This is a genomic window from Ralstonia edaphi (assembly GCF_958350185.1).
Taxonomy (GTDB): Bacteria; Pseudomonadota; Gammaproteobacteria; order Burkholderiales; family Burkholderiaceae; genus Ralstonia; species Ralstonia edaphi.
In genome coordinates, this window is the sequence record NZ_CATWHI010000008.1 from 1 (window position 1) to 170,870 (window position 170,870).

Genomic DNA, 170,870 nt, shown 5'->3' on the forward strand with positions numbered 1-170,870 from the left:
GATTCCCGTGTGAAAGTAGGTCATCGCCAGGCTCTCCCCATACAACACCCCAGCTCTACTACTGAGCTGGGGTGTTTGTCTTTGGCGCGAACGATTCGTGACCAGATCTGCTGAACGGGCTGCTCATTCCTGCGAACCATCCCGAACACATTCACACCCGTCGAGCTCGGCGCAGCAGCAATGCCCCCCTGTGGCCGGCCTCGTCAAAACAAAAAAAGCCTCCATTCGGAGGCTTTTGCAGTTGCCGGCGGATGCGTTTGCGAAGTCGGCTAGTCCGTACGCCGGCCGCTCATTAAATGTCCCGTGGGTGTACGGTGGCCTGGCTGGGGCTTCCGCCTTCCAATACTCCCCCCCCGCGGTAGACTTGCTTAGCCACTTCCGACGAAGGCCCGGCAAGCTTCTCTATCGACCCCTTGGCGCGCGTATCGACGTGCCTGGCGACGCTGACGCACCGAATGCCATGGCCCTATAAGGATGAGAGCGTCAATGCTGGAAATCTCGCGATTTCATCAAGCAGTGCTTGACACGGTGACCTGATGGTCCCATAATCGCAAGTTCTCTTCGGAGAGGTGCCCGAGTGGCTAAAGGGGGCAGACTGTAAATCTGTTGGCTTACGCCTACGTTGGTTCGAATCCAACCCTCTCCACCAGAATTAAGCAGTGAGTTCGGTCGCAGGGCCGGGCGGCAAGGGAAGTAGTAACCCGGGCGGGTGTAGCTCAATGGTAGAGCAGAAGCCTTCCAAGCTTACGACGAGGGTTCGATTCCCTTCACCCGCTCCATTCACTGTTCGCAAGTTTTGCCCATGTGGCTCAGTGGTAGAGCACTCCCTTGGTAAGGGAGAGGTCGGCAGTTCGATCCTGCCCATGGGCACCACGCATCCACCAACGCAAATCGCTACCGAGACAGGAGTCGCGACATGGCAAAGGAAAAGTTCGAGCGGACCAAGCCGCACGTGAACGTTGGTACGATTGGTCACGTTGACCACGGCAAGACGACGCTGACGGCGGCGATCACGACCGTGCTGGCGACCAAGTTTGGTGGTGCCGCCAAGGCATACGACCAGATCGACGCGGCGCCGGAAGAAAAGGCGCGCGGCATCACGATCAACACCGCGCACGTCGAGTACGAAACGGCCAACCGCCACTACGCGCACGTGGACTGCCCGGGCCACGCCGATTACGTCAAGAACATGATTACCGGTGCCGCCCAAATGGACGGCGCCATCCTGGTGTGCTCGGCTGCTGACGGCCCGATGCCGCAAACGCGTGAACACATCCTGCTGGCCCGCCAAGTTGGTGTGCCGTACATCGTCGTCTTCCTGAACAAGTGCGACATGGTGGACGACGCCGAGCTGCTGGAACTGGTCGAGATGGAAGTGCGTGAACTTCTGTCGAAGTACGACTTCCCGGGCGATGACACCCCGATCGTCAAGGGTTCGGCCAAGCTGGCGCTGGAAGGCGACAAGGGCGAACTGGGCGAAGTGGCCATCATGAATCTGGCCGACGCACTGGACACCTACATCCCGACGCCGGAGCGCGCTGTTGACGGCACGTTCCTGATGCCGGTGGAAGACGTGTTCTCGATCTCGGGTCGCGGCACCGTGGTGACCGGCCGTATCGAGCGCGGTGTGGTCAAGGTCGGCGAAGAACTGGAAATCGTCGGTATCAAGGCCACGCAAAAGACCACCTGCACGGGCGTGGAAATGTTCCGCAAGCTGCTGGACCAAGGTCAAGCAGGCGACAACGTCGGTATTCTGCTGCGCGGCACGAAGCGCGAAGACGTCGAGCGCGGCCAAGTGCTGTGCAAGCCGGGTTCGATCAAGCCGCACACGCACTTCACGGGTGAGGTCTACATCCTGTCGAAGGACGAAGGCGGCCGTCACACGCCGTTCTTTAACAACTACCGTCCGCAGTTCTATTTCCGTACGACGGACGTGACTGGCTCGATCGAGCTGCCGGCCGACAAGGAAATGGTCATGCCGGGTGACAACGTGTCGATCACCGTCAAGCTGATCGCCCCGATCGCCATGGAAGAAGGTCTGCGCTTCGCTATCCGTGAAGGCGGCCGTACCGTCGGCGCCGGCGTCGTCGCTAAGATCATCGAGTAAGTGCTGTAACTCTTCCGTGCGGCTGCCAACCGGCCGCACGTGAAGTGCCAGAGTGGGGTTGACCGAATGGCAACCCCAAAGCTGTTTTAGGGGTATAGCTCAACTGGCAGAGCGTCGGTCTCCAAAACCGAAGGTTGGGGGTTCGATTCCCTCTGCCCCTGCCAATTCATCAGCCGCGTCGCGCAGGAAAACGCGCCACGCGGCTTAGTCTCGTTTGGGAAACATGGCCAATCCGAACGTCGAAACCGTCAACACCGCCAGCGGCAAATGGCTGCTGGTCTTGGCGTTCCTGCTGCTGGTTGCTGGGGTGATCGGTTTTTACTTGCTGGCGCAACAGCCAAGCTATGTCCGTGCTGCCTCGCTGATCGGCGGGCTGGTGCTGGGCGCGGGCGTTGCGCTGGTGTCCGCACCTGGGCAAGGCTTCATCGAGTTCGCGCGCGAGTCCTATCGCGAAGTTCGCAAGGTGGTGTGGCCGACGCGCAAGGAAGCCGGGCAGATGACCGGTCTGGTGTTCGCGTTCGTCGTGATCATGGCCTTGTTCCTGTGGTCTGCGGACAAGCTCATCGAGTGGGTAATTTTCTCCCTCGTGCTGGGCTGGAAATAATCGGGTGAAGCCATGACGGATAACGTAGCGAACGACACGTCCACGGATTCGTCCGCACCGGCCTCGAAGAAGCGCTGGTATGTCGTGCATGCCTATTCGGGCATGGAAAAAAGCGTGCAACGCGCGCTGCAGGAGCGCATCGAGCGCGAAGGCCTGCAACATCTGTTCGGTCAGATTCTGGTGCCGTCGGAAGAGGTGATGGAGAGCAAGAGCGGTCGCAAGACCGTGACTGAGCGTCGCCTGTTCCCCGGCTACGTCTTTGTCGAAATGGAGATGACTGACGAGACCTGGCACTTGGTGAAGAACACTTCCAAGGTGACTGGTTTCATTGGTGGTACGGGCAATCGTCCGTCGCCGATTTCCAAGAGCGAAGTCGACAAGATCATGGCCCAGATCCAGGAAGGGGTCGAAAAGCCGCGGCCCAAGACGCTGTTCGAAGTGGGCGAAATGGTGCGCGTGAAGGAAGGCCCGTTCACCGACTTCAACGGCAACGTCGAAGAAGTGAACTACGAGAAATCGCGTCTGCGCGTTTCCGTGACGATCTTCGGGCGTGCGACACCGGTTGAACTCGAGTTCGGTCAGGTCGAGAAGGTTTAAGAAATTCGGTGCGGTGGCGCAAGCCACTGCGCCAATCGCTCGGTCCCTTGGACCCGGCGGGCAACGGTGGCAAAGCCACCTGCGCCAACAGAGGAGCGTCGGCCTTGCGCCGGTGCGTTACCACTCAACAGGATTGCCATAGTTGTTGAGCTAGGCAATCCGGATTGGAGTCAAGATGGCCAAGAAAATCATTGGCTTTATCAAGCTGCAAATTCCGGCTGGTAAAGCAAATCCGTCCCCGCCCGTCGGCCCGGCCCTGGGTCAGCGCGGTCTGAACATCATGGAGTTCTGCAAGGCGTTCAACGCGCAGACTCAAGGTATGGAACCGGGCCTGCCGGTGCCGGTGGTGATCACCGCCTTCGCCGACAAGAGCTTCACCTTCGTGATGAAGTCGCCGCCGGCGACCGTGCTCATCAAGAAGGCAGCCGGTATCCAGAAGGGTTCCGCCAAGCCGCATACCGACAAGGTTGGCAAGATCACCCGTGCTCAGGCAGAGGAAATCGCCAAGGCGAAGAACGCTGACCTTACCGCAGCTGATCTGGACGCCGCCGTGCGCACGATCGCCGGTAGCGCCCGTTCGATGGGTATCACGGTGGAGGGCCTGTAATCATGGCAAAGATTTCGAAGCGTGCGGCCGCGAACAAGGCCAAGGTCGAACGTACCAAGTTCTACCCGATCGACGAAGCGTTGAGCCTCGTTAAGGAATGCGCCAGCGCCAAGTTCGATGAGTCCATCGACGTGGCGGTGCAACTGGGCATCGATGCGAAGAAGTCGGACCAAGTCGTTCGTGGTTCGGTGGTGCTGCCTGCCGGTACCGGCAAGTCGGTGCGCGTGGCCGTGTTCGCCCAAGGCGACAAGGCTGAGCAAGCCAAGGCCGCTGGCGCCGAGATCGTCGGCATGGAAGACCTCGCCGAGCAGATCAAGGCCGGCAAGATGGACTTCGACGTCGTGATCGCTTCGCCGGACACGATGCGCGTGGTGGGTACGCTGGGTCAGATCCTGGGCCCGCGTGGCCTGATGCCGAACCCGAAGGTCGGCACCGTGACGCCGGACGTTGCCACGGCCGTGAAGAACGCCAAGGCTGGTCAGGTGCAGTTCCGTGTCGACAAGGCCGGTATCGTCCACGCCACCATCGGCCGCCGCTCGTTCGAGCCGGCAGCGCTGAAGAGCAATCTGGCTGCACTGCTGGACGCATTGACCAAGGCTAAGCCGGCATCGAGCAAGGGCGTGTACCTGCGCAAGGTCGCCGTCTCGTCGACGATGGGTGTTGGCGTGCGTGTTGACCAGGCGACCCTGGCTGCCTGATCGCTCTCGATCATCCGCACCGGGTGGCCCGATAACCATCCTGGTGTTAGCAGTTTTCTCTCGCGTGGTTTCGGCCACGCAGGTCCTTGAAGCTTGAGGGACAAGACTTTGGGCAGTGGCAGACGCTTGTGCAAGCAGGCTGACGCCGCTGGTTATCAAAGACCGTTGGCGGTGTGGGGCTCCTTGGAGCCCACACCTTAATCGCGGGCCACTCCGGAAACGGAGGCGGACTTCAGCCAACGCAGATGGCGCCCCCGAAGGGAATGAGTGACTTTGGTATTGCCGAAGTGATTTGTGCCAATCGGACGCCGTACTTTTGGACTGACCGAGGTGACCGCAGTGACTGCGCAAACCGAAGTCGTTTTGGAGCTTAACCGTGGCACTCAATCTCGAAGATAAGAAGGCCGTCGTGGCCGAGGTAACGGCGCAAGTCGCCAAGGCCTCGACCATCGTCGTCGCCGAATATCGCGGTATCACGGTTGGCGATCTGACCAAGCTGCGCGCGCAAGCGCGCCAGCAAGGCGTCTACTTGCGCGTTCTAAAGAACACGCTGGCACGCCGCGCTGTTGAAGGCACGCCGTTTGCCGAACTCGCCGAGCAACTGACCGGCCCGCTGATCTACGGTATTTCCGAAGATGCAGTGGCCCCGGCCAAGGTGCTGAACGATTTCGCCAAGGGTAATGACAAGCTGGTGCTGCGCGCCGGTTCGTACGATGGCAAGGTTCTCGATGTCAACGCCGTGAAGGCGCTGGCGACGATCCCGAGCCGCGAAGAACTGCTCAGCAAGCTGCTGTTCGTCATGCAGGCGCCGGTGTCGGGCTTTGCCCGCGCCCTGGGTGCCCTGGCTGCCAAGCAAGGCGAAGGCGAGGCTGCAGCGGCCTAATTGGCTGCAGCACCGCGTACAGATCGCACGATCGATACCGAATCACATTCTGGAGTTATTCAAATGGCAATCACCAAAGACGACATCCTGGAAGCCGTTGGCGCGATGTCCGTGATGGAACTGAACGACCTGGTCAAGGCGTTCGAAGAGAAGTTTGGCGTGTCGGCTGCTGCCGTGGCCGTGGCCGGTCCGGCTGCTGCTGGTGGCGCTGCTGCTGCTGAAGAGCAAACCGAATTCACCGTGACGCTGAAGAGCGCCGGCGCGAACAAGGTTGGCGTCATCAAGGCCGTGCGTGAAATCACCGGCCTGGGCCTGAAGGAAGCCAAGGACCTGGTCGATGGCGCCCCGAAGCCCGTGAAGGAAGGCGTCGACAAGAAGACCGCCGACGAGCTGGTGAAGAAGCTGGTGGAAGCCGGCGCGGAAGCCGAAGCCAAGTAAGTGCAGGTCTCGCGTGCCGCACTTGGTACGCGATAGAGGCTGGCAAAGGGAGATTTCCCGGCGCCAGCCTTTTTGCGCTTGTGGGACCGGTTGTAGAGCGATCCCGCAATCACGCTGTAAGTGTTGTTGAAGTCTCTTTGCCGGATTTTCCGGTAGCCGGCCCGGACAAGGCCAGCAGAGGCCAAACATCAGTGGCACACTAGGCAGTTCGCAGTCCGCTGATGTTTGTCTTCTGAACCGACTGCAGAAGGCAAGTTTGGTCGGGTACTCCCCCGTCCGTAGCATGGGCTCCATGGGCCCATGTGCGGATGGCGCGCGCAGTGCCGTCAGCCAGAGGTTGGTAGCGGCCAACCGCCAAATCCCGTCACCAGTCGCTGAACACCTCAAGTGTCAGGCGTGCCTTATCGCCTTAAGTCCGTCGCGCGCACTTGCGATGATTCGGAGATCCCATGGCGTACAGCTTTACCGAGAAAAAGCGTATTCGCAAGAGTTTCGCGAAACGCGCAACGGTTCATCAGGTTCCCTTCCTGCTTGCCACCCAGATTCAATCGTATGCCCAGTTCTTGCAGGAGAACACTCCTGTTGCACAACGCAAGAGCGAAGGTCTGCAAGCGGCGTTCAACGCCATTTTCCCCATCGTGTCGCACAATGGTCTGGCACGCATGGAGTTCGTGTCGTACCACCTGTCCAACCCGCCGTTTGACGTCAAGGAATGTCAGCAGCGTGGTCTGACCTTCCACTCGGCGCTGCGCGCAAAAGTGCGCTTGATCATCAACGACCGCGAGAATCCCACCAAGGTCAAGGAGATCAAGGAGCAGGAAGTCTACATGGGCGAAATTCCGCTCATGACCTCCACCGGTTCGTTCGTGATCAACGGTACGGAACGTGTGATCGTGTCCCAGCTGCACCGTTCGCCGGGCGTGTTCTTCGAACACGACAAGGGCAAGACGCACAGCTCGGGCAAGCTGCTGTTCTCGGCGCGGATCATTCCGTACCGCGGCTCGTGGCTCGATTTCGAATTCGACCCGAAGGACATCCTGTACTTCCGCGTTGACCGCCGCCGCAAGATGCCGGTGACGATCCTGCTGAAGTCGATCGGCCTGACGCCGGAACAGATCCTGGCGCACTTCTTCGTGTTCGATAACTTCACGCTGAAGACCGAAGGCGCACTGATGGAATTCGTGCCCGAGCGTCTGCGCGGTGAAGTCGCTCGCTTCGACATTTCCGACAAGAACGGCAAGGTCGTGGTCGAGAAGGACAAGCGCATCAACGCCAAGCACATCCGCGATCTGGACTCGGCTGGCACCAAGCTGATCAGCGTGCCGGAAGACTACCTGCTGGGCCGCGTGCTGGCGAAGAACATCGTCGATCCGGATACCGGTGAAGTCTTGGCCAACGCCAATGACGAACTGACCGAAGGCGTGCTCGAGAAGCTGCGCGACGCCGGCGTGAAGGAAATCCAGACGCTGTACACGAACGACCTGGATCAAGGTCCGTACATGTCGGCGACGCTGCGCACGGACGACACGGCCGACCAGACCGCCGCGCGTATCGCCATCTACCGCATGATGCGCCCCGGCGAGCCGCCGACCGAAGACGCCGTCGAAGCGCTGTTCCAACGTCTGTTCTACAGCGAAGACTCGTACGATCTGTCGCGCGTGGGCCGCATGAAGGTCAACAGCCGCCTGAATCGCTCGACCGGTACCGGCCCGATGGTGCTGACCGACGAGGACATCCTCGACACGATCAAGCTGCTGGTGAACCTGCGTAACGGCAAGGGCGAAGTGGACGATATCGACCACCTCGGCAACCGTCGTGTGCGTTGCGTCGGCGAACTGGCGGAAAACCAGTTCCGCGCCGGTCTGTCGCGCGTTGAGCGTGCAGTGAAGGAACGTCTGGGCCAGGCCGAGACGGAAAACCTGATGCCGCACGACCTGATCAACTCGAAGCCGATTTCGTCGGCGATTCGCGAGTTCTTCGGTTCGTCGCAGCTGTCGCAGTTCATGGACCAGACCAACCCGCTGTCGGAAGTCACGCACAAGCGTCGTATTTCGGCACTGGGCCCGGGCGGTCTGACGCGCGAGCGTGCGGGCTTCGAAGTCCGTGACGTGCACCCGACCCACTACGGCCGCGTGTGCCCGATCGAAACGCCGGAAGGTCCGAACATTGGTCTGATCAACTCGCTGGCACTGTACGCACAGCTGAACGACTACGGCTTCCTCGAAACGCCGTACCGCAAGGTTGAAAACGGCAAGCTGACCGACCAGGTGGATTACCTGTCGGCCATCGAGGAAGGCAAGTACGTGGTGGCGCAGGCCAACGCGACGCTGGACAAGGACGGCAACCTGATCGACGAACTGGTCTCCGCGCGTGAAGGCAGCGAGCGTGAAACCCGTATGGTCACGCCGGACCGCGTGCAGTACATCGACGTGGCGCCGTCGCAGATCGTGTCGGCTGCAGCCTCGCTGGTGCCGTTTCTCGAGCACGATGATGCAAACCGTGCACTGATGGGCGCAAACATGCAGCGTCAGGCCGTGCCTTGCCTGCGTGCGGACAAGCCGCTCGTGGGTACGGGCGTCGAGCGCACTGTGGCAGTGGACTCGGGTACCGCTGTGCAGGCAACCCGTGGCGGCGTGGTCGACTATGTTGACGCGAACCGCGTGGTGATCCGCGTGAACGACGACGAAGCCGTGGCCGGTGAAGTCGGCGTGGACATCTACAACCTGATCAAGTACACGCGTTCGAACCAGAACACGAACATCAACCAGCGTCCGATGGTCAAGGTGGGCGACATCGTTGCCCGCGGCGACGTGATTGCCGACGGTGCCTCGACCGACATGGGCGAGCTGGCGCTCGGCCAGAACATGCTGGTCGCGTTCATGCCCTGGAACGGCTACAACTTCGAAGACTCGATCCTGATCTCGGAGCGCGTCGTGGCTGAAGACCGCTACACCTCGATCCACATCGAGGAGCTGTCGGTCGTTGCCCGCGACACCAAGCTTGGACCGGAAGAAATCACGCGCGACATCTCGAACCTGGCCGAAGCCCAACTGGCTCGCCTGGACGAGTCGGGCATCACGTACATCGGCGCCGAAGTGGAAGCCGGTGACGTGCTGGTCGGCAAGGTCACGCCCAAGGGCGAGACCCAGCTGACCCCGGAAGAAAAGCTGCTGCGTGCGATCTTCGGTGAGAAGGCGTCCGACGTGAAGGACACCTCGCTGCGCGTGCCGTCGGGCATGAGCGGTACCGTGATCGACGTGCAGGTCTTCACGCGTGAAGGCGTGGTGCGTGACAAGCGCGCCCAGTCGATCATCGATGAAGAGCTGAAGCGCTACCGCCTGGACCTGAACGACCAGCTGCGTATCGTGGAAGGCGATGCCTTCCAGCGTCTGGAGCGTCTGCTGGTGGGCAAGATTGCCAACGGCGGCCCGAAGAAGCTGGCCAAGGGCACCGCGCTCACGAAGGAATACCTGGCCGATCTGGACAAGTGGCACTGGTTCGACATCCGCCCGGCAGAAGACGAAGTCGCACTGCAGCTGGAAGCCGTGAAGGTCGCCATCGAGCAGAAGCGTCACGACTTCGACCTCGCGTTCGAAGAGAAGCGCAAGAAGCTCACGCAAGGCGATGAACTGCCGCCGGGCGTGATCAAGATGGTCAAGGTGTACCTGGCCGTGAAGCGTCGCCTGCAGCCTGGCGACAAGATGGCCGGCCGTCACGGTAACAAGGGTGTTGTGTCGAAGATCACCCCGATCGAAGACATGCCCTACATGGCCGACGGCACACCTGCCGACATCGTGCTGAACCCGCTGGGCGTGCCTTCGCGGATGAACGTGGGTCAGATTCTCGAAACCCACCTTGGTTGGGCCGCACGCGGTCTGGGCGAGCGCATCGGCAACATGCTCAAGGCGCAAGCCAAGGCTGCCGAGATCCGCAAGCTGCTGGGTCAGATCTACAACGAGAGCGGCAAGGTTGAAGATCTGGACAGCCTGTCCGACTCGGAAATCCTGGAGCTGGCCGAGAACCTGAAGAAGGGCGTGCCGTTCGCGACGCCGGTGTTCGATGGTGCGCATGAGGATGAAATCCGCCGCATGCTGGACCTCGCCTATCCGGAAGACATCGCGAAGGAGAAGGGCCTGACCGCTTCCAAGCAGCAGGTCACGCTGTTCGACGGTCGCACTGGTGAAGCCTTCGAGCGTCCGGTCACGCTGGGCGTGATGCACATGCTGAAGCTGCACCACTTGGTCGACGACAAGATGCACGCGCGTTCGACCGGTCCGTACTCGCTGGTGACGCAGCAGCCGCTGGGCGGTAAGGCCCAGTTCGGTGGCCAGCGTTTCGGTGAAATGGAAGTGTGGGCACTCGAAGCGTACGGCGCGTCCTACGTGCTGCAAGAAATGCTGACCGTGAAGTCGGATGACGTGAACGGCCGGACCAAGGTGTACGAGAACATCGTCAAGGGCGAGCACTCGATCGATGCCGGCATGCCGGAATCGTTCAACGTGCTGGTGAAGGAAATCCGCTCGCTGGGTATCGACATCGACCTCGAGCGCAACTGAGCGCCGATGCGGTGAGGGTGTGGCGGCGACATCGCCACGCCCTGGTAACAGCAGCCATTGACGAAGATTTAGGGCCGGCGCCTTTGGGTCACACCAAGGCGCCAGCCTCAAACTCAAGGAGTTTGGAATGAAAGCATTGCTCGACCTATTCCGTCAGGTACAGCAAGAAGAGCAGTTTGACGCGATCAAGATCGGCCTCGCGTCGCCTGAGAAAATCCGTTCGTGGTCGTTCGGCGAAGTCAAGAAGCCCGAGACCATCAACTACCGTACGTTCAAGCCCGAGCGTGACGGCCTGTTCTGCGCCAAGATCTTCGGCCCGATCAAGGACTACGAGTGCCTGTGCGGCAAGTACAAGCGCCTGAAGCACCGTGGCGTGATCTGCGAGAAGTGCGGCGTTGAAGTGACGCTGGCCAAGGTGCGCCGTGAGCGCATGGGCCACATTGAACTGGCTGCGCCGACCGCGCACATCTGGTTCCTGAAGTCGCTGCCGTCGCGTCTGGGCATGGTGCTCGACATGACGCTGCGCGACATCGAGCGCGTGCTGTACTTCGAAGCATTCGTCGTGGTTGAGCCGGGCATGACCGCGCTCAAGAAGAGCCAGATCATGTCGGAAGACGACTACCTGGCCAAGTGCGACGAGTACGGCGAAGGCGAATTCGTCGCCATGATGGGCGCCGAAGGCATTCGCGAGCTGCTGCGCGGCATCGACATCGAGAAGCAGATCGAGACGATCCGCGCCGAGCTGCAAGCTACGGGTTCGGAAGCCAAGATCAAGAAGTTCGCCAAGCGCCTGAAGGTGCTCGAGGCATTCCAACGTTCGGGCATCAAGCCGGACTGGATGATCCTCGAAGTGCTGCCGGTGCTGCCGCCCGAGCTGCGTCCGCTGGTGCCGCTGGACGGCGGCCGTTTCGCCACGTCGGACCTGAACGACCTGTATCGCCGCGTGATCAACCGGAACAACCGTCTGAAGCGTCTGCTCGAGCTGAAGGCGCCGGAGATCATCGTGCGCAACGAAAAGCGCATGCTGCAGGAAGCGGTGGACTCGCTGCTGGACAACGGCCGTCGCGGCAAGGCGATGACCGGCGCCAACAAGCGTCCGCTGAAGTCGCTGGCTGAAATGATCAAGGGTAAGGGCGGCCGTTTCCGTCAGAACCTGCTGGGCAAGCGCGTGGACTACTCGGGCCGTTCGGTCATCGTGGTGGGCCCGACGCTGAAGCTGCACCAGTGCGGCCTGCCCAAGCTGATGGCGCTCGAGCTGTTCAAGCCGTTCATCTTCCACAAGCTGGAAACGATGGGCATCGCCACCACGATCAAGGCGGCGAAGAAGGAAGTGGAAAGCCAGACGCCGGTGGTGTGGGACATCTTGGAAGAGGTGATCCGCGAACACCCGGTGATGCTGAACCGTGCGCCGACGCTGCACCGCCTGGGTATCCAGGCGTTCGAGCCGGTGCTGATCGAAGGCAAGGCCATCCAGCTGCACCCGCTGGTCTGCGCGGCGTTCAACGCCGACTTCGACGGCGACCAGATGGCTGTTCACGTTCCGCTGTCGCTCGAAGCGCAGATGGAAGCGCGCACGCTGATGCTGGCGTCGAACAACGTGCTGTTCCCGGCCAACGGCGATCCGTCGATCGTCCCGTCGCAAGACGTGGTGCTGGGTCTGTACTACACGACCCGCGACAAGATCAACGGCAAGGGCGAGGGCATGACCTTCGCTGACATCTCGGAAGTGATCCGCGCCTACGAGAACAAGGAAGTCGAGCTGGCTTCGCGCGTGAACGTACGGATCACCGAGTATGAGCTGGTGAACCCGGAAGCCGACGGCGACGCCCGTTTTGCACCGAAGATCACGCTGCAATCGACCACGGTCGGCCGCGCGATCCTGTCGGAGATCCTGCCGAAGGGTCTGCCGTTCTCGGTGCTGAACAAGCCGCTGAAGAAGAAGGAAATTTCGCGCCTGATCAACACGGCATTCCGCAAGTGCGGTCTGCGCGAAACCGTGATCTTTGCTGACAAGCTGCTGCAGTCGGGCTTCCGCCTGGCAACGCGCGCCGGTATCTCGATCGCCATCGACGACATGCTGGTGCCGCCGGCCAAGGAGAAGATCATCTCCGAGGCAGCCGCCAAGGTGAAGGAATACGACAAGCAGTACATGTCGGGTCTGGTGACGGACCAGGAGCGTTACAACAACGTCGTGGACATCTGGGGCGCCGCCGGCGACCAGGTGGGCAAGGCGATGATGGAGCAGCTCCAGACCGAAGATGTGGTCGACCGCAACGGCAACACCGTCAAGCAAGAGTCGTTCAACTCCATCTACATGATGGCTGACTCGGGCGCACGGGGTTCCGCAGCGCAGATCCGTCAGCTCGCCGGTATGCGTGGCCTGATGGCCAAGCCGGACGGCTCGATTATCGAGACGCCGATTACCGCGAACTTCCGCGAAGGCCTGAACGTTCTGCAGTACTTCATCTCGACCCACGGTGCACGTAAGGGTCTGGCGGATACGGCACTGAAGACCGCGAACTCGGGTTACCTGACCCGTCGTCTGGTCGACGTGACGCAGGATCTGGTCGTGGTGGAAGACGATTGCGGCACCTCCAACGGCGTGGCCATGAAGGCCCTGGTCGAAGGCGGTGAAGTGATCGAAGCCCTGCGCGACCGTATCCTCGGCCGCGTGGTCGTCAACGACGTGGTGAACCCGGAAACGCAGGAAACCGCGATCGAAGCCGGCACGCTGCTCGACGAAGACATGGTCGACCTGATCGACGCGCTCGGCGTGGACGAAGTGAAGGTCCGCACGCCGCTGTCCTGCGACACGCGTTACGGCCTGTGCGCCAAGTGCTACGGTCGCGACCTCGGCCGCGGTGTGCTGGTGAACTCCGGTGAAGCAGTGGGTGTGATCGCTGCCCAGTCGATCGGTGAGCCGGGCACGCAGCTGACGATGCGTACGTTCCACATCGGTGGTGCGGCATCGCGTGCGGCAGTGGCATCGAGCGTGGAAGCGAAGGCAACCGGTACTGTGCGTTTCACGGCAACCATGCGTTACGTCACCAACGCGAAGGGCGAGCAGATCGTCATCTCGCGTTCGGGCGAAGCGCTGATCACCGACGACCACGGCCGTGAGCGTGAGCGCCACAAGATCGTGTACGGCGCGACGCTGCTGGTGAAGGACGGTCAGTCCATCAAGGCCGGCACGCAGCTCGCCACGTGGGATCCGCTGACGCGTCCGATCATCTCGGAGTACTCGGGCACCATCAAGTTCGAGAACGTCGAAGAAGGCGTGACCGTCGCCAAGCAGATGGACGAAGTGACCGGTCTGTCGACGCTGGTGGTCATCGATGCGAAGCGTCGTACCGCTGCCACGAAGGGCATCCGTCCGCAGGTGAAGCTGCTCGACTCGTCGGGCGCTGAGGTGAAGATCCCGGGCACGGACCACTCCGTGACCATCGGCTTCCAGGTCGGCGCGCTGATCACCGTGAAGGACGGTCAGCAAGTGCACGTGGGTGAAGTGCTCGCACGTATCCCGACCGAATCGCAGAAGACGCGTGACATTACCGGTGGTCTGCCGCGTGTGGCCGAACTGTTCGAAGCGCGTTCGCCGAAGGACGCCGCCGTGCTGGCGGAAGTCACCGGTACGGTTTCGTTCGGTAAGGACACCAAGGGCAAGCAGCGCCTGGTGATTACGGATCTCGACGGCAACGCCCACGAGTTCCTGATCGCCAAGGAAAAGCAGGTGCTGGTGCACGACGGCCAGGTGGTCAACAAGGGCGAAATGATCGTCGAAGGCCCGGCCGACCCGCACGACATCCTGCGTCTGAAGGGCGTGGAAGAACTGGCGACCTACATCGTCGACGAAGTGCAGGACGTGTACCGTCTGCAAGGCGTGAAGATCAACGACAAGCACATCGAAGTGATTGTTCGTCAGATGCTGCGCCGCGTGCAGATCGTCGATACCGGCGATACCCGCTTCATCCCGGGTGAACAGGTGGAGCGTTCGGACCTGCTCGACGAGAACGACAAGGTGATCGCGCTGGGCAAGCGTCCGGCGACCTACGAAAACCTGTTGCTGGGTATTACGAAGGCATCGTTGTCGACCGACAGCTTCATCTCGGCGGCGTCGTTCCAGGAAACCACGCGCGTGCTGACCGAAGCCGCCATCATGGGCAAGGTCGACGACCTGCGTGGTCTGAAGGAAAACGTCATCGTCGGCCGTCTGATCCCGGCCGGTACCGGCTTGGCTTACCACCGCGCCCGCAAGGCGAAGGAAGTGGCCGACCGCGACCGCGCCGCAGCGATTGCCGAAGAAGAAGCCGCTTCGATCTTCGAAACGCCTGCTGTTCAGCAAGAAGGCGACGCGTAAGCGCTCGCTTGCAACACCATCAAAGCCCGGCCACGTGCCGGGCTTTTTTTTTGCCCGCTTTTTGCCCAGGCGCCGTGTGCAGACGCCACGCAACACTGGCGCTGCCCGATTCGTATTTTCTTGAGACGTTAACCCGCCTTAACATGCCAACCGCTATGATTTCGCGGTTATAGACCGGCACTTTTTACAATCTGCGCGCCCTCCAGCGGAGCAGGTTCCAGCAAGTCGCCGGCCCCTCCAGTCTTGCCGACGATTCCTCCATGAAGCTCACACGCAAGCAGATCGCCGTTGGTGCGGTCGCCCTGGTCGTTGCCGGCGCGGCGGTGGTGCAGATGGTCTGGCACCCGTTTGGCCGCACGCGCGCGCTGCACGCCCGCCAGGTCCAGCTCGACCTGACCTATCCCGATGCCCTGATCGACAGCCAGAGCCTTTCGCAACTGCCGCGCGACGTGCTGCGTGTGCCCCTGCTGCGCGACGTGCTGACCGAAGATTTCGTTGCCTATTACGAAGGCAACGAAGACCGCCTTTCGGTGGCCGGTGCGCTGCGCCGCCTGGCGTACGAGCAGAAGCTCGACCTGGCCGAGACGGTGCTCAAGCACGTGTTTGACGAGCCCGCCCGCGTGATGCTGTGGCGCGGCCCGGACGACAAGCTGCGCTACTGGGTGCTCTCGATGCAGCGCAACGGCCTGGCCAAGGCGCTGGAAGCCGTCGCCACCGTGGCCACGAGCGATGCGCAACTCAGCAAGGTCGCCGATGGGCTGGGCGATTCGGGCGCGCCGGTCTATGCGCTCAGGCTTTCGGCCACGCGTTCGATCCTGATTGCCAGCAAGGGCGACTGGCTGATCGCGCTGTCCGAGCCCGGCATGCTGCTGGACAAGGACGGCAAGCCGATCTCCAAGCAGGCGAACGCGCTGGCGGCGCTGTTCTCCGACGACGCCGGCAAGCGCAATGTGCAAGGCACGGCGTACGCGCTGCCCGCGCAGCAACCGACGGGCCATCACGTTGTGGTGAGCGCCAACTATCTGTCGTTCGGTTATCAGCAGTATTTCCCCGGCATTGAAGCGCTGCGTTTCGACTTCGGTACGGCCAAGGACGGCGGGGGCAACGGCTGGCAGAGCGCCGCGCTGATCGACCCGGCCCGCTTGTCGGCCAAGTGGGACAACGCTGGGCTCTGGCGCGCATTGCCGTCTGATCCTGCCGCGTGCGCGACGCTGCCGGTCGACTGGAAGGCCGCCGGCACGCTGCTGAAGTCCGTGGCCGGCGATGCCAAGGAGATCAGCGAAGCCGCCGCGCATGTCGGCGATGCGTTTGCGGGGCCGGCGGCTGCGTGCTGGTACGGCAAGTCGTCGCTGGTGGCGCCGTTGTTCGTGGCGAAGCTGTCGTCGGCGTCGCAGGCCGAGGCGGTCAAGCCGGCGCTCGGTGCGCTGTTCGGCCAGATTGTCGGCTCGTACGAAGCCAAGGCGCAGGCTGACGACAAGTCCGGTCCGTACAAGCGCCTGCCGGTGACGACAAAGCCGGGCCCCGCCAACGCCACGCTGTGGCAGCGCCCGGTCAGCGCGCGCTACGGTACCGCGCAGTCGGCGGGAGCGCCGTTTGCGGCGCAGCTGTCGGCGGATCGCTACTTCCCGGTCACGCTCGCGATTGCGGGCGATGTGGTCGTGTTCTCGCCGGACGCGCGCCTTGTCGACGACGCCCTGGCGGTGCTCGCCAAGCGCTTCCCCGCCGTGGCGGATAGCCTGCCGAAGGACAAGACCGATCGCATCGTCCTGACGATGACGCCCGCATCGCTCGCGCCGCTGGTTCGCCGCGAAGCCGGTGCCGCGCTGCCCGCCGATCAGGAAGCGGTGTTCCTCAACGCCGCGCAGACGCATCTGTTCCCGAAGCTCAAGGCGTTGTCGCGATACGCGCCCGTGTCGCTGGCGCTGGACGGCGGTGTGCCGTCGGCGCGCGGTTGGGTGCCGGTGACGTGGCTGTCGAGCGGACGCGGTCTGCCTGCCGGTGGTGATGGCACGCCGCCGCCGGCTGACGCAACGGCAGCGCAAGCTCCGGCGGCCGACGCGCCCGCCACAGCGGCTGCGGCGCCCGCCTCCGAAGACAGCACCAGCACACAGCAATGACGTTGCGCGCCCAGGCCGCCGCGTTGAACCGCCGCCGTTGGTTGACGGCGGCGGGCACCTGCCTGCTCGCTCCGTCTGTGCATGCGCTGTCGGGCTGGGCCGACACGGCGCCCGCCGATGCCGATGCCCTTACGGCGGACCAATCCAGCGTGTTTCGCGCGTGGTTCGTTCGCATCGTCAACGAGCAGCTCCGCCAAGGCCCGACGCCGCGCTGGACGCATCGCGACTGCGCCGGCCTCGTGCGCTTTGCCGCCGGCGAGGCGCTGCGCCCCCACGACGCCCGCTGGCTGCGCGCCAACGGCATGCGCGATGCCGAATCCACGCGGCAACTGCCGCCCGAGCTGAATCTCACGCCCGCGCAACGCACGCTCACGCAGCGGTGGGCACGCTTCGATGGCAGCACCGGCGCGTATGTCTCGGCGCTGGGGCTCATCCAGCAGAACAGCCGCTTCATCGCCAAGGACGTCAATCAGGCGCTCCCGGGCGATCTGCTCTTCTTCGATCAAGGCGACGACCAGCATCTGATGATCTGGATGGATCGCTACATCGCTTACCACACCGGTACCGTCACCCGCACCGACAACGGCCTGCGCGCGGTCCCGGTTTCTGAACTGATGCAATGGAAAGACTCGCGCTGGCAGCCGCAGAGCGGCAACCCCAACTTCATCGGCGTGTTTCGTCTGGCCTTTTTGACACGGTAGAAAAACTCATGCGCAACCGTTGGCTGTCGTTCAATCTCGTTGCCGCCGTCTGCGTGACGGTGCTGGCGTTGGTCGCTTCGGTGCCCGCAGCGCACGCGGCCGATGCGCCGGAAGCGCCGAACCCCACGCTGTTCGCCGTGCCGGGCAGCGGCTACGAGCCGATCAAGGGGCAGCCGTTCTTCCTGCTCTCGGACGCGAGCTACGGCACCGATCAGGAAGCGCTGGTCCGCCTGGAAGCCCCGGGCCGCGAATACAAGGACGAACTCTCCCGCTACGGCGGCGCCGACATCCTCGTCTACCGCGTACCGCAGCCGCTGGAGTTTCTGAAGGCGCAGAAGAACCTGCACCGCATCGACGTGAAGGCCAACTACACGGGCGAAGGCCTGGCCAACACGCTGGCCTATCTGTGGGACAACTGGACGCGCCAGGCCCGCCGTGCCTGGCAGCGCGTGCTGTCGTTTGCCACGCGCAGCAAGGCCGTGGAGACCGCGCCGCAGTTCAGCATGGGCGACCAGATGACCGCGCCCACGCGCTTCTCGAACAACCCGCAGTACGCGCCGCTCAAGGGCTACGAGTTGCTGGGCCGCTTCCGCTACCCGATCTGGGATGCCAAGCCGATCGCGCCGCCCAAGGACGTGAAGCTCGAAGGCAGCAGCAGCGAATGGATGCCGCAGAACGCCGGCAACGTGATGATCCCGGTCGGCAAGCTGCCGGCGGGTCTGTACATCGTTGAAGCCGTGATTGGCGCGTACCGTGCGCATACGCTGCTGTTCGTGTCGGACACCGTGGCCGTCACCAAGGGCACGTCGCAAGGGATGATGGTGTGGACGGCCGAGCGCAAGAGCGGCAAGCCGGTCAGCGGCGCGTCGGTGAGCTGGACCGACGGCGTCGGTGTGCTGGCCTCGGGCACCACCGAAGCGGACGGCACGGCCGATCTGCGTCACGTGTCGCCCGAGCGCAGCTACGTGATCGGCAACGACCGCGCGGGCGGCGTGTTCATCTCCGAGAATTTCTATTACGACAGCGAGATCTACAACACCAAGCTGTACGCCTTCACCGATCGCCCGCTGTATCGGCCGGGCGACGAAGTGAGCGTCAAGTTCATCGGCCGCAATTTCAAGAACGCAACCGAATCAACTGTGCCGGCGGCCGGCGACATCAAGCTGCAAGTGCTCGACCCGAATGGCGCGCCGGTGGCCACGACGACCACGCGCCTGACGGGCGAGACGGGCGCTGACGCGCGCTTTACGCTGCCGTCCAACGCGCCGGCCGGCGGCTACTCGCTGCGCTTCGACTACAACGGCGGCACCTACGGCGGCGCCTTCCGCGTGGCCGAATACATCAAGCCGCACTTTGACGTGAACCTGTCGCTCGACAAGGCCAGCTACGGCACGGGCGAAGCGGTCAAGGGCAAGATCAGCCTGCGCTATCCGGACGGCAAGCCGGTCAAGAACGGCAAGGTGTCGGTCAGTCTGCGCGCGCAGCAGGTGACGATGGTGGAAGGCGAGCTGCGTTACGCGGGCCTGTTCCCCGTCAAGCTTGAGCAGCAGGAGCTTGTCACCGATGGCGACGGCAACGCCAAGCTGGAGCTGCCCGCCGCTAAGGAACCGAGCCGCTACGTCGTGACCGTGTTTGCCAACGATGGCGCGGCGTACCGCGTGAAGGTGACGCGCGAATTGCTCATCGCACGTGGCGCGACGCCGTACAAGCTGTCGACCACGTCGAACTTCACCACGCCGGGGCAGAACGTGTCGTTCACGCTCACGCCGATGCCGGTTGCGAGTGACGCAAGCGGTGCCAGCGCGCCGCCCGCCAAGTGGGACCTGGTGCGCCTGGAAACGCGCACGCGCACCGAAGGCACGCTCACCCCGGATGCCAAGGGCAACGCCACGTTCCCGGTCAAGTTTGACCAGCCGGGCTCATACACGCTGTCGGTGCGTGATGCTGCTGGCAACCTGCTCGCCGCATCCAGCCACTGGGTGGCCGGCGACGGCGTGCACACCGTGCCGGGCAACATCGAGATGGTGTTCGACCGCGATCGCTACCAGATTGGCGACACGGCCGAAGCGCTGATCACCTTCCCGCAGCCGGTGGACGACGCGCTGCTCACGCTCGAGCGCGACAAGGTCGAGCGCCACGCGCTGCTCACGCGCGGCGGCGAATGGCTGAGCCTGCAGAAGGTCACGCCGTCGCAGTACCGCGCGCGCATCAAGATCGGTGCAGAGTTCGCGCCGAATATGACGTTCTCGGTGCTGTACGTGCGCGACGGCGACATGGTGTTCCAGAACGCCGGCATCGTCGTCACGCAACCGACGCTCGACCTGGGCGTGCATGCGGACAAGGCCGTCTACGCGCCGGGCGAGACCGTCACGCTGGACCTGACCAGCGCGCTGGCGGGCAAGCCTGTGCCGGCCAACCTGACCGTCTCGGTGGTCGACGAAATGATCTACGTGCTGCAGCCGGAAGTGGCGCCCAGCATCGTCGACTTCTTCTATCACCCGCGCCGCAACAGCGTGCGCACCACGTCGAGCCAGAGTTTCATCAGCTATGACCTCGCGCTCGCCTCGCTGCCGGGCAAGCCCGGCGGCACGTACGGCCGTCATAACGAGCGCGGCGTGAAGGTGCTCGAACGCCCGCGCCGCGACGAGAAGGACACCGCTGCCTGGGTCGCCAACCTGCAGACCGGCGCCGATGGCCGTGCGCGCATGACCTTCAAGATGCCGGATTCGCTGGCGCGCTGGCGCATCACAGTGCGTGCGGTGTCCACCGCCGGCGCATCGGACGGCATCGTTGGCCAGCGCACGGCGAGCATCCGCTCCGACAAGCCGCTGTACCTGAAGTGGACCGGCCCGCAGCGCTTCCGCGAAAGCGATCAGCCGCGCCTGGACATGGTCGCCTTCAACCAGACCGACAAGGACATCACCGCCGACTGGATCGTCTCGGGCGCCGGCCTGAACATCAACCAGCGGGTGACGCTCAAGCGCGGCGCCAACTACCTGCGCGCGCCCGTCACGGCGTTGCAGGCGGGCGTGGTCAATGCCGAGCTGAAGCAGGACGACAAGGTTTCGGACCGCCTGCAGACCACGCTGAAGCTGGATGCCACCGGCTGGCTGGCGGACCGCGAAAACGTCGTCCCGCTCACGCAGTTGCAAGGCACGCGCCTGCCGCTGGGCCTGCCCGCCGATGCGCGCGACGTGCGTCTGCGCGTGGTCGGCAACACGGCCAGCCAGTTTGCTCGTGTGGCGGATGACCTGATCGAATATCCGTATGGGTGCGCGGAGCAGACCGCCAGCCGCCTGATCCCGCTGGCACTGGCCCAGCAGAGTCTGGCGGCCACCGGCACGCGCCTGGGCGACGGCGGCCCGGCCGGCACGCAAGGCGTCGACGCGCTGCTGCGCACGCAACGCCAGCGTCTGGCACTGCTGGCCGGCACCAACGGCACCTTCGGCTGGTGGGGCGAGCTGACGACCAGCAGCGCGCTGATCACGTCGTATGCGTATTACGCGGATTGGCTCGCCAGCCGTTCAGTCGGCATCAGCCTGCCGGCAGACAACTGGAAGCAGGTGCTCGAAGCCTACAAGCGCACCAGCCAGAACGAGCCGCTGCTGCACCGCGCGCTGGCGCTGTGGTTTGCCAACGAGATGGGTCTGCCTGTTGCGACGCCGCTGTCCGGCGTGGCGAACGAGCTTGCGCCCAGTGGCGGCAAGGCGCCCAAGGCCTCGGCCGACGCCGACCCCGCCGCTGGCGACAGCCTGATCTTCGTGGCGCCGGATTCGCCGCGCGGCCGTCAGGTGGCGACGGTGCTGACGGCACAGCTGATGCGCCAAGTCGGCCAGCCGGTGCCGGAAGCGCTGGTCTCCGCTGACATTGCTGCGCGCAACGCGCTCGCAGCCGACAATTCCCCGCTGGTGCAAAGCCTGCTGCTGATGGGCGGTGGCCGCTCGGCTGCCGACCCAGCGCCGCTGCTGGCCCGCGCCAGCGCCGCCATGCCGACGATGGATCGCGCTGTGGCGCTGGTCTGGCTGCAGAAGGGTTTGGGCGGCCTGCAGGGCGCCAGCGTTGCCACCATCCAGCCGGCCGTCTCGGCGGGCGGCTGGCAGGCGACACGCTCGCCGGTCGGTGTGCCGACGTGGCGCTGGACCGGCGCGCAAGCCCCCGCCGCGCTGGACCTGACGACAGCGCCGACCGACGTGACCACGCAATCGGCCATCGTGTCGTACCGCAGCCGCGCGGCCGAGGCCTCCAAGCTGCCGATCACGGTGGAGCGCAAGCTGTACCGTCTGGAGCCGATCGATTCGGCACCGGCCAAGCCGGACCCGAAGGCGCCCAAGCAGCCGGCGGCCGACACCAGCAGCGGCATCGCCTTTACCGCCAAGCCGGTCAAGCCGGGCGACACGCTCGACAGCAATGCGCTCTACGTCGACGAGGTCGTGCTGACGCCGCGCCAGGGCACGTACCGCTACGGCCTGGTCGAAGTGCCGCTGCCGCCGGGCGCCGAAGTGGAGGCCACCACGTGGGGCATCCAGATCGACGGGCTGAAGGGTGAGCCGAACGAGGGCAACGGCGCGCAGGCGTTCGAGCGCAAGGCCGCGTATGAAATGGGCCAGCTCTCGTACAACCAGCCGGTGCCCGCGCTGGAGCGCCCGACCGTGCTGCGCCAGCTGGTGCGCTTCTCGCTGCCGGGCCGCTTTGCGCTGCCGCCGGTGCGCTACTTCCGCATGTACCAGCCGGAGGCCAAGGCGTTCCAGGGCGACGGCAAGACGGCCAGCTATCCGTTCAAGGTGGAGTGATCGGCGATGTTTTCCCGCCTGCTCGCGCGTGGTGTGCTGACCGGCCTGCTTTGGGGTGGCGGCGCCTGCGCGCTTGGCGGGCAGGCTGGGCACGCTGTCGCCGCGCCGGTGGGGCAGTCGCTTCCACCGTTGCGATATGCGGCGTTGCAAGGCGATGACGCCAAGCTCTGGCAGTTCAGCGCTGACCCGGCCGGCGGCGTGCCGCAAGCCACCGCGTTGCCGCGCGACACCGAAACACCGCTCGGCAGCGTCTGGAAGCTCTTCGTCTACAGCTACCTCGTCTCGCGCCGCATCAGCACGCCCGACTACACGTGTCACGGCAACGACCCCGAAGAGGTCTACTGCTGCACCGCCGGCAACAGCATCGACCGCGAGCGCGCGCTCATCCAGTCGTGCGGACGCTATTTCGAACCGGCGCGTCTGGGGCTGGACCGCGCGGATTGGCGGCGCTTCTGGCAGCAAGCCGGGGCGCCCACGTGGCTGCGGGAGATGCGTGCCATGCAGCCGACGCATCGCGTGCCGGTCGCCGATCTGCTCGCCGCGCTGCGCAGCGTTCCGGCCGATGGGCGCGAAACGGCCGCGCAAACGCTCGTCTCCGTGCTGACGGTTGGGCGTGGCGAGGGCACGGTGTCGGACTTCGGCGGCCTGCTGCGCGCCAAGACGTGGACGATGCCTGACCCGCAGCGGCCCGGCGCGTCGATCGGCGGCGCCGCGGGCTGGCTGGCCGACGGCACGCCCGTCTGGCTCGGCGGTGCCGGGTCGAGCAACCAGGTGCTGGCCGCTGCCGCACCGCGCCTGACGCCGCTGATCGAACAGACGCCCGTGCCCGACGACGATGCCTGTGTCGTGGTGGACTTCTTTGCGCGCTATCCGATTCGCGAGGTGCGCGACGCCAGCGGCAAGCCCGTCACGGCCGGTCGCCTGGAAGGCCGCTACGCCGTGCGCTTCGTCAACGGCAACACGCTGCCGATCGAGAGCCGGGGCGAGTTGACGCTCTCGCGCCAGAACAACCTGCCTGTCATCACCGGCCGCCTGGGCATGAACGACTACGTGGCGCGCGTGGTCGAGCGGGAAGGCCAGCTCGCCGAGCCGCAGGCCGCGCGTGCGTTGGCCGTGGCGGCGCGCAGTTACCTCGTGCAGCACGCCTCGCGCGACAAGGGCTGCTACCGCATCGCCGACAGCTCGCGCACGCAGCGCGTGCTGCCGCGCCCGCCGCTGGCCGCTGCGCGCAACGCAGCCGAATTTACCGACGCGCTGGTGCTGACCGGCCAGCCCGTGCAGTACCACGGCACCATCAGCGCGCGCGGCCAGATGAGTTGGACTGCCGCGCGTGCCGCCGCTCAACGCGGCCAGGGGTTCGACGCGATCCTCGCGCAGTGGTGGCCGCAGGCGACGCTCACGTCGTTCCAGAGCCCGGTGGCGGGTGATTGCTCGCCGGTGGCGGGCGCGCAGCAGTGGCTGCAGGCGCGCGCGCCGGTTTGGTCGGCCCGCCTGGCTGCCGAGCCAGGTTACGAGGCGCCGCCGCTGCCCGCCGTGTGCGTCGTGCACGAGGGCCGGCCGTACGCCGACTCGCGCCGCAACCGGCTCTACGTGCACCGGCTCGCGACCGAGGAAGACCGCATCGCGCTGACGCACGAATATCTGCACCTTGCCTTTGCGCGCCACCCGCGCGGGCAGGACGAACAGTTTGTCGAGGCGATGGCGCGTCGCCTGATCCGAGGGGAGGGTTTGCTGTGAAGAGTGGGATGACGCGCTTGGCGCTGGGCACCGTTGCGCTGCTGCTGGCCGCTTCGGCGCTGGCTGAGCCGGTGGCCGATCTGGAAGGGCCGATCGGTGGCTGGCGCAACAGCAAGCTTACCAACGAGCTGGAGCAATACACCGCGGCGTATCCAAAACCGCCTGTAGACCGTGGCGCGCAAAAGTACCGCACGCTCATCGCCGGACGCATCCGCGCGGCCGGCAAGCAGCGCCGCCCGCCGGTGCTCGTCGTCAACGGCAACGCCATGCCGCTGTATGGCGATGGCGAAGGCCGCTTCGCGCGCCCCTGGGCGTTCGGCCCGGGCTCGAACAGCGTCGAAATCGTCAGCGCCGACGGCCAGTCGCGCCAGCGACTGCAGTTCTACGAGGCCGACACCACCAAGACGTCGGCCAAGCTGCGCGCCGTCCTCACGTGGGACGACCCGCGCGCCGAGGTCGACATGCACGTCATTTCGCCGATTGGCGATCACGCGTTCTGGGCGCAGCCGCTGTTGTCCGACGGCGGCGGCCTCGACGTAGACAGCGTCGACGGTGCCGGCCCGGAGATCTTCTCGACCGCCGCGCCGCGCTCCGGCGTGTGGCTGTTCTACGTGAACTACTGGGGCAACTTCAACGCCGGCGGCTACAACTTCGACGAAAAGGCGCACGACCGCGATCTCATCACCGCGCAACTGACGCTGATCTATAACGAGAACACGCCCAACGAGCGGCGCGAGTTCGTCAGCGTACCGCTGCGCAAGATCGGCGAGCTGGCGCTGATGAAATCGATCCGCTTCTGACGTGACCCACATGACGCCTTCCACTTTCCGTCTCGCCGTCGCCATCGCGCTGGCCACGTTTGCGGCCGCGGGCAGCGTGCTCGCGCAAACCGACACCGGCAATGTCGAGATCGCCGCGCCGCTCAACGGCTGGCGCAATTCGGCGGGCGACGAATCCCGCTACACGCAGGACGTGCATTACCCGGCGGTGTCGGTGTCCACGCCGCAAGGGCAGGGCGTTGCGTCCATGATCGCCGGGCGCATCCGCAACCAGCCGAAGGCGGCCGCAGCAACCGACGAGAACAAGCCGCGTCGTCGCCGTGGCGCCGATGGCGCGTCGGTCGGCACGCTGATCGTCAACGGCGTGGCCATGCCGCAGCGCATCGAGGCCGACGGCACGTTCTCGCGTCCGTACGCATTTGGCGCGGGCAGCAACAGCGTCGAGGTGCGCAGCGCGCGCGGCGACGCCAAGCGCGTGCAGTTCTACGACAGCTACACCGGCAAGCAGCGTCCGCGTTTGCGCGTGGTCCTCGCGTGGGACACCGACGGCACCGATCTCGACCTGCATGTCATCTCGCCTGATGGGCAGCACGCCTGGTACGGCAACCGCGTCGTCGAAAACGGCGGCGCGCTCGACGTGGACGTCACCACTGGCTACGGGCCCGAGATCTATTCGAACCCGGCGCCGGTGCCCGGCACGTACCTCGTCTACGTGAACTATTACGGCAGCGGCAACGACCGCAGCGCAATCACCACCGCCACCGTCACCATCATCACCGACGAGAACACGCCGTCCGAACGCCAGCAGACGTTTGTCGTGCCGATGCGCAAGGCCGGCGATCTGACGCTGCTACGCAGTTTCACGATGAAGTAGCCCACACGACCGGAGTCGCCATGGACACGCAGACCGTTGCCGCCTACGACGCGCTCGCCGAAACCTTCGCGCAGGAGTGGCGCGACCAGCCGGCGCCTGAAGACCTGTACGCGCTGCTGCGCCGCGAGTTCAAGGCAGGCGGTGCCACCGCCGACATCGGCTGTGGCGCGGGGCGCGAGGTGGCGTGGCTCAACGCCAACGGTTATCCGGCGGTCGGCTACGACGCGTCTGCCGCGCTGCTGGAAGCGGCACGCGAGCAATATCCGGGGCTGTCGTTCCGGCAGGCGCTCTTGCCTGAATTGGTCGGCATTGCCGAAGGCGCGTTCGACAACGTCCTCTGCGAGACCGTCATCATGCATCTGCCGCCTGAGCAGATCGACGCGGCGGTGCAGCGGCTGGTGTCGTTGCTGCGCCCGGGCGGCACGCTGTATCTGAGCTGGCGCGTCACGCCCGACGCCGACCAGCGCGATGGGCGCGGCCGGCTGTTCACGTCGTTCGATGCGGCGCCCGTGCGCGAGGCGCTGGCCGGCACCAAGGTGGTTTTCGACGAAGCGGCTGTCAGTCAGTCGTCGGGGCGGACGATCCATCGCATCGTCGCGCGCAAGGTCTGACCGCAGCGTTTCCGACAATCCGACTGTCCTGATTGACCGCCCCTCGGCGGGGTTTGTCACAATAGCGGTTTCGCCCAGCCCGCGCGAGACACCGCGCGCACCCGCCGTCCCGATGTACGACTCTCCCGCCATAGACCACGCGCTGAAGGCGCTGCCCGAAGACACCGCCGCCGCCACGCATGCGGTGCTGCACGATGTGTTCGGCTACAGCGCCTTCCGCGGTCCGCAGGCGGAAATCGTCGCGCACGTCGCCGACGGCGGCGATTGCCTCGTGCTGATGCCGACCGGCGGCGGCAAATCCCTCTGCTATCAGATTCCGGCGCTCGTGCGGCACCGGCGCGGGCAGGGTGCTGGCATCGTCGTGTCGCCCCTCATTGCGCTGATGCAGGATCAGGTGGCCGCGCTGGAAGAGGCGGGCGTGCGCGCCGCGTACCTCAACTCCGCGCTGACGGGCGCCGAGGCCGCGCAGGTCGAGCGCGATCTGGCAGCCGGGCGGCTGGATCTCGTCTACGTGGCGCCCGAGCGGTTGATGACGCCGCGCTTCCTCGAGCTGCTTGAGCGATCGCGCATCGGCCTGTTCGCCATCGACGAAGCGCACTGCGTGTCGCAGTGGGGGCACGATTTCCGGCCCGAGTACATCCAGCTTTCCGTGCTGCACGAGCGTTTCCCGCACGTGCCGCGCATTGCGCTCACCGCCACGGCCGATGCGGTCACGCGCGACGAGATCATCGAACGGCTCGCGCTCACGGGTTCCCGCGTTTTCCTCTCCAGCTTCGACCGCCCGAACATCCGCTACACCATCGTCGAGAAGGACAGCGCGCGGCAGCAGCTGCTGCGGTTCATTCGCGCCGAGCACATGGACGGCGACACCTGCGACGCCGGCATCGTCTATTGTCTGTCGCGCAAGAAGGTGGAAGAGACCGCGCAGTGGCTGGCCGAGCAAGGCATCCGCGCGCTGCCGTATCACGCCGGGATGGATTCCGAAGTGCGCGCCCGCCATCAGGCGATCTTCCGCAAGGAGGAGGGCGTCGTGATGGTGGCGACCATCGCTTTCGGCATGGGCATCGACAAGCCGGACGTCCGCTTCGTTGCGCACCTCGATTTGCCCAAGAGCCTGGAGGGCTACTACCAGGAGACCGGCCGCGCCGGCCGCGACGGCCTGCCCGCCAACGCGTGGATGGCCTACGGCTTGGCCGACGTGGTGCAGCAGCGCCGCATGATCGATGAGTCCGATGCGGACGATGTGCACAAGCGCGTCTCCACCGCCAAGCTCGAAGCGCTGCTTGGCCTGTGCGAAGCCGCAACCTGCCGCCGCGTGGCGCTGCTCGCGTACTTCGGTGAAAGCAGCCAGCCCTGCGGCAACTGCGATACGTGCCTCACGCCGCCGCAAACCTGGGATGCCACGCGCGAGGCGCAGATGGCGCTGTCGTGCGCATACCGCGTCCAGCAAGCCAGTCGCGTGAGCTTTGGCGCGGGCCAGCTCATCGACATCCTGCGCGGCAACGCCACCGAGCGCATCAAGCAGTGGCATCACGAAACGCTGTCCACCTTCGGCATCGGCAGCGATCTGTCCGAAGCCGCTTGGCGCAGCGTGTTCCGCCAGTTGGTCGCGCAGGGCTTGTTTGCGGTGGACCACGGCGGCCATGGCGCGCTGATCCTGACCGATGCCGCGCGCCCCGTGCTCAAGGGCGAGCAGCCGGTGATCCTGCGCCGTCAGGCCGAGAAGGTGCGCGGCGCGTCGTCATCGTCGACGAAGAAGGAGCGTCGCGCCGATCCGGCTGCCGAGCTTTCCGCCGAGGCGCAGGTGCGCTGGCAGGCGCTGCGGGCCTGGCGGACGCAGGCTGCGCGCGAGCACAGCGTGCCGGCGTATGTGATCTTCCACGACGCCACGCTCGCGCGCATTGCGGAGACCGATCCGGATTCGCGCGAGGCGCTCGGCGAGCTGCCGGGTATCGGCATGGCCAAGCTGGACCGCTACGGCCAGGCGCTGCTCGACGTGCTGGAGAAGTGCCGCGAGCAAGCCTAGGCGGACGGTGGCAATGGCCCCATCACGCCGGTGCGGCTCAGGTGATCGCCCAGAAAATCGACAAACGCCCGCACCTTCGGCAGCAGGTGCACACGCTGCGTGAATACGGCGTGCAGGGGCACCTCCCGCGCTGTGTAGTTCGTCAGCACCGCTTGCAGCCGGCCGGCCGCAATATCGTCGCGCACGAGATACGCCGGCCCGAGCGACACGCCCAGCCCCGAACGCGCCGCCTCGCGCAGCACGAGGCTGTTGTTCGCGAGCATTGAGCCGGTGACGTGTGCGACGTGACGCTGGCCAGCAGCGTCTGTCAGCACCCAGTCGTACGGCCCGTCGTAGTTGGCGTAGACGAGGCAGTTGTGGTCGCGCAAATCCTCCGGCGACTGCGGAATGCCCCGCTCCCGAAAATACGACGGCGCGCCGTAGATGGCGTGCGCGCAATTCGCCAGTCGCCGCGCCACCAGCGACGAGTCCTCCAGCATGCCGATACGGATCGCCACGTCGATGCGCCCGGCGACCAGATCGGCGTAGCGGTCGTTCATGTCCAGATCGATCTGCACGGCGGGGTAGCGCGCCTGGAATGCGCCCAGCAGCGGCGCCAGCAATGTCACCGCAAACGAGGCCGGCGCCGACACGCGCAACGTGCCGCGCGCCTCATCGCGCAAGGCGCTCACGGCCTGCTCCGCTGCATCGACGAGCGCCAGGCCTTCGCGGCTTTTCTCGAAGAACGCCGCACCCGCTTCGGTGAGCGACAGGCGCCGCGTCGTCCGTTGCAGCAGCCGCGTCTCCAACCGCGCCTCCAGCCGCGCAAGCGCCTTGCTGATCACCCCGCGCGACATCCCCATCGCATCGGCCGCCGCCGACAGGCTGCCGCGCTCCACCACCTGCACGAAGACCACCACGTCAGAAAGCCGATCCATATTTGCGCACGTACGGAAACAATATGGCGCCAGAGGCTACCTTAATCTGCGCGAATCGGCTGGCTAGGATGGGGTCTCCGATTCTTCGTCCCGCTCATCATGACCACCGAAGCCCCAGCCGTTCCCAACACGTCCCTCGCCGACGCGCTCCCTCGCGGCGCCACGCCGCTGTTTGCCGCCGCCGTCGGGCTCATCGTCATCAACCTGTTCGGCATCCAGCCGCTGGTCGCCGAGATCGCCGCGAGCATCGGCTGGACCACGGCCGCCACCGGGCTGCTCGTGACCGCCACGCTGGTCGGCTACGGCATCGGCCTGTTGCTGCTGATGCCGCTGACCGACCTGCAGGACAATCGCGCGCTCGCCTCGCGCACGCTATGGGGCGCGGTGGCGTCGCTGGTGCTGACCACGGTCGCGCAGAGTGGCCAAGTGTTGATGCTGGCCGCCTTTGCCATCGGCCTCACGTCGACGGTCATTCAGATGCTGATCGCGCTGGCGGGCCGCTTGGCCGCAGACCACCGGCGCGGCCGCGTGCTCGGCGACATCATGATCGGCCTGAACCTGGGCATCCTGCTGTCGCGCCCGGCGGCCAGCCTAATCGCGGCGCAATGGGGCTGGCGTGCGTTCTACGGCGCATCGGCGGTGGCGATTGCCGTGCTGGCCGTCCTCCTGCCGCGGGTGATGCCGACCTTCGTGCCGCCGCGTGCGCTGTCGTATGGCGCGTTGCTCAAGTCGTATGGCCATCTTCTACGCAGCGAACCGGTATTGCGTCGCCGCGCCGCCACCCAGGCTTTGCTGATGGCGGCGTTCACGTTGTTCTGGACGGCTGTCGCACTGCGGCTGGCGGCCGCGCCATTCCATCTTTCACAGAACGGCATCGGGATCTTTGCGCTGTGCGGCGCGGCCGGGGTCGTGGCAGCGCCCATCGCCGGGCGGCTGGCCGATCGCGGCTTGGTGCGCGTTGGCACGCTGCTCGCGCACGGCAGTGCGGCGACGGGTCTGCTGTTGGCGCTGGCTTCGGCGCTGCTGCCGGGCCTGAGCGTTCCGGTCATGTTGACGATGCTGGTGGCCGCGGCGCTACTGCTCGACTTCGGTGCTATCGGCGACCAAGCGCTCGGCCGCTACATGGTCAACACGCTGTCGCCGGAGGTTCGCGGGCGTGTGAATGGCCTATACACCGGGGCGTTCTTCTTTGGTGCGGCGGCAGGCGGCGGCTTGGCCGGCGTGGCGTGGGTGCGCGCCGGCTGGGTCGGCGTATCGATTCTGGCGCTGGGGTTTGTGGCGACGGCCGCACTCGTCTTTGTGTGGCCCGCGCGTGCTTCCCGTGCCATCGGCGCCACACCGCGCCGCTGCTGACCCCGCCCGCGCGTCGCCAGAGCGGCGGCGCGCTTGACGCTTGCAAAGCAGGTCGCTATAGTGCCAGATTCGAGTTTTTGGCTTCTGGTTTCGCGCGTCCATGCCCGGCAAAGCGCTGTGCAAGACATCTGAACCAGACGGGCTCGCGCTCTTTGGTCTTGATCTGTTCCCGCAGGTCCTCCCTTCAGAGCGTTCTGCTCGCCACTTCCATAAAACCCGATTGCGCCGTCCGCCTCACATATGAGGCGTTCACGTTATGTGAGCCGGCGATTTTTCAAAAACCAAGCTGGATTGAACAATGCCAACCATCAATCAACTGGTTCGCAAGCCCCGCGTCTCGGAAAAGCTGAAGAGCAAGAGCCCGGCACTTGAGAACTGCCCGCAGCGTCGCGGCGTGTGCACCCGCGTGTACACCACGACGCCGAAGAAGCCGAACTCGGCACTGCGTAAGGTCGCCAAGGTGCGCCTGACCAACGGTTTCGAAGTCATTTCGTACATCGGCGGTGAAGGTCACAACCTGCAAGAACACAGCGTCGTGCTGATCCGCGGCGGCCGTGTGAAGGACTTGCCGGGTGTGCGTTACCACATCGTGCGCGGCTCCCTTGACCTGCAAGGCGTCAAGGACCGTAAGCAAGCGCGTTCGAAGTACGGCGCGAAGCGTCCGAAGGCGGCCTAAGTCGCCAGTGAGATCGCGCCGCTTTTGCGGTCACGGTCTTGTCATGAGCAGGCGGTACAACGGTGCGTTTTTTGACCGCACTGGCACCGTCGAGTAAGTGGTCACCCGGCTCAGATTGTTGGAAGACAAGCTAGTTGGTGGCCGGAGAACCGAAGCGGTTCTCAACTGAACAGAGAAGGAAAGAAGATGCCACGTCGTCGTGAAGTCCCCAAGCGGGAAATTCTGCCGGACCCGAAGTTCGGCAATGTGGAAGTCGCCAAGTTCATGAACGTCCTGATGCTGGACGGCAAGAAGTCGGTGGCTGAACGTATCGTCTACGGTGCGTTCGACCAGATCGAGAAGAAAGCAGGCAAGGCGCCGATCGAGGTGTTCACGCTGGCTATCGGCAACATCAAGCCGGTGGTCGAAGTGAAGAGCCGTCGTGTTGGTGGCGCCAACTATCAGGTGCCGGTCGAAGTCCGGCCGTCGCGTCGTCTGGCATTGGCGATGCGTTGGCTGCGGGAAGCTGCGAAGAAGCGCAGCGAGAAGTCGATGGCCCTGCGTCTGGCTGGTGAGCTGCTCGAAGCCTCGGAAGGCCGCGGCGGCGCCATGAAGAAGCGCGACGAAGTGCACCGCATGGCTGAAGCCAACAAGGCGTTCTCGCACTTCCGCTTCTAAGCGACGCGAGACGTTGTTGGTTGCTGGGCGGGCTGTGTGCGCACATCTCGCCCATTTGTATTAGGGGCGCTTGGCCGTGGGCCAGCGCCCCGTTGACGAATCTGAGGATTAACCGTGGCTCGTAAGACCCCCATTGAGCGCTACCGTAACATCGGTATTTCCGCTCACATCGACGCCGGCAAGACCACCACGACCGAGCGGATCCTGTTCTACACCGGTGTGAACCACAAGATCGGTGAAGTGCATGATGGCGCTGCCACCATGGACTGGATGGAGCAGGAGCAAGAGCGCGGCATCACCATCACGTCCGCTGCTACCACCGCCTTCTGGAAGGGCATGGGCGGCAACTACCCCGAGCACCGCTTCAACATCATCGACACCCCGGGCCACGTGGACTTCACCATCGAGGTGGAGCGTTCCATGCGTGTGCTGGACGGCGCGTGCATGGTGTACTGCGCGGTGGGTGGCGTGCAGCCGCAGTCGGAAACCGTCTGGCGTCAGGCCAACAAGTACAAGGTGCCGCGTCTGGCGTTCGTCAACAAGATGGACCGTACCGGCGCGAACTTCTTCAAGGTCTACGACCAGCTGAAGACCCGTCTGAAGGCCAACCCGGTGCCCGTCGTGGTGCCTATCGGCGCTGAAGACGGCTTCCAGGGCGTCGTCGATCTGCTGGAAATGAAGGCGATCATTTGGGACGAAGCCAGCCAGGGCGTGAAGTTCGAATACCACGACATCCCGGCCAATCTGGTTGACGTCGCCAACGAGTGGCGCGAGAAGATGGTCGAGTCGGCTGCTGAAGCCAGCGAAGAGCTGATGGAAAAGTACCTGGGCGGCGAAGAGCTGTCCCGTGCTGAGATCGTCAAGGCACTGCGCGACCGTACCATCGCCTGCGAAATCCAGCCGATGCTGTGCGGCACCGCGTTCAAGAACAAGGGCGTGCAGCGCATGCTCGACGCCGTGATCGACTTCCTGCCGTCGCCGGTCGACATTCCGCCGGTTCAGGGCATCGACGAAAACGACGAAGAGAAGAAGCTCGAGCGCAAGGCAGACGACAACGAAAAGTTCTCGGCGCTGGCGTTCAAGATCATGACCGACCCGTTCGTTGGTCAGCTGATCTTCTTCCGCGTCTACTCGGGCAAGATCAACTCCGGCGACACCGTGTACAACCCGGTGAAGCAGAAGAAGGAGCGTCTGGGCCGTATTCTGCAGATGCACGCCAACCAGCGCGAAGAAATCAAGGAAGTGCTGGCAGGCGACATCGCCGCTGCAGTGGGCCTGAAGGACGCCACCACGGGTGACACGCTGTGCGACCCGAGCGCTCCGATCATTCTCGAGCGCATGGTGTTCCCGGAGCCGGTGATCTCGCAGGCTGTCGAGCCGAAGACCAAGGCTGACCAGGAGAAGATGGGCATCGCCCTGAACCGCCTGGCTGCTGAAGATCCGTCGTTCCGCGTGCGTACCGATGAAGAATCGGGCCAGACCATCATTTCGGGTATGGGTGAGCTGCACCTCGAAATTCTGGTCGATCGCATGAAGCGCGAATTCGGCGTGGAAGCCAACATCGGCGCCCCGCAAGTTGCCTACCGCGAAACCATCCGCAAGAAGGTTGAAGACGTTGAAGGCAAGTTCGTCAAGCAGTCCGGCGGTCGCGGTCAGTACGGTCACGCTGTGATCACGCTGGAACCGGCGGACGACGAGGCGAAGAAGGCTGGCAAGAACTTCGAATTCGTCGACGCCATCAAGGGCGGTGTGATTCCTCGCGAATACATCCCGGCGGTCGAGAAGGGCATCGTCGACACGCTGCCGTCCGGTATTCTGGCGGGCTTCCCGGTGGTGGACGTGAAGGTCACGCTGACGTTCGGTTCGTACCACGACGTGGACTCGAACGAAAACGCGTTCCGCATGGCCGGCTCGATGGCTTTCAAGGAAGCCATGCGCCGCGCCACCCCGGTTCTGCTGGAGCCGATGATGGCTGTGGAAGTGGAAACGCCGGAAGACTACACGGGTACCGTGATGGGCGACTTGTCGTCCCGCCGCGGCATCGTGCAGGGCATGGACGACATGGTGGGCGGCGGCAAGATCATCAAGGCCGAAGTCCCGCTGTCGGAAATGTTCGGTTATTCGACGTCGCTGCGCTCGCAGACGCAAGGCCGCGCCACGTACACCATGGAATTCAAGCAATACGCTGAGGCACCGAAGAACATCGCCGAAGCTGTGATGGCTGCCAAGGGTACGAAGTAATCAACGTGTTTTGGCGGCGCGCGCGTGCGTGCCGCCTGCATCCCAAATCTAGTAATTAGCCGATTCCGAATTGAGGAGCTGACATGGCAAAGGAAAAGTTCGAGCGGACCAAGCCGCACGTGAACGTTGGTACGATTGGTCACGTTGACCACGGCAAGACGACGCTGACCGCAGCGATCGCAACCGTGCTGTCGAGCAAGTTCGGTGGTACCGCGAAGAAGTACGACGAAATCGACGCAGCGCCGGAAGAAAAGGCACGCGGCATCACGATCAACACCGCGCACATCGAGTACGAAACGGCCAACCGCCACTACGCGCACGTTGACTGCCCGGGCCACGCCGACTACGTCAAGAACATGATTACCGGTGCCGCCCAGATGGACGGCGCAATCCTGGTGTGCTCGGCCGCTGACGGCCCGATGCCGCAAACGCGTGAGCACATCCTGCTGGCCCGCCAGGTTGGTGTGCCGTACATCATCGTCTTCCTGAACAAGTGCGACATGGTGGACGACGCTGAGCTGCTGGAGCTGGTCGAGATGGAAGTGCGTGAACTTCTGTCGAAGTACGACTTCCCGGGCGACGATACCCCGATCATCAAGGGTTCGGCCAAGCTGGCGCTGGAAGGCGACAAGGGCGAACTGGGCGAAGTGGCCATCATGAACCTGGCCGACGCGCTGGACACCTACATCCCGACGCCGGAGCGCGCTGTTGACGGCACGTTCCTGATGCCGGTGGAAGACGTGTTCTCGATCTCGGGTCGCGGCACCGTGGTGACCGGCCGTATCGAGCGCGGCATCATCAAGGTCGGCGAAGAAATCGAAATCGTCGGTATCGCCATGGACGGCGACAAGCCGAAGATCGACAAGACGACCTGCACGGGCGTGGAAATGTTCCGCAAGCTGCTGGACCAAGGTCAAGCAGGCGACAACGTCGGTATTCTGCTGCGCGGCACGAAGCGCGAAGACGTTCAGCGCGGCCAAGTGCTGGCCAAGCCGGGTTCGATCAAGCCGCACACCGAATTCACGGGCGAGGTCTACATCCTGTCGAAGGACGAAGGCGGCCGTCACACGCCGTTCTTCAACAACTACCGTCCGCAGTTCTACTTCCGTACGACGGACGTGACTGGCTCGATCGCCCTGCCGGAAGGCAAGGAAATGGTCATGCCGGGCGACAACGTGTCGATCACCGTCAAGCTGATCGCCCCGATCGCCATGGAAGAAGGCCTGCGCTTCGCTATCCGTGAAGGCGGCCGTACCGTGGGTGCTGGCGTCGTTGCCAAGATCCTGAAGTAAAAGGCGGATCGATGCGCTGTTCCTCGTAAGGGGTGCGGCGCATCGCCTGTAGCATCGCTCTTTCAATCTACCGGCGGCCTGGCCGCCATGCTCTTTAAGGAAACATCATGCAGAACCAGAAGATCCGTATCCGCCTGAAGGCTTTCGACTATCGCCTGATCGACCAGTCGGCCGCTGAAATCGTTGAAACCGCCAAGCGCACCGGTGCGATCGTCAAGGGCCCGGTGCCCCTGCCGACCCGCATCCAGCGTTTCGACGTTCTGCGTTCGCCGCACGTCAACAAGACCAGCCGCGACCAGTTCGAAATCCGCACGCACCAGCGCCTGATGGACATCGTCGATCCGACGGACAAGACCGTCGATGCGCTGATGAAGCTGGACCTGCCGGCTGGCGTGGACGTCGAGATCAAGCTGCAATAAGCAAGACAACGCTGCCGGTCACTCCGGTAACGGGCAAGCGGCGAGCCAAGTGCTCGCCGTTTTGCTTTTGAGGTGGCGGATGTTGCGTTGCACACGACGTTCGGGCGCTATCCGGCAATCGGCCTTGCATATTGTTCGTAATCGGGATATATTGTAGGGCTACCCCTTTAGTCAGGGGAGTGGGCTGGCCATTTGGCCTCGCGCCGTCTCTTTAGGCGCAGTCCAGTTCAAGATTCGTAGTATCAATCAGCCCCGGCCAATCGCAGCTGGGAATGGAGCAAACCATGAGCCTTGGCCTTGTAGGTCGCAAGGTTGGCATGACCCGTATTTTCACGGACGACGGCGATTCGATTCCCGTCACCGTGCTCGAGGTCGGCGACAACCGCGTGACGCAAATCAAGACGGACGAGACCGACGGTTATACCGCGGTTCAAGTCACCTTCGGCACCCGACGCGCCAGCCGCGTCACCAAGCCGCTGGCGGGTCATCTCGCCAAAGCCGGCGTGGAGGCGGGCGAAGTTATCAAAGAATTCCGAGTGGATGCCGCTCGTGCCGCTGAATTCCAGCCTGGCGCGAACATCAGCGTCGACCTGTTCGAAGTCGGTCAGAAGATCGATGTTCAGGGTGTGACGATTGGTAAGGGCTACGCCGGTACCATCAAGCGTTACAACTTCTCGTCGGGCCGCGCCTCGCACGGTAACTCGCGCTCGCACAACGTGCCGGGCTCGATCGGTATGGCGCAGGATCCGGGTCGCGTGTTCCCGGGTAAGCGCATGACCGGTCACATGGGTGACGTCACCCGTACCGTTCAGAATCTGGAAATCGCCAAGATCGACGCAGAGCGCAAGCTGCTGCTGGTCAAGGGTGCGATTCCGGGCGCCAAGGGCGGTCAAGTCATCGTCACGCCGGCCGTGAAGGCCCGCGCCAAGAAGGCATAAGGAGCAAACGCATGGAACTGAAGCTGCTCCAGGACAACGGTCAACTCGGCGCCGGCGTTGCTGCCTCGCCGGAAGTGTTCGGCCGTGACTACAACGAAGCCCTCGTTCACCAAGTCGTCGTCGCTTACCAGGCCAACGCTCGCAGCGGTAACCGTAAGCAGAAGGACCGTGAAGAGGTCAAGCACACGACCAAGAAGCCGTGGCGTCAAAAGGGTACGGGCCGCGCCCGTGCAGGTATGAGCTCCTCCCCGCTGTGGCGCGGGGGTGGTCGTATCTTCCCGAACAGCCCGGAAGAAAACTTCTCGCAGAAGGTCAACAAGAAGATGTACCGCGCCGGCATGCGCTCGATTTATTCGCAGCTCGCCCGTGAAGGTCGCATCAACGTCGTTGACAGCCTGTCCGTCGACGCGCCCAAAACCAAGCTGCTGGCCGACAAGTTCCGCGCCATGGGCCTGGATTCGGTGCTCGTGATTACCGATAACCTGGACGAAAACCTCTTCCTGGCATCGCGCAACCTGGCGCATGTGCTCGTGGTTGAGCCGCGTCACGCCGACCCGCTGTCGCTCGTGCACTACAAGAAGGTGCTCGTGACCAAGGCAGCCGTCGCGCAGATCGAGGAGTTGCTGAAATGACGCAAGTTGCCAAGAACGACCATCGCCTGATGCAGGTGCTGCTGGCGCCTGTGGTGTCTGAAAAGGCAACCCTGGTGGCCGAGAAGAACGAACAGGTCGTGTTCGAAGTGGCTCGCGACGCCAACAAGGGCGAAGTGAAGGCTGCTGTCGAGCTGCTGTTCAAGGTCGAAGTCGAGTCCGTCCAGATCCTGAACCAGAAGGGCAAGCAAAAGCGCTTCGGTCGCTTCATGGGTCGTCGTGACCACGTGAAGAAGGCCTATGTCTCGCTGAAGCCGGGCCAGGAAATCAATTTTGAAGCGGAGGCCAAGTAATCATGGCACTCGTCAAAACCAAGCCGACATCGCCGGGCCGCCGCTCGATGGTGAAGGTCGTTAACCCCGACCTTCACAAGGGCGCGCCGCACGCCCCGCTGCTGGAAAAGCAAATCCAGAAGTCGGGTCGTAACAACAACGGCCACATCACCACCCGTCACAAGGGCGGTGGTCACAAGCATCACTATCGCATCGTCGACTTCAAGCGTAACGACAAGGACGGTATCCCGGCCAAGATCGAACGCCTGGAATACGATCCGAACCGTAGCGCCAACATCGCGCTCGTGCTGTTCGCTGATGGCGAGCGCCGCTACATCATCGCCCCGAAGGGCGCTGTGGTTGGCCAAGCCATCGCCAACGGCTCGGAAGCGCCGATCAAGGCCGGTAACAACCTGCCGATCCGCAACATCCCGGTCGGTACGACGATCCACTGCGTGGAAATCCTGCCGGGCAAGGGCGCCCAAGTTGCCCGTTCCGCCGGTACGTCCGCTGTGCTGCTGGCTCGCGAAGGCATCTACGCTCAAGTGCGTCTGCGCTCGGGTGAAGTGCGCCGTGTGCACATCGAGTGCCGCGCGACCATTGGTGAAGTCGGCAACGAAGAGCACAGCCTGCGCCAGATCGGTAAGGCCGGTGCAACTCGTTGGCGCGGTATTCGCCCGACCGTCCGCGGTGTGGTGATGAACCCGGTCGATCACCCGCATGGTGGTGGTGAAGGTAAGACTGCTGCTGGCCGTGATCCGGTGTCCCCGTGGGGCACGCCGACCAAGGGCTACCGCACCCGTCGTAACAAGCGCACTGACAGCATGATCGTTCAGCGCCGTCACAAGCGTTAATCGGTAGGTAGGAGCTTAGATATGACTCGTTCCGTAAAAAAGGGTCCTTTCATTGACGCCCACCTGCTGAAGAAGGTTGAGGTGGCAGTGCAAACGAAGGACAAGAAGCCCATCAAGACTTGGTCGCGCCGTTCGACCATTCTGCCGGACTTCATCGGCCTGACGATCGCCGTTCATAACGGTCGTCAGCACGTGCCCGTGTATGTCACGGAAAACATGGTTGGCCACAAGCTCGGCGAATTTGCGCTCACGCGTACGTTCAAGGGCCACGCTGCCGACAAGAAAGCGAAGCGATAAGGGGCAATCATGGAAGTTAAAGCGATTCATCGCGGCGCCCGTATCTCCGCACAGAAGACGCGCCTGGTTGCTGACCAGATCCGCGGCCTGTCGATCGAGCGCGCGCTCAACGTGCTGACGTTCAGCCCGAAGAAGGCGGCTGGTATCGTGAAGAAGGTGGTTGAGTCCGCCATCGCGAACGCCGAGCACAATGAAGGCGCCGATATCGACGAGCTGAAGGTCAAGTCGATCTACATCGACAAGGCCACGTCGCTCAAGCGCTTCACGGCGCGTGCGAAGGGCCGTGGCAACCGCATCGAGAAACAAACCTGTCACATCACTGTGACGCTGGGCAACTAAGGGGTCACGATGGGACAGAAGATTCATCCGACTGGCTTCCGTCTGGCTGTCAGCCGTAACTGGGCATCGCGTTGGTATGCGAGCAACACCCAGTTTGCCGGCATGCTCAAGGAAGACATCGAGGTTCGCGAGTTTCTGAAGAAGAAGCTGAAGAACGCGTCGGTGGGCCGCGTGGTCATCGAGCGTCCGGCCAAGAATGCTCGTATCACCATTTACAGCTCGCGTCCGGGCGTGGTGATCGGCAAGAAGGGCGAGGACATCGAACTGCTGAAGGCTGAGCTGCAGCGTCGCATGGGCGTGCCCGTGCACGTGAACATCGAAGAAATCCGCAAGCCGGAAGTCGATGCACAGCTGATCGCCGATTCGATCACGCAGCAGCTCGAGCGCCGCATCATGTTCCGTCGCGCAATGAAGCGCGCGATGCAGAACGCGATGCGTCTGGGTGCTCAAGGCATCAAGATCATGAGCTCGGGCCGTCTGAACGGCATCGAAATCGCCCGTACCGAGTGGTACCGCGAAGGCCGTGTGCCCCTGCACACGCTGCGCGCCGATATCGACTACGGCTTCTCCGAAGCGGAAACCACCTACGGCATCATCGGTGTCAAGGTGTGGGTGTACAAGGGCGACCATCTCGGTCGCAACGACGCACCTGTCGTGGAAGAGCCGCAAGAAGAGCGTCGCAAGCGTCCGGGTCGCCCGGAAGGTCGTCGCCGTGAGGGCGAAGGTCGCCCGGCCGGTCAGCGCCGCGGTGCTGGTGCAGGTGCCCGTCGTGGCGCCGACGCCAAGACTGGAGAATAAACATGCTGCAACCTAAGCGCAGGAAGTACCGCAAGGAGCAGAAGGGCCGTAACACCGGTATCGCGACGCGCGGCAACGCAGTCTCGTTCGGCGAGTTCGGTCTGAAGGCGATGGGTCGCGGCCGTCTGACCGCGCGTCAGATTGAGTCGGCCCGTCGTGCGATGACCCGTCACATCAAGCGTGGCGGCCGCATTTGGATCCGGATTTTCCCGGACAAGCCGATCTCGAAGAAGCCTGCCGAAGTCCGTATGGGTAACGGTAAGGGCAACCCGGAATACTACGTGGCTGAAATTCAGCCGGGCAAGATGCTGTACGAAATGGACGGCGTTGGCGAAGAACTGGCACGCGAGGCATTCCGCCTGGCCGCTGCCAAGCTGCCGATCGCGACCAGCTTCGTGGTGCGTCAGGTCGGAACGTAAGGAGCACACACCATGAAAGCATCCGAACTGCGCGACAAAGATGTCGCCGGGCTGAACCAGGAGCTCTCCGAGCTGCTGAAGGCCCAATTTGGCCTGCGCATGCAAAAAGCGACGCAACAGCTGCAGAACACCAGCCAGCTGAAGAAGGTGCGTCGTGACATCGCGCGTGTCCGCACCGTGCTGGGCCAGAAGGGGAACCAGAAATGACTGAAGCCGCAACGTCCCTGAAGCGCACGCTCGTCGGTCGCGTTGTCAGCAACAAGATGGACAAGACCGTCACGGTCCTGATCGAAAACCGCGTCAAGCATCCGCTGTACGGCAAGTACGTGGTGCGCTCGAAGAAGTACCATGCGCACGACGAAGCCAACCAGTACAACGAAGGCGACAAGGTCGAGATCACGGAATCGCGTCCTCTCTCCCGCACCAAGTCGTGGGTGGTGTCGCGTCTGCTCGAAGCTGCACGCGTGATCTAAAACAACAGCGAGCAGTTTGCTGTTGCAAGACCGAGATTATGTGATATAGTCTCGGTCTTTCCCTTTGTGAGGGTGGCCGGTAGATATGCTGGTGGCTCGGGTGAAGGGGAAAAGCGAATGGGCCAGGCGGCAATCGCCGTCGGGCAGCTACCGACTTCAAGTTGATCAACCCAATCGCAGTTGGCGCAATGCCAGCAGCCGGCGGGACCAAGACTGATCGCCTCTGCGCATTGTGCGTTTGGCGAATTAAGTTGGGACGAGAACACCATGATTCAGACAGAAAGCCGGCTCGAAGTGGCCGATAACACGGGTGCGCGTGAAGTCATGTGCATCAAGGTGCTGGGCGGTTCGAAGCGCCGCTACGCCAGCGTCGGCGACATCATCAAGGTCAGCGTCAAGGATGCTGCCCCGCGTGGTCGCGTGAAGAAGGGCGATATCTACAACGCCGTGGTGGTGCGTACCGCCAAGGGCGTGCGCCGTCCCGACGGCTCGCTCATCAAGTTCGACGGCAATGCCGCCGTGCTGCTGAACACCAAGCTTGAGCCGATCGGCACCCGTATTTTCGGGCCGGTCACTCGCGAACTCCGTACCGAGCGCTTCATGAAGATCGTGTCGCTCGCGCCGGAAGTGCTGTAATCGGAGGCCGCATGAACAAGATTCGCAAGGGCGATCGCGTCATCGTCCGTACCGGTAAAGACAAGGGCAAGCAAGGTACTGTGCTGGCCGTGCTCGCCGAGCATGTGACGGTTGAAGGCGTGAACGTTGCCAAGAAGCACGTGCGCCCGAACCCGATGCTGGGTACCACGGGTGGTGTGGTCGACAAGGTCATGCCCATCCATATTTCGAACGTTGCGCTCGTGGATGCCAATGGCAAGCCGTCGCGCGTCGGCATCAAGGTTGAAGGCGGCGTGAAGACGCGCGTGCTGAAGACCACTGGTGCTGCCGTCGGCGCTTGATTCTGGGCAATAGAGAGGAGTTGAGCATGACTGCACGTCTGCAAGAGTTTTACAAAGAGAAGGTTGTGCCCGAGCTGATCAAGCAGTTCGGTTACAAGTCCGTGATGGAAGTGCCGCGCATCACCAAGATCACCCTGAACATGGGTCTTGGCGAAGCCATCAATGACAAGAAAGTCATTGAGCACGCCACCGGCGACCTGATCAAGATCGCTGGCCAGAAGCCCATCGTGACGAAGGCCCGCAAGGCTATCGCCGGCTTCAAGATTCGCCAGGGTTACCCGATCGGTACGATGGTCACGCTGCGTGGCCAACGTATGTATGAATTCCTGGACCGCTTCATCACCGTGTCGCTGCCCCGCGTGCGCGACTTCCGTGGTGTGTCGGGCAAGGCGTTCGATGGTCGTGGCAACTACAACATCGGTGTGAAAGAGCAGATCATTTTCCCCGAGATCGAGTACGACAAGATCGACGCACTCCGTGGTCTGAACATCAGCATCACGACGACTGCGAAGAACGATGAGGAAGCGAAGGCGCTCCTCAACGCGTTCAAGTTCCCGTTCCGTAATTAAGGGGTTACCGTGGCTAAATTGTCTCTGATCGAACGCGAGAAGAAGCGTGCCAAGCTCGTGGCCAAGTACGCTGAGAAGCGCGCCGCTCTCGAAGCCATCGTGGCCGACCAAAGCAAGTCGGAAGAAGAGCGCTACGAAGCGCGTCTGAAGCTGCAGGCGCTGCCGCGCAATGCAAATCCGACTCGTCAGCGCAACCGCTGCTCGATCACCGGTCGTCCCCGCGGTACGTTCCGTAAGTTCGGCCTGGCGCGTAACAAGCTCCGCGAGATCGCCTTCAAGGGCGAGATCCCGGGTCTGACGAAAGCCAGCTGGTAATCACGCACAGGCTACAGGAGAAACAGTATGAGCATGAGCGATCCGATCGCCGATATGCTGACGCGTATCCGCAACGCGCAAGCGGTGGAAAAAGCGTCGGTGGTCATGCCGTCGTCGAAGCTGAAGGTGGCAATCGCCAAAGTCCTGAAGGACGAAGGCTACATCGACGAATTCGCCGTGACCGAGCAGGGTGGCAAGTCCACGCTGACGATTGGTCTGAAGTACTACGCTGGCCGCCCGGTCATCGAGCGCCTGGAGCGCGTCTCGAAGCCTGGTCTGCGTGTGTACAAGGGCCGTAACGAAATCCCGCAAGTGATGAACGGCCTGGGTGTCGCCATCATCTCGACCCCGCAGGGTCTGATGACGGACCGCCGCGCCCGCGCAACCGGTGTCGGTGGCGAAGTCATTTGCTACGTCGCCTAAGGGAGGGGAACCATGTCTCGCGTAGGTAAGGCTCCCATCGCGCTGCCCAAGGGCGCCGAAGTCAATTTCGCTGGTGGTCTGCTGACCGTTAAGGGCCCGCTGGGCACCCTGACGCAGCCGATCCACTCGCTGGTCAAGGTCACCACCGACAACGGCACGATCACGTTCGCGCCGGTAGATGAGTCGCGTGAAGCCAATGCGCTGCAAGGTACGATGCGCGCCCTGACGGCCAACATGGTCAAGGGTGTGACGACGGGCTTCGAGCGCAAGCTGAACCTAGTCGGCGTGGGTTACCGGGCATCGGTTCAGGGCACCGCTCTGAAGCTGCAACTCGGTTTCTCGCACGACGTGATCCATGAGATGCCGGAAGGCGTGAAGGCGGAAACGCCGACGCAGACCGAAATCATCATCAAGGGTTCGGACAAGCAAAAAGTTGGTCAGGTCGCCGCCGAAGTGCGTGGTTATCGTCCGCCGGAGCCCTACAAGGGCAAGGGTGTGCGCTACGCCGACGAGCGTGTGATCCTGAAGGAAACCAAGAAGAAGTAAGGGTGCACATCATGAACAAAAATGACTCGCGTCTGCGCCGTGCACGTCAGACCCGCCTGAAAATTGCGGAACTGAGCGTCGCCCGTCTGGCTGTGCACCGTACGAACCTGCACATTTATGCGCAGGTCTTCTCGGAAGATGGCACCAAGGTCCTGGCTTCGGCTTCGACTGCGGAAGCCGAAGTCCGCAAGGAACTGAACGGCAACGGTGGTAACACCGCTGCTGCCACCCTGGTGGGTAAGCGTATCGCTGAGAAGGCGAAGGCTGCCGGCATCGAAGCCGTGGCGTTCGATCGCTCGGGTTTCCGTTATCACGGTCGCGTGAAGGCTCTGGCCGACGCGGCACGCGAAGCTGGCCTGAAGTTCTAAGCCGGCATAGAGGATATCGTCATGGCAAAAATTCAACCTAAGGTCCAAGGGGACGAACGCGACGACGGTCTTCGCGAGAAGATGATCGCGGTCAACCGTGTGACCAAGGTGGTCAAGGGCGGCCGGATTCTCGGTTTCGCTGCTCTGACTGTGGTCGGCGACGGCGACGGCCGTATCGGCATGGGCAAGGGTAAGGCTAAGGAAGTCCCGGTGGCCGTGCAGAAGGCAATGGACGAAGCCCGTCGCAAGATGGTCAAGGTCCCGCTGAAGAACGGTACGCTGCAGCACGAAGTGGTTGGCAAGCATGGCGCCGCAAAGGTGCAGATGATGCCCGCGAAGGACGGTACTGGCGTGATCGCCGGCGGCCCGATGCGCGCCATCTTCGAAGTGATGGGCGTGACGAACATCGTGACCAAGTCGCACGGTTCGACCAATCCTTACAACATGGTGCGCGCAACGCTGGATGGCCTGCGCAAGATGAGCACCCCGGCCGAAGTTGCCGCCAAGCGTGGCAAGTCGGTCGAAGAGATCCTCGGCTAAGCCGAAGGGATAGGTGAACGATATGTCGCAGAAAACCGTGAAAGTCCAACTCGTGCGCAGCCTGATCGGTACGCGCGAAGACCACCGCGCCACGGTGCGCGGCCTGGGCCTGCGCCGCATGAACTCGGTGTCCGAATTGCAGGACACGCCCGCAGTGCGCGGCATGATCAACAAGGTGTCCTACCTGGTCAAGGTCATCGGCTAAGGCAAGACGGAGAAGAGCATGCAACTGAATAACCTGAAGCCGGCAGCCGGCTCCAAGCACGCCAAGCGCCGCGTTGGTCGCGGTATTGGTTCGGGCCTGGGCAAGACGGCTGGTCGTGGTCACAAGGGTCAGAAGTCGCGTTCGGGTGGTTTCCACAAGGTCGGCTTCGAAGGCGGCCAGATGCCCCTGCATCGTCGTCTGCCCAAGCGCGGTTTCACCTCGCTGACCAAGGAATTCACCGCTGAAGTGCGTCTGGGCGACCTGGCGGGCCTGCCGATCGAAGAAATCGATCTGCTGTCCCTCAAGCAAGCCGGCCTCGTTGGCGAGATGGTCAAGAGCGCCAAGGTGATCCTGTCGGGCGAAATCGACAAGAAGGTAACTCTGAAGGGTATCGGCGCGACGGCTGGGGCGAAAGCCGCAATCGAAGCGGCTGGTGGCTCGCTGGCCTAATAGCCTGCTGTTTTACACTGACGGAGCATCCGTTTGGCCACGGCGAAACCTAATGTGATGGCCCAGGCCAAGAACACGGCCAAGTACGGCGATCTTCGCCGTCGGCTGGTGTTCCTGGTTCTGGCATTGCTGGTGTACCGGATCGGCGCGCACATTCCTGTGCCGGGTATCGATCCGGATCAACTGGCGCAGCTTTTCCAACGGCAGTCGGGCGGCATCCTCGGGATGTTCAACCTGTTCTCCGGCGGCGCGCTGTCGCGTTTCACGGTGTTTGCGCTGGGGATCATGCCGTACATTTCGGCGTCGATCATCATGCAACTGCTGACGATCGTGTTGCCGCAGCTGGAATCGTTGAAAAAGGAAGGCCAAGCCGGCCAGCGCAAGATTACGCAGTACACGCGCTACGGTACGGTCGTCCTGGCAACGTTCCAGGCGCTGGGGATTGCAGTGGCACTCGAAGCGCAGCCGGGTCTGGTGTTGGATCCGGGCCTGATGTTCCGGGCAACCGCGGTGATTACGCTGGTGACGGGCACGATGTTCCTGATGTGGCTGGGTGAGCAGATCACCGAGCGCGGTCTGGGCAACGGGATCTCGATCATCATTTTCGGCGGGATTGCTGCAGGGCTGCCCAACGCGATCGGTGGTCTGTTTGAGCTGGTGCGTACGGGGTCGATGGGGATCTTCTCTGCGATCCTGGTGGTGGCAATTATTGGTGCGGTGACGTTTGTGGTCGTGTTCATTGAACGCGGCCAGCGCAAGATCCTCGTCAACTACGCCAAGCGGCAGGTTGGTAACAAGATTTATGGCGGACAGTCGTCGCATCTGCCGCTGAAGTTGAATATGGCTGGGGTGATTCCGCCGATCTTTGCATCGTCGATCATTCTGTTCCCGGCCACGATCGCGGGCTGGTTTACAGCCGGCAACTCGACGAATCCGGTTGCACGGTTCGTCAAGGATCTGGCAGCAACGCTGTCGCCGGGTCAGCCGGTGTACATCTTGCTGTATGCGGCGGCGATCATTTTCTTCTGTTTCTTCTACACCGCGCTGGTCTATAACAGCCGCGAAGTGGCGGATAACCTGAAGAAGAGTGGGGCGTTCATTCCGGGCATCCGTCCGGGCGAACAAACCACGCGGTATATCGACAAGATTCTGGTGCGTCTGACCTTGGCGGGTGCGATCTACATCACGCTGGTGTGTCTGTTGCCGGAGTTCTTGGTGCTGCGCTGGAACGTGCCGTTCTACTTCGGTGGGACGTCCCTGTTGATCATCGTGGTCGTCACGATGGACTTCATGGCACAAGTGCAGTCCTACGTGATGTCTCAGCAGTACGAGTCTTTGATGAAGAAGGCGAATTTCAAGGGAAACCTGACGCTCCGCTAGGAGTGATCGCACGAACCTGAAGGGACATGGCTAAAGATGACGTGATCCAGATGCAGGGCGAGGTGCTGGAAAACCTCCCCAACGCAACGTTTCGCGTCAAGCTAGAGAACGGCCACGTAGTGTTAGGCCATATTTCCGGCAAGATGCGTATGCATTACATCCGCATCTTGCCCGGGGACAAGGTGACGGTCGAATTGACCCCGTATGATCTGTCCCGCGCGCGCATCGTATTCCGGGCGAAGTGAGCGGACTGGAATTGAAGGAAGAGGAAAATCATGAAAGTGCTGGCTTCTGTTAAGCGCATTTGCCGCAACTGCAAAATCATCAAGCGCAAGGGCGTGGTGCGTGTGATCTGCTCGTCGGACCCGCGTCATAAGCAGCGCCAAGGCTAATTTCGCAAAGAGGATTGACGAATGGCACGTATCGCAGGGGTCAACATCCCCAACCACAAACATACCGTGATTGGCCTGACGGCGATCTACGGTATCGGCCGCTCGCGCGCTCAGAAGATTTGCGAGGCTACTGGTATCCCGACCGACAAGAAGGTCAAGGACCTGACGGATCCGGACCAGGACGCGCTCCGTAAGGAAATCGAGAAGTTCCTCGTCGAGGGCGACCTGCGCCGCGAAACGACGATGAACATCAAGCGCCTGATGGATCTGGGCTGCTACCGTGGCGTGCGCCATCGTAAGGGCCTGCCGATGCGTGGTCAGCGTACCCGCACCAATGCCCGTACCCGTAAGGGTCCGCGCAAGGCCGGCGTCGCGCTCAAGAAGTAATCCGTCGGGTAAAGGATAGGAACTATGGCAAAAGCAGCGAATACCGCCGCCCAGCGCGCGCGCAAGAAGGTTCGCAAGAACGTCGCCGACGGCATCGCGCACGTTCACGCGTCGTTCAACAACACGATCATCACGATCACCGACCGTCAGGGCAACGCTCTGTCGTGGGCGACTTCGGGTGGCCAAGGCTTCAAGGGCTCGCGCAAGTCGACGCCTTTCGCTGCTCAGGTGGCAGCCGAGAGTGCTGGCCGCGTGGCGCAGGACCAAGGCATCAAGAACCTGGAAGTGCGCATCAAGGGCCCGGGTCCGGGTCGTGAATCGGCTGTCCGTGCGCTGAATAACCTGGGTATCAAGATCCAGTTGATCGAAGACGTGACGCCGGTGCCGCACAACGGCTGCCGTCCGCCGAAGCGCCGTCGCATCTAAGCGATTCGGCCGGCCTCGCCTGCTGTTGGCGGGGTCGGTCTGCGGGTGCTATACTTGCCCGCTTGCCTGTCTTCCGGTTTTTCCGGAAGGCGGGTTTCGTCTTTTCATAAGCCCACTGTTCGCAGCGGCCCTCTTGTTGGGGCTGAGCGGCGGACCATCCGAGGCCGTGTGCCACGGATGACTGATAACGAAGGAACACAACGTGGCACGCTATACCGGCCCCAAGGCGAAACTGTCTCGCCGTGAAGGTACTGACCTTTTCTTGAAGAGCGCACGTCGCTCGCTCGCCGACAAGTGCAAGCTGGACAGCAAGCCTGGTCAGCACGGCCGCACCTCCGGCGCCCGCACCTCCGACTACGGCAACCAGCTGCGCGAAAAGCAGAAGGTCAAGCGCATCTATGGCGTGCTGGAGCGTCAATTCCGCCGCTACTTCGCAGAAGCCGACCGCCGCAAGGGCAACACGGGTGAAACCCTGCTGCAACTGCTGGAATCGCGTCTGGACAACGTCGTTTACCGCATGGGCTTCGGCTCGACGCGCGCAGAAGCCCGTCAGCTGGTGTCGCACAAGGCGATCCTGGTGAACGGCCAAGCTTTGAACGTTCCGTCGGCTCAGGTCAAGTCGGGCGACGTGATCGCCGTCCGCGAAAAGTCGAAGAAGCAAGTGCGTATTGCCGAATCGCTGTCGCTGGCTGAGCAGACCGGCTTCCCGATCTGGGTTTCTGTGGATGCCAAGAAGATGGAAGGCACCTTCAAGCAAGCTCCGGATCGCGCGGATATCGCTGGCGACATCAACGAAAGCCTGATCGTCGAACTGTATTCGCGTTAATGACGACGCCCGTACCGTAAGGTGCGGGCTCGTGCGCCTTTTTGGGGACGCTCATCGTCAACGACATTGTGTTCGAGCGCCAGCCGTATTTCGGTGTCGATGCAATCCGAATCGTTACGTGCCGCAACGTGATTGCGGCATGTGCGTCTTCCATCGCAATGTTTGTGATGGAACCTTTCCAGTCCAATCCGTCAGCCTTATCGGTGTAACGAGCCGAGGGTATTGAAATAGGACAACCTAATGCAAACAGCACTCCTGAAGCCCAAAATTATTGCGGTTGAGCCGCTTGGCGATCATCACGCGAAGGTCGTCATGGAACCGTTCGAGCGCGGCTATGGCCACACGCTCGGTAACGCGCTGCGCCGCGTGCTGCTGTCGTCGATGGTCGGCTATGCCCCGACCGAGGTCACGATCGCTGGGGTCGTCCACGAATATTCCACCATCGATGGCGTGCAGGAAGACGTCGTCAACCTGCTGCTGAACCTGAAGGGCGTGGTGTTCAAGCTGCACAACCGTGATGAAGTCACCGTGTCGCTGCGCAAGGAAGGCGAAGGTGTGGTGACCGCCGCCGATATCGAGCTGCCGCACGATGTCGAAATCATCAATCCGGGTCACGTGATCGCCAACCTGTCGGCAGGTGGCAAGCTGGACCTGCAATTGAAGGTCGAGCAAGGCCGCGGCTACGTGCCGGGTAACGTGCGCAAGTTCGGTGACGAGTCGAGCAAGGTCATCGGCCGCATCGTGCTGGACGCCTCGTTCGCACCCGTGCGCCGCGTGTCGTACGCAGTTGAGTCTGCCCGTGTGGAGCAGCGTACTGACCTCGACAAGCTGGTGATGAACATCGAGACCAACGGTGTGATCTCGCCGGAAGAAGCGATTCGCCAGTCGGCTCGCATTCTGGTTGATCAACTGTCGGTGTTTGCTGCACTGGAAGGTACCGAGAGCGCTGCCGAGGCCGCCGCCGCCCGCGCACCGCAGATCGATCCGATCCTGCTGCGCCCGGTCGACGATCTCGAACTGACCGTGCGTTCGGCCAACTGCCTGAAGGCCGAAAACATCTACTACATCGGCGACCTGATTCAGCGTACCGAGAACGAACTGCTCAAGACCCCGAACCTGGGTCGCAAGTCGCTCAACGAGATCAAGGAAGTCCTCGCATCGCGTGGCCTGACGCTCGGCATGAAGCTCGAGAACTGGCCGCCGGCAGGTCTCGAGAAGTAAGTTGTCATTGTCGGCCGATGCGAGAGCATCGGCCGGTTTTCCGCCATCGCCGTTTGGGTGGCATATTGTTAAGGCTACCGGCCCGCGCCACGCCATGTTGTATGGGCGGCGGCGATAGAAGAGCTGGTCAAACACTCTTAAGAAGGAATCATCATGCGTCACCGTCATGGTTTGCGGAAACTGAACCGCACCTCGTCGCACCGTCTCGCGATGCTGCGCAACATGTCCAATTCTCTGCTGCAGCACGAGCTGATCAAGACCACCCTGCCGAAGGCCAAGGAACTGCGCAAGGTTGTCGAGCCGCTGATCACGCTGGCCAAGAAGGACACCGTTGCCAACCGCCGTCTGGCATTCGCCCGTCTGCGCGACCGCGACATGGTTACCAAGCTGTTCAACGAACTGGGCCCGCGTTTCGCCACCCGCCCGGGCGGCTACACCCGCATCCTGAAGTTCGGCTTCCGCCAAGGCGACAATGCGCCGATGGCACTGGTTGAGCTGCTCGACCGTCCGGAAGTTGCCGAGGCCGTGGAAGTCGACGGCGCTGCCGAGTAAGGTCAGCCGAGTTTGCCCGTGCGACATGGCGTCGCGCTGGCCAGCCCCGGAATGCGTGCAGCCGTGCGCATTACAATGAAGCCAGGATTCGCATCCTGGCTTTTTTGTTGTCCGTTTCCGGCGTTCTGTCTGTCACGGAGCATCAGTGGAGTGTCTATGTCCGCAGGAACCGAAGTGCTGCTGGTGCTGACCAATTTACCCGATGCCGATAGCGCGGATCGCGTGACGACGGCTGTGCTGGAATCTCGCGCAGCGGCGTGCGTCAATCGCTTGCCAGCTTGCGCGTCGACGTATTGGTGGAAGGGCGCGATCGAGCACGCCGCCGAGATTCCGCTGCTGATCAAGACCACGCGCGCGGCCTACCCTGCACTGGAAGCCGCGCTACGAAAGACGCATCCGTACGAAGTGCCCGAGATCATCGCCGTGCCGGTGGCGGCCGGCTTGCCGGCGTATCTTGCGTGGGTGGCCGATGAAACGCGCCCGCCTTCCAATTGATGTTCGATTGTTGTTGATATGACCTTCTCTTCGTTCGTGTCCGTGCGACGTGTAATGCAGTTGGTGATGCTGCTCGTCGCGGTGGCGACGCTGCAGATGCCCGCGCATGCTGCTGACGACTTTCTGCCGCCCGAGCAGGCGTTCCGCTTCTCCGCCACGCAGGTGGACGGCCAGACCGTCGAAGTCAAGTTTGCGATTGCCGATGGCTACTACATGTACCGCGAGCGCTTCGCGGTGGCGGCGGATCCGGCAACTACCACGCTGGCGCTGTCCAACATGCCGGCGGGCAAGGTCAAGTTCGACGAGACGTTCAATAAGGACGTCGAAACCTATCGCCATGAAGTCGCATTCCACGTAAAGGCGCAGAACGCGACGGCGCCATTCACGCTGATCGTCACGTCCCAGGGGTGCGCGGATCAGGGCCTGTGTTACCCGCCGATGAAGAGCCGGTTCCATGTGGAGCCCGCAGCGGCTTCGCCAGCAGCGCCTGCCGGTGGTGGCGAAGCGAGCTCTGGCGACGCACTCGGCCGCATTGCCAGCACGCTGGGCAGCGGCAACCTCGGTGCGATTGCGGCGTTGTTTTTCGGGCTCGGTCTGTTGCTCACCTTCACGCCCTGTGTGCTGCCGATGCTGCCGATCCTGTCGGCGATCGTGGTCGGCGAGCACGCGACGCGTTCACGCGCAGCGATCGTGTCGGTGGCCTACGTGCTCGGTATGGCCGTTGTCTATACCGCCGTAGGTGTGGCAGCCGGCTTGGCCGGGCAGGGCCTGCAAGCTGCGCTGCAGAACGCATGGGTGCTGGGTGCGTTTGCTGTATTGATGGTGGCGCTGTCGCTGTCGATGTTCGGGCTGTATGAACTGCAGCTGCCGGCTGCCTGGCGCGATCACCTGACCAAGGCCTCCAGCAAGCATGGCGGCGGCGAGATTGTTGGCGCAATCGTGATGGGCGCGCTTTCGGCATTGATCGTGTCGCCGTGTGTCACGCCGGCGTTGGCCGGGGCGCTGGCCTATATCGCGCAGACCGGCAACGCTGCGATCGGCGGTATGGCGCTGTTTGCGATGTCGATCGGCATGGGCGTGCCGCTTGTGCTCGTGGGTGTCGGCGCCGGCAACTTGCTGCCGCGCGCTGGTCATTGGCTGATTGTCACCAAGGCGGTCTTCGGTTTCATCCTCCTGGCTGTGGCGCTGTGGATCGTGCAGCCGGTGTTGCCGGCGTGGGCCGTGATGATTGCGTGGGGCGGTTTGCTGATCGGTGCGGCCGTGTTTCTGCGGACCTTCGATTCCTTACCCGACGGCGCCGGCAACGTACAGCGTTTGGGCAAGGTTGCGGGTGTGCTGCTCGCCCTGGCGGGCGCAGCGCAACTGGTGGGGGTCGCTGCCGGCGGCCGCGATCCGCTACAGCCGCTGTCCGGACTGATTCGCGCATCGGCGGGCGCATCTGCGCAAGCTGAGGCGCACGGTGTGACATTCAAGCGGGTGAAGAGCATCGCTGAACTCGATGCCGAAGTGCGCAACGCAAGCGCGTCCGGCCGTGCGGTGATGCTGGATTTCTACGCCGACTGGTGTGTGAGCTGCAAGGAGATGGAGCGCCTGACCTTTACTGATGCGCGGGTGCGCAAGGCGCTCTCTGATGTGGTGCTGCTGCAGGCCGACGTAACGGCCAACAATGCGGACGACCAGGCGCTGCTCAAGCGCTTCGGCCTGTTCGGCCCGCCCGGCACAATCTTCTTCGATACGCAGGGGCGCGAACTGAAGGCTCGCGTGGTCGGCTTTGAGCGCGCCGACACGTTTTTGGAGAGCCTGCGCCGCGCGCTCGGCACGACGCAGGCAGTCAAGCCGACGGCCTGATTACGCGTGCAGCAGGCGGGCGGCGTCCAATGCGAAGTACGTCAGGATGCCATTCGCGCCGGCGCGCTTGAACGCCAGCAGCGATTCCAGCACGACCTTGTCGTGATCCAGCCAGCCGTTCTGCGCGGCGGCTTTCAGCATCGCGTATTCGCCGCTGACCTGATAGACGTACGTGGGGAAGCGGAACTCATCTTTCACGCGTCGCACGATATCGAGATACGGCATGCCGGGCTTGACCATCACCATGTCGGCGCCTTCGGCGATGTCGAGTGCCACTTCGCGCAGCGCCTCATCCGAGTTGGCCGGGTCCATCTGGTAAGTCATCTTGTTGCTCTTACCCAGATTGGCGGCCGAGCCCACCGCATCACGGAACGGGCCGTAGAACGCTGAAGCGTACTTTGCCGCGTAGGCCATGATGCGCGTGTAGATGTGATCGTCGTTCTCCAGCGCCAGGCGGATCGCGCCGATGCGGCCGTCCATCATGTCCGACGGTGCGACGATGTCCACGCCGGCCTCCGCTTGTACCAGTGCCTGGCGCATCAGGATGTCGACCGTCTCTTCGTTGAGCACGTAGCCATTGGCGTCGAGCACGCCGTCCTGGCCGTGGCTCGTGTACGGGTCGAGCGCCACATCGGTCAGGATGCCCAACTCGGGGAAGCGCGCCTTGAGCGCCTTCACCGCACGCGGAATCAGTCCATCCGCATTGGCGGCCTCGATACCGTCGGGCGTCTTGAGCGACGGCTCGATAACGGGGAACAGCGCCAGCACCGGAATGCCAAGCTGCACACACTGCTCTGCCACGTTCAACAACACATCGATCGACACACGCTCGACGCCCGGCATTGACGGCACGGCCTGCCGCACATTGGTGCCTTCGAGAATGAAGACCGGGTAGATCAGGTCGTCGGGGGTGAGGCGCGATTCGCGCATCATGCGGCGGGAGAAATCGTCGCGGCGCATGCGGCGCGGACGATGGTCGGGGAAGCTCGCGATCATTTCAGCAGACCCTAAGAACACACTGTGAAGTTTCGAAACCTTTGTCGCGATTATCCATCCTATGCACGGACAATGCGCCAGCGACGCTGATGCAGCGTTCCCCGCGGCTCCTCCCTGACGCGGGTTCCCATCGATGGCTCGATGGGGTCGTTACCCCCGTTGCGCGTTTGGCGACGGGGTTTTTTTTGCCTGTTCGGCTTGCGGCTGGGGCTCCAGCGCCTCGGGCAGGCACAGCCAGCCTGCGACAATTCGCTGCGCCTCTTCGATGCCGCGACGCTTCAGGCTCGAGAACAACTGCACCGTCAGCGACACATCACCGTCAATCTGCGCGCGGTAATCGGCCAGCACCTTGCGTGCCGCCATGAGCGCGCGCGAGGCGTCGTTGTTGGTGAGCTTGTCTGCTTTCGTGAGCAGCACGTGGATCGGTTTGCCCGTCGGCAGGAACCACTCGACCATCTGGCAATCGAGGTCGGTAAACGGGCGGCGCGCGTCCATCATGATGACGAGCCCGGCGAGTTGCTGGCGCGCCTGGACGTAGTCGCCGAGCAGGTGAACCCAGTGCGATTTGGTCTCGCCAGGCGCTTCGGCATAGCCGTAACCGGGCAGGTCGACCAGGAAGCCGAGCGGGTCCTCCGCCTTGGCGGGCATCACCGAGAAATAGTTGATGTGCTGCGTGCGGCCCGGCGTCTTACTGGAGAAGGCCAGCCGCTTCTGATTGCACAGAATGTTGATCGCGGTGGACTTGCCAGCGTTGGAGCGCCCCGCAAACGCGACTTCCGGCACGGCGGTCGCCGGTAAATCACGCAGATGATTGACGGTGATGAAGAAACGGGCTTGATGCAGGAGCGACATGCGCGGCAGTACCTGTAAACTGCAGTTCAGAACTGCGTGGTTGCTGCGCCGCGAGGTCGCATTGCAGAGGTGTTATTGTACAATACGCCGGTTTACGGACGTCCCCACTAGATCCGTCGCAGGACCGCCCCGAGGCCCGGGCCGGTCCGTTTTCATGCGCTGGTCTGGCACGAGGAGAAGGGGATGCCCGGCGCCGCAGGGTCCCGCATTGGGCGGCGCACGCAGCATTCGAAAACAATCTAAACAAGGTGTGCGAATGAACCGCATCGCGAACGTTTTTGCTGTCGCAGCGCTGTCCCTGGCATCGGTCTTCTCCATGGCCCATGCCGAAGAGCAAAAAGTCGCCAAGGCCGACGCCGTGCGCGGCGAAACGATCTTCAACACCGGTGTGCCCGCCAATGGCGTGCCGGCGTGTACCAGTTGTCACGGCGCCGGCGGCAACAGCGCCATGAACGTCAACCCGAAGCTGGCCGGCCAGCACGCCGAATACATCGAAAAGCAGCTCAAGGATTTCAAGGCCAAGACGGACCGTAACCAGCCGGTCATGTCGTTGTACGCCGGGGCGCTGTCGGACCAGGACATGAAGGACATTGGCGCCTACCTCGGCAAGCAACCGGCTTGGAAGCCGGGTTCGGCCAAGAGCAAGGACACCATCGAATTGGGCCAGAAGCTGTATCGCGGCGGTGACGCCAAGCGCGGTATCGCAGCCTGCGCGGGCTGTCACGGCCCGACGGGTGCCGGCATCCCGGCGCAGTATCCCCGTATCGCCGGACAGTTCTCTGAATACACCGAGGCTCAACTGGTTGCGTTCCAGAGCGGCGCTCGCAAGAACAGCGTACAGATGCACGACTTGGCCGGTCGCATGACGGCCCAGCAGATCAAGGCGGTGGCCGATTACATTGCCGGCCTGCGCTAATCTGCCGCACCCGGCCGTCAGCTGACGGTCGCACAATCAACAAGAAGAACAGGGTGGCAATGCGCCTGGCATCGCCACCCTGTTTTCGTTTTTGAACAGGTTGTTTCCCCGCATGTCTTCGGTCTCCACTTCCGGCGTCCAGATCCGCTCTCGCCGTCGCGCGCTGCGTGAAACGGTTGAGCTGCTGTCGTCGATGCGCTTCGCGATCAGCCTGCTGACGGTGATTGCCATTGCCAGCGTGATCGGCACGGTGCTCAAGCAGAACGATCCGTACCCGAACTACGTCAACCAGTTCGGGCCGTTCTGGGCCGATGTGTTCCGCTCTCTGACGCTGCCCACCGTTTACAGCGCGTGGTGGTTTCTTCTGATCCTGGCGTTCCTGGTGGTGTCGACGTCGCTGTGCATCGTGCGCAATGCCCCCAAAATGCTCGCCGACATGCGCTCCTGGCGCGAGAACGTGCGCGAAGGCAGCCTGCGGGCGTTCCATCATCGGGACGAATTCGATTCGTCCGTGGATACGGCGACCGTGACCGCGCGTCTGGCCGCACTCGCGCAGAACCGCGGTTTCCGCATCAAGGCGTTCGCGCGCGAGGGTGGCGCCACGCTCATTACGACAAAGGCGGGGGCAGGCAACAAGATCGGCTACATCCTGGCGCACACGGCCATCGTCGTGATCTGCATCGGCGGCTTGCTCGACGGCGACATGATGATCCGCGCGCAGATGTGGTTTGGCGGCAAATCGCCCATCAAGGGCAATGCGGTCATCAGCGATATCGGCCCGGAGCATCGGCTGTCGACATCGAACCCAGGATTCCGCGGCAACGCCTTCGTGCCGGAAGGCTCGACCGTCAGCACGGCGATTCTGAACATCGCCGACGGCGCGCTGATCCAGGACCTGCCGTTCATGATCACGCTCAAGAAGTTCACGGTCGAGCATTACTCGACCGGCATGCCTAAGCTATTCGCCAGCGACATCGTCGTGACCGACCGCCGCACCGGCAAGCACACCGCAGCGCGTGTGGAGGTCAACAAGCCGTTCGTCTATGACGGCGTGGCGATCTACCAGTCGAGCTTTGAAGATGGTGGCTCGAAACTCAAGCTGACCGGCTACCCGATGCGCGGCGACAACCCCAAGACATTCGACATGTCGGGCGTCGTGGGCGAAAGCTCGAAACTCACCGGCAAAGGCGGCGACTACACGGTCGAGTTTTCCGACTTCCGCCTGATGAATGTGGAAACGGTGACCGACGCCTCGGGCAAGCAGGACGCGCGCGGTGTCGGCAAGAAGGGCGGTGCGGAAAATGGTCTGCGCGCGGAGCTGGGCAACGTCACCAAGATGACGCGCGACCGCGATCTGCGCAACGTCGGCCCCTCCGTGCAGTACAAGCTGCGCGACGCCAATGGCCAGGCACACGAATTCAGCAACTACATGCAGCCCGTCACGCTCGATGGGCAATCGGTGTTCCTGGCCGGCATGCGTTCGCAGCCGGACGAGCCGTTCCGCTATCTGCGCATTCCTGCCGATGCGCAAGGCACCGTCGCCGACTGGATGCGCCTGCGCGCGGCGCTGCAGAATCCGGCGATGCGCGGCGAAGCGGCACGCCGGTTTGCGTTGCTCTCCATGCCCGGCGAGCAGCGCGCGGAGTTGCGCAACCAGCTGATGGAAAGCGCCCGTCGCGCGCTCGACCTCTTTGCCGGCGCCGCCGATGTCAAGGACAGCACAGCCGGTGCACAGGGCGGCTTTGCGGCGGTCGCCACGTTCCTGCAGAAATCGGTGCCCGAAGGCGAGCGCGAGAAAGCTGCCGATGTGCTGATGAAGATCATCAACAGCTCCATGTGGGAGCTGTGGCAACTCGCCCGCGCGCAGGATGGCTTGCCGGCACCCACCGTGGACGCCGCCAGCAGCCAGTGGTTGCAGAGCGCCATCAACGCGCTTTCGGACAACGTCTTCTACGGCGCACCGGTCTATCTGCAGTTGAACGACTTCCAGCAGGTACAGGCCAGCGTGTTCCAGCTCACACGTGCGCCGGGCAAAAACATCGTGTATCTTGGGTCGTTGCTGCTGGTGCTGGGCGTGTTTTCGATGTTCTACGTGCGTGAGCGCCGCTGGTGGCTGTGGATTCGGCCGCAATCCGGCCAAGCCAACGAAAGCGCTTCCGGCGCACATGTGCTGACCGCCATGTCGACCATGCGCCGCACGCTCGACTTCGACCGCGAGTTCGAGCGCCTCAAACACGATATCCGTGCCGCGGCAGGCGCCCCAGCCGCACCCGATGCCGCCACTGCAGCGAGCGTCGACCCCAAACCAACGAAGTGAGCAGGTGATGGAAGCGACCAATCCCCAAACGACCGTGGCGAGCGCTGATCTGGGTGCGCTTGAGCGCCCGTCGTATTTCCGCCGCCTGGGCTGGTTTGACTGGCTGTTTGCTGCAATGCTGGCCGCAGGCGCCGGTTACGCCTTCTCGCGCTACGGCGCCTATATGGACGGCTACGAGCGCGGCATTCTCGTTGCCGCCGTGCCCGCGTTCGCATGGCTTGGCTGGACGTGGAAGCCCGTGCGCGTGCTGATGATCGGCATCGCCGTGTTGTCGCTGTTCGGCATCTCGCAATACGCCGGCGCCAATGGCCCGGACCTCGCCCGCGCCGAGCAGGCCTTCCTCCTCAAGTACTTCCTCGCCAGCCAGTCGGCCATCCTGTGGATGAGTGCGCTGATCTTCCTGTCCACGCTGTTTTTCTGGACGGGGCTGGCACTGCGCTGGGAAGCGGGCGGGGCGATCGGCAGCAAGCTGTGCTGGGCAGCGGTGGTGCTGGGCCTGACCGGCATGCTTGTGCGGTGGTACGAGTCGTACCTGGTCGGTGCCGACATCGGCCACATCCCCATCTCGAATCTGTACGAGGTATTCATCCTCTTTACGTTGATCACCTCGCTGTTCTATCTGTACTACGAGCAACGCTATAAGACGCGTGCGCTGGGTCCGTTCGTGATGTTGGTGGTATCGGCAGCCGTGGGCTTTCTGCTGTGGTACACGGTCTCGCGCAGCGCGCAGGAGATCCAGCCGCTGGTGCCGGCGTTGCAGAGCTGGTGGATGAAGATCCACGTACCGGCCAATTTCATCGGCTACGGCACGTTCGCCCTGTCGGCCATGGTGGGCGCGGCCTTTCTGCTGAAGGAGCGCGGCGTGCTGGCCGATCGTCTCCCCTCGCTCGAGGTGCTGGACGATGTGATGTACAAGGCCATCACCGTCGGCTTTGCGTTCTTCACCATCGCGACGATCCTGGGTGCGCTGTGGGCGGCCGACGCCTGGGGCGGCTACTGGAGCTGGGACCCGAAGGAAACCTGGGCGCTGATCGTTTGGCTGAACTACGCCGCGTGGCTGCACATGCGCCTGATGAAGGGACTGCGCGGTCGCATGGCCGCCTGGTGGGCGTTGATCGGCCTGCTGGTGACGACGTTCGCCTTCCTGGGCGTGAACATGTTCCTCTCGGGCCTGCACAGCTACGGCGAGCTGTAAGCCGTCAGTCACAAAAAAATCTCAGCGGACTGGAATAAAGACGCGCCTGGCGTGTTTACTGCTCAGTGAGGGCGCGATCGGCGTGCCCCTCCATCCAAGGAGAACAAGATGAGCCAGTCCGCAACTTCCCCGAAGTGGTTCAACTCGCGCACGGCTATGGCCGGCGCCGCGCTGCTCGCCGCCCTCGGTTTGGCCGGCTGCAGCGGCATGGGCATGGGGGCATCGTCCACGCCGTCCGCCGTGAAGGTGACCAACGGCACGCTGACGGATCAACACGGCATGGCGCTCTACACGTTTGACCGTGACGCCACGGCCGGCAAGAGCGCCTGCAACGGCAAGTGCGCCGAGAACTGGCCGCCGCTGGCTGCCAATGACGCCGACAAGCCATCCGGCGACTACACCATCATCACGCGCGACGACGGCAAGAAGCAGTGGGCCTATCGCGGCAAGCCGCTTTACCTCTGGACCAAGGACAAGATGCCGGGCGACCAGACTGGCGACGGCTTCATGAACGTTTGGCACGTCGCCAAGCCGTAAGCACGCCGCCCTCGCTCGCGCCCACATGTCCGATCTGGCCGGCCGGCTGATTGCGCTCACGCCACGCCTGCGTCGCCACGCGCGCGGGCTCGTGCGTGACGCCAGTGGCGCCGACGACCTCGTCCAGGACACGCTGGAGCGCGCGTGGCGCTACCGCTGGCGCTTTCAGTTGCGCCCCAGGTTGGGGCCGCTCGGCCAGATCGGCGCCAAGGGCGAGAGCGATGGGCTGTTTGCCTGGCTGCTGACCATCATGCATCGGCTGCACCTGAACGCCGTTCGCAGGCCCGACCGGATCGAGCTGAGCGACGCACCCCCCGAGATTCCCGTTGATGATGACCCGGGCTTGCGCCGCGACTTGCTCCGCGCCCTGGCGACCCTACCGGAAGATCAGCGTGCGGTATTGCTGCTGGTCGGCCTGGAGCAGTTCGCCTATAAGGACGCCGCCGACGTGCTGGGCGTGCCGGTGGGCACGGTGATGTCGCGGCTGTCGCGGGCGCGCGAGCGGATGCGTGCCGCGCTCGAGGGAGCGCCCGCCGCATCGAGCGCATTTGCGGCGTCCGGCGATGGCGGCAGCGCAACGCTGCACCGCGTGAAGTGAGGCTGGCCATGTCCTCCAATTCCATTCATATCGACGAACTCCACGCGTATGCCGACGGCCGCTTGCCAGCCGCGCGCCGTGCTGCCGTGGAGGCTTATCTTGCCGCGCACCCCGGCGCAGCTGCCGAAGTCGCCGGGTGGCGCAAGATCGACGCGGAATTGCACCGCGCGCTTGATCCGCTGCTGAACGAACCGGTGCCGCGGCGCAGCATTCCGGCGGAAATCCTGGCGGCGGCGCGGCGTCCGACCGCAGCCGCTTTTGGTGCGATGCGCGGCTGGAGTGTCGCGGCGCTGGGCGTGGCTTGCCTGGCCATCGGCTCGGGCGCCGGCTGGCTTGGTCGAGGTGCGGCCGAGCGCACCCTGCCCATGCAACGTTTCGCCAACGATGCACTCGTATCGCACGTCGTCTTTTCTCCCGAGTCGAAACACATGGTGGAAGTGCCGGCTGATGAAGAGGCGCATCTCGTCACATGGTTGTCGCGCCGGCTCGACGCACAGTTGCGCGTTCCCGACCTGACGTCGCTTGGCTACCGGCTCATCGGCGGCCGGCAGACGGTGGTGGCGGACGCGCCGACGGCCATGCTGATGTACGAGGGGCCGGGCGGCACGCGTATCTCCGTGCAGTTGCGGCGCATGCCGAACAATCGCGATACCGGTTTCCGTCTGGAGAAGCTTGCTCCCGACAACCGCGTGCTGCAGGCGATCCATCCTGTGGGCGACCATCCGCCGCCAATGGCGTTTTACTGGGCGGATCATGGTCTCGGGTTTGCGGTCGCCGGCCCTCTTGCGCGGGCGCAGTTGCTGGAAGTGGCGCAAGTCGTCTTTCGGCAGTACAGCGAATTCACGGGGTCGGCGGAGCCCAAGGAATAGCACTCCATTTTTTTCGCGGCGCGCTGTCAGGTCGGCAGCGCGAGCGCGACCAACGCACATGGGACAGCGTTCCCGCACAACGAGGACCACGAATCATGTTGATCAAGACTGACCGCTGGCTGCGTGGCGAGGACATCCCCGCTGGCGAGATCACGCCGCAGCACATCTTCGAGCAGCGCCGCCGCTTCCTGACTGCCGCTGCCATGGGCGCCGCCGGCGCAACGCTGGCACCGTGGGCGTCGCGCGAGGCCTTCGCCGCCAGCCCGTCGCTGGCCAAGCTGGCCGGCAAGCCCAACCCGGCGTACACGACCGTGGAGAAAGCCACCCCGTACGAACAGGTCACCACGTACAACAACTTCTACGAGTTCGGCACCGACAAGGCCGATCCGGCGCGCTATGCAGGCACGCTGCGCCCGCACCCCTGGCAAGTCAGCGTGGAAGGCTTGGTGAAGACGCCCAAAACCTACGACCTGGACGACCTGATGAAGCTCGCGCCGATGGAAGAGCGCGTCTACCGCCTGCGTTGCGTCGAGGGCTGGTCGATGGTGATTCCATGGGTGGGCTTCCCCTTGGCCGAGCTGATCAAGCGGGTGGAGCCTCAGGGCAGCGCCAAGTATGTCCAATTCATCTCGTTGGCCGACAAGCGCCAGATGCCCGGCATCAGCAGCCCCGTGCTGGAGTGGCCGTACAGCGAAGGCCTGCGCCTGGACGAGGCGATGCATCCCTTGGCATTGCTCACCTTTGGCCTCTACGGCCAGGTGTTGCCGAATCAGAACGGTGCGCCGGTTCGCGTGATCGTGCCGTGGAAGTATGGCTTCAAGAGCGCGAAGTCCATCGTCAAGATCCGCTTTGTCGACAAGCAGCCGCCGACGAGCTGGAACCTTGCCGCGGCCAACGAATACGGCTTCTATTCCAACGTGAACCCGACCGTGGATCATCCGCGATGGAGCCAGGCCACCGAGCGCCGTATCGGCGAGGACAAAGGCGGCTTCGGCGGCCTGTTCGCGCCCAAGCGCAAGACGCTGATGTTCAACGGCTATGAGCAGGTCGCGCCGCTTTACGCAGGCATGGACCTGCGCAAGAACTTCTGAGGGCGACATGACACTGCTGCCGCCGATGTTGGCGCCCAAGCCATTGCGTGTGGTGAAGGCGATCGCATGGATCGTGGCGCTGCTGCCGTTCCTGCGCATCGTCTTCCTGGGCGCGACAGACCAGTTCGGGGCCAACCCTCTGGAGTTCGTCACGCGCTCGACCGGTACGTGGACGCTGGTGCTGCTCTGCTGCACGCTGGCCATCACGCCGCTGCGCCGCATCACGGGCATGAACTGGCTGATCCGGCTTCGCCGCATGCTCGGGCTGTACACGTTCTTCTACGGCACGATCCACTTCCTGATCTGGTTGCTGGTCGATCGCGGGCTCGACCCAGCGTCGATGTTGAAGGACATCGTCAAGCGGCCCTTCATCACCGTAGGCTTTGCGGCCTTCGTGCTGATGATTCCGCTGGCCGCCACGTCGACCAACGCGATGGTGCGCAGGCTCGGCGGCAAGCGTTGGCAGTGGCTGCACCGGCTTGTCTACGTGACGGGCGTGCTCGGCATCCTGCACTACTGGTGGCACAAGGCCGGCAAGCATGACTTTGCCGAGGTGTCGATCTACGCCGCAGTGATGGCGGTGCTGCTCGGGCTGCGGGTGTGGTGGGCTTGGCGCTCGCCGCGCAGTGCGATGGCCGGAGGAGCGATGCCGGCGCGTGATTGATACCGGTCGCGCCCACAAAAAAGCCGACGTTGACGCGTCGGCTTTTTCTTTGCGATGCGGGCTTACGCCGGGAACAGATGCTCGCCGCGGATCAGGTCTTCAAAGCACTCGCGCTCGCGCGCCAGATGGACTTTGTCGCCATCGACGATGACTTCTGCTGCGCGATTGCGCGTGTTGTAGTTCGAACTCATCGTGAAGCCGTATGCACCCGCCGACAGGATCGCCAGCACGTCGCCCGGCTGCACCGCCAGCGAACGGTCGCGGCCCAGCCAGTCGCCGGATTCGCACACCGGGCCCACCACGTCGTACACGACCGGCGCGCTCTGGCTTTCGCGCACCGGCACGATGTGGTGATACGCCTCGTACATCGCAGGGCGGGCGAGGTCATTCATCGCCGCATCGACAATGCAGAAGTTCTTGCTCGCGCCGGGCTTGAGGTATTCGACGCGCGTGAGCAGCAGGCCGGCGTTGCCCACCAGCGAGCGGCCGGGTTCGAACAGCACGGTGCGATCGCCGAAGCCGCGTTGCTCGACACGGTCCAGCAGCGTGCGCGCAAAGGCGGTGATGTCCGGCGGCGTCTCGTCCGTGTAGGTGATGCCCAAGCCGCCGCCCACATCGATGTGCGACAGGCGGATGCCCTCGGCGTCGAGCTGCGTCACCACGTCGAGCACCTTGTCGAGCGCATCCAGGTACGGCGACACCTCGGTGATCTGCGAGCCGATATGGCAGTCGATGCCGACCACGCGCAGGTTCGGCATCGCGGCGGCCGCGCGGTAGGTCGGCAGCACTTCGTCAAACGCCACGCCGAACTTGTTGCCCTTCAGGCCCGTCGAGATATACGGGTGCGTCTTGGCGTCCACGTCCGGGTTGATGCGCAGCGACACGGGCGCGACCTTGCCCATCGATCCGGCTACGTCGTTCAGGCGGTGCAGCTCGGGAATCGACTCCACGTTGAAGCACGCCACGCCGACTTCCAGCGCGAAACGCATTTCGTCCGCGCTCTTGCCCACGCCCGAGAACACCACCTTCGAGGCCGGCGCACCGGCGGCCAGCACGCGCTTCAGTTCGCCGGCGGACACAATGTCAAAGCCTGCGCCCAGCTGTGCGAACACCTGCAGCACGGCCAAGTTGGAGTTGGCTTTCATGGCGTACTGCACGTGCGCGTTGCGGCCCTCGCACGCGGCGGCGTAGGCGCGATAGTTGGCTGTGAGCGCGGCGCGCGAGTACACGTAGGTGGGCGTGCCGAACTGCGCGGCAATCGCATCCAGCGCGACGCCTTCGATCATCAGCGCGCCTTCCTGGCGAATCAGGGACTCGGACATGAGTGGGGAACATTCTGGGCATCGCCCGGGATAAGGGCAGTGCCGGTTGAGCAAAAAGGACGGGATCAGCGGTTCGCGGGCACCGCGCTGGCCGCATCTGCGGCTGCGGGTTTAGCGCCAGGCACCGGCGGCTGCGGCACGGCGTTGGGGCCGGCGATGCCGGGGTCGGCTGTTTGCGGCGCGGTCGGCGCCGGCGGCACCTTGGGCATGTACAGCGGCCCGCGAATTCCGCAGCCGGATAGGCCTGCGACCGTCAGGGTCAGGCCGACAGTGGCTACAATGGCGGCGGTTCGTATCATCGGATGATGGTGCAGAAAGGATGCCCCAGGGGTGTGGCCCTTGCGGCAATCGGAGTCATATGGGACGAAGCGCCTGCTGGTCAGGAAGGGCCGGAAATGGCCGCCACGCAACGTCCGCGCAAGATTTTGGAGTGTAGCATGCCCCCCCTGAGCGAATCGGAGTTCCTGGCGCTGGCCGAGGCGGAACTCACCCGCATCGAAAGCATCGTCGAAACGGCCGCCGACGAGGCCGATGCCGACATCGAGATCAACCGTACCGGTAACGTGCTGACGCTTGAATTCGACGATGGCTCCAAGATCATCGTCAACAGCCAAGCGCCGATGCAGGAACTGTGGGTCGCGGCGCGTGCCGGCGGTTTCCACTTTCGCCGCGGCGACGACGGCCGCTGGGTCGACACGCGCAGCAAGGAAGAGCTGTATGTGGCGCTCTCGCGCTATGTCAGCCAGCAAAGCGATGTGGACGTGACATTGGCGGCCGGCTGAGCGCAGCGTTCTCGTCGGATGCCAAATTAAAAGCCGCCCCGAAGGGCGGCTTTTTCATGGGCGCGACGTTCAGTTGCCGCGGAACATGTCGAGAATCTTCTGTTTCTCCTGTTCCTGCGTCGGCGCGAGGTTGATGCCAGGCTGTTGTGACGGGTCGCCGCCCGGCGCCGAGGCTCCCGGCAGCGCATCGCCCAGGCCCACCGACGCCACGCCCTGACCGTTGGCGTATTCCTCGTAGGCCCAGTCGCCCGCCATCTGCACGACGCCTTCGGGCGGCTGACGTTCGGTCTGCGGCTCGCCCTTGAGCGCGTAGCTCATGTAGTTGATCCAGATCGGCAGGGCCAGGCCGCCGCCGGTTTCGCGATCCCCCAGGCTGCGCGGGTTGTCGTAGCCCATCCAGGCCACGCCGACCAGCTTGGGCGTGTAGCCGCAGAACCACGCGTCGAACGAGTCGTTGGTGGTACCGGTCTTGCCGGCCATGTCGTTGCGGCCCAGCTTGACCTTGGCCTGGTAGCCCGTGCCGTTCGACACCACGCTGCGCAGCAGCGAATCCATGATGAAGTCGTTGCGCGGATCAATCACGCGCACGGCATCCTTGCCGGCGGTCATCGGATGGCTTTGCTGCACGACCGTGCCGCGCGCATCGACCACGCGATCGATGATGTACGGGTTCACGCGGTAGCCGCCGTTGGCAAACACCGAGTAGCCGCTCGCCATCTGCAGCATCGTGACCGAACCTGCGCCCAGCGCCATGGGCAGATAGGCGGGGTGCCGATCGGCATCGAACCCGAAGCGCGTGATGTATTGCTGCGCGTACTGGGTACCAATCGCCCGCAGGATGCGCACCGACACCAGGTTCTTCGACTTCTGCAGCGCGCGGCGCATCGTCATCGGGCCGTCATAGCCGCCGCCGTAGTTTTTCGGTTCCCACACCTGGCCACCGGTGTCGCCGGTCGGGATGGAGAGCGGCGCGTCGTTGATGACCGTGGACGGCGAGAAACCCTTGTCCACCGCCGCCGAATAGATGAACGGCTTGAAGCTCGAACCCGGCTGGCGCCAGGCCTGCGTGACGTGGTTGAACTTGCTGCGGTTGAAATCGAAGCCGCCAACCATGGAGTAGATCGCGCCCGTCTGCGGATCGAGCGAGACGAAGCCCGAGGCCACTTCCGGCAGCTGCGTGATCGACCACTTCTGCGTCTTCGTGTCCTGGATCACACGGATCACCGCGCCTGGGCGCAATTTGATCTTGGGCTGGGCATTGTTCGACAGCGCGGCCTGTGCAAAGCGCAGCCCGTCGCCGGACAGATCGATCGTCTCGCCGGTCAGCATCGTCGCGCGCACCAGCTTGGGCGTCACGCTCACCACCACGGCGGACTGCAGATCGTCGCTGTTCGGATGTTCGAGCAGGGCGTCGTCGATGGCCTGTTCGCGCTCTTCGGCATCGGAGGGCAGGTCGATGAAGGCTTCCGGGCCGCGATAGCCGTGACGGCGCTCGTAGTCGAGAATGCCTCGGCGCACGGACTGATACGCCACGTCCTGGTCGGCCTTGCGCAGCGTCGTGTAGACGTTCAGGCCGCGCGTGTAGGTTTCTTCGCGGTATTGCGCATACATGAGTTGGCGCACCATTTCGGCCACGTACTCGGCGTGCACGTCGAACTCATGGCCTTCGCCACGCACCGGCAGTTGCTCATTGATGGCCTGGGTGTACTGCTCGGGCGTGATGTAGTGCAGGTCGCGCATGCGCTGCAGGATGTATTCCTGACGCACCTTGGCGCGCTTCGGGTTCACCACCGGGTTGTACGCCGACGGCGCCTTGGGCAGGCCGGCCAGCATGGCCGCTTCGGCCAGGGTGATGTCCTTGATGTTCTTGCCGAAGTAAATCTGCTCGGCGCTGGCGAAGCCGTACGCGCGCTGGCCCAGGTAGATCTGGTTCATGTACAGCTCGAGGATCTGATCCTTTGTCAGGCTCGCCTCGATCTTGTACGACAGCAGCATCTCGTAGATCTTGCGCGTGTACGTCTTCTCGCTCGACAGGAAGAAGTTGCGCGCCACCTGCATCGTGATCGTCGACGCGCCTTGCGACAGGCCGCCGTGCAGGTTCGCCAGGCCCGCGCGCAGTACGCCGATGAAGTCGACGCCGCCGTGCTCGTAGAAGCGGTCATCCTCGATGGCCAGCACCGCGCGTTTCATCACGTCCGGCATCTGCGTGATCGGCACGAAGCTGCGGCGCTCCTCACCGAATTCCCCAATGAGGACGTTGTCGGCGGTGTAGACACGCAGCGGAATCTTCGGGCGGTAATCGGTGATGGCGTCAAGCGACGGCAGATTGGGCGCGGCGACGAGCAGGGCATAGCCCAGCAGCAGCGCCCCGACGACCCCCATTGCAACGAACAGGCCAAGCATCCAGAGAAGCAATCGCGCCCACAGCGGGCGGCGGGCTTTAGGCGGCTTGGGCGAAGCTGGGGTGGTTTGGGCAGTAGCCATTACAGGTGGGCACCGGGGGTGTCAGTCAGCGTGGCGGCGATTATATCGTCGCGGCTTCGGGGGTCTGGCCGCGCTGGACGTAACAACGCGTAACCACTGTCACGTCAGGGCAGCGCTGCGCACTTGTGCGCCGCGTCATGCATGTTCCGCGGGCGGATTGTGCGCTCGCCGCACCCTGATTCAAGGCGGCTAAGAATCGGCCGTTAGAAGTAGACGGAGCGGAAATCAAGTCAGACGAAAGGGGTATCCCCCGACCGTGGGGTTTTGACAACGCTTTGGGAAGGGCATGGCGCGAAATGCATCGCGGTCTGCCTGAGCGTTTGCCTGTTCTAAAGGATTTTGTGAGAATCCAGCAGCAAATCTAAGCAGGCTATGGCGCACGTTGGATTTGCGACGGGCGCCAGGGTTCAAAAAACTATAAACGGTGGGGTGTCTCTGTGCGACGGGGTTTGTTGTCCGGCCTGCTGCGCCGCAATATCGTCGGGATAGATATCGGGTCTTCCAGCGTCAAGGTGGTGGAGTTGTCCGCCAACGGCAAGCAGGGGGATTTCCGTCTCGAAAAATGCGCCAGCGAGCTGATTGAACGCAGTGCCGTCGCTGACGGCAATCTGGTGAATATCGATGCGGTGGGGAGTGCGCTCAAGCGCGCCATCGCCAAGGCGGGCATTCGCGGTAAGGAAGCCGTGCTTGCCATTCCCGCAAGCCTGACGGAATCGCAGACCGTCAGCCTGCCCGACAACCTGACCGAAGACGAGCTCTTCGTGCAGGTGGAGAGCGAAGCCAACCGGCTGTTTCCGCCCTCGCAGAACGTCAATTTCGACTATGTCGTGATCGGTCCGTCCGAAACCGAAGGCGGGATCGGCGTGCGCGTCACGGCAACGGTGTCCGAGCGCGTGACCGAGCGCGTGACCGCCGCCGAGATGGCCGGTCTGAAAGCGATCGTCATGGACGTGGAAGAAAACGCCATCCAGCGCGCCATGACGCACATGCTGGCGGTCAAGCCCGACGCCACCGAAACCGAGACGCGCGACATGCCTGTGGTGGCGATGTTCCACCTGGGCGGGGCACGCTCGCACGCGCTGTTCTACCAAGGCTGGAAGGAGCTGTACGAGCAACCGATGTCCGGTTCTGGCGACCAGCTCACGCAAAGCATCTCACGCCTGTTTTCCCTCGACCTGCTCAAGGCCGAGGTGAAGAAGCGCAAGAACACGCTGCCCGACGAATACCGCAGCCAGCTGCTCAAGCCCTCGCTTGAGACACTCGCCATGGAAGTCGGTCAGGCCATCCAGAACTTCCTGTCGACTTCGAGCGTCGGTCGCGTCGACGAGATCGTGCTGTCGGGCGGCCACGCATCGTTGCTGGGTGTGCAGACCGCGATCCAGCAGCAGACGCAGATCAACACGACGCTGGCCAATCCGTTCGCCAACATGGGCGCGGCCAAGAACGTCAACGCGCGCTATCTGCAGCGCGATCTGCCGGCCTACATCGTCAGCGCAGGCCTCGCCCTGCGCGGGCTGCAATAAGGAGCTGACGATGGCCAATGAAAGCGCGAATGCCGTGAATGCGCTCCCCAGCGTCAACCTGCTGCCGTATCACGCAGAGCGACGCGCCGGTAAGCGCAAGAAAGTCTTCATGAGCCTGGGCGGCGCCGCCGTTGCGGGCGCGGTGGTGGTGTTTCTGGGCGGCATGGTGATCGATCACCAGACCGAAGAGGCACAACGCATCAACGACATCCTCACGCAGAAGAACGCGGAGATGGACAAGCAGATCGCCGAAGTCAACACCCTCAAGAAGGACATCGACGACCTGCTGCAACGGCAGCAAGCGGTGGAAAGCCTGCAGAACCAGCGCAACCGCCCGGTGCAGTTGCTCGAAGAGCTCGTGCGCCAGGTGCCGGACGGCATCTACCTCACGTCGCTCAAGCAGGATGGCGACCGTTACACCGTATCCGGTGTGGCGCAGTCCAACGAGCGCGTGTCGGACCTGCTGCGCAATCTGGGCGCCGTGCCCTGGCTTGATCATGCTGAGCTGGGCGAATCGGTGGCTACCACCATGACGAACAACCTGAAGGAACAGCGCCGCCTGTTCAATTTCACGATCCGCTTCCAATGGAAGGCCGAGCCGGCAGCGCCGGCCAAGCCGGGTGCGGCCACGGCGGGGAAATAACCATGGCGCTCTCGACCGAAATTTCGCTGGAAGACCTGGTCAGCCAGTTCCGCGGCCTGAACCTGAATGAGCCGGAAACGTGGCCGATGGCGCCGCGCATCCTGTTCATGATTCTCTCCGCCGTGCTGGTGATCGGACTGGGCTGGCAGTTCTACTGGAGCGGCAAGTTTGACGAGCGCGACGCCAAGCGCACCGAACAGGACAACCTGAAGTCGGCATACCAGAGCAAGCTTGCGCAGGTAGTGAACCTCGAAGCGCTGCGCAAGCAGAAGGCTGAGGTGGAGCAGCGTGTCGCGAAGCTTGAGCTGCAACTGCCCAACAAGACCGAGATGGATGCACTGTTGGCCGATGTCAACCACGCCGGTATCGCGCGTGGGCTGACCTTCGACCTGTTCCGTCCGGCGGGTGCGGTGATCAAGCCCTACTACGCCGAGATCCCGGTGGCGGTGAAGGTGAATGGTCGCTATCACGACATGGCGCTGTTTGCTGCCGATGTGGCGGCGCTGTCGCGCATCGTCACGCTGCAGAACATCTCGCTGACAGGCACCAAGGATGGCGGCATGGTGATGGAAACGCGCGCCGAGGCCTACCGGGCGCTCGACGCCGAAGAGCAGGCTGCCCAGCGCAAGGCGAATGCAGCCGCCAAGGGAGGCGCCAAATGAGGGGCCGCACCATGAGCCGTCGTCGCATGTCGCACGTTCTGCGTCTGTCGCCGCTGTGCCTGGCCGTCGTGCTGACGGCCTGCGGCGCAAGCGAAGACGATGAATTGCAGCAATGGATGCAGCAAGCGCGCCAGAGCGTCAGTACGACCGTGCCGCCGCTGCCCGAGCCCAAGCCTTACGCGCCGCGCGAATACACGACCACCAAGCAGACTGATCCGTTCAGCGTGCAGAAGGTGGCAGAGCTGTCGCGCGCGCAGAACGAATCGCCGGAACCGAATCGCCGTCGCGAGCCGCTGGAAGACTATCCGTTGGAAGCCTTCAAGCTGGTCGGGACGATGAAGCGCAATGGCGAGACGGAAGCCGTCGTGTCTGTCGGGGACAAGACGCAGCATGTGCATGTGGGGCAGTACATCGGACAAAACTATGGTCGCATCGTCCGCATCGGAGACCAGGAACTCACCCTGCGTGAGCTGGTGCGCGAAGGCACGACCGAATGGAAAGAAAAAATGACGACCCTGAAAGTTCAGGAGAGCGCGCAATGACGATGCGTCTTGTGAAGGGTGGCCTGTCGCAGGCAGCCCGAGTGGCCCGGGGGGGCGCGGTGGCATGGCTTTCGCTGTGCCTGTTCATGGTGGCCGGTCAGGCTGCCGCCCAGCAGGCGGCGCCTGCGGCGGCCGTCTCCGGCAACACAATCGAAAAGGTGGAGCAGGCCACGGCCGGCGAATCCACCGTGGTGACGGTCACGCTCAAGAGCGCGCCGACGCAGAAGCCGGTGGAGTTCAGCACGCAGCAACCTGCGCGCATCGCCATCGACTTCTTCGGGGCGAGCTTCGCGCAAGGCCGCGCCAATTACCAATACGGCGGCAAGCTGCTGCGCTCGGCGAACGTCGTGCAGATCGGCGACCGTACCCGCGTCGTGCTCGACTTGTCGCGCCAGACGCAATACAAGTCGGAAGTGCGCGGTAACCAGTACGTGCTGACGCTGGAAGCTGCGCCGGTGGCGGCGGCTGTCGCGGCGCCGACGTTCTCGGCGCCGACGCCCGTCGCTGGCGCCGAGCGTCCGGCGGTGCGCAACGTTGACTTCCGCCGCGGCGAGGATCTCGCCGGTCGTGTGGTGGTCGACCTGTCGACTGCCAACTCGGCGATCAACATCGCCCAGCAAGGTCAGAACCTTGTCGTCGATTTCGTCGGTGCGACGCTGCCGCAGTCGCTGCGGCGCCGCTATGACGTCAGCGATTTCGGCACGCCGGTGCAGGCCATGCGCGCCACCGACAACGGCACTGGCGCACGCCTGATCATCGAGCCGCGCGGCAACTGGCAGTACAGCTCGTACCAGACCGACACGCAGTTCGTCGTGGAAGTGCGCCCGACCAAGGAAGACCCGAACAAGCTGATTTCCGGCCCGGGCTACCGTGGCGAGCGCCTGTCGCTGAACTTCCAGAACATCGATGTGCGCTCGTTGCTGCAGGTCTTCGCAGACTTCACGAACCTCAACATCGTGACCAGCGACAGCGTGACGGGCACCCTGTCGCTGCGTCTGAAGGATGTGCCCTGGGATCAGGCACTGCAGATCGTGCTGGATTCGAAGGGCCTGGCGTCGCGTCGCAACGGCAACGTGCTGTGGGTTGCGCCGCGCGGTGAGCTGGCCACGAAGGAAAAGGCCGAGCTTGAGTCGCAGCAGCAAGTGACCGAGCTGGAGCCGCTGCGCAGCCAGGTGTTCCGCCTGAATTATCAAAGCGCTGGCGATGTGCGGAACATGCTGCTGGGTACCGGCGCGGCAGGTGGAGCAGGTGGTGCTGCTGGCGGTACGACTTCCCGGATTCTGTCCAAGCGCGGCTCGCTCACGGCGGATACGCGTACGAACCAGCTGTTCGTCTCGGACATCCCGAGCAAGCTGGAGGAAGTGCAGGCGTTCCTGCTGAAGATCGACATTCCGGTGCGCCAAGTGATGATCGAAGCGCGCATCGTCGAGGCGGACGACACGTTCAGCCGCAACCTCGGCGCGAAACTGGGCTTTGCCTCCAAGACCAACGGTGCCGGTTATGGCAATACCTACACCAACGTGGTGTCGCCTGTGACGCAAAACGCCACGTGGGACAACAGCCCCGCGATCAGCTTCCCCGCCAATGGCATCAACGGCGTGAACGCGGCAAGCGTGGCCGTGAGCCTGTTCAATGCCGGTGCCGGCCGCTTCCTGGCGCTGGAACTGTCTGCGCTAGAGGCTGACGGCCGCGGCAAGATCGTCTCCAGCCCGCGTGTCGTGACTGCTGACAACATCAAGGCGCTGATCGAGCAAGGTACTGAGATTCCGTACCAACAGGCGACGTCTTCCGGTGCGACTTCGGTGCAGTTCAAGAAGGCCAACTTGAAGCTGGAAGTGACGCCCAAGATCACGCCGGACGGCAACATCTTCCTCGATGTGGACGTCAACAAGGACAGCGTGGGTATCCAGACCACCAACGGTTTCGCCATTGACACCAAGCACGTGCAGACGCAAGTGTTGGTGGAGAACGGCGGCACGGTCGTGATCGGTGGTATCTACACGCAGAATGAGCGGACCGACATCAACAAGGTGCCGCTGCTGGGCGACATTCCGGTGCTGGGCAATCTGTTCAAGAGCACCAACAAGATCAACAACCGCACGGAGCTGCTGGTCTTCCTGACCCCGCGCGTGCTGTCCGACCAACTGTCGCTGAAGTAAGCCGCGGCGGCATCGCCATCTGAAAGCCCGGCCTCCCGAGTGGAGCGCCGGGCTTTTTTGTGTCATGCGGCCGGGTTTGTGCAGGATGGTGACCAAATGCCACTACAATCAAGCTCAAATTCCTGATTTCACGCGATTTTGTCTGTTTCGAACGTTTTTTTCGTCGGCTTGATGGGCGCGGGCAAGACCACGGTCGGCCGGGCGGTGGCGCGTCGGCTCGATCTGCCGTTCTTCGACTCCGATCATGAGATCGAAGCACGCTGCGGCGTGCGCGTGCCCGTCATTTTCGAGCACGAGGGCGAAGTGGGTTTCCGCGACCGCGAAACCCACATGATCGACGAGCTGACCGCGCGCGATGGCGTGGTCATCGCCACGGGCGGCGGCGCCGTGTTGCGGGCCGAAAACCGGGCGTTCCTGCGTGAACGCGGCACGGTGATCTACCTGCGTGCCAATCCGCATGACCTGTATCTACGCACGCGCCACGACAAGAACCGGCCGCTGCTGCAGACAGAAAATCCGCGTGCCAAGCTGGAGGAACTGCACGCGATCCGTGATCCGCTGTACCGTGACGTGGCGCACTTTGTCATCGAAACCGGCAAGCCCACCGTCGCCCAGCTTGTTAATATGGTGCTGATGCAACTGGAGGTGGCCGGCATCGTGGTACCGCCTGCAGGCGCGCCCACCTCTTCGCAAGTCTCCCCTCAGTCATGATTACCGTTGATGTTGACCTTGGCGATCGCGCCTATCCGATCCATATCGGCTCGGGGCTGCTGTCCAGAGCTGAGTTGTTCGCTCCACACATTCGCGGCGCGCGTGCCGTGATCGTCACCAACGAGACCGTCGCACCGTTGTATGCGGCCAAGGTCGAAGCGGTCATTCGTTCGCTCGGCAAGGCGGTCGACACGGTCGTGCTGCCTGATGGCGAATCGTTCAAGAAGTGGGACACGCTCAACCGCATCTTCGATGCGCTGTTGACCGCAGGCGCAGATCGCAAGACCACGCTGATCGCCCTCGGTGGCGGCGTGATTGGCGACATGACGGGCTTTGCCGCCGCCTGCTACATGCGCGGCGTGCCCTTCATCCAGGTGCCGACGACGCTGTTGTCGCAGGTCGATTCTTCGGTGGGCGGCAAGACGGGCATCAACCACCCGCTGGGCAAGAACATGATCGGCGCGTTTCACCAGCCGCAGGCGGTGCTGGCCGATATCGATACGCTGCGCACCTTGCCGGCACGCGAGCTCGCTGCCGGCATGGCCGAGGTGATCAAGCATGGTGCGATTGCCGATGCCGATTACTTCGCCTGGATCGAGCAGAACATCAAGGGCCTCAACGATTGCGATACCGACCTGATGGCCGAAGCCGTGCGCGGCTCGGTGCGCATCAAGGCGGCTGTCGTGGCGCAGGACGAGCGCGAAACCGGCCTGCGAGCTACTCTCAATTTCGGCCATACCTTTGGTCACGCCATCGAGGCAGGCCTCGGCTACGGCGAGTGGCTGCACGGCGAGGCGGTCGGCTGTGGCATGGTGATGGCGGCGGACCTGTCGCATCGCCTGGGCTTCATTGACATCGACACCCGCAACCGGATCACTGCGCTCACGCGTGCGGCCGACCTGCCGACGGTGGCGCCGGACCTCGGCGTCGATCGGTTCATCGACCTGATGCGCGTCGACAAGAAAGCCGAAGCCGGCGAGATCAAATTCGTGCTGCTGCGCAAGCTGGGCCAGGCGTTTGTGACCACGGTGCCCGACGCCGACTTGCGCGCCACCTTGCAGCACGCCGTGCTGCGACCACCCACCGAAGCGCCCGTCGCCTGAGACAAGACGAGATGGCCCGATGAACGACCGATTTGATGTGCCGTCCGCGCCGTTCGATCTCGAGGGCCCTCTCGCTCCCTACGCCGCGCATTCGGCGCAGACGCGCGGCCGCGTCCACGCCGAGCCGCCGTCCACGTCGCGCACCGAGTTCCAGCGTGACCGCGATCGCATCATCCACAGCACCGCTTTCCGCCGGCTTGAATACAAGACGCAGGTCTTCGTGAACCACGAGGGCGACTTGTTCCGGACGCGGCTCACGCACAGTCTGGAAGTCGCGCAGATCGCCCGTTCGATCGCGCGCAGCCTGCGCCTGAACGAGGATCTCGTCGAAGCGATTTCGTTGGCACATGATCTGGGCCACACGCCGTTCGGCCATGCCGGGCAGGATGCGCTCAACGATTGCATGAAGCCGTACGGCGGCTTCGAGCACAATCTGCAGAGCCTCCTCGTGGTCGACCGGCTGGAAGAGCGCTACGGCGGTTTCGACGGGCTGAACCTGACGTTCGAAACGCGCGAAGGCATTCTCAAACACTGCTCGCGCAATAACGCAGCCACGCTGGGTGACCTTGGGCGGCGCTTTCTCGAGGGGCAACAGCCTTCGTTGGAAGCGCAGCTTGCCAACCTCGCCGATGAGGTCGCGTACAACAACCACGATATCGACGACGGCCTGCGCTCCGGCCTGATCACGCTGGAGCAACTCGAAGACGTGCCGCTGTGGGCCGTCCACCGGCGCGAAGCCGAGGCGGCGTTTCCGGACGTCAGTGGCCGACGCCTGATCAACGAAACCATTCGCCGCATGATCAACGCGCTGATCGTCGATCTGATCGGCACCACGCGCGCGGGCATCGCTGAAGTCGCGCCGCAATGCATCGACGATGTGCGTGCCGCGCCGGCGCTCGTTGCGTTCTCAGATCCGATGCGCGAAGAGGCGCGCGCGCTCAAGCGGTTCCTGTTCGATAACCTGTATCGGCATTACCTCGTGATGCGCATGGCCGCGAAGGCTCGCCGCATCATCGACGATCTGTTCCGCGCCTTCATGGATGACCCGCGCCTGCTGCCGCCGCAATACCAGGCGAAAGACGCCCCCGAAGAGCAGCCGCGCTGGATTGCGCATTACATCGCTGGCATGACGGATCGTTACGCCATCAAGGAGCATCGCCGCATCTTTGCTGTGGATGCGGTTTGAGCGACGGCGGCTTCGGTCGCGCCGCAAACCCGCGCGCAGCTTGCCAACGATTTGGCATCAGCAGCTCTAAACCGAGCGCCCAAAAAAAATGCCCGGCCGCCCCAACGCATGCCGGGCCGAACGCGCCAACCACCGCCGACGAGCGCCCCCGCCGTCGACGGCCCCTGCGGCACGTCGGTAAAAGTCGATCAGGACAGTGTCAGTTCGCTGATCGTCCTCCCTTAAAAGCGATAGCCCAGGCCAATGCCCAGCAGCCACGGGTCAACCTTGACCTTGCTGATGGTCTGGCCGGCCATCTTCACGTCGGCGCTGATCCAGGTCTTTTTCAGGTCGACGTTGAAGTAGAGGCGTTCCGTCAGGCGGTAGTCGAAACCTGCCTGCAGCGCGGGACCGAAGCTGTTTTTGCTGAGATCCAGCGGACCAACGCCCGGCACTTGCAAATTCACATTCGAGATGCGCGTGTAGTTGATGCCTGCACCCACGTACGGCTTGAAGCGCGACTCGGGCGTGAAGTGATACTGCATTGTCAGAATCGGCGGCAGGTGGCGGAAATTGCCGATCTTGGTCGGGCCGCCGAGCGCGCTTTGCATGACGGTCACGTCGTGCTGTTGCGGGTAGGTCAGGATCAGCTCGGCCGCGAGGTGCGGTGTAAAGAAGTACGAAATGTCCAGCTCAGGCAGGACCTTGTTGTTGATCTGGATCGCGTCAGCCGGAATGGCCAGCGCAGGTACCGCATCGGATTTATTGGCGGCTGTCAGGTTGACGGCGCGCAGGCGCACCATCCAGTTGCCGGTGGCCGGCGCCAAATCTGCGCTCTGCGCAAAGGTGGTCTGGCTGAATACGGCGGCAAGCATGCCGGCGGCTACAGCAACAACGGCTAGGCGGTGAAAAGCCATGAATCGCTCCCTCTCGTGTTGTCTCGTGATGTGATGGAAGCCAGTCTCGCGGGGAAGTCGCCCAGCCGATTTGCTCGGGATCAAGTTCTGCCTGTCGTGGGTGGCATGTAAGGCCGCCGATTTGACGGCACGCAAACTCCGCCGTCGCATCTCCACGACAGCCGCCATGCAAGCGTTTGCCTGCTGAAAATTGGGGACAGGTTCGCGGCGTTCAGGCTACGATGGCGTTTTTCGTTGCGCTGTTTCCTCCATGGCCCGCCTGCCTCGCCTCAGTCCGACCGACGTCCCCGTGCACGTGTTGCAGCGCGGCAACAATCGCCAAGCCGTCTTTCGTGGTGACGAGGACTACGCGTTCTACCTCGACACGCTGCGCATGGCGGCGCGCGAGCATGACTTCGCGATCCATGGTTTCTCGCTGATGCCGAATCACGTCCATCTGGTCGGCACGCCCAAGGTGGCGGAAAGCCTCTCGCGCACGCTGCAGGCCGTCGGACGACGCTACACGCGTTACTTCAACGCCGCCGCCGATCGGAGTGGAACGCTGTGGGAAGGGCGTTTCCGCTCGACCGTGCTGGACCCGGCCGAATGGGTACTGCCGATCCTGCTGTATGTGGAGTCGAACGCCGTGCGCGCGGGCCTCATCAGCACGCCGGAAGAAGACCGATGGAGCACGTATCGTCACCACGTCGGCATCCAATCGATCCCGTGGGTGAGTGACCACTATTGCTATTGGCGGCTTGGCAATACGCCGTTCGAGCGCCAATCACGCTACCGGACCTTGTGGCATGAAGGTTTGGGCTCGGACCAGCTCGCGCAGATTCGCCAGCACGTGCACAGCGGCTGGCCGCTTGGCAATGAAGCGTTTCTGGCAACACTCGCGCGCACCGGAGGCCGTCGCGTCGCGCCATTGCCCAAGGGTCGGCCGCCGCGCCAACCCGAAGAAGCCGGATCGGAAAGCACCGCGCATACCGAATAAGGGATGGTGGCGCAGTGATGCATGGTCCGCGCGATTGCGGTCGAATTTAACCTGTCCCCATTAATAAACCCGCACTGATGTCGTGCATTTATTAATTTACTCCGACCCCATTTAAAAACTTTTGCCTGTTACAGGCCACTCTTTTATATTCGTTTCACCCCGCATTCATGGTGCGGCGCGCCATTGCCTGTCTGCCACCGCATCCGCACCATCGCGAGGGCCCTCCACGGCGCGCTGTACCCACAACATCGGAAGATCGCCGTGGAACAACATTCCTTCCCCATCACGCCGTCAGCGCCGTCGGCCCAGGGTCTGTACGACCCGACCAATGAACACGACGCTTGCGGCGTCGGCTTCGTCGCCCACATCAAGGGCAAGAAGAGCCACGAGATCGTCCAGCAAGGCTTGCGCATCCTGCACAACCTGGATCACCGGGGCGCGGTTGGTGCCGACCCGCTGATGGGCGACGGGGCCGGCATCCTGCTGCAGATTCCCGATCAGTTCTTCCGTGAAGAGATGGCCAAGCAGGGCATCAACCTGCCGCCGGCCGGCGAATACGGCGTCGGCATGATCTTCCTGCCGAAGGAGCACGCCTCGCGCCTCGCATGCGAACAGGAACTTGAGCGCACCGTGCGCCTGGAGGGCCAGGTTGTGCTGGGTTGGCGCGACGTGCCGGTCGACAAGACCATGCCGATGTCGCCCACGGTGCAGAAGACCGAGCCGGTGATCCGCCAGATCTTCATCGGGCGCGGCCGCGACATCATGACCACCGACGCGCTGGAGCGGAAGCTGTACGTGATCCGCAAGACCGCCAGCCACGCCATCCAGGCGCTCAAGCTCAAGCACGGCAAGGAATACTTCGTGCCATCGATGTCGGCGCGCACGATCGTCTACAAGGGCCTGCTGCTGTGCGAACAGGTCGGCCGCTATTACCAGGATCTCGCAGACCCGCGCACGGTGTCGGCGCTGGCGCTGGTGCACCAGCGTTTCTCGACCAACACGTTCCCCGCATGGGAACTGGCGCACCCGTACCGCATGGTTGCGCACAACGGCGAAATCAACACCGTCAAGGGCAACGTCAACTGGATCAACGCGCGTACGGGCGGCATCTCGTCGCCGGTGCTGGGCGATGACCTGCCGAAGCTCTGGCCGCTGATCTATCCGGGCCAATCCGATACGGCATCGTTCGACAACTGCCTCGAACTGCTGACGATGGCCGGCTATCCGCTGGCCCAGGCGATGATGATGATGATTCCGGAAGCGTGGGAACAGCACACGCTGATGGACGACAACCGTCGCGCCTTCTACGAATACCACGCCGCAATGATGGAGCCGTGGGACGGCCCCGCCGCCATCTGCTTTACCGATGGTCGCCAGATCGGCGCAACGCTCGACCGTAACGGCCTGCGTCCGGCGCGTTATTACGTCACCGACGACGACATGGTCGTGATGGCGTCGGAAGCCGGCGTGCTGCCGATCCCCGAGTCGCGCATCGTCAAGAAGTGGCGCCTGCAGCCGGGCAAGATGTTCCTGATCGACATGGAGCAAGGCCGCATCATCGACGACAAGGAACTCAAGGACAACCTGGCCAACGCCAAGCCGTACAAGAGCTGGATCGATGCCGTGCGCATCAAGCTCGACGAGCTGGAAGCCAAGCCGGAAGACGTGGCCGCCGAAACCAAGCCGGCCGCGAAGCTGCTGGACCGTCAGCAGGCTTTCGCCTACACGCAGGAAGACGTCAAGTTCCTGATGACGCCGATGGCCGCCAACGGTGAAGAAGCCGCCGGCTCCATGGGCAACGACAGCCCGCTGGCCGTCCTGTCGTCCAAGAACAAGACGCTCTACAACTACTTCAAGCAACTGTTCGCGCAGGTCACGAACCCGCCGATCGACCCGATCCGCGAAAACGTGGTGATGTCGCTCGTCTCGTTCATCGGGCCGAAGCCGAACCTGCTGGAGTTGAACAACATCAACCCGCCGATGCGCCTTGAAGTGAGCCAGCCCGTGCTGGACTTCAAGGACATGGCGAAGATCCGCAACATCGAGCACTACACCGGCGGCAAGTTCATGGCTTACGAGCTGGACATCTGCTACCCGGTGGCCTGGGGCAAGGAAGGCATCGAAGCGCGCCTGGCCTCGCTGTGCGCCGAGGCTGTCGATGCGGTCAAGTCGGGCTACAACATCCTGATCGTCTCCGACCGCGCGGTCGACGAGAAGCAGGCCGCCATTCCGGCGCTGCTGGCCACGTCTGCCATCCACCATCACCTGGTGGACAAGGGCCTGCGCACGAGCACGGGCCTGGTCGTCGAAACGGGTTCGGCCCGCGAAGTACACCACTTCGCGCTGCTGGCCGGCTACGGCGCGGAAGCCGTGCATCCGTACCTGGCAATGGAGACGCTGGCTGAATTGGCGCCTGGCCTTGGCCTGACCGCCGAGAAAGCCATCTACAACTTCACCAAGGCGATCGGCAAGGGTCTGCACAAGGTGATGTCCAAGATGGGCATCTCGACGTACATGTCGTACACCGGCGCACAGATCTTCGAGGCGATCGGCCTGTCGCGTGAGCTGGTCGACAAGTACTTCCAAGGCACGGCATCGAACGTGGGTGGCATCGGCATCTTCGAGGTGGCTGAAGAAGCGCTGCGCCTGCATCGCGACGCCTTTGGCGATGCGCCGGTGCTGGCCAACATGCTGGACGCCGGCGGCGAATACGCCTACCGCGTCCGCGGCGAAGAGCACATGTGGACGCCGGATTCGATCGCCAAGCTGCAACATGCGACGCGCGCGAATTCGTACCAGACGTACAAGGAATACGCGAACCTCATCAACGATCAGAGCAAGCGCCACATGACGCTGCGCGGTCTGTTCGAGTTCAAGGTGGACCCGGCCCGCGCGATTCCGCTGGAAGAAGTCGAGCCGGCCAAGGAGATCGTCAAGCGCTTCGCGACGGGCGCCATGTCGCTCGGTTCGATTTCGACCGAAGCACACACCACGCTGGCCGTGGCGATGAACCGCATCGGCGGCAAGTCGAACACGGGCGAAGGTGGTGAAGACGAGCGTCGTTATCGCAACGAACTGCGCGGCATTCCGATCAAGCAGGGCACGAAGCTGTCGGACGTGATCGGCCGCGAAGTGGTCGAGCGCGATCTGGAACTGCAAGAAGGCGATTCGCTGCGCTCAAAGATCAAGCAGGTGGCGTCGGGCCGTTTTGGCGTGACGGCCGAGTACCTGGCTTCGGCTGATCAGATCCAGATCAAGATGGCGCAGGGCGCGAAGCCCGGCGAGGGCGGTCAGCTGCCAGGCCACAAGGTGACGGATTACATCGGCAAGCTGCGTTACGCGGTGCCGGGCGTGGGGCTGATCTCGCCGCCGCCGCACCACGACATCTATTCGATTGAGGATCTGGCGCAGCTCATCCACGACCTGAAGAACGTGAACCCGCGTTCGGACGTGTCGGTCAAGCTGGTGTCGGAAGTGGGTGTGGGCACAGTGGCGGCAGGTGTCGCCAAGGCCAAGGCAGACCACGTGGTGATCGCCGGTCATGACGGCGGCACCGGCGCTTCGCCGTGGTCGTCGATCAAGCATGCCGGCACGCCGTGGGAGCTGGGCCTGGCCGAGACGCAGCAGACGCTGATGCTCAATGGCCTGCGCAACCGCATCCGCGTGCAGGCCGACGGCCAGATGAAGACCGGCCGTGATGTCGCGATCGGTGCGCTGCTGGGCGCCGACGAGTTCGGCTTTGCGACCGCCCCGCTGGTGGTTGAAGGCTGCATCATGATGCGCAAGTGCCACCTGAACACCTGCCCGGTCGGCGTGGCGACGCAGGATCCGGTGCTGCGCAAGAAGTTCTCGGGCAAGCCCGAGCACGTGGTGAACTACTTCTTCTTCGTGGCAGAAGAAGTGCGCGAAATCATGGCGCAGCTTGGCATTCGCACGTTCAACGAGCTGATCGGCCGCGCGGATCTGCTCGACACGAAGGCCGGTATCGAACACTGGAAGGCCCGCGGTCTGGACTTCGCGCGCATCTTCTATCAACCGGCCAAGAAGGAAGGCGAGCCGTGCTACCAGGTCGATGTGCAAGACCACGGCCTGGATCGCGCGCTGGATCATCAGCTCATCGAGAAGGCCAAGGCTGCGCTGGAGAAGGGCGAGCGCGTCTCGTTCATCCAGCCGGTGCGCAACGTCAACCGTACCGTGGGCGCGATGCTCTCGGGCGAAGTGGCCAAGCGCTATGGTCACGAAGGTCTGCCCGATGACTCGATCCACGTGCAGATGCAGGGCACGGCCGGCCAGTCGTTCGGCGCGTTCCTGGCGCACGGCATCACGCTGGACCTGGTGGGCGACGGCAACGACTACGTGGGCAAGGGCCTGTCGGGCGGCCGCGTGATCGTGCGCCCGCCGCACGAGTTCCGCGGTGAGCCGACCAACAACATCATCGTCGGCAACACCGTGCTGTACGGCGCGCTGGCTGGTGAGGCGTTCTTCAATGGCGTGGCCGGCGAGCGCTTTGCAGTGCGCAACTCCGGCGCCACCACGGTGGTGGAAGGCACAGGCGACCACGGCTGCGAATACATGACCGGCGGCACCGTCGTCGTGCTCGGCGCCACCGGCCGCAACTTCGCGGCAGGCATGTCGGGCGGCGTCGCCTACGTCTATGACGAAGACGGCCTGTTCGACAAGCGTTGCAACACGGCGCAGGTCGCACTGGAATCCGTGCTGTCGGCGGCCGACCAGGAGAAGGCCCACACGCCGTCGACCTGGCACAAGGTGAACGGCGAGCGCGTGCTCGACGAGCAACTGCTCAAGGCGCTGGTGGAAAAGCACTTCCGCTACACCGGCTCCGAGCGTGCCAAGGAGCTGCTGGCCGACTGGAACAACGCGCGCCGCCGCTTCGTCAAGGTCTTCCCGACCGAGTACAAGCGTGCGCTGGCCGAGATGTACGAACGCGAACAGGAAGCCGGCCGCGAACAGATCGCAGCCTGATTTCCGCCGACTGGGCGAATGGCTGATCTGCTGATCGGCCGTTCGCCACCAACGAATACAACGCAACCTCACAAGACAGGCTCGACTGCCTGGCTGGCGCGACTGTGCCGGCGGAGCAGCATCGGGCCAGGAAGGACACCATGGGCAAGGCGACCGGTTTTCTCGAATTTCCCCGCCAGAACGAGGCATACGAAGCGCCCGAAGCGCGCGTGAAGCATTACAAGGAATTCGTGTTCGCGCTGGCGGACAACGAAGCCAAGATCCAGGGCGCGCGCTGCATGGACTGCGGCATTCCGTTCTGCAACAACGGCTGCCCCGTCAACAACATCATCCCGGACTTCAACGACCTGGTGTATCGCCAGGACTGGAAGACCGCGATTGAGGTGCTGCACTCGACCAACAACTTCCCCGAGTTCACGGGCCGCATCTGCCCGGCACCGTGCGAAGCGGCTTGCACGCTGGGCATCAACGAACTGCCGGTGGGCATCAAGTCGATCGAGCACGCCATCATCGACAAGGCCTGGAAAGAAGGCTGGGTCGCGCCGCAAGTGCCGAAGCACAAGACCGGCAAGACCGTGGCCGTGGTCGGCTCGGGCCCGGCTGGCATGGCCGCAGCACAGCAACTGGCGCGCGCTGGTCACGACGTGACGCTGTTCGAAAAGAACGATCGCATCGGCGGCCTGCTGCGCTACGGCATCCCCGACTTCAAGCTGGAAAAGGCGCAGATCGACCGCCGCATGCAGCAGATGGAAGCTGAAGGCGTGACGTTCCGCACCGGTGTGATGGTAGGCGACAAGACGGTTCCCGCCGGCATCGCCAACGACGCTCGCGAGACCATCGCCGCGGAAGACATCCTCAAGCAATTCGACGCCGTCGTGCTGACGGGCGGGTCGGAAGTGCCGCGCGATCTGCCGGTGCCGGGCCGTGATCTGGACGGCGTGCATTACGCGCTCGAATTCCTCATCCCGCAGAACAAGGAAGTGGCCGGCGATGCACCGAACCCGATCCGCGCTGACGGCAAGCATGTCATCGTCATCGGTGGCGGCGACACGGGTTCGGACTGCGTTGGCACGTCCAACCGCCATGGCGCCGCATCGGTCACGCAGTTCGAACTGCTGCCGCGTCCGCCTGAAGAAGAGAACAAGCCGCTGGTGTGGCCGTACTGGCCGATCAAGCTGCGCACGTCGTCGTCGCATGACGAAGGCTGCGAGCGCGACTGGTCGGTCGCCACCAAGGCGCTGATCGGCGAGAACGGCCGTGTGACGGGTCTCACCGCCGTGCGCCTGGAGTGGAAGGACGGCAAGATGACCGAAGTGCCAGGCAGCGAGTTCACGCTCAAGGCCGATCTCGTGCTGCTGGCGATGGGCTTTACCAACCCGGTCGGCGGCGTGCTGGACGCCTTTGGCGTGACGAAGGATGCGCGCAACAACGCGCGTGCGGCCACCGAAGGCGACAACGCCTACGCCACCAACGTGCCGAAGGTCTTCGCCGCCGGCGATGTGCGCCGCGGGCAGTCGCTGGTTGTGTGGGCGATCCGGGAAGGCCGCCAGGCTGCCCGTTCGGTTGATGCGTTTCTCATGGGCCATTCGGAACTGCCGCGCTGACCACGCGGTTGACCGTTTGACTCAAGCCCGCCTGCCTCGGCGGGCTTTTTTGTTTGTGACGCAGGTGCGGTGGCGGCAGCGTCATGCCTCATGGTTTACGTCGACATGGTTTACATGAGTGCAGGGCGGACAGGCGGATTTCTAGAATGAGATTTCCCCGTGATCCCCGACTGCCTCATGCGACCTCGCACCCGCAATGTGCGTGCAGATGTGCCTCCTGCGCCCGATGTGCCGGATCGGCAGCGGCGCCGCACGCTTGCGTGGCTGGGCGTGCTGCCGGCGATGCTGGCGTCGCCTGCGCGTGCGTTGCTGCAAGGGTATCCGTCGCAACCGCTGCGCCTCGTCGTGCCGGCGGCGGAAGGCAGCGCGTTTGATGCACTCGCCCGGGCGCTGGCGACGCAGTTGCAGCAGCAGGTCGGCCGCGAAGTGGGCGTCGAAGATCGCCCCGCGGCCAATGGCATGGCCGCCGGTGAAGCTGTGGCCCGCGCGCCGTCCGATGGCCATACGCTGCTGCTCCAACAGACCACGTTCGTCGCCCAGCCCGCGCTGGAACCGGCGTCGTATGACCCGCTGCGCGATTTCCAACCGGTGGCGATGGTGGCCACGCTGCCACTGTTTCTCGCCGTCGATGCGCGCTTGCCGATCCATTCCGTCACCGATCTGCTTGCGCAGGCGCGTGGTGAGTCCGTCACGGTCAATTGCGGCTCGGATATCGTCGGCACGTGGTCGCACCTCGTCGCCGAGCAGTTTGTGCGCGACTACGCTTTCCATGCGCCGCATGTGGCCGTTCGCGGTGAAGCGGGGCTCGTGCAGCAAATCCTGGCTGGCCGCATGACGGCGTGTTTTGCGTGTTATCCGAGCGTCGCGGCGGCGGCGGCCAACGGCCAGTTGCGGTTGCTCGGGGTGACGGGCGGCGCGCGCTCCCGTTTCGCGCCCGCTGTGCCGACGCTGCGCGAAGGCGGTCTCGCCGGATTCGATCGCAGCGCCTGGATCGGTACCTTCATGCCGGCGCGCACCCCGCGCCCCCTCTCGATGCGCGCGGCTGTCGAGCTGCGCCGCGCCGTCGCTTCGGGCGATGTCCATGCCACGTTGCTCGCCGGTGGGTTCGAGCCGGAATGGGACGCGCCCGACACGTTCGCCCAAGCAGTGCGCCGCGACGCGACGCACTGGCAGGGGGTGATTCGCCAAGCTGATCTACGGCTGGATAGTGGCGAATAATCCACTTTCGGTGCGGGCTGTCGCGCCATCCTCCAACCTCGCAAGCGCACCACTTTCAGCATCCCGCAAGACACGAAAACCCACAGCGCGGCGAACAAGCCACACAACCTGTCGGTAAGCATGGCGTGACTGACGGGCTACGCGGGTTTCCACCTATAATGGCGGGCCGCGCGAACCCGCCTCCGTTGGCCAGCCCGCGGTAGTCAAGACAACGAGATGCGGCAGCATGAAGCCGCCAACCTGCCGAGCCCTCTGCACCGAACTCCACCGTGTCCACCCAGCCTTCCAACGCCGTTGTCGAACTCGATCAGGTCGATTTCGCCTACCAGCCAAGTGCGCGGCGCATCCTGTCCGGCCTGTGCATGCGCGTGCCCAAGGGCAGCGTGGTGGCCGTCATGGGCGGTTCGGGCTGTGGCAAGACAACGATTCTGCGGTTGATCGGCGGCCAAGTGAGCGCCGCCGCCGGCACTGTGCGTGTGCACGGTCAGGACATCGGCGCCATGGACAAGCGCGCGCTGTACGACGCGCGCCGCCAGATGGGCATGCTGTTCCAGTTCGGGGCGCTGTTTACCGATCTGTCCGTCTTCGACAACGTGGCATTTCCGTTGCGCGAACATACCGAGCTGCCCGAGCCGCTCATCCGCGATCTGGTGTTGATGAAGCTGAACGCCGTCGGCCTGCGTGGGGCCCGCGACCTGATGCCCTCGGAGATTTCCGGCGGCATGGCGCGACGCGTGGCATTGGCGCGCGCCATTGCGCTGGATCCGTCGCTCATCCTCTACGACGAGCCGTTTGCCGGGCTGGACCCGATCTCGCTGGGCCTGACCGCGTCGCTCATCCGCAAGCTGAACGACGCGCTGGGCGCGACCAGCATCATCGTCTCGCACGACGTGCAGGAGACGTTCCACATCGCCGATTACGTCTATTTCATTGCCAACGGTGGCATTGCAGCCCAGGGCACGCCGGCTGAACTGACCGCGTCGACCGATCCGTTCGTCCGCCAGTTCGTGCACGGCGAGGCGGACGGCCCCGTGCCGTTCCATTATCCCGGGGCGCCGCTGGCCGATGACTTCGGTCTGGGCAAGAGCGGAGGCGCGCAATGATTTCCGCCATCGGCCGCTTCGTTCTGGTGCTGATCAGCCGCTTCGGCTACGCCGCACGCACGCTGATTTCGCTCATTGGCGCTTCCGGCGACGTGCTTCGCCGCCCGCGCCTGGTGATCGAGCAGCTGCGCTTCGTCGGCAATGATTCGTTCATCATCATCGCTGTGTCGGGCCTGTTCGTTGGCTTCGTGCTTGGCTTGCAGGGATACAACACGCTCAATCGCTACGGCTCCGAACAGGCGTTGGGCCTGCTGGTTGCGCTGTCGTTGGTGCGCGAACTGGGGCCGGTGGTGACGGCGCTACTGTTTGCCGGTCGCGCCGGTACCTCGCTCACGGCCGAGATTGGTCTGATGAAAGCCGGCGAGCAGCTGATCGCCATGGAGATGATGGCCGTTGATCCGCTGGCCCGCGTGCTGGCGCCGCGCTTCTGGGCGGGCTTCATTGCCATGCCGCTGCTGGCGGCGATTTTCAGTGCGGTGGGTATTCTGGGCGGATACTTCGTCGGCGTGGGGCTGATTGGTGTGGACCCCGGCGCGTTCTGGTCGCAGATGCAGGCCGGCGTGGATGTCATGGACGACGTGCTCAACGGCGTCATCAAGAGTGTCGTGTTTGGTGTGGCGGTCACCTTCATTGCGCTGTATCAGGGCTATGAGGCCAAAGCCACGCCGGAAGGCGTCTCGCGCGCGACTACCCGGACGGTGGTGATCGCGTCGCTGACCGTGCTGGCGCTGGATTTCGTACTCACGGCGCTGATGTTCAGCTGAGCCGCCGGTTGTCGTTAGCGTTCAACGAGAAAAGATCATGCGTAAAAGCGTCCTCGATTTCTGGGTCGGCCTGTTCGTTCTGGTAGGCATCATTGCGCTGCTATTCCTGGCGCTCAAAGCGGGCAATATGAGCTCGTTCTCGTTTGCCAAGACTTACCAGGTGAAGGCGGCCTTCGACAATATCGGTGGGTTGAAGGTGCGGGCTCCGGTCAAGAGTTCCGGTGTGGTGGTCGGCCGCGTGTCGCAGATCCTGTTCGACGACAAGAGCTACCAGGCCATCGCCGTGCTCGACATGGACCAGCGCTATCAGTTTCCGAAAGACAGTTCGGCCAAGGTCCTGACGTCGGGTCTGCTCGGTGAGCAATACATTGGCATTGAACCGGGCGGTGACTCGGCGATGCTCGCCAGCGGCAGCAAGATCACCATGACACAGTCGGCGGTGGTGCTGGAAAACCTGATCAGCCAGTTCCTCTACAGCAAGGCTGCGGATGCCGGTGCCGGCAACGCCAACGGAAGTGCCGGCGGAGCCAAGCCGGCTGAGGGCAGTGGGAGCAAATAAATCATGAAAACAACAACATCCATCCTTTCGCTGCGCGGCTTTGCGCTGGCCGTTGCTGCGGGCGCCACGTTGCTGGCCGGCTGTGCGACGGGGCCGAATGCCAATCCGGCGGATCCGATCGAGCCGTTCAACCGCGAAGTCTTCCGCATCAACGAAGACCTCGACAAGGGCGTGCTGAAGCCGGTTGCGCAAACGTATGTCGATGTGGTGCCGTCGCCGGCGCGCACGGCGGTGTCGAATTTCTTCTCCAATGCGGGCGACGTCTATTCGGCCGTCAACAACCTGCTGCAGTTGAAGGGCACGGCCGCGCTGGAAGACACCATGCGCGTCGCGATCAACACCGTGCTGGGGCTGGGTGGGCTGATCGACATTGCGTCGGACGCCGGCCTGCCCAAGCACAAGGAAGACTTCGGCCAGACGCTGGGCGTGTGGGGCGTGCCGTCGGGGCCGTACATCGTCTGGCCGTTGCTCGGCCCGAGCACCGCACGTGACACCGTGGGTTTCCTGGTCGACTGGCAGATGGACCCGCTCACGTACTGGCATGACAGCGCGATCACCTACTCGCTGGCGGCGCTGCGCGTGGTTGACGTGCGCGCAAACCTGCTCGGGGCCAGCAATGTGTTCGAACAGGCCGCGGTCGACAAGTACACCTTCCTGCGCGACGCCTATCTGCAGCGCCGCCGCTACCTGATCTATGACGGCAACCTCCCGGAAGATCAGGACAACAAGACTTCGCCGGATACGGGTGACACGACGGTCTCTCCATACCATCGCTTTACGCCCAACTGGCCGGTCTTCCGCCGCTGATGGGTACACGTAACAAGGTCGCCTCAAAGGTGACAAGGCGTAAAACTGGCTGTCCCGCACGAACTTGGCTGCGGGCGGTCTGTTCTAATCGCCAACAAGATTGCGGCGAATGTGCCGCAAGCGACCCCAAAATCACACTATAAGGACGCGATATGTTGAAGACGCTTCTCCGCTCCCTGTTCGCTGGTCTCACGCTGACGGCTGCCGTGGCAGTTGCGCCGGTCCACGCCCAGGAAGCCGATGCCCAGGCCACCGTCAAGACAGCCGTGGACGACGTGCTCACCACCATCAAGAGCGATCCGGAACTGCGCAGCGGCAACATGGCGAAGGTATTCCAGCTGGTCGACCAGAAGATCGTGCCGCGCGCCGATTTCAAGCGCACCACGCAGATCGCCATGGGCCGCTTCTGGAATCAGGCCTCGCCGGAGCAGCAGCAACAGATTCAGGAAGGCTTCAAAACGCTGCTGATTCGCACTTACGCCGGCGCGCTGTCGAATGTGAAGAACCAGACCGTTTCGTACAAGCCGTTCCGCGCGGCGGCCGATGACACCGACGTGGTGGTGCGTTCGACCGTGAACAACAACGGCGAGCCGGTGGCCCTGGACTACCGTCTGGAAAAGACGGCCGGCGGCTGGAAGGTGTATGACATCAACATCAGCGGCCTGTGGCTGTCGGAAACGTACAAGAACCAGTTTGCCGATGTCATCAGCAAGCGTGGCGGCGTGGCCGGCCTGGTGAGCTTCCTGAACGAGCGCAACGCGCAGCTCGAGAAGGGCCCGGCAAAGTAAGCGGCCTTCCGGTAGAATCGACACAGCGGTCAAGTTTGGCCGCTGTTTCTTTTTCTGATGCATCCATTTTCACCATGTTGACCTTGTCCGGCCCGCTGACTCACCGCGAAGCGCCGCGCGTTCTGCGCGAGGGCGAGGCTCAGCTCGGCCAAGCGCGCGAAGCCGGCATTGCCGCGCTGCACGTCGATTGCGCCGGCTTGTCGCAGGTGGATTCGTCTGCGCTGGCGGTGCTGCTGTCGTGGCAGCGCACGGCCCAGGATGCCGGTATCGCGCTCGATATCGGAGGCGCTCCGCAAGCGCTGTCCAATCTCGCCACGCTGTACGGCGTGGAGTCCCTGCTGGCCATCGCGCCGGCCCCTGCAGCCCACCCTCACGCTCGACATTGAGGCGGCGTCCGGTGTTGGGCGCGGGGTGAATGCTCCGAACCTGTCATCGCGATGCCGCGCTCCGGCCAGAACGCCGCGCGCGGCTCTGGCATTCGCGGTTCGGCGTCGCACGGTGCGGCGCCGTGAGTTGGTGCAGTTCCCCTATAATTCTGGGTTTGTCGCTCTGCCGCCGCCGTGTGCGGCATCCGCGGCCGTCATGATCTTGTCGATCCATGGCCACGAGATGCGCAGGGTAGTTCACTTTGTCGGCCATGAAAGCCATCGAAATCGCTGACGTCCGCAAGCGCTACAAGTCGTTGCAAGCGCTCAAGGGCGTGAGCCTGTCCGTCGAGCAGGGCGAGTTTTTCGGCCTGTTGGGCCCCAACGGCGCGGGCAAGACCACGCTGATCTCCATCCTCGCGGGCCTGAATCGCGCCGATTCGGGCCACGTGCGCGTGCTCGGTCACGATGTCGTTTCCGACTACCGCACGGCGCGTCGCAAGCTCGGTGTGGTGCCCCAGGAACTGGTGTTCGATCCGTTCTTCACGGTGCGCGAAACGCTGCGCCTGCAGTCGGGCTATTTCGGCTTGACCAAGAACGATGACTGGATCGACGAGGTCATGGCCAACCTGGACCTGACCAACAAGGCCGACGCCAACATGCGCGCGCTGTCGGGCGGCATGAAGCGCCGCGTGCTCGTGGCGCAGGCGCTGGTACACCGCCCGCCCGTGATCGTGCTGGACGAGCCGACCGCCGGGGTGGACGTCGAGTTGCGCCAGACGCTGTGGAAATTCATCTCGCGCCTGAATCGCGAGGGCCACACCGTCGTGCTGACCACGCACTATCTGGAAGAGGCCGAATCCCTGTGCGACCGCATTGCCATGCTCAAGTTTGGCGAGGTGGTTGCACTCGATCGCACGGCGAATCTGCTGTCGCAATTTGCCGGGCTGCAATTGGTGCTGAGCTTTGCGAAGGGCGCGCTGCCGGCATCGCTCGAAAGTCTGCGCCTGCCGGGCAACCACGGTGAGCGCGGCGTGCGCCTGCGCCTGTCGGGCTACGGCGAGGTCGAGCAGATTCTCGCCACGTGCCGCCTCGCCGGATGTGAGATCGACGACATGGAAGTCGCCAAGGCCGATCTGGAAGACGTGTTCGTGCAGATCATGCGCCGCGAAGGCGGATTGCCCCTCGGGCCCCAAACGCCTGCCATTCCTGATTCTGCGCTGGAGCCCGCTGCATGAACGCCATTCCCGAGAGCTTGCCGGGCCGTTGGGTCGGTTTCCGCACGCTGCTGTACAAGGAAGTCCTGCGCTTCTGGAAGGTGAGCTTCCAGACCGTGGCCGCGCCGGTGCTGACCGCGCTGCTGTATCTGCTGATCTTCGGCCACGTGCTGGAAGATCGCGTCAAGGTGTTCGACCAGTTGAGCTACACCGCCTTCCTAGTGCCGGGCCTGGTGATGATGAGCGTGCTGCAGAACGCGTTCGCGAACAGCTCGTCGTCGCTCATCCAGTCGAAGATCACCGGCAACCTGGTGTTCATCATGCTGCCGCCACTGTCGCACTGGGAGATGTTCGGCGCGTATGTGTGCGCCTCCATCATTCGCGGGTTGGCCGTGGGGACCGGTGTGCTCGTCGTGACGACCTTGTTTGCGCACCTGCACTTCGCGCAGCCGCTGTGGATCATCGTGTTTGCCGTGCTGGGCGCGAGCGTGCTGGGCACCTTGGGGCTGATCGCCGGTATCTGGGCTGAAAAGTTCGACCAGCTCGCAGCGTTCCAGAACTTTCTGATCGTGCCGGCCACCTTCCTGGCAGGCGTGTTCTATTCGATTCATTCACTGCCGCCGTTCTGGCAGGCGGTGTCCCACGCCAACCCGTTCTTCTACATGATCGACGGCTTCCGCTACGGCTTCTTCGGCGTGTCCGATGTGCCGGTGGCGACGAGCCTCGGCGTGATGCTGATCGCGCTGGTCGTGGTGGGGGGAGTGGCCCTGCAGATGCTGCGCACGGGCTACAAGCTGCGCCATTGATGCGTCGATAACAAAACGAACGACGCACCACCCTAACGTTTTTGGAGAAGGGACGGCCATGTTGCCCACACCCGAACAAGTCAAGCAGTACATCGAAACCGGCCTGCCGTGCGAGCACCTCGAAGTCGAGGGCGACGGCCAGCACTTTTTTGCCACCATCGTCAGCGCGCAATTTGAAGGCAAGCGGTTGATCCAGCGTCACCAGCTCGTCTACGCCGCGCTGGGTGAGCGGATGCGCGCCGAAATCCACGCGCTGTCCATGAAGACGCTCACCCCGGCGGAGTGGCAGTCCTGATGGCCGAGCTTGATCCCACCCCGGTTACCGTTTCAACCGATTCCGACCTTGCGCTCGCCGAGCGCCCCTCCCAACGTGATCGACGAGACGTCTCGCTCATGGACAAACTGCTGATCGAAGGCAATGGCCCGCTGTCGGGCGAAATCCGCGTGTCTGGTGCCAAGAACGCCGCGCTGCCCATCATGTGCGCCGCGCTGCTGACGGCCGAGCCGCTGGCGCTGAGCAACGTGCCGAACCTGCAGGACGTGCGCACGATGCTCAAGCTGCTGCGCCAGATGGGCGTGGAAGGCGTGCTCGACGGTCACAACCTCACGCTCGACGCTGCGACGATCCATACGCCTGAAGCTTCGTACGACCTCGTGAAGACGATGCGTGCGTCGATCCTGGTGCTGGGCCCGCTGCTGGCGCGCTTTGGCCATGCGCGTGTGTCGCTGCCGGGCGGTTGCGGCATCGGCGCGCGCCCGGTCGACCAGCACATCAAGGGCCTGCAGCTCATGGGCGCCGAGATCGTGATCGAACACGGCTACATCGAAGCCAAGCTTGCTGATGGCGCCAAGCGCTTGCGTGGCGCCCGCATCGTCACCGACATGGTGACGGTCACGGGTACGGAAAACCTGTTGATGGCCGCTGCACTGGCCGACGGCGAAACCGTGCTCGAAAACGCCGCACGCGAGCCGGAAGTCACCGACCTCGCCAATCTGCTCGTGAAGATGGGCGCGCGCATCGACGGCATCGGCACGGACCGCCTGGTCATCCAGGGCGTCGAAGCACTGCATGGCGCCGCCCACACCGTGATTGCCGATCGCATTGAGGCCGGCACGTTCCTGTGCGCCGTGGCAGCAGCCGGCGGCGACGTGACGCTGCGCGGCGTGCCGCCGGGCATCCTCGATGCCGTGCTCGACAAGCTGCGCGAAGCCGGCGTGACGCTCACTACGGGCGACGACTGGATCCGTGTACAGATGACGGGCCGCCCCAAGGCCGTGAGCTTCCGCACGTCAGAGTACCCGGCGTTCCCGACGGACATGCAGGCGCAGTTCATGATGCTCAACGCCATTGCGGAAGGCTCTGCCACGGTAACGGAGACCATCTTCGAAAACCGCTTCATGCACGTGCAGGAACTGAACCGCCTGGGCGCCAATATCGTGATCGACGGCAAGACGGCCGTGGTGACGGGCGTCGAGCAATTGTCGGGCGCGACCGTCATGGCAACCGACCTGCGCGCCTCGGCCAGCCTCGTCATCGCCGGGTTGATCGCGCAGGGCGAGACGCTGGTCGATCGCATCTATCACCTTGATCGCGGCTACGACCGCATCGAAGACAAGCTGTCCGCTGTCGGCGCCAAGATCCGCCGCATTCAAGCGTAAGGTAAGGAACCCGCCGGTCATGAACGCATTCCAGTCCGCCTCCAACCAGCTCACGCTGGCGTTGTCCAAAGGGCGCATCTTTGAAGAGACGCTGCCGCTGCTGAAGGCCGCCGGCATCGAGGTGACCGAAGATCCGGAAACCTCGCGCAAGCTGATCCTGCCGACCTCCGACCCTGCGCTGCGCGTGATCATCGTGCGCGCTTCCGACGTGCCGACCTACGTGCAATACGGCGCGGCGGACTTCGGCGTGGCCGGCCGCGACGTGCTGATGGAGCACGGCATGGCGGGCCTGTATGCGCCCATCGACCTGAACATCGCCCGCTGCCGCATGTCGGTGGCGGTGCCCAAGGGCTTCGATTACGCCAACGCGGTGCGCCAGGGCGCGCGCCTGTCGGTCGCGACGAAGTATCTGAATACCGCGCGCGAGCACTTCGCCAAGAAGGGCGTGCACGTCGACCTGATCAAGCTGTACGGCTCGATGGAACTGGGCCCGCTGGTGGGCCTGGCTGACGCCATCGTCGACCTCGTCAGCACGGGCGGCACGCTGCGCGCGAACAACCTCGTCGAGGTGGAGGAGATCGTGCAGATCTCGTCCCGACTCGTCGTCAACCAGGCCGCGCTGAAACTCAAGCGTGACCGGCTGGCGCCCATCCTCGACGCTTTCGAGCGCGCCTCCGCCCAGGACGAGCGTGCTGGGGAACCCGCATGAGCCTGACCATTCGTAAGCTGGATTCGGCTGACGCCGGATTCGCGGCGCAACTGCGCCAGGTGCTCGCGTTCGAAGCGAGCGAAGACGAAGCCATCGACCGCGCCGCTGCGCAGATCCTGGCCGACGTGAAGGCGCGCGGCGATGCCGCCGTGCTGGAGGCCACGCACCGCTTCGACCGCATCGAGGCCGACAGCGTAGCCGCGCTGGAGCTGTCGCCCACCGTGCTGCAAGCTGCGCTGGACGGCCTGGAGCCCACGCGCCGCGCGGCGCTGGAAGCCGCCGCCGCCCGCGTACGTGCGTATCACGAGAAGCAGAAGATCGAGTGCGGCACGCACAGCTGGGAATACGCCGAAGCTGACGGCACGGTGCTCGGCCAGAAGGTCACGCCGCTCGACCGCGTGGGCATTTACGTGCCGGGCGGCAAGGCGGCATACCCGTCGTCGGTGCTGATGAACGCAATCCCGGCGCGCGTGGCGGGCGTCAAGGAAATCATCATGGTGGTGCCCACGCCCGGTGGCGTGCGCAATGACCTCGTGCTGGCCGCCGCCTGCATCGCTGGTGTGGACCGCGTGTTCACCATCGGCGGCGCGCAGGCCGTGGGTGCGCTGGCTTATGGCACGGACACCGTCCCCGCCGTCGACAAGATCGTCGGCCCGGGCAACGCCTATGTGGCCGCTGCCAAGCGTCGCGTGTTCGGCACCGTGGGCATCGACATGATTGCCGGTCCGTCGGAAATCCTGGTCATCTGCGACGGCACGACCGATCCGGATTGGGTGGCGATGGATCTGTTCTCGCAAGCGGAGCACGACGAGCTGGCTCAGTCGATTCTGCTGTGCCCGAACGCCGAGTTCATCGCGCAGGTGGAAGCCAGCATCAACCGTCAGCTTGAAGACATGCCGCGCCGGAGCGTGATTGCCGAGTCGCTGTCGGGCCGCGGTGCGCTCATCAAGGTGCGCGACATGGAAGAGGCGTGCGACATCGCCAACGACATCGCGCCGGAGCATCTGGAGATTTCGGCAGAGAACCCGCGCCAGTGGGCCGAGCGCATCCGCCACGCCGGCGCGATCTTCCTCGGCAAGTACACCAGCGAATCGCTGGGCGACTACTGCGCAGGCCCGAACCACGTGCTGCCCACGTCGCGCACGGCGCGCTTCTCGTCGCCGTTGGGCGTGTACGACTTCATCAAGCGCTCGAGCCTGATCGAGGTGAGCGAAGCCGGCGCGCAGATGCTGGGCGAGATTGCTGCCGAACTGGCCTACGGCGAAGGCCTGCAGGCGCATGCCCGCAGCGCCGAATATCGCCTGCAACGCCCCACGTCCGAATAACCTCCGCCGCACGACGATGACCGCCACCGCTCCGGCCCAAGCCCCTCTGGATGACCTGCTCGCCCGCATCGTGCGCGACGACGTTCGCGCCATGGGCGCGTACCACGTGCCCGACGCCACCGGCATGGTCAAGCTGGACGCGATGGAAAACCCGTACCTGCTGCCGGCGATGCTGCGCGACGCGTTGGGCAAGCGCCTGGCCGAAGTTGCGCTCAACCGCTACCCGGTGCCGACCGCCGACGCGTTGAAGGCGCAGCTCAAGCAGGTGATGCACGTGCCGGCCGGCGCCGAGGTGCTGCTGGGCAACGGCTCGGACGAGATCATCAGCCTGATCGCCATTGCCGCGGCCAAGCCGGGCGCGACCGTGTTGGCGCCGGTGCCGGGCTTCGTGATGTACGCGATGTCGGCGCAGCTGCTGGGCCTGAACTTTGTCGGCGTACCGCTCAAGGCGGACCTGACGCTGGACCGAGAAGCGATGCTGGCGGCCATGGCCGAGCACCAGCCCGCCGTCATCTACCTGGCGTACCCGAACAATCCGACGGGCAACCTGTTCGACGCGGCCGACATGGACGCGATCATCCGCGCCGCACGCGGCCCGGTGTGCCAGAGCCTGGTGGTGGTCGACGAGGCCTACCAGCCGTTCGCGCAACAGAGCTGGATGCCGCGCCTGCGCGATTTCGATCACCTTCTGGTGATGCGCACCGTCTCCAAGCTCGGCCTAGCCGGCATCCGCCTCGGCTACGTGGCCGGCCACCCGAAGTGGATCGTCGAACTGGACAAGGTGCGCCCGCCGTATAACGTGAATGTGCTGACCGAGGCGACCGCCCAGTTCATGCTCGAACACGTGGACGTGCTGGATGCCCAGGCAGCGACCCTGCGCGCCGAGCGCACCAAGCTGATCGATGTGCTGTCGGCGCAGCCCGGCGTGACGGTGTTCCCCAGCGCGGCGAATTTCATCCTGCTGCGCGTGCCGAATGCCGCCGCCTTGTTCGAGCGCCTGCTCAATCGGCGGATTCTGATTAAAAACGTCAGTAAAATGCACCCGTTGCTGGCCAACTGTCTGCGCGTGACGGTCAGCAATCCCGAAGAAAACGCGCAATTTATCGATGCCTTTGTCGCATCGATGCAGGAAGCCCCATGAGCCGCCGTGCCGAGGTCACTCGCAACACCTCTGAAACGCAGATCCGCGTCGCCCTTGATTTGGACGGCACGGGCAAGCAGACGCTGAATACCGGCGTCCCCTTCCTCGACCACATGCTCGACCAGATCGCCCGTCACGGCATGGTCGACCTCGACGTCTCGGCCACCGGCGACACCCATATCGACGATCACCACACCGTGGAAGACGTCGGCATCACGCTGGGCCAGGCCGTCGCCAAGGCCATCGGCGACAAAAAGGGCATCGTGCGCTACGGCCACAGCTACGTGCCGCTGGACGAGGCCCTGTCGCGCGTGGTCATCGATTTCTCGGGCCGTCCGGGCCTGGAGTTCCACGTGCCGTTCACGCGCGCGCGCGTCGGCAATTTTGACGTGGACCTGTCCATCGAATTCTTCCGCGGGTTCGTCAACCATGCCGGCGTGACGCTGCATATCGACAACCTGCGCGGCGTCAACGCGCACCACCAGATCGAAACCGTGTTCAAGGCCTTCGGCCGCGCGCTGCGCATGGCGGTCGAGATCGATCCGCGCGCAGCCGGCACGATTCCGTCGACCAAGGGCGCCCTGTAAATCACTGCGTCGGCCTGGCCGCGCCTACCCGACTCAAAAACCGGCCGCCGATCCGATGGATCTGACCAAAAGCTTTTTCTCGCTGCTCGCGCTGATCAACCCGATTGGCGCGATCCCGTTCTTCATCAGCCTGACCGAGAGCCAGACGGATGAGGAGAAGCGCCGCACCATCAAGGTCGCGTCGATTTCGGTGGCGATTGTGATCGGCCTGTCGGCGTTGCTGGGCGAGCAGATCATCGGCTTTTTCGGGTTTTCGGTGGGTTCGCTGCAGGTGGGCGGCGGGATCATCATGATCATGATCGCGCTGAACATGCTGAATGCGCAGACGAGCCGCACCAAGGCGACGCCCGAAGAAGAGGACGAGGCCGGTGCCAAGGCCAGCATTGCGGTTGTGCCGCTGGCGATTCCGCTGCTCACGGGCCCCGGCTCGATCAGCACGGTCATCGTCTACGCCGGCAAGACCAGGCACTGGTGGGACTTGTTTCTCCTGGCGGGCGTTGGTGTTGCGATTGCAGCTGTGGTCTGGATCGTGTTGCGCGCGGCCGAGCCGATCGCCCGTGTGATCGGTCGCACCGGCATCAACGTCGGGACGCGGTTGATGGGCCTGATCCTGGCGGCGCTGGCCGTGGAATTCATCGTTGATGGGCTGAAAACCCTGTTGCCCGTACTTCGGGCCTAAGTTAAGTCATGACTAAGATCGCAATCGTCGATTACGGCATGGGCAATCTGCGCTCGGTGGCGCAAGCCCTGATGGCCGTTGCTCCCCAGGCCGATGTGCGCATCAGTGCGCAAGCGGATGAAATCCGCGCCGCTGATCGCGTGGTGCTGCCAGGGCAAGGCGCCATGCCCGACTGCATGGCGGCCTTCGACCAATCCGGCCTGCGCGACGCAGTGCTGGAGGCATCGCGCAGCAAGCCGATGCTCGGCGTATGCGTCGGCGAGCAGATGTTGCTGGAGCGCAGCACCGAGGCGCGCCCCGGCCAGCAATACACCGAAGGTCTGGGCCTCATCAAAGGCGATGTGGTCCGCTTTGATCTGGATGGCCAGTTGCAGCCGGACGGCTCACGGTACAAAGTGCCTCAGATGGGCTGGAACCGCGTGCACCAGAGTCGTGCCCACGCCCTCTGGGAAGGGGTGCCAGACCAGAGCTACTTCTATTTCGTGCATAGCTACTACGCGCGGCCCGCCAATGCCGACGAATCGGTCGGAGAGACCGAATACGGCGTGCGGTTTACCTGCGCCATCGCCCGGGATAATATTTTTGCAACACAGTTTCACCCGGAAAAAAGTGCGCAAGCCGGCCTGCAGATCTACCGGAACTTCGTGCACTGGAATCCGTGACGCCCGCCGTGGCGTCGCAATCGAATCCATTTTTCGCCCTTTTTAATTTTTCCCCCTCAACTCTGTCGTCACGCTTATGTTGCTCATCCCGGCCATCGACCTGAAGGACGGTCAGTGTGTGCGCCTCAAACAAGGCGATATGGATCAAGCCACCGTGTTCTCGGAAGACCCGGCCGCCATGGCGCGGCACTGGGTTGAACAAGGCGCGCGCCGGTTGCATCTGGTCGATCTGAACGGCGCTTTCGCCGGCAAGCCGCGTAACGAGGCGGCCGTCAAGGCCATCCTCGCCGAGGTGGGTGACGAGATCCCCGTGCAACTCGGCGGCGGCATCCGCGACCTGGGCACCATCGAGCGTTGGCTCGACGACGGCCTGTCGTACGTGATCATCGGTACGGCGGCGGTCAAGGACCCGGGTTTTCTGCGGGACGCCTGCACGGCATTCGGCGGCCATATCATCGTCGGGCTCGATGCCAAGGACGGCAAGGTGGCGACCGACGGCTGGAGCAAGCTCTCTGGCCATGAAGTCGTGGACCTTGCCAAGAAGTACGAAGACTACGGCGTCGAAGGCATCATCTACACCGACATCGGCCGCGACGGCATGCTGCAGGGCATCAACATCGATGCCACCGTCAAGTTGGCGCAGTCGGTGAAGATTCCGGTCATTGCCAGCGGCGGCCTGTCGAACCTGAAGGACATCGACCACCTGTGCGCGGTCGAAGAGCATGGCGTGGAAGGCGTGATCTGCGGCCGCGCCATTTATTCGGGCGACCTGAACTTCAAGGAAGCGCAAGCCCTTGCGGACAAACTCGGCGCGGCCTGATCGTTGATCCAGCCGTGCTCAACGGGCGCTCCGGCGCCCGACTCATCATGCTAGCCAAACGAATCATCCCCTGCCTGGACGTCACCAACGGCCGGGTGGTCAAGGGCGTCAACTTCGTCGAATTGCGCGACGCCGGCGACCCCGTCGAAATCGCACGCCGCTACGACGAGCAGGGCGCCGACGAAATCACCTTCCTCGACATCACGGCCACCTCCGACGGGCGCGACCTGATGCTCGGCATCATCGAAGCGGTGGCTTCGCAGGTGTTCATTCCGCTGACGGTGGGCGGCGGCGTGCGTGCGCTGGAAGACGTGCGCCGACTGCTCAATGCGGGTGCGGACAAGATCAGCATGAACTCGTCGGCGGTGGCGAATCCGCAACTGGTTTCGGACGCCAGCGCCCGCCATGGCGCGCAATGCATTGTCGTGGCCATCGACGCCAAGAAGGTGTCGGGCGAAGGCGAGGCACCGCGCTGGGAAGTCTTCACGCACGGCGGCCGAAAAGGCACGGGCCTCGACGCCGTGGCATGGGCACGTGAAATGGCACGGCGTGGCGCGGGTGAAATCCTGCTCACCAGCATGGACCGGGACGGCACCAAGGCCGGCTTCGACCTGGAACTCACGCGCGCCGTGTCGGACGCAGTGCCGGTGCCGGTCATCGCCTCGGGCGGTGTCGGCAACCTGCAGCATCTGGCTGAAGGCATCCAGCAAGGGCATGCCGATGCGGTGCTCGCCGCCAGCATCTTCCATTACGGCGAATACACCGTCGGCCAGGCCAAGCAATTCATGGCAGAGAAGGGCATTCCAGTACGGATCGGACTATGAGCAAGAAGTGGCTGAACAAGGTCCACTGGGACGATAACGGCCTGGTGCCGGTAATCGTGCAGGAGCAGGGCAGCAATGACGTTCTGATGTTTGCCTTCATGAACCGCGAGGCGCTCCAGAAGACCGTCGAAACGGGCGAGGCCGTGTTCTGGTCGCGCTCGCGCAAGCGTCTGTGGCATAAGGGCGAGGAGTCGGGCCACATCCAGAAGGTGCACGAAATCCGCCTCGACTGCGACGAAGACGTAGTCTTGCTCCGCGTCACACAAATCGGCGGTATCGCCTGCCATACTGGCCGCCACGCGTGCTTTTTCCAGAAGTTCGAAGGCAATGTGGAAGACGGCGATTGGCACACCGTCGAGCCGGTGCTCAAGAACCCCGACGACATCTACGCCGGCAAGCCCGGCCACAATCATGAGTGACACCCTGCGCCGCCTGGGCGAGGTGCTCGAATCCCGCAAGCTCGCCAACGGCGGCGACCCGGAAAAGAGCTACATCGCGCGCCTCTTCCACAAGGGCGACGATGCCATCCTCAAAAAGATCGGCGAAGAAGCCACCGAGACGGTCATGGCGGCCAAGGACGCCCGCGCCGCAGGCATGACCGACGAGGCGCGCAGCAAGGTCGTCTACGAAGTGGCCGACCTGTGGTTCCACACGATGGTGCTGCTGTCGCATTTCAACCTCACGCCGGATGACGTTGTGAGCGAACTGGCGCGCCGCGAAGGGCTTTCGGGTCTGGAAGAGAAGGCGCTGCGCAAGTCGCAGGCACGCGACGCAGCCGGCGACTGATTACGGTGACGAATCGTCGCAGGGAGGCAGCGTGGACAAATACGGAGCGGCAGTGGTCGTGACAGACGAGTCGGAGCGCTTGGCCGGGCTGCGTCGCCTGACGCATATCCTGTATGCGCTTTACGCCATTTTTTGGCTGACCGGCGGTATCACTGCATTGATTGCCATCATCGTCGGGTATGTTAAGCGCGACGATGTGCGCGGCACGCTGTATGAGTCGCACTTTCGTTGGCAAATCCGTTCGTTCTGGTGGTGCGTACTGTGGGGTGTGATCGGCGTGCTGCTCATTCCCGCAGCCTTCATCGGCTTTGCCGTTCTGTGGGCTCTGGGCATCTGGATGCTGTATCGTATTGTGAAAGGTTGGCTGTATCTGAATGACAGCAAGCCGATGTACGCAAATCCGTAAAATCAACCAATGGCGTTGCCACCGTTGCGACGCCAACAGCCGTATTTACGTGGGAGTAGGACATGGGTTCCTTTAGCATTTGGCACTGGCTGATCGTGCTGGTCATCATCATGATGGTCTTCGGCACGAAGAAGCTGCGCAACATCGGTTCGGATCTTGGCAGCGCCGTGAAGGGCTTCAAGGACGGCATGAAGGAAGGGGCGGAAGACAAGCCCGCAGCACCGCAGCAGACGGCCAGCCAGCCGCCGCGCGAACTGCATGATTCGACGACGATCGACGTCGAAGCGCGCGACAAGTCCAAGCAAGGCTGAGCACCGACGCGCGCTGACCGATGATCGATCTCGGCATTTCCAAGCTGGCGCTGATTGGCATGGTGGCGCTCGTCGTCATTGGGCCGGAGCGTCTGCCCAAGGTGGCGCGCACCGCTGGCGCCCTGCTTGGCCGCGCACAGCGCTACATCGCCGACGTGAAGGCTGAGGTCAGCCGCGAAATCGAGCTTGAGGAGTTGCGCAAGATGCGCACCGACTTCGAGCAGGCCGCGCGCAATGTTGAGCAGACCATCCATCAGGAGGTCAGCAAGCACACGACCGAGCTCAACGAGCGCCTGAACGAGGCGCTTGGCGATCCCGCGCAGACTGCGACCTCCGCTCCCGACTGGCGCCCCGCACCTGGCAAGTCGCGCAACGGCCGCAACAGCTGGCGCAACAAGCAGCTTTCGATGCCCAAGTGGTACCGCCAGAAGCAGGGCGTGCGCATGTGGGCGCAATCGGGTGCGGCACGCGTCAAGCGCCATCGTCCGCCCATCGTTGCCGCGCAGTCGCGTGCGCGCTCCTTCTTCGAATGATCTTCCGGGCGCGAGCCGTGTCTGCGGTGCCGCGTCCTGACTTTCCCCTTTCCCACCCGACATGAGTGCCGCTCCGCTCGATCCGCAAGAGTCGCCCGAGGACGGCGCGCAGGAAACCTTCATTTCGCACCTGGTCGAGCTGCGCGAGCGCATCGTCAAGGCCGGTGCGGGCGTGCTGCTGGTCTTTCTGGGCCTGGTCTACTGGGCGGCGGATATTTTCAACCTGTTCTCGCGGCCGCTGATCCAGGCGTTGCCCAAGAACGGCCACATGATCGTGACGGACGTCACCGGTTCGTTCTTCGTGCCGATGAAGGTGACGCTGCTGGCCGCATTCCTGATCGCACTGCCGTGGGTCCTGTACCAGATCTGGCGCTTCGTGGCGCCGGGGCTCTATACGCACGAGAAGCGGATGATCATGCCGCTGGTGGTGAGCACCTACGTGCTGTTCCTGTGCGGTGTGGCGTTTGCGTATTTTCTTGTGTTCCCGACAGTGTTCAAGGTGATGGCGCACTACAACGCGCCGCTGGGTGCCGAGATGTCCACCGACATCGACAAGTACCTGAGCTTCGCCATGACCACGTTCCTGGCTTTCGGCATCACCTTCGAGGTGCCGGTGGTCGTGATGGTGCTGGTGCGCTTTGGCATCGTGAGTCTGGAGAAGCTGCGACAGGCCCGCCCGTACGTCGTGGTGGGCGCCTTCGTGATCGCTGCCGTTGTGACGCCGCCCGACGTGATGTCGCAGCTGTTGCTGGCGGTGCCGCTGTGGCTGCTGTATGAGCTGGGGTTGATCTTGGCGGCCATCTTCATCCGTAACACCACGGCGCCGGAGAACAATCCGGAGCATTTGCCGGTGGTGAAGGACTGACGGCGATCCAAGCATCAGCCAAAGAAAAAGGCAGCCGAGGCTGCCTTTTTTGTTGCCGATGAATCTGCTGTTGCCGCTGCGTTTAGGCGGCGTACAGCCAGAACTGCTCGCGCGGGAACGTCAGCGCGTACTTGCCGTCGCTCGGGGCGCTGGAGGAGTAGGCGCGCAGGCCTGTGCCCGTTGCGCCGCTGTCGTCGGTGGCACGGAACAGGCACTCCCAGCGGTCGCCAAGGTACATGCGCGTTGCGAGCGGCAGGTGGATGGTGTTGTCGGCGTTGTCGACGCCCACGCGCACCTGTTCCAGGCGGATCACGCCGTGCGCCGATGCGCCCGGCTTCAGATCGCCGCGCGCCACGCCCCACAGCGACCAACCTCCGGTCTCGTCCACCAGCCGGGCCATGCCGTCGCGCACTTCGGCGATCTTGCCGTTGATGCGGTTATTGCTGCCCATGAACTCTGCGGTAAACAGCGTCTGCGGCGCACCGTACATTTCTTCGGGCGTGCCTTGCTGCTCGATCACGCCGTTGTTCAGCAGCAGGATGCGATCGGACATGGCCATCGCCTCGCTTTGGTCGTGCGTGACCATCAGCGCCGACAGACCCAGGCGGACGATCAGCTCGCGCAGGAAGGCACGCGCTTCTTCGCGCAGCTTGGCGTCGAGGTTCGAGAGCGGCTCGTCGAGCAGGATCACAGGCGGGTTGTAGACCAGCGCGCGGGCGATGGCTACGCGCTGCTGCTGTCCGCCGGACAGCTGGCTCGGGAAGCGCTCGCCGAGATGGCCCAGGCCCAGTTGCTGCAGCACGGCTTGCACGCGCTCCTTGATCTGCGCGGCAGGCGTCTTGCGCAGCTTGAGCGGGTAGGCGACGTTCTCGGCCACGGTCTTGTGCGGCCACAGCGCGTAGGACTGGAAGACCAGGCCCAGGTTGCGCCCTTCAGCCGGCACGTCGAGCTTCTTGGCGCCGTCAAACATGACCCGATCGCCGATCTTGACGGTGCCCTGGCTGGCCTGTTCGAGGCCGGCGACAGCGCGCAGCAGCGTGGTCTTGCCCGAACCGGACGGGCCCAGCAGCGAGACGACCTCGCCCTTCTGCAGCTGCATCGAGACACCCTTGAGAACCGGGTTGTTGCCGTATTGCAGGTGCAGGTCGTTGACAGTGAGTTCAATCATGGAGCTTCACTCCGAAACGCAGTGCGATGCCGAGGCCGACGGCCACCAGCACGATATTGACGAAGGACAGCGCGGCGACGATATCGATGGCGCCGCCCGCCCACAGGGAAACCAGCATCGAGCCGATCGTCTCGGTGCCCGGCGACAACAGGTACACACCGGTCGAGTACTCGCGCTCGAAAATCAGGAAGATCAGCAGCCATGCGCCGAGCAGCCCGTAGCGCGTGAGCGGCACCGTCACGTCGCGCGTGGTGCGGGCGCGGGTGGCGCCGACCGAGCGTGCGGCTTCTTCCAGTTCCGGACCGACTTGCAGCAGCGCGGCCGAGATCAATCGCAGCCCATAGGCCAGCCACACCACCGTGTAGGCGATCCACACGCTGAAGATCGTGCTGCGCAGGTCCCGCAGGCTCGGCACGACGTTTTCGATGATCCAGTTGGCGAAGGGCAGGCCGCTGTCGGTCAGGCCGGTCTCGATCCAGTTCGGCACGAACAGGAACACCCACAGGAACGCCAGGCCGGCCAGCAGACCCGGAATGGCGCGGGGCACCAGCACGCTGTAGTCGAGGAAGCGCGTCCAGCCATCCGGCTTGCGGTGCATGGCGAGGCCGATGCAGGTGTAGCAGCCCACCGCCAGCGCGCCGCCGATCACGCCGATCAGCACCGTGTTGACCATCGCCCGCAGAAACTGCGGCTGCGCGAAGATCTGCTGGAATGCCGTGGTCGAGAAAGCCTCCACCAGCGAGACGCCTTCACCCCAGTTCGAGACGAACGCGCGCAGCGCGATACCCGAGAGCGGCACCACCACTGTCACGAAGAACCACAGCACCACGACAGCCCAGGCAGGCCAGCGCCAGTTGCCCAGCGGCAGCGGGCGGCTGCGCGTGACCTTGCCCTTGACGGTGACGAAGCGGTTGGCCGACTTCAGCATGTAGCGCTGCAGCAGCACCAGGGGGAAGGTCACCATCACCAGGCAGACCGCCACGGCGGCCATCAGGTGGTAGGCCGGCGTGCCGAGCTTGTTGGTCAGCTTGTACAGATACGTGGCCAGCACCAGGTGACCTTCCGGGTCGCCCAGCACGAGCACCAGGCCGAACACCTCGAAGCCCAGGAACGTCACCAGCACGGCTGCGTAAAGCAAGGCGGGGCGCACCATCGGCAGGCTTACATTCAGTGCCACCGACAGCGGCGATGCGCCCGCGATACGCGCGGCTTCTTCCACGTCCGAACCGAGGCTGCGCAGCGCCGACGAGACATACAGATACACGTGAGGGACGTGCGTCAGGCCGGCAATGATGATGATGCTCGTAAACGAATACACATTCCACGGCGCACCGCCGAACAGGTTCTTGAACCAGACCGTGTAGAAGCCCACGGGGCCGGCGGACACCACATAGCCGAACGCCAGCACCATCGGCGAGACGAACACCGGAATCATCAGCAGCGGTTCGAGAACGCGGCGGCCGGGCAGGTCCGAACGCACCATCAGGAACGCCAGGATGCCGCCCAGCGGCACCGAGATGACTGCCAGGCCGAACGCCAGCGCGGCGGATTTCTCGAAGGCGTGCCAGAAGTCCGAATCCGTAAAGATGAAGCGATACGCATCGAGCCCCGCCAGCGCGTCGGGCATGAAGAACGGCGCGGACAGAAAGCTCTGGTAGAAGATCAGCGCCAGCGGCGTGAAAATCGCCAGCGCGGTAAGCAGAATGACCACGCCGCGCGGCAAAGCCTGTCCCACACGCGTCCAGGGCGAGCGCTTGAGGGTGACTTGGCGAGCGGCGGCACGGTCTTGCGCTAGAGAACGCATGGTGCCTCCAGGAGGAACCGGCGCCAGAACGGATGGCGCCGGCAGGTCGGTCAGATGAGTGGAGTGCCGGTGATCAGCGGATCAGATCAACGGCCGGCGGCGGTACGCCATTGCTTGATGAAGTCCAAGCGCTTCTTGGGTTCCAGGAACGCCAGGATCGATTCGTCAACGGGAATCGGCTTGATGCTGTTGCCGAGAATCTTCTTCAGGCCGGCGGCGGTCGCTTCGCCTGTCACGTCTTCACGCAGCGAGTGCAGATCCGACTTGTTGGCGAGGATTTCCTGGCCGCGCTTGGACAGGATGTAGTCCAGCCACAGCTTGGCCGCGTTCGGGTTCTTCGCCTTCTTGGCGATCATCGCCACGCGCGACACCACGAGCGTGTAGTCCTTCGGATAGACGATGCCGATCGACGGATCTTTCTTGGCGCGTGCAATCGCGTACGAGCCGAGGATGTTGTATGCCACCAGGTTTTCGCCCGAGGCCACGCGCTCCATCATCGTGCCGGTGGAGGACTGCAGCACCAGGTTCGGGCCCACCGCCTTGACGAAGTCGAAGTACTGCGGCGAGTCGACGTTGTCCTGCGCGGCCATCATGAAGCCGACGGCGGACTTCTCGATGTCGTACGTCGTGACCTTGTTCTTGAAGCGTTCGGGCTGGCTGGCGACCAGCTTGGCGAAGTCGGCGTGCGTCTGCGGGACTTCGCTGTCCTTGATCAGGCGCTTGTTGTACAGGAACACGGCCGGCTCGTACGTGGTGCCGTAAGCCAGGCCCTTGTAGACAGCCCACTTCGGCAGGTTCTGCACTTCCGGCGAGTCGTACTTCATCGCGTAGCTCTGCGCGAGCTTGAGCTGCGAGTCCATCGACGAGTTCCACATCATGTCGGCCGACGCGCCGCCTGCAGCCTGCTCACTGATGAAGCGGTTGTACAGCTCGCTGCTGTTCATGTCGTTGTACTCGACCTTCACGCCGGGGTAGAGCGACTCGAAATCCTTGATCAGCGGATCGGCGGCCTTGGTGTCGGTGGTCGCGTAGACCACCACTTTGCCTTCCTTCTTGGCGGCGGCGATGGTGTCGGCGTAGTTGGCGGGATAGCCGGCCGGGACTTGCGCGACGGCGGCGGTGCTGAGGGTCAGTGCGGCAGCGGCAATTGAAGCGAGAGCGGCGTGCGCAGGCGTAAAGCGTCCACGAAGCATGGGTTTGTCTCCTGTTTGCTTGTGATGGCGTGGGGCTGGCTACTTATGGCGTGGTGCGTGTAGCTCGGGCGGATGGCCCCAAGTGCGGCCGATTATAGAAATCGCGCGCTTTCGCCACGCTTTCATTGCGGCTGCTGCGTCGCAGCATGCTCCGGGGAGGGGGCTGTGGCGGCCAGCGGCACGCGGATCCGCGCCGACAAACCAACGCCGCCGTGCGCGTTCGGCTCGCCGTCGGCCAGTTCGATTTGCCCGCCGCTGCGCGCCGCATAGGCACGCGCGATGGCCAGGCCGAGGCCTGAGCCTTCGGCGGCATAGCGAACGTCTTTGGGCGCGACCTTGGGTTTACCCGAGCGACTTCCGCCCTCGTGCGCCCGGCGGAAGCGCTCGAACGCGTGCGCGCGCTCGTCAGCGCTCATGCCCGGCCCGGTGTCGTCCACGCAGACCAGCGCGGCGTCGCCTTCAGCCGTGGCCCGTACGGTGATGCGGCCGCCGGCCGGCGTGTACCGGATCGCGTTGTGCACGAGGTTGGAAAGCGCCTCGCGCAGGAACGCCGGATAGCCGATGACGGGCAGCGTCATGACGAGGCCGCCGTCGTCCCAGCCGAGATCCTGCTGTTTTTCGCGTGCCAACGGCAGCGCATCGACCACCACGTCGCGGGCCAATTCACCCAGGTCGAAGGTTTCTGCGGGCGCGTCCTGTCCCGCATGCCGCGCGCGGGCGAGGGCGAGCAGTTGCGTGGTCAGCCGGTTCGTCGACTGCAGGCGCGCGATGATGGCGGACAGGCTTTCGCGTACCCGTGCCGGGTCGGTTTCGCGCAGCGCGTATTCGGCTTGCGTGAGCAGCACGGCCAGCGGCGTGCGCAACTGGTGCGACGCATCGGCGAGAAACTGACTCTGCGCCTCCGCAAGTTCGGCGTAGCGATGAATGTGGTGGTTGATCGCGTTCACCAGCGGGCGTACCTCGGCGGGCACATCGGTGGCGTCCAGCGGCCGGAGGTCGTCCGATGCGCGCACGCCGATGCTGCGTGCCAGACGATTGAGCGGCTTGAGCGCGACGGTCACGCCGAGCCACAGCAGCGCAGCGCTGATCGCCACCAGCGCCGCGTCGCGCAGCAGCGTACCGCGCCACACTGCCTGCTGCAGCGCGCGCCGCGTCTCGATGGTTTCCGCCACCTGAATGACGATGCGCGCCGGCAGCCCCGGTTGATAGAGCGGCTTGGCCACGGCGGCCACGCGTACGGGTTCGTCGTGGTACGTCGCGTCGTAGAAGAGTGGAGTGTCGTTTTCCAGCCGCTTGGCGGGCAGCGGCAGATCGTCGTAGCCCGTCAGCGCGGCTTCGGGGGCTTTACCGGGCACCGGTTCGAAAGCGACGCGGTAATAGACGTTGCTCTGCGCCGTCGATTCGAACATGGACAGCGCCACATACGGCACGTTGACCTGGACCTGCCCGCGCTCGATCGTCACGCCGTTCTCGATGGCACGCACCGAGCCGAGCAGGGCGCGGTCATACGCGCGATCAGTCGCGCCGCGCAGCGCCTGGTACGCCGAAACGATGTCGATGGCCAGCACCCCCACCAGCCCAGGCAGCAGCAACCACAGCAGCGTGAGCTTCAGGCTGCGCGGCAGCCGGAGCCTGGCGAGCCGCTGCATCATGCGTTGCTGTCGCCGGCGGCGGGCGTTTCGCCATCGCCCGTTTCGAGCAGGTAGCCCAGCCCGCGTACGGTGACGATCTGCACGCCCGTACCCGCCAGCTTCTTGCGCAGGCGGTGCACGACCACCTCCACGGCGTCTGGGCTCGAATCGCTGTCGAGGTTGAAGACCTTGTCGAACAAATGCACCTTGCTGATCGGCTGGCCGGTCTTGTGCAGCAGCGCCGACAGCGCGGCGTGCTCGCGCGGCGTGAGCGACAGCGGCTCGCCTGACAGCAGAAATGCCTTGCGCCCGGTGTCGAACTCCAGCGGCCCGCAACGCAGACGTGGGAACGCCCGGCCGCGGCTGCGGCGGATGAGCGCCATCAACCGCGCCTCCAGCTCCGACAAGGCGAATGGCTTGGTGAGGAAATCGTCCGCGCCGGCATTGAGGCCGCGCACGCGCTCATCCAGCGCGCCCTGCGCGGTGAGGATCAATACCGGCGTGCGGTCGTCGCGCGCGCGCATGTCGGCCAGCACGGCAAAGCCATCCTTGCGCGGCAAGCGCAGGTCCAGCACCACCGCATCAAATTCTCCGGAGCCGAGGAACGCCTCCGCGATGACGCCATCCGCGGCGCGCTCGATCACGAAGCCGCTTTGCGCCAGCGCGCGCGCCAGCCATGCGGCCAATTCGTCCTCATCCTCCACCAGCAAAATCCGCATCGGGTGTCTCTCAATATCGTTCTGGCTACTTTTTCATGATAATGCGTGGCGCCCGCATCTCGACCTCCCCTGTCCGCGTGATGCGGCTCCAGTTCGCTTCAACCGGCATGCCGTCCATCCCAAATTCCCGTCGCCGCTGGCTTTGTCAGACCGCCGCATTGCTGGCCGCAAGCGGCGTGGTTGCGCGAGGGGCCCAGGCTCAGTGGTTGGCGCGCCCGGCGCCGGAGCTGCCGTCGTACTACCCACGCGATTACGGGGCGATGATCGAGGCCGCGCGCCGCGAAGGCCGTGTCACGGTGTACTCCACGACGGATTTCTCCGCCGCGTATCCACTCATCCGCGCCTTCGAAACGCGCTACCCGGGCATCACCGTCGACTACCGCGAGCAGAACAGCGACGATATCTACCGCCGCTTCCTTGCTGAATTCGCCGCCAAGTCGCCGGGCGCCGATGTGGTCTGGAGTTCGGCCATGCCCGAGCAGTTCAAGCTGGTGAATGACGGCCACGCACTCTCATACGCGTCGCCGGAGCGGCCGTACTTGCCGTCGTGGGCCATCTGGAAGAATGAGGCGTACGGCACGAGCTACGAGCCGGTCGTCTTCGTCTACAACACGCGCCAACTGCCGGCGGATTTGATCCCCTCCACCCATGCAGACTTCGCCCGCATTCTGAATGGCCATCGTGACTTGCTGCGCGGTCGCGTCGCCTCGTACGACATCGAGCATTCCGGCTCGGCTTTCCTCTTCGCCGCCGAAGACGCACGCACCACGCCGGTGTTCTGGGATGTTGCCAAGGCATTGGGTGGCGTCAACGTCAATCTGTACATCACCACCGCCGCGATGCTCGAGCGCGTCGCCTCCGGCGAAAGCCTGCTCGCCTACAACGTGATCGGCTCCTACGCGGCGCGCTACGTCGATCGCAATCCGGCGCTCGCCATCAAGATGCCGACCGACTACACGCTGGTAGCTACGCGCGTCGCCTTCATCGCCCGGCGCGCGGCCCGCCCGAACGCTGCGCGCCTCTGGCTCGACTTCATGCTTTCGCGCGATGGCCAAAGCGTGATGGCGGACCGCGCGTTCCTGTTTTCCCTGCGCCAGGATGTCGAGACCGGACTCACTGCCAAGCGCCTGCTCGCTGAACTCGGCAACACGCATCGGCCCATTCCCGTCGGACCGGGTTTACTCGCCCATCAAGATCAACTCCGCCGCGCCGATTTCCTAAAGCGATGGCGCGCCGCACTCGGTCGATAAAAGAGAATAAATACGCACTTTCTGCTGCAACGTGGTGCGAAGGCGACAATTCGGAACTGTCACCAACGGCCAAATTTGTTGCGCAGGAACGGGGTCGCAATCGCCCGCCAACCCCTGTGCTACCGCGCAAAAAGCGGGTTGCGCCCCCCTCCCAAAGGGGCTCGGCGCGTGTTGCCCATGAGCAACAACTTGGCCGCAAATCGCGGCCCAGAGCCAGAAAGGGTTTCCGGAATCCGTCAACGCTGGCACATAATGCGGTCAGACGTGAGGTATCTGCGTCGTCCATAAGGACAGTCAAGATTTCCCAATCAGTTGACAAGGAAAGTGTCGATATGAAGATGAAACTGTTTGCAGCTGCTGTTGCAGCTCTGGCCGCCGGTGGCGCCTATGCACAATCCTCCGTGACCCTGTACGGCGTGGTCGACGCTGGTCTGACCTACGCAAACAAGGTGCCGAACGGCAACGGCGGCGGTAGCTCGCGTGTTGGCCTGGATTCGGGCGGCCTGTCGGGCTCGCGCTGGGGCCTGCGTGGCGTTGAAGACCTGGGCGGTGGCCTGAAGGGTATCTTCAACCTGGAAAGCGGCTTCAACCTGGACAACGGTACGTCGGCTCAAAACAACCGCCTGTTCGGTCGTAACGCTTACGTCGGTCTGCAAGGCCAGTGGGGTCAACTGACCCTGGGTCGTCAGCAAAACCTGCTGTATGACTTCTCGCTGATCTATGACCCGATGGCAATCGCCACGCGTTACTCGCTGGCCTCGCAAGACCAGTTCTTCGCTGGCCGTGCTGACAACTCCGTCAAGTACGTCGGCACGTTCGGCGGCCTGAGCGTCTCCGGTCTGTACTCGTTCAACTACAACGGCAACGAAGTGGCTGGCAGCAGCAAGACCGGCCGCGAGTGGAGCTTGGGTGCTAACTACGCTGGCGGCCCGCTGGGTATCGGCGCAGTGTACGACCAGACCAACTCGACGACCGTTGGTAGCGACAACAAGGAACAACGCGCCACGATCGCTGGCACGTACGCCTTCGGCCCGGCCAAGCTGTACGCTGGCTACCGTTGGTACAAGGCTAACTACGCAACTGTTGCTGGCAACGGCAACCTGCGTTCGAACCTGTACTGGGCTGGCCTGGGTTACCAAGCTACTCCGGCTCTGTCGCTGACGGGTACGGCTTACTACCAACAGTTCAAGAACAGCGGTACGGGCAACCCGTGGCTGTTCGTGGTCGGCACCGACTACGCTCTGTCGAAGCGCACCGACGCGTACTTCAACCTGGCCTACGCTAAGAACAGCGGCGGCTCGGGTCTGGGCGTGATCGGCCTGAACGACGCTAGCTACGCTGGCACGACGCTGACGAACGGCAGCCAAGTGTTCTCGGGCCCGAACAACAGCAACAACCAGTTCGGCGCTACCGTTGGCCTGCGTCACAAGTTCTAATTTGACGCGCTCGTAAGAGCGCATCGAGTTAAACGGTTAAACGCCGATCCCGAAAGGGGTCGGCGTTTTTCTTTGTGCGTACGATGCGCGGTGCAGCTGCATGGCTGAAGCGCCGCCAAGGGTGGCGTAGCGTTGGCCGGCGTGCAAGCGTCGGTCCATGGTGGGAGTTGAAGGCGACGCTGGAGCATGTTGCCGCGCTTGCTGTTTTGCCCCGCCATAAGGCCGACCGCCGCGTTGCCACCTTGCAGCGCCGGACGAAAGGCCCTCGTATCGACGCAGCAGCGCAGTTGTCGGTGCGCCGGGTCGATCGTTGAGTGGAAAGCTGCGTCAGGGTTGTTCGCCCCTCGTCAACGTGCCGGTGCGATTGCCAGCGTACGCGCATGAAAAACGGCGGCACATCGGCCGCCGTTTGTGTCTTCCGGAACCAGTCGCTTACTGTTGCTCTTCGTCGTCCTGCGAGGGCATCGGCACATTGCGACGCGTAGGCGCGGGACGCTTGCCGACAACGATGGTCAGTTCCACTGCCTTGCCCTTGCGCGACACGGTCACCTTCGCTTCCGCGCCGGGTTTCAGCTGTGCGATGCTGTTGAGCAGCGCCGTCGTATCCAGGATCGGCTCACCGTTCACGCTGGTGAGAATGTCCCCCGGGCGCAGGCCTGCCTTGTCCGCTGGTCCGCCTTGGACCACGGCGGCAATCAATGCCCCATCCTTGCGTGACAAGCCAAACGACTCGGCGATTTCCGGCGTCACATCCTGCGGCTCGACACCGATCCAGCCGCGGACCACGCTACCCGTCGAGATAATCGACTCCATCACCTGCTTGGCCAGCGAGACCGGAATCGCGAAGCCGATGCCCAGCGAGCCGCCCGAGCGCGAGTAGATCGCCGTGTTGATTCCGAGGAGGTTGCCGTCGGCGTCGACGAGCGCACCGCCCGAGTTGCCGGGGTTGATCGCGGCGTCGGTCTGGATGAAGTTCTCGAAGGTGTTGATGCCCAGATGGCTGCGGCCCAGCGCGGAGACAATGCCCATCGTCACTGTCTGGCCCACGCCGAAGGGGTTGCCGATCGCCAGCACCACGTCGCCGACGCGCACATTCTCCAGCCGGCCCAGCGTAATGGCGGGCAGATTCGGCAGGTTGATCTTGAGGACGGCCAGGTCGGTTTCCGGATCGGAGCCGACGACCTTCGCGTTGGCCTTGCGACCGTCGGTCAGGGCGACTTCGATTTCGTCGGCGCCGTCTACCACATGGTGGTTCGTTAGAATGTAGCCTTCCGAGCTGACGATCACGCCGGAGCCCAGGCTGGCCGTCGGCTCCTGGCGCTGCTCAGGGGCGCGGTCGCCGAAGAAGAAGCGGAACCACGGGTCTGCGCTGGCTTGCGGATTGTTGCTGCGCTTCGGCGCGTTCTTGCTGCTGAAGATGTTGACCACCGCGGGCATCGCCACCTTGGCGGCTTCCGCGTAGGAGTTGCTGGAGGTGCCGCCGTGGCCGATCGGCGCGACTTCCTTGAGCGCGACGATGGGCGAGCCGGATTGCACTGCGACCTTGCCGCGCTGCAGCCAGTCAGGCTTGAGCGTGGCGATCACAAACCAGACGGCCAGGACGACCGTGACGGCTTGCGCGAAAAACAGCCAAAAGCGGCGCAACATAGAGCGAAATTGAGTCCAAATGGATCGAAAAGAACTTGAATTGTACTTGAACGACCTGTTGCAGGCGGCCCGTTTTCGGGACTATTGCCCCAACGGTCTGCAGGTGCAGGGCTGCGAAACCATTGAGCACATCGTGACGGGAGTCACCGCCAGCCTGGCATTGATCGAAGCTGCTATCGAAGCGCGTGCCGACGCCATCCTCGTGCATCACGGTTACTTTTGGAAGGGCGAAGACGGCCGGGTCGTGGGCCAAAAGCATGCGCGCCTGAAGCAACTCCTGGCACACGATCTGAACCTGTTCGCGTACCACCTGCCGCTGGATGCCCACCCTGAGCTGGGCAACAACGCGCAGCTGGGTGCGTTGCTGGGCATCGCGCCCCAAGGCCGGTTCGGCGACGATGAGCTGGGTTGGATCGGGACGCTTCCCGAGGCGACTACCCTGAGCAATTTCGCGCAGACGGTATCGGCAAAGCTGAACCGGGCGCCGCTCGTGATCGGCGATGACAATCGCCCGGTGCGCACCGTGGGCTGGTGCACCGGTGGCGCTCAGGGCTGGTTCGATGCCGCCGTGGCCGCCGGCGTGGATGTGTATATCAGCGGTGAAGCGTCGGAGCAGACGACGCATCTCGCGCGCGAATCGGGTGTCGCCTATATCGGTGCGGGCCACCACGCCACGGAGCGCGGCGGCGTTGGGGCGCTGGGCAACCATCTGGCCGAGCGCTTCGGCGTGCGTCACACCTTCATCGATATCCCGAATCCGGTGTGATTCGACGTCCGATTACGGCTTGTTCTTCAGGCTGTCGCGGATCTCGCGCAGCAGCAGGATGTTTTCCGGCGTTTCGGCGGGTGCTGCCGGCGGGTTGGCGTCGATTACGCGCGTGATGGCGCGCACCATCAGAAACACGATAAACGCCAGAATCAAGAAATTGACCGCCACGGTGATGAAGTTGCCGTAGGCGAAGACCGGCACGCCTGCCTTCTTCAGATCGGCCAGGGTATGCGGCACACCGGCGGGCGCCTCTGCCAGCTGAATGAACAGGTTCGAGAAATCGAGCTTGCCAACAATGCGGCCGATCAGCGGCATGATCAGATCATTGACGAGCGAATCGACGATTTTGCCGAACGCCGCGCCGATGATCACGCCCACTGCGAGGTCGATCACGTTGCCGCGCATCGCGAATTTCTTGAAGTCTTGCATCAGTGCCATCGGTTTTCTCCGGATTGTTTGATTCGAGACAAACGGTCAAGCTAGCGAACGGTTGACCTGAATTGTTGAAAGCGAGGCTGCAAGAGCCATGCCAAAGCCTTGTCAGCATTGGGCTGGCGGGCGATCGGCGTGTTCACTATATCCGTAACCGCTGCGCCCGGCGACCGCTATCGTTCGCTCGGTACGCTCGGGTATAATTTTTGGTTGACGCGAATCTATCTTGATTTCTCACCCTGGGGTCTTGAATGAGTGACCAGCAAAACGTGGACAAGGGTCGCCGTAATCTGTTGATTGCGACGTCCGTGGCTGGTGGTGTGGGAGGGGTTGCGGTTGCGGCCCCTTTCGTTTGCACATTCGCACCATCTGAAAAAGCCCGTGCAGCGGGCGCGCCCGTAGAGGCGGACGTGAGCGACCTGGCCCCCGGCCAGATGAAGGTGGTGGAATGGCGCGGCAAGCCGGTCTGGCTGCTCAAGCGCACGCCCGACATGCTGGAATCGCTCAAGAAGACCGATAACGAAGTCGCCGACCCCAAGTCCGATGTGCCCTTCACCATGAAGACGCCGGACTACTGCAAGAACGAAACGCGCTCCCGTGCCGAGCATAAGGACCTTCTGGTCGTGGTCGGCATCTGCTCCCATCTTGGTTGTTCCCCGTCTGGCCCGTTTCCCGCAGGCGCCAACGTGCAGCTTGCTGGAGATCCCGGCTTCGTTTGCCCGTGCCATGGCTCCACGTTCGACCTGGCTGGCCGCGTGTTCAAGAACAAGCCCGCGCCGCAGAACCTCGACGTCCCGCCGTACATGTTCCTGTCCGACACGAAGCTGGTGATCGGTAAAGACGAGAAAGGAGAGGCTTGATCATGGCCGAGAAGAAGGTGGAGACAACCGGGCTGCTGGGCTGGATCGATGCACGCTTCCCGGCATCCGAGCTGTGGAAGGCGCATCTGTCCGAGTACTACGCGCCGAAGAATTTCAACTTCTGGTATTTCTTCGGATCGCTGGCGCTGCTGGTGCTGGTGATCCAGATCGTCACGGGCATCTTCCTGGTGATGAACTACAAGCCGGACGGTACGCTCAACGCGGCCGGCATCCCCGTCGCCTATGCGAGCGTGGAGTTCATCATGCGCGAGGTGCCGTGGGGCTGGCTGGTGCGCTACATGCACTCGACCGGCGCTTCGGCGTTCTTCATCGTCGTGTATCTGCACATGTTCCGCGGCATGCTGTACGGCTCGTACCGTAAGCCGCGCGAGCTGGTCTGGATCTTCGGCTGCCTGATCTTCCTGTGCCTGATGGCCGAGGCCTTCATGGGCTATCTGCTGCCGTGGGGCCAGATGTCGTACTGGGGCGCGCAGGTGATTGTGAACCTGTTCTCCGCCATCCCGCTGATCGGCCCGGACCTGTCGCTGTGGATCCGCGGTGACTACGTGGTGTCGGACGCGACGCTGAACCGCTTCTTCTCGTTCCATGTCATCGCGGTGCCGCTGGTGCTGCTGGGCCTGGTGGTGGCGCACATCATCGCGCTGCACGAAGTGGGCTCGAACAATCCGGACGGCGTTGAGATCAAGGCAAAGAAGGACGAGCGCGGCATTCCGCTCGACGGCATTCCGTTCCACCCGTATTACTCGGTGCACGACATCGTCGGCGTGGCGGTGTTCCTGTTCATCTTCAGCGCGATCGTGTTCTTCGCGCCGGAAATGGGCGGCTACTTCCTGGAAGCCAACAACTTCATCCCGGCAGACTCGCTGAAGACGCCGCCGCACATTGCGCCGGTCTGGTACTTCACGCCGTTCTACTCGATGCTGCGCGCGACCACGTCGGACTTCCTGCCGTGGCTGTGGGGCTTCATTGCAATCATGCTGGGGCTGCTGTTCGTGCGCTCCAAGAGCATGAAGGTCAAGGGCGTGGCGGTGGCCGTGGCCGTGATTCTGGCGCTGGGCTTCGCGTTTATCGATGCCAAGTTCTGGGGCGTGGTCGTGATGGGCGGCTCGGTGGTGATCTTCTTCTTCCTGCCGTGGCTGGACCAGTCGCCGGTCAAGTCGATCCGCTATCGCCCGGGCTTCCACAAGACGCTGCTGATCATCTTCGTGATCGCCTTTGCGGTGCTGGGCTACCTGGGCATTCAGCCGCCGAGCCCGGTCGGTTCGATCATCTCGCAGATCGGCACCATTCTGTACTTCGCGTTCTTCCTCGCGATGCCGATCTGGAGCCAGATCGGGACGTTCAAGCCAGTGCCTGAGCGCGTTACGTTCACGCCGCACTGATAGAGCCCGCGCACAAGGACCCATGAAGGACACAAGAATGAAAAAGCTGCTTGCGATTTTCGCCTTGGCCGGTCTCGTGTTTGCCGCGCCCGTGATGGCCAATGAGGGCGGCGTGCCGCTCGACCCGGCGCCCAATCAGTCCAGCGACACGTCTGCGCTGCAGCGCGGCGCCAAGCTGTTCGTCAATTACTGCCTGAATTGCCACGGCGCCAGCGCCATGCGCTATAACCGTCTGCGCGACATCGGTCTGAGCGAGGAGCAGATCAAGCAGAACCTGCTGTTCTCGTCGGACAAGGTTGGCGACACGATGCACATCGCCATGGACCGCGAGGACGCGAAGAAGTGGTTTGGTGCCGTACCGCCGGACCTGTCGGTCATTGCGCGCGCGCGCGGCAGCGACTGGCTCTACACCTACCTGCGCACGTTCTACCGCGACGACACGCGTCCGACCGGCTGGAACAATCTGGTCTTCGACAAGGTCGGCATGCCGCATGTGCTGTGGGAGCTGCAGGGCCAACAAGTGCCGAAGTACGCCGAAGTGAAGTCCGAGCACGGCGAGGCCGAGAAGAAGCTCGTTGCCCTTGAAGTCGCGGTCCCGGGCAAGATGAACAAGGTCGAATATGACCAGGCCGTGGCCGATCTGGTGAGCTATCTGGACTGGATGGCTGAGCCCGCCGGCAACCTGCGCAAGCGTCTCGGCGTCTGGGTATTGTTGTTCATTGGTGTGTTCTTCGTGCTGGCTTGGCGCCTGAATGCGGCCTATTGGAAGGACATCAAGTAAAATCCGTGTTTTCCGGGCAAGGGCTAGGCCGGTGGAGAACTGGCTCTAGCCCTTTGCCTTTTCGCTTTTTGTGCCGTGGCGAGGTCATTTGTCGTCACGGTTGTACCGTCATCGGGCCGCCCCCGGCCCATGCGCCAAGGAACTACAACCATGATGGTCTTGTACTCGGGCACGACTTGCCCGTTTTCGCAGCGTTGCCGCCTCGTCCTGTTCGAAAAGGGCATGGATTTCGAGATTCGCGACGTCGATCTCTTCAACAAGCCGGAAGACATCGCGGTGATGAACCCGTACGGCCAGGTGCCCATCCTGGTTGAACGCGACCTGATCTTGTACGAGTCGAACATCATCAACGAATACATCGACGAGCGCTTCCCTCACCCGCAGCTGATGCCGGCCGATCCGGTGCAACGCGCCCGCGCCCGCCTGTTCCTGTTCAACTTCGAGAAGGAACTGTTCACGCACGTCTCCGTGCTCGAGAACGAAAAGGGCAAGGCCGCCGAGAAAAACCACGAGAAGGCCCGCGCGGCCATCCGCGATCGCCTTACGCAACTGGCTCCGATCTTCCTCAAGAACAAGTACATGCTGGGCGAAGAGTTCTCGATGCTGGACGTGGCGATTGCGCCGCTGCTGTGGCGCCTGGACCACTACGGCATTGAAGTGTCGAAGAACGCCGCCCCGCTGATGAAATACGCTGAGCGTATCTTCAGCCGTCCGGCGTATATTGAAGCGCTGACGCCGTCCGAAAAGGTCATGCGCCGCTGATCGCCGTCGGGTCGCTGGCCGTGCCGGGGCTGAGCCTGCGCGCGGCCGCGCCCAACGGTCACTGATTTCATCATGTCGGAAACATCCACCAAGCCCTATCTGATCCGCGCCATCTACGAGTGGTGCACGGACAACGGCTTCACGCCGTACATCGCTGTCTTCGTCGACAACAGCACCAACGTGCCGCGCGAATTCGTCAAGAACGACGAGATCGTGCTGAACGTGAGCTTTGACGCGACCAGCCAGCTCGACATGGGCAACGAGTGGATCACGTTCCATGCGCGCTTCTCGGGCGTGTCGCGCAAGATCGAGGTGCCGATCGAAAACGTGCTTGCCGTGTATGCGCGCGAGAACGGTCAAGGTATGGCATTCCCGGTGGAGCGCAGCACACCGACGACACAGGCCGCGACCGAACGCGAGAACAATCCGCCGCCCAAGCTGGCTGCGGTGGACTCCGAATCGGCGTCTGCGCCGGTCGCTGCCGAGGCGGAACCGGGCCCGGAAGACGACCCGACGCCGCCAAATGTGCCGCGCATCGGTGGAAAGCCGGCGCTAAAAGTCGTCAAGTAACGCGTGTTAGGTTAGAATCGCGTTTCTTTGCCGGCTTAGCTCATCTGGTAGAGCAGTTGATTTGTAATCATCAGGTGGCGGGTTCGAGTCCTGCAGCCGGCACCAGCATCACGAAAACGGTCTCCCTTGCGGAGGCCGTTTTCTTTTGTCGCGCCCGTTCAATTTCACGGGCTTCACCCGCGCCGAACCCAAATCACCTTGCCGCCCTGGATGCCGAGGTTGCGACGTTCTTCGCGGTAGTCCATGGTGCCGGGCAGGGCTTTGCCGTCGCGTTCGCTGATGCGCCAGAGGCAGCCATTCAGCAGGGCCGTGGCGTCCTGTTCGGATTTGCCGATCAAGGCGTTGTCGGGAATGGCGGCCGCCTGACAGGTGGCGGCTTGAGTGGTGGGCTCAGTCATCTTGGATACCCCTGCGTTTCCGGGTTGTTCCGGGCCTGGTGTCGAGCAGGCCGCCATGCCGAGGGTGGCCGCAATCGTGGTGAGTAGCGTTGCCAAGCGCGTCATAAAACCTCCGTGTGATATCGCAGTGGTGAGCGCCCTCGACAAGGCGCTCGATGGTCGCAGCAGTGTACCGACGCACGCTTGCGAGATGCCTCATGCAGCGGTGTTGCCGCCGCGCAATGGGCTTCGCGAGGCCCGAGAAAAACGCTTGCCGCCATCAGCGAGACTTTGTTACTCTGCGCCCCGTCATAGCTACGGAGTTCACCTCCATGGACAGTTGTTCTAGTCGATCTTCGATCGCACATTGAACGGCTAGACAGTCTCGGCGCACCGTTTTCGCGCCTCACCACTGCCTAGCCGTATTGCACGGCGGGTAGTGGCGCTTGCGTGGGTTCTCTGCGTAAGTCCCTTCCTGAATTCGATTGTTGTATCGGGCACAGCCACGTGGCTGCGTGTGTTTGCGCGCGCCATCGCAAGGCGCGGCCGGCGTTTGCCTACGTCCGTCGCGGAAACGGGCGGGGAGGTCTCATGCTGTTCTTCTCGTTGTTGCAGTACGTCTGGGTGGCAGTGCGTCCGCTGGTTGGGGTTCCTCTGCTGGTTGGGGGCGGCGGCAGCGGCGCGTTTCTTGGTGATGGCGGCTTGAACTATGGCCACGAGCGCGTGCTGGAAGTTTTTTACAGCCTGCAGGTGACCAAGGCGCAGGGGATCAGTCCAGATTTTCAGCTTATACAGAACCCGGGCTACAACCACGATCGCGGTCCGGCCAAGTTCGTGGGCGTGCGCGTCCACGCCGACTTCTAACCGTAGGAGGACCCATATGGACAGTCCGAGTCGACCTTACCCAACGTCTTTTTCCCACTAGGCGAGTCCGCCGCACGGCTGTTCCCTGCTGCTGACTTGCCGCCCTGGCAAGGCTGCGGTGTCTGCATCGCTCCTTGATCGTTTCAACTATGCCGCCGCGTGTGTGCGACGCGTGCGGCGATGGCCGCGTGCCGTGCGTATGTGCACGCGGCGAGGAGTGTGTCATGCGCAAATTCAAGATTCCCACCCGCCGCTTTTCGGCGATCGCACTGCCGTTCAGCTCACCGTTTGTGCACCCCCGGGCCGGAGCGCCGGAGCCTGCTGGTGCTGCATCGGTCACATCCATGCGGCGTGCCGGTGACAGCGGCCAAATGCTCTCCAACCATAGTTACGCGGCAGCCGCCATCCGGCTGTCGCGCACCTACTGGTAACGCAATGGCGGGCCCGCGCGTCATGTCGCGCTGGACGACGGCCGCATGGATGAATTCGCAGCGTGCTCGGCGACTTCGGGTCCGTCAAACGAGAATGTTTCTTATTACTAATATCAACTTGGAGCGCACATTTGGCGACAACGTCGGCTGCGCACCACTGTGGCCGATTGTCGCAGTGCAACAACATCCACTTTCGATTTGCTTTCCCGCAAAGCCACGTAAACCCTAGCCCTGCAGCCAGGACATCACTTGTCAATCGACGGCGCTTTCTATTTGCCTGAGCAGATAGCGCGATCCGGAGCACCGTCTGGCGGTAAGATCGCGCCCGCATTCCACTCCCAACCGCGCTCCCCCAACGGGCGCATGACGTAGTGCCTGCTCCGACCTTTTACGCCCCCGATCTGTCGTCCGCCGCTTTGTGCGACGCGGCGGCGCTCGACTTCGCCCATGCCCGGCATGAGCGAAGCCCGCCTCGCCAACTGAGGGCGTTGGGTTCAGCTTCTCCCTGACCGGCGCCTGATGTGATCGAAGATCCGCTGCCGCACCTCAGCTGTATTCGGGGCGCCGGTAGCTCGGTCTTCTCTCATTTCCCGCGTTTTTCGCCTTGTGGCCGCTGTCTGGGCCGCTGGGCTCCCGTGATGTCCGGAAGCATCGCCGGCGCAATTGTGCAAGACATGAAGAACACACTCGTTCCACATATGAAGCGGCTTCTCGCCGCAAGCCTCCCGCTCCTGCTGGCGGGCTGCAACCTGACGGTCCTGGACCCGAAGGGGATGATTGCGGCTGAAGAAAAGACGCTGATCCTGGTGGCGACCGGCCTGATGCTGCTGGTGGTCATTCCCGTGATCGTGCTGACGCTGGTGTTTGCGTGGAAGTACCGCGCGTCCAACACCAAGGCCCGCTACGAGCCGGACTGGTCGCACTCCAACGCCATCGAGGCCGTGGTGTGGCTGATCCCGTGCCTGATCATCATCGTGCTGGGCGTGATCACCTACAAGTCCACGCACGCGCTCGATCCGTACAAGCCGATCGAATCGGATGTGAAGCCGATCACGGTCGAGGCTGTTTCGCTCGACTGGAAGTGGCTGTTCATCTATCCGGAACTGAAGATCGCGACGGTCAACCAGCTGGCGTTCCCGGCCAACACCCCGATCAACTTCAAGATCACGTCCGATACGGTGATGAACGCGTTCTTCATCCCGCAGCTCGGCAGCCAGGTGTACGCCATGGCGGGCATGCAGACCAAGCTGCACCTGATCGCGAACGAGACCGGCGTGTTTGACGGCATGTCGTCGAACTACAGCGGTTCGGGCTTCACGGGCATGAAGTTCAAGGCCACGGCCATGACGAACGAAGAGTTCGACGCCTGGGTCAAGCAAGTTCGCGAGTCGTCGCAGAACCTGACCAAGGAAGGCTACGCAGAGCTGTCCAAGCCGAGCGAGAAGGTGCCGCCGGCGGCGTATGCATCGGTCGACCCGACGCTGTATCACAGCATCCTGCACAAATACATGGACAAGATGGGCGAGGGCGAGAAGGTCCTGACGCTCGACGAGGCGCTCGAAGGCGCCAACTGCACGACGGCCACGGCTGAAGCGGCAACGCGTCCGCTGCCGGTGCAGTCCGCCCTGCCTGCGCCCAAGAGCGCGGCCAAGAATTCCTAGGAGTTGACGATGTTTGGCAAGTTGAGTCTGGAGGCCATTCCGCTGCACGAGCCCATCGTGGTCGTGACGGTGTCGGCCATTCTGCTGGGTGGCGCGGGCTTGTTCGGCCTGATCACCTATCTCAAGAAGTGGACCTACCTCTGGAATGAGTGGATCACCTCGGTCGATCACAAGAAGATCGGCGTGATGTACTGCATTCTGGCCATCGTGATGCTGCTGCGCGGCTTTGCCGACGCCATCATGATGCGCTCGCAACTGGCGGTTGCTTCGGGCGGCGGTGCCGGCTATCTGCCGCCTGAGCACTACGACCAGATCTTTACCGCGCACGGCGTGATCATGATTTTCTTCATGGCCATGCCGCTGATGACGGGCCTGATCAACCTGATCGTGCCGCTGCAAATTGGCGCGCGCGACGTGGCATTCCCGTTCCTGAACACGCTGTCGTTCTGGCTGGCTGCTGCAGGTGTGGTGCTGATCAACGTGTCGCTGGGCGTGGGCGAATTCGCTCGTACCGGCTGGCTGGCGTACCCGCCGCTGTCGGAGCTGGCCTACAGCCCGGGCGTGGGGGTCGATTACTACATCTGGGCGTTGCAGATATCGGGCCTCGGGACATTGCTGACCGGCGTGAACTTCGTCGCGACCATCTTCAAGATGCGCGCGCCGGGCATGACGCTGATGCGCATGCCGATCTTCACCTGGACCGCCCTCTGCGCCAACATCCTGATCGTGGCTGCCTTCCCGGTGCTGACCGTGGCGCTGGCGCTGCTCGGTGCTGATCGCTACCTGGACATGCACTTCTTCACGAACGATGGCGGCGGTAACGCCATGCTTTACGTGAACCTGATCTGGATCTGGGGCCACCCCGAGGTGTACATCCTGATCCTGCCGGCGTTCGGCATGTTCTCGGAAATCGTCTCGACGTTCTCGCGCAAGAAGCTGTTCGGCTACACGTCGATGGTGTGGGCGACCGCTGGCATCACCGTGCTGTCGTTCCTGGTGTGGCTGCACCACTTCTTCACCATGGGCTCCGGTGCGAACGTCAACGCGTTCTTCGGTATCGCGACGATGATCATCTCGATCCCGACGGGCGTGAAGATCTTCAACTGGCTGTTCACGATGTACCGCGGCCGCGTCGAGCTGAATTCGATGATGCTGTGGACGATCGGCTTCATGATCACCTTCGTGATCGGCGGCATGACCGGCGTGCTGCTGGCTGTGCCGGGCGCCGACTTCCTGCTGCACAACAGCCTGTTCCTGATCGCTCACTTCCACAACACCATCATCGGTGGCGTGGTGTTCGGTTACCTGGCTGGTATCACCTACTGGTTCCCGAAGGCCTTCGGCTTCAAGCTGGACGAGAAGTGGGGCAAGCGCGCCTTCTGGTGCTGGTTCGTGGGCTTCTACACCGCCTTCATGCCGCTGTACGTGCTCGGCTTCATGGGCATGACGCGCCGTCTGAACCATACCGACAATCCGGCATGGCAGCCGTGGCTGATCGTCGCCGTGATCGGCGCCGCGATCATCGCCTGCGGTATTGCTTCGCAGCTCATCCAGATCTTCGTGAGCATCCGCAACCGTCATGCGCTGGCTGATCTGACCGGTGACCCGTGGGGCGGCCGTACGCTCGAGTGGGCGACGTCGTCGCCGCCGGCGCACTACAACTTCGCCCGCGTGCCGGTCATCCGTGACATCGACGCCTTTGCCGACATGAAGGCGCGCGGCGAGGTGCTGACGCAGGTTGCACCGAGCTACGAGAAGATCCACATGCCGAAGAACACCGGCGCCGGCTTCTTCATCGGCATGTTCTCGATCGTGATGGGCTTCGCGCTGATCTGGCACATCTGGTGGATGGCCGTGCTGGGTCTGGTCGGCATGATCGGCAGCTTCATCCTCCGCAGCAACAACGACGACATCGATTACTACGTGCCCGCTCACGAGGTTCACGAGACCGAGTCGGCCTACTTCCAACGTATCGGTTCGCAGGCTTAAACCATGGCTTCCAATGTTCTAGACGGTCACGCCGCGCACGCTCACGCGCACGGCCACGACCACGCGCATGACCATGCGCACCACCACGATGCCGCAGACACCAAGGTCTTCGGCTTCTGGGTGTACCTGATGAGCGACTTGATCATCTTCGCGTCGCTGTTTGCCACGTTCTGCGTCCTGCGCGGTGCGACGGCCGGCGGCCCGACGGGCAAGGAGCTTTTTGATCTGTCGTACGTGGCGATCGAAACCGGCATTCTGCTGGTGTCGTCCATCACCTACGGCATGGTGATGATCAGCCTGCAGAACGGCCGCAAGGATCAAGTGATGCTGTGGCTCGGCATCACCCTGCTGCTGGGCGCCGCGTTCGTCGGCATGGAAATCAACGAGTTCCATCACCTGATCGCAGAAGGCGCGGGCCCGAGCCGCAGCGCATTCCTGTCGTCGTTCTTCCTGCTGGTCGGCACGCACGGCCTGCACGTGGCGAGCGGCATGCTGTGGATCATCGTCCTGATGTGGCAGATCAGCCGCAAAGGCCTGACCCCGACGCAATCGACGCGCCTGTCGTGCCTGAGCCTGTTCTGGCACTTCTTGGACGTGGTGTGGATCGGCGTGTTTACCGTCGTGTATCTGCTGGGAGCGATGTAAATGGAACAGACCAACGCAACGACCGCCATCGCCCACGATGATGCGCACGGTCATTCGGCTGGCGGCGCGGGCCATGCCACCGTCAAGGGCTACCTGATCGGCTTCGTGCTGGCGGTGATCCTCACGGCCATCCCGTTCAAGATGGTCATGGACGGCGGATACTCGCACCAGACGGTGCTGGTGACGGTGATGGCCCTGGCGGTCGTGCAGATCGTCGTGCACCTGATCTATTTCCTGCACCTGGACGGCTCGTCCGCCCAGCGCTGGAACGTGATGGCCTTCCTGTTCACGCTGCTGATCCTGGCGATCGTCGTTGTCGGCTCGCTGTGGGTCATGCATAACATGAACGCCAACATGATGACGATGTAACGAGGCCTGGCCCGCTGCATCGGAAGGGCGCCCCTGGTGGGCGCCCTTTCTTTTGCTCGCGCGGCCGAGAGCCCTGGGCTTGCCGCGCCCCGGCTTTGTTAAACTCGCCGGATTCCCCATTTCTGCGTTTCCCCCCGCAATTCCGCCATGTCACAGTACGTTTTCACCATGAACCGCGTGGGCAAGATCGTTCCGCCCAAGCGCCAGATCCTCAAGGACATCTCGCTGTCGTTTTTCCCGGGCGCCAAGATCGGCGTGCTCGGCCTGAACGGCTCGGGCAAGTCGACCGTGCTGAAGATCATGGCCGGCCTCGACAAGGACATCGAAGGCGAAGCCACACCGATGCCCAATCTGAACATCGGTTACCTGCCGCAGGAGCCGCAGCTCGATCCCGCCAAGACCGTGCGTGAAGAAGTCGAGAGCGGCCTCGGCGAAGTGATGGATGCGCAAAAGCAGCTCGAAGCCATCTACGCGGCATACGCCGAGGAAGGTGCCGACTTCGACAAGCTCGCCGAAGAACAGGCGCGCCTGGAAGCCATCATCGCCGCAGGCTCCGGTGACAACGTCGAACTGCAGCTCGAAATCGCCGCCGACGCGCTGCGCCTGCCCCCGTGGGATGCCAAGATCGAGCACCTCTCGGGCGGTGAAAAGCGCCGCGTTGCGCTGTGCAAGCTGCTGCTCTCTCGCCCCGACATGCTGCTGCTGGACGAGCCGACCAACCACCTGGATGCGGAATCGGTGGACTGGCTTGAACAGTTCCTCACGCGCTTTCCTGGCACCGTTGTGGCCGTCACCCACGACCGCTACTTCCTCGACAACGCCGCCGAGTGGATTCTCGAACTCGACCGCGGCCACGGCATCCCCTGGAAGGGCAATTACAGCTCCTGGCTGGACCAGAAGGAGACGCGCCTGAAGCAGGAAGAGTCGAGCGAATCGGCCCGCCAAAAGGCGCTGAAGAAAGAACTGGAATGGGTGCGCCAGAATCCGAAGGGCCGCCAGGCCAAGTCGAAGGCGCGTCTGGCCCGCTTTGACGAACTGAACAGCCAGGAATATCAGAAGCGCAACGAAACGCAGGAAATCTTCATCCCGGCCGGCGAGCGTCTGGGCAATGAAGTGATCGAATTCCAGAATGTCAGCAAGAGCTATGGCGATCGCCTGCTGATCGACAACCTGAGCTTCACGATTCCGCCGGGTGCGATCGTCGGCATCATTGGCCCGAACGGCGCCGGCAAGTCGACGCTGTTCCGCATGATCACCGGCAAGGAGCAGCCGGATTCGGGCACGATCAAGATCGGCCCGACGGTCAAGCTGGCGTACGTTGACCAAAGCCGCGATGCGCTGTCCGCAGACAAGACCGTCTTCGAAGAGATCTCGAACGGCTCGGACATCCTCACGGTGGGCCGCTATGAAACGCCGTCGCGTGCCTACATCGGCCGCTTCAACTTCAAGGGCGGCGATCAGCAGAAGCACGTCGGCACGTTGTCAGGCGGTGAGCGCGGCCGCCTGCATCTGGCCAAGACGCTCATTTCTGGCGGCAACGTGCTGCTGCTCGATGAGCCGTCAAACGACCTCGACGTCGAAACGCTGCGTGCGCTGGAAGATGCGCTGCTCGAGTTCGCCGGCTGCGTGATGGTGATCTCGCACGATCGCTGGTTCCTCGATCGCATTGCCACGCACATCATCGCGTTTGAAGGCGACTCGCACGTCGAATTCTTCCCAGGCAACTACCAGGAATACGAAGCCGACAAGAAGAAGCGTCTGGGCGAAGAGGGCGCCAAGCCCAAGCGTATCCGCTACAAGCCGGTGACGCGTTAAGCACGGATACGCGGGTCTTCGGGCCCGCGTGTTCGTTTACGGTGACCGGTCTGCCTCCACGGGAGGCGGCGCGTCGAGGTTGTTGTCAAACTCGACGCGCTTGTGCGAGCCGTCACAGAACGGTTTATTCAACGAGTGCCCGCAGCGGCACAACCACGCCTGGCCTTCGTCCACGGCCAGCTCGCGCCCGCCTTGAGTGACGATCCGGAAGCTTCCCTGAATGTGACACGGCCCGTTGTTGCGGACCGTGATGACAACGTCGTCGGCCATGGCACGCCTCAGAAGAGGATGCCCTGCATGCGATACGCGAAGTGGGCGGGCTTGGCGTCGCGCATCAGGGCCATGAACTGATCCATGTCCATATGCACCACGTTTTCGTGGTCGCCGGCTTCGAAGTAGACGTCGCCGTGGGTCATCAGGCTGCTGTCGATGTAGGTCGGCATGCCGTAGGCCATGCCCACGGGCGGGACGGCGCCGACATCGCAGTCCCGGAAGACTTCGCGCAACTCCGATTCATCGGCCAGCGTGAGATCCAGCCGGCCCGATTCCTTTTGCAACTCCGACAGATGCAGGTGGTACGTCGACGGCAACACGGCGGCGACATAGCCGAGCTTGTCTTCAAGGAGCAGCGTCTTGGCCAGACGGTCGCCCGGGACATGCGCAGATTGCGCGGTCTCAGTGCTGGTGTGGGTATGAGGGTGGCGAATCACCTCGTACAGGCAGCCCTTGCTGCGCAGGCAGCCGTCGAGTGTGCTGGAGATCGACATGGCGTCCTCCCTTGTGCTGTGCGGCCGGCGGCGGGATTGCAGGGGCCGCTACGTCAGCATAGGTCGGTTTGCAGATTGCGCAGGCATTCGAGCGCGCAAAAGCAACGGGCCGCTCAGTGAGCGGCCCGTGTGCCAATCAATCGCTGTTTTTGTCTGTTCGCGCTAGGCGTTAGCGGTCCCAGCCGCGGTGCCAGCCGTGATCGTGGCGCCATTCGCGCTCACGCCACTCGTGACGGCGCCATTCACGCTCACGCCAGTAGTCACGGTCGCGGTAATAGCCGCCATAAACAACCGGAGCAGGTGCATAGACCGGGGCCGGGCGATACACCACCGGCGGCGGTGCATAAACCGGTGCCGGGGCCACATACACCGGCGCGGCAGGTACGCCGATCGCCACGCCGACGTCCACATGCGCCAGCGCCGCCGTCGAGGCGCACAGCGCGGCGCCACCCAGAACGAATGCGAGCAGTGTGCGTTTCATGATGCTTCTCCTTACGGTTGCGAGGCCGGGCTGCGGTGCCGTCGACTTCGTGTATCAAGTTCGTGATGCCATTCTATGAACCGCCGGGCGCTTCAGGTGATACGTAAATCCTACGGATGTAACGGGAAGTAAAACGCCCCACCGGCAAGATGCGGGTGGGGCGCGGTATTTCTGTCGGGCGGCGTTGTTCAGCTTTCTGCTGCCGTCCAGGCCGCACGCTGCTCCGGGGACGACCACACCGCCAGGTGCAGCGCCGACAGCGAGAACGGATCCGACAACAACACCAGCTTCTGTTTGCCTGTGAGCTTGTCCGGGCCGACCTCCAGCGCGTGACGCACGTGTGCTTCGCGCACTGCCACAAGGCGCTTGTCTTGCGGAAAGCGCGCCGTACCAATGGCGCACATCAGCGCGTTGGTAACGGGGTCGACCACGGCTTGGCGGAAATCCGGCATCGGCGGCGCATTGCGCAGGTGCTTGCGCGTCGCGCGGAGTTCGCGCGGCGGGCGCACCTCCTCGGGGATCATGAATAGGCGCAGCCGTCGCATGCGGCGGCCCAGGCTCACGCGGCTGGAGAACACCGAGAGCGGGATCGACACGATCAGCGCACCCACGACCGGCGACAGCCACCACAGGAAGCTCGGGTTCAGCCAATACACGATCGCAGCCCAGACGATGCCGATGACGGTGTGCAGGCCGTGGCGGCGTACCGCGTCGCCCCAATGCGTCTGTGCGTCTTCGCGCGGGGGCGATTTCCAGTGCACCTTCCAGCCGAGGAACGCGGCCGTCACAAAGCGCGTGTGGAAGAGCATGCGCACCGGCGCGGCCAGCACCGAGAACGCCGCCTCGATCGCCATCGACAACGCCAGGTGGATCGCCCCGCCAAAGCGCCTCGGCCCCTGTGCCCAAAGCACAAGCACGCTGAGGATCTTCGGCAGGAACAGCACGGTGGCCGTGGCGGAAAACAGCGCGGCGGCCTTTTCCGGATGCCACTCCGGCCAGATCGGGAAGAGCTGGCGCGGCTGTGTGAAGTATTCCGGCGCGATCAGCGTGTGCTTGGCCAGCAGGGCCGTCGACAGGAGCAGGAACAGGAACCACAGCGGCGCCGACAGATACGCCATCACCCCGGTGATGAAGACCGCGCGGTGCACACGGTGGAAGCCCGGCGCGCCGAACAGGCGGAAGTTCATCAGGTTGCCGTGGCACCAGCGGCGGTCGCGGCCCAGCTCGTCGAGCAGGTTGGGCGGCATCTCTTCGTAGCTGCCGTCGAGGTCGTAGGCGATCCACACGGCCCAGCCGGCGCGGCGCATCAGCGCGGCTTCGACAAAGTCGTGCGACATGATCTCGCCGGAGAGCGAGCCCTTGCCCGGTATCGGCGCCAGCGCGCAGTGCTTGATGAACGGGTCCAGCCGGATGATGGCGTTGTGGCCCCAGTAGTGCGATTCGCCGAGCTGCCAGTAGTGCAGGCCGGCGGTGAACAACGGCCCGTACACACGCGTGGCGAACTGCTGGATACGCGCATACAGCGTGTCGCGGCCGGCGGCGCGCGGGGCGGTCTGGATGATGCCCGCGCTGGGTGCACCTTCCATCAGCTGCACGAGGCGCGTCAGGCAATCGCCGCTCATCACGCTGTCGGCGTCGAGCACGATCATGTAGCGGTACCGGCCGCCCCAGCGCCGGCAGAAATCGTCGATGTTGCCGCTCTTGCGCTTCACGCGGTGGCGGCGCCAGCGATAGAAGATGCGACCGAAACCGTCGAGCGCCCGGCAGATGTGCAGCCAGGCGTCGGCTTCTGCCGTGCGGATGTCCGGATCGCCGGAGTCCGACAGCACGAAGAAGTCGAAGTGCTCCAGATGCCCCGTGCGCTGCAACGATTCGTACGTCGCCCGCAGCCCCGCGAAGACGCGCTGCACATCTTCGTTGCAGATCGGCATGACGATGGCCGTGCGGGCGTCGTCCGGAATCGTGGCGTCGGGCGTGGCGCGGCGCGAGATGACGAAGCGGTCGCCGTGGAAGGCCAGCAGCAGGAAGCCCGTGATGGCCGTCCAGAAGCCCGCCGATACCCAGCAGAACAGCACCGCAAACAGGACGATGATGATGGCTTCGAGCCAGTCGGCACCGTGGTACGGCAGCACCGTGCTCATCGCCCAGGTGGCGGCGACGGTCTGCGCGATCATCAGCGCGAGCAGCGTCAGGCGGCGGCGTGCGCCGACGAAGCGCCAGATGCCTTTCGGGTCCGGCGAGTCGGGCGCTTCGTACGGCACCGGCTTCTTGCCGCCATGCATCCAGCGGTCGATGGCCTTGCGCGCGCGCCAGATCGGGCCGAGCACCCATGGCCACGGCACCATCGAACGGCGCGCGGGCGTGGGGCCGGTATCCAGGTGGATGCGGCCCTGGTTGTCGTGCTCAACGGGTGGGGCAGGTTGGGCGGAGGGCTCCGTCGATGCCGCCTCCGCGCGCGTGGCGCCATACGCAGCATCCAGGCGCGAGCCTACGGACGCGTAAGCCGGCGCGTCGGCGTCGAGCGAGGTCGTCTGTGCGGGGTCGAGCCGGGCCAGCGCACGATGCAGCTTGGCGAGCGCCGCTGCATCGTCGTCCGTGGCTGTGATCCCCGCGTTGCGCAGCAGCGCAGCGCGCGCGTCGGCCGCCAGCGGCAGCGCCTCAAGGTAATGGTCAGCCACAGACTGCGCTGTGGCTGGGCTGGTGGAGGGGGCTGTGCCGGCAGCACCGGCAGTCTGGGCTGTCGTCACGTTCAGCCCGGAGGTAACAGGTAGCTCCACGTCTCGGAGAGTCCGGTGCCGCCGCTGCGCAGGTAGCCACGCAGTTCAACGGGTTTATCGTCGTCGACCCGCTTGAGGCGCACGGTCACGCGCCAGCCGCCGGTCGCGGTGTTGGGTTGGCCGAAGATCGATTCGATCTTGCCGTTGGCATCTGCCGAAAACACCGGCTCAACCGGAGCGTTCGGCGCCAGCTTGGCCAGCGCCGGCCCTTCAAAGTCGACCACGAAGGCGATCGTATCGTCGGGCTTGCGCTCGTCGGGGCGCTTGGTCGTCCAGCCGTGCGAGCGGCGCGTCTGCGCGACCCATGCCAGCGCCGGCTTCTTGTCGGCGTCCTTCTGCCACAGCAAGCGGTATTCGAGATTGAACGGCTGCTGCGGCTTGGGCGGGTTTTCCGGCACCCAGTAGGCGACCACGTTGTCGTTGGTCTCGTCGGGCGTCGGGATCTGCACAAGCTCCACGCGGCCCGCGCCCCATTTGCCGACGGGCTCGACCCACGCGCTCGGGCGCAGTTCGTAGCGGTCGCCGATTTCCTGGTAGCTGGAGAACGCGCGGTCACGCTGCATGAGGCCGAAGCCGCCCGGGTTCGTCGTCCCGAACGAACTGACCAGCAGGCGCTTGGGGTTCGTCAGCGGACGCCAGATCCATTCGCCCGTGCCGGACAGCACCGACAGGCCGTCGGAGTCGTGCACCTCGGGGCGGAAATCCAGCGCAGGCGCCGGCTGGTTCTCGCCAAAGAAGAACATGCTGGTAAGCGGCGCGATGGCCAGCTTGCTCACGTTCTCGCGCATGTACAGCTGCGCCTTCACGTCGACTGCCGTGTCGCTGCCCGGCTTGATGACGAAGCGGTAGGCGCCCGTGGCGCGGCGCGAATTGAGCAGCGCGTAGATCGTCAGCTCTTTCGCATTGGCGGCGGGCCGTTCGATCCAGAAATCGGTGAAGCGGGGGAATTCCTCGCCCGAATTGAGCGCGGTGTCGATGGCCAGCCCGCGCGCGGAGAGGCCGTAAACCTGCCCCTTGCCGATGCCCCGGAAGTAGGACGCGCCCAGGAACACGATGACCTCGTCCTTGTACTTGGGCGTGTTCATCGGATAGTGCACGCGGAAACCGGCAAAGCCGAGCTTCTGCAACTGCTTCGGATCGAGCTTGACCGGGCCGTAGTCGAACAGGCGCGGATCGAAACGGATTTCGCGCACACCGGCCGGCGACACCTCGTTGATCTTCACGGGCTGGTCGTAGTACGAACCCTCGTGGAAGAAGCCGAGTTCGAACGGCAGCTTGTCGCGGCGCCAGTAAGCCTGGTCGGACTTGAAGCGGATTTCGCGGTACTGGTCGTAGCGCAGCTCGCGCAATTCGCGCGGCAGGGTGTCGGCGGGCGCCTGGTACGGCTTCGCGGCCAGTTGCTTGGCGCGTACGGCCACATCGTTGAAGCCAAAGGCCAGCGCAGCATGCGCGGAAGCCAGCGCCAGCACGCCCACGGCGAGCCGCGCATAGCCGGCTACCGAACGGGTGCGTGCCGCGCGCGCGGCCCCCGGCATGCGGGAGGAAACAGCGGAGGGAATGTTCAAAATGAGATCGCGTCTATGCGGCGGGCCGAGGAACGTGACGCTTCGGTCCTGCCGGTCATTCGTCTGTGCCGCCGAGATTTTACCCGCCGGACCTTTGCGAGATCAAAACCGGCAACATTTTGATAATGTTTCCGGCCCGCATCGGGCCGACATCCGCGTCAAATGGCGTGTAACGAGCCGGTCTGGGTGGGGTCAACCGTTCGGTTGAGGGGAACGCACGCTGCCCGGCGCCGGTCACAACCGCTTTGCCGCGTGCCGGGATTCCCGCATGGCACACTCTCGGCTCTTTCCTTCATGGAGTTCGCATGACCTGCTGGACGCGACGCGCCACGGCAACCGCCGCCCTTGCCATCTCGACCTCGTTGCTCGCGCCCGTGGCGTTTGCCGCATCGGCATCGAAGGCCGCTCCTGCTTCGAAGGCTCCCGCACCGGCCAAGGCGGTGCGCGACCCCGGCGACGTGGCGGTGCTGCTGGACGCCTTTCCGCTCGGCAAGCCGCTGCGCAAGCTGCCCTCATGCGAAGACGTACGCGCCAATGGCGGCAAGGACGTCGCCGAATACTGCTCCGACGCGCTGGAATCGCATGGCCGCACGCGGTCTCTGGGCGTGCCGCAGGCATCGCGGCCGGAGTTGATGGACGGCCCGCAGGCCGTGGTGCTGATCGACCAGGATGGCAACATCGCCGGCATGTTCGTGCCCACGCGCGGCGTGGATACCGAGCAGCGCGTCTTCCAGGCCCTGTCCGATCGCTACGGCAAGCCGGCGCAGGAAGGCAAGGCGCCCCTCAAGCTCAAGTCCGGCAAGACCGTCGATTCGTTGCGCGCGCGCTGGGCGGGCCCTCAGACCATCATTACGATGTACGCGATTCCTGAAGAGCCGCAGAACGGCACGGTGGAATTCCTCTGGGCACCGCGCGCCGGGGCGGTCATGGATCAGATGCGTGCGGAAGTCGATCCGAATGCACCCAAACAGGCTGCTGCGTCAGGTGTGACGGCCTCGGCGCCCGCCGCGACAGCCAAGCCCTCTGCAGGCAAACCGGCGCCTAAGCAGTGAACTTACGAACGCACGTTCGTAGTTTTCAGTTACACGGCTTACACGCGCATGACGCCGGCGCCGCTCGCGCCGGCTTATAACGTCCACGTGGCTCCACTAGCGGGGCCGAAGGACGCTAATCATGAAAATCGTGGCTCTGGCCTTGTTGGCCGCGACGCTTGGGGGTTGTGCCGTGTATCCCGCACCGGTGGCCGTGGCGCCCGCGCCGGTCTATGTGGCACCCGCTTATCCGGCTTACTACGGCGGCTATTGGGGTGGGCCGTCGGTGTACTTCAATTACCGCCACCGCTAAGCTGCGGTCGGCTGATCGGCGCTTAGTCCGTTGAACGCAAGCCCGGCCAGCCGGGCGCCAACGTCTGCGGCAGGCCCAGCAGATCCAATACGCGCCCGACGGTGTGGTCGACCAGGTCGTCGATCGTCTTGGGGCGCTGGTAAAAGCCCGGCACGGGCGGGAACACGATTCCGCCCATCTCCGTGACCGCCGTCATGTTGCGCAGGTGCGCCAGATTCAACGGCGTTTCGCGCACCATCAGGATGAGGCGGCGGCGCTCCTTGAGCGTGACGTCGGCCGCGCGGGCGATGAGGTTGTCCGACAGGCCGTGCGCGACGGCCGCCAGCGTCTTCATCGAGCAGGGCGCCACCACCATCGCTTCGGCAGCAAAGGAGCCGCTCGCGATGGTCGCGCCGATATCGCGCACGTTATGCACGACGTGCGCCAGCGTTTCCACTTCTTCGCGTGCCATGTGCAGCTCGTGCTGCACGTTCATCAACCCTGCGGGCGACATCAGCAGGTGCGATTCCACGCCCGCTGAGTCACGCAGGCCCTGCAGAACCTGCAGCAGCCGCACCCCGTAAATCGCGCCCGACGCGCCCGTGATCGCCACGATGATGCGGCGCACGGCTGGCGTTTGAGCGGTGGCGTCCGGGGTTTGGGTCACGCTGAAACGAGAACGCAGCTCAAGCAGCCAGCAGCGGTTGCAGTTCGCCGCTCTGGTACATCTCCATCATGATGTCCGAGCCGCCAATGAACTCGCCCTTGATATAGAGCTGCGGAATGGTCGGCCAGTTGGCGTAGTCCTTGATGCCCTGGCGGATTTCGTCGTCTTCCAGCACGTTGACGGTGTGCGGACGGTCCACGCCGCAGGCCTTCAGGATCTGGATGGCGCGGCCCGAAAAACCGCACATCGGGAATTGCGCGGTGCCCTTCATGAAGAGGACGACGGGGTGGCCTTTGACGATCTGGTCGATCTTTTCGTGCGTGGTGCTCATGGGGAGACTCGATTGGGTGAGGGGCGGCAGCGGCTTCTCAACTGCCATCCACATTGGAAAACCCGTCTATTTTAGCGAGGAACGCGCACCGGCGTTTTGATCCGGCCACTGCCCGCCGCTGCAGCGGTCGTGGCCGGCCAGGTCTTGGGCGGTGAAGACGTTGGCGAAGCCGGCGCCCCCCAGCAGCGCACGCACGGGTTCGCCCTGGTCGTAGCCGTGCTCGAGCAGCAGCCAGCCGCCGGCGGCCAGCCGCGCAGGCGCCCCGGAGACGATGCTGCGCAGGTGGCGCAGGCCATCATCGTGGTCGGTGAGGGCGCTGGCGGGTTCGAAACGCAGGTCGCCCTGGTCGAGGTGCGCGTCGGTGGCGGCAATGTAAGGCGGGTTGCTGGCGATGAGATCGAAAGCGGGAGGCGCGTCGGCATCGGCCAGCGCGCCATACCAGTCGCCCAGCGCAGTCCGGACGTTGGTCGCGCCGAGCGCCTTGGCGTTGTCGATCGCCACGCCCAGTGCATCGGCGGAGGCATCGGTGGCCCATACGCGCGCGTCGCGCCGCGCCAGCGCGATCGTGATGGCGATGATGCCGCTGCCGGTGCCCATGTCCAGCACCGCTGGCGCATCGCGTTCTTCCAGGCGGTCCAGCGCTTGTTCGACCAGCAATTCGGTATCGGGGCGCGGGATCAGCACGGCGGGCGTCACCTTGAAGGCGCGCCCGAAGAATTCACGTTCGCCCAGCAGATACGCCATGGGCTCGCCGGCTAGGCGGCGCGCAGCAAGTTCGCTGATGCGCGCGCGCGCGGCCGCGTCGATGGGGCAGGTGTCTTGCGTGATGAGTTGCACGCGCGACAGGCCCGTCACGTGCGAGACCAGCATGCGTGCTTCCAGCGCGGGCAGGCCGGCACCGGCCAGCGCCGTCAGCGCGTCGGCCACGCGAGCAAGGGTTTCGGGCGGAATGACGGGGGAAGACGACACGGCAACAGACCAGCAGCGAAGATCGGGCGCACAAAATAACACGGGCCCGGCCGATGTGGCGCGGGCCCGCGAGCGGGTCGGTGAGGTAGAGCGGAGCTTACTGCTTGGTCGCCTCCTTGACCTTGTTGGCCGCTTCCTTGGTGGCGTCAGCGGTCTTGTCTGCCGCAACCTTGGCCGCGTCGGCCGTCTTGTCGGCCGCGGTCTTGGCGGCCTCCTTGGCCTGCGCCAGCGCGCCCGAAGCGGAGACCTGCGCGTCCGAAGCCGCTTGCGACAGTTCCACCTTGGCGGCGTCCGCGGCCTTGGTCACGGCGGTGCCGGCGTTGTCGAGGGCCTGCTTGGCGGCGTCCTTCGATTGTTCCATCGCGCTCTTGGCGGCCTGGTCGGTGGCGTCATCCTTCTTGCCGCAGGCGGCCAGGCCCAGTGCGAGGGTGGTAGCGACGGTAATGGCCAGCAGTTGGGTACGCATTGCGATTCTCCTAATCGTGATGTTGCCGCGCTTGTCGGTAAGTGCGTGCCGGATGCGACCGGCGATGCACTCGGCGTGATCGAGATCGATTATAGGAACGCGAGGCCGCCCCGCCATCGCGCAAAGCTGTATCAAACGCAAGCGGATGTTACGGGGAGGGCGCTTTTTAACGATTGAGCCCTCAGGCGTCTTCGCCAAGCGCCGCAAGCTGCTCCGCTTGGTGCTCAGCGGCCAACGCACCGACGAGTTCATCGAGGTCGCCGTCCATGATCGCGTCGATCTTGTACAGCGTCAGGTTGATGCGGTGATCGGTCACGCGGCCTTGCGGGAAGTTGTACGTGCGGATGCGGTCGGAGCGGTCGCCCGAGCCGATCAGGCTCTTGCGTGCGCTGGCTTCCTTGGCTTGCGCCTCGCGCTCCTGACGATCCTTCAGGCGCGCGGCCAGGACTTGCATGGCGCGGTCCTTGTTGCGGTGCTGGCTGCGGTCGTCCTGGCACTCCACCACAAGGCCAGTCGGCAAGTGCGTGATGCGCACGGCCGAATCCGTCTTGTTGATGTGCTGGCCGCCCGCCCCCGACGCGCGGAACGTATCGATGCGCAGATCGGCCGGATTGATCTGGATGTCGGCCAGCGCATCGGCCTCGGGCATGACGGCCACGGTGCAGGCCGACGTGTGAATACGCCCCTGCGCCTCGGTGGCCGGCACGCGCTGCACGCGGTGGCCGCCCGATTCGAACTTCAGGCGCGAGTACGCACCTTCGCCCACCAGCCGCGCAATCACTTCCTTGTAGCCGCCCAGGTCCGAAGGCGATTCGCTGACGATCTCCACCTGCCAGCGCTGCCGTTCGGCGTAGCGCGTATACATGCGCAGCAAGTCGCCGGCAAAGAGCGCGGATTCGTCGCCGCCTGTGCCGGCACGGATTTCCACGAAGATGTTGCGATGGTCGTTCGGGTCTTTGGGCAGCAGCAGGCGTTGCAGCTCGCCTTCGAGGGATTCCATCCGCTCGCGCGCGGCACGGAGTTCGTCCTCTGCAAACGCCTTCATGTCCGGATCGGCCGCCAGCTCCTGCGCGGTGGCGATGTCTTCCTCGGCCTGCTTCCACGCGGCAAATTGCGCGACCACGGGCTCCAGCTCGGCATGTTCGCGCGTGAGCTTGCGGTATTGGCCGAGGTTGGCGGTGGCGTCTTCACGCGCAAGCAGCGCGTTGATTTCGACGATGCGCTCGGCCAGTTGGTCGAGCTTGGACAGCATGCTGGGCTTCATTCGGGCAGTCGCGGAGGGAAACGCTGGAAGCGAAGGCGGCGCATGATACCGCGCCAGAACGTGCGCGCCAGTCGTGCAAACATGCGGCGCGCGTGCGATGCGCCGGCCGCTAGCGCTCGGAGTGGCTGGACTGGCGGAACAGCGCCGGCAGCAGGTCGATGAGTTGTTCGCGGCCTTCGCCCTGCGCGTGGTTGAGCGCATGCGTCGGGCCGTGGAGGAATTTCTTGGTCAGCGCCTGCGACAGCGCTTCGAGCACCAGCGCCGGATCGTCGCCACGCGCGAGCATGCGCTGGGCGCGTTCCAGTTCACCCTGGCGCAGCGTTTCAGCCTGCGCGTGCAGATCGCGGATGACGGGCACCACGCTGCGCGCATCGAGCCAGTGCATGAAGTTCAGCACGCGCGTTTCGATGATGGCCTCGGCCTGCGCCACGGCGGCCTGCCGCAGCGCGTTGCCTTCGCGCACGATGGCCCCCAGGTCGTCGACGGTGTAGAGGAACACGTCGGACAGGCGCGCAACTTCAGGTTCGATGTCGCGCGGCACGGCCAGGTCGACCATGAACATCGGGCGGTGGCGGCGCTGCTTGATGGCGCGCTCCACGGCGCCCAGGCCGATGATGGGCAGCGTGCTGGCGGTGCACGAAACGACGATGTCGAAGTCGGCGAGCTTGGTGGGCAGTTCAGCCAGGCGCACGGCGCGGGCATTCAGGCCCTGGTTCGACAGCGATTCGGCGAGCTTCTCGCCCCGTTCCAGCGTGCGGTTGGCGATTACCACCTCGCGCGGCGTCTGCGCGGCAAAGTGCGTGGCGCACAGCTCGATCATCTCGCCGGCGCCGATGAACAGGACGCGCTGATCCGCAATCGATTCGAAGATGCGCTGGGCCAGGCGCACGGCGGCGGCGGCCATTGACACGGAATGCGCGCCGATCTCTGTCGTGCCGCGCACTTCCTTGGCGACCGCAAAGGTGCGCTGGAACAGCTGATTCAGGTACGTGCCCAGGGCGCCCGCCTCGGTGGCGGTGCGCACGGCGTCTTTCATCTGGCCGAGGATCTGCGTCTCGCCCAGCACCATCGAATCGAGTCCGCTGGCCACGCGGAAGGCGTGGCGTACCGCCAGCGACTGGCCGAGCGAATACACATGGGGCGCGAGTTCGCCGGCGTCGATGTTGTGGTGCTGCGCCAGCCAGCGAATCGCATGCTCGTGCGCGGTTTGCTCGGGGAGGTTGCCGTCGGTGGCGCAGTAGATTTCGGTGCGATTGCAGGTGGAAAGAATGGCGGCTTCCGCCGAGCTTCTGAGCTGCGGCAGATGCTGGCGCAGCGTGCCCAGTGCGGGCTTGAGCTGCTCGAGCGGAAACGCCACCTTCTCGCGCAGGGAAAGCGGCGCAGTGTGGTGGTTGATTCCGAGCGTCAGCAACTGCATGTGGGGCGGCCGGTTAAGGGAACGGCACGAATTTTGAGCACTCTCGATTATAACGCCCGCCCCCCGTATCAGCAGGACGCAGGTCAAATCTGGTGAGGTGTATGGATGAATGTCGATTATTCGTCACGCGTCATGCGGGTGCGCCGACGTAGTTTTCCGCAGCGTCCTGCGCTAAGGTACGCGTCCAGTTGAATCGCTCAAGGGCAATACGGAGAACAGGCATGGGGTGGATGGGGCCGCTGTGGATCGGGCTGGCGGTGGGCGTGGCGGCGCGTTGGCTGCATCCGGCAGGCAAGCGCCTCGGATGGCTGGCCGCGCTGGTGACGGGCGGGATGGGTGCGTTGCTTGGTTACTACAGCGGCCAGTTCGCCCACCTGTATGCCGACGGGCAAATCATGGCGTGGACCGCCGCCGTGGTGGGCGCCATGCTGCTGCCTGCTGCTTGGGGCCTGCTGCGCCGCTAGGGCGGCTGCCGCTGCGGCATTCTGGCGCGGCTCAGCTTGCGCCCACGCCCGCGGTGCGCGCGTCGCGCGCGGCCAGATAGCCGGCCATCAGCGCTTCCAGTCGCTTGAAATCCACCGGTTTGGTCAGGTGATCCGTAAAGCCCGCGTCGCGGCACCGGGCGATGTCGTCTTCCATGCCATAGCCGGTGATGGCGATCGACGGGGCGCCTTGCCGCTCGGCAAATACGCGCACCACGTCGAGGCCGCTGCCGTCCGGCAAGCCAATGTCGCTGATCAGCAGATCGAATGCGCCCGATTCAGCGGCCTGCATGGCCGTGCGGGCGCTGTTGGCAACGGCCACGCTGTGGCCGAGGATATCCAGCATCTGCGCCATCGCCTCGGCCGTATCGGTGTTGTCTTCCACCAGCAGCACGTGCAGGCCGCGCGTCGGTTGGGCGCGGGGCGCGGGCGGTGTGGGCGGCGTCTCGGGCTGCACCATCTCGGTGGCCAGAGGCAGGGTGAGCGTGAAGGTGGCGCCCTCGTGGCGGCCGGCGCTCTCGGCAATCAATGAACCCTCGTGCTTCTGCACCAGCGCGTAGGCAATCGCCAGGCCCAGGCCAAGCCCGCCAAAGCGCTGCGTGATCGACGCATCGGCCTGTTCGAAGGCCGAGAAGATGCGCGGCAGTGCTTCCGGTTCGATGCCGATGCCGTTGTCCTTCACGGCGACGGCCACGGTGGAGGGCGACGGGTTCCAGACGCGCACCTCGATGGCGCCGCCGTCGGGCGTGAACTTGACCGCGTTGCGCACGAGGTTCCAGATCACTTGCTGAATGCGCGCGCCGTCGGCGTACAGCCGGCTGCGGCCTGCCTCGAAGCGTGTCTTGAGCGATAGCCGCTTGGCCTGCATGTCGTTGCGCGACATCTCCAGCGTGCTTTCCAGCAGCGGATACAAATCGACCAGCGCAAAGCTGACCGCCAGCTTGCCGCGCGCAATGCCCGTGATGTCGAGCAGGTCGTCGATCAGGCGCGCTTCCAGCTCGGCATTGCGGCGCACGACTTCGAGCTGCGCGACCACATACGCCGGCAGATCCTGGCGCATTTCCAGCAGATGCACGGCGGTCAGGATGGGCGTGAGCGGCGTGCGCAACTCGTGCGACAGCACGGCCAGAAAGTGGTCCTTGGCGTGGTTGGCGGTCTCGGCTTCTTCCTTCGCGCGGCGCAGGGCGTCGGCCGCGATGCGCTCTTCCGTGGAGTCGCGGATGATTTTCGAGAAACCGACCAGTTGCCCCGTCTCGTTGTGGATGGCCGTGACCACGCTCGATGCGTAGAACGGCGTGCCGTCCTTGCGCAGCATCCAGCGGTCGTCGGTGAGGCTGCCTTCGCGGCGCACGCGTTCGAGCTTGCGCTGGAATTCACCCGCCTCGCGCGCGGCCTGCGGATACAGAATCTCCGCCGATTTGCCGAGGATGTCTTCACGCGCATAACCAAGAATGCTGCGCGACGCCGCGTTCCATGTGCGCACGATGCCCTGCGGGTCGAGCGAGAGCACGGCGTGCTCCTTGAGCGCGTTGATCAGCAGGCGGAAATGCGTTTCCGCTTCGCGCAGCGCGGCTTCGGCGGCGATGCGCTGGCGGCGTTCGGCCGCTTCGGCCAGCGCCCGCAGCAGCACCACGGGCAGGCGCTGCAGGCGCTGCTTGATGACGTAATCGGTGGCGCCGCGCTTGAGCATGTCGACCGCGTGTTCCTCGCCCAGCGCGCCGGATACGAAGATGAACGGCGTTTGCGGCGCCATGCGGCGCGCAATGTCGAGCGCCTCGGCCCCCGTGAACTGCGGGAGCATGTAATCGGCCAGGATGGCGTCGAAGGTGCGCGCGCTGAGTTGGGCGATGAAGTCCGTCTCGTTGTCGACCAGCGTGGTGTCGGCTTGCAGATTGGCGGTTTCCAGCCGCGCGCGCGTGAGCTCCGCATCGAGCGGGTTGTCTTCGACCAGCAGCAGTTGCAGATTCGGCATGGGGGCGAATGCTCCGGATGGGGCGGCTAGCTCGCCGGCAGCGACGTGCGCCGTGCCCGGGTCGAGCCGGGCGGCGGTTCGTTGAGCACTGCCCAGAATACGCCCAGGTCGGCAATCGCGTCGACAAACGCCCGGAACTCCACCGGCTTGACCACGTAGGCGTTGACGCCCAACTCATAGCTGCGCAGCAGGTCGGTTTCTTCGCGCGACGAAGTCAGCATGACGACCGGCAGGCTCTTGAGCGCGGGCGTTGCGCGGATCTCGGCCAGCACTTCCAGCCCGTCGATCTTTGGCAGCTTCAGGTCGAGCAGCACCACGGCGGGGTTACCGGGCACGCGCTGCGCGTACAGGTTGCGCGCGTGCAAGTAATCCAGCGCCTCGGCGCCGTCCCGGGTGACGACCACGTCGTTGGCAAGCTGGCTGCGCTCCAGCGCCAGCAGGGTCAGCTCGAGGTCGTTCGGGTTGTCTTCAACGAGCAGGATGGGTTTGAGCATGGTGACAATGAGCGTGGAAAAGAACGATCAGGCCTCGCGCGTCATCGTGCGAAGGCCCGCTCGGATGCCGCTTGCGGGTCGGGCGTGCGCGGCAGGGCGAAGTAGAACGTCGCGCCGCGGTTCAGCTCGCCCTCGGCCCAGGTGCGACCGCCGTGGCGATCGATGATGCGCCGCACATTGGCCAGGCCGATGCCGGTGCCCTCGAACTCGTCCATGCGGTGCAGCCGCTGGAACACGCCGAACAGCTTGGCCACGTATTCCATCGAGAAGCCCACGCCGTTGTCGGCAATGCGCACGATGGTTTCGGCGTCGGTCTGTTCGGCGTCGATTTGGATGCGCGCCGGATCGCGGTCACGCGTGTATTTGACGGCGTTGGAGAGCAGGTTGCGCATGGCCAGTTGCAGGAATGCCGGATCGGCGCGCACCACCGGCAGGGCCGCGATGTTCCATTCGATATGGCGACGCCCCTGGTCGAGCGTCAGATCGCGCACGACGCCGCGCACGAGCTGCGTGAGGTCGACATCGGTCAGGTGAAGTGCGCCGCGTCCCATCTGCGAGAAGGTGAGCAGATCGTCGACCAGCTTGCCCGCGAAGCGCGACGACTCGGAGATCGTCTGCAGGAAGTGCCGCCCACGCTCCGAGACGTGTTGGCCTTCCATCTCGTCGAGCAGTTCGGCATAGCCGGCGATATGGCGCAGCGGCGCGCGCAAGTCGTGCGACACGGAATACGAAAACGCTTCGAGTTCGTGGTTGGCGCGGCGCAGTTCGCTGGTCAACTCCGCGGCTTCTTCGGCGCGGCGCAGCACGATGTTCAGGACGGCGTAGCGGAACTCCGCAGCGGTTTCCACTTCGCTCGTGCGCCACGGGCGCGAAGTCTGCGCGATGTGTTCCTGCCAGTGGCGCGTGCGGCCCAGCATGTGTCGGCTGTCGTGGTCGACGTCTGCGTCCGGCGCGTCACCCGCCCAGCGCACGGTGTGCGGGGTTTCGGGGCGGAACCACAGCACGTAGTGACGATGCAGCTGCGAAACCTGCACGGCCAGCACGCCGCTGGCCTGCGGCAGCAGCGCGGCGCCGTCCGGATAGGTGCTGGCCAGCCGATCGGTGTGGAATACCTCGCCGGGGCGCTCCTTGGCAAGCCATTCGGTCAGCCGCAGGATGCTAGCCTCGTCCGGCGCCGCACCGATGCGCACACACTCGCCCTGGCGCACGATGGCCGCGCCGCTGGCGGAGGCAAAGCCCAGCAGATCGGCGGGATGCTCCAGCAGGCCCTCGTGGAAATGGTCCCGGTCGGCCATCGCGGCCAGCAAGCGCACGAGGATGCGCCGCAGTTCCAGCCGGTGCGCGATCTCCGCGCGGTCTTCCTTCGCTTCGATCTGCAGCGACAGAATCTGCGCCAGATGTTCGCACGCCGTGCGCACTTCAAACGACAGTGAGCAGGGCGTCGCGTGGTGGCAGGCGATCAAGCCCCAGAGAGTGCCGCGCACCGTAAGCGCCAGCGTGAACGAGGCCTTCGCCCCCATGCCGCGCATGGTTTCGCGCTGCGCTTCGGAAGCGGCGCGCAGGGCGGCGTATGTCAGGTCGGTCGTCCGGCCGGTGGACGGATGCAGCGGTGGCACCAGACCCACCGCGATGTCGTCCACATCTGCCACGAGCCGCAGCGGATTGTGGCTGTACAGGGTACGCAGTTCGGGCGTGATGCCCGCCCCAGACAGGTGTGTGCCGACCAGCGTGTCGTAGGCCTCGTCGCGCGCTTCGGCCAACGCCTGCAAGGAGCCATCGCGCTCAATGCGGTAGATCGTGACGCGGCCAAAGTGGGTGAGACGGCGGACTTCGCGGGCGGCAAGGTCCGTGAGTGCATCGACGGTGCCAACGGCTTGGAGGCTGCCGACAAACGTGCGCATCAGCGGATACATCGACGCAAACGCGCCGTCGGCTGCATGCACGGCCGGTTCCAGTTCCAGGATCAGCGTGCGCTTGTGCCGGTGTATGACCGCGTCGAGCGCGTGGCCGTGCGGTGTCTGCAGCGTGCCGATATACAGGGGGTGGCCGTCGATGCTATGCGTGGCCAGGGCGCGCTCCAGCACCTCGCGGCCGGCGCTGCCCACCACACGGTCGACGCTTGCTCCCAGCGCGCTGGCCAGCGGCGTACCCAGCGCGGTCTCCAGGTTTTCGCTCACCTGCTGGACGCGCAACTCCGGTTCGGACAGGCACAGCAACACCCCGCGCGACTGGATGGCAGCGCTGCTGCCAATACCCGGCGTGGCGTCGATGTCGTCAACTACGGACAAGGGCGGGGGCGATTGCGAACTCATGGCGTTGGGCGAGTGCGCCGCCCGGCAGGCGTTGGTCGAATGCGGGGCGACGGGCTGCCCCGGGCAAGAAGCCTACCGGGGTTCAGCGTATCTGCCGTGCGCCACGCAAGTCACGTGCCCAAGACGCGAAAATGGCGCAGCAAAGCGCTCCGAAGGCCATCGCAACGGCCTTATCGGCACTACGTGTATGTAAAAAGTGATGCCGGGCCACCTCAACGTTACAAGGCCCGGCAGCACGCACCTCGCCCAGGCACGGTGTTGCCGCGCTCGCGTTGTCCATGAAAAAAGCCCTGCAGTGATTGCAGGGCTTTTCGTTGTGCTTGCGCTGATCAGACGTTGAACAGGAAGTGCAGCACATCGCCGTCCTTGACGATGTATTCCTTGCCTTCTGCGCGCATCTTGCCGGCTTCCTTGGCACCTTGTTCGCCCTTGTACTGGATGAAATCCTCGTACGAAATCGTCTGGGCGCGGATGAAGCCGCGTTCGAAGTCGGTGTGGATGGCCGCGGCGGCGCGCGGGGCCGTGTCGCCGATGTGGATCGTCCAGGCGCGCACTTCCTTCACGCCGGCGGTGAAGTAGGTTTGCAGGCCGAGCAGCTTGAAGGCCGCACGGATCACGCGGTTCAGGCCCGGCTCTTCCATGCCGATGTCGGCCAGGAATTCGGCCTTGTCGGCGTCATCCAGATCGGCGATTTCGGCTTCGATGGCGGCGCACACGGCCACCACGGGCGAGTTCGTCTGCGCAGCGTAGTTGCGCACGGCGTCCAGGTGCGGGTTGTTCTCGAAACCGTCTTCGCGCACGTTGGCAACGTACATGGTCGGCTTGGCGGTGATCAGGCACAGCGGCTTGAGCGTCGCCCACTCGTCGTCGGTCAGGTTCAGGCCACGTACGGGCTTGGCTTCGTCCAGCACCTTCTGCGCTTTTTCCAGCACGGCGACCAGCTTGGCGGCTTCCTTGTCGTTGCCCGACTTGGCGGCCTTGGTGTAGCGCTGCAGCGCCTTTTCGACCGTACCCAGGTCAGCGAGGGCGAGTTCGGTGTTGATGACTTCGATGTCGGCGATCGGGTCGACCTTGCCGGCAACGTGGATCACGTTTTCATCTTCGAAACAGCGCACCACGTGCGTGATGGCATCCGTCTCGCGGATGTTGGCCAGGAACTGGTTGCCCAGGCCTTCACCCTTGGAGGCGCCCGCCACCAGGCCCGCAATGTCGACGAACTCGACCACCGCCGGGAGCACGCGCTCGGGCTTGACGATCTCGGCCAGCGCCTGCAGGCGGGCGTCCGGCACTTCCACCACGCCGACGTTGGGCTCGATCGTGCAGAACGGGTAGTTCTCGGCGGCGATGCCGGCTTTGGTCAGGGCATTGAACAGGGTCGACTTGCCGACGTTCGGCAGACCGACGATGCCGCATTGGAGGCTCATGGTGAAAAAGGCTCTGAATCAAGGGGTTGCGTGACGCGGGAGGAGGCGGCAGCACAGTGGAATCCGGGCTGTGCGCGTCGTTCACGGAAAGGCGTGATTGTAACCGCTCCGGGTGCGTTCTCGCCCCGGAATGAAAGCGCATTCGGTCGGGCGGGGCGCTCGGCGGCTCGCGGTATGAAGGCGTTACGGCCCCGTTACGCGTTACGTTCCAGAAACGTAACAACTTCGGTTGAAGCGGCTGTTTTTCGGGCCTGGGTCGCCTGGGGCCGGACCCCCTCCGTATCCTTCCGAGCCAAGCCGGCAAAGGCTTGAGCGCTGTTTCCGCGGGCGTTCGAAACAGCTGCGCGCCGGCCGGGCATGCCTATTGCACTGGCTTCCCGCAAACAACACGTTTGATTCTGGAGCACAGCATGTCCTGGACCGTCGCCACCGCCGCCCGCCCGATCCATACGGTTTCCGACAGCGCCGGCCTGTTTGCCTGCTACGAGGCCATCGCCAGCCTGTCCGAAGACATGGTGGACGCCGCCGAACGCGGCGATTGGGACGAAGTGAGCCAACTCGAGCGCGAATGCGCGGTCCACATGGAGCGCCTGGGGCATGGTGTGCGCCCGGCCTTGTCGCACGAAGAGGTGCAGCGCAAGCGCGACTTGATGATGCGCATCCTGGCCAACGACGCCCGTGTGCGCGCGCTGGTCTGCCCGCGTCAGGATGAACTGATGCGCCTGGTCAGCGGCGAGCGCCGCGCCATCGGCGCACGTCAGGCGTACGCCGCCGTCTCGTACTACTGAGCGACAGCCCGGTTCCAGGGCCGGACCCGATTCAGCGGTCGGCCCGCAATTCCCCCCACGACATCAGCACCCGCTGGATGCTGCGCGCATAGGCGTCGCGGTGGGCCGGCGTTTCGGAGTGATACGCGCCGATGGCCCGCCACGTGTTTCCGTGGCGAACCATTTTTTGCTTGAGCAGCCAGGCCGCCACGAACACGTTGACGCAGGCGTCGGTCAGCGCATGGCGCGGCACGCCGTAGCGCGCCAGCGTGCCGAAGTGGATCGAGTTGATCTGCGCCTGGCCGATGTCGACCGAGCCATCGGCGTTGCGGTGGATGGCGCCCGGGTCGCCTTTCGATTCAAACCACACGATGGCGCGCAGCACCGTCGGGTTGACGCCCTGATAGGTGCCGGCCTGTTCGAAGCAATCGCCTGACGCCGCGTGCGCCGCCACGCTGGAACCCGCCAGCAAGAATGCCGCGGCAAGGCGGCGCCAGTTCAAGCAAAGAAGGCGGGCGAGGGGCATGACGGCTCCGGCGGCAATCGTTGATTACTTCTGCAGGGCCACTTCAAGCTGACGCTCGATGCCGGCCAGATACGTGTGCGAGGCCTCTGACACCACCATGCGGGGCACCGGCTCGGTCGCCTTGCGCCACTGCGTGGCCGCGACCTTGCGCTTGCCGCCGCGCGCGTGTGCCACGGGCGCCGGTTCCATTTCGCCGCCGCCGCCGGGCGGCAGCATCGCGAGCGAAGGCAGGGGCGGATAGACGCGGTCGGGCGCCGCGGCCGTCGCCGGCATCAGTGCATCGGGCGGGGCGGCAAAAGCCGAAGCGGTCGAGACGCTCAGCAGGCCGACGGTGAGCGGGAAAAGCAGATGGGTCATACGCATGGCGTTCCTCTTAATCCTGCGTGCGGATCGTCACGCTGTAGGGCTGGCTGGCGCTGACGGTCAAATTTTCCAGGCGGACGTAGCCGGCGCGCTGGGCGGGCACGCCGTTCCACAGCGCCTGGTTCAGGTAGCGGAAATCCTGGGCCAGCGCGGCTACCTGGATGGTTGCCGGGCGTTTTTGCGCCGCGGCCAGCGCGCCGGCCTTGGTCAGCACGGCCGTCAGTTGCGGGTCATGCGCGCCCAGTGCGTCGGGCGGGATGGCGAAGGTCATGACTTCGCCCGGGGGCGCGGTGCGGGCCACGGGGGCGGGCGTCGTGGCAGCAGGCATCTGCGCGCAGCCGGCCAACGCCAGTAGCGCTGCCAGCATCAGTGATACGGCGGAGCGTTTGGAGAAAGTCCACATGGCGATGAGGAATGCGTGGATCGGACCCGAACTGTATCGGCGGGTCGCGCGTGTCAAAACGTCGAATTACCCGGCTTTTATCGCCCATCCCGACCGATGGCCTGAGCGGCTGAAGTCCGGTGGAAACGGCATCACATCGCGGGTCTGCGGGCGGGCGGAGCATCTTCCACATATGTGGCAGAGGCGGCATCTGCGCCCCAAAACGTGCGTACCCCGCTGCACTAGGTTCGGGGGACGAAAACGTCGTGCGCGGCAGGGGTAGGCGTAAACACTGAGCCGACACGCGCGCACGCCATGTGTCGGTCGCGACACATTTGCGCGACCACAAGGCTGCCGCACCCCCCGCCGCTATAATCGGCCCACCATGAATACACCCGCGTTTTCCTCTTCCAAGGCGGCTTCCCGGGAGGCTGCGCCCTACCACTTGGCCGTGGTGGGCGGCGGCATCGTCGGGCGTGCCTGCGCCCTGCGGCTGGCGCAGATCGGCTTGCGCATCGCGCATATCGCACCGCCCGCGCCAGCCGCCGCGCCCGCCGGGCCGGACGCCTGGGACGCGCGTGTCTACGCGTTCTCGTCCAGCTCCCAGGCGCTGCTGGAGCAGTTGCGCATCTGGCCGGCGCTCGACATGACACGCGTGCAGCCGGTGCACGACATGCGCATCTTCGGCGATGACGCTGCCGCGCGCGGCGAGCACGCCCACCCCGACCTGCACTTCTCTGCCTACGCCGCCGGCACGCCGCAATTGGCGTGGATTGCCGAATCGTCGCTGGTCGAGCGCGCTCTGGAAACCGCACTGCGCTTCGCTCACACGGTGCAGACCTTCCCGCACGCCGCCACCGGTTTCGAAATGGAAGCCGACGCCGTGCGGCTGACGCTGGCGGACGGGCAGACGATCCGCGCGGGATGCGTGATCGGCGCCGACGGCAAGCATTCGTGGGTGCGCGAGCAGGCCGGTATCCAGGCCGAAGCGAAGCCGTATCGCCAGCTTGGCGTGGTCGCCAACTTCCAGGCCGAACACTGGCATCAGGACACCGCGTGGCAATGGTTCCTCGGTGCCTCCGCCGAGCAGGCCGCCGCCACGGATGACGCCGCCCCGGTACGCGGAGAGATTCTCGCGATGCTGCCGCTGCCCGATCGGCGCGTGTCGATGGTCTGGTCCGCCAGCGAGGACCACGCCCGCGAATTGCTCGCGCTGTCGCCCGAGGCGTTGTGCCGCGCAGTGGAAGCTGCGGCGGGTGGCGCCATCGCCGCTCGCTTCGGGCGCTTGTCGAACATCACGCCTGCGCAGGGTTTCCCGCTCGTGCTGCAACACGCCAGCCGGGCGGTCGCGCCGCGCGTGGCGCTGGTAGGCGATGCGGCCCATGTGATCCATCCGCTGGCCGGGCAGGGCATGAACCTCGGGCTGCGGGATGTGTCCGAAATCGGTCGCGTGATGGCGGAACGTGAAACCATGCGCGATCATGGCGATCTGAGGTTGCTGCGCCGTTACGAACGTGCCCGCCGCGAAGATCTGCTTTCGCTCACGGCCGCCACGGACGGTCTGCACAAACTGTTCGCCCTGCCGGGCGCGCTGCCACGCACGGTACGCAACGCGGGGATGCGCATGGTGGGCATGACGCCATTTATCAAACGCTTGTTGATCAGGCACGCACTCGGCTGAGGCCATCTCAGCGGATTTGTGGTTTTTCGGGGTTCCAGGAGTCGTTATGTCGTTTCGTATTCGGGTGGCGGCCATCGCCTCTGCGGTGGCAGTGGCAGCCATTGGCGCGGGCTATGTATTGAGCGCCGGTGCCGCCGAGCCCGCCTTGGACAAGGTCAAGGCCACCGTGCAGAAGGCCCTGGGCCCGAACGTGGAGATCAAGAGCGTCACCAAGTCGCCGCTGGCCGGCCTGTACGAGATCAACCTCGGCAGCCAGGTAGTCTACAGCGATGCCACCGGCCGCTACGTGCTCAACGGCGACCTGCTCGACACGCAGACCGCCACCAACCTCACGCAGGAGCGCCTGGCCGAGCTGAACCGCGTGAAGTGGTCCGACCTGCCGCTGGACCGCGCCGTGAAGTGGGTCAAGGGCAACGGCGCACGCAAGATCGCCGTGTTCTCCGATCCGAACTGCCCGTACTGCCACAAGCTGGAGCAGATGCTCACGCAAGTCGACAACGTCACCGTCTACACCTTCCTGTTCCCGATCCTGTCGGAAGACTCGAACACCAAGGCCAAGCAGATCTGGTGCTCGGCCGACCGCGCCAAGGCCTGGCGCGACTGGATGACCGCCAAGACCGCCCCGGGCGGCGCCGGCACCTGCGACACGCCGCTGGAGGCCAACCTGAAGCTCGGCCAACAGCTGAACGTGACCGGCACGCCGGCCATCATCTTCCCGGATGGCACCCGCGCCCCGGGCCTGATCGATGCGGCCACGCTGGAGCGCAAGTTCGCCGCGCTCAAGAAGTCGTAATTCGCACGAAGGAAGCGCCGGTCGATCCGGCGCTTTTTCTTTGGGCGCTTGCATTCACCTCACCTTCGGAGACTTGGCATGTCGTTTCGCGCGCTGATGCTGGAAAAGCAGGATGGCGGGCCGCTCGCCCACATCGTCGACCTCGATGACGCAGCGTTGTCCACACCCGAAGCGCTGGCCAACGACGTGACCGCCGGCGACGTGCTGATCCGCGTGGACTGGTCGACCATCAATTACAAGGACGGCCTCGCCATCACCGGCAAAGGCCCCGTCGTGCGCAAGTGGCCGATGGTGGCCGGTATCGACGGCGCGGGCGTCGTGCTCGATTCATCGCATCCGGATTGGCGGACCGGCGATGCGGTTGTGCTCAACGGCTGGGGCGTCGGCGAGACGCACTGGGGGTGCCTTGCCCAGCAGGCGCGGCTTTCCGGCGATTGGCTCGTGGCATTGCCGGCGGGGCTCGACGCGCGGCAGGCCATGGCGATCGGCACGGCCGGCTACACGGCGATGCTCTCCGTGCTGGCGCTGGAGCGCGCCGGCGTGAAACCGGGCGACGGCGAGGTCCTGGTGACGGGCGCGTCGGGCGGCGTGGGCTCGATCGCCATCGCGCTGCTCGGCAAGCTGGGCTATCGCGTGGTGGCGTCGACCGGCAAGACGAATGAGGCCGATTTCCTGCAGGCGTTGGGCGCGACGGATGTCATGGATCGCGCCGAGCTTTCCGCCCCGGGCAAGCCATTGCAGAAAGAGCGCTGGGCGGCGGTGGTCGATTCGGTGGGCTCGCACACGCTGGCCAACGCGTGCGCACAGGTGCGCTACGGCGGCGTGGTCACGGCGTGCGGGCTGGCGCAGGGGATGGATTTTCCGGCCACGGTCGCGCCGTTCATCCTGCGCGGCGTGACGCTGTGCGGCATCGACAGCGTGATGGCGCCGCGCGCGCTGCGACAGACCGCGTGGCAGCGCCTGGCCGCCGATCTGCTGCCCGATCGCCTGGCTGCCATCACGCGCGAAGTGACGCTGTCGGAGGCCATCGACGCCGCCCACGACATCATGGCCGGCGAGATGCGCGGGCGCGTCGTGGTCGACGTCAACCGATAGGCTGGCAGGCCGGTTTGCGGACGATTTGCCATCGGCAGCGTGGGACGGCAACGCTACAATGTCCGCCATGAAGCCGATCCGCTACACCATCGCCCCCGCCGCGCCCGAGGCGCACATTTTCACCGTCACCGTCACGGTTGACGCGCCCGATGCCCAGGGCCAGCGCTTTTCGCTGCCGGCGTGGATTCCGGGCAGCTACATGATCCGCGAGTTCGCGCGCAACATCGTGCGGATCGAGGCGTCGTCCGCCCACAGGCCGGTGCGCCTGACCAAGGTCGACAAGCACACGTGGTGGGCCGCGCCGTGCACCGGGCCGCTGACGATTTCCTACGACGTCTATGCGTGGGACTTGTCGGTGCGCGCCGCGCATCTGGACGCCACGCACGGCTTCTTCAACGGTACGTCGGTGTTCCTGCGCGTGGAAGGCGCGGACGACCAGCGCTGCCTCGTCGACATCCAGCCGCCCGCCGGAGAGGCCTACCGCGGCTGGCGTGTCGCCACCGCGCTGCGCGAAGCGACCGGCCGCGTCCAGGGCAAGGCCGGCGCCAAGCGCTACGGCTTTGGCTGGTACGAAGCGGCCAATTACGACGAGCTGATCGACCACCCCGTGGAGATGGGCACGTTCGCGCTGGTGTCGTTCGAAGCTTGCGGCGCACAGCACGACGCCGTCTTTACCGGCCGTGTGCCGAACCTTGATCTGGAACGCATCGCCCGCGATTTCAAGCGCATCTGCGAAGCGCAGATCCGCCTGTTCGAGCCGCAGACCGCCACGGCGCCGTTCCTCGACAGCAACCGCCGCTACGTCTTCATGACGATGGTCACCACCGATGGCTATGGCGGCCTGGAACACCGTGCCAGCACCGCATTGATGTGCGCGCGCGCCGATCTGCCCGTCACTGGTCGCGATGAAACCACCGAGGGCTATCGCACCTTCCTGGGCCTCGTCAGCCACGAGTATTTCCACACCTGGAACGTCAAGCGCATCAAGCCGGCCACCTTCGTGCCGTACGCGCTCGACCGCGAGGTCCACACGCCGCTGCTGTGGCTGTTTGAAGGGTTCACCAGCTACTACGACGACCTGATGCTGGTGCGCTCGGGCCTGATCTCCGAAGCGCAGTATCTGGAGATGCTCGGCAAGACGTGGAACGGCGTGCTGCGCGGCAGCGGCCGCCTCAAGCAGAGCGTGGCCGAAAGCTCGTTCGACGCCTGGACGAAGTACTACCGCCAGGATGAGAACGCGCCCAACGCCATCGTCAGCTACTACACCAAGGGCTCGCTGGTGGCGCTGGCGCTGGACCTGACGATCCGCACGCAGACCCACGGCGAACGTTCGCTCGACGACGTGATGCGTGCCCTGTGGGTAACGTACGGCCGCGACTTCTACGCCGCCGGCCACGCGCAGCGCGGCGTGACCGAAGCCGGGCTCATCACCCTGATGGAAGAGACCACCGGTGTGCGCCTGCGCACGCTGGTCCGCCAGTTGACCGAGGGGCGTGACGACCCGCCGCTGCCGGCGCTGTTCAAGGCGATGGGCGTGAGCGCCACGCGCAAGGCGGCAGATCCCGCGCTTGCCCTGGGCGTCAAGACCGGCACCGAGAACGGCTACGTCAAGCTGCAGCAGGTGTTTGACGGCAGCCCGGCGCAGCAAGGCGGGCTGTCTGCCGGCGACCTCGTCGTCGCGCTGGACGGCCTGCGTGTGCCGACCGGCCAGCTCGACAAGATGCTCGCGCGCCACCGCGCCGGCGACACCGTCCCTGTGCACGTGTTCCGCCGCGACGAACTGATGCAGCTCGACGTCACGCTGGCTGCGGATGCCACGCCGCAGTTCACGCTGGCGCTCGCGTCCGAGCCCTCGCCGTTGCGCTCGGCATGGCTGGGCAAACGGGCAGCGGCGCGCAGCACGCGTGCGGCACGCGGCAAGTCAGCCTGACGCGTAGCCCGATGGACTACGTCCACGATCCACGCACGTTCCTCTACAGCCATTACGTCTCGCGCGGCGTCCGTACTGCCACCGGCGTGATCGGCCTGACGCTGCTCGCGCTCCTGGTGATGGACCTGCAGGGCGCGATGGTGGTGTCGATCGGCGCGCTGTGCACGAGCCTCATGGATTTGCCCAGCCCGCTGCGGCACAAGTTCAACGAGATGATGGCGTGCGTGCTCTTGACGACGGCCGTCACGTTTCTCGTGGCGGTGGCAACGCCGTACGCGATCCTGCCGGCAGTGATCGTGGTGGTGAGCTTCCTGGCGGGGCTCATGGTGGCGTACGGCAACAAGACGATGCCGCTGCAGTTTGCGGCGCTCTTCGTCATGACGCTCACGTTCACCGAGGAATTCGCCTTCCGCGAAGCCGTGGAGCACACGCTGCAGTTCTTCCTCGGCGCGATCGGCTACATGGCGTTTGCGATGGCGGTGGCGTGGGGCCAGCGCCGCCGCATCAAAGAGCAGGTGTTGGCCGAATGCCTGTACGAACTGGCTGTGTACGTGGAACGCAAAGCCGGCTTCTACGACGCATCCAAGGATTTCGACGAGCAGTTCAATGCGCTCGTGCGCCAGCAGATTTCGGTGGCCGACAAGCAGCAGGTGGCGCGCGATTTCGTCTTCCGCGATAACCGCACCGCCAGCGATGGGCGCCTCGTACAGATCCACATGCGGATGCTCGATATCTACGAGTATTTGCTGTCGTCCAATACCGATTACCCGCTGCTGCGCCAGTGGCTGGCCGACGCCGAGGTGATGCGTCTGCTGCGCGACGTGATCGAACGCATGCGCATGGATATCGAAGGCGTGGCCTATGCCGTTGGCCGCGACAGGCCATCACCCACGCCGATGTCGTATGACCAGGAGATGGCCGCCATTGAAGGCGCGCTGCACGAGCTGCAACACAACCACCATGGCGTGCCCATCGAAGCCATCGCGGCGCTGGAGGAATCGGTGGCCACGGTGCGCGGTGCAATCCGCCTGATGGCGCAGCTGCACGCCGCCACCGCCACACCGGTCGAACTGTCGCAGGTGCTGCTGCGCCCGGACATGACGCCGTTTCTCACGCGGCAGAAATACGAGCTGCGGCTGGTGCTGGAAGAGCTGACGTGGCGTTCGCCGGTGCTGCGCTTTGCGCTGCGCATCTCGATGGCCGTGGCTGCCGGTTTGTGGATTGCCGACCACCTGCCATATGCGTCGCATGGCTACTGGGTGTTGCTGACCATCGTCGTCATCCTCAAGCCGACCTTCAGCATGACGCGCCAGCGCAACTTCGACCGGGTGCTGGGCACGCTGATCGGCTGCGTGATTGCGGCGGTGATTCTGCGCTTCACCCATTCGACGTGGGTCCTGATGGGCGTGCTGTACCTGTCGACGGCGGCAAGCGCGGCCTTCGTCACCGTACGCTACCGCTACACGGCCATCGCGGCGTGCGTGCAGGTGCTCATCCAGATCAACCTGCTGCTGCCCGGCAGCAAGGACGCCATTGGAGAACGGCTCGTCGATACGCTGATCGGCGCGGCCATCGCCACCGCCTTCAGCTATGTGCTGCCTGCCTGGGAATACCGCAACCTGCCCAAGCTGGTGGACGACGTGCTGCGCACCAACCGCCGCTTTATCGAAGCCGCGCGCGACTTGCTGCTCGGCACGCTCAAGGACGACTTCGCCTACCGCGTGCAGCGCAAGCAGTTCATGGAATCGCTGACCGGGCTCATCGCTGCCTTCGCGCGCATGCTCGACGAGCCCAAAAGCCGGCACCGCGCCGTCGACAACCTGAACCGCTTCATCGTGCAGAACTACCTCGTGGCGGCGCACGTCGCGGCGGTGCGCATTCTTGTGCGGCAACGCGCGCAGGAGCTGGACGAGGCCGATACGCGGGCGCTGGTCGAGCAAACGGCAGAAGCCGCGCTCGAAAGCCTGGCGCGCGCCAAGGAGCGCTTCGACCAGGCCGTCCACGAAGGCGGGTGGGGCGTGCGCCCGCGCGACACGCAGGAGCTGGGCGCAGCCGACTTCGCCGATCAGTCGGCACGCTCGCGCATGGTCGACGCTGCGGCCGAATCCGAATCGCTGTCGGCGATGCACTTGCTGGAGCGCCGCTTGCAAGCGCTTCGGGCCGATACGTCCAAGATCGCATTGCGCTGCGGTGCGCTCGGGCGCGCGCTGCGTATTTCGAAGGGCTAGCGCAGCCGGGCTGAGCCTCGGACCGTCGACGACGGCGCTCAAAGAGCCGAAGTCCAGCGACAGACAGTCGAAATCCAGCGTTTAAGCGTCAATGGTCAGCCTCAGAGGGCCGAAGTCGGGTCTCGGAGGGCCGAGGACGGATCTTGAAGACTCAAACGGGAACCGAAAAAAGTCGAATTTGAGCCTCGGAGAGTCGAGCGCGACCCTCAGAGAGTCAAAGACGACCTTCAGAGCGTGAACGTTGGGCCTCGGAGGGTCAAAGTGTCGGACCTCAGAGAGTCGACGCCGGGCCTCGGAGAGTCGAAGTCGAATCTCGGAGAGTCGAAGTCGAATCTCGGAGGCTCGAAGTCGAATCTCGGGGGCTCGAAGTCGGGCCCCCGGGAGTCAAAGTCGAGCCTTGGAGAGCCGACCTCGGCCCTTAGACGGTCAACGCGGGAGCTTGGCGGCTCGTCGATCGGGCTGCGTGGCCGGTGCGGTTCAGCCGGCCTGCGGTTTCAGCCAGTCGATGGTCGGTTGGTGCTGCGCCGCCAGCCAATCATTGGCCGTCTTGAAATGCCCGCACCCCAGGAACCCGCGATGCGCGGACAGCGGCGACGGGTGCGGCGCCTCCAGCACCAGGTGCCCGTCCGACAGCAACGCCCGTTTGGCCTGTGCGTGGCTACCCCACAGCATGAACACGCGCTTGTGGCCGACGCGCGCGAGCTGCTCCAGCAGGCAATCGGTGATGCGTTCCCACCCGCGCTTGGCGTGGCTTGCGGCCTGGCCTTGCTCGACGGTGAGCACCGTGTTCAGCAGCAGCACGCCTTGCTGTGCCCAGCCCTCCAGGTTGCCGGAGGTGCCCGGCAGCTTGCAGCCGAATTCCGCTTCGATTTCCTTGTAGATATTGCGCAGGCTCGGGGGCACGCGCACACCGGCCGGCACCGAAAACGCCAGCCCATGCGCCTGCGGAATCTCGCGGCCACCGACGGTGCCCGTGCCGTGATACGGATCCTGGCCGAGGATGACGACGCGCACATCGTCCACCGATGTCAGGTGCAGCGCACGGAAAACATCCGTCGGAAAGATCGGCTTGCCGGCGGCGCGCTCGCCATCGACGAAGGCGCATAGCGCCGGCCAATTGGTCTGCGCGATACAGGGCGTGAGGATTGCCTTCCAGTCGGCGGGCAGGGCATCGAACTGCTGGGCCAGCGGGGTGAAACCGACGGCGGTCGTGTCCGCTGCGGGTTCGTCGAAGAGGGCGGCTTGCGCCGGATTGGCGCGTCGCGTCACGGCTGGCCCCCAGTGGCCTTCGTGCGCAACTGGTAGCCGCGTTGCGCCTTGCTGATGTCGAGTGGCGTGAGACCGGGCACGGCGGCGCGCAACTTCTGCGTCCAGGCGTGCAGGCGCTCGGCAATCGCGTCTTCGGCGAGCGTGCTGCCGGCTGCGGGTTTCCACTCCAGTTCGAGTTCGTCGATCGGCTCGCGTGCCTGCGTGCCCGGGATCAGAATGGCACCGGCATCCAACGCGATCTCGATCTCACCGCCATCCGCTGCGACATGCCACAGGCGGCGCGTGAAGTCGGTGCGGAACAGCGGGGCGAGCGCAGACGCATGCGGCCGAACATAGTCAGCGGCTTCGGCGGCGTTGTTGGCGACAAAGGCATCGAGGGACAGTGCGTCGTTTTGAAGCGGCACCTCCCATTCGTGGCGGGCGCTCAAACCGGACGTACTCACTGCTGCGGTCTTCAGCGTTTGCAGCCATTGGCTGCCCTGACGGCGCACGCGCAGCGCGGCGCGGTTGCGTGCCAGCGCCTGGTCGGGCGTGTCGTAGTAGACGTTGGCCAATTCCACCGAGCCGGCCGCCTGCGCATTGGCGTCCAGCCAGCCGACCAGTGCGTCGTGCGCGCCGGCCGATACGGCCAGCTTCAGTTCAATCTCGCGGGCCATTGTCTGGCGCTCAGGCGAACAGGCGGGCCAGTTCGGCGCCCGGGTCGTCTGCACGCATGAAGGCTTCGCCGACGAGGAACGCGTTGACGGCGGCGGCGCGCATCTTGCGCACGTCGTCGGGCGTGAGGATGCCGGATTCCGTGACGACGATGCGGTCGTCCGGCATGTGGTTGAGCAGGCCGAGCGTGTTGTCGAGCGACGTCTCGAACGTGCGCAGGTTGCGGTTGTTCACGCCCACCAGCGGCGTTTGCAGACGCAGCGCGCGGTCCAGCTCGTGGCCGTCGTGCACTTCCACCAGCACGTCCATGCCGAGTTCCAGCGCGCACGCTTCGAGTTCTTCCATCAGGCCCTGGTCCAGCGCGGCGACGATCAGCAGGATGCAGTCCGCGCCCCACGAGCGGGCTTCGTACACCTGGTACAGATCCACCATGAAGTCCTTGCGCAGCACCGGCAGCGCGCAGGCGGCGCGCGCCTCGCGCAGGTAATCGGCGTGGCCTTGGAAGAACTGCTCGTCGGTCAGCACCGACAGGCACGCGGCGCCGTGCTCCGCATAGCTGCGGGCGATGTCGGCGGGCTTGAAGTTCGGGCGCAGCACGCCCTTGGACGGCGACGCCTTTTTCACCTCGGCGATGACCGCCGCGTTGCCGGCGGCGATCTTGTCGCGCATCGCCTTGGCAAAGCCGCGGGCGCCGAGCGTGCTGTCGGTGCGGTTGGCTTCGGCTTCGGCGCGTACGCTGGCGAGGTCGCGGTGCTTGCGCGCGGCGGCCACTTCTTCGGCCTTCACGGCCAGGATTTTCTGCAGGATGTCGGACATATCAGGCTTTGAACTGGTTGGTGACGCGCACGAGTTCGTCGAGCTTGGCACGTGCCGCGCCCGAGGCGATGGCTTCGCGGGCCAGCTTCATGCCGTCGCCGATCGAGCCGGCGATGTTGGCTGCGTACAGTGCAGCACCCGCGTTGAGCGAGACGATCTCGCGCGGCGTGCCGGGCTTGTTCTCGAGGGCGTCGATCAGCATGGCTTTGGACTCGTCGGCGTCGGCCACCTTCAGGCTGCGGTTGGACACCATCTGCAGGCCGAAGTCTTCCGGATGGATTTCGTATTCGGTGACGACGCCGTCCTTGAGTTCCCCGACCAGCGTGGCAGCGCCGAGTGACACCTCGTCCATGCCGTCCTTGCCGTAGACAACCACGGCGTGCTTGGCGCCCAGGCGTTGCATCACGCGCACCTGAATGCCGACCAGGTCCGGATGGAACACGCCCATCAGGATGTTCGGCGCGCCGGCCGGGTTGGTCAGCGGCCCCAGGATGTTGAAGATCGTGCGCACGCCCAGTTCCTTGCGGATCGGGGCGACGTTCTTCATGGCCGGGTGGTGGTTGGGCGCGAACATGAAGCCGATGCCCACCGTCTCGATCGATTCGGCCACCTGCTCGGGCGTGAGCATGATGTTCACGCCCAGCGCTTCCAGCACATCGGCGCTGCCGGATTTGGAGCTGACGCCGCGTCCGCCGTGCTTGGCGATGCGCGCGCCGGCGGCGGCCGCCACGAACATCGAGGCGGTGGAGATGTTGAAGGTGTTGGCGCCGTCGCCGCCCGTGCCGACGATGTCGACAAAGTGATCGGACACCTCAGCGGGTACATCAACCTTGGTGGCGAATTCGCGCATGACGGTGGCAGCGGCCGCGATTTCGCCGATGGTCTCTTTTTTGACGCGCAGCCCCATGGTGAGGGCGGCTGCCATGACGGGCGACATCTCGCCGCGCATGATGAGCCGCATCAGGTGCAGCATTTCGTCGTGGAAGATTTCCCGATGTTCGATACAGCGGACGAGCGCTTCTTGCGGAGTGATGGACATGGTCGTTCCGTATTCAGTTGGGCGCTGCCGGAGCCGCAGCCGGGGTGACCGGCTGTGCGGCGTCGCGCAAGGCGCCGATGCGCTCACGCGAGAGATCGGCCTCGCATGCGGCTTCTGCCAGGTCGGCATCGGGCGCATTGCGGGCCAGGCGGCGTTGCAGGTCGCATTCGGCCTGCCGGTAGAGTTGGTGCGCGCGCACGGTGCGGTCGAACGCCATGGCGGCGCCGCGGTCCGTGCCTTTGTTGGCAGCCATGCGGGCGCGCAGCGCGGTGCGGCGTGTCGATTCGGCCGACGCCAGTTCCGTTTGTGCCGCCTTGCGTGCAGTCTGCACGCATTGGGCGACGTTGCCGGCCTCGGGCTGGGCCGCGCGGCAGGCGTCCAGCGTACCGGCCATCGCCGGCAGGCTTGCCATCATCGCCAGCGCCACCGCGCACACGCGGCGCATCAGACGCGTTCCTTCAGGAAATTGCCGAGCAGCGCGTGGCCGTGTTCCGACAGGATCGATTCCGGGTGGAACTGCACGCCTTCCACCGGCAGCGTCTTGTGGCGCACGCCCATGATCTCGCCGTCTTCGGTCCAGGCGGTAATTTCCAGGCAGTCGGGCAGCGTTTCGCGCTCAATGGCAAGCGAGTGATAGCGCGTCACCTTGAAATGGCGCGGCAGGTTGGCGAACACGCCCACGCCGGTGTTCTCGATGGTGCTGACCTTGCCGTGCATCACCTTCTGCGCGCGGATCACGCGGCCGCCAAACGCATCGGCAATCGCCTGGTGCCCGAGGCACACGCCCAGGATGGGCACGCGCCCCGCAAAGTGCTTGAGCGCCGGAACGAGGATGCCGGCTTCCGTCGGCGTGCACGGGCCGGGCGACAGGCAGATGCGCTCCGGGTTCAGCTTTTCGATCTCTTCGATCGTGATCTCGTCGTTGCGATAGGTGCGCACGTCCTGGCCGAGTTCACCAAAGTACTGGACGATGTTGTAGGTAAAGGAGTCGTAGTTATCGAGCATCAACAGCATGGTGGTCTCCTTTAACCTCAGAAATCGGCGTCGAGGCCGTCTTGCACTTGCTCGGCCGCACGCAGCACGGCGCGCGCCTTGTGTTCGGTCTCTCTCCATTCGGCATCGGGGTCCGAATCGGCGACCACGCCGGCGGCGGCCTGCACATAGAGATTGCCGTCCTTGATGATGCCGGTGCGGATGGCAATGGCCAGATCCATCTCGCCCGAGAAGGAGAGATAGCCCACCGCGCCGCCGTAGATGCCGCGCTTGACCGGCTCCAGCTCGTCGATGATCTCCATCGCGCGCACCTTGGGCGCGCCCGACAGCGTGCCGGCCGGGAAGGTCGCGCGCAGCACGTCCATGTTCGTCATGCCCGGTTTCAGGCGGCCCTCGACGGAGCTGACGATGTGCTGCACGTGCGAATACTTCTCGATGACCATCTGGTCCGTCACCTTGACCGAGCCGATCTCGGCAATGCGGCCGATGTCGTTGCGCGCCAGATCGATCAGCATGACGTGCTCGGCGATTTCCTTCGGGTCGTTGAGCAGCTCGGTGGCGAGTTCAGCGTCGCGCTCGGGCGTGTTGCCGCGCGGGCGCGTGCCGGCCAGCGGGCGGATCGTCACGATGCGGGCGGATTCGTCCGCGCCGTTGCTGCTGTTTTCAGCAGCCGGCACACGGCGCTCTTCCTGGCGCACCAGGATTTCCGGCGACGCCCCGACGATCTGCATGTCGCCGAAGTTGTAGAAGTACATGTACGGCGACGGGTTCAGCGAGCGCAGCGCGCGGTACAGCGACAGCGGCGCATCGCGGAACGGCTTGACCAGGCGCTGGCCGATCTGCACCTGCATCATGTCGCCGGCAGCGATGTATTCCTTGGCCTTGAGCACGGCGGTGATGTAGTCCGCCTTGTCGAACTCGCGGATGGTGTCGGTGCGCACCGACGCCGACGTCACCGGCACATCGACCGGCTGGTGCAGCTTCGTACGCAACGCGCGCAGCCGCTGCTTGGCGCGCGAATAGGCTTCGGGTTTCGACGGGTCGGCGTAGACGATGAGGTAGAGCTTGCCCGACAGGTTGTCGATCACGGCCAGCTCTTCGCAGAGCATGAGCTGGATGTCGGGCAGTTGCAGATCGTCGGGCGGGGCGGTCTCGGCCAGGCGCGGTTCGATGAAGCGCACGGCGTCGTAGCCGAAATAGCCGGCCAGGCCGCCGCAGAATCGCGGCAGGCCCGGGCGCAGCGCCACTTTCTGGCGGCGCTCGAAGGCGGCGATGAAGTCCAGCGGGTTACCTTCGTTCGTCTCCACCACCTTGCCGTCGGTCACCACTTCCGTGCGGTTGCCCTTGGCGCGCAGCAGCGTGTGCGCATGCAGGCCGATGAAGGAGTAACGCCCGAAGCGCTCGCCGCCTACCACCGATTCCAGCAGGAACGTATGCGTGCCCCGGTCGTGCGATTGCGCCAGCTTCAGATACAGCGACAGCGGCGTCTCCAGGTCGGCCAGTGCCTCGGCAATCAGCGGAATGCGGTTGTAGCCCTGGTCGGCCAGCGATTTGAATTCGAGTTCGGTCATGAGCGGTCAGGTCGATTCGCCGGGCGGGACGGTTGCGCGCCCACCGGCATGCGTTCGCTCCACGGCAAACGCAAGAGCGTCAATGATGCCGTCGGAACGTTAGCAGAACATCAGGGATGGGAACGCGCGAACGTCGTAAAAGCGACCGTGCGATCCCGCAAGGGTCGTCCGCAGCCGATAGCGGGCCAGCGGAAGACCGGCGGGCGGTCAGCGTTTGGGGCAGGAGATGCGAGGGTGGTTTGGGCGGCGCGTTGGTGACGCGCCAGAATGCCGAAACCGGGGAAGAACGATCAGCAGCCGTGCAAACGCTTACGCCCGAGCGAGGGCGTGCCAGGGCCGCCAGGGCCAGGCCCCCCGGTCACCACCAGCGTCGACGCGTTTGCGATTCAGGAACATGGATCGTCAGTTGGAAGCGGCAGAGATGGCGTTGTGGGGCTCTGCATAGGGCCGGATCAACTCGGCTGCCGCAAAAAGTGTGTCGACTATAGCATCGGCTCCCGCGGCCTGTATAGGCTGGCCGTGGTTGTAGCCATACGGCACCGCCAGCACGCGCATGCCGGCCGCTCGCGCCGCTCGGGCGTCGTTTTCCGAATCGCCAATGGCCACGATTTCAGCCGGCGTCAGGCCAAACGCTTCCGCCACGCGCAGCATCGGATAGGGATCGGGTTTGCGATACGGGAACGCGTCGCCCGGGTAGACGAGGTCGAAATACGTGTTCAAGCCGAGCTGCGCGAGCAGCGGCTGCGTGAAATCGTGTGGTTTGTTCGTCACGCACGCGAGCGCGAGACCCATGTCGCGCAGTGCGGCCAGCCCTTCGTGTACGCCGTTGTAAACATTGACGTGCCGGCCGTTGATGGCGATGTAGGCGCGCTGGTAAGCCTCCAGTCCCTCCGCAAAGCGGCTGTTGGCCTGGGCGGGCGGCAGGCGTGCGTCAAGCACGCGCCGCACGAGGTTTTCCGAGCCTTTGCCGACATAGCCGACGACTTCCTCGGCCGGCATGTCAGGCGTGGCGCCAAGTGCCTCCAGCATTGCGTTGATGGCGGCGTGGAAGTCCCCCGCCGTGTCAACCATCGTCCCGTCCAGGTCGATGATGACGGCGCGGACGGGGCCGGCGGGTAGCGCGCCCGTCGTCATGCCAGCGGGGCCAGCGCCTGGCGCAGCGCGCCCACGGTGCCCCGGTAGCCGCCATCCGCATCCGGCTTGCCGAACACGGCTGAACCCGCGACGAAGGTGTCGGCGCCGGCCTTGGCAATCTCGGCGATGTTGTCGGCCTTCACGCCGCCGTCGATCTCCAGCAGGATCTTGCGGCCCGTCTTGTCCTGGTATGCGTCGAGCTTCTGGCGTACGGCGCGCAGCTTGTTCAGCGCTTCGGGAATGAACGATTGGCCGCCGAAGCCCGGGTTGACCGACATGATCAGCACCATGTCCAGGCGGTCCATCACATGATCCAGGTAGTGCAGCGGCGTGGCCGGATTGAAGACGAGGCCAGCCTTGCAGCCGTTGTCGCGGATCAGCGCCAGCGAGCGGTCGATGTGCTCGGAAGCTTCCGGGTGAAAGGTGATCAGGTCGGCGCCGGCCTTGGCGAAGTCCGGAATGATGCGATCGACCGGGCTGACCATCAGGTGCACGTCGATCGGCACCGGCTTGCCATCCTTTTGTGCGTGTGGCCGAATCGCCTCGCAGACCAGCGGGCCGACGGTCAGGTTCGGCACGTAATGGTTGTCCATCACATCGAAGTGGATCCAGTCGGCGCCCGATTCGAGCACGCGGCGCACTTCTTCGCCCAGGCGGGCAAAGTCGGCGGACAGGATGGACGGGGCGATGCGGAAACCGGACGGATCGATGGCGACAGACATGATGGGAGACGGATAAGGCGCGCGAACTTGCACGCAAAGGCGCAAAAGAAGGGCGCTATTTTAGCCGGATCGGCCGTCTGCCCGCGCCTTGCCGCTGCCACAGCCATGCCGCACAATGGGCGCCAATTCTGATTGTGGATCGACATGCCGAGCTACGAACTCACCGTCCAGGTCCGGACGCGCTATCTGCCGGAGCAATCCGAGCCGGAACACGGCAACTTCGCCTTTGCCTACACCATCACCATCCGCAACACCGGTGACGTGCCGAGCCAGCTGATCTCCCGCCACTGGGTGATTACCGACGCCGACGAGCAGGTGCAGGAAGTGAACGGCCTGGGCGTGGTCGGCCACCAGCCGCTGCTGCCGCCGGGCGAATCTTTCGAATACACGAGCTGGGCGACCATCAAGACGCCCGTGGGTACGATGCGGGGCGAATACTTCTGCGTGGCCGAAGACGGTCACCGCTTCGAGGCGCCCATCCCCGAATTTGCGCTGGTGATGCCGCGCATGCTGCACTGATCGGGAATCAGGGCGCGTCGGAATTGGCGGCTTGAGAATCTTTTGGAGCTGCGTCGGTCGATTGGGAAGGTTTGGCAGCGTCGCTGTGGCGCGACGGATGTTCGGACGGCGCACGCAGCGGGCGTGGATGCTTCTTGGCGCCAGACATGGTCCAGATCACGATGAAAATGAGCAGGAACAGCGCCACGCCGGCCTCCAGGCCGAACAGCATCATCGGATGGTTTTCAAAGAATTCGCTCATGGTCGACGGCGGGAAGCTCGGGTGCGAGGCATTGTAGCCAACCCCGCCGCCGCATCGGACAGGATGGAACACGCATGACAGCAGCAACCTTGGACGCATTGACACAAGCCCGCACCGCCACCCGCCGCCGCTGGGGCGGGCTGGCCGCCGCTCTGGTCGCGGCCTTGCTTGCCGCCTGTACGAGCGGGCCCCCGCCGCGCGTCGAAACGCCGCAAGCGCCCACAGGCACGCTGGGCGGTCATCTGGCCCCCGCAACGTGGGCGGATGTGTCCGGCTGGACCGCTGATGATCTCGCCTCCGCCTGGCCCGCGCTGCAATCGAACTGCCAGGCCATGAAGCGTCGCGCCGATTGGTCGCGTGTCTGCACCGCCGGCCTGATGGTCGACGCTGGTGACCCGATTGCGATGCGCGTGTTCTTTGAAGACAACTTCACGCCGTATCGCGTGGTGAAGGACGACGGCACCGACAGCGGCCTCATCACCGGTTATTACGAACCGCTGCTGCGCGGCTCGCGGACCCGCCACGGGGCCTATCAGACGCCGCTGTACCGCATGCCCGCCGCGTGGCGCGGCAAGACGCTGCCGGCGCGCGCGCAGTTGATCCGCAGTCCGGCGCTGCAGGGGCAAGAGATTGTCTGGGTGGACGACCCGGTCGAAGCGGCGTTCCTGCAGATTCAGGGTTCGGGCCAGGTCCAGCTGGAAGAGGGCGGCATCATGCGCCTGGGCGTGGGCGGCACGAACAACCAGCCGTTCCGTTCATTTGCGCGCTGGTTGCTCGACATGGGCGAAATTACGCCGGTGCAGGCCACCATGCAGGGCATCAAGGCCTGGGCGCGTGCCAATCCGAGCCGTGTCGAAGAGATGCTCAACATCAACCCCCGTTACGTGTTCTTTGCCGAGACGCCCGGCAACACGGGCGGCCCCATCGGCAAGCTGGGCGTGCCGCTGACGGACGAACGCTCGATCGCCGTCGACCCGACCTACATTCCGCTGGGCTCGCCGGTGTTCCTGTCGACGACCAAGCCGCTGTCGGCCGATCCGATCCAGAAGCTCGTTTTTGCCCAGGACGTGGGTTCCGCCATTCGCGGTGCCGTGCGCGCCGACTATTACTTCGGCCATGGCGATGCCGCGGGCGACTTGGCGGGCCGCATGAAGCAGACGGGCCGCCTTTGGGTGCTCGTGCCGAAGGGTGGCAGCATCGGCGTCGCCACCCGCTGAGAAACGTCGAACCACTAACCGCGCCGCAAGTCCACCACGCGGCGCGCCTTGCCGACGGAGCGCTCGATTCCGCCGCTGGCCAGCGTCTCGATCGCGGCCGTCACGCCGATCAACGACTTGATGTCATGCGCCAGTTGGCTGCTTGCCGAGTTGGCCGCGTCTGCGGAGGTGCCCAGCGCCGCCTCGATCCGCACCGTCAGCGTATCCAGCGGTCCTTCCTTGCCGAGCACGCATTGGTAGTGCGGTGACAGCGCCGCGTGCTTCAGGATCAATTCCTCGATCTGCGATGGAAACACGTTCACACCGCGCACGATCATCATGTCGTCGCAGCGGCCGGTGATTTTTTCCATGCGCCGGAAGCCCGGTCGCGCCGTGCCGGGCAACAGGCGCGTCAGATCGCGCGTGCGATAGCGCACCACTGGCATCGCTTCCTTGGTCAGCGACGTGAAGACCAGTTCGCCGAACTCGCCGTCGGGCAGCACCTCGCCGGTGTCCGGATCGATGATCTCCGGATAGAAGTGGTCTTCCCAGATGGTCGGGCCGTCCTTGGTTTCGGCGCATTCGCTGGCAACGCCCGGCCCCATCACCTCCGACAGGCCGTAGATATCGACTGCCGAAAGCCCCATGCGCGCTTCGATGGCGCTGCGCATTTCGGGCGTCCATGGCTCGGCGCCGAAGATGCCGATCTGCAGGCTCGACGCGGCCGGGTCCATGCCCTGGCGCTCAAATTCATCGGCAATTGCCAGCATGTAGCTGGGCGTGACCATGATGATCTGCGGCTGGAAATCGTGGATGAGTTGCACTTGCCGCTCGGTTTGCCCGCCGCCGAACGGGATGGCCGTCAGCCCCGCACGCTCCACGCCGTAATGCGCGCCCAGTCCCCCGGTGAACAGGCCGTAGCCGTAGCTCACGTGGACCTTGTCGCCGCGCCGAGCACCCGCCGCGCGAATCGAGCGCGCCACCAACCCTGCCCACGTATCGATATCCGCCAGCGTGTAACCGACAACCGTGGGTTTGCCCGTCGTGCCCGACGACGCGTGGATGCGCGCGATCCGATCCTGCGGCACCGCAAACATGCCGAACGGATAGTTGTCGCGCAGATCGGTCTTGGTCGTGAACGGAAACTTCGCCAGATCGGCAAGCGATTGCAAATCCGACGGATGCACGCCCGCCGCGTCGAACTTTGCCCGGTAGGCGGGCACGTTCTCATATGCGTGCGCGAGGCTGCGCTTCAGGCGTTCCAGCTGCAGAGCCTGGATGGCGTCACGGCTGGCCGTCTCGATCGGATCGAGCGGCAGGTCGGTCGAGCGGGGGCGCATGCGGGTCTCCTCGGGATGCCGTCGTGCAAACCTGCTCACGATCCTACTGCGCGTTCCGATCTTGGCCCTGCGATGCTCACCGTACCCATGTACGGTTGCGCTTCTCGGGCCAACCTCGGGCCGCTCGCGACGGATCGTGAACAGGTTCTGAGGCGTCCTCTAATGGTGATGCGGTTTTGTGGAGGGCTTTATAAGACGTCTAGCTAGGGTTCTGGGCTGCCCGGGACCGGAATGACCTGGCCGCGAATCTGTGCAGACTTGCCGCGAAACATGGCGACCACCTCGCCGGCCTGGTTTGTCACGCGTACGTCGTAGATGCCGTGCCGGCCGGACAAGACCTGCTCGGTTGCCTCGGCGACCAGCACATCGCCGCCATGCGCCGGCCGCAGGAATTCGACGCTGCACCCAGCCGCCACCGTGTTGTGGTTATGGCTGTTGCAGGCAAACGCGAAGGCCGAATCGGCCAGCGTGAATATCAATCCGCCATGACAGGTGCGATGCCCGTTGAGGAATTCAGGCCGCACCGCCATGGAAAGCCGAGCAAAGCCGGGCGCGACCGCCTCCACGCGCATGCCGAGCCAGCGCGTGCAGGCATCGGCGTCGAACATGCTTTTGCAGGCGGTTTCAGCCAGCGGCTGCGCATCGTGGAGGGTCGTTTCCGTCACGCTGATGTCCTTATTCGCCGGTGAAATGCGCCACGCGCTTGTTCAGAAAGGCGTCCACGCCTTCTGCATAGTCGCGCGAATTGCCGAGTTCGCGCTGCAGGTCGCGCTCCAGGTCCAGTTGAGCGTCCAGCGACTGTGTGGGCGCTGCGTGCATGGCGCGCTTGATGGCGGCCAGTGCACGGGTCGGCTGCTTGGCCAGGTGGTCGGCCATGCAGTTCACTTCGGTCATCAGGATCTTGGCATCGTGATAAACGCCCCAGATCAGGCCCCAGGCGAGCGCCGTCTTGGCGTCGAGCTTTTCCCCCAGCATCGCCAGCCCCATCGCCCGCGCCACGCCGATGCGCTGCGGCAGGAACCACGTTCCGCCCGAATCCGGCAGCAGCCCGATCTTTACAAAGGCCTGGAGGAAGCACGCATTCTCGGCGGCCATCACGATGTCGCACGCCAGCGCGAGGTTTGCGCCGGCGCCGGCGGCCACGCCGTTCACGGCGGCAATCACCGGCAGGGGCATGGCACGCAGACGGCGCACCAGCGGGTTGAATTGTTCGTCGATGAGCTGGCCCAGGTCCGTCATCTGCCCGGGCGTGACATTGAGTTCGGAGAGATCCTGCCCCGCGCAGAAGCCGCGTCCCGCTCCGGTCAGGATCAACGCGCGAGCGCGCTGGCGCTCCACCTTGTCCAGCGCGTCGCGCAGTTCGCGGTGCATGCCGGCCGTGAAACTGTTGAGCTGATCGGGCCGGTTCAGCGTGATGGTTGCCACGTGTTCATGCCAGTCAAGCAGAATGGTCGGGCTGGTCATCTTGTCTCCTCCTCGGTCATCGGTTCATTGATTAACCGACCGGTTGGTCGGCTAATATTACATCCATTCCAACTGGAGCTTCCATGTCCTACGAAAACATTCTGGTCGAAACGCGCGGTCGCGTCGGTCTTGTTACGCTCAATCGTCCGAAGGCGCTGAATGCCCTCAACGATGCGCTCATGGACGAACTTGGCGCCGCGCTGCTCGCCTTCGACGCCGATGCCAACATCGGCGCCGTCGTCCTTACCGGCAGCGAAAAGGCGTTCGCCGCCGGCGCGGATATCGGCGCCATGGCCGATTACGACTTCGCCACCGTCTATAAGAACGAATACATCACGCGCAACTGGGAAACCATCCGCCGCATCCGCAAGCCGGTGATCGCCGCGGTGGCCGGCTACGCGCTCGGGGGCGGCTGTGAACTGGCCATGATGTGCGACATCATCCTCGCCGCCGATACCGCCAAGTTCGGCCAGCCGGAAATCAAGCTCGGCACCATGCCCGGCGCCGGCGGCACGCAGCGCCTGCCGCGCGCAGTGTCCAAGGCTAAGGCCATGGACCTCTGCCTGACCGCTCGCATGATGGGCGCTGAAGAAGCCGAGCGCGCCGGCCTGGTCTCGCGTGTCATCCCGGCCGACAAGTTGATCGACGAAGCTATCCAGGCCGCAGAAACCATTGCCGGCTTCTCGCTGCCCACGGTCATGATGATCAAAGAGTCGATCAACGCGGCCTACGAGACCTCGCTCAGCGAAGGCGTGCATCTGGAGCGCCGCCTCTTCCACGCCACGTTCGCCACGGAAGACCAGAAGGAAGGCATGCGCGCGTTCGTTGAGAAGCGTGCCGCCACGTTCAAGCACCAATAAGGACGGTCCAGCGGGGTGACTTCGGGAATACCCGAGTAACGGCATCGGGTATCTCGGACCACCTCTTGCGAGTCCTTTGCGGCCGCAATCCCATGCGTAGACTGGGCTGGCGGCTATTCTTCACGAACGCGTCATCAGCCTGTCACGACAAAGGTATTGCCAAGCTGAGGGAACCCGCCTATAGTTCGCCCCTCGCTGCAAAACACAGCGCCGAAACGCAAGTGGCGGTGGTGGTGTTGGGTGGTGGAGAAGCAGGAGTGGAGCGGGTTTGCGGTCGATTGGGTGGTTGGTGATCGGCGGTGGACTGGGTGGTAGTTGGCAGCGAGTTGACGGATAAAAATTCTTCGACGAGTTGTTGACAGCGACGAAAAAGCTCTGCATAATCTCGTTTCTCTGCTGCAGACAACGCAGCGACGCGGTGAACAAAGTTGATCGCGAAGTTCTTTAACAAGCAAACAGCCGATAAGTGTGGGCGCTTA

The 170,870-nt window shown here is 64.1% G+C and carries 171 protein-coding genes, 5 tRNA genes and 1 pseudogene; 130 read left to right on the forward strand and 47 right to left on the reverse strand.

Annotated features, from left to right (window positions below):
* Positions 1-563 precede the first annotated feature (563 nt).
* The 21 genes from R2669_RS22260 to recQ all read left to right on the forward strand — a co-directional run bounded on the left by R2669_RS22260 (position 564) and on the right by recQ (position 28,482).
* Positions 564-649: transfer RNA gene (locus R2669_RS22260), tRNA-Tyr, on the forward strand.
* A gap of 56 nt (positions 650-705) precedes the next feature.
* A tRNA-Gly gene (locus R2669_RS22265) sits at positions 706-779 on the forward strand.
* Between the two features lie 19 nt (positions 780-798).
* Positions 799-873: transfer RNA gene (locus tag R2669_RS22270), tRNA-Thr, on the forward strand.
* Positions 874-916: 43 nt separating this feature from the next.
* Positions 917-2,107 (forward strand): elongation factor Tu, encoded by a 1,191-nt coding sequence (gene tuf / locus R2669_RS22275; RefSeq protein WP_015855767.1) that lies wholly within the window; start codon positions 917-919, stop codon positions 2,105-2,107.
* An 88-nt stretch (positions 2,108-2,195) separates the two neighbouring features.
* Positions 2,196-2,271: transfer RNA gene (locus R2669_RS22280), tRNA-Trp, on the forward strand.
* A gap of 59 nt (positions 2,272-2,330) precedes the next feature.
* Positions 2,331-2,711 carry a preprotein translocase subunit SecE gene (gene secE, locus R2669_RS22285; protein ID WP_015855766.1) on the forward strand — a complete coding sequence of 127 codons (381 nt, stop codon included), beginning with the start codon at positions 2,331-2,333 and terminating at the stop codon, positions 2,709-2,711.
* Positions 2,712-2,723: 12 nt separating this feature from the next.
* Positions 2,724-3,308 (forward strand): transcription termination/antitermination protein NusG, encoded by a 585-nt coding sequence (gene nusG / locus R2669_RS22290; protein WP_004634452.1) that lies wholly within the window; start codon positions 2,724-2,726, stop codon positions 3,306-3,308.
* Between the two features lie 175 nt (positions 3,309-3,483).
* The gene (rplK, locus tag R2669_RS22295; RefSeq protein ID WP_004634453.1) at positions 3,484-3,915 is read left to right on the forward strand and encodes a 50S ribosomal protein L11; all 432 of its coding nucleotides are present in this window, start codon (positions 3,484-3,486) and stop codon (positions 3,913-3,915) included.
* A 2-nt stretch (positions 3,916-3,917) separates the two neighbouring features.
* Positions 3,918-4,613, forward strand: coding sequence for a 50S ribosomal protein L1 (gene rplA, locus R2669_RS22300; RefSeq protein ID WP_147216777.1), 696 nt, complete (start codon positions 3,918-3,920; stop codon positions 4,611-4,613).
* Positions 4,614-4,989: 376 nt separating this feature from the next.
* Positions 4,990-5,496, forward strand: a complete 507-nt coding sequence (gene rplJ / locus R2669_RS22305; RefSeq protein WP_124383250.1) for a 50S ribosomal protein L10 — start codon at positions 4,990-4,992, stop codon at positions 5,494-5,496.
* A 63-nt stretch (positions 5,497-5,559) separates the two neighbouring features.
* Positions 5,560-5,934, forward strand: coding sequence for a 50S ribosomal protein L7/L12 (rplL, locus tag R2669_RS22310; RefSeq protein ID WP_004634456.1), 375 nt, complete (start codon positions 5,560-5,562; stop codon positions 5,932-5,934).
* A 449-nt stretch (positions 5,935-6,383) separates the two neighbouring features.
* A complete protein-coding gene (rpoB, locus tag R2669_RS22315; protein ID WP_316902082.1) occupies positions 6,384-10,490 on the forward strand; it encodes a DNA-directed RNA polymerase subunit beta in 4,107 nt (1,368 codons plus the stop codon).
* Between the two features lie 127 nt (positions 10,491-10,617).
* Positions 10,618-14,847: a DNA-directed RNA polymerase subunit beta' gene (gene rpoC / locus R2669_RS22320; RefSeq protein ID WP_147216781.1), complete on the forward strand. Its 4,230-nt coding sequence runs from the start codon at positions 10,618-10,620 to the stop codon at positions 14,845-14,847.
* 260 nt (positions 14,848-15,107) lie between these two features.
* A complete protein-coding gene (locus R2669_RS22325) occupies positions 15,108-16,964 on the forward strand; it encodes a DUF2138 domain-containing protein (protein WP_316902083.1) in 1,857 nt (618 codons plus the stop codon).
* Positions 16,961-17,665: a DUF1175 domain-containing protein gene (locus R2669_RS22330; protein WP_147216785.1), complete on the forward strand. Its 705-nt coding sequence runs from the start codon at positions 16,961-16,963 to the stop codon at positions 17,663-17,665. The genes R2669_RS22325 and R2669_RS22330 overlap by 4 nt, the downstream gene beginning before the upstream one ends.
* Positions 17,666-17,673: 8 nt before the next feature.
* On the forward strand, positions 17,674-22,455 hold the full coding sequence (locus R2669_RS22335) for an alpha-2-macroglobulin family protein (RefSeq protein ID WP_316902085.1): 4,782 nt from the start codon (positions 17,674-17,676) through the stop codon (positions 22,453-22,455).
* A 6-nt stretch (positions 22,456-22,461) separates the two neighbouring features.
* Positions 22,462-24,192 (forward strand): YfaQ family protein, encoded by a 1,731-nt coding sequence (locus tag R2669_RS22340; protein ID WP_316902088.1) that lies wholly within the window; start codon positions 22,462-22,464, stop codon positions 24,190-24,192.
* 8 nt (positions 24,193-24,200) lie between these two features.
* On the forward strand, positions 24,201-24,992 hold the full coding sequence (locus R2669_RS22345) for a YfaP family protein (protein WP_316902089.1): 792 nt from the start codon (positions 24,201-24,203) through the stop codon (positions 24,990-24,992).
* A 10-nt stretch (positions 24,993-25,002) separates the two neighbouring features.
* Positions 25,003-25,845, forward strand: coding sequence for a YfaP family protein (locus tag R2669_RS22350; protein WP_316902091.1), 843 nt, complete (start codon positions 25,003-25,005; stop codon positions 25,843-25,845).
* A 20-nt stretch (positions 25,846-25,865) separates the two neighbouring features.
* Complete coding sequence (locus R2669_RS22355; RefSeq protein ID WP_316902093.1) at positions 25,866-26,456, forward strand: class I SAM-dependent methyltransferase; 591 nt, start codon at positions 25,866-25,868, stop codon at positions 26,454-26,456.
* Positions 26,457-26,568: 112 nt separating this feature from the next.
* Positions 26,569-28,482, forward strand: a complete 1,914-nt coding sequence (recQ, locus tag R2669_RS22360; protein WP_316902095.1) for a DNA helicase RecQ — start codon at positions 26,569-26,571, stop codon at positions 28,480-28,482.
* Here the strand turns inward: recQ and R2669_RS22365 are convergent.
* On the reverse strand, positions 28,479-29,399 hold the full coding sequence (locus R2669_RS22365) for a LysR family transcriptional regulator (RefSeq protein WP_316902097.1): 921 nt from the start codon (positions 29,397-29,399) through the stop codon (positions 28,479-28,481). The two genes, recQ and R2669_RS22365, sit on opposite strands and share 4 nt — an antisense overlap.
* A 99-nt stretch (positions 29,400-29,498) precedes the next feature.
* On the opposite strand from R2669_RS22365, the gene R2669_RS22370 reads away from it, so the two are divergent.
* From R2669_RS22370 to dsbD, 36 genes are all read left to right on the forward strand, one after another.
* Positions 29,499-30,752, forward strand: a complete 1,254-nt coding sequence (locus R2669_RS22370; protein WP_316902098.1) for an MFS transporter — start codon at positions 29,499-29,501, stop codon at positions 30,750-30,752.
* Positions 30,753-31,050: 298 nt separating this feature from the next.
* Complete coding sequence (gene rpsL / locus R2669_RS22375; protein ID WP_003265519.1) at positions 31,051-31,428, forward strand: 30S ribosomal protein S12; 378 nt, start codon at positions 31,051-31,053, stop codon at positions 31,426-31,428.
* 186 nt (positions 31,429-31,614) lie between these two features.
* On the forward strand, positions 31,615-32,085 hold the full coding sequence (rpsG, locus tag R2669_RS22380; RefSeq protein ID WP_004634470.1) for a 30S ribosomal protein S7: 471 nt from the start codon (positions 31,615-31,617) through the stop codon (positions 32,083-32,085).
* A 114-nt stretch (positions 32,086-32,199) separates the two neighbouring features.
* On the forward strand, positions 32,200-34,326 hold the full coding sequence (fusA, locus tag R2669_RS22385) for an elongation factor G (protein ID WP_027680274.1): 2,127 nt from the start codon (positions 32,200-32,202) through the stop codon (positions 34,324-34,326).
* 83 nt (positions 34,327-34,409) lie between these two features.
* A complete protein-coding gene (gene tuf / locus R2669_RS22390) occupies positions 34,410-35,618 on the forward strand; it encodes an elongation factor Tu (RefSeq protein ID WP_102067425.1) in 1,209 nt (402 codons plus the stop codon).
* A 107-nt stretch (positions 35,619-35,725) separates the two neighbouring features.
* Positions 35,726-36,037 carry a 30S ribosomal protein S10 gene (gene rpsJ / locus R2669_RS22395; RefSeq protein ID WP_004634473.1) on the forward strand — a complete coding sequence of 104 codons (312 nt, stop codon included), beginning with the start codon at positions 35,726-35,728 and terminating at the stop codon, positions 36,035-36,037.
* 284 nt (positions 36,038-36,321) lie between these two features.
* Positions 36,322-36,975: a 50S ribosomal protein L3 gene (rplC, locus tag R2669_RS22400; RefSeq protein WP_004634474.1), complete on the forward strand. Its 654-nt coding sequence runs from the start codon at positions 36,322-36,324 to the stop codon at positions 36,973-36,975.
* A gap of 11 nt (positions 36,976-36,986) precedes the next feature.
* Positions 36,987-37,607, forward strand: coding sequence for a 50S ribosomal protein L4 (rplD, locus tag R2669_RS22405; RefSeq protein WP_004634475.1), 621 nt, complete (start codon positions 36,987-36,989; stop codon positions 37,605-37,607).
* Positions 37,604-37,918, forward strand: coding sequence for a 50S ribosomal protein L23 (rplW, locus tag R2669_RS22410; RefSeq protein ID WP_004634476.1), 315 nt, complete (start codon positions 37,604-37,606; stop codon positions 37,916-37,918). The genes rplD and rplW overlap by 4 nt, the downstream gene beginning before the upstream one ends.
* Before the next feature lie 2 nt (positions 37,919-37,920).
* Positions 37,921-38,751 (forward strand): 50S ribosomal protein L2, encoded by an 831-nt coding sequence (gene rplB / locus R2669_RS22415; RefSeq protein ID WP_009241891.1) that lies wholly within the window; start codon positions 37,921-37,923, stop codon positions 38,749-38,751.
* A gap of 21 nt (positions 38,752-38,772) precedes the next feature.
* Positions 38,773-39,048: a 30S ribosomal protein S19 gene (rpsS, locus tag R2669_RS22420; RefSeq protein ID WP_021197581.1), complete on the forward strand. Its 276-nt coding sequence runs from the start codon at positions 38,773-38,775 to the stop codon at positions 39,046-39,048.
* 9 nt (positions 39,049-39,057) lie between these two features.
* Complete coding sequence (gene rplV, locus R2669_RS22425) at positions 39,058-39,387, forward strand: 50S ribosomal protein L22 (protein ID WP_004634479.1); 330 nt, start codon at positions 39,058-39,060, stop codon at positions 39,385-39,387.
* A 9-nt stretch (positions 39,388-39,396) separates the two neighbouring features.
* Positions 39,397-40,185, forward strand: a complete 789-nt coding sequence (gene rpsC / locus R2669_RS22430) for a 30S ribosomal protein S3 (RefSeq protein ID WP_009241892.1) — start codon at positions 39,397-39,399, stop codon at positions 40,183-40,185.
* 2 nt (positions 40,186-40,187) lie between these two features.
* The gene (rplP, locus tag R2669_RS22435; protein ID WP_003264123.1) at positions 40,188-40,604 is read left to right on the forward strand and encodes a 50S ribosomal protein L16; all 417 of its coding nucleotides are present in this window, start codon (positions 40,188-40,190) and stop codon (positions 40,602-40,604) included.
* Between the two features lie 12 nt (positions 40,605-40,616).
* Positions 40,617-40,811: a 50S ribosomal protein L29 gene (rpmC, locus tag R2669_RS22440; protein WP_004634481.1), complete on the forward strand. Its 195-nt coding sequence runs from the start codon at positions 40,617-40,619 to the stop codon at positions 40,809-40,811.
* Positions 40,808-41,077, forward strand: coding sequence for a 30S ribosomal protein S17 (gene rpsQ / locus R2669_RS22445; protein WP_004634482.1), 270 nt, complete (start codon positions 40,808-40,810; stop codon positions 41,075-41,077). The genes rpmC and rpsQ overlap by 4 nt, the downstream gene beginning before the upstream one ends.
* A gap of 267 nt (positions 41,078-41,344) precedes the next feature.
* Positions 41,345-41,713, forward strand: a complete 369-nt coding sequence (gene rplN, locus R2669_RS22450) for a 50S ribosomal protein L14 (RefSeq protein WP_003264129.1) — start codon at positions 41,345-41,347, stop codon at positions 41,711-41,713.
* An 11-nt stretch (positions 41,714-41,724) separates the two neighbouring features.
* Positions 41,725-42,033, forward strand: coding sequence for a 50S ribosomal protein L24 (gene rplX / locus R2669_RS22455; protein WP_009241893.1), 309 nt, complete (start codon positions 41,725-41,727; stop codon positions 42,031-42,033).
* A gap of 26 nt (positions 42,034-42,059) precedes the next feature.
* Entirely contained in the window at positions 42,060-42,602 is a 543-nt protein-coding gene (gene rplE, locus R2669_RS22460) for a 50S ribosomal protein L5 (protein ID WP_009241894.1), read from the forward strand.
* Between the two features lie 9 nt (positions 42,603-42,611).
* Positions 42,612-42,917: a 30S ribosomal protein S14 gene (gene rpsN / locus R2669_RS22465; RefSeq protein WP_004634486.1), complete on the forward strand. Its 306-nt coding sequence runs from the start codon at positions 42,612-42,614 to the stop codon at positions 42,915-42,917.
* Between the two features lie 27 nt (positions 42,918-42,944).
* Positions 42,945-43,340: a 30S ribosomal protein S8 gene (rpsH, locus tag R2669_RS22470; protein ID WP_004634489.1), complete on the forward strand. Its 396-nt coding sequence runs from the start codon at positions 42,945-42,947 to the stop codon at positions 43,338-43,340.
* 12 nt (positions 43,341-43,352) lie between these two features.
* Entirely contained in the window at positions 43,353-43,886 is a 534-nt protein-coding gene (rplF, locus tag R2669_RS22475) for a 50S ribosomal protein L6 (RefSeq protein WP_316902099.1), read from the forward strand.
* 11 nt (positions 43,887-43,897) lie between these two features.
* A complete protein-coding gene (gene rplR / locus R2669_RS22480; protein ID WP_004634492.1) occupies positions 43,898-44,254 on the forward strand; it encodes a 50S ribosomal protein L18 in 357 nt (118 codons plus the stop codon).
* 21 nt (positions 44,255-44,275) lie between these two features.
* Positions 44,276-44,794, forward strand: a complete 519-nt coding sequence (rpsE, locus tag R2669_RS22485; RefSeq protein WP_004634493.1) for a 30S ribosomal protein S5 — start codon at positions 44,276-44,278, stop codon at positions 44,792-44,794.
* Positions 44,795-44,816: 22 nt separating this feature from the next.
* Positions 44,817-44,999 carry a 50S ribosomal protein L30 gene (gene rpmD, locus R2669_RS22490; RefSeq protein WP_003264137.1) on the forward strand — a complete coding sequence of 61 codons (183 nt, stop codon included), beginning with the start codon at positions 44,817-44,819 and terminating at the stop codon, positions 44,997-44,999.
* An 18-nt stretch (positions 45,000-45,017) separates the two neighbouring features.
* The gene (gene rplO, locus R2669_RS22495) at positions 45,018-45,449 is read left to right on the forward strand and encodes a 50S ribosomal protein L15 (RefSeq protein WP_024977880.1); all 432 of its coding nucleotides are present in this window, start codon (positions 45,018-45,020) and stop codon (positions 45,447-45,449) included.
* A gap of 57 nt (positions 45,450-45,506) precedes the next feature.
* Positions 45,507-46,829, forward strand: a complete 1,323-nt coding sequence (secY, locus tag R2669_RS22500) for a preprotein translocase subunit SecY (RefSeq protein ID WP_147215196.1) — start codon at positions 45,507-45,509, stop codon at positions 46,827-46,829.
* 26 nt (positions 46,830-46,855) lie between these two features.
* Positions 46,856-47,074 (forward strand): translation initiation factor IF-1, encoded by a 219-nt coding sequence (gene infA, locus R2669_RS22505; RefSeq protein ID WP_003264140.1) that lies wholly within the window; start codon positions 46,856-46,858, stop codon positions 47,072-47,074.
* A 30-nt stretch (positions 47,075-47,104) separates the two neighbouring features.
* Complete coding sequence (gene rpmJ, locus R2669_RS22510; RefSeq protein ID WP_003264141.1) at positions 47,105-47,221, forward strand: 50S ribosomal protein L36; 117 nt, start codon at positions 47,105-47,107, stop codon at positions 47,219-47,221.
* A gap of 21 nt (positions 47,222-47,242) precedes the next feature.
* On the forward strand, positions 47,243-47,608 hold the full coding sequence (gene rpsM / locus R2669_RS22515) for a 30S ribosomal protein S13 (RefSeq protein ID WP_004634501.1): 366 nt from the start codon (positions 47,243-47,245) through the stop codon (positions 47,606-47,608).
* A 24-nt stretch (positions 47,609-47,632) separates the two neighbouring features.
* Complete coding sequence (rpsK, locus tag R2669_RS22520) at positions 47,633-48,034, forward strand: 30S ribosomal protein S11 (protein ID WP_003264143.1); 402 nt, start codon at positions 47,633-47,635, stop codon at positions 48,032-48,034.
* A gap of 202 nt (positions 48,035-48,236) precedes the next feature.
* The gene (gene rpsD, locus R2669_RS22525; protein ID WP_147215090.1) at positions 48,237-48,860 is read left to right on the forward strand and encodes a 30S ribosomal protein S4; all 624 of its coding nucleotides are present in this window, start codon (positions 48,237-48,239) and stop codon (positions 48,858-48,860) included.
* Positions 48,861-49,100: 240 nt separating this feature from the next.
* Positions 49,101-50,081 carry a DNA-directed RNA polymerase subunit alpha gene (locus R2669_RS22530; RefSeq protein ID WP_004634508.1) on the forward strand — a complete coding sequence of 327 codons (981 nt, stop codon included), beginning with the start codon at positions 49,101-49,103 and terminating at the stop codon, positions 50,079-50,081.
* A 153-nt stretch (positions 50,082-50,234) separates the two neighbouring features.
* A complete protein-coding gene (gene rplQ / locus R2669_RS22535; RefSeq protein WP_024977878.1) occupies positions 50,235-50,633 on the forward strand; it encodes a 50S ribosomal protein L17 in 399 nt (132 codons plus the stop codon).
* A 156-nt stretch (positions 50,634-50,789) separates the two neighbouring features.
* On the forward strand, positions 50,790-51,128 hold the full coding sequence (gene cutA, locus R2669_RS22540) for a divalent-cation tolerance protein CutA (RefSeq protein WP_147215092.1): 339 nt from the start codon (positions 50,790-50,792) through the stop codon (positions 51,126-51,128).
* Positions 51,129-51,146: 18 nt separating this feature from the next.
* Positions 51,147-52,976, forward strand: coding sequence for a protein-disulfide reductase DsbD (dsbD, locus tag R2669_RS22545; RefSeq protein ID WP_316891575.1), 1,830 nt, complete (start codon positions 51,147-51,149; stop codon positions 52,974-52,976).
* Here the strand turns inward: dsbD and hemB are convergent, their stop codons facing one another.
* Positions 52,977-53,972 carry a porphobilinogen synthase gene (gene hemB / locus R2669_RS22550; protein WP_316891576.1) on the reverse strand — a complete coding sequence of 332 codons (996 nt, stop codon included), beginning with the start codon at positions 53,970-53,972 and terminating at the stop codon, positions 52,977-52,979. It lies immediately after the preceding gene.
* Positions 53,973-54,122: 150 nt separating this feature from the next.
* Positions 54,123-54,824 carry a ribosome biogenesis GTP-binding protein YihA/YsxC gene (gene yihA / locus R2669_RS22555; RefSeq protein ID WP_012763149.1) on the reverse strand — a complete coding sequence of 234 codons (702 nt, stop codon included), beginning with the start codon at positions 54,822-54,824 and terminating at the stop codon, positions 54,123-54,125.
* 256 nt (positions 54,825-55,080) lie between these two features.
* Between yihA and R2669_RS22560 the strand changes: the two genes are divergently transcribed.
* From R2669_RS22560 to msrQ, 8 genes are all read left to right on the forward strand, one after another.
* On the forward strand, positions 55,081-55,740 hold the full coding sequence (locus R2669_RS22560; RefSeq protein ID WP_316902100.1) for a c-type cytochrome: 660 nt from the start codon (positions 55,081-55,083) through the stop codon (positions 55,738-55,740).
* A 112-nt stretch (positions 55,741-55,852) separates the two neighbouring features.
* Positions 55,853-58,057 (forward strand): cytochrome c biogenesis protein ResB, encoded by a 2,205-nt coding sequence (locus R2669_RS22565; protein WP_316902102.1) that lies wholly within the window; start codon positions 55,853-55,855, stop codon positions 58,055-58,057.
* A 7-nt stretch (positions 58,058-58,064) separates the two neighbouring features.
* On the forward strand, positions 58,065-59,252 hold the full coding sequence (gene ccsB, locus R2669_RS22570) for a c-type cytochrome biogenesis protein CcsB (RefSeq protein ID WP_316902104.1): 1,188 nt from the start codon (positions 58,065-58,067) through the stop codon (positions 59,250-59,252).
* A gap of 108 nt (positions 59,253-59,360) precedes the next feature.
* Complete coding sequence (locus R2669_RS22575) at positions 59,361-59,789, forward strand: COG4315 family predicted lipoprotein (protein ID WP_316891579.1); 429 nt, start codon at positions 59,361-59,363, stop codon at positions 59,787-59,789.
* A gap of 25 nt (positions 59,790-59,814) precedes the next feature.
* Positions 59,815-60,387 carry an RNA polymerase sigma factor gene (locus R2669_RS22580; RefSeq protein ID WP_316876707.1) on the forward strand — a complete coding sequence of 191 codons (573 nt, stop codon included), beginning with the start codon at positions 59,815-59,817 and terminating at the stop codon, positions 60,385-60,387.
* Positions 60,388-60,395: 8 nt separating this feature from the next.
* A complete protein-coding gene (locus tag R2669_RS22585; RefSeq protein WP_316902106.1) occupies positions 60,396-61,256 on the forward strand; it encodes an anti-sigma factor family protein in 861 nt (286 codons plus the stop codon).
* A gap of 95 nt (positions 61,257-61,351) precedes the next feature.
* Positions 61,352-62,347 (forward strand): protein-methionine-sulfoxide reductase catalytic subunit MsrP, encoded by a 996-nt coding sequence (gene msrP / locus R2669_RS22590; protein WP_316902107.1) that lies wholly within the window; start codon positions 61,352-61,354, stop codon positions 62,345-62,347.
* Positions 62,348-62,354: 7 nt separating this feature from the next.
* Entirely contained in the window at positions 62,355-63,011 is a 657-nt protein-coding gene (msrQ, locus tag R2669_RS22595; protein WP_147215111.1) for a protein-methionine-sulfoxide reductase heme-binding subunit MsrQ, read from the forward strand.
* Positions 63,012-63,073: 62 nt separating this feature from the next.
* Here the strand turns inward: msrQ and lysA are convergent, their stop codons facing one another.
* The gene (gene lysA, locus R2669_RS22600) at positions 63,074-64,333 is read right to left on the reverse strand and encodes a diaminopimelate decarboxylase (protein WP_316902110.1); all 1,260 of its coding nucleotides are present in this window, start codon (positions 64,331-64,333) and stop codon (positions 63,074-63,076) included.
* Between the two features lie 65 nt (positions 64,334-64,398).
* Positions 64,399-64,632, reverse strand: coding sequence for an LPS translocon maturation chaperone LptM (lptM, locus tag R2669_RS22605; protein WP_147215115.1), 234 nt, complete (start codon positions 64,630-64,632; stop codon positions 64,399-64,401).
* Between the two features lie 138 nt (positions 64,633-64,770).
* On the opposite strand from lptM, the gene cyaY reads away from it, so the two are divergent.
* The gene (gene cyaY / locus R2669_RS22610) at positions 64,771-65,115 is read left to right on the forward strand and encodes an iron donor protein CyaY (protein WP_316891585.1); all 345 of its coding nucleotides are present in this window, start codon (positions 64,771-64,773) and stop codon (positions 65,113-65,115) included.
* 69 nt (positions 65,116-65,184) lie between these two features.
* Here cyaY and R2669_RS22615 read toward each other — a convergent pair whose 3' ends face one another.
* Positions 65,185-67,599 (reverse strand): penicillin-binding protein 1A, encoded by a 2,415-nt coding sequence (locus tag R2669_RS22615; RefSeq protein ID WP_316876715.1) that lies wholly within the window; start codon positions 67,597-67,599, stop codon positions 65,185-65,187.
* Positions 67,600-68,051: 452 nt separating this feature from the next.
* Between R2669_RS22615 and pilM the strand changes: the two genes are divergently transcribed.
* The 8 genes from pilM to R2669_RS22655 all read left to right on the forward strand — a co-directional run bounded on the left by pilM (position 68,052) and on the right by R2669_RS22655 (position 76,128).
* On the forward strand, positions 68,052-69,122 hold the full coding sequence (gene pilM / locus R2669_RS22620) for a type IV pilus biogenesis protein PilM (RefSeq protein ID WP_186829286.1): 1,071 nt from the start codon (positions 68,052-68,054) through the stop codon (positions 69,120-69,122).
* 10 nt (positions 69,123-69,132) lie between these two features.
* The gene (locus R2669_RS22625) at positions 69,133-69,765 is read left to right on the forward strand and encodes a PilN domain-containing protein (RefSeq protein WP_147215120.1); all 633 of its coding nucleotides are present in this window, start codon (positions 69,133-69,135) and stop codon (positions 69,763-69,765) included.
* Positions 69,766-69,767: 2 nt separating this feature from the next.
* Entirely contained in the window at positions 69,768-70,427 is a 660-nt protein-coding gene (locus R2669_RS22630) for a type IV pilus inner membrane component PilO (RefSeq protein ID WP_316902112.1), read from the forward strand.
* A complete protein-coding gene (locus R2669_RS22635; RefSeq protein WP_004634554.1) occupies positions 70,424-70,969 on the forward strand; it encodes a pilus assembly protein PilP in 546 nt (181 codons plus the stop codon). Before R2669_RS22630 ends, R2669_RS22635 begins: the two co-directional genes overlap by 4 nt.
* A gap of 2 nt (positions 70,970-70,971) precedes the next feature.
* Positions 70,972-73,128 (forward strand): temperature dependent type IV pilus secretin PilQ, encoded by a 2,157-nt coding sequence (gene pilQ, locus R2669_RS22640; RefSeq protein WP_316902176.1) that lies wholly within the window; start codon positions 70,972-70,974, stop codon positions 73,126-73,128.
* 138 nt (positions 73,129-73,266) lie between these two features.
* Positions 73,267-73,839, forward strand: coding sequence for a shikimate kinase (locus tag R2669_RS22645; RefSeq protein ID WP_316876718.1), 573 nt, complete (start codon positions 73,267-73,269; stop codon positions 73,837-73,839).
* The gene (gene aroB, locus R2669_RS22650; protein WP_316902113.1) at positions 73,836-74,942 is read left to right on the forward strand and encodes a 3-dehydroquinate synthase; all 1,107 of its coding nucleotides are present in this window, start codon (positions 73,836-73,838) and stop codon (positions 74,940-74,942) included. The genes R2669_RS22645 and aroB overlap by 4 nt, the downstream gene beginning before the upstream one ends.
* Before the next feature lie 19 nt (positions 74,943-74,961).
* Positions 74,962-76,128 carry a deoxyguanosinetriphosphate triphosphohydrolase gene (locus R2669_RS22655; protein WP_316876722.1) on the forward strand — a complete coding sequence of 389 codons (1,167 nt, stop codon included), beginning with the start codon at positions 74,962-74,964 and terminating at the stop codon, positions 76,126-76,128.
* Between the two features lie 221 nt (positions 76,129-76,349).
* Here the strand turns inward: R2669_RS22655 and R2669_RS22660 are convergent, their stop codons facing one another.
* A complete protein-coding gene (locus R2669_RS22660) occupies positions 76,350-77,024 on the reverse strand; it encodes an OmpW/AlkL family protein (protein ID WP_316902115.1) in 675 nt (224 codons plus the stop codon).
* A gap of 250 nt (positions 77,025-77,274) precedes the next feature.
* Between R2669_RS22660 and R2669_RS22665 the strand changes: the two genes are divergently transcribed.
* From R2669_RS22665 to tatC, 28 genes are all read left to right on the forward strand, one after another.
* Positions 77,275-78,000: a transposase gene (locus R2669_RS22665; protein WP_316902117.1), complete on the forward strand. Its 726-nt coding sequence runs from the start codon at positions 77,275-77,277 to the stop codon at positions 77,998-78,000.
* 261 nt (positions 78,001-78,261) lie between these two features.
* Complete coding sequence (locus R2669_RS22670) at positions 78,262-82,983, forward strand: glutamate synthase-related protein (RefSeq protein WP_316891589.1); 4,722 nt, start codon at positions 78,262-78,264, stop codon at positions 82,981-82,983.
* A 140-nt stretch (positions 82,984-83,123) separates the two neighbouring features.
* Complete coding sequence (locus tag R2669_RS22675; RefSeq protein ID WP_147215139.1) at positions 83,124-84,587, forward strand: glutamate synthase subunit beta; 1,464 nt, start codon at positions 83,124-83,126, stop codon at positions 84,585-84,587.
* Between the two features lie 177 nt (positions 84,588-84,764).
* Complete coding sequence (locus R2669_RS22680; protein ID WP_316891590.1) at positions 84,765-85,805, forward strand: Bug family tripartite tricarboxylate transporter substrate binding protein; 1,041 nt, start codon at positions 84,765-84,767, stop codon at positions 85,803-85,805.
* 269 nt (positions 85,806-86,074) lie between these two features.
* A complete protein-coding gene (locus tag R2669_RS22685) occupies positions 86,075-86,908 on the forward strand; it encodes an ABC transporter ATP-binding protein (RefSeq protein WP_316902120.1) in 834 nt (277 codons plus the stop codon).
* Entirely contained in the window at positions 86,905-87,672 is a 768-nt protein-coding gene (mlaE, locus tag R2669_RS22690) for a lipid asymmetry maintenance ABC transporter permease subunit MlaE (RefSeq protein ID WP_045203038.1), read from the forward strand. Before R2669_RS22685 ends, mlaE begins: the two co-directional genes overlap by 4 nt.
* Positions 87,673-87,709: 37 nt before the next feature.
* Positions 87,710-88,231 carry an outer membrane lipid asymmetry maintenance protein MlaD gene (gene mlaD, locus R2669_RS22695; protein ID WP_147215144.1) on the forward strand — a complete coding sequence of 174 codons (522 nt, stop codon included), beginning with the start codon at positions 87,710-87,712 and terminating at the stop codon, positions 88,229-88,231.
* A 3-nt stretch (positions 88,232-88,234) separates the two neighbouring features.
* Positions 88,235-89,038: an MlaA family lipoprotein gene (locus R2669_RS22700; RefSeq protein ID WP_147215146.1), complete on the forward strand. Its 804-nt coding sequence runs from the start codon at positions 88,235-88,237 to the stop codon at positions 89,036-89,038.
* Positions 89,039-89,190: 152 nt separating this feature from the next.
* Positions 89,191-89,826 carry an MlaC/ttg2D family ABC transporter substrate-binding protein gene (locus R2669_RS22705; RefSeq protein WP_316876730.1) on the forward strand — a complete coding sequence of 212 codons (636 nt, stop codon included), beginning with the start codon at positions 89,191-89,193 and terminating at the stop codon, positions 89,824-89,826.
* Between the two features lie 74 nt (positions 89,827-89,900).
* Positions 89,901-90,212, forward strand: coding sequence for an STAS domain-containing protein (locus tag R2669_RS22710; protein ID WP_316891592.1), 312 nt, complete (start codon positions 89,901-89,903; stop codon positions 90,210-90,212).
* Positions 90,213-90,463: 251 nt separating this feature from the next.
* A complete protein-coding gene (locus R2669_RS22715; protein ID WP_316891593.1) occupies positions 90,464-91,429 on the forward strand; it encodes an ABC transporter ATP-binding protein in 966 nt (321 codons plus the stop codon).
* Positions 91,426-92,214, forward strand: a complete 789-nt coding sequence (locus tag R2669_RS22720) for an ABC transporter permease (RefSeq protein WP_027680233.1) — start codon at positions 91,426-91,428, stop codon at positions 92,212-92,214. Before R2669_RS22715 ends, R2669_RS22720 begins: the two co-directional genes overlap by 4 nt.
* Before the next feature lie 58 nt (positions 92,215-92,272).
* Positions 92,273-92,509, forward strand: a complete 237-nt coding sequence (locus tag R2669_RS22725) for a BolA family protein (protein ID WP_024542178.1) — start codon at positions 92,273-92,275, stop codon at positions 92,507-92,509.
* 98 nt (positions 92,510-92,607) lie between these two features.
* Positions 92,608-93,873 (forward strand): UDP-N-acetylglucosamine 1-carboxyvinyltransferase, encoded by a 1,266-nt coding sequence (gene murA, locus R2669_RS22730; RefSeq protein WP_027680232.1) that lies wholly within the window; start codon positions 92,608-92,610, stop codon positions 93,871-93,873.
* 19 nt (positions 93,874-93,892) lie between these two features.
* Entirely contained in the window at positions 93,893-94,582 is a 690-nt protein-coding gene (hisG, locus tag R2669_RS22735) for an ATP phosphoribosyltransferase (protein WP_004634593.1), read from the forward strand.
* On the forward strand, positions 94,579-95,907 hold the full coding sequence (gene hisD / locus R2669_RS22740) for a histidinol dehydrogenase (protein ID WP_316902123.1): 1,329 nt from the start codon (positions 94,579-94,581) through the stop codon (positions 95,905-95,907). Before hisG ends, hisD begins: the two co-directional genes overlap by 4 nt.
* A 16-nt stretch (positions 95,908-95,923) precedes the next feature.
* The gene (gene hisC / locus R2669_RS22745) at positions 95,924-97,048 is read left to right on the forward strand and encodes a histidinol-phosphate transaminase (protein ID WP_316902125.1); all 1,125 of its coding nucleotides are present in this window, start codon (positions 95,924-95,926) and stop codon (positions 97,046-97,048) included.
* Positions 97,045-97,635, forward strand: coding sequence for an imidazoleglycerol-phosphate dehydratase HisB (gene hisB, locus R2669_RS22750; protein WP_004634601.1), 591 nt, complete (start codon positions 97,045-97,047; stop codon positions 97,633-97,635). Before hisC ends, hisB begins: the two co-directional genes overlap by 4 nt.
* A gap of 55 nt (positions 97,636-97,690) precedes the next feature.
* Positions 97,691-98,314 (forward strand): MarC family protein, encoded by a 624-nt coding sequence (locus R2669_RS22755; protein ID WP_102067450.1) that lies wholly within the window; start codon positions 97,691-97,693, stop codon positions 98,312-98,314.
* Between the two features lie 8 nt (positions 98,315-98,322).
* Positions 98,323-98,976: an imidazole glycerol phosphate synthase subunit HisH gene (hisH, locus tag R2669_RS22760; RefSeq protein ID WP_027680228.1), complete on the forward strand. Its 654-nt coding sequence runs from the start codon at positions 98,323-98,325 to the stop codon at positions 98,974-98,976.
* Positions 98,977-99,052: 76 nt separating this feature from the next.
* Positions 99,053-99,796 carry a 1-(5-phosphoribosyl)-5-[(5-phosphoribosylamino)methylideneamino]imidazole-4-carboxamide isomerase gene (gene hisA / locus R2669_RS22765; protein WP_004634607.1) on the forward strand — a complete coding sequence of 248 codons (744 nt, stop codon included), beginning with the start codon at positions 99,053-99,055 and terminating at the stop codon, positions 99,794-99,796.
* 47 nt (positions 99,797-99,843) lie between these two features.
* Complete coding sequence (hisF, locus tag R2669_RS22770; protein WP_316902127.1) at positions 99,844-100,620, forward strand: imidazole glycerol phosphate synthase subunit HisF; 777 nt, start codon at positions 99,844-99,846, stop codon at positions 100,618-100,620.
* Positions 100,617-101,039, forward strand: a complete 423-nt coding sequence (gene hisI / locus R2669_RS22775) for a phosphoribosyl-AMP cyclohydrolase (RefSeq protein ID WP_116576469.1) — start codon at positions 100,617-100,619, stop codon at positions 101,037-101,039. Before hisF ends, hisI begins: the two co-directional genes overlap by 4 nt.
* Entirely contained in the window at positions 101,032-101,406 is a 375-nt protein-coding gene (locus R2669_RS22780; protein WP_316891596.1) for a phosphoribosyl-ATP diphosphatase, read from the forward strand. Before hisI ends, R2669_RS22780 begins: the two co-directional genes overlap by 8 nt.
* A 31-nt stretch (positions 101,407-101,437) precedes the next feature.
* Positions 101,438-101,812, forward strand: coding sequence for a DUF4870 family protein (locus tag R2669_RS22785; RefSeq protein WP_316876813.1), 375 nt, complete (start codon positions 101,438-101,440; stop codon positions 101,810-101,812).
* 62 nt (positions 101,813-101,874) lie between these two features.
* Positions 101,875-102,123, forward strand: a complete 249-nt coding sequence (gene tatA, locus R2669_RS22790; protein ID WP_027680223.1) for a Sec-independent protein translocase subunit TatA — start codon at positions 101,875-101,877, stop codon at positions 102,121-102,123.
* A gap of 20 nt (positions 102,124-102,143) precedes the next feature.
* Positions 102,144-102,656, forward strand: a complete 513-nt coding sequence (gene tatB, locus R2669_RS22795; protein ID WP_147215163.1) for a Sec-independent protein translocase protein TatB — start codon at positions 102,144-102,146, stop codon at positions 102,654-102,656.
* 61 nt (positions 102,657-102,717) lie between these two features.
* Positions 102,718-103,521, forward strand: coding sequence for a twin-arginine translocase subunit TatC (gene tatC / locus R2669_RS22800; protein WP_316902129.1), 804 nt, complete (start codon positions 102,718-102,720; stop codon positions 103,519-103,521).
* Between the two features lie 82 nt (positions 103,522-103,603).
* Here tatC and R2669_RS22805 read toward each other — a convergent pair whose 3' ends face one another.
* From R2669_RS22805 to R2669_RS22825, 5 genes are all read right to left on the reverse strand, one after another.
* The gene (locus tag R2669_RS22805) at positions 103,604-104,689 is read right to left on the reverse strand and encodes an ABC transporter ATP-binding protein (protein ID WP_147215167.1); all 1,086 of its coding nucleotides are present in this window, start codon (positions 104,687-104,689) and stop codon (positions 103,604-103,606) included.
* Positions 104,682-106,493 carry an ABC transporter permease gene (locus R2669_RS22810; RefSeq protein WP_316902131.1) on the reverse strand — a complete coding sequence of 604 codons (1,812 nt, stop codon included), beginning with the start codon at positions 106,491-106,493 and terminating at the stop codon, positions 104,682-104,684. Before R2669_RS22810 ends, R2669_RS22805 begins: the two co-directional genes overlap by 8 nt.
* Before the next feature lie 86 nt (positions 106,494-106,579).
* Complete coding sequence (locus tag R2669_RS22815; RefSeq protein WP_147215171.1) at positions 106,580-107,686, reverse strand: ABC transporter substrate-binding protein; 1,107 nt, start codon at positions 107,684-107,686, stop codon at positions 106,580-106,582.
* 122 nt (positions 107,687-107,808) lie between these two features.
* A complete protein-coding gene (locus tag R2669_RS22820; RefSeq protein ID WP_316902134.1) occupies positions 107,809-109,338 on the reverse strand; it encodes a sensor histidine kinase in 1,530 nt (509 codons plus the stop codon).
* On the reverse strand, positions 109,335-110,036 hold the full coding sequence (locus tag R2669_RS22825; RefSeq protein WP_147215174.1) for a response regulator: 702 nt from the start codon (positions 110,034-110,036) through the stop codon (positions 109,335-109,337). Before R2669_RS22825 ends, R2669_RS22820 begins: the two co-directional genes overlap by 4 nt.
* A gap of 107 nt (positions 110,037-110,143) precedes the next feature.
* Between R2669_RS22825 and R2669_RS22830 the strand changes: the two genes are divergently transcribed.
* Both R2669_RS22830 and R2669_RS22835 read left to right on the forward strand, forming a co-directional pair.
* Positions 110,144-111,286, forward strand: a complete 1,143-nt coding sequence (locus R2669_RS22830; RefSeq protein WP_316902136.1) for an extracellular solute-binding protein — start codon at positions 110,144-110,146, stop codon at positions 111,284-111,286.
* Between the two features lie 332 nt (positions 111,287-111,618).
* Positions 111,619-112,722, forward strand: a complete 1,104-nt coding sequence (locus R2669_RS22835; protein WP_316891600.1) for a porin — start codon at positions 111,619-111,621, stop codon at positions 112,720-112,722.
* Between the two features lie 432 nt (positions 112,723-113,154).
* Here R2669_RS22835 and R2669_RS22840 read toward each other — a convergent pair whose 3' ends face one another.
* Entirely contained in the window at positions 113,155-114,369 is a 1,215-nt protein-coding gene (locus R2669_RS22840) for a Do family serine endopeptidase (RefSeq protein ID WP_147215180.1), read from the reverse strand.
* A 19-nt stretch (positions 114,370-114,388) separates the two neighbouring features.
* Between R2669_RS22840 and R2669_RS22845 the strand changes: the two genes are divergently transcribed.
* On the forward strand, positions 114,389-115,135 hold the full coding sequence (locus tag R2669_RS22845; RefSeq protein ID WP_316891601.1) for a Nif3-like dinuclear metal center hexameric protein: 747 nt from the start codon (positions 114,389-114,391) through the stop codon (positions 115,133-115,135).
* A 12-nt stretch (positions 115,136-115,147) separates the two neighbouring features.
* Here the strand turns inward: R2669_RS22845 and mscL are convergent, their stop codons facing one another.
* Positions 115,148-115,576 carry a large conductance mechanosensitive channel protein MscL gene (mscL, locus tag R2669_RS22850; protein ID WP_147215184.1) on the reverse strand — a complete coding sequence of 143 codons (429 nt, stop codon included), beginning with the start codon at positions 115,574-115,576 and terminating at the stop codon, positions 115,148-115,150.
* A 245-nt stretch (positions 115,577-115,821) separates the two neighbouring features.
* On the opposite strand from mscL, the gene petA reads away from it, so the two are divergent.
* The 6 genes from petA to R2669_RS22880 all read left to right on the forward strand — a co-directional run bounded on the left by petA (position 115,822) and on the right by R2669_RS22880 (position 120,051).
* Positions 115,822-116,430: a ubiquinol-cytochrome c reductase iron-sulfur subunit gene (petA, locus tag R2669_RS22855; protein WP_009241960.1), complete on the forward strand. Its 609-nt coding sequence runs from the start codon at positions 115,822-115,824 to the stop codon at positions 116,428-116,430.
* Entirely contained in the window at positions 116,430-117,833 is a 1,404-nt protein-coding gene (locus R2669_RS22860; protein WP_316876814.1) for a cytochrome b, read from the forward strand. Before petA ends, R2669_RS22860 begins: the two co-directional genes overlap by 1 nt.
* 37 nt (positions 117,834-117,870) lie before the next feature.
* Positions 117,871-118,614, forward strand: a complete 744-nt coding sequence (locus R2669_RS22865) for a cytochrome c1 (protein ID WP_147215186.1) — start codon at positions 117,871-117,873, stop codon at positions 118,612-118,614.
* Between the two features lie 150 nt (positions 118,615-118,764).
* Positions 118,765-119,376, forward strand: coding sequence for a glutathione S-transferase N-terminal domain-containing protein (locus tag R2669_RS22870; protein ID WP_004634649.1), 612 nt, complete (start codon positions 118,765-118,767; stop codon positions 119,374-119,376).
* A 72-nt stretch (positions 119,377-119,448) separates the two neighbouring features.
* Positions 119,449-119,946 carry a ClpXP protease specificity-enhancing factor gene (locus R2669_RS22875; RefSeq protein ID WP_316902138.1) on the forward strand — a complete coding sequence of 166 codons (498 nt, stop codon included), beginning with the start codon at positions 119,449-119,451 and terminating at the stop codon, positions 119,944-119,946.
* Positions 119,947-119,975: 29 nt separating this feature from the next.
* Positions 119,976-120,051 (forward strand) — tRNA-Thr (locus R2669_RS22880).
* Between the two features lie 68 nt (positions 120,052-120,119).
* Here R2669_RS22880 and R2669_RS22885 read toward each other — a convergent pair.
* The gene (locus R2669_RS22885; protein WP_316876815.1) at positions 120,120-120,344 is read right to left on the reverse strand and encodes a hypothetical protein; all 225 of its coding nucleotides are present in this window, start codon (positions 120,342-120,344) and stop codon (positions 120,120-120,122) included.
* 639 nt (positions 120,345-120,983) lie between these two features.
* On the opposite strand from R2669_RS22885, the pseudogene R2669_RS22890 reads away from it, so the two are divergent.
* The 7 genes and pseudogenes from R2669_RS22890 to ettA form a co-directional block, all read left to right on the forward strand.
* Positions 120,984-121,187 (forward strand): annotated as a pseudogene (locus tag R2669_RS22890) (carbohydrate porin); the annotation flags it as partial.
* A 224-nt stretch (positions 121,188-121,411) separates the two neighbouring features.
* Positions 121,412-121,618, forward strand: coding sequence for a hypothetical protein (locus tag R2669_RS22895; RefSeq protein ID WP_316891602.1), 207 nt, complete (start codon positions 121,412-121,414; stop codon positions 121,616-121,618).
* Positions 121,619-122,316: 698 nt separating this feature from the next.
* Positions 122,317-123,279 carry a ubiquinol oxidase subunit II gene (cyoA, locus tag R2669_RS22900; RefSeq protein WP_316891603.1) on the forward strand — a complete coding sequence of 321 codons (963 nt, stop codon included), beginning with the start codon at positions 122,317-122,319 and terminating at the stop codon, positions 123,277-123,279.
* A 9-nt stretch (positions 123,280-123,288) separates the two neighbouring features.
* The gene (cyoB, locus tag R2669_RS22905; RefSeq protein ID WP_027680204.1) at positions 123,289-125,268 is read left to right on the forward strand and encodes a cytochrome o ubiquinol oxidase subunit I; all 1,980 of its coding nucleotides are present in this window, start codon (positions 123,289-123,291) and stop codon (positions 125,266-125,268) included.
* 3 nt (positions 125,269-125,271) lie between these two features.
* Positions 125,272-125,913 (forward strand): cytochrome o ubiquinol oxidase subunit III, encoded by a 642-nt coding sequence (gene cyoC / locus R2669_RS22910; protein ID WP_316902140.1) that lies wholly within the window; start codon positions 125,272-125,274, stop codon positions 125,911-125,913.
* The gene (locus R2669_RS22915) at positions 125,914-126,282 is read left to right on the forward strand and encodes a cytochrome o ubiquinol oxidase subunit IV (RefSeq protein ID WP_027680202.1); all 369 of its coding nucleotides are present in this window, start codon (positions 125,914-125,916) and stop codon (positions 126,280-126,282) included.
* A 147-nt stretch (positions 126,283-126,429) separates the two neighbouring features.
* The gene (ettA, locus tag R2669_RS22920) at positions 126,430-128,097 is read left to right on the forward strand and encodes an energy-dependent translational throttle protein EttA (RefSeq protein ID WP_009241971.1); all 1,668 of its coding nucleotides are present in this window, start codon (positions 126,430-126,432) and stop codon (positions 128,095-128,097) included.
* Between the two features lie 36 nt (positions 128,098-128,133).
* Here the strand turns inward: ettA and R2669_RS22925 are convergent, their stop codons facing one another.
* The 5 genes from R2669_RS22925 to R2669_RS22945 all read right to left on the reverse strand — a co-directional run bounded on the left by R2669_RS22925 (position 128,134) and on the right by R2669_RS22945 (position 133,657).
* Positions 128,134-128,367 (reverse strand): CDGSH iron-sulfur domain-containing protein, encoded by a 234-nt coding sequence (locus R2669_RS22925; RefSeq protein ID WP_316902142.1) that lies wholly within the window; start codon positions 128,365-128,367, stop codon positions 128,134-128,136.
* An 8-nt stretch (positions 128,368-128,375) separates the two neighbouring features.
* Entirely contained in the window at positions 128,376-128,864 is a 489-nt protein-coding gene (locus R2669_RS22930; protein ID WP_316902143.1) for an aminoacyl-tRNA deacylase, read from the reverse strand.
* Between the two features lie 169 nt (positions 128,865-129,033).
* Complete coding sequence (locus R2669_RS22935; protein ID WP_027680199.1) at positions 129,034-129,345, reverse strand: hypothetical protein; 312 nt, start codon at positions 129,343-129,345, stop codon at positions 129,034-129,036.
* A gap of 188 nt (positions 129,346-129,533) precedes the next feature.
* Positions 129,534-132,122 (reverse strand): glucans biosynthesis glucosyltransferase MdoH, encoded by a 2,589-nt coding sequence (gene mdoH, locus R2669_RS22940; protein WP_316891606.1) that lies wholly within the window; start codon positions 132,120-132,122, stop codon positions 129,534-129,536.
* Positions 132,095-133,657: a glucan biosynthesis protein G gene (locus tag R2669_RS22945; RefSeq protein WP_147216405.1), complete on the reverse strand. Its 1,563-nt coding sequence runs from the start codon at positions 133,655-133,657 to the stop codon at positions 132,095-132,097. Before R2669_RS22945 ends, mdoH begins: the two co-directional genes overlap by 28 nt.
* A gap of 335 nt (positions 133,658-133,992) precedes the next feature.
* Here R2669_RS22945 and R2669_RS22950 point away from each other — a divergent pair, with 335 nt between their 5' ends.
* Both R2669_RS22950 and R2669_RS22955 read left to right on the forward strand, forming a co-directional pair.
* Positions 133,993-134,739: a hypothetical protein gene (locus R2669_RS22950; protein WP_316902144.1), complete on the forward strand. Its 747-nt coding sequence runs from the start codon at positions 133,993-133,995 to the stop codon at positions 134,737-134,739.
* Positions 134,740-134,860: 121 nt separating this feature from the next.
* A complete protein-coding gene (locus tag R2669_RS22955) occupies positions 134,861-135,031 on the forward strand; it encodes a hypothetical protein (RefSeq protein WP_024977798.1) in 171 nt (56 codons plus the stop codon).
* Positions 135,032-135,053: 22 nt separating this feature from the next.
* Here the strand turns inward: R2669_RS22955 and R2669_RS22960 are convergent, their stop codons facing one another.
* The 6 genes from R2669_RS22960 to hemA all read right to left on the reverse strand — a co-directional run bounded on the left by R2669_RS22960 (position 135,054) and on the right by hemA (position 140,124).
* Complete coding sequence (locus tag R2669_RS22960) at positions 135,054-135,677, reverse strand: UbiX family flavin prenyltransferase (RefSeq protein ID WP_147216401.1); 624 nt, start codon at positions 135,675-135,677, stop codon at positions 135,054-135,056.
* 19 nt (positions 135,678-135,696) lie between these two features.
* Positions 135,697-136,008, reverse strand: coding sequence for a Grx4 family monothiol glutaredoxin (gene grxD / locus R2669_RS22965; protein WP_009241977.1), 312 nt, complete (start codon positions 136,006-136,008; stop codon positions 135,697-135,699).
* Positions 136,009-136,074: 66 nt separating this feature from the next.
* A complete protein-coding gene (gene prmC / locus R2669_RS22970; protein WP_316891608.1) occupies positions 136,075-136,977 on the reverse strand; it encodes a peptide chain release factor N(5)-glutamine methyltransferase in 903 nt (300 codons plus the stop codon).
* Positions 136,978-137,074: 97 nt separating this feature from the next.
* Positions 137,075-137,443, reverse strand: a complete 369-nt coding sequence (locus R2669_RS22975) for a hypothetical protein (protein WP_316876772.1) — start codon at positions 137,441-137,443, stop codon at positions 137,075-137,077.
* A 181-nt stretch (positions 137,444-137,624) separates the two neighbouring features.
* Positions 137,625-138,707: a peptide chain release factor 1 gene (gene prfA, locus R2669_RS22980; RefSeq protein WP_316902146.1), complete on the reverse strand. Its 1,083-nt coding sequence runs from the start codon at positions 138,705-138,707 to the stop codon at positions 137,625-137,627.
* Positions 138,708-138,816: 109 nt separating this feature from the next.
* On the reverse strand, positions 138,817-140,124 hold the full coding sequence (hemA, locus tag R2669_RS22985; RefSeq protein WP_316902148.1) for a glutamyl-tRNA reductase: 1,308 nt from the start codon (positions 140,122-140,124) through the stop codon (positions 138,817-138,819).
* Positions 140,125-140,345: 221 nt separating this feature from the next.
* Between hemA and R2669_RS22990 the strand changes: the two genes are divergently transcribed.
* Positions 140,346-140,588, forward strand: a complete 243-nt coding sequence (locus tag R2669_RS22990; protein ID WP_316891612.1) for a GlsB/YeaQ/YmgE family stress response membrane protein — start codon at positions 140,346-140,348, stop codon at positions 140,586-140,588.
* A 31-nt stretch (positions 140,589-140,619) separates the two neighbouring features.
* On the opposite strand, the gene R2669_RS22995 is transcribed toward R2669_RS22990, so the two are convergent.
* The 4 genes from R2669_RS22995 to ychF all read right to left on the reverse strand — a co-directional run bounded on the left by R2669_RS22995 (position 140,620) and on the right by ychF (position 146,808).
* Positions 140,620-142,578, reverse strand: a complete 1,959-nt coding sequence (locus R2669_RS22995; RefSeq protein ID WP_316902149.1) for a hybrid sensor histidine kinase/response regulator — start codon at positions 142,576-142,578, stop codon at positions 140,620-140,622.
* A 26-nt stretch (positions 142,579-142,604) separates the two neighbouring features.
* The gene (locus tag R2669_RS23000) at positions 142,605-143,072 is read right to left on the reverse strand and encodes a response regulator (protein ID WP_147216391.1); all 468 of its coding nucleotides are present in this window, start codon (positions 143,070-143,072) and stop codon (positions 142,605-142,607) included.
* Between the two features lie 41 nt (positions 143,073-143,113).
* On the reverse strand, positions 143,114-145,384 hold the full coding sequence (locus tag R2669_RS23005) for an ATP-binding protein (RefSeq protein ID WP_316902151.1): 2,271 nt from the start codon (positions 145,382-145,384) through the stop codon (positions 143,114-143,116).
* Positions 145,385-145,713: 329 nt separating this feature from the next.
* Entirely contained in the window at positions 145,714-146,808 is a 1,095-nt protein-coding gene (gene ychF / locus R2669_RS23010) for a redox-regulated ATPase YchF (protein WP_147216390.1), read from the reverse strand.
* A 410-nt stretch (positions 146,809-147,218) separates the two neighbouring features.
* Here ychF and R2669_RS23015 point away from each other — a divergent pair, with 410 nt between their 5' ends.
* Positions 147,219-147,596, forward strand: coding sequence for a flagellar protein FliT (locus R2669_RS23015; RefSeq protein ID WP_316902153.1), 378 nt, complete (start codon positions 147,219-147,221; stop codon positions 147,594-147,596).
* A 31-nt stretch (positions 147,597-147,627) separates the two neighbouring features.
* Here R2669_RS23015 and R2669_RS23020 read toward each other — a convergent pair whose 3' ends face one another.
* From R2669_RS23020 to R2669_RS23030, 3 genes are read right to left on the reverse strand one after another with little or no spacing between them, the layout of a single operon-like run.
* Complete coding sequence (locus tag R2669_RS23020) at positions 147,628-148,101, reverse strand: lytic transglycosylase domain-containing protein (protein WP_316902154.1); 474 nt, start codon at positions 148,099-148,101, stop codon at positions 147,628-147,630.
* Between the two features lie 24 nt (positions 148,102-148,125).
* On the reverse strand, positions 148,126-148,464 hold the full coding sequence (locus R2669_RS23025; RefSeq protein ID WP_316902156.1) for a hypothetical protein: 339 nt from the start codon (positions 148,462-148,464) through the stop codon (positions 148,126-148,128).
* A gap of 10 nt (positions 148,465-148,474) precedes the next feature.
* Positions 148,475-148,867 carry a hypothetical protein gene (locus R2669_RS23030; RefSeq protein WP_316902158.1) on the reverse strand — a complete coding sequence of 131 codons (393 nt, stop codon included), beginning with the start codon at positions 148,865-148,867 and terminating at the stop codon, positions 148,475-148,477.
* 364 nt (positions 148,868-149,231) lie between these two features.
* Between R2669_RS23030 and R2669_RS23035 the strand changes: the two genes are divergently transcribed.
* The 5 genes from R2669_RS23035 (at position 149,232) to R2669_RS23055 (ending at position 156,573) form a co-directional block, all read left to right on the forward strand.
* Entirely contained in the window at positions 149,232-150,527 is a 1,296-nt protein-coding gene (locus R2669_RS23035; protein ID WP_316902160.1) for a UbiH/UbiF family hydroxylase, read from the forward strand.
* 46 nt (positions 150,528-150,573) lie between these two features.
* Entirely contained in the window at positions 150,574-151,320 is a 747-nt protein-coding gene (locus R2669_RS23040; RefSeq protein ID WP_092975612.1) for a DsbC family protein, read from the forward strand.
* Positions 151,321-151,398: 78 nt separating this feature from the next.
* Positions 151,399-152,415 (forward strand): acrylyl-CoA reductase (NADPH), encoded by a 1,017-nt coding sequence (acuI, locus tag R2669_RS23045; protein WP_316891620.1) that lies wholly within the window; start codon positions 151,399-151,401, stop codon positions 152,413-152,415.
* 67 nt (positions 152,416-152,482) lie between these two features.
* Entirely contained in the window at positions 152,483-154,345 is a 1,863-nt protein-coding gene (locus R2669_RS23050; RefSeq protein WP_316902177.1) for a M61 family metallopeptidase, read from the forward strand.
* 11 nt (positions 154,346-154,356) lie between these two features.
* The gene (locus R2669_RS23055) at positions 154,357-156,573 is read left to right on the forward strand and encodes an FUSC family protein (RefSeq protein WP_316902179.1); all 2,217 of its coding nucleotides are present in this window, start codon (positions 154,357-154,359) and stop codon (positions 156,571-156,573) included.
* Between the two features lie 477 nt (positions 156,574-157,050).
* On the opposite strand, the gene R2669_RS23060 is transcribed toward R2669_RS23055, so the two are convergent.
* The 9 genes from R2669_RS23060 to rpe all read right to left on the reverse strand — a co-directional run bounded on the left by R2669_RS23060 (position 157,051) and on the right by rpe (position 164,771).
* Positions 157,051-157,842, reverse strand: coding sequence for a uracil-DNA glycosylase (locus R2669_RS23060; protein WP_316902162.1), 792 nt, complete (start codon positions 157,840-157,842; stop codon positions 157,051-157,053).
* On the reverse strand, positions 157,839-158,498 hold the full coding sequence (locus tag R2669_RS23065) for a CYTH domain-containing protein (RefSeq protein WP_316891622.1): 660 nt from the start codon (positions 158,496-158,498) through the stop codon (positions 157,839-157,841). The genes R2669_RS23060 and R2669_RS23065 overlap by 4 nt, the downstream gene beginning before the upstream one ends.
* Before the next feature lie 10 nt (positions 158,499-158,508).
* Complete coding sequence (gene trpC, locus R2669_RS23070; protein ID WP_316902164.1) at positions 158,509-159,312, reverse strand: indole-3-glycerol phosphate synthase TrpC; 804 nt, start codon at positions 159,310-159,312, stop codon at positions 158,509-158,511.
* Between the two features lies 1 nt (position 159,313).
* A complete protein-coding gene (gene trpD / locus R2669_RS23075) occupies positions 159,314-160,351 on the reverse strand; it encodes an anthranilate phosphoribosyltransferase (RefSeq protein WP_316876796.1) in 1,038 nt (345 codons plus the stop codon).
* A gap of 13 nt (positions 160,352-160,364) precedes the next feature.
* Entirely contained in the window at positions 160,365-160,796 is a 432-nt protein-coding gene (locus tag R2669_RS23080) for a lysozyme inhibitor LprI family protein (protein ID WP_430708837.1), read from the reverse strand.
* Complete coding sequence (locus R2669_RS23085; RefSeq protein ID WP_232041114.1) at positions 160,796-161,365, reverse strand: aminodeoxychorismate/anthranilate synthase component II; 570 nt, start codon at positions 161,363-161,365, stop codon at positions 160,796-160,798. Before R2669_RS23085 ends, R2669_RS23080 begins: the two co-directional genes overlap by 1 nt.
* Positions 161,366-161,382: 17 nt before the next feature.
* Positions 161,383-162,915 (reverse strand): anthranilate synthase component I, encoded by a 1,533-nt coding sequence (gene trpE, locus R2669_RS23090; protein WP_316902166.1) that lies wholly within the window; start codon positions 162,913-162,915, stop codon positions 161,383-161,385.
* A gap of 402 nt (positions 162,916-163,317) precedes the next feature.
* Complete coding sequence (locus R2669_RS23095) at positions 163,318-164,049, reverse strand: phosphoglycolate phosphatase (RefSeq protein ID WP_316902168.1); 732 nt, start codon at positions 164,047-164,049, stop codon at positions 163,318-163,320.
* Entirely contained in the window at positions 164,046-164,771 is a 726-nt protein-coding gene (gene rpe / locus R2669_RS23100) for a ribulose-phosphate 3-epimerase (protein ID WP_316902170.1), read from the reverse strand. The genes R2669_RS23095 and rpe overlap by 4 nt, the downstream gene beginning before the upstream one ends.
* 144 nt (positions 164,772-164,915) lie before the next feature.
* Here rpe and apaG point away from each other — a divergent pair, with 144 nt between their 5' ends.
* Positions 164,916-165,290 carry a Co2+/Mg2+ efflux protein ApaG gene (gene apaG / locus R2669_RS23105; protein ID WP_147219188.1) on the forward strand — a complete coding sequence of 125 codons (375 nt, stop codon included), beginning with the start codon at positions 164,916-164,918 and terminating at the stop codon, positions 165,288-165,290.
* Between the two features lie 7 nt (positions 165,291-165,297).
* On the opposite strand, the gene R2669_RS23110 is transcribed toward apaG, so the two are convergent.
* A complete protein-coding gene (locus R2669_RS23110; protein WP_316891628.1) occupies positions 165,298-165,531 on the reverse strand; it encodes a hypothetical protein in 234 nt (77 codons plus the stop codon).
* Positions 165,532-165,605: 74 nt separating this feature from the next.
* Between R2669_RS23110 and mltA the strand changes: the two genes are divergently transcribed.
* Entirely contained in the window at positions 165,606-166,748 is a 1,143-nt protein-coding gene (gene mltA, locus R2669_RS23115; protein ID WP_316902173.1) for a murein transglycosylase A, read from the forward strand.
* Between the two features lie 14 nt (positions 166,749-166,762).
* Here the strand turns inward: mltA and paaK are convergent, their stop codons facing one another.
* The 3 genes from paaK to paaG form a co-directional block, all read right to left on the reverse strand.
* Positions 166,763-168,067 (reverse strand): phenylacetate--CoA ligase PaaK, encoded by a 1,305-nt coding sequence (gene paaK, locus R2669_RS23120; RefSeq protein ID WP_147219195.1) that lies wholly within the window; start codon positions 168,065-168,067, stop codon positions 166,763-166,765.
* 203 nt (positions 168,068-168,270) lie between these two features.
* On the reverse strand, positions 168,271-168,738 hold the full coding sequence (gene paaI, locus R2669_RS23125) for a hydroxyphenylacetyl-CoA thioesterase PaaI (protein ID WP_316891634.1): 468 nt from the start codon (positions 168,736-168,738) through the stop codon (positions 168,271-168,273).
* A gap of 4 nt (positions 168,739-168,742) precedes the next feature.
* Positions 168,743-169,531, reverse strand: a complete 789-nt coding sequence (gene paaG, locus R2669_RS23130) for a 2-(1,2-epoxy-1,2-dihydrophenyl)acetyl-CoA isomerase PaaG (protein ID WP_009242010.1) — start codon at positions 169,529-169,531, stop codon at positions 168,743-168,745.
* 83 nt (positions 169,532-169,614) lie between these two features.
* On the opposite strand from paaG, the gene R2669_RS23135 reads away from it, so the two are divergent.
* The gene (locus tag R2669_RS23135) at positions 169,615-170,391 is read left to right on the forward strand and encodes an enoyl-CoA hydratase (RefSeq protein ID WP_316891630.1); all 777 of its coding nucleotides are present in this window, start codon (positions 169,615-169,617) and stop codon (positions 170,389-170,391) included.
* Between the two features lie 178 nt (positions 170,392-170,569).
* Here the strand turns inward: R2669_RS23135 and R2669_RS23140 are convergent.
* Positions 170,570-170,870, reverse strand: a 301-nt coding sequence (locus tag R2669_RS23140; protein WP_316902174.1) for a hypothetical protein, incomplete at its 5' end; no start/stop codon positions are given.

What these genes read in the sequence shown, in the direction of transcription:
- tuf (WP_015855767.1), top strand. Translation starts at nt 917, where the DNA reads ATGGCAAAGGAAAAGTTCGAGCGGACCAAGCCGCACGTGAACGTTGGT.
- secE (WP_015855766.1), top strand. Translation starts at nt 2,331, where the DNA reads ATGGCCAATCCGAACGTCGAAACCGTCAACACCGCCAGCGGCAAATGG.
- nusG (WP_004634452.1), top strand. Translation starts at nt 2,724, where the DNA reads ATGACGGATAACGTAGCGAACGACACGTCCACGGATTCGTCCGCACCG.
- rplK (WP_004634453.1), top strand. Translation starts at nt 3,484, where the DNA reads ATGGCCAAGAAAATCATTGGCTTTATCAAGCTGCAAATTCCGGCTGGT.
- rplA (WP_147216777.1), top strand. Translation starts at nt 3,918, where the DNA reads ATGGCAAAGATTTCGAAGCGTGCGGCCGCGAACAAGGCCAAGGTCGAA.
- rplL (WP_004634456.1), top strand. Translation starts at nt 5,560, where the DNA reads ATGGCAATCACCAAAGACGACATCCTGGAAGCCGTTGGCGCGATGTCC.
- rpoB (WP_316902082.1), top strand. Translation starts at nt 6,384, where the DNA reads ATGGCGTACAGCTTTACCGAGAAAAAGCGTATTCGCAAGAGTTTCGCG.
- rpoC (WP_147216781.1), top strand. Translation starts at nt 10,618, where the DNA reads ATGAAAGCATTGCTCGACCTATTCCGTCAGGTACAGCAAGAAGAGCAG.
- R2669_RS22325 (WP_316902083.1), top strand. Translation starts at nt 15,108, where the DNA reads ATGAAGCTCACACGCAAGCAGATCGCCGTTGGTGCGGTCGCCCTGGTC.
- R2669_RS22330 (WP_147216785.1), top strand. Translation starts at nt 16,961, where the DNA reads ATGACGTTGCGCGCCCAGGCCGCCGCGTTGAACCGCCGCCGTTGGTTG.
- R2669_RS22335 (WP_316902085.1), top strand. Translation starts at nt 17,674, where the DNA reads ATGCGCAACCGTTGGCTGTCGTTCAATCTCGTTGCCGCCGTCTGCGTG.
- R2669_RS22340 (WP_316902088.1), top strand. Translation starts at nt 22,462, where the DNA reads ATGTTTTCCCGCCTGCTCGCGCGTGGTGTGCTGACCGGCCTGCTTTGG.
- R2669_RS22345 (WP_316902089.1), top strand. Translation starts at nt 24,201, where the DNA reads ATGACGCGCTTGGCGCTGGGCACCGTTGCGCTGCTGCTGGCCGCTTCG.
- R2669_RS22350 (WP_316902091.1), top strand. Translation starts at nt 25,003, where the DNA reads ATGACGCCTTCCACTTTCCGTCTCGCCGTCGCCATCGCGCTGGCCACG.
- R2669_RS22355 (WP_316902093.1), top strand. Translation starts at nt 25,866, where the DNA reads ATGGACACGCAGACCGTTGCCGCCTACGACGCGCTCGCCGAAACCTTC.
- recQ (WP_316902095.1), top strand. Translation starts at nt 26,569, where the DNA reads ATGTACGACTCTCCCGCCATAGACCACGCGCTGAAGGCGCTGCCCGAA.
- R2669_RS22365 (WP_316902097.1), bottom strand. Translation starts at nt 29,399, where the DNA reads ATGGATCGGCTTTCTGACGTGGTGGTCTTCGTGCAGGTGGTGGAGCGC.
- R2669_RS22370 (WP_316902098.1), top strand. Translation starts at nt 29,499, where the DNA reads ATGACCACCGAAGCCCCAGCCGTTCCCAACACGTCCCTCGCCGACGCG.
- rpsL (WP_003265519.1), top strand. Translation starts at nt 31,051, where the DNA reads ATGCCAACCATCAATCAACTGGTTCGCAAGCCCCGCGTCTCGGAAAAG.
- rpsG (WP_004634470.1), top strand. Translation starts at nt 31,615, where the DNA reads ATGCCACGTCGTCGTGAAGTCCCCAAGCGGGAAATTCTGCCGGACCCG.
- tuf (WP_102067425.1), top strand. Translation starts at nt 34,410, where the DNA reads ATGGCAAAGGAAAAGTTCGAGCGGACCAAGCCGCACGTGAACGTTGGT.
- rpsJ (WP_004634473.1), top strand. Translation starts at nt 35,726, where the DNA reads ATGCAGAACCAGAAGATCCGTATCCGCCTGAAGGCTTTCGACTATCGC.
- rplC (WP_004634474.1), top strand. Translation starts at nt 36,322, where the DNA reads ATGAGCCTTGGCCTTGTAGGTCGCAAGGTTGGCATGACCCGTATTTTC.
- rplD (WP_004634475.1), top strand. Translation starts at nt 36,987, where the DNA reads ATGGAACTGAAGCTGCTCCAGGACAACGGTCAACTCGGCGCCGGCGTT.
- rplW (WP_004634476.1), top strand. Translation starts at nt 37,604, where the DNA reads ATGACGCAAGTTGCCAAGAACGACCATCGCCTGATGCAGGTGCTGCTG.
- rplB (WP_009241891.1), top strand. Translation starts at nt 37,921, where the DNA reads ATGGCACTCGTCAAAACCAAGCCGACATCGCCGGGCCGCCGCTCGATG.
- rpsS (WP_021197581.1), top strand. Translation starts at nt 38,773, where the DNA reads ATGACTCGTTCCGTAAAAAAGGGTCCTTTCATTGACGCCCACCTGCTG.
- rplV (WP_004634479.1), top strand. Translation starts at nt 39,058, where the DNA reads ATGGAAGTTAAAGCGATTCATCGCGGCGCCCGTATCTCCGCACAGAAG.
- rpsC (WP_009241892.1), top strand. Translation starts at nt 39,397, where the DNA reads ATGGGACAGAAGATTCATCCGACTGGCTTCCGTCTGGCTGTCAGCCGT.
- rplP (WP_003264123.1), top strand. Translation starts at nt 40,188, where the DNA reads ATGCTGCAACCTAAGCGCAGGAAGTACCGCAAGGAGCAGAAGGGCCGT.
- rpmC (WP_004634481.1), top strand. Translation starts at nt 40,617, where the DNA reads ATGAAAGCATCCGAACTGCGCGACAAAGATGTCGCCGGGCTGAACCAG.
- rpsQ (WP_004634482.1), top strand. Translation starts at nt 40,808, where the DNA reads ATGACTGAAGCCGCAACGTCCCTGAAGCGCACGCTCGTCGGTCGCGTT.
- rplN (WP_003264129.1), top strand. Translation starts at nt 41,345, where the DNA reads ATGATTCAGACAGAAAGCCGGCTCGAAGTGGCCGATAACACGGGTGCG.
- rplX (WP_009241893.1), top strand. Translation starts at nt 41,725, where the DNA reads ATGAACAAGATTCGCAAGGGCGATCGCGTCATCGTCCGTACCGGTAAA.
- rplE (WP_009241894.1), top strand. Translation starts at nt 42,060, where the DNA reads ATGACTGCACGTCTGCAAGAGTTTTACAAAGAGAAGGTTGTGCCCGAG.
- rpsH (WP_004634489.1), top strand. Translation starts at nt 42,945, where the DNA reads ATGAGCATGAGCGATCCGATCGCCGATATGCTGACGCGTATCCGCAAC.
- rplF (WP_316902099.1), top strand. Translation starts at nt 43,353, where the DNA reads ATGTCTCGCGTAGGTAAGGCTCCCATCGCGCTGCCCAAGGGCGCCGAA.
- rplR (WP_004634492.1), top strand. Translation starts at nt 43,898, where the DNA reads ATGAACAAAAATGACTCGCGTCTGCGCCGTGCACGTCAGACCCGCCTG.
- rpsE (WP_004634493.1), top strand. Translation starts at nt 44,276, where the DNA reads ATGGCAAAAATTCAACCTAAGGTCCAAGGGGACGAACGCGACGACGGT.
- rpmD (WP_003264137.1), top strand. Translation starts at nt 44,817, where the DNA reads ATGTCGCAGAAAACCGTGAAAGTCCAACTCGTGCGCAGCCTGATCGGT.
- rplO (WP_024977880.1), top strand. Translation starts at nt 45,018, where the DNA reads ATGCAACTGAATAACCTGAAGCCGGCAGCCGGCTCCAAGCACGCCAAG.
- secY (WP_147215196.1), top strand. Translation starts at nt 45,507, where the DNA reads ATGGCCCAGGCCAAGAACACGGCCAAGTACGGCGATCTTCGCCGTCGG.
- infA (WP_003264140.1), top strand. Translation starts at nt 46,856, where the DNA reads ATGGCTAAAGATGACGTGATCCAGATGCAGGGCGAGGTGCTGGAAAAC.
- rpmJ (WP_003264141.1), top strand. Translation starts at nt 47,105, where the DNA reads ATGAAAGTGCTGGCTTCTGTTAAGCGCATTTGCCGCAACTGCAAAATC.
- rpsM (WP_004634501.1), top strand. Translation starts at nt 47,243, where the DNA reads ATGGCACGTATCGCAGGGGTCAACATCCCCAACCACAAACATACCGTG.
- rpsK (WP_003264143.1), top strand. Translation starts at nt 47,633, where the DNA reads ATGGCAAAAGCAGCGAATACCGCCGCCCAGCGCGCGCGCAAGAAGGTT.
- R2669_RS22530 (WP_004634508.1), top strand. Translation starts at nt 49,101, where the DNA reads ATGCAAACAGCACTCCTGAAGCCCAAAATTATTGCGGTTGAGCCGCTT.
- rplQ (WP_024977878.1), top strand. Translation starts at nt 50,235, where the DNA reads ATGCGTCACCGTCATGGTTTGCGGAAACTGAACCGCACCTCGTCGCAC.
- cutA (WP_147215092.1), top strand. Translation starts at nt 50,790, where the DNA reads ATGTCCGCAGGAACCGAAGTGCTGCTGGTGCTGACCAATTTACCCGAT.
- dsbD (WP_316891575.1), top strand. Translation starts at nt 51,147, where the DNA reads ATGACCTTCTCTTCGTTCGTGTCCGTGCGACGTGTAATGCAGTTGGTG.
- hemB (WP_316891576.1), bottom strand. Translation starts at nt 53,972, where the DNA reads ATGATCGCGAGCTTCCCCGACCATCGTCCGCGCCGCATGCGCCGCGAC.
- yihA (WP_012763149.1), bottom strand. Translation starts at nt 54,824, where the DNA reads ATGTCGCTCCTGCATCAAGCCCGTTTCTTCATCACCGTCAATCATCTG.
- R2669_RS22560 (WP_316902100.1), top strand. Translation starts at nt 55,081, where the DNA reads ATGAACCGCATCGCGAACGTTTTTGCTGTCGCAGCGCTGTCCCTGGCA.
- R2669_RS22565 (WP_316902102.1), top strand. Translation starts at nt 55,853, where the DNA reads ATGTCTTCGGTCTCCACTTCCGGCGTCCAGATCCGCTCTCGCCGTCGC.
- ccsB (WP_316902104.1), top strand. Translation starts at nt 58,065, where the DNA reads ATGGAAGCGACCAATCCCCAAACGACCGTGGCGAGCGCTGATCTGGGT.
- R2669_RS22575 (WP_316891579.1), top strand. Translation starts at nt 59,361, where the DNA reads ATGAGCCAGTCCGCAACTTCCCCGAAGTGGTTCAACTCGCGCACGGCT.
- R2669_RS22580 (WP_316876707.1), top strand. Translation starts at nt 59,815, where the DNA reads ATGTCCGATCTGGCCGGCCGGCTGATTGCGCTCACGCCACGCCTGCGT.
- R2669_RS22585 (WP_316902106.1), top strand. Translation starts at nt 60,396, where the DNA reads ATGTCCTCCAATTCCATTCATATCGACGAACTCCACGCGTATGCCGAC.
- msrP (WP_316902107.1), top strand. Translation starts at nt 61,352, where the DNA reads ATGTTGATCAAGACTGACCGCTGGCTGCGTGGCGAGGACATCCCCGCT.
- msrQ (WP_147215111.1), top strand. Translation starts at nt 62,355, where the DNA reads ATGACACTGCTGCCGCCGATGTTGGCGCCCAAGCCATTGCGTGTGGTG.
- lysA (WP_316902110.1), bottom strand. Translation starts at nt 64,333, where the DNA reads ATGTCCGAGTCCCTGATTCGCCAGGAAGGCGCGCTGATGATCGAAGGC.
- lptM (WP_147215115.1), bottom strand. Translation starts at nt 64,632, where the DNA reads ATGATACGAACCGCCGCCATTGTAGCCACTGTCGGCCTGACCCTGACG.
- cyaY (WP_316891585.1), top strand. Translation starts at nt 64,771, where the DNA reads ATGCCCCCCCTGAGCGAATCGGAGTTCCTGGCGCTGGCCGAGGCGGAA.
- R2669_RS22615 (WP_316876715.1), bottom strand. Translation starts at nt 67,599, where the DNA reads ATGGCTACTGCCCAAACCACCCCAGCTTCGCCCAAGCCGCCTAAAGCC.
- R2669_RS22625 (WP_147215120.1), top strand. Translation starts at nt 69,133, where the DNA reads ATGGCCAATGAAAGCGCGAATGCCGTGAATGCGCTCCCCAGCGTCAAC.
- R2669_RS22630 (WP_316902112.1), top strand. Translation starts at nt 69,768, where the DNA reads ATGGCGCTCTCGACCGAAATTTCGCTGGAAGACCTGGTCAGCCAGTTC.
- R2669_RS22635 (WP_004634554.1), top strand. Translation starts at nt 70,424, where the DNA reads ATGAGGGGCCGCACCATGAGCCGTCGTCGCATGTCGCACGTTCTGCGT.
- pilQ (WP_316902176.1), top strand. Translation starts at nt 70,972, where the DNA reads ATGCGTCTTGTGAAGGGTGGCCTGTCGCAGGCAGCCCGAGTGGCCCGG.
- aroB (WP_316902113.1), top strand. Translation starts at nt 73,836, where the DNA reads ATGATTACCGTTGATGTTGACCTTGGCGATCGCGCCTATCCGATCCAT.
- R2669_RS22655 (WP_316876722.1), top strand. Translation starts at nt 74,962, where the DNA reads ATGAACGACCGATTTGATGTGCCGTCCGCGCCGTTCGATCTCGAGGGC.
- R2669_RS22660 (WP_316902115.1), bottom strand. Translation starts at nt 77,024, where the DNA reads ATGGCTTTTCACCGCCTAGCCGTTGTTGCTGTAGCCGCCGGCATGCTT.
- R2669_RS22665 (WP_316902117.1), top strand. Translation starts at nt 77,275, where the DNA reads ATGGCCCGCCTGCCTCGCCTCAGTCCGACCGACGTCCCCGTGCACGTG.
- R2669_RS22675 (WP_147215139.1), top strand. Translation starts at nt 83,124, where the DNA reads ATGGGCAAGGCGACCGGTTTTCTCGAATTTCCCCGCCAGAACGAGGCA.
- R2669_RS22680 (WP_316891590.1), top strand. Translation starts at nt 84,765, where the DNA reads ATGCGACCTCGCACCCGCAATGTGCGTGCAGATGTGCCTCCTGCGCCC.
- mlaE (WP_045203038.1), top strand. Translation starts at nt 86,905, where the DNA reads ATGATTTCCGCCATCGGCCGCTTCGTTCTGGTGCTGATCAGCCGCTTC.
- mlaD (WP_147215144.1), top strand. Translation starts at nt 87,710, where the DNA reads ATGCGTAAAAGCGTCCTCGATTTCTGGGTCGGCCTGTTCGTTCTGGTA.
- R2669_RS22700 (WP_147215146.1), top strand. Translation starts at nt 88,235, where the DNA reads ATGAAAACAACAACATCCATCCTTTCGCTGCGCGGCTTTGCGCTGGCC.
- R2669_RS22705 (WP_316876730.1), top strand. Translation starts at nt 89,191, where the DNA reads ATGTTGAAGACGCTTCTCCGCTCCCTGTTCGCTGGTCTCACGCTGACG.
- R2669_RS22710 (WP_316891592.1), top strand. Translation starts at nt 89,901, where the DNA reads ATGTTGACCTTGTCCGGCCCGCTGACTCACCGCGAAGCGCCGCGCGTT.
- R2669_RS22715 (WP_316891593.1), top strand. Translation starts at nt 90,464, where the DNA reads ATGAAAGCCATCGAAATCGCTGACGTCCGCAAGCGCTACAAGTCGTTG.
- R2669_RS22720 (WP_027680233.1), top strand. Translation starts at nt 91,426, where the DNA reads ATGAACGCCATTCCCGAGAGCTTGCCGGGCCGTTGGGTCGGTTTCCGC.
- R2669_RS22725 (WP_024542178.1), top strand. Translation starts at nt 92,273, where the DNA reads ATGTTGCCCACACCCGAACAAGTCAAGCAGTACATCGAAACCGGCCTG.
- murA (WP_027680232.1), top strand. Translation starts at nt 92,608, where the DNA reads ATGGACAAACTGCTGATCGAAGGCAATGGCCCGCTGTCGGGCGAAATC.
- hisG (WP_004634593.1), top strand. Translation starts at nt 93,893, where the DNA reads ATGAACGCATTCCAGTCCGCCTCCAACCAGCTCACGCTGGCGTTGTCC.
- hisD (WP_316902123.1), top strand. Translation starts at nt 94,579, where the DNA reads ATGAGCCTGACCATTCGTAAGCTGGATTCGGCTGACGCCGGATTCGCG.
- hisC (WP_316902125.1), top strand. Translation starts at nt 95,924, where the DNA reads ATGACCGCCACCGCTCCGGCCCAAGCCCCTCTGGATGACCTGCTCGCC.
- hisB (WP_004634601.1), top strand. Translation starts at nt 97,045, where the DNA reads ATGAGCCGCCGTGCCGAGGTCACTCGCAACACCTCTGAAACGCAGATC.
- R2669_RS22755 (WP_102067450.1), top strand. Translation starts at nt 97,691, where the DNA reads ATGGATCTGACCAAAAGCTTTTTCTCGCTGCTCGCGCTGATCAACCCG.
- hisH (WP_027680228.1), top strand. Translation starts at nt 98,323, where the DNA reads ATGACTAAGATCGCAATCGTCGATTACGGCATGGGCAATCTGCGCTCG.
- hisA (WP_004634607.1), top strand. Translation starts at nt 99,053, where the DNA reads ATGTTGCTCATCCCGGCCATCGACCTGAAGGACGGTCAGTGTGTGCGC.
- hisF (WP_316902127.1), top strand. Translation starts at nt 99,844, where the DNA reads ATGCTAGCCAAACGAATCATCCCCTGCCTGGACGTCACCAACGGCCGG.
- hisI (WP_116576469.1), top strand. Translation starts at nt 100,617, where the DNA reads ATGAGCAAGAAGTGGCTGAACAAGGTCCACTGGGACGATAACGGCCTG.
- R2669_RS22780 (WP_316891596.1), top strand. Translation starts at nt 101,032, where the DNA reads ATGAGTGACACCCTGCGCCGCCTGGGCGAGGTGCTCGAATCCCGCAAG.
- tatA (WP_027680223.1), top strand. Translation starts at nt 101,875, where the DNA reads ATGGGTTCCTTTAGCATTTGGCACTGGCTGATCGTGCTGGTCATCATC.
- tatB (WP_147215163.1), top strand. Translation starts at nt 102,144, where the DNA reads ATGATCGATCTCGGCATTTCCAAGCTGGCGCTGATTGGCATGGTGGCG.
- tatC (WP_316902129.1), top strand. Translation starts at nt 102,718, where the DNA reads ATGAGTGCCGCTCCGCTCGATCCGCAAGAGTCGCCCGAGGACGGCGCG.
- R2669_RS22805 (WP_147215167.1), bottom strand. Translation starts at nt 104,689, where the DNA reads ATGATTGAACTCACTGTCAACGACCTGCACCTGCAATACGGCAACAAC.
- R2669_RS22810 (WP_316902131.1), bottom strand. Translation starts at nt 106,493, where the DNA reads ATGCGTTCTCTAGCGCAAGACCGTGCCGCCGCTCGCCAAGTCACCCTC.
- R2669_RS22815 (WP_147215171.1), bottom strand. Translation starts at nt 107,686, where the DNA reads ATGCTTCGTGGACGCTTTACGCCTGCGCACGCCGCTCTCGCTTCAATT.
- R2669_RS22820 (WP_316902134.1), bottom strand. Translation starts at nt 109,338, where the DNA reads ATGATGCAGCGGCTCGCCAGGCTCCGGCTGCCGCGCAGCCTGAAGCTC.
- R2669_RS22825 (WP_147215174.1), bottom strand. Translation starts at nt 110,036, where the DNA reads ATGCGGATTTTGCTGGTGGAGGATGAGGACGAATTGGCCGCATGGCTG.
- R2669_RS22830 (WP_316902136.1), top strand. Translation starts at nt 110,144, where the DNA reads ATGCCGTCCATCCCAAATTCCCGTCGCCGCTGGCTTTGTCAGACCGCC.
- R2669_RS22835 (WP_316891600.1), top strand. Translation starts at nt 111,619, where the DNA reads ATGAAGATGAAACTGTTTGCAGCTGCTGTTGCAGCTCTGGCCGCCGGT.
- R2669_RS22840 (WP_147215180.1), bottom strand. Translation starts at nt 114,369, where the DNA reads ATGTTGCGCCGCTTTTGGCTGTTTTTCGCGCAAGCCGTCACGGTCGTC.
- R2669_RS22845 (WP_316891601.1), top strand. Translation starts at nt 114,389, where the DNA reads ATGGATCGAAAAGAACTTGAATTGTACTTGAACGACCTGTTGCAGGCG.
- mscL (WP_147215184.1), bottom strand. Translation starts at nt 115,576, where the DNA reads ATGGCACTGATGCAAGACTTCAAGAAATTCGCGATGCGCGGCAACGTG.
- petA (WP_009241960.1), top strand. Translation starts at nt 115,822, where the DNA reads ATGAGTGACCAGCAAAACGTGGACAAGGGTCGCCGTAATCTGTTGATT.
- R2669_RS22865 (WP_147215186.1), top strand. Translation starts at nt 117,871, where the DNA reads ATGAAAAAGCTGCTTGCGATTTTCGCCTTGGCCGGTCTCGTGTTTGCC.
- R2669_RS22870 (WP_004634649.1), top strand. Translation starts at nt 118,765, where the DNA reads ATGATGGTCTTGTACTCGGGCACGACTTGCCCGTTTTCGCAGCGTTGC.
- R2669_RS22875 (WP_316902138.1), top strand. Translation starts at nt 119,449, where the DNA reads ATGTCGGAAACATCCACCAAGCCCTATCTGATCCGCGCCATCTACGAG.
- R2669_RS22885 (WP_316876815.1), bottom strand. Translation starts at nt 120,344, where the DNA reads ATGACTGAGCCCACCACTCAAGCCGCCACCTGTCAGGCGGCCGCCATT.
- R2669_RS22895 (WP_316891602.1), top strand. Translation starts at nt 121,412, where the DNA reads ATGCGCAAATTCAAGATTCCCACCCGCCGCTTTTCGGCGATCGCACTG.
- cyoA (WP_316891603.1), top strand. Translation starts at nt 122,317, where the DNA reads ATGAAGCGGCTTCTCGCCGCAAGCCTCCCGCTCCTGCTGGCGGGCTGC.
- cyoB (WP_027680204.1), top strand. Translation starts at nt 123,289, where the DNA reads ATGTTTGGCAAGTTGAGTCTGGAGGCCATTCCGCTGCACGAGCCCATC.
- cyoC (WP_316902140.1), top strand. Translation starts at nt 125,272, where the DNA reads ATGGCTTCCAATGTTCTAGACGGTCACGCCGCGCACGCTCACGCGCAC.
- R2669_RS22915 (WP_027680202.1), top strand. Translation starts at nt 125,914, where the DNA reads ATGGAACAGACCAACGCAACGACCGCCATCGCCCACGATGATGCGCAC.
- ettA (WP_009241971.1), top strand. Translation starts at nt 126,430, where the DNA reads ATGTCACAGTACGTTTTCACCATGAACCGCGTGGGCAAGATCGTTCCG.
- R2669_RS22925 (WP_316902142.1), bottom strand. Translation starts at nt 128,367, where the DNA reads ATGGCCGACGACGTTGTCATCACGGTCCGCAACAACGGGCCGTGTCAC.
- R2669_RS22930 (WP_316902143.1), bottom strand. Translation starts at nt 128,864, where the DNA reads ATGTCGATCTCCAGCACACTCGACGGCTGCCTGCGCAGCAAGGGCTGC.
- R2669_RS22935 (WP_027680199.1), bottom strand. Translation starts at nt 129,345, where the DNA reads ATGAAACGCACACTGCTCGCATTCGTTCTGGGTGGCGCCGCGCTGTGC.
- R2669_RS22945 (WP_147216405.1), bottom strand. Translation starts at nt 133,657, where the DNA reads ATGCCGGGGGCCGCGCGCGCGGCACGCACCCGTTCGGTAGCCGGCTAT.
- R2669_RS22950 (WP_316902144.1), top strand. Translation starts at nt 133,993, where the DNA reads ATGACCTGCTGGACGCGACGCGCCACGGCAACCGCCGCCCTTGCCATC.
- R2669_RS22955 (WP_024977798.1), top strand. Translation starts at nt 134,861, where the DNA reads ATGAAAATCGTGGCTCTGGCCTTGTTGGCCGCGACGCTTGGGGGTTGT.
- grxD (WP_009241977.1), bottom strand. Translation starts at nt 136,008, where the DNA reads ATGAGCACCACGCACGAAAAGATCGACCAGATCGTCAAAGGCCACCCC.
- R2669_RS22975 (WP_316876772.1), bottom strand. Translation starts at nt 137,443, where the DNA reads ATGCGTACCCAACTGCTGGCCATTACCGTCGCTACCACCCTCGCACTG.
- prfA (WP_316902146.1), bottom strand. Translation starts at nt 138,707, where the DNA reads ATGAAGCCCAGCATGCTGTCCAAGCTCGACCAACTGGCCGAGCGCATC.
- hemA (WP_316902148.1), bottom strand. Translation starts at nt 140,124, where the DNA reads ATGCAGTTGCTGACGCTCGGAATCAACCACCACACTGCGCCGCTTTCC.
- R2669_RS22990 (WP_316891612.1), top strand. Translation starts at nt 140,346, where the DNA reads ATGGGGTGGATGGGGCCGCTGTGGATCGGGCTGGCGGTGGGCGTGGCG.
- R2669_RS22995 (WP_316902149.1), bottom strand. Translation starts at nt 142,578, where the DNA reads ATGCCGAATCTGCAACTGCTGCTGGTCGAAGACAACCCGCTCGATGCG.
- R2669_RS23000 (WP_147216391.1), bottom strand. Translation starts at nt 143,072, where the DNA reads ATGCTCAAACCCATCCTGCTCGTTGAAGACAACCCGAACGACCTCGAG.
- R2669_RS23005 (WP_316902151.1), bottom strand. Translation starts at nt 145,384, where the DNA reads ATGAGTTCGCAATCGCCCCCGCCCTTGTCCGTAGTTGACGACATCGAC.
- ychF (WP_147216390.1), bottom strand. Translation starts at nt 146,808, where the DNA reads ATGAGCCTCCAATGCGGCATCGTCGGTCTGCCGAACGTCGGCAAGTCG.
- R2669_RS23015 (WP_316902153.1), top strand. Translation starts at nt 147,219, where the DNA reads ATGTCCTGGACCGTCGCCACCGCCGCCCGCCCGATCCATACGGTTTCC.
- R2669_RS23020 (WP_316902154.1), bottom strand. Translation starts at nt 148,101, where the DNA reads ATGCCCCTCGCCCGCCTTCTTTGCTTGAACTGGCGCCGCCTTGCCGCG.
- R2669_RS23025 (WP_316902156.1), bottom strand. Translation starts at nt 148,464, where the DNA reads ATGCGTATGACCCATCTGCTTTTCCCGCTCACCGTCGGCCTGCTGAGC.
- R2669_RS23030 (WP_316902158.1), bottom strand. Translation starts at nt 148,867, where the DNA reads ATGTGGACTTTCTCCAAACGCTCCGCCGTATCACTGATGCTGGCAGCG.
- R2669_RS23035 (WP_316902160.1), top strand. Translation starts at nt 149,232, where the DNA reads ATGAATACACCCGCGTTTTCCTCTTCCAAGGCGGCTTCCCGGGAGGCT.
- R2669_RS23040 (WP_092975612.1), top strand. Translation starts at nt 150,574, where the DNA reads ATGTCGTTTCGTATTCGGGTGGCGGCCATCGCCTCTGCGGTGGCAGTG.
- acuI (WP_316891620.1), top strand. Translation starts at nt 151,399, where the DNA reads ATGTCGTTTCGCGCGCTGATGCTGGAAAAGCAGGATGGCGGGCCGCTC.
- R2669_RS23050 (WP_316902177.1), top strand. Translation starts at nt 152,483, where the DNA reads ATGAAGCCGATCCGCTACACCATCGCCCCCGCCGCGCCCGAGGCGCAC.
- R2669_RS23055 (WP_316902179.1), top strand. Translation starts at nt 154,357, where the DNA reads ATGGACTACGTCCACGATCCACGCACGTTCCTCTACAGCCATTACGTC.
- R2669_RS23065 (WP_316891622.1), bottom strand. Translation starts at nt 158,498, where the DNA reads ATGGCCCGCGAGATTGAACTGAAGCTGGCCGTATCGGCCGGCGCGCAC.
- trpC (WP_316902164.1), bottom strand. Translation starts at nt 159,312, where the DNA reads ATGTCCGACATCCTGCAGAAAATCCTGGCCGTGAAGGCCGAAGAAGTG.
- trpD (WP_316876796.1), bottom strand. Translation starts at nt 160,351, where the DNA reads ATGTCCATCACTCCGCAAGAAGCGCTCGTCCGCTGTATCGAACATCGG.
- R2669_RS23080 (WP_430708837.1), bottom strand. Translation starts at nt 160,796, where the DNA reads ATGCGCCGCGTGTGCGCGGTGGCGCTGGCGATGATGGCAAGCCTGCCG.
- R2669_RS23085 (WP_232041114.1), bottom strand. Translation starts at nt 161,365, where the DNA reads ATGCTGTTGATGCTCGATAACTACGACTCCTTTACCTACAACATCGTC.
- trpE (WP_316902166.1), bottom strand. Translation starts at nt 162,915, where the DNA reads ATGACCGAACTCGAATTCAAATCGCTGGCCGACCAGGGCTACAACCGC.
- R2669_RS23095 (WP_316902168.1), bottom strand. Translation starts at nt 164,049, where the DNA reads ATGACGACGGGCGCGCTACCCGCCGGCCCCGTCCGCGCCGTCATCATC.
- rpe (WP_316902170.1), bottom strand. Translation starts at nt 164,771, where the DNA reads ATGTCTGTCGCCATCGATCCGTCCGGTTTCCGCATCGCCCCGTCCATC.
- apaG (WP_147219188.1), top strand. Translation starts at nt 164,916, where the DNA reads ATGCCGAGCTACGAACTCACCGTCCAGGTCCGGACGCGCTATCTGCCG.
- R2669_RS23110 (WP_316891628.1), bottom strand. Translation starts at nt 165,531, where the DNA reads ATGAGCGAATTCTTTGAAAACCATCCGATGATGCTGTTCGGCCTGGAG.
- mltA (WP_316902173.1), top strand. Translation starts at nt 165,606, where the DNA reads ATGACAGCAGCAACCTTGGACGCATTGACACAAGCCCGCACCGCCACC.
- paaK (WP_147219195.1), bottom strand. Translation starts at nt 168,067, where the DNA reads ATGCGCCCCCGCTCGACCGACCTGCCGCTCGATCCGATCGAGACGGCC.
- paaG (WP_009242010.1), bottom strand. Translation starts at nt 169,531, where the DNA reads ATGACCAGCCCGACCATTCTGCTTGACTGGCATGAACACGTGGCAACC.
- R2669_RS23135 (WP_316891630.1), top strand. Translation starts at nt 169,615, where the DNA reads ATGTCCTACGAAAACATTCTGGTCGAAACGCGCGGTCGCGTCGGTCTT.